Raw genomic sequence first — 213,345 nt, 5'->3', positions numbered from 1 at the left:
CCCGATAGCAGCCTCTGGTGCTTACTGATTTTGCCGCCGGCCGGAATTATCTCGCAGGATGTAAACCCTCCACTGGCCGCTCCTGATCAGAAACCAAAAGAAAAAAAGCCCGGCTCCTAATGCCGGGCTCTCGTCGAGTCCTACGGTAAAACCCTGCATTCACACCGCACGGCGTTCGATCAGACGATCCGAACCATTTTCCGCAACCTCGTTGCCTTTCAGACGATCCGAACCGTCGGCGGCAACCTCGTTACCTTTCAAACGATCCGCCCCATCAGCAGCAACAGCATCACTAAACAACGGATCAGTCTGCGTAGCCGCTGCCACAGCATCGCTAAACAGCGGATCAGTCTCAGTAGCCGCAAAGGCATTTAGTGCGAAGATCGAGAAAACAATACCTACGATGGTTTGGCGTTTCATGGTTGTGTGCTCCGGGTTGCAGTGGTTGGGTATGGAGCCGATCTTACGCCGCGCTTCCGATATGAGAACTTCATTGAGTTAATGGCTGTTATCGACGCAGTCAATGATGCCCCGCCCTCACCCGCAAGGCCGATATGCCACGAACAAAGCAGCATATGCAAAAATCGAAGTACAAACGGTTTTTATAGTGCGTTTTAATCTATTCAGAATTTTTTCTGTTTGGAGCATTCGCACTTGAAGACCACGGCATTTCTAACCCTGGGCCTGGCATTGGCCACCACTTGCTCCGCCGCATTCGCCGGTCCGATCCTTGATCGCGTCACGCAAAAAGGTGTGCTCACTGGCGTGTTGATGGAGAGTTATCCGCCCTTCTCTTTCCTCAATGCGCAAAACCAGTTGGACGGTTTCGATGTAGACGTCGCGAAAGCCGTGGCCGAAAAGCTGGGTGTGAAGTTGCGACTGGAGACGCCGTCGTGGGATGTGATTGCGGCCGGGCACTGGAATGGTCGTTACGACATCTGCGTGTGCTCGATGACGCCGAGCAAGGCGCGCGCCGAGGTATTTGATTTTCCGGTGCAGTATTACCAGTCGCCGGCGGTGATTGTGGTGAATGCCAAGGACACGGCCATCGCTGCGGGCAAAGATTTGTCGGGCAAGAAAGTCGGGGTGATCAGCGCATCGACTTACGAGGCTTATCTGAACAAGGATCTGGTGATCGAAGGCGCCGAGGACAAGCCGCTCAGCTATCCATTTGAGAGCGTGCAGATCGCGCCGTATGACAACGAAACCGTGGCGTTTCAGGACCTGGCGCTCGGCAGTGGCGTGCGTCTGGATGCGATGGTCACCAACCTGATCACCGCCCGCGAGCGCATCTCTCAAGACCCGCGTTTCAAGATTGCCGGCGAGCCGCTGTACGCCGAGCCGAACGTGGTGGCGGTCGAGAAAGGTGATCCGCAGTGGAACGCGAAAGTTACCGAAGTCATCGCGCAACTCAAGGCTGACGGCACGCTGAGCAAGATCTCACAGAAGTGGATCGGCTCCGATATCAGCCAATGACTGCCCTTAACCCTCACCCGGCGAAAACCCGGGTCGCCGTTGAACCCGCGCCGCTGCAACCACGTCAGTGGTTCGGTTTCCGCACGCGTTTGTATCTGACGTGGGCGGGACTGCTCGGTTTGTGCGTGATGTTTTTCCTGAGCTTCGATCTGAAGTTTTCGATCATTCTCGACAAGCTGCCAAACCTGGTCGGTGTGCATCTGGGGCCGAACGGTTTTTTGCAGGGCGCGGCGCTGACGATTTTTCTGTGCTTTTGCTCGATCTGGTTTTCCTTGCTGCTGGGTTTTGTCACGGCGCTGGCGCGACTGTCCAGCAGTGCGGTGGCGTTCGGCATTGCGAGTTTTTACGCCTCGTTTTTTCGCGGTACGCCGTTGCTGATTCAGATCCTGTTGATCTATCTGGGTCTGCCGCAGCTCGGTGTGGTGCCGGGGGCGATCAGCGCCGGGATCATCGCGTTGTCGCTGAATTATGGCGCCTATCTCAGTGAAATTTTCCGCGCGGGCATCCTCGGTGTTGCGCCGGGGCAGCGTGAAGCGGCGGCGGCACTCGGTTTGAAACCGGCAGCCACCTTCATCCATATCATCCTGCCGCAAGCGATGCGTACGATTCTGCCGCCGACCACCAGCCAGTTCATTTCGATGCTCAAGGATTCTTCGTTGATCTCGGTGATGGGCGTCTGGGAAGTGATGTTTCTCGCGCAGTCGTACGGTCGCTCGTCGTATCGCTACATCGAAATGCTCACCACTGCAGCCGTGATTTACTGGCTGCTGTCCATCGGTCTCGAACTGATCCAGCACCGCCTCGAACACCATTACGGCCGGGGTTTCAAGCATCAGCGCTAAGCCGCTCACGATATTTTCAGGAACGACAATGTCCGATCCAAAACCTCTGCTGTTTGCACTCTATGAACAGGCCAGCGTCGGCTGCGGCGGTGCGCCAAGCCTGTGGACTCACCCGGCTGACGAACGCCTGAGCATCAACTCGCTCGGCTACTGGTCGAACCTGGCGCGAATTGCCGATCAGGCGCATCTCGACATGCTGTTTTTCGGCGATGTGCTGGGCTTCTATGACGTGTTTGGCGGCAACGCCGATGCGGCGATGAAATGGGCGGTGGAAGCGCCGGCCAACGATCCGTTGATGATCATCCCGGCGCTCGCTGCGGTGACGGAAAACCTCGCATTCGGCGTGACCGTCACCACCAGTTACGAGCATCCGTTCACCCACGCGCGGCGCTTCAGTACCCTCGATCACCTGACTAATGGCCGGGTCGGCTGGAACGTTGTCACTTCGTACCTGTCCAGCGCCGCACGCAATTTCGGCCTCGAACAGATGATCAAACACGACGACCGCTACGAGCGCGCCGAAGAGTTCATGGACGTGGTCTACAAACTCTGGGAAGGCAGCTGGGCGGATGACGCGGTGGTCGCTGACAAGGCGCGCCAGCTCTATGCACGTGGCGATCGGGTGCGGCCGATCAATCATGAAGGCGCGCATTACCGGGTGGCCGGGCCACACCTGACTTCGCCGTCGCCACAGCGTACGCCGTTGTTGATTCAGGCCGGTTGGTCGGGACGTGGACGCGAGTTTGCGGCCAAGCATGCCGAGCTGATCTTTATCGCCAAGTCCAATCCGCAGGAGATTCGCCAGGGTCTGGAAGACATCTGGGTCAAGGCGCAGGCGCTCGGTCGGCAACGTGAAGACGTCAAATCGCTGACTGTGTTGCGCATCGTCACCGCCAAAACCGAGATCGAAGCCCAGCGCAAATACGATGAGCTGCAAAGCAATTATCACCTGCAAGCGCAACTGGTCAGTTACGCCGGCGACACCGGGATCGACATCAGCCGCTATGCCGACAATGAAGCGCTGTCGACCCACACCGAAGGCCTGACCTCCTACGTGATGCGCGCCGATGGCAGCGGCAAACCGCTGACCGCAGGCGACGTCAAACAGCGCTTCGCCAGCGTCACGCGCGGCAGCGACCTGATTCTGGTCGGCACACCCGAGCAAGTGGCGGATCGCATCGAAGAACACGCGCGGATCTCCGGCACCAGCGGTTACATGCTCAACCCGCTGATCAGCCCCGGCAGCCTCGAAGATTTTGTCGAGCTGATCATCCCTGAATTGCAGAAGCGTGGCTTGTATCGCACTGAGCCGCAACGCGGGACGTTCCGCTCGAGATTACGTGGCGATGGCGCGAATCATTTGCCGGATTCGGCTTATGGCGCGTCGTTCCGTTTCGACCGCACGCAGTGACTGCGCAGGCGATTAGCAAAAAATAGCCGAATGCGGTGAATTTTTTCGTGTCCAGTTGTATCTGATCAGGAACAAGCTGTGCCATCAAATAGATGGCAACGGCCAAGGCAAGCTGCCCAGCCCGCGCCACACGGGGCTCAGGGCGGTTTGCATCAAGACTGATAGGATCAGAGTGGACTCGCATGAAAGCAGCTAAAAACAGCGTCAACCCGATCGGGTTGCAAGACATCACCATTGTCGACGACGTGAAGATGCGCAAGGCGATCACCGCCGCCGCACTCGGCAACGCGATGGAATGGTTCGACTTCGGCGTCTACGGCTTCGTCGCCTACGTGCTCGGCAAGGTGTTCTTCCCCGGTGCCGATCCAAGCGTGCAGATGATTGCCGCGCTAGCGACCTTCTCCGTCCCGTTCCTGATTCGGCCGTTGGGCGGTTTATTTTTCGGCGCATTGGGCGACAAGTACGGACGACAGAAAGTCCTCGCCGCGACCATCGTGATCATGTCGCTCAGTACTTTCGCGATTGGCTTGATCCCCTCCTACGCGTCGATTGGCATCTGGGCGCCAATCCTGTTGTTGCTGGCGAAAGTCGCCCAAGGCTTTTCGGTCGGCGGTGAATACACCGGCGCTTCGATCTTCGTCGCTGAATACGCGCCGGATCGCAAACGCGGTTTCCTCGGCAGTTGGCTGGACTTCGGTTCGATTGCCGGCTTCGTGTTTGGCGCAGGTTTGGTGGTGCTGATTTCGACGATTCTCGGCGAACAGAAATTCGAAGAATGGGGCTGGCGCCTGCCGTTTTTCCTCGCTCTCCCACTGGGCATGATTGGCCTGTATTTGCGTAACGCGCTGGAAGAAACCCCGGCGTTCCAGCAGCACGTTGAACAACTCGAACAAGGCGACCGCGAAGGTTTGGCCCACGGCCCGAAAGTCTCGTTCAAAGAGGTTGTAACCAAGCACTGGCGCAGTCTCGTGACCTGCATCGGCGTGGTCGCGGCGACCAACGTCACCTATTACATGCTGCTCACCTACATGCCGAGCTACCTGACGCACAACCTGCACTACAGCGAAAATAGCGGCGTGCTGATCATCATCGCGATCATGGTCGGCATGCTGTTCGTGCAGCCGCTGATCGGCTTCATCAGCGACAAGATCGGGCGCAAACCCTTCATCGTGTGCGGCAGCATCGGCCTGTTCATCCTCGCGATTCCAGCGTTCACGCTGATCAACAGCGGCAAAATCGGCCTGATCTTCTCCGGCCTGCTGATGCTGGCGGTGTTACTGAACTTCTTCATCGGCGTGATGGCCTCGACCCTGCCGGCGATGTTCCCTACGCACATTCGCTACAGCGCCCTGGCCAGCGCCTTCAACGTCTCGGTACTGATCGCCGGCCTGACCCCTGCCCTCGTCGCCTGGCTGGTGGAGACCACGCAGAATCTGTACATGCCGGCGTATTACCTGATGGTCATTGCCGTGGTCGGCCTCGCGACCGGCCTGACCATGAAAGAAACCGCGAACAAACCGCTACGCGGCGCGGCACCTGCAGCGTCCGACCTTGAAGAAGCCAAGGAACTCTTGCAGGAGCATCACGACAATATCGAGCACAAGATTGAGGACATTGATGCGCAGATTGCTGAGCTGGAAGCCAAGCGTGAAAACCTCGTGCAGCAGCATCCGCGGATTGAATAAAAAACTCGCTTTCAGCGCTCTCGCGGCCTTCGCAGGGCGCTAAATAAGTGGTTTAGTGCCGGGTAAATCAAGGAGCGAAAGCGGCCAGTCATGAACGGCTGCTTTCGATCCCGAACCAAACCCCGCAAGGACCGCACATGAGTTTCTTCAAAAAGCTTTTCTCCTCATCGAAAAAACCCGTCGTTCAATCGGCTCCTCCGGTAACACAACCTGAGGTGCCGGATGATCTGCCTGACTGGTCCGAGATCGAAGCGGCGCACGATGCAGCTCGAGTGGCCGGCGCGGAATGCCTGGATCGGCACTGGCGGTCGGTCGGGGCTGTCGAGCAGGATGTCCTGTCCTACATGATCAGCCCGAGCTTTTCCGGTGGCCCTGACTGGCCGTCTACCCGCCAGGCCTACCGCGTGGTGCGCCGTAGCGATTCAATCATTCTTGCCACCGAAGGCTTGTCAGACCCGTTCGATGGTACGGACGATATGTCCAATGGGTTTGAGATGGAGTTATTCATCGAAACCGCCGATATCCCCGAACATGCCAAGGGCGCCGTAGGTGACGTCGATCCATTCAAGCGCAGCTGGGCTTTCGAACTGTTGGAAACCCTCGCCAAAACCGTGGCCAACGCGGGCGGTATCACCCACAGTCTCGATCAGCACGGAGTGCTCTCCGTCGACGTCCCTGGATTCAGTCAGTCGCACCATATAAACGGTCAGTTGCCCGCCCTCTTCGTCACCGATGACGATTGTGTCGGCGTGCTGCTGGGCGGCCCGCAACCCGATTTCCAGACCCGCCTGGATGACATGCCTTTGTCTCCGGTCAGGTTGGTGCCGGTGGTATTGATCACGGCGGCGGAGCTTGCCTACGTGCGCTCGGGTGGGCGCGCCGCACGCGAGGATCTGGTCAGCCGCTTGAACGCTGCGGGCATCGGGCATTTGAGCAGCCTGCAACGTGCCAGCGTTGTTTGATGCCGTGCGGAACTCAGTGACGGCGTGACAAGCACCGTTCTTTTTCGCACGTTGACCCATCCTCCTCCCTCCTCAGCTTTACTCACCGGCACCAACGGCTCAATGTTGCATTGAGCCGCCCAACGATCCACACCTCTAAAAACCACAAGGAGGGTCGTGCACCGATCATGAATATTCTCTACGACGAACAGCTCGACGGTGTGTTGCCGGACGTCGACAAAGCCGCGCTGCTGCTGGATCTGCGCAGCCAATGGCCGGATCTGCAAGTGCTGCACGCGCGCGAAGAACTCAAGCCGTACGAATGTGATGGGCTTTCGGCCTATCGCACCACGCCGTTGCTGGTGGTGTTGCCCCGGCATCTGGATGAGGTGCAGGGGATTCTGCGGATTTGCCATGAACGGCGGGTGCCGGTGGTGGCGCGTGGTGCGGGGACCGGATTGTCCGGCGGTGCGTTGCCGCTGGAGAAAGGCGTGTTGCTGGTGATGGCGCGCTTCAACAATATTCTGCAGATTGACCCGGCGGCGCGTACGGCGCGGGTTCAGCCGGGGGTGCGCAATCTGGCGATCTCGCAGGCTGCCGCGCCATTCGGGCTGTATTACGCGCCGGATCCGTCGTCGCAGATTGCCTGTTCGATTGGCGGTAATGTCGCGGAAAACGCTGGCGGCGTGCATTGCCTCAAATACGGTCTGACGGTGCACAACCTGCTCAAGGTCGACATTCTCACGGTCGAAGGCGAACACGTCACGCTCGGTTCAGAGGCGCTGGATTCTCCGGGATTTGATTTGCTGGCGCTGTTCACCGGTTCCGAAGGCATGCTCGGGGTGATCATCGAAGTGACCGTCAAACTGCTGCCCAAACCACAGACCGCCAAGGTGCTGTTGGCATCATTCGATTCGGTGGAAAAGGCCGGGCGCGCGGTGGGTGAGATCATCGCTGCGGGGATCATTCCCGGTGGTTTGGAGATGATGGATAACCTGGCGATCCGTGCCGCTGAAGACTTCATCCACGCCGGTTATCCGGTGGACGCCGAAGCGATTCTGCTGTGTGAACTGGATGGCGTCGAAGCCGATGTCCACGACGACTGCGACCGGGTGCGCCAGGTACTGGAGCAAGCCGGCGCGACCGAAGTACGTCAGGCGCGCGACGAGGCCGAACGCGTGCGATTCTGGGCCGGGCGCAAAAATGCCTTCCCTGCAGTCGGTCGTTTATCGCCGGATTATTACTGCATGGATGGCACGATTCCGCGGCGTGAATTGCCCGGCGTCTTGCACGCGATCAAACAGTTATCCGCCGAGTACGGCCTGCGCGTGGCCAACGTTTTCCACGCCGGCGACGGCAACATGCACCCGTTGATTCTGTTCGACGCCAACCAGCCCGGCGAACTGGATCGCGCTGAAGCATTGGGCGGAAAGATTCTTGAGTTATGCGTGAAAGTCGGCGGCAGCATCACCGGCGAACACGGGGTCGGTCGCGAGAAAATCAATCAGATGTGCGCGCAGTTCAACAGTGACGAATTGACCCTGTTTCATGCGGTGAAAGCGGCGTTCGATCCGAGCGGTCTGCTCAATCCGGGCAAGAACATTCCTACCCTGCATCGCTGCGCCGAGTTTGGCGCGATGCACGTGCATGGCGGGCAGTTGCCGTTCCCAGAGCTGGAGCGATTCTGATGGGTAATGCGCAGGATTTCGACGACAGCGCCGCCCTGCTCGAGCAGGTCAATCAGGCGCTGGAAAACGCTACGCCGTTGCGCATTCAGGGCGGCAACAGCAAGGCGTTTCTTGGGCGCATTGTTGCCGGGGAAATACTCGATACGCGCGGGCATCGCGGCATCGTCAGCTATGACCCGACTGAACTGGTTGTCAGCGTGCGCTGCGGCACACCGCTTAATGAATTGCTGGAAGTGCTCGACGCCGCGCAGCAAATGCTCCCATGCGAACCGCCCGCCTTCACCGACGGCGCCACGGTGGGCGGCATGATCGCCAGTGGCTTGTCGGGGCCGCGCCGCCCGTGGTCGGGTTCGGTGCGCGATTTTGTGTTGGGTACGCGGGTCATCACCGGGCATGGCAAACATCTGCGCTTCGGCGGTGAGGTGATGAAGAACGTCGCCGGTTACGATCTGTCGCGGTTGATGGCCGGCAGTTATGGCTCGCTTGGCGTGATCACCGAGGTCTCGCTCAAGGTGCTGCCGAAACTGCGAAAGTGCCTGAGCATCAGTCTTGAGATGAACAGCGAACGCGCTCTGCTGCGACTGGCCGAATGGGGGCAGCAGCCATTGCCGATCAGCGCGGCTTGTCACGATGGCGAGCGTTTGCATCTGCGTCTGGAGGGTGGCGAGGGTTCGGTGGCGGCGGCGCATGATCGATTGGGTGGCGAGTTGCTTGATGCCGCGTATTGGGCGGATTTGAATGAGCATCGACTGGCATTCTTCGATGAGATCCAGCCGCTGTGGCGCTTGTCAGTACCGAACAATACGCCGCTGTTGAATCTGCCCGGCGTGCAGTTGCTCGACTGGGCTGGTGCGCAGCGCTGGCTCAAGTCCGATGCTGATGCGGCGGTTGTTCGCAAACTAGTCGGCGAAGTCGGCGGACATGCAATCAGCTACAGCCATGGCCTGGTGGACAGTCCGTTCCAGCCGCTGCCGCCCGCCCTGCTGCACTATCATCAATCCCTCAAGCGACAACTCGACCCTCGCGGGATCTTCAATCCCGGCCGTCTGTACGCGGAGCTGTGAGCCATGCAAACCACCTTGAGCGCAGAATCCCGGCAACTGCCGCGCGCCGAAGAGGCCGAAAAAATCCTGCGCAGCTGTGTGCACTGCGGCTTTTGCAACGCGACCTGCCCGACCTATCAACTGCTCGGCGATGAACTCGATGGGCCACGCGGGCGCATCTATCTGATCAAGCAGGTGCTCGAAGGCAATCAGGTCACGCGCAAGACTCAAGAGCATCTGGATCGCTGTCTGTCGTGCCGCAACTGCGAAACCACCTGCCCGTCCGCGGTGGATTATCACAACCTGTTGGATATCGGCCGCGCGGTGGTCGATGCCGCCGTGCCGCGTCCACTTGGTCAGCGTTTAGTGCGTGCAGGGCTGCGCAGCGTGGTGTCGAATGCCGGGTTGTTCAAGGGGTTGATCAGCAGCGGCCAGGTGTTTCGTGCACTGCTGCCCGGCAGTTTGCAGGCCAAACTTCCGCGCAACGCAGCGGCGCCTGGATCACGTCCGGTAACCCGACATGCGCGACAAATGTTGATGCTGGAAGGTTGCGTGCAGCCGGGGTTGTCGCCGAATACCAATGCGGCAGCCGCGCGGGTACTGGATCGCTTGGGAATCAGCGTCACCGCAACCCTTGAAGCCGGTTGCTGCGGCGCGGTGGAGTATCACCTCGACGCGCAGGCTGCTGGCCTTGATCGCGCCCGGCACAATATCGATGCGTGGTGGCCGGCGATCGAACTTGGCGCCGAAGCGATTGTGCAAACCGCCAGCGGATGCGGTGCGTTCGTCAAGGATTACGCGCATCTGCTGTGTGCCGATCCGGCGTATGCCGAGAAGGCCAAACGGGTCAGCGCGCTGGCAAAGGATCTGGTCGAAGTGCTCAGGGATGAGCCATTGGAATCCCTCGGCGTTCACGGGGATCGGCGACTGGCATTCCATTGTCCCTGCACCTTGCAACACGCGCAGAAACTCGGCGGCGCAGTCGAGTCGGTGTTGCTGCGCCTGGGCTTCAGCCTGACCGCCGTACCGGACGCGCACCTGTGTTGCGGCTCGGCCGGCACTTATTCGCTGACCCAACCTGAACTGGCGCGACAGCTGCGCGACAACAAACTCAATGCACTGGAAAGTGGTCACCCGGAAATCATTGCCACAGCCAATATCGGCTGTCAGTCCCACCTTGACGGCGCGGGTCGCACGCCAGTGAGGCACTGGATCGAACTGGTCGACGACGCTGTTGGCCTCGCCCGAAGGCGGCGTGCCGATTATGTTTGACGGGCAGGTGATTGGCGCGGTCGTGGTGTCGGGGGTGAAGGCCGAGCAGGATGCGCAAGTGGCCCGAGCGGGCGTGCAGTGTCTGGATTGAGGGGTAAATGACAGGCGAAAAAAAACCGTCTTTGCGGGACGGTATTTTTTCGTAAGCCTCGGTTTGCGACCGAAGCTTACTGCCTCACAAGCCACACTGACGTGGACGCATGTTATTAGCCTTTGCTATTGCCCGCAACGGATTTCTTTCGTTCTTTTTTGCCGCAGTTCAAGGCATATACAGACCATTACGACAATAAACTTTTCAGCAAATACCTGACAGAAATAACGCTTTACAAAAAACGGAAACTCAAACGCTCTAGACAACAAAGATGAGTCTTCTAAGAGTGAGTTTCTAGGTTAGGATGCCTGCGCTCACTTGACAGTGGAGCGATGAGGTTTGACCGGCGACCCAACGGTTTCATGCCCTCCGACACGGTTTTGCACCCGTGCCGGAATGATGATTCGGAGGGATCTCGACCGGTCGCCTCACAAGCCACACTGACCTGTAGGCTGAAGGCACACGTATTCCGGTAAGTGCGCTGGAGGCGGCCCCCAACCTGGAGGCCAAAACGTATGAAGCTTTTGCTGCGTACGCTGAGCCTCGTATGGAGATCGTTTAAAGCGTTCCGCTTTTACGAATTCCTGCGAGACCACTTTGACGATCTGAAGTAACGGTCATCAATGCGGGGGAAGCCCGCTTCAGTTTCGGCTGAAGCGGGCTTTTTTTCGCATCAAAGACGCTGTCATTAATAGGAATAATCGACCTACAGCTGTAGGACGCATCGCAAGCCCGCGTAAGCACCATCCCAAGACCACCCACCCCAGACGACTAAACCGCCGGTACCAACCCCGGAATCTCCCCCGCTTGCACTCGATCAGTAAAAGAAATGTCAGCCGTTTCAGATAAGGGCGGGCAAAGCCAAATCGAGTTCACTATGCTTTCGGCTATTCGGATCAGCGCAATCCCGCAGAAGGTCTGAACAATCTGCCAACTGCAATGTTCCAGATGCCGTAGCAAACGGATCAAGGACGAGCGAAATGCAAACCTCCACTTACGCGGCGCCAATCCTCGCTCCTCAAAGCGCAGTGACCCGGCGCCTGGCATTTGCCGTAGGTCTGCTGTTTATTGTCGGCGTGTTCGCTGCCGCCAGCGCCCTGCTTGGCATCGCCAGCCACCTCGACACCCAGGACGTCAACGAAACCAGATTCTATTCAGCCCGCGCGCTGGAAAACCGTATCATCGCGTCGAAAAACTACATCACCAGTTACGCCTACTGGACCAGCGCCTACGAGCACCTTAGCGGTGAGATCGACATCAACTGGGCTTTCACCGAGCAAAATGTCGGCAAAACCCTGTTCACCAGCGACGGTTATGACGGCGTGTTCGTGCTCGATCGCGAGCGCACCAAGTACAGCGTGGTTCGCGGTCAAATGCTCGATTCGAATATCTCGAATTTCTTGCAAATGTCCGCCGCAAATCTGGTCGATCAAGTACAGAGCCAGCCGGATCTGACAAAACCGATTGCCACCTACTCGCTTTTTGAAGGCTGGCCCGCACTGATTACTGCTGCGGCGATTATCCCCAACGACGAGCGACCGCTGGGCGACCCGCAGACAACTTCGGTACTGGTGTTCGTCGACAAGCTCACGCCAACCAAACTGCGCAAGCTTGGCAGCGGCTACGGCCTGAACAACCTGACGCTGGCACCGGACGAAACCATCGATGCCGGACAGCCGCGTGTCGCACTCGACAGCACCGGCTACAGCCTGATTGCCGATCTCGAGCGACCCGGGCAACAGTTGTTGTGGTCGCTACTACCGCCGCTGGGCGGCACGTTACTGGTGTTGATGCTGCTGACGGCTTACTTTTTCCGCCATGCATTGCGCTCCTCGCGCTTCGTCGATAGCAGTTTCGCAACCATGCAGGCTGCCAATCGTGCGCTGGAGGCCAGCGAAGAACGCTTTCGTGCGGTCGCCGAAGCGGCTTCGGACTGGATCTGGGAAACCGACAATCACCAGTCCATCACGTATCTCTCCGCGCGTTTCAGCGAAGTGACCGGCTATGCAGAGGCGCATTGGCTGGGCCGCAACATCGGCGAATTATTGGTCTGCGACACCACACCGCTGGATCTGTGGTTCAACAAGTTGCCAGAGGAAACCAATGCCAGCGACCTGCGCTGCACCTACCGCGACCAGTCCGGGCAGCAGCGCCATTGCCGACTGTCCGCACGGCCGATCTTCGACAACGGATCGGTGACTGGCTATCGCGGCACCGCCAGCGACATTACCGACGAAGTCGCCGCACACGCGCAGATCCAGCACCTGTCGATGCACGATGCGCTGACCGGCCTGCCCAACCGCAACAAACTCGCGCGCTATCTGGATGAAGCGCTATTGCACAAGGAGCATTCCGCGCCTTTGTCTGTATTGGTGATTGACCTGGACAACTTCAAACCGATCAACGATTCGCTGGGTCACCCGGCCGGTGATGCGGTGTTGCAGGAAGTCGCCAGCCGTCTGCGCGAGTGCACCCGCGAGCTGGACCTGGTCGCCCGTTTGGGCGGCGATGAGTTCGTGGTGGTACTCAACGGCATGGACACTCATCAGGAAATCGACAAGTTCTGCACGCGGCTGATCGGCAGCCTGCATCAGCCGATCAACTACGAAAATCACCCGCTGCACATCGGTGCCAGCGTCGGCATCGCCCTCAGCCGACGCCAGGGTTATGTGCCCGGCGAGTTGATCCGTTGCGCCGACATTGCGCTGTACAAGGCCAAGTCCGACGGCAAGAACACCTGGTGCTATTTCGAAGCGCACATGAGCGATCAGATTCAGAGCCGCCGACAACTGGAGGACGACCTGCGCCTGGCTATCAAGAACCATGAGTTCGTTCTGCACTACCAACCGCGCTACAAGGTCGATGGCAAGCAGATCGTTTCGGTCGAAGCTCTGGTGCGCTGGATGCATCCGACCCAAGGCCTGCTCGGGCCGGACCTGTTCATTCCACTGGCCGAGCAAACCGATCTGATCGTGCCGCTCGGTCGCTGGGTGCTGCGTGAAGCCTGTCAAACCGCACTCGATTGGCCGAGTGACGTGTTTCTTTCGGTCAATCTCTCGCCGGCGCAGTTTGCGCTAAGCGATGTGGTCGAGGATGTGCGTGAAGTGTTGGTCGAAACGCGTTTTCCGGCCAGTCGGCTGGAGCTGGAAATCACCGAAAACGTCATGCTCAACGACACTGACGGCGCGCTGAGCACCATGACTGCGCTGAAGGAACTCGGCGTGCGCCTGAACATGGATGACTTCGGCACCGGCTACTCATCGCTGGGCTATCTGCGCGCTTACCCGTTCGACGGGATCAAGATCGACAAGCGTTTCATTGCCTCGATCAGCAGCGGCGACAATGATCGCGCAGTGGTGCAAGCGATCATCGGCCTGGGCAAGGCCATGGGCCTGACTGTGACGGCCGAAGGCGTGGAAACCGAGGAACAACTGGACATTCTCGGCAAGGATCAATGCAACGAAGTACAGGGCTATTTCATGAGCCGCCCGGTGGACAAACACGCCTTCGCGGCGCTGCTGGCGGCCTCGCGCAGCGACCAACCGCAGGCGGTGCAGTCCTAGCCCAGCGCCGTGTCGAGAAACATCATCACGCCAAAACCCAGCATCAGGCCTAGTGTGGCCGGCGTCTCGTGGCCGTTGCGGTGCGTCTCGGGAATCACCTCGTGCGACACCACAAAAATCATCGCACCGGCCGCCAGCCCCAGTGCAATCGGGTAGCCCAAGGCAAAACTGCTGGAGACGCCCAGCCCGACAATCGCGCCCAACGGCTCCATCAGCCCGGAACCGACCGCAATCAACGCCGCCCGCAGCGCCGAAATGCCAGTTACCCGCAAGGCCAACGCCACCGCAAGGCCCTCAGGAATATCCTGAATGGCGATCGCAGTGGTCAACGGCAAACCGACCTGCATGTCACCGTTGGCGAAGCTCACGCCAATCGCCATGCCTTCCGGCAAGTTATGCAAGGTGATCGCCAGCACGAACAGCCAGACCCGGTTGATGCGCTGCGCTTGCGGCCCGCGGCGTCCGCTTTCGACGTGCTCATGCGGGATGAAGCGATCGAGTCCGACCATCAACGCCACGCCCAGCGCCAACCCCGCCACCACCACACTGGCGGCCAGCAACGGGTTACCAAACAGTGCCTGCGCCGCTTCGATGCCCGGCAGAATCAGCGAGAACGAACTGGCGGCGAGCATCATGCCCGCGGCGAATCCGAGCATGATGTCCTGGGTGCGCGCAGCAATGTCGCGCAAGGCAATCGCCATCACCGCGCCGAGCGCAGTTGCAGCGAAGCCCGACATGCCGCCGAGAACGGCGTAGTGCAGATTGTCCTTGTTGGCGCCGACGAACGCGCCGTAACCGCTGAGCAACAGCAAAACGGCCACGCCGGCCAGCACCAGCCAGAAAAAAATCCCGCCCCACCCCGAGCGTGAAACCTGACGCAGCCATGAGCGCACGGGCGATCCCAGCGAAGGTGAAGGTTGCGGCATGAAAATCTCCTCTTTTCCCATTGACGATCACCGCACGCCGCGAGGGCGTGCGGCAATTTCATCAGTCGCGCGGTTCGCCCTGCACACCAGCACCCAGATCGGCACCGGTGATCGGGTTGCTTTCAGGATCGGACATTGTCCGGACCTTCATGTTCAGCAACAGGTCTTCATCTTCTGCGCTGAGCTGCACGCTGGCCGTACCGTCACCGCCGTCCACCGCCGGCGCCGGATCCTCGACAAAGTCCCAATCGTCGCCCTCATTCCATGGCCCGCGCATGCTGCCTTCGCCTTGGGACATGTTGTAGTAGACATTAGTGAACTCCGGCATCCCCGGCACCTTGCCCTGCGGAAAATTCGGCTGGATCGCATGCAGGGCTTTTTCGAACGACAACTGATGAGCGATTTCCCGCGTCATCAAAAATCCCAGTGCTTCTTTAACCCCAGGATCATCCGTCACGTTCATCAGACGCTCGTAGACGATTTTCGCCCGCGCCTCAGCGGCGATGTTCGAGCGGAAATCAGCAGTCGGCTCACCGATGGTGTCGACGTACGCCGCCGACCAGGGCACGCCCGCCGAGTTGGTCAGAGGCGCGCCCGCGCCATACAGCAGGCTGGTGATGTGCGAGTCATTACCGGCGCCGTTGATCGCGCGATACAACTCGCCCTCCTCTTCAACCCCCTCGGCCATGCGTCCCTTCGCGCCTTTGTTGAGCATGACGATGATCGAGCCGACGATCTCCAGGTGACTGAGCTCCTCGGTGGCGATGTCCATCAGCAAGTCCTTGCGGCCGGGATCATCTTCGGCCAACGCTTGAGTGAAGTAGCGGGACGCCGCGGCCAGCTCGCCCTGCGCTCCGCCAAATTGTTCGAGCAACAGGTTCGCCAGACCCGGATTCGGTTGCGCCACACGGACGGTGTATTGCAGACGTTTGTTATGTAGAAACATGACAATTCTCCTCAGGCAAAACGAGGGTCGCTGCTCATCCGATGAATGATCGAATGCGGCCCCACAGTCATGTGAAGGGCACGCCATCGGGTTAATTTCAAAATTCAGGCCTGCCTGCGACGGGCGGTGGACTTACCGTGAAATGCACGATTTCTCGTGTCCGTCGTCTGGTATCCGCCATTCAATTCAAACTTTCGCCGAGTTTCCTCTCTCCCATTGCCTCTACAAATTTCCCGCGTTTAAACCTTCATACCGGTCACGCATTTCGATGGAACCTGCTGTGATCGCGTGTTCTCTATCGCAGACCACCACGGAGGACTTGCACCATGATCGCCCCATCGACAGGTATGAAATCCGGTGAGCGTTACACCGTTGAAAGCATCGAACGCGCGCGGCACTTTCCAGGTTTTTTTCTCGACGGCAAGTATTACCTCAGCCCGGAACTGCTCACGGCTGTCGGGTGGCTGGAGGGCAACCGATTTCTCTATGACGAACTCGACCCCCGCGGCGAACCGGTGTTTCCCGGACGCGTGGCCGGGGTGATCGAAGATCTGACGCTGACGCTGGCGGATGGCGCCCGTCTGCCGCTGAATCAAATGCCCTACGAGGCCCAGGACAGCATGCTTGCCGACACGCTCTCGTCGCCGCTCGACTACGAGCAGCTCCCCCCTGCTCCGGCGATGCCGCGCCCCTCAGCGCGCATGCTGTTGACCGGCGCGGCACTGTTGCTCGGAACTTATCTGCTGGCAACGCGCTCGCGACGCCAGCGCTAAGTCAGCGCAACAGTCATGGTCCCTAGCCGTGATCTGCAATGCCCGCCACACGCGCTTCATGCAGGCTGCACGAAGGCGTTGTGCCTTGAGCGACGCAAGTCCTTGATCCTGTTGCAATGCGGTCAGCGATCAAAACTGGCACGGCAAATGCGACAGCTGTAGGGAATCCGCAGCACCGCGAGACAGCGGACTGTGTCTACCCGTGAACCGCAGAGGCAACCCACCATGAATGCCATCGACCTTCTCAAAGCCGACCACGTAAAAGTCAAAGACATCCTCAGCCAACTCAGCGAATCCACCGATCGCGCGCTGAAAAAACGCGTCGAATTGCTGGCCAAACTGGAAATGGAAATTTCCATTCACACCCGACTGGAAGAAGAGATTCTCTACCCGGCCTTCAAGGAAGCAGGCAGCAAGGAAGAGGACATCATGTATTACGAGGCCAAGGAAGAGCACCGCACTGTCGACTCACTGGTGCTGCCGGATCTGAAAATCACTGATCCAGGTACGCCGGAATTCGCCGGCCGGGTGAAAGTGGTCAAAGAGCTGCTGGAGCACCACATCGAAGAAGAGGAGACCGAAATGTTTCCCAAGGCGAAGAAGCTCCTGGGCAAGGCCAGACTCGATGAGCTGGGTGCGCAGATGGAAGCCATGAAAGCCAGTTACAAGAAAGAAATGGCGGCCGGCAACATGGCCGCTTGATCGACGGAAATGAACAAGGCCCGGCATTTGCCGGGCCTTGTTGTATCTGCGTAAATCATCCTATCCGCCGCTGGTGAAAACATTCCCCGCATCGCGCACCAACTGCCGCCATTCGGCGCTGTTGATCAGGCCTTGTTCTTCCATGTCGTCCGCCGCTTTAAGCAATTCGTCGTACTGTTCTTCCGGATCCATGCGCAGCTGCGATTGGGTTGCCAGTTTGCGCCATGCCGCCAGTGATTCTCGCTTGCGCTGATCGATCATAGGGTTCTCGCATTCAATGGTGATTCAGGCGGTTTCAAGAGACAGCAGATAATCGGCAAATCCTTGGCGGCAGCGACTCTCCTTGCGTGCACTGGTCACCACGCTGTTGCTCGCAGTCCAGACGATCCGCGCACCCGCCCGTTCCAGATCACGCACCAGATGCACGTCCTCATGCGCCTGCAAATGTTTAAAGCCGCCGGCCCGCTGGTAGGCAATCGAACACACGCCGAGGTTGGCACCATGGATGTGGCGATGGCCCTCGACCGGCTGATAGAAGTTCTCGTATCTGGCGCGTACCTGCCCTGCATGTGCGTCCCAACAATCGACGCTGACCGTTCCGCACACCGCATCGGCGCAAAAATCCAGTTGCCGCACCAGCCACTGCGGCGATACCAGAGTGTCGGCGTCGGTGAACGCCAGCCAGCGCGCGCCTGCGCCAATCAGCGACTCAGCACCGGTCCAGCGCGCCTCGCCCACGTTGCGTCCGCGTGTGGCCAAGGTTTTGATGCCCATTTGCTCCGCGATCAGCGCCGAACCATCTGAACAACTGTCGAGCACCACGAGAATTTCCACCGGCTCATCCAACAGCGGATGCGCCGCAGCTGTAAGCACCGACTCAAGGCAATGCCGGAGCAACGCTTCTTCGTTGTGTGCGGGAATGACGACGCCAATCATGTATATGCTCCTGCCTGCCCTGTCGATCAACTGATTTCGAGTGACCGTTAGGAGACAGACCGGCGCGGATTTGCCTCGGTTCGATTTTTTTCTGGACTGCATTGATATCGGCCAACGGACTGGCAGGTTATGAGCTAATAGCGCCTTTATTAAACGCTTGGTTACGCGTTGTACTAGCATAGGATCCAATTCCTGACGAATTTCGTCGGCCACGGAGCTCAAGGTCGGCGCGTCCGGGATGCAATCAGCCCATTGCAACTCATGGATGAAACACATGAATTCACATTTGTTCCCGCACATCGGCAAGGTCATTGCCAGCACCGGCAGCCGGCATTTCCCGCGCATGCTGCACGATCTGATCCTCACCCAACTGGCCGTGGACGCCACGCACATTCGCCAGATGCGCGTAGAACCGGTCGGACACGCGCTCCTTCGCAGTGAACTGGAAAGCGCCAAGGAAGCCGCCCTGCTGGCCGAAACGGTGTACTCGGAACTGAGCAGCGCACCGCCCTCATCAGATATGTCCGACCGTGAAAGCTTGCCAGTCACCGATGCCTCGCAGCTGCACCTGACCCGCCGCACGGACGATTACCGCTACGTGATTTCGGTGTATCGCAACGGCGCGTCCAAACGCTTCTCGGCGCACGAGCGCAGCCTCTTGCAGGACATCTCGCCAGTGCTGCTGCCGATGGTGGAAAAGCACATCAACGCCCTGCAACCTGCAATCTGTGCAGTGCCCGCCGAGCAATCTCAGGATGCGGCCGCGCAAGGTCTGCAAACCTTGCGTCTGCGTTTTTGCGAGCGCATGGATCAACTGGGCCTGAGCCTGTCGAACCGCGAACTGGAAGTCTGCGTCGGCCTGCTTGCCGGGCGCACCGCACCGGAACTGGCGGAGCAACTGCAACTCAAGGTCAACACCGTGGAGAGCTACCTGAAGCGTGCCGCGATCAAACTCGGCATCAGCGGTCGTCACTCGCTGATGCGCTGGATGTATTCGCCGCAGGACACATCCAGCGCCGCCTGACCAGTTTAATCGCGGGCCAACGCCTCGATCGGATCCAGCCGCGAGGCGTTGCGCGCCGGGACGAAGCCGAACACGATGCCGATCAGCGTCGAGCAGGCCACCGCTGTGAGCACCGAAGCCAGCGAGAACACCATTTCCCATTCCTTGATGAACACCGAAAACAAATGGCCGATGGCGTAGGACAGCGAAATCCCAATCGCACCGCCGAGCAGGCAGACCATCACCGCTTCCACCAGAAACTGCTGACGGATATCCGACTGGCGCGCGCCGACCGCCATGCGAATGCCGATCTCACGGGTGCGCTCGGTCACCGACACCAGCATGATGTTCATCACCCCGATACCGCCGACCACCAGCGAAATCACCGCGATCAGCGACAGCAACAAGGCCAGCGAGCGGCTGGTTTTCTGCACGGTCTGCATCACGCTGTCGAGGTTGTTGGTGTAGAAATCCTTGGTGCCGTGGCGTTGCAGCATCAGTTTGATCACATTGTCTTCGACCACTTTGCTCGGCTGGCCGTCCTTGATGCGCACGCTGATGCTGTCCAGATAGCGCTGGCCCAACAGGCGCCCGGCGGCGGTTTCGTAAGGCAGCCAGACGTTCAGCGATTTGCCCGAGGCGAAGAGGTTTTTGTTCTGCGCCGCCACGCCGATCACCGTGCACGGCAGATTGCCGATCAGGATCACCTGCCCCAACGGATCAACCCCTGCGCCGAACAAGCGCCCGGCGGTGTTATGGTCGATCACCGCGACTTGTGCCTGACGCCGCGCGTCGTTTTCGCTGAATGGAATGCCGGCCTGCAGCTTGATCCCGCGCACCTGGAAATACAGCTGGCTGACGCCGTTAACCTGCGCATCGACGTCGATGTTGCGATAGCGCAGCAACTGATTGCGCCCGACTACGGGTGTGGCGCTGTCGACGTAATACAGTTGATTCAGCGCCGTGACGTCCGCAGGCGTGAGGGTTTCGATAGACGCCGAGCGACTGTCGCCAAAACTCGCGCCGGGATAGATGTCGATGGTGTTGCTGCCAATCGCCTGAATGTCCTTGAGCACATAGCGCTTGGCGCCTTCGCCGATGGCCGAGATTGACACCACCGAGGTGATGCCGATGACAATGCCGAGCATGGTCAGCAAGGTGCGCATGCGGTGCGAAATCAGCGCGACCCAGGCCATATTGAAAGCTTCTTTAAACAGCCCGAGACTCGCCACCAGCCGTCGCGCCGCGCTGGCCTTGGCTGGCACTGACTCGGTCGGCAACTGCGCAGTGTCGCGCTCGTTGCGCCGGTCGCTGAGAATTTCACCGTCACTGACCTCGATGATGCGCTCGGCATTCGCTGCGACTTTCGGGTCGTGGGTCACCAGAATCACCGTGTGCCCGGCCGCGTGCAGCTCCAGCAGAATACGCATTACCTCTTTGCCGCTGGCGGTGTCGAGCGCGCCGGTCGGTTCGTCGGCGAGAATCACTTCGCCGCCGTTCATCAAGGCACGAGCGATACTCACCCGTTGTTGCTGGCCGCCAGAGAGCTGACTCGGCCGATGGGTCAGATGCCCCTCCAGCCCCAGCCGCGCCAGCAGTTCGCGGGCGCGAGCATGGCGTTGCAGTTGCGGAGTGCCGGCGTAGATCGCCGGCATCTCGACGTTGTGCATCGCGCTCAGATGCGGCAGCAAGTGATAGCGCTGGAAGATGAAACCAAAGTAATCGCGGCGCAGCTCAGCGAGGGCCTGATCGTCGAGATCGCGGGTTTCCTGACCGTTGATCTTGTAGCTGCCGGCGGTGGCGTAATCGAGGCAGCCGAGGATGTTCATCAGCGTCGATTTGCCAGAGCCGGAAGCGCCGATGATCGCCAGCATTTCCCCGGCATGGATCGTCAGGTTGATGTCTTTGAGCGCAAGAAATTCGCGGTCGCCAGCGGTAAAACTGCGGGTGATGCCGGTCAGTTGCAGCAGCGGTTCACTCATGCTCAGGACCCCGCCACAGTCGACACCGGATCACCGATCACCACCCGATCGCCCTCGGCCAGTCCGGCGTTGATCTGCACCTTGACGTTGTTGTTGATGCCGGTCTGCACATTACGCGACTGCGCCTGGCCTTTGCCATCGAGTACGCGCACCGGGAAACTGCCATCGGCATTGCGCGGGCCGAGCGCGGCCACCGGAATTGTCAGGGTGGATTTGGCGGTATCGAGCACCACCCGCACCTGCGCCGTCATCGAGATGCGCAAGCGGTGATCGGGGTTCGGCACCTCGAACAACGCATTGTAGAACACGGCGCTGTTCTGCTTCGGAGTGCCGGCCGGCGCGGTTTCGAGGAAGTTCTGCGGCGCCGGTTCGGTGCCGCGCAGCTTGCCGTAGTAGCGTTTGTCCTCGCCGAGAATGGTGAAGTACACCTCCTGCCCCGGCTCGATATGAATCACATCGGCTTCCGAGACTTGGGCCTTGACGGTCATGGTGTCCAGGTCCGCCAGTTTCAGCAGCACCGGCGCCAACTGACTGGCGATCACCGTTTGCCCTTCCTGGGTAACGATGCCGACCACGTCGCCGTCAATCGGCGCGATGATCCGCGTGTACGCGAGGTTGACCTTGGCCGTGTCGATCTGGATGTGCGCGCTTTTGATCTGCGCATCCAGCGACAGCAGATTGGCCTGCTGCACTTCGTAGTTGGATTGCGCGGTTTCGAAATCCTGACGCGAGATCGATGCGTCCTCCTGCAAATCCTGATAACGCTCGTAAATCGCCTTGGTCTGCTTCAACTGCGCCTGGGTTGCCCGGCGCTGCGCTTGCAGGTTTTCCTCATCGACCTGGGCCTGACGCAAGGTGTTTTGCAGCACCAGCGGATCGATCTCCGCCAGCCACTGGCCCTTCTTCACCTTGTCGCCGACCTTGACCTTGAGCGACTTCAATTGCCCGGAGACCTGCGCGCCGACATCCACTTGCTTGATGCCTTCGAGCAACCCGGTAGCCAGCACCGCGTTTTCAATGTCACTGCGTTCGACCGTGGCGGTCAGGTACTGCGGCGCTTCAGCCGGGGCCTGCACCGCATAAAACACCAGCCCGGCCACCGCCACCAACGCCAATCCCATAGCGACTCTGCGCAACTTCGACTTTTCCATAAATGCCCACAAAATCCGTTAAGGGTGAGCCCGGCCAGCGACCGGGCTGCAAAAAACAACCGCAATCAGGACAACACGCCACCGGCCTTGTGCGTCAGCCCGTCGTGCCACCACGCCGCGAGGCTGAACACATTCGGTGCCTTGAGAATCGTGAAGTGGTTGCCCGGCCCGTACCACACCGCCAGATCGCTGACCTGCCGTTGCCAGCCCTCGACCAGCGCCGCTTGCTCACGCTGATTGCCCTCGGCATCGAGTTTCGGGTCATCGACCAGCGCCAGCCGCATCGGCCCGCTGTACCTCAGAGTCGGCTGATACAGCGTGCGCAATGCCGTAGCGAAGGTGCGCACCGGACCATGCATCGCATCTGCGACCGCGCGGGGCGACAACACGCCAGCACGCACCATGCCTTCGTGCAGCAGGCGCATTTGCGTGCTGTCGTCGGCATCGGCGAAGGTCTGCGGATCGATTCCCAAGGATTTGCCGGAAGACAATTGCAGGGTTTCGATCAAGCGCTGCAACGCCGCTGTGGTGGTGTGCGGTTTGCCCGTCACTTCGTTGCCATCCGGCGCCTCAGTGTCGATCAGGGTCAACGATGCCACCGGGCGCCCGGCCGCTTGCAACTGCGCGGCCATGGCGTGCGCGACCCAGCCGCCGAACGAATGCCCGATCAAGTGCACGGCGCCTTCGGGGTAAACCTGCTCGATGGCGTGCAGATAAAACGCCGCAGCGGCCTCGACCCGGGTGTGCGGCACGCTGACGCCATCCAGACCACGCGGTTGCAAGCCGTGGATCGGCCACTCCGGCCCGAGTGCCTCGGTCAGCTGGATGAATCCGGTCACGCTGTCGCCCGCCCCCGGTATGCAGAGGATCGGCGCCTGCGCGGCTTGTCCGGTCTGGATCGTCAGCAGGGGTTGATAGGTCACGGGCGCCGGTACGCTCGCCGCTTCCAGTGCGCGGCTGAGGGTGTCCCCCAGCGTTTGGATATGCGGCGCTTGCATCATGCTTTTGTGGTCGCCCGGCACATCGATGCAGCGCAGCAGATCCGCCGAGATCTTCTCGCCCCAATAACGCGTGGGGCTGGTTTCCAGCTGTCCGGGCATCAGCGCCTCGGCGCGCAGCAGATGGATCGGCTGACTCGCCGGGCTGACCCGGTAATGCGCCAACGCCTGACCGTGCGCGGCTTCACGCTCGAAGTAGTGCCATGCATCGGCTGGCGCGAGTGCGGCCAATTCAGGATCTGGCAACTGCTGCTCGCAGCAGTGTGTGAACAACTCTGCGAAGTCCATGTGCTGCATTTCAGCTTCGAGCCGGGCGACCGCCGCTTGCTGATCCACCGCCAGCAATGCCGCACGCGCCTGGCAATGCTGCAGCAACAGACGCTCGTGCAGATGCGCGCCGCTCCATTGCGCCTTGTTTTGACTGGCCGGGCGCGGCGCGTAAGTGTCGAGCATGCCGACGAAAGCCACCGCTTGATCCAGGCCAAGCAGTTGCTGGGCAATCTCATACGCCAACAACCCGCCGAACGACCACCCTGCCAGACGATACGGCCCCTGCGGCTGCACCGAACGCATGATCCCGACCATGCGCGCGGCCATGCATTCCAGCGTGCGCAGTTGCGGTTGACCGAGCGGCACGCCGGGTAAACCATAAATCGGGAACTCGCCAGCGATGTGCATGCCCAGCGCCGGGAAATACACGTCCCTGCCGCTGAACTCATGCACCAGAAACAGCGGCGTACCTGTCGCTGCCGCGCGCACGATGACCAAGCCTTCCGGCTGCTCGGCAACTGCGTCGCCCCGGCTGAGCAATGTTGCGACAGACTCGATGCTGGGGTGCTGGAACAGCTCGGCCAGCGTCACTTGCAGACCCGCGCGCTGCATCAGATTGACCAGCCGAATCGCCAGCAACGAATGCCCGCCAAGTTCGAAGAAGTTGTCGTGCCGCCCGACCTGTTCGACGCTCAACACCTCGGCCCAGATCTGCGCCAATGCGCTTTCGACTGCGCCTTGCGGCGCCTCGTATTCGCGGCTGACGACCGAAGCGTGATCCGGCGCCGGCAAGGCTTTGCGATCAACCTTGCCGTTCGGCGACAGCGGCAGCGTGTCGAGCAACACAAACGCGCCCGGCGTCATGTAATCCGGCAAGCGCTCCAGCACATGCGCACGCAAGGCTTCAATGCCCGGCGCTGACTCGCCATCGCGTACGCTGAAATACGCCACCAGCCGCTCGTCACGCACCAGCACCACCGCTTCACGCACCGCCGGATGCTCGATCAGCCGCGCTTCGATTTCACCCAGCTCAAGGCGCAAGCCGCGCAGCTTGACCTGGAAGTCATTGCGCCCGAGAAATTCGAGATTGCCATCGGCGCGATAACGCACCAGATCACCGGTGCGATACAGCCGATCACCGGCCACGAACGGGCTGTCGATAAACCTTTCAGCCTGCATGTCCGGCAAGCCGAGATAACCGCGTGACACGCCAACCCCGCCAATGTGCAACTGGCCGCTGACGCCCAGCGGCACCGGTCGATCATGCGCATCGAGGACATACAGCCGGGTGTTGCAGATGGCGCTGCCAATCGGCAATTCGCTGTCCGGCACCGGCATGCTCGGCTCCAGGGTCCACGCGGTGCTGTCGACCGTGGCTTCGGTCGGGCCGTAGACATTATGCAAACGCACCCACGGCAGGCGTTGGCGCACGCTGCGGGCCAAGGCTGCGGTGAGTTCGCCGCCACCGCAGAACACGTCGCTGAGGCTGCTGCACTGACTGACGCCTTCCAGCTCGAGGAATTGTTGCAGCAGCGCCGGCACGAATTTGACCACGCTGATTTGCTGCTCGCGAATCACCTGCGCCAGATACGCCGGCTCGCGATGGCCGCCGGGACGCGCCAGCACCAGCCGTACACCCGCCGTCAGCGGCCAGAAGAATTCCCACACTGAACCGTCGAAACTGAACGGCGCTTTTTGCAACAGCGCCGCATCCGCCGTCGGCGGGCAGATCTGCGAACCCCAATGCACCAGATTGCACAGGCCACGGTGTTCGAGCATCACGCCCTTCGGCGTGCCGGTGGAGCCGGAGGTGTAGATCATGTAGGCCAGGTTCGAGGCACTGAGGCCTGATACGTGCGGGTTGGCGTCGGATTGATCGTGCCAGGAGCAGCGGTCGAAATCGATCAGCGGCAGAGGGTTGTCTGCAAACAGATCCCGCGTCGGCGCATGCACCAGCACCGCGACCGGCGCGCTGTCCTGCAGCATGTAATGCAGGCGCTCCAGCGGATAATCCGGGTCCAGCGGCACATACGCGCCGCCGGCCTTGAGAATCCCCAACAGGCCGATCACCAGATCCAGACCGCGTTCGACGCAGATCGCCACCCGCGAATCGGGTTGCACGCCTTGCTCGCGCAGGTGATGCGCGAGGCGGTTGGCCTGTGCGTTGAGTTCACGGTAGCTCAGGCGTTGCTCGCCGGCCTGCAAGGCAATCGCGTCCGATTTCAGCCGCACCTGTGCTTCGAACAGCATCTGAATCGGCTGATCAATCGCGCAATCGACTGCGGTGGCGTTGAAATCTTCAAGCAGCAGCCGCCGCTCATCCCGTCCCAACAAGTCCACCTGCTCAAGGATCGTTTGATCACTGGCGGCCATCGCCCGCAACAACTGCTGGAAGTAACCGACAAAGCGCTGAATCGTCGATTCATCGAACAACGCCGTGGCGTAGTTCAGCGCACCGCGAATGCCGTCCTGCGCCTCGCCCAGACTCAGCGACAGATCAAATTTCACCGAATGACTTTGCGCCGCCACGCCTTCCAGCGTCAGCTCGCCCAAGGCCAGATTCGGCCCGCCGCTGCTGTCCCAACTGAACAGGGTCTGGAACAGCGGACTGTGCGCCAGACTGCGCACCGGCCGGGTGATTTCCACCACTTGCTCGAACGGCAGATCCTGATGACTCTGCGCCTCCAGCGTGCGCGCCTTGACCTGCGCCAACAGCGCCTCGACGCTGAGTTCGCCCGAGGTGTCGATGCGCAACGCGAGGGTGTTGACGAACATGCCGATCAACCCTTCGATCTCAGCGCGGTTGCGGTTGGCCACTGGCGAACCGATCACCACTTTGGACTGCCCGGCCAGGCGACTGAGCAGCATCGCCCAGGCGCTGAGCAGGGTCATGTACAAGGTTGCGCCGTGACGCTGCGACAGTGCTTTGAGTGCGGCGCTCAGTGGCTGATCGAGGAAAATTTCGACGCCGCCACCGCTGTAGTCATGCTGCGCCGGGCGCGGCCGGTCGAGGGGCAAGGTCAACACGCTCGGCGCACCGGCCAGGGTCTGTTGCCAGTAATCGCTCTGACGCTGCAACACGTCGCCGGTCAGCCAGCGCCGTTGCCACACGGCGTAGTCGGTGTATTGCAGGGCCAGCGGCGGCAGCGGATCTTCCTCACCTCTGCTGAACGCCTGATACAACGCCATCAGTTCGCGGGTCAGCACGCCCATCGACCAGCCGTCGGCGATGATGTGATGCACGGTCAGCAGCAGCACATGGTGATCGTCGGCCAGGCGCACCAAACGTCCTCGGAACAAAGGACCGTCCTGCAAATTGAAGGGCGCGCAGGCTTCGGTTTCGATCAGCGCCTGCAAGGCTTGCTCAGCCTGCGGGTGCCCACGCAGATCCTCGATACGCAGTGGCCAAGCGCTGTCGAGCGGCGCGATCAGCACCTGCGCTTGATCGTTGAAAGAAGTGAAACGGCTGCGCAAGGTTTCATGGCGGGCGACGATGCGCGACAACGCCTGTTGCAGCGCCACCTCATCGAGCTGACCGCGCAAGCGCAGGCCAATCGGAATGTTGTAAGCGGTATTGCCGCCCTGCATTTGCGCGAGGAACCACAGCCGTTGCTGCGCGAACGACAGCGGCAGCACTTCATCGCGTGACGCTGGCAGGATGTCCGGCAGCGTGGAGCGTGCGGCCCCGCTCAACACCTCGGCCACGGCCGCCAGTTCGGCGTTGGCGAACAGATCATTCAGCGTCAGCTCCACCCCTAGCTGTTGCCGCACCTGCGAAACCATGCGCATCGCCAGCAACGAATGGCCGCCGAGTTCGAAGAAGTTGTCGTGACGGCCGACCCGTTCGACTTGCAGCACCTCGGCCCACAACCGCGCAAGGGTTTGTTCCAGCGCTGTGACCGGGGCCTCGTAGGCACGGCTGAGCACAGCGTCCTGCGCCGGCATCGGCAAGGCCTTGCGGTCAACTTTGCCGTTGTTGGTCAGTGGCAAAACGTCGAGGCGCACCCAGGCTGCCGGCACCATGTATTCCGGCAGTCGCGCTTGTAGCTGAGCGCGTAGATCGGCGCTTTGCACGGTTGCATCGCTCAGGGTGAAATAAGCCACCAGACGCAGCGGTTCCTGGCCGTCCTGACGCGCCAGCACCACGGCTTCCTTGACCCCATTGCAGCTCAGCAGACGATTTTCGATTTCCCCCAGTTCAATGCGGAAACCGCGAATCTTCACCTGATCATCATTGCGCCCGATGCACTCCAGTTGCCCCGCCGCATTCCAGCGAGCCAAGTCGCCAGTGCGGTACAACAGCGCGCCGGGCTTGTCGCTGAACGGATCTTTCAGGAATTTCTCCGCCGTCAGATCCGCCCGATTCAAATACCCCAGCGCCACGCCCTGCCCGCCGATGTACAACTCGCCGGTCACACCCAGTGGCACTGGTTGCTGCTGAGCGTCGAGCACATACACCTGCGTGTTGGAGATCGGCCCGCCAATCGGCACGTTGTCGGCGTGATCCGGCACTGCGTGCACTTCGAAAGTCGTGGCGTAAGTGGTGGTTTCAGTCGGCCCGTAGCAATGCACGATGCGCAGCTCCGGCGCCTCGGCCAGCAGCGTACGGAACGCCGCCGGATCGCCGCGCTCACCACCGCACAGCAGAATCCGCAGGCCCTTCAGCGCCTCGGGAATCAGCTGCACGTACTGGTTGAACAGCGCTGTGGTGACGAACAGGATCGTCGCCCCGCTTGAGGCCAGCTCGTTACCAAACGCCAGCGGATCGAGCAGAGTCGCATGATCGATCACCACCACTTGAGCGCCATTGAGCAACGCGCCCCAGACATCCATGGTGCTGGCGTCGAACGCCGGGTTGGAGGCAAACACCACGCGATCCTGCGGATTGAAATCGGCATATCCGTTGTTGATCACCAAGCGGCCAATCGCCCGGTGCGGCACCATCACGCCCTTCGGCGTGCCGGTGGAACCGGAGGTGTACATGATGTACGCCAGCGACTCGCTGGACTGCGGCAGATCCGGGTTGTAATCCGGCTGGCCGTCGAGCACCAATGTATCGACATCAATGCGCTTGACCGGGTAATCGACCGCCATATTGCTCAAGGTCAGCAACGCCGCCGCCCCGCAGTCGCGCACCATGAATGCCTGACGTTCGCTCGGCGCGTTGATATCCAGCGGCACATACGCCGCCGCGCACTTGCTGACGGCCAGTTGCGCGACCAGCAGTTCCAGCGAACGCGGCAGCAAAAGCGCCACATGCGCGCCCGGCTGTACGCCCTGCACGATCAACTGATGCGCCAGCCGATTGGCCTTGGCGTTCAACTCGAAATAGCTCAGGTCTTGCGCGCCGTGCACGGCCGCGATGGCCTGCGGATTGACCAGCACTTGCGATTCGAACAACAGGTGCACGGTCAACGCCTGCGGGTAGTCGCGCGCCGTGGCGTTGAAATCCACCAGCAGGCGTTGCCGCTCCTGTGCTTCGAGGATCGGTACCTGCTCCAGCAGCGTCAGATCATTGCTGACCATCGCCCGCAGCAGGCGCTGGAAGTAGCCGACATAGCGTTTGATCGTCGTTTCATCGAACAGCGCCGTGGCGTATTCCAGCCAGCCGCCGATTCTGTCGCGTGCCTCGCCCAGCGTCAGGGTCAGGTCGAACTTGGCGACGTGCGCCTGGCCGCCCAGCGCTTCCAGTGTCAGATCCGCGAGGCTCAGTTCGGTGCCGCTGGCGCTGTTCCAGCTCAGGGTGGTCTGGAACAACGGGCTGTGGGCCAGACTGCGCGCCGGTCTGGCGATGTCCACCACTTGCTCGAACGGCAGATCCTGATGCGCCTGCGCTTCCAGCGAACGCGCCTTGACCCGCGCCAGTAGCGCTGCAACGCTCAACTCGCCCGAGGTGTCGATGCGCAATGCCAGCGTGTTGACGAACATGCCGATCAGCCCTTCGATCTCGGCGCGGCTGCGGTTGGCTACGGGCGAACCGATCACCACATCGGATTGCCCCGACAAGCGACTCATCAACATCGCCCACGCGCTGAGCAGCGTCATGTACAGGGTCACGCCATGGCGCTGCGACAGCGCTTTGAGCCCGGCAGTCAGCTCGGTATCGAGCCAGATTTCAACCCCGGCGCCGCTGTAGTCCTGTTGCGCCGGGCGCGGACGGTCAGTCGGCAGCGTCAACAAGGTCGGCGCACCGGCCAGCGTTTGCTGCCAATACTCGCTCTGCTGTTGCAGCACTTCGCCGCTCAGCCAGCGCCGCTGCCACACGGCGTAGTCGGTGTACTGCAACGCCAGCGGCGGCAGCGGGTCTGGCTGGCCATTGCTGAATGCGGCGTACAACGCCATCAGTTCGCGGGTCAGCACGCCCATCGACCAGCCGTCGGCGACGATGTGATGCACGGTCAGCAGCAACACATGGTGATCATCGACCAGCCGCACCAGGCGACCGCGAATCAGCCAGTCATTGTGTAAATCGAACGGCGCCGAGGCCTCGTCCTCGATCAGCTTTTGCATGCGCTCGCGGGTTTTCGGGTCGCCACGCAGATCATCGATTTGCAGCAAGAAACCCGCGTCAATCGGCGCAATTTGCACCTGCGCTTCATCGTTGATAGTCGTGAAGCGACTGCGCAAGGTTTCGTGGCGGGCGACGATGCGCGCCAAGGCCTGTTGCAGCGCGGACTGGTCGAGACGCCCGCGCAGGCGCAGGCCCAGCGCAATGTTGTAGGCCGCGTTACCGCCCTCCATCTGCGCGAGAAACCACAGGCGTTGCTGTGCGAAAGACAGCGGCAGCGCTTCATCGCGCGCCGCCGGGAGAATGTCCGGCAAGGTCGAGCGTCCGGCGCGGGTCAGTACTTCGGCCACGGCCGCCAATTCGGGATTGGCGAACAATTCACTCAAAGGCAGCTCCACGCCCAACTGCTGCCGCACTTGCGAGACCATGCGCATGGCCAGCAGCGAGTGGCCGCCGAGTTCGAAGAAGTGGTCGTGACGCCCGACCTGTTCGACCTGCAACACCTCGGCCCAGATCTGCGCCAGCGTGGTTTCTACCTCGCCTTGCGGCGCGGCATATTCGCGGCTGAACAGCGCCGCGCGATCCGGCAGCGGCAGGGCCTTGCGGTCGACTTTGCCGTTGGCGGTCAGGGGGAAATTATCGAGTTTGACGAACGCCGCCGGCACCATGTACTCGGGCAATTGCGCCAATAATTGCCTGCGCAAGTCACTGGCTGTCAGCGACTCGACCTGTGGCTGTTCGGTGAAATACGCCACCAATCGCGGCTGGCCGGGTTGGTCCTCGCGAGCAACTAACAGCGCTTCCTTGATGCCGGGGAGCCGGCTGAGGCGGGTTTCGATTTCACCGAGTTCGATGCGAACGCCACGGATTTTCACCTGGTCGTCATTGCGACCCAAATACTCGATTGTGCCGTCACTACACCAGCGAGCGAGGTCGCCGGTGCGGTACATGCGCCCGCTGTTGAATGGATCATCGAGGAAACGTTCAGCAGTCAGCTCGGGACGATTCAGATACCCGCGCGCCACCCCGGCGCCACCGACATACAACTCCCCCGCTACGCCAATTGGCACCGGACGCTGTTGCGCATCGAGCAGGTACACCGTGGCATTAGTCACCGGTTGGCCAATGTGCAACGTCTGCCCGGCCTCGAGCTTGCCGGAGGTGGCAACCACTGTGGCCTCGGTCGGGCCGTAGTTGTTGATCACATCGAAGCGCTGTTTGCGGCTGAACTGGCGCAAACGATCACCGCCGATCAGCAGCGTGCGCAAGGTCGGATGGTCGAGATTCTGGCTGAAGGCGTATTCGGCCACCGGAGTCGGCAGGAAGCTCACATCCAGCGGTTGCGCGCGCCACCATTCGAGCAACGCGTCGATATCCTCGTTGCCACCGTGAATCGGCGCCAGGTGCAGGGTCGCGCCAGAGCACAACGCTGGCCAGATCTCCCAGGCCGTGGCGTCGAAGCCAAACCCGGCGAGGCTGGAAGTGTGGCGGCCGGCGCTCAGGTCGAACGCTGCACAATGCCAATCGATCAGGTTGGACAGCGTCTGGTGCTCGACCATCACGCCCTTGGGCAGGCCGGTCGAACCCGAGGTGTAGATCACGTAGGCCAGGTGTTCGGCGGTCAGACCGGGCACTGAAGGGTTGTGCGTTGCAACGTTGGGCCAGCTGCGGGTGTCGAGCTCAATCACCGGCACCTCCAGCGCCGGCAGTCGTTCAAGCAAATCGGTTTGCGTGAGCACCGCCACCGGTGCGCTGTCGCTCAACAGATAGTGCAGGCGCTCGGCGGGATGCGCCGGATCGACCGGCACATAACCGGCGCCAGCCTTGAGAATCGCCAGCAGCCCGACCAGCGTCTCCAGCCCGCGCCGGGCGACGATGGCTACTCGGTCGTCAGGCCGCACACCGAGACTGATCAGGTGATGGGCCAGTGCGTTGGCCTCGCGATTCAGTTCGGCATACGTCAGCTGTGCCCCAGCGAAAACTGCCGCAAGCGCCTCTGGCCGTGAAGCCACTTGAGCCTCGAAACGCTGGCCAATCGTCAGCCCGCGTGGATACTCAGCCGCCGTAGCATTGAAGCCGACCAGCACTTGCTCAAGTTCGGCGGCAGGCACAATCGACAACCGATCCAGCCCCGACTGCGGCGAATGTTCCAGCGCCTCCAGCAACTCGGCCAAGGCCTGATGCATATAAGCGCAAACCCGCCCGGCGTCGATCCCGGCACCGGCCAACGTCGTCAGGCTGAAACCTTCGCCGAGGTCATCAACGCTCAGGGTCAGGCGATAGTTGCTGTACTCCTCGGCCTGCAGCAATTGCATGCCGCGCCACGCCGTTTGCACCTCGTCGGATACCGCGCCCATCGGCGAGCTGTGGCGGTAATTGAGCAAACAGCTGAACAACGGCGTGCCCGGCGCCATCGCGCTGCAATGTTGCACCAGCGCCAGTTGCGCGTGTTCATGTTGCAGCAACTGGCTCAATCGTTGGTGGGTGTCCAGCGCCGCGCCTTTGGCACTGTGTGCGCCCAGATCGATGCGCAGCGGCAAGGTGTTGATGAATACGCCCATTGCGCGCTCCGCACCTTCGCCGCCCTGCAAACGCCCGAGCAACACGGTGCCGAACACCACGTCGTGGCGCCCGGAGAGTTGTCCCAGCACTTGCGCCCAAGCCAAGTGCATCAGGCTGGCGGCGCTGACGCCCAGTCGCCGGGACTGCGCGCGTATGCGCCGGCTCAGCGGATTTTCCAGCGCCAGATGCGCCTGTTGCGCCAAGCCCTCCTGCGCCGGGTTGTGCCCGTAAGGCAAAGTCGGTTCATCAACATCACCGAGCATCTCGCGGAAGAAGCTTTGGTGATCCTGTTCGCTCAGCCCCGAGCGCGTGCGCGCCACATAATTGCGGTACGGCACTGGCTCGGCCAGACGCTGCGCCTGACCCAGCAACACAGCCTGCATCTCGTGACGCAACACCTCCAGCGCCACGTGATCCATGACCAGATGATGGAACAGCAGCAACGCCACCACGCGCTGATTGGCCGGGTCCGGCGCATGCACCACCCGCATCAACGGTGCCTGGGTGACGGGCATGCGATATTGCGCGGCGTCGAAACGGCTGCGCAGTTGAGCCATGGCGTCCCCGCCCGCCGCGTCAATCGTTTGTGCCTCACATTCCAGCGCCGCGCGGCGCCAGACTACTTGCACCGGCTCTTCCAGTCCTTCCCAGAACAGTGACGAGCGCAGCACATCGTGGCGGTCGATCACTCCTTGCAACGCTTGAGTGAAGGCGTGCAAACGCTGCTCATCGGCAAACGCGAATTGCGCCTGCAGCACGTACGAATCACCTTGGATGGCCGACAAGTGATGGAACAGAATCCCCGCCTGCAACGGCGCCAACGGATAAATATCCTGCACGTTGGCCGCGCCGCCGGGGATGCTGGCGACGATGCGTTCGATGGCCGGCTGATCCAGCGCAACCAGTGGCAACAGCTCAGGCGTGATCTGCGTGCAGCCTTCAGGAATAAGATTGGCCGGGACTTGGATTTCCTGCTCGCCACCCACGGCCGCCGCCAGCGCAGCCAGGGTCGGCTGGCCGAACAGCACGCGAATATCCGCTGATAATCCGGCACGCCGCATGCGCGCCACCAGATTGACCGCCAGCAGGGAATGCCCGCCCAGTTCAAAGAAATGATCGTGACGCCCTACTCGCTCGACTTTCAGCAGCTCTTCCCAGAGGCCGGCGATGGCGATTTCCACCTCGCCAACCGGCGCCGCATATTCACGGGTGCTGAGCGCCGACTGATCGGGGGCGGGCAATGCCTTGCGCTCGATTTTGCCGTTCGGACTCAGCGGCAATGCATCCAGATGCACGAACAGCGCCGGCAGCATGTAATCCGGCAGATGCCTGAGCAGATCAGCGCGCAGCACTTCGGTATCCAGCGGTGTGCCGACGTAATAGGCCACCAGACGCTGATCGCCGGGCACGTCTTCACGGGCCATTACCACGCAATCCTGCACGCCTTCGATCTGGCTCAGGCGTGCTTGAATTTCCCCGAGTTCGATGCGCAAGCCACGGATTTTTACCTGATCGTCATTGCGCCCCAGGTATTGGATATTGCCGTCCGCCAGATAGCGGCCGAGGTCTCCGGTGCGGTACATCCGCGCATCAGCGCTGAACGGATCCTGGAGAAAGCGTTCGGCAGTCAGCTCCGGGCGATTCAGATAACCCCGTGCGACCTGCTCGCCGCCGATATACAACTCCCCGACCACGCCTTGCGGCACGGGTTGCTGCCACGCATCGAGAATGTACACGCGGGTGTTGCACAGCGGTTTGCCAATCGGCGGCGCGCTGTCCGCCAGCGGCGAATTCGGCTCCAGCGTCCACACGCTGCTGTCGACCGTCGCTTCAGTCGGGCCATACACGTTGTGCAGGCGCACCTGCGGCAGACGCTCACGCACGCTGCGCACCAGCGCCGCGCTCAGCTCGCCGCCACCGCAAACAATCTCGGTAAGGCTGTGGCACTGGCCAACATCTTCCAGCTCAAGAAACTGCTGCAACAGCGCCGGCACGAACTGAATGACAGTAATCCGTTGCTGGACGATGACCCGCGCCAACTCCGCCGGATCGCGGTGCGCATCCGGGCTGGCCAGCACCAGGCGCAAACCGGCCGTCAGCGGCCAGAACAGCTCCCACACCGAGGCATCGAAACTGAACGGGGTTTTCTGCAACAGCGCAGCATCGGCCACGGTTGGGCATAACTGCGCGCTCCAGTGCAGCAGATTGGCCACGCTGCGGTGCTCGACCATCACGCCTTTCGGGGTGCCGGTGGAACCCGAGGTGTAGATCACGTAAGCGAGGTTGGCAGCCGTCAGGCCGGGCACTTGCGGATTGCGCTCGGAATGGTTTCGCCAGGTGCAGCGGTCGAGATCGATCAGAGTTGTCGCGGTTGCGCCGAGCAAGGAACGCGTCGCGCCATGTACCAGCACAGCGACCGGTGCGCTGTCCTCCAGCATGTAGGCCAGACGTTCCGGCGGATACACCGGATCCAGCGGCACATAGGCGCCGCCGGCCTTGAGAATCGCCAACAGACCAACCACCAGATCCAGCGAACGCTCGACGCAAATCGCCACCCGCGAATCCGGCCCTACACCTTGTTCGATCAAGTGCTGCGCGAGGCGATTGGCCTGCTGGTTCAGCTCGGCATAAGTCAACATCTGCTCGCCCGCAACCAGCGCCACCGCGTCTGGCGTGCGGAATACCTGCGTCTCGAACAAGCCGTGAACGGTCTGCTCCAGATCAAACTCCATAGCGCTGGCATTGAAGTCGACCAGCAAGCGCTGGCGCTCTTCCTGCGCCACTATTTCCACTTGCTCGAGCAGCGCCTGATCATTGCCGACCATCGCCTGCACCAGGCGCTGGAAGTAACCGACGAACCGCACAACCGTCGCTTCATCGAACAGCGCCGTGGCGTACTCCAGCACACCGCGAATCTCGCCCTGCACCTCACCCAGCGTCAGCGACAGATCGAACTTGGCAAAGTGGCTCGGCTCGGCCACGCCTTCCAGGGTCAAATCCCCCAGGGTCAGGCTGGAACCGTTGCCGCTGTCCCAACTGAACATGGTCTGGAACAACGGACTGTGCGCCAGACTGCGCGGCGGCCTGGTGATTTCCACCACTTGTTCGAACGGCAGATCCTGATGCGCCTGCGCCTCCAGCGTGAGCGCCTTGACCCGCGCCAACAGCGCTTCAACACTGAGCTCGCCCGAGGTGTCGATGCGCAGCGCCAGGGTGTTGACGAACATGCCGATCAGGCCTTCGATTTCCGCGCGGCTGCGGTTGGCTACCGGCGAACCGATCACCACGTCGGACTGGCCGGACAGGCGACTGAGCAACACTGCCCAAGCGCTGATCAGCGCCATGTACAGGGTCACGCCGTGCCGTTGGCATAACGCTTTGAGTCCCGCGCACAGGCGTTCGTCCAATACCACTTCGACGGTGCTGCCAGCGAATTCCTGCTGCGCCGGACGCGGGCGATCGGTCGGCAGCAGCAACAATGCCGGCGCACCGGCCAGCGTTTGCTGCCAGTACTCGCTCTGCCGTTGCAGCACCTCGCCGCTCAGCCAGCGCCGCTGCCACACTGCGTAATCGGTGTATTGCAGGGCCAGCGGCGGCAGCGGATCCGCCTCGCCGTGGCTGAACGCCCGATACAACGCCATCAGTTCGCGCGTGAGCACGCCCATCGACCAGCCGTCGGCGATGATGTGGTGCACCGTCAGCAGCAACACATGATGATCATCGGCGAGGCGCACCAGTCGCCCGCGAATCAGCGGATCGTCCTGCAAATCGAACGGACCGGACGCTTCGCCTTCGATCAGCGCCTGCAACACCTCGTCAGCCTGCGGGTGCTCACGCAAATCCTCGACTCGCAGCAGCAAACCGCTGTCGACTGGCGCGATCAGCACCTGCGCTGCATCGTTGAACTGGACGAAACGGCTGCGCAGGGTTTCATGCCGGGCGACGATCCGCGCCAGCGCGCGTTGCAGCGCATCGTCATCGAGGCGACCGCGCAAACGCAGGGCGATGGGGATGTTGTAAGCGGTGTTGGCACCTTCCATCTGCGCCAGAAACCACAACCGCTGCTGGGCGAATGAGAGCGGCAGCGCGCCGTCACGCGGCACCGGCAGAATCTCCGGCTGGGTGCTGCGCCCGGCGCGGGTCAGCACCTCGGCCAACGCAGCCAGTTCGGCATTGGCGAACAGATCACTCAGCGCCAGCTCCACGCCCAGGCGTTGGCGCACTTGCGAGACCATGCGCATTGCCAGCAGCGAGTGCCCGCCCAGTTCGAAGAAGTGATCCTGCCGTCCGACCCGCTCGACTTGCAGCACGTCAGCCCAGATCTGTGCCAAAGCAATTTCCAGTTCCCCCTGCGGCGCCGCGTATTCGCGGGTGAACAGCGCGCTGTGTTCGGGTTTCGGCAACGCCTTGCGGTCGACTTTGCCGTTGGCGGTCAGCGGCAGAGCGTCAAGCCTGACGAACGCCACCGGCACCATGTACTCAGGTAATTGGGTCAGTAAATGCGCGCGCAACTCGCCCACTGCCAGCGGTTCAACCTGTGCCTGTTCGGTGAAATACGCCACCAGCCGCACCTGGCCCGGCTGATCTTCACGAGCGAGCAACACCGCTTCCTGAATCCCAGGGAGCTGGTTGAGGCGGGTTTCGATTTCGCCGAGTTCGATGCGCACACCACGGATTTTTACTTGATCGTCATTGCGCCCGATGTATTCGAGCGTGCCGTCGGCGCACCAGCGTGCGAGGTCGCCGGTACGGTACATGCGGCCGCTGTTGAATGGATCGTCGAGGAAGCGTTCGCTGGTCAGTTCGGGACGATTCAGGTAACCACGGGCCACCCCGGCGCCACCGACATACAATTCGCCGGCAACCCCAATCGGCACCGGGCGCTGCTGTTCATCGAGCAGGTACACCGTGGCGTTGCTCACTGGCTGGCCGATATGCAAGGTCTGCCCGGCTTCGATCTTGCCGGAAGTCGCGACCACCGTGGCCTCGGTCGGGCCATAGTTGTTGATCACGTCGAAATGTTGGTTGCGGGTGAATTGGCGCAGGCGATCACCGCCGATCAGCAGCGTGCGCAGAGTCGGATGTTCGAGGTTCTGATTGAAGGCGTATTCGGCGACCGGCGTTGGCAGGAAACTCACGTCCAGCGGCTGCGCCCGCCACCATTGCAGCAGCACATCGATGTCCTCTCCGCCGTCCTGAGTCGGCGCCAGGTGCAGCGTCGCGCCCGCGCACAATGCCGGCCAGACTTCCCAGGCCATGGCGTCGAAACCGAATCCGGCAAGGCTTGAAGTGTGGCGACCGGCGCGCAGATCGAACGCGTTGCAATGCCAGTCTACGAGGTTGGACAAGGTCTGATGTTCGACCATCACGCCCTTGGGCAGCCCGGTCGACCCCGAGGTGTAGATCACGTAGGCGAGGTGTTCGGCAGTCAACCCCGGCACTTGTGGATCAAGCGCCGAATTCAGCGGCCAGGTGCAGCGGTCAAGATCGATCAGCGGCACGTCGAGCGCGGGCAAGCGCTCGCGCAGGTCATTCTGGATCAATACCGCGACCGGTGCGCTGTCGCTCAATAAATAGTGCAAACGCTCGGCCGGGTGCGCCGGATCGACCGGCACATAACCGGCGCCCGCCTTGAGAATCGCCACCAGCCCGACCAGCGTATCCAGCCCCCGGCGGGCGACGATGGCCACGCGGTCGTCAGGCTGCACACCCAGATCGATCAGGTGATGGGCCAGAGCATTGGCGTGCAGATTGAGTTCGGCATAGGTCAGTTGTTCACCAAGGAACACCGCCGCCACGGCTTCTGGCCGCTCCAAAACTTGAGCCTCGAAGCGCTGCGCAATGGTCATCTCACGCGGGTAGTCGGCCGCGGTGGCGTTGAAGCCGACCAGCACTTGCTCACGCTCGGTCGCCGGCAGAATCGATAGCTGATTGATCGGCGTATCCGGCGCCTGCTCCAGCGCGAGCACCAGACTCTCCAGCGCGCAGTGCATGTAAGCGCACACCCGCTGCGGATCAATTTGCGTAGTGGCCAGCAGCGTCAGGCTGAAGGCCTCGCCCAAATCGTCGACGCTCAGGGTCAACGGATAATTAGTGCGTTCTTCCGAATGCAGCGTGCTGATGCCCGCCCACGCGGCCAAAGTTTCAGCGCTGGCGGACGCGGCAGTGTGGCTGTGGCGGTAATTGAGCAAGGAGCTGAACAGCGGCGTCGGCGACACCACGTTGCTGCAACGCTGAGCCAGTGCCAACGGCGCGTGTTCGTGGCGTATTACCGTAGTCAGCCGCGCGTGGGTCGCGTGGACGGCGGCGCGCACATTTTGCGCATCGATATCGACGCGCAACGGCAGGGTATTGATGAAAATCCCCAAGGCCCGGTCCGTCGCCTCGGCGCCTTGCATGCGGCCCATCAGCACCGTGCCGAATACCACCGAATGTTTGCCGGTTATGGTCGCCAGCACCTGCGCCCAGCCGAGGTGAAACAGGCTTGCCGCGCTCACCCCGAGCTGCCGTCCCTGTGTGCGCAGACGTTGCCCCAGCAGCGGATCAATCGGCACGCTGAGTTCGGCGATGCCCTGACCGTCGCCCTGCACATCCTGCAAACCGAACGGCAGCGTCGGCTCATGGATGTCGCCGAGCATCTCGCGGAAAAATGCCTCGTGCTCGGCTTCGCTGACGCCCAGTCGCGCCTGCGCCACGTAATTGCGAAACGGTACCGGGCGGCCCAGCGAGGCACTTTGCCCGAGCAGGCAGGCGCGCATCTCGTGGCGCACCACGTCGAGCGCCGAGTGATCCAGTGCCATATGGTGGAACAACAAGGTCGCGACCACACGCTGTCCGGCAGCATCGACGGCGTAAGCCAGGCGCATCAGCGGTGCGCGGCTGACATCCATGCGGAAATGCCGGGCGTCGAAACGCTCATGCAACTGCGCGAGAACATCTCCGTCGGCCTGCGGTACAACCTCCTCCAACGGCAAATCGGCCTGACGCCAGACCACTTGCAATGGCTGATCGAGGCCTTCCCAGACCACGCCCGTGCGCAGAATGTCATGACGATCGATCACGCTTTGCAGCGCCTGAGCAAACGCGTGCAAACGCTCCAGACTGGCGAACGCGAACTGCGACTGCATGATGTACGGATCGCCCTCACCGCCGCTGACATGGTGATAAAGAATGCCTTCCTGCAACGGCGCCAGCGGGTAGATGTCCTGCACATTGGCGGCGCCGCCGGGCACGTCGCTGACAAGTCGGTCGATGGTCGGCTGGTCGAGTTCGACCAGCGTCAGCATCGCCGGAGTGATTCGGCTGGTGCCGGGAACAATGCCGTTATCCGGCACCGTGACCTGGCCACTCTTGCTCGCCGAATATTCGCCAGCCTTGATCAGCTCGATCAACGCCGGTTTGTGCTCGCGCAGCAGCGCCACTAGCGCCGGATCGCTCAAGGCCTGCTTGTTGCCCTGCACGCGCAACTGATCGTCGGTGACTGCCAACTGAATGTCTTTGGCTTTGAGGGTTGCCAACAGTTCGAACACGCTCACAGGACGATCTCCATTCTTTCGGTAATTGCGGCGTAGCCAGCCAGGGTCGGTTGTTCGAACAACGCCCTGACGTCGGCTTCCATGCCTTCCTGACGCAAGCGGCCGATCAAACTGACCGCCAGCAATGAGTGCCCGCCCAATTCAAAGAAATGGTCGTGGCGCCCTACCCGCTCGACGTTGAGCAACTCGGCCCAGAGCCGTGCGAGGGTGATTTCCACCTCGCCAATCGGCGCTTCGTATTCGCGGGTGATGAGCGAGGTTTGATCCGGTGCCGGCAAAGCCTTGCGATCGAGTTTGCCGTTGGGGCTGAGCGGCCAGGCTTCGAGATGCACGAACAGCGCCGGCACCATGTAATCCGGCAAATGCGCAAGCAGATCCGTGCGCAAGTGATCGCTGGAAAGCTGTGTCCCGGTGTAATAGCCAACCAGACGCTTGTCCCCCGGCACGTCTTCGCGGGCCAACACCGCAGCCTCCTGCACACCGGCAATCGCGGTCAGGCGCGCCTGAATTTCTCCGAGCTCGATGCGCAGACCACGGATCTTCACCTGATCGTCATTGCGTCCCAGGTACTCGATGTTGCCGTCCGCCCGATAACGCGCGACATCGCCAGTGCGGTACATGCGTGCGTGCGGCTGCTCGCGGAACGGATCGTCGAGGAAGCGTTCGGCGCTGAGTTCAGGACGGTTGAGATAGCCGCGCGCAACCTGCACGCCGCCGATGTACAGCTCGCCGACCACACCCAGCGGCGCCGGTTGCTGCTGTGCGTCGAGGATGTACAGGCGCGTGTTGGCGATCGGTTTACCGATGGGCGTGTTGTCCGGGGTTTGCTGCAGTGGCCCGGTGCAATTCCACGCAGTCACGTCCACCGCTGCTTCGGTCGGGCCGTACAGATTGTGTAAGGCGCTGGCCGGCAATTGCTGCTTGAAGCGCCGCACCAGACTGCCCGGCAGCGCCTCGCCGCTGCACATCACCTGGCGCAGACTGGCGCAACGAGCGCTGTCACCATGGGCGAGGAACACGTCGAGCATCGACGGCACAAAGTGCAGCGTGCTGATGTTTTCTGCTTCGATCACTTCGCTGAGGTACAGCGGATCCTTGTGTCCGCCGGGCCGCGCCATCACCAGCCGCGCGCCGGTCATCAATGGCCAGAAGAACTCCCAGACCGACACGTCGAAACTGAACGGAGTTTTTTGCAGCACCGAATCTTCAGGCGTCAGGCCATAGGCGTCCTGCATCCACAGCAAGCGGTTGACCACTGCCGCGTGTTCGTTAATCACGCCTTTCGGTTGGCCGGTGGAACCGGAGGTGTAGATCACGTAGGCCGTGTGCTGCGCGGTCAGCATCGAGATTTGAGGGTTGGCGCTGGACTGCGATTGCCAGGTGTTTTGCTCAAGATCGATGACCGTCGCGGCCACTTCGCCCAACAGGTTTCGCGTAGAACCCTGCACCAGCACCACCAGCGGCGCGCTGTCTTCGAGCATGTAGGCCAGGCGTTCTGCCGGGTACGCCGGATCCAGCGGCACGTAACCGCCGCCAGCCTTGAGAATCGCCAGCAGGCCGACGACCATTTCCAGACTGCGCTCCACGCAAATCGCCACCCGCGAATCCGGCTGCACACCCAAGTCGCGCAAGTGCTGCGCCAATTGGTTGGCCTGCTGATTCAGCTCGGTATAGGTCAGACGCGAGTCGCCGCCTTGCACCGCGACAGCCTGCGGCGTGCGCAACACCTGCGCCTCGAACAGCCCGTGGATGCTCTGGTTGAGGTTGTAAGCAACCTCGGTGGCATTGAACTCGACCAGCAAGCGCTGTCGCTCGGCGTCCGGCAACACCGGCAAGCGCTTCAGCGCTTGGTGCGGCGCGTGTTCCAGCGCTTCGACCAACGCAATCAACGCGCGCTGCATGAACCCGCAGATGCGCTCAGCGCCGATCTGCGCCGGGATCATCGCCGTCAGGATGAAATCGCTGCCCAGGTCATCGACGTTGAGGCTTAGCGGATAGTTGGTGCGCTCTTCACCGCCCAGCGTTTCAATGCCTTGCCAGGCCAGACGCGCGGCTTGTTGCGCTTCTTCGCTGGCGCCATGCCGGTAATTGAGCATCGCGCTGAACAGCGGCGACGGCGCGGCAATCGCGCTGCAGCGCTGCGCCAATGCCAGCGAAGCGTGTTCATGCCCAAGCAATTCGGTGAGCCGCTGATGGGTCGCCTTGACCCCGGCGCCCACACTGATATCAGCCAGATCAACGCGCAGCGGCAAGGTATTGATGAACATGCCCAAGCCGCGATCCGCGCCGCTGCCGCCCTGCATCCGGCCCAGCAGCACGGTGCCAAACACCACCGAATCGCGCCCGGACGTCGCACCCAGCACTTGCGCGAACGCCAGATGAAACAGGCTGGCCACACTTACGCCGATTTGCCGCGCCTGACTGCGCAGACGCTGGGCCAACGCTGCCGGCAGCGGCTGACGCACTTCCTCAATATCGTGACCGTCACCGCGCACGTCTTGCAGACCGAACGGCAAGGTTGGTTCGTCGATGTCGCCGAGCATCGCGCGGAAGAACGCTTCGTGCTCCTGCTCGCTGATGCCCAGCCGCGTCTGCGCCACATAGTTGCGATACGGCACCGCCGCACTCGCTGGCGCAGCGTGCCCGAGCAGAATCGCCTGCATTTCCTGGCTCACAACCTCCAGCGCCGTGTGGTCCATGGCGATGTGATGGAACAGCAACATCGCCACCACCCGGTCGTGGGCCGGATCACGGGCATACACCAGACGCAGCAGCGGCGCCTGACTGATGTTCAACCGAAAGTGCCGCGCATCGAAACGCTGGTGCAATTGCTCGGCAACTGCACCCTGCGCCGGATTCAGCTGCACCTCTTGTATCGGCAGTTCGGCGTGACGCCAAACCACTTGTACGGGCGCCGCGAAGCCTTCCCAGACCACACCGGTACGCAAAATGTCGTGACGCGCCATGACTTGACTCAGTGCAGCGGCGAACGCTTGCACACGTTCGAGGCTGTCGAACGCCAGACGCGATTGCAGCAGATACGGATCACCCTGCGCGGCGCTCAAGTGGTGATACAGAATCCCTTCCTGCAACGGCGCCAGCGGATAAATATCCTGCACATTGGCCGCGCCACCCGGCACCGTCGCGACGATGCGCTCGATGCTCGCCTGATCCAGTTGCACCAGCGGCAACAGCTCTGGAGTGATGCGTGTGCAATCGGCGGCAATCAGGTTGGCCGGCACTTCGACTTCCCGTCCACTGCCGACCGCTGTGGCCAGCGCCGCCAGGGTTGGCAGGCTGAACAACGCACGCACATCGGCGCTGAGGCCGATCTGGCGCATGCGTTCGATCAGGCTCACCGCCAGCAATGAATGCCCGCCGAGTTCGAAGAAGTTGTCGTGCCGCCCGACCAGTTCGACCTTGAGCACGTCGGCCCAGATGTGCGCCAGCGCAATTTCCACGGCACCTTGCGGCGCAGCATATTCGCGACTCAGCCACGCGGAGTGATCCGGTTCCGGCAAGGCCTTGCGGTCGAGTTTGCCGTTTGCAGTCAGCGGCAAGGCGTGCAGTCGGACATAGGCTGCGGGGATCAACGCTTGCGGCAGACGCAGTTGCAGATGACTGCGCAGCGCCTCGATATCGACCGGCGAGCGCTCGGTGAACCACGCCAGCAATTGGCCGTCGCGCACCAGCGCCACGGCGTCCTGCACGGCGGGATGGCTGCTCAGCACAGCTTCAATTTCGCCGAGTTCGACGCGCACGCCACGCAGTTTGACCTGATCGTCGTTGCGTCCCAGGTATTCAATATTGCCGTCGGCCAGCCAGCGTGCGAGGTCGCCAGTGCGGTACATGCGCGCCTGCGGTTCATCGCTGAATGGGTCGTCGAGGAAACGCTCGGCAGTCAGCTCAGGCCGGTTCAGATAACCACGAGCAACCCCGGCGCCCGCCACGTACAACTCGCCGGCCACGCCGACTGGCACTGGCCGTTGTTGTTCGTCGAGCAAGTAAATCAGCGCGTTGCCAATCGGCCGGCCGATGTGCAGCGGCTGCCCGACTTCGACCGGGCCGGAAGTGGCAACCACCGTGGCTTCGGTGGGGCCATAGTTGTTGATCACCGCGAAAGTGTGCGCCTGTGCGAAATGCCGCAGTTTGTCGCCACCGATCAGCAGCGTGCGCAGCGTTGGGTGGCCGATATGACGGCTAAACGCATATTCGGCGACCGGGGTCGGCAGGAAACTCACCTGCAACGGTTGCGCGCGCCACCAGTCGAGCAGTTCATCGAGGTGTTCGTTGCCCACCGATTGCGGCGGCAGATGCAAGGTCGCGCCGACACACAACGCCGGCCAGACCTCCCAGGCCATCGCATCGAAACCGAAACCGGCAACGCTGGCGGTGTGGCTGCCGGCGTGCAGCTCGAAGGTATCGGCGTGCCATTGCACGAGGTTTTCCAGGGTCGCGTGCTCGACCATTACGCCTTTGGGCTGGCCGGTGGAGCCGGAGGTGTAGATCACGTAGGCGAGATTCACCGGGGTCAGGGTCGGCAACTGCGGATTGCTGTCTGACAAATGATGCCAAGCGTCGCTGTCCAGATCGATCACCGGCACCGAACCTAATAGATGACGCGTCGAAGCCTGCGCCAGCACCGCGACCGGATCGCTATCCTGCAACAGATAGGCGATGCGCTCCTGCGGATACGCCGGGTCGACCGGCACATACCCGGCGCCGGCCTTGAGAATCGCCAGCAATGCCACCAGCATTTGCGGGCTGCGCTTTACACACAGCGCGATGCGGTCATCGGCTTGCACACCGAGGCCGATCAGGTGATGCGCCAGGCGATTGGCCTGCTGATTGAGTTGGCGATAAGTCAGTTGCTGCGCGCCCTGCATTACCGCGACAGCCTCGGGAGCTTGCTCAGCCTGAGCCTCAACCAATGCATGAATCAGCGCCCCGCGCGGATACGCCACAGCGTGCTGATTAAAACCGCTGAGCAGGCGTTCCTGCTCGGCCGCTGGCAGGATCGGCAAGCGATTCAGCGGCAGTTGCGGCGACTGCTCCAGCGCCAGCACCAAATGCTCCAAAGCCTTGTGCATGTAGCTGCAAATGCGTTGCGCGCCGATCTCGGCCACGGCCAGCACGTTCAGCGCGAAGGCTTCGCCCAGATCATCCACGCTCAGGGTCAGCGGATAGTTGCTGCGTTCTTCACCACCGAGCAGGCGCACCCCGGCCCAGATGCCCTGACCGTCGCGCGGCTGATGCTCGGCCACGGTGTGGCGGTAGTTGAGCAACGCACTGAACAGCGGCGAACCATTGGCGACACCGCTGCAACGTTGTGCCAAGGCCAGTGAAGCGTGCTCGTGCCCGAGCAACGCAGTCAGTCGCGCGTGGGTGGCCTTGACCGCCGCGCGCACGCCCTCGCCGACATCGACCCGCAGCGGCAAGGTGTTGATGAACACCCCCAGCGCGCGGTCGGCGCCATCGCCGCCCTGCATGCGGCCCATCAGCACGGTGCCGAACACCACCTCGCGGCGGCTGGAAACCACGCCCAACACCTGCGCCCAGGCCAAGTGCATCAGGCTCGCGGCACTCACGCCGAGCTGTCGGGCCTGATCGCGCAGACGCCGGTTGAGTTGCGCGTCCACCGGTTGCAGCGCTTCCTCGATGGCGCGGCCATCGCCCTGCACGTCGTGCAGACCGAATGGCAGAGTCGGTTCATCGATGTCGCCGAGCATCTCGCGGAAGAATGCTTCGTGCTCTTGCTCGCCGGCACCGAGTCGCGCCTGCGCCACGTAGTTGCGGTACGGAATCGGCGCGGGCAGCGTGTGCGCCTGGTCGAACATAAATGCGCGCATTTCCTCGCCGACCACTTCCATCGCGGTGTGATCGAGGATCAGGTGATGGAACAGCACGATGGCTACCACCCGTCGTTGTGCCGGATCTTCGGCATAAACCATGCGCAGCAACGGCGCGCGACTCAGGTCGAAGCGGTAATGCCGGGCGTCGAAACGCGCGTGCAACTGGCCGAGAATGTCGCCGTCGGCCGGGTCCAGCGCAACCTGCTGCACCACAAGTTCGGCGTGGCGCCAGACCACTTGTTGCGGGCTCGGCAGCCCTTCCCAGACCACGCTGGTGCGCAGAATGTCGTGACGCGCGACGACGCGCTGCAAGTTGTCGGCGAAAGTGCGCAGCCGCTCAACGCTGTCGAAGGCCAGACGCGACTGCAGCAAGTACGGGTCGCCCTGCTCGGCGCTCAAGTGGTGATAGAGAATGCCTTCCTGCAACGGTGCCAGCGGATAAATGTCCTGCACATTGGCCGCGCCGCCAGGCACGCTGGCGACGATGCACTCGATGCCCGCCTGATCGAGTTCGGTCAGGCTGAGCATGTCCGGGGTGATGTGCGTGCAACCAAGCGCAATGCGATTGGCCGGGACTGCGATTTCGCGGCCGCTGCCGACTGCTGCGGCCAATGCCGCCAACGTCGGTTGGTTGAACAGCGCGCGCACATCAGTGCTCAGCCCCGCTTGCCGCATGCGTTCGATCAGGCTGACCGCCAGCAGCGAATGTCCACCGAGCTCAAAGAAATGATCATGCCGCCCGACCTGTTCGACTTTGAGCACACTGGCCCAGATCTGCGCCAGGGCAATTTCGACCGCGCCTTGCGGGGCTTCGAATTCACGCTTGAGCCAGGCGTGTTGATCCGGTTCCGGCAGCGCTTTGCGGTCGAGTTTGCCGTTAGCGGTCAGCGGCAACGCGTCCAGGCGCACATACGCGGCAGGAACGAGCGCTTGCGGCAAACGTGCCTGCAAGTGGCTGCGCAGCGCCTCGATATCGACCGGCGAACGTTCGGTGAACCACGCGAGTAATTGCCCATCACGCACCAGCGCCACGGCATCTTGAATCGCCGCATGACTGACCAGCGCGGCTTCGATTTCGCCAAGTTCGATGCGCACGCCGCGCAGTTTGACCTGATCGTCGTTGCGTCCGAGGTATTCGATGGTGCCGTCGGCGAGCCAGCGTGCGAGGTCGCCGGTGCGGTACATGCGCGCGTTTGGCTGGTGGCTGAACGGATCGCGCAGGAAGCGTTCGGCGGTCAGGTCCGGGCGATTGAAGTAGCCACGGGCAACACCTGCGCCACCAACGTACAACTCGCCTTCGACGCCAACCGGCACTGGGCGCTGCTGCTTGTCGAGCAGGTAGGCCTTGGCATTGGCGATAGGCCGGCCTATGTGCAAAACCTCGCCGGACTGGATGCGCCCGGACGTTGCGACCACGGTAGCCTCGGTCGGGCCGTAGTTGTTGATCACCTCAAAGGTCTGGTCATGCGGGAACTGCCGGAGTTTGTCGCCACCGATCAGCAGCGTGCGCAGGGCCGGATGGCCGAGGTTGCGGCTGAAGGCGTATTCGGCGACCGGGGTCGGCAGGAAACTCACTTGCAATGGCTGCGCGCGCCACCAGTCGAGCAGTTCATCGAGGTGTTCGTTGCTGATCGACTCAGGCGGCAGGTGCAGGGTCGCGCCGACACACAGCGCTGGCCAGACTTCCCACGCCATCGCATCAAAACCCAAGCCCGCAATGCTCGCGGTGTGGCTGCCGGCGTGCAGGTCGAACGCTTCGGCGTGCCAGTGCACGAGGTTTTCCAGAGTTGCGTGTTCGACCATCACGCCTTTCGGCTCGCCGGTGGAACCGGAGGTATAGATCACGTAAGCCAGATGCGCCGGGGTCAGGCTTGGCAGTTGTGGATTGGTGTCTGCCATGTGCTGCCAGTTGCCGCTGTCGAGATCAATCACCGGCACTGCGCCCGGCAGATCCATCGTTGAAGCTTGTGCCAACACGGCGACTGGTTTGCTGTCACGTAACAAATACGCGATTCGCTCGCGTGGATGCGCGGGGTCAACCGGCACATAACCGGCGCCAGCCTTGAGAATCGCCAGCATCCCCACCAGCATCTGCGGACCACGGCGCACGCACAGCGCGATGCGGTCGTCCGGTTTTACGCCAATGCCGAGCAGATGATGGGCCAAGCGGTTGGCCTGCTGGTTGAGCTGGCGATACGTAAGCTGCTGCGCGCCCTGCACCGCCGCCACCGCGTCCGGACGCGCCGCGACTTGCGCTTCGAACAGACGCTGCACGGTCTGCGCGTGCGGATACTCACGGCCCGTGATGTTGAAACCGACCAGCACTTTCTGCCGTTCGCTCGGGGACACAATCGATACGTCGTGCAGCGGCGTGGCAGGACTTTGCTCCAGCGCTGTCAAAAGATTCTGCAACGCGGTTTGCAGGTAATCGCACACCTGCGCGCCATTCACTTCAGGCACTGCCTGCACCGAGAGCCGAAACCCTTCGCCAAGGTCATCAACACTGACCACCAGCGGATAATTGCTGCGCTCGCGGGAGCTGAGAATGTGAATGCCGTCCCAGTCCAGCGTCGCCGGTTCAGCTGCGCTGTGGCGATAGTTGAGCAAAGTGCTGAACAGTGGCAACGAACCGGCCACGCCGCTGCAACGCTGGGCCAACGCGAGTGACGCCTGTTCGTGCGCGAGCAATTGCGCCAGTCGTTCATGGGTGGCGCGCACGCCCTGCTCCACGCCCAACGCGCCGCCGCTGACGCGCAGCGGCAAGGTGTTGATGAACATCCCCAACGAGCGCTCGGCCCCGGCGCCGCCCTGCATGCGTCCGAGCAGCACGGTGCCGAACACTACGTCGTCGCGCCCTGCAACCTGCGCCAGCACCTGACCCCAGGCCTGATGCACCAAGCTAGCGACGCTGATCCCCAGTCGGCGCGCCTGTTGGCGCAGGCGTTGGCCCAGCTCTGCATCCAGCGCAAGTTCACTGTCAATGATCGTGCTGCCGTCGCCATGCACATCCTGCACACCGAAGGCCACGGTCGGCTCGTCGATGTCGCCGAGCATGTCGCGGAAGAATGCTTCGTGGACCTCAGCGTTATCGCCGAGCCGTGCCTGCGCCACGTAATTGCGGTATTGCACTGGCGCCGGCAGCTCGCTGGTGTTTTCGCGCAGCGCATCGCTGAGCTCTGCCACCAGCACTTCCAGCGCGGTATGGTCGAGGACGATGTGGTGCAGCAGCAGAATGCCGACCCAGCGCTGTTGCAGCGGGTCTTCGGTGTAGGCGAAGCGCATCAGCGGCGCGCGATTGAGATTGAGGCGATAGTGACGCGGGTCGAAACGATGTTGCATTTGCTGCAACACGTCGCCGTCCTGCGGATCGGCATCGATCCGCTCCAGCGCCAGACGGGCCTCGCGCCAGACCACCTGCACCGGTTCCTCCAGACCTTCCCAGTGCACGCTGGTGCGCAGGATGTCGTGGCGCGTGATGACGCTGTTCAGCGCGCGAACCAAGGCTTTGATTTGCGTCAATCCGTCGAAAGCGAACTGCGCCTGCAACACGTAGGGATCGCCGTAGGCGGTCGCCAAGTGGTGATAGAGAATACCGGCCTGCAACGGCGCGAGCGCATAAATATCCTGCACATTGGCGATGCCGTCGGGAAGGCTCGCGACGACGCGGTCAATGCCGTCCTGATCCAGAGTGGCCAACGGCAACATGTCCGGGGTGATGCGCGTGCAGCCCGGTTCGATACGATTGGCCGGCACTGTCACCGTTTGCTCGCCACCCAAAGTGGCCGCCAGCGCCGCGACGCTCGGCTGGCCGAACAGCACGCGCACGTCGCAATGCATTTCCTGCTGACGCATGCGTTCGATCAGCTTGACCGCCAGCAGCGAATGGCCGCCGAGTTCGAAGAAGTTGTCGTGGCGGCCGACCTGTTCCAGTTGCAGCAAGGTCTGCCAGATCGCGGCGATGCGCTGTTCGACATCGCCCTGCGGCGCCTCGAAGCCACGGCGGGCATAGGCGTCACCATCCGGTTGCGGCAAGGCCTTGCGATCGAGTTTGCCGTTGGCGGTCAGCGGAAAGGCTTCGAGGCGCACGAAGGCACTTGGCAGCATGTAGTCGGCCAGCGACACCAGCAGTTGTTCGCGCAGTTGCGCCACGCTCGGATCGGCGCCCTCTTCAGCCAGCCAGTACGCGACCAGTCGCTGATCGCCGGGGCGGTCTTCGCGGGCGATCACCACCGCTTCACGCACGCCTGTGCAGGCCGACAGGCGCGCTTCGATCTCGCCCAGCTCGATGCGGAAACCGCGGATTTTCACCTGGTCGTCGTTGCGCCCCAAATAGTCGAGGCTGCCGTCCACGGCCCAGCGTGCGAGGTCGCCGGTCTTGTACAAACGTGCCTCGGCGCGAGCGGTGAATGGGTCTTTGATGAAGCGTTCAGCCGTGAGGCCTTCACGATTGAGATAACCCCGCGCCACCCCGGCGCCACCGACGTACAACTCCCCGACTACGCCGACCGGCAACGGCTCGCGCTGCTCATCCAGCACATACAGTTGCAAATCGGGAATGCGCACGCCAATCGGGCTGACGCCGACCAGTTGCGCATCCGCCGCCGCCAACGGGCGATAGGTCACGTGCACCGTGGTTTCAGTGATGCCGTACATGTTGACCAGCCGCGTGCCGGCATTACCAACCCGCGCGTACCAGGGTTTGAGCAGGCCCGGTTCCAGCGCTTCGCCGCCGAAGATCACTTCGCGCAGGGAATGCTGCAATGGGCTGCGGCCCTGGGCCGCGACCAACTGGCGGAAGGCACTCGGCGTCTGGTTGAGCACCGTGACGCCGGCCTGACAGAGCAACGCATAGCACTCGTCCGGCGAGCGGCTGACTTTCTGCGGCACGATCAGCAACTGCCCGCCGAAGCTCAGCGCCCCCCAGATTTCCCATACCGAGAAGTCGAAAGCAAAGGAATGGAACAGCGCCCAAACGTCCTGCCGATTGAAGTTGAACCAGTCATGGGTCGCCGAGAACAGCCGCGCGACGTTGCGGTGCTCGACCATCACGCCTTTGGGCAGACCGGTGGAGCCGGAGGTGTAGATCACGTAAGCGAGGTGCGCCGGGGTCAATTCTGGAACCTGCGGATTGCAGTCCAGTTCGGCTTGCAGCGTCGGGTCATCGAGATCGATTTTCGGCACAGTGAGATCGGCAACGCGATCCTGCGTGTCAACCTGCATCAGCAGCGCAACCGGCGCACTGTCCGTCAGCGTGAAAGCGATGCGCTCCAGGGGATACGCCGGGTCGATTGGCACGTAACCGGCGCCAGCCTTGAGCACGCCTAACAGGCCGATGAGCATGTGCGGGCCGCGTTCGACGCAGATCGCCACACGATCATCGGGGCGAATGCCCAGCGCCAACAAGCGCTGAGCAAGCTGATTGGCGCGGCGATTGAGTTCGCCGTAGCTCAGCGTTTGCTCTTGGAAAATCAGCGCCGTGGCATCCGGCTGCAATTGCGCGTGGGCTTCGAATTGCTGGTGGATCAGCGGCGCTTCGGCGAACTGCGCCTGTGGGGAATTGAGGCCGTGCAGCAAAAATTCGCGCTCGGCGCTCGGCAGAATATTCAGGCTGTGCAGCGGCGCTTGCGGCGAGTCTTGCAGCGCCTGCGCCAGGCTTTCCAGCGCGGTGTGCAGGTAGCGCGCAATGCGCTCGGCGCCGAGGGTTGCATCAACCAGTGCGGTGATGCGCAAGTCCTGGCCGAGGTCGTCGATGTTCACGGTCAGCGGGTAGTTGGTGCGCTCACGGGCGCCGAGCACCTGAATCCCCGGTACCAGGTCAACCACCTCGGCGACTTCTTCGAGCGTGCTATGACGGTAATTGAGCATGGCGCTGAACAACGGCGTCGGCACCGCGCTGCAACGCTGAGCCAGCGCGAGTGAGGCCTGTTCGTGGGCGAGCAATGCGCTCAGGCGACGGTGGGTCGCCAGCACGCCGTCACGCACACTTTCGGCGCCGACATCCACGCGCAACGGCAAGGTGTTGATGAACATCCCCAACGCCCGCTCCCCGCCCTCGCCCGCGTCCATCCGCCCGAGCAACACGGTGCCGAACACCACCGCCGTACGCCCGGACAACTGGCCGAGCACCCGCGCCAGTGCAAGGTGCATCAGGCTCGCTACGCTGACGCCGAGTTGCCGTGCCTGCCCGCGCAGTTGCCGGCTCAGATCGCTGTCGAGCATCAGCACGGCTTCTTCGATGTGCTGACCGTCGCCCTGCACATCCTGCAAACCGCCGGGCAACGTCGGCTCGTCGATGTCGCCGAGCATCTCGCGAAAGAACGCTTCGTGGGCCTGTTCCTCGCCGCGCATACGCGCCGCCGCCAGGTGATTGCGATACGGCACGGCGCCCGGAACGTCAGCCGTTTGCTCAAGCAGATACGCCTGAATTTCACTGCGCACCACGTCCAGCGCGATGTGATCCATGATCATGTGGTGGAACAGCATCAACGCGACGATACGACCGTCATTGGCGTCCTCGGCGTACGCCACGCGCAACAGCGGCGCTTGCTGCAAGTCGAGACGGAAGTGGCGCGGGTCGTGCCGTTGCAGCAATTGCGTGAGCACGTCAGCGCTGCCGTCCAGGCGGATTTCTTCGCAGACCAGCGGCGCCTGGCGCCAGACCACTTGCAGCGGCTGATCCAAGCGCTCCCAGACGAACGAGGTACGCAGAATATCGTGGCGCTCGATCACCCAGCGCAGTGCATCGGCGAACGCTTCCAGGTGGGCACGACTGGCGAAGCTGAAGCGGGCCTGCGACACGTAAGGGTCGCCATCAACCGCCGACAGATGGTGATAAAGCATGCCCTCCTGCAACGGCGCCAGCGGGTAGATGTCCTGCACATTGGCCGCGCCACCCGGCACGGTGTCGACGATACGGTCAAGGGTGTCCTGATCGAGATCCACCAGCGGCAGCATGTCCGGGGTGATGCGCAGCGCCGGGCTCGACCAGCCGCCGCCATGCCGCGCGACCAGTTCCAGCAGCTGCGCCTTATGCTCGGCGAGGCTGTCCCACAACGCATCATCCAGTGCGTCGTCGGCACCCAGAATGACCAGGTCTTCATCTTCCTGTTGAAGGCGGATCGCATGGGTGGAAATAACAGCCATCAGTTCGCTGAAATGCATGGAGATAACCTGCTGTAAATTCGAGAAAAAGGAGCGCGCAGCGGCGAGTCCCTGCCGATCGCGCGCAGCTTGGAAAAACTAAAACATCAGGACTTGCGGGGCTGACATGGGAAGCGGGGACAAGCCTTGGCAGCAATTGCCACAATCCCCCTGTAGGAGCTGCCGCAGGCTGCGATCTTTTGATCTTGTTTTTTAAGATCCAGATCAAAAGATCGCAGCCTTCGGCAGCTCCTACAGTGAGGCCGTACATCGCTCAGAGTCGGCGTTTGCGGTTGAGTGTCGGGATGGTGGTTTGCGGGATTTCGACCCGCTTCGCCTGCGCCGTGGTCTGCGCGGCCAGTGCCGCGAGCGTCGGCTGGCTGAACAGCGTGCGTGCATCGACGTGCAACCCGGCCTGACGCATGCGTGCCACCAGGCTCACCGCCAGCAATGAATGCCCGCCCAGTTCGAAGAAGTTGTCGTGACGACCGACCTGCTCGATGCCGAGCACCACGGCCCAGATCTGCGCCAGCGCGGTTTCGACCGCACCTTCAGGCGCCGCATAAGCCCGGCTGAGCAGCGCTTCCGGCCCCGGAGCCGGCAAGGCCTTGCGATCAACCTTGTCGTTAGGCGTCAACGGCAACGCGTCGAGTCTGACGAATGCGCCCGGCACCATGTATTCCGGCAAGCGCTCGATCACATGGGCGCGCAACGCTGCGATGTCCGGCGCCGGGAGTCCGTCGCGCACGGTGAAATACGCCACCAGGCGCTCGTCGCGCACCAACACCACTGCTTCGCGCACGGCCGGATGAGCGATCAACCGCGCTTCGATTTCGCCCGGCTCCAGACGCAAGCCGCGCAACTTGAGCTGGAAGTCGTTGCGTCCGAGGAACTCCAGATTGCCGTCAGGGCGATAGCGCACCAGATCGCCAGTGCGATACAGCCGATCTCCAGCCACGAACGGACTGTCGATAAAGCGTTCGGCCTGCATCTGTGGCAACCCGCGATAACCGCGCGCCACGCCGACCCCGCCGATGTGCAACTGGCCACTGACGCCCAGCGGAACTGGCTGATCATGCGCATCCAGCACGTACAGCCGGGTGTTGCTCAACGCCTTGCCAATCGGTATCAGCGTATCCGGCAGCGGATCGTGCGGTTCCAGCGTCCAGCCAGTGCTGTCGACGGTGGTTTCAGTCGGGCCGTAAACGTTGTGCAAGCGTACCCAAGGCAACCGCTGCCTTACTTGGCGCGCCAGCGCGGCAGTCAGTTCGCCGCCACCGTTCAGCACGTCGGTCAGACTGGTGCACTGGCTGACGTCCTCCTGTTCGATGAACTGCTGCAACAGCGCCGGGACAAACTTGACCACCGTGATTTGCTGCTCGCGAATCACCTGCGTGACATACGCCGAATCACGGTTGCCGTCAGGGCGCGCCAGCACCAGGCGCAGGCCGGAACACAGCGGCCAGAAAATCTCCCACACCGAGCTGTCGAAACTGAACGGCGCTTTCTGTAGCAGCGCACCATGTTCGGTGGGCGGGCTGAGCTGCGAGCCCCAGTGCAGCATATTGCAGGCGCTGCGGTGCTCGATCATCACGCCCTTCGGCGTCCCGGTGGAGCCGGAGGTGTAAATCATGTAGGCCAGATTCGCCGCGCTCAGGCCCGGCACATGCAGATTGCCCGGCGATTTTTGCTGCCATGCGCATTGATCGAAATCGATCAGCGGCAGGCCAGGCTCACCCAGCAGTTCGCGGGTGGTGGCCTGCACCAGCACCGCCACCGGCGCGCTGTCCTTGAGCATGTAATGCAGGCGCTCCAGCGGGTACTCCGGATCCAGCGGCACATACGCGCCACCCGCCTTGAGAATCGCCAGCAGACCGACCACCAGATCGAGACTGCGCTCGACACAGATCGCCACCCGCGAATCCGGCTGCACGCCGTGTTCGCGCAGGTGATGGGCGAGTCGGTTGGCCTGCTCGTTGAGTTCGCGGTAAGTCAGCGTCTGCTCATCCGCCTGCACCGCGATGGCATGCGGTTTGCGCTGCACTTGTTGTTCGAACAGGGTTTGCAGCGGCTGATCAAGCGGGCAATCGACGTCGGTGCTGTTGATCTCGATCAACAGTTGCTCAAGCTCCGCCGCCGGCAGGATCGACAAGCGATTCAAGGGTTGTTGCGGGGAGTGTTCCAACGCGTCGACCAGCGACTGCAACGCGGTTTGCACGTAAGCGCAAATCCGTTGTGCACCGATGCTGTTGAGCGTGCGGGTGGTCAATCGCATGCCGCTGCCCAGATCATCCACGCTCAGGGTCACCGGGTAATTGGTGCGCTCTTCGTTGGCCAGGGTTTCGATGCCTTCCCAGGCGTGGCGTGCGGATTGCTCGGCGTCGGTGTGCCGGTAATTGAGCAACGCACTGAACAACGGCGACGGCGAGGCCACGCCACTGCAACGCTGGGCCAGCGCCAGTGACGCATGTTCATGCCCGAGCAGCGCGGTCAGCCGCGCATGGGTCGCCTGCACTGCCGCGCGCACGCCTTGATCGACATCGACGCGTAACGGCAAGGTATTGATGAACACCCCGAGCGCACGATCCGCGCCCTCGCCGCCCTGCATCCGGCCCATCAGCACCGTGCCGAACACCACGTGTTGCTGCCCGGAGGTCGCTGCCAATACTTGCGCCCACGCCAGATGAATCAGGCTCGCCACACTGACACCCGACTGCCGCGCTTGCAGGCGCAAACGTCGATCAATCTCGGCGGGTAATGTTTGCACCGCTTCGTCGATGCCACGACCGTCACCCTGCACATCCTGCAAGCCGAACGGTAGCGTCGGCTCGTCAATATCGCCGAGCATCTCGCGGAAAAACGCCTCGTGTTCGGCCTCGCTCACACCCAGCCGAGTCTGCGCCACATAGTTGCGATACGGCACCGCCGCCGGCAGCGGAGCGGTATGGCCCATCAGGCTCAGGCGCATTTCTTCGCGCATCGCTTCGAGTGCGATGTGATCCATCGCCAAATGATGAAACAGCAAGATCGCGACAATGCGCCCCCGAGCCGGATCGCGTGCATAAAACAGTCGAATCAGCGGCGCCTGGCTGATATCGAGGCGATAGCTGCGCGCATCGAAACGCTGATGCAGTTGCTCCAGCACATCGCCCTCGGCCGGATCGAGCACGATCTCTTGCACCGGCAACTGCGCTTCGCGCCAAACCACTTGCAGCGGTGTACTCAACCCCTCCCAGACAACCGCAGTGCGCAAGATATCGTGGCGCGCCATGACCTCACACAGCGCCGCCGCATAGGCTTCCACCCGCGCGAGATTGTCGAAGGCCAGATGCGATTGCAGCAGATACGGATCGCCCTGCTCGGCGGTGATGTGGTGATAAAGAATGCCTTCCTGCAACGGCGCCAGCGGATAGATGTCCTGCACATTGGTCGCGCCACCCGGCACCGTGGTTAGAACAGTGTCGATGGTTGCCTGATCCAGTTGCACCAGCGTCAGCATGTCCGGGGTGATACGCGTGCAACCGAGCGGGATGCGATTGGCCGGCACTTCGACTTCGCGACCGCTACCCACCGCAGCGGCCAATGCCGCGAGTGTTGGCTGACCGAACAGCACGCGCACGTCGCTGCTCATACCATTCTGGCGCATGCTTTCGATCAGATTCACCGCGAGCAACGAATGCCCGCCCAGTTCGAAGAAATGGTCGTGGCGCCCTACTCGCTCGACTTGCAGCACTTCGCCCCAGAGTTGCGCCAGGAGAATTTCCACGTCGCCCTGCGGTGCTTCGTACACCCTGCGGATCAGCGCGTCTGGCCCCGGAACAGGCAAAGCCTGGCGATCGAGTTTGCCGTTGGCGGTCAGCGGCAGCGCCGGGATGCGCACGTAGGCTGACGGCAGCAATGCGCTGGGCAACCGGTTTTTCAGATGTTCGTGCAACAGGGTGATGTCCAGCGGTTGATGCTCGGTGAACCACGCCTGCAACTGCCCGTCGCGCACCAGCACCACGGCTTCGCGGACTGATTCATGACTGGCCAGCGCGGCTTCGATTTCACCGAGTTCGACGCGCACGCCACGGATTTTCACCTGATCGTCATTGCGCCCTAGGTATTCAAGATTGCCGTCAGGCCGCCAGCGCACCAGATCGCCGCTGCGATACATGCGCGCGTTCGGCTGGGTGCTGAACGGATCGTCGAGGAAGCGTTCGGCCGTCAACTCCGGTCGATTGAGATAACCACGGGCAACCCCGGCACCACCGACATACAGCTCACCGGCAACGCCAATCGGCAGCGCTTGCTGCTGCTCATCCAGCACGTAAAGCGTGGCATTGCTCACCGGCTTGCCGATGTGCAACGGCGTGCCGGGTTCGATCCGGCCTGAGCTGGCAACCACCGTGGCCTCGGTCGGGCCGTAGTTGTTGATCACCTCGAAGGTCTGCGCGCGATTGAACTGGCGCAAACGATCGCCGCCGATCAGCAGTGCGCGCAAGGTCGGGTGTTCGATATGCCGACTGAAGGCGTACTCGGCAATCGGCGTCGGCAGGAAACTCACGTCCAGCGGTTGCGCGCGCCACCATTCCAGCAGCGCATCAATGTCTTCGCTGCCGTCATTGGCCGGTGCCAGATGCAGGGTCGCCCCGGCACACAGCGCCGGCCAGACTTCCCAGGCCATGGCGTCGAAACCGAATCCGGCGAGGCTTGAGGTGTGGCTGTCAGCGTCAAGGTCGAAGGCTTCGCGGTGCCAATCCACCAGGTTCGACAGGGTGCGATGCTCGACCATCACGCCTTTCGGTTGGCCAGTGGAGCCGGAGGTGTAGATCACGTAGGCCAGATGTTCGCTGGTCAGATTCGCCACCTGCGGATTGACCGGGTTGACCGGCCACAGACGCCGATCAAGATCGATGATCGGCACTTGGTACTCCGGCAAGCGTTCGCGCAGATCGCTTTGGGTCAGCAGCGCAACCGGCGCGCTGTCGCCGAGCAGATAGCTCAAGCGCTCGGCCGGATGCGCGGGATCAATCGGCACATACGTCGCGCCAGCCTTGAGAATCGCCAACAACCCGACCAGCGTGTCCAGCCCTCGGCGGGCGACAATCGCGACTCGATCATCCGGCCGCACACCCAGCCCGATCAACAGGTGCGCGAGTGAGTTGGCCTCAGCATTCAGTTCGGCATAAGTCAGCTGTTGCCCCTGATAAACCGCCGCCACGGCATCCGGCTGTTCGGCTGCGCGTGCGGCAAAGCGTTGATGAATGGTCAGACCCTGCGGGTAGTCGGCGCGGGTGTCGTTCCACTGCTGCAACTGGGCAGATTCTGCCGGGGTGATCAGGCTGAACTCGTCAACCGTCAGATCAAGGTTTTCCAGGCCCTGCTGCAGTATCAGCAGCAGACATTCCGCCAGCGCCGCAACCTCGGCGGCGTCGAAATACGCCGAGCCATATAGCAGATGCAGCCACGCCTGATCGTCGAATCGATTGCTGCGCAGATGAATCGCCAGCGGCGTGGCTTCATGCCGATTGGAAACCTTGACCACGTGTCCCTGTGCTTCTGCATAGCGAAACTCGTGGTCATCCTGTTCGTAAGACACAGACACTTCGAACAACTGCGCACGCCCCTCAGCCAGCAGGCCCAACGCACGGTTCATCTCGCTCAGGGGGAAGCGCTGATGACGGAAATCCTGCTTCAGTTCGGCGCCGATGGCCTTGATCAGGTCGGCAAACGACAGCGCGCGACCGAAGTGCATCGACACCGCGCTGACCTGAGTGAAAAGCCCAAGTGTGGCTTTGAAGCGCGCACCGGAGCGATTCAGGATCGGCAGTCCGACAACCCACTCATCGCGTTGCGCGGTGCGGCTGAAATACACGTGCAGCGCGGCGAGCAACACATGAAATGCCGAGCCACCAAGTGTGCGTGCGACGTCTTTCATGCGCTCATGCAGCGCTGCCGGGAAGGCCACGACGTGGGCTGGCGTTGGCGGTGCGATCTGCTCCCGGTAGCGCGCGGTCAGCAGCGGTTCGGGCATGCTGCGGTACTTTTCCAGCCAGTACGTCTTTGCGTTCAAGTAACGCGGGGAGTCGTGATATTGGCCATCTTCGTCGATAAATCCGGCAAACGACGGAGCCGACAACAGCGGCTGCTGTCCTGCACTCAACGCGCTGTAAATCTCGCCGGCGGATTTGAACAGCAGCCCAAAACCCCAGCCATCAATAATCAAATGATGTGCCTGCGCGGTGAACCAGTAACACCGCTGGTCGAGGCGGATCAGCCCAAAGCGGAACAACGGCTGGCCATCCAGCGCAAAGGACTCTTGCATCTGTCCTTCTACCAGCGCCTGAGCGGCTGAGTGCGGATCCGGATGCGCAGAAAAATCTACCAAAGCCAGCGGCGCCGGCAGCGATGCGACGAAGGTTTGCAGCGGCAATCCATCCGCGCCGGCGCCCGGTAGCAAAACTGTGCGCAACGCATCGTTGGCCGCGACCAGGCACTCCACGGTCGCTTGCATCAACACCGGATCGATTACGCCATTTAGCTCTACATAGCCGCCGATGTTGTACAGCGGCGAATCGCCCTGACTCAGTTGATCCAGCCAGATATCGCGTTGCGCAGTGGTCAGCGGGAAGGTCTCGCAAGTGGCGGACAGAGCGTCCACTGCGTCGGCAGCAAAATGGTTCATAAGATCCGTCTCATGGCGTTATGCCTGATATTCAAGCATCGGCCCCGAAACCGGCATGACACCTGAAACCCGGACAGCCCTGAGCGGCCAGCGCGCCCTATGGCCCCGTGCAGAGCGCTGACACTTGGCGATACGTCTAAAAGTTCGGAAAGGAAAGGCTGAAAAAGCTGTAGGAAAATCGCCACACCCCGGACCCGCCGGTTACCGCGCCACTGTGCTCGTGCCGCAGATTATCGGGCGCAGCCGTGACCATTCGGTCATGACGAACGCGCCGTGGGGACTTTTTGCGTAGAAAGCGTCGCAGCAGTTTTTCGGAAATGGTGGCATTTTGTGTCCCTGTTTTCCCCTACAGACGTAGGACAAATGTATAGGCTTAAATCCCGCTGCAGATCGCTTTCAAGGAGAAACGGTTTTTGGCAGGGCGTGCACGGCAGACGATTCAGCGATGGCTCTCATTCAAGGATGACAAGGATATGAATCTGACCGGCAGTATTCGCAACACGGAAAACCCGCATTTTTACTGGCAACTGGGTGAGTTGATTGCCAGCACCGGTGGCGATCATTTCGCCAACAACATGTTGCAGTTGGTCGACACCCTGGTGCCGGTCAACCGCGTCGATCTCAGTGAGTGGACGCTGGATGAACGCCAGGCCAGCGTGGTCGAGGTCAAGCCCCTTGGCAGTGCCGGATTGCCTGATACCTTTCCTGCGCCTGATCCCTTGCAGCGCCCTGACGATCATCCGTTGCTGCAGAAGATGATCGAGATGAATGACTCGCTGTTGATCCAGTTGAAAGCCTCGTTGCGACAGCAATCCCCGCACCACAGCGTGCATCAGTGCAATCTGGTGTCGCGCACCTCGAATCGCCGCTGCGTCATCGCGTTTTACCGTCCGCACACCCATCGGGTCTTCTCGCTGCCGGAGCTGTCGTTTCTCAAGAGCCTGTCCGACACCCTGTTGCCACTGATCGAGCGCCACGCGCAACTCAGCCGTCAGACCAGTGCCAGGCAGCCACGCCTGCCAACTGCAGATCAGGAACAGACACCGTTGCAACACGTCTTCGATGAGCGCCTGGCCATGGCCGAAATCAGCTTGTCGGCGCGAGAGAAAGAGGTGTGTCTGGGCCTGCTGACCGGCGGCACCGTGCCGCAAATGGCGGAAAAGCTGCGGGTCAAAAACAGCTCCATCGAGACCTATCTGAAACGCGCGGCGGCCAAGCTCGGCGTCAGTGGTCGCCACGGTCTGGCGAAATGGATGGCCGGGGCCTGATGCGGTTTTGGTGGTGGTTTTCTTGTGTGCTTGGGGCTGTTTGATGTTCAGGTTGCCAATTTCCCTGCTGTCCGTGGCGTTGCTGCTGGGCGGCTGTTCGTTGATTCCCGATTACCAGCGCCCGGCGTCGCCGAGTGCTACGCAATATCCGCAAGGCCCGGCCTACCCTGCCGCATCGCAGGTTTCCAGCGCTGATCAGGATTGGCGCAGATTATTCAACGACCCGGCGTTGCAGCAGTTGATTGAAAGCGCGCTGGTGAATAACCGCGATCTGCGGGTGGCGGCGCTCAACGTCGAGGCGTTTCAGGCGCAGTACCGGATTCAGCGCGCCGATCTGTTCCCGGCTGTTTCGGCAAATGGCGATGGCTTGCGCCGCCGTCTCCCAGTGGCCAACAGCAAAGCCGTGCTCACCTCCACCTATGGGGTCAACCTGGGTGTCAGCGCTTACGAACTGGATTTTTTCGGCCGGGTGCGCAGCCTCAGCCAGCAAGCGCTGCTGACCTGGTTGTCGACCGAAGAAGCGCGGCGCAGTGCGCAATTGAGTCTGGTGGCCAACGTCGCCAACGCCTACCTGACCTGGCGCGCCGATCAGGAACTGCTCGCTCTGACCCGCGAGACGCTAACCGCCGATGAGCAAAGCCTGCGCCTGACCACGCGTAATCGCGAAGCGGGAAAGTCGTCGGCACTGGAGCAGATTCAAGCGCAGACCAGCGTCGACAGCACCCGCGCCAGCCTCGCGCGCTATCAGCGTCAGGTCGCGCAGGATTTGAATAGCCTGACGCTGTTGGTCGGTGCACCGGTGCCCGATACTCTGCCGGCCCGTCCGTTGTCGAGCGATCTGGTTGCGCAACTGCCGGCCGGGCTGCCGTCGGATCTGCTGCAACGCCGACCGGACATTCTTCAGGCCGAATACAAACTGCGCGCGGCCAACGCCAACATCGGCGCGGCGCGGGCGGCGTTTTTCCCGAGTGTCAGCCTGACCGCGAATGCCGGCACCTCCAGCAGTGATCTGTCCGGACTGTTCAAGGGCGGCTCGGGCGCGTGGCTGTTTCAGCCGCAGATCAACCTGCCGATCTTCAACGCCGGCAGCCTGCGCGCGAGTCTGGATTACTCGAAATTGCAGAAAGACATCGGCGTAGCGCAATACGAGAAATCGATCCAGACCGCGTTTCAGGAAGTGGCCGACGGACTGGCAGCGCGCCAGACTTATCAGCAGCAACTGCAAGCCCAGCGCGATCTGGTGCAGGCCACGCAGGATTACTACAACATGGCGCAACACCGCTATCAGAGCGGCGTCGACAGCAGTCTGGTGTTCCTCGATGCCCAGCGTTCGTTGTTCAGCTCGCAGCAAGGCTTGATCACTGACCGCCTGGCGCAACTGGTTGCCGAGGTAAACCTGTACACCGCGCTGGGCGGGGGCTGGAGCACGTTTGAACCGATCAACCAGTAAGCGCAGGTCACTTTTTCTTACACCTTTTGTCGCCGGATCCTACGTTGACGGACGATCGAAAACCGACCGACCGGTTCAGTTTGCTATCATGCGCCGCTTTTACGGTTAACCGCCCGCCTGTCCCAGCGACCTGCGGGCTACAAAAGGCGGTATGAAATGACGGCTTTGTTGACTCGCCGCAAGGTGCTTGCGGGAATGGGCGTGCTCGGTCTGGGCCTGCTCGCCGGCTGCGACACCCGTGGCCAACTGTCGTACAAATACGGCAAGGATCTGAGCGACAAGATCATGGGGCGCACCTTCAAGCTCAAAGACACCGAAGGCAACACCGTGTCGCTGTCGAGCTTTCGCGGCCTGATGCCGATGATCTTCTTCGGCTTCACCCAATGCCCGGCCATCTGCCCGACCACGCTGGCCCGCGCGGCAAAAATCAAGAAGCTGATGGGCAAGGACGGCGACATTCTGCAAGTGGTATTCATCTCCCTCGACCCGGAACGCGACACGCCAGAAATTCTCGACGCCTACGTCAAAGCCTTCGACCCAAGCTTCGTCGCGCTGTACGGCACCCTTGAAGAAACCAAAGCCACGGCCAAGGAATTCGATGTGTTCTTCGAAAAAGTCCCGGCCGGCGACACCTACACCATCTCCCACACCGCCACCAGTTACGTCTACGACACCCGTGGCGGACTGCGTGTGGGCCTGTCCCAATCGCTGACTGCACAAGAGTGCACCGAAGATTTGCTTACCGTCATGGAGGTCTGCTGATGAACCCTGCTTTCACCAATATCAAACGTGCCGTACTGGGCTTGTCCCTGCTCGGCCTGGCATTTAGCGCCGCTGCGCAAACCCGCGTCGACAACGCCTGGGTGCGTGCGACCGTGCCAAACCAGTCGGCCAGCGGCGCGTTCATGACCGTCACCGCCGACAGCGACAGCAAACTGCTCAGCGTGGCCTCGCCTGCGGCCAAAGACGTGCAGATCCACGAAATGAGCATGAAGAACGACGTCATGAGCATGGGCCCGGTGAAGTCGGTGGAGCTGCCAGCGGGCAAAACCGTCAACTTCGATCCGAACGGCTACCACGTGATGCTGATGGGCCTGACCGGTCAGTTGAAAGAAGGCGAGACAGTGCCGCTGACCCTGACGGTAGAGAACGCCAAAGGCGAGAAGGAAACGGTCAAGGTTGAGGCGCAGGTCAAGGCGCTGACCATGGAAGCGCACGATCACAGCAAGATGCATTGATCGCGCGTTCCAAGCAGTAACAACGGGGCGGCATGGTTTTGATCATGTCGCCCCGTTTTGCTTATAGCGCGGGAGTGCTCGACACAACGCTTTGCGTAAAAGTGATCCGATGGAAAGCACGCTTTACACCGCTGAAATATTCGACGAGTATGTAAAGGGTCTTTTACATAGGAAGTAAAAAATGAAACGCTATTATCAGGAAATGGCTGCATCGCTGGCGCTTTACTCAATCGTATTGATGGCCTCGCTTCTCGCCTTGCAGCACCTGACGCAGGCAAGCATCTATTTGCGTACAGCTATCACACTGACGCCGGTCATTCCTGCCGCGCTGATGTGTTGGAGCATTGTGCGCCAGATGCGCCGCATGGATGAAATGCATCTGCGCATCCAGTTTGAAGCTTTGGGGTTCGCCTTCGCCGCCTCCGCACTGTTGACCTTCAGCTACGGTTTTCTGGAAAACGTCGGCGCCCCGCACATCCCTTGGTTGTGGGTATGGCCGGTGATGGGTGTGATGTGGATGATCGGCCTGCAAATCGCCCGACGCCGCTACCAATGAAAAACCGTCTCAAGGAACTGCGCGCCGAACGCAAATGGTCGCAGGTCGATCTGGCCGAACGCCTCAACGTCTCGCGGCAGACCATCAATGCGATTGAAAACCAGCGCTACGACCCGAGCCTGCCGCTGGCGTTTCAGATCGCCCGTGCGTTCGAGATGCCGATCGAGGCTATCTTTGCGGATGGCGAGGGTTGCGCAGATTGATAAACGGAATCAGCGCTCGTGCCCCGATAAATAGCCTGAAACAATAAATCCCGCGCTTCGGGATCGGTCGCTGTGAGCGCTGACAGGAACGCCGTGCAAGGTCTCACGCGATGCGCAGTGGCCGCGCGGTGCTCCGCGGCCAGATCAATTTGGCGTTTAAAAACACGATCAGCGCTCCTACCCTTGTTATCATCGCGCCCACTTTTTATGACGACTTGATGACTGGAAGGTCTTTTTTGTGAGCGCTCTTTTTCACCGGTTGCGGCAGCTGGATGCACGCCTTGTCTCCCTGATCACTTTGGTGCTGATCGTGCCCGTGTGCCTGCGCGCGGCACTCGGCTGGTCGACGCCGTTCGGCTATCTGTCTGACCTTGCGATTGGCAGCCTGCTGGTTGTTCTGCTGCATCGCCGTCCGTGGTGGGTGGCACTGCCGGTATTGGTGTTCTGGGGGCTGCTGGTAGTGGCAACTGCGGAACTGGTCAGTGCGGTGGGACGCCTGCCCAACCCGACCGATCTGCATTATCTGATCGACCCGCAGTTCGTGGAAAACTCCACCGGTGGCGGTTTTGCCCATCCTGCACTGGCCGTGGCGTTGCTGTTGGCGCTGATCGCATGGCTGGTGACTCAGTGGACCAGTCGCGCCACACCGGCCCGAGCCCTGCCGCGCTCGCTGTGGGCAGGGCCGTTGCTGCTGTTCACCGCACACTGGGGCGCACAAAACATCTCCCCGAGCGATGCCGACCCGTGGCGTTTGTACAACCTCCCGCACCAACTGCTCGCCACTCAAGTGGCCGATGTGCAGATGCAGGCCGAGGAATGGCTGGACGGCGACGCCGTCGTAGCTACACCGCCGATGGCCGGTCTGACCGATGTCGACCTCAACGGCCAGAGCCTGCTGGCGGGGCGAGGTCAGGCGCGCAACGTTTTGATCATCGCCCTGGAAGGCATTCCCGGCGCCTACATTGGTGCCAACCGCGAAGCCATCGGCAGCCATTATCAGGAAGACCTGATGCCCAATCTCAGCCGCTGGGCCGAGCGTGGCATGAACACCCCGGATTACGTGCTGCACACCCACCAGACGATTCGCGGTCTGTACGCCATGCTTTGCGGCGACTACGACAAACTCGACAATGGCACGCCCAAAGGCGTGGAAATGCTCACCCAGCAACAACGCAATCAGGCTTGCCTGCCCGCGCAATTGCGCCAGCACGGTTTCGCCACTCACTACCTGCAAGGCGCGGGTCTGCGTTTCATGGCCAAGGACAAGATCATGCCGCACATCGGTTTCGATGCGACCCACGGTCTGGAATGGTTCACCAACGCCAATTATCTGGACTTCCCGTGGGGCAAGGATGACAAGGCGTTTTTCGAAGGCGCGTTGAAGTACGTCGGCCAGTTGAAGAAAACCAGGCAGCCGTGGATGCTCACCCTGCTGACCGTCGGCACCCATCAGCCCTACTCCGCGCCGGATGAGTATCTGCAACGCTACGACACGCCCAAGCAAGCCGCGGTCGGTTATCTGGACGATGCGCTGGAGCAGTTTCTGCAAGGGCTGGAGCGTCAGGGCGTGCTGAAAGACACGCTGGTGGTGATTACCTCGGATGAATCCCACGGCATCGACGGCGTGCGTCTCGCTTCCTCGTGGGGTTTCAACCTGACCCTCGCGCCTGAGCAGGCGCAGTTGCCGCGCTTGAATTCCGGCGTGTATGGCCACGTCGACCTCAGCGCGTCGATCCTTGATTACTTTGATTTCCCGGTGCCGTCCGCCCTCAGCGGTCGCTCGCTGTTTCGTGACTACGATACCGGGCGCGAAATCATGTCGTTCACCAACGGCAAACTGCGCTACCACGATGGCAACGGCATCCTCACCGAGTGCGACATGCCGCGCCGCTGCCGTTCTTACGCCAGCAGCGGATTTATCGCCGAGAGTGCCAAGTTCAAAGGTAACGCCAGCAGTCACAGCGCCCGGCAAATCGCCGCCCGTGCCAACGCCCTGGATCTGTCGCTGCTGCGCACCTCGCTCAACCATCGTTATCAGTTCGGCAGCGACAACGTCATCCCGCTGCAAGCGCAGATCAAGGATGACTGGGCCGATAACCTGATCGGCGCGCAATATCTGGAAATGCCCAAAGGCTCGCACACCCGCGTGCGCCTGACCGTGCGCTCGGTCGATCCGCAGCAGGCGGCGTATATTCAGCTCAAGGCCAAGGAATTCGAGCAGGACGTGCAACTCGGATTGCCAACAGAAATGGTCGCCACGGCCGATCAACCGCTGCAAATGGACTTCAGCTTCGACAACCCCCTGCCGCGCAAGGCGTTCTCTTTCCACTTGCTGGGTTATGGATTGGGCGCAGTCGAGGTGACCGATTTCAGCGTGATCACCGAGTTGCCGGGGCAGGAAGATATGCTCGATGACGTACCGGCGGATGATGCCGCGCAATCGAGTTGACTCCGATTGGGTAAAAGACTATGCCTATCAGGCACCAATAGTCGGCCTATTAGCTGACTTGCGCAGTCGGGTCTAGCCTTACAAGTCCGAAGTCGGCACGAGCCGGCCGCAAAGACCTGATAAGGACCCGAACATGGCAAACGAATCGAAATGCCCGTTCAATCACGCTGCCGGCGGTGGCACGACCAATCGTGATTGGTGGCCGAATCAACTGAATCTGAAAATCCTCAGTCAGCACGCGCCGCAGTCCGACCCGCTGGGCAAGGACTTCGACTACGCCAAGGCGTTTCAGAGTCTGGATTTCCAAGCGTTGAAACGCGATCTGACGGCGCTGATGACTGACTCTCAGGATTGGTGGCCCGCCGACTTCGGCCACTACGGCCCACTGTTCATTCGCATGGCCTGGCACAGCGCCGGGACCTACCGCACCGCTGACGGTCGCGGCGGTGCCGGTTCCGGTCAGCAACGCTTCGCCCCGCTCAATAGCTGGCCAGACAACGTCAGCCTCGACAAGGCCCGGCGCCTGCTGTGGCCGATCAAGCAAAAGTATGGGCGCAACATTTCCTGGGCTGACCTGATCGTCCTCACCGGTAACGTTGCGCTCGAATCCATGGGCTTCAAGACCTTCGGTTTTTCTGGCGGTCGTGCGGACGTCTGGGAGCCGGATGAAGACGTTTACTGGGGTTCGGAAAACAAATGGCTCGGTGGTGATACCCGCTACGGCAAAGAACAACAGCTTATGCAGGAACCCGGTGACGGCACGCTGGTCGCCGAACCGGATCTACACGGCAACGAAGAAAGCCGCACCAATCAAGGCGAACGCAATCTGGAAAACCCGCTCGCCGCAGTGCAGATGGGCCTGATCTACGTGAACCCTGAAGGTCCGGAGGGCAATCCCGATCCAGTCGCCTCGGCCAAGGACATTCGCGAAACCTTCGGCCGCATGGCGATGAACGACGAGGAAACCGTGGCGCTGATCGCTGGCGGTCACGCCTTCGGCAAAACCCATGGCGCCGGCCCTGCCGACAACGTCGGACCGGAACCGGAAGCTGCAGACCTCGAACAACAAGGTTTGGGCTGGAAAAACAGTTTCGGCACCGGCAAGGGTGCCGACACCATCACCAGTGGTCTGGAAGTCACCTGGACCACCACGCCGACCCAGTGGAGCAACAACTACCTGGAAAACCTGTTCGGCTTCGACTGGGAACTGACCAAAAGCCCGGCCGGTGCTCATCAGTGGACACCAAAGAACGGCGCCGGGGCCGGCACCATTCCACATGCCCACGACCCGAACAAACGCCTGAATCCGACCATGCTCACGTCCGATCTGGCGTTGCGTTTCGACCCGGCTTACGAGCAGATTTCCCGGCGCTTTCTGGCCAATCCCGATCAATTGGCGGACGCCTTCGCCCGCGCCTGGTACAAACTCATTCACCGTGACATGGGGCCGCTCGCACGTTACCTCGGCCCGGAACTGCCCGACGAAGAATTGCTGTGGCAGGACCCGATTCCAGAGGTCACTCATGCATTAGTGAGCGATGCCGAAGTCGCCGAGCTGAAAAGCAAAGTGCTTGCCTCTGGCTTGTCCGTTTCAGAGCTTGTTTCCACCGCGTGGGCAGCAGCCTCGACGTTCCGAGGTTCGGACAAACGCGGCGGGGCCAATGGTGGACGCCTGCGTCTGGCGCCGCAGAAGTTCTGGCAAGCCAATCAGCCGGAGCAACTGACCAAAGTGCTGGGCACGCTTGAAGGTATTCAGAGCGAGTTCAATGGTGGGTCATCCGGCAAGCAAATCTCGCTGGCGGATCTGATCGTGCTGGCGGGTAACGCCGGGGTCGAACAGGCCGCGAAGAATGCCGGGCATACTCTGACGGTGCCCTTCTCGCCCGGCCGCGCAGATGCGACTCAGGAGCAAACCGACGTCGAGTCTTTCGGGTTCCTCGAACCGCACACCGATGGCTTCCGCAACTTCGCCCGCAGCAAATATCGCGTCCCGGCCGAAGCGCTGCTGATCGACAAGGCGCAACTGCTGACCCTTTCGGCGCCGGAGTTGACCGTGTTGATTGGCGGTTTGCGGGTTTTGGACACCAATGTCGGCCAAACGAAACACGGTGTTTTCACCGACCGTCCCGGCACTTTGACCAATGACTTTTTCAAAAATCTGTTGGACATGGGGGTGGAGTGGAAACCCACCTCGCAAAGTGCGGACGAGTTTGAAGGGCGGGATCGCAAGAACGGCAATGTGAAGTGGACGGCGACCCGAGTGGACCTGGTGTTTGGGTCTAACGCGATATTGCGTGCGGTGGCTGAGGTGTATGCGAGTGAGGATGCGAAAGAGCAGTTCGTGCAGGACTTTGTGAAGGCCTGGGCGAAGGTGATGAACCTGGATCGGTTCGATCTGAAGTAAGGGTAAATGCAAAAACCTGTGGGAGCGGGCTTGCCCGCGATGGCGGCGGCAAATTCAACATTAATGTTGACTGATGCACCGCTATCGCTGGCAAGCCAGCTCCCACAGGGATTGTTGTGAAATCAGCTTAAGCGAGGCTTTTGCTTACTACCTCATATACGTCACTGGACAGCTGCCCCGACGCCAGAATCCGCTCCAACTCTCCTTTCATCAACCCCTGACGAGCAGCGTCATACTTGCGCCAGCGCGTCAGCGGCGCCAATTGCCGCGAAGCAATCTGCGGGTTGAATCCGTTCAACTCGATCACCAGATCGGCGAGGAAGCGATACCCCGAACCATCCGCCGCGTGGAAGTTGATCAGATTCTGCCCGGCAAAGGCGCCGACCAGCGCGCGTACCTTGTTCGGGTTCTTGATGGTGAACGCCGGATGTTGCATCAGCGCCTTCACCCGCTCCAGACCGCCCGGCAACGTGCTGCCGGCCTGCACGCTGAACCACTGATCCATGACCAGCGGATTGTCCTTGAACTGCTCGGCGAAACTCGCCAGTGCCGCAGCCTTCTGTTCCTCGAACGGCGAGTTGACCAACACCGCCAACGCCGTCAGGCGTTCGGTCATGTTGTCGGCGGTTTCGAACTGTTCCAGCGTCGCCGCCAGCACTTCCGGTTTGCCGCTGAGCATCAGGTACGACAGCGCAATGTTCTGCAACGCGCGGCGAGCGAAGTGCTCGGCCTCGGCCACGTACGGGGTTTTCTTCGACAGATCGCGATTGGCCTGATAACGCAGCCACAGCGCCTCGAACAAGCCTTCGGACAATTGCTTACGGGCAAATTCACGGGCGATATGGATCGCGTCGACGTCAGCCGTTTCGCTGATTTCAGTCAGATACGCCTCGCCTGGAAGCGAGAGCATTTCCGCGACCATTGCCTGGTCTAACGATTCGTCGGACAGCACGCTGCGCAGCGCCGAAACCAGGCGCGGATCAAGGGCCAGCGTCTCGCCCTTCTGCTGCTGGGCAATCAGCTCTTGCAGCACTTGCACCGACAGTTGCTGACCGGCATCCCAGCGGTTGAAACCGTCGCTGTCGTGCTGCATCAGGAACATCAACTGATCACGGTTGTACGGGAAGCTGAGTTTCACCGGTGCCGAGAAACCACGCAGCAACGACGGCAGCGGTTGTTCAGCGATGTCGACGAAAGTGAAAGTCTGTTCGGCTTCGGTCACCGAAATAACCCGCGAAGTACCCTGAGCGCTGGCTTCACCGGTCAGACGCAAGGCAATCGCCGCGCCTTTCGAGTCAAGCAGGCCCAATTCCACTGGGATTACGAACGGCAGTTTCTCAACCTTGTCCGGAGTTTCCGGGCAGCTCTGGCGGAAGGTCAGGCTATAGGTTTTCGCAGCCGCGTCGTAAGACTCGCTGACCGCCAGACGCGGCGTACCGGCCTGGCTGTACCAGCGCTTGAACTGGGTCAGGTCAACGCCATTGGCGTCTTCCATAGCCTTGATAAAGTCGTCGCAAGTTACCGCTTGGCCGTCGTGACGTTCGAAGTACAGATCGCTGCCCTTACGGAAGCCTTCGGCGCCGAGCAAGGTGTGGATCATGCCGACCACTTCCGAGCCTTTTTCGTACACGGTCAGGGTGTAGAAGTTGGAGATCTCGATGAAGCTGTCCGGGCGCACGGCGTGGGCCATCGGGCCGGCATCTTCGGCGAACTGGTGGGTACGCAGGTAGGCAACGTCCTGAATGCGCTTGACCGTGGCCGAGTTCATGTCGGCGGAGAAGCCCGCGTCACGGTAAACGGTGAAGCCTTCCTTGAGCGACAGCTGGAACCAGTCGCGGCAGGTCACGCGGTTGCCCGACCAGTTGTGGAAATATTCGTGGGCAACGATCGCTTCGACCCGCTGGTGCGCGGCATCGGTAGCGGTTTCGGCGCGCGCGAGTACGGCGCTGGAGTTGAAGATGTTGAGGCCCTTGTTCTCCATCGCGCCCATGTTGAAGTCATTCACGGCGACGATCATGAAGATGTCCAGATCGTATTCGCGACCGTAGACCTCTTCGTCCCAGCGCATCGACTTCTTCAGGCTGGTCATGGCGTGCTGGCACTTGTCGATGTTTTCCGGCTCGACGTAAATGCGCAGCGCCACGTTGCGCTCGGACATGGTGGTGAAACTGTCTTCAACGCACCACAAGTCACCGGCCACCAGCGCAAACAGGTACGCCGGTTTCATGAACGGATCTTCCCAGGTCGCCCAGTGCCGGCCGTCTTCGCCGGGACCTGAGGCAATCGGGTTGCCGTTGGACAACAGCACCGGGTAGCGGTGTTGCTCGGCGACCACGGTGGTGGTGAATTTGCTCATCACGTCCGGGCGGTCGAGGTAATAGGTGATCTTGCGGAAACCTTCGGCCTCGCACTGGGTGCAGAACATCGTGCCGGACTTGTACAGGCCTTCCAGCGCGGTGTTGGTTTCCGGGTGGATCTTGACGCTGGTATCGACCGTGAAGCTTTCGCTGGTCGGGTGCAGGGTCAGGTGGTCTTCGCTGAGCTGATAGTCGCTTTCGGACAGCGCTTTGTCGGCCACCGTGACCGACAGCAGTTCCAGCTGCTGGCCATCCAGTACCAGCGGCGGCAGGCCCGGGCCACGTGCCGGGTTGCGGCGCATCACCAGTTGCGCGTGGACCAGGCTGTGGTCCTCGAACAACTCGAAGGTCAGGTGCGTTTCGTCGATCAGGTACTCGGGCGCCTGATAGTCCTTCAGGTAAATCATCTTCGGTTGTTCGGTGCGCATGCTGGAATCCTTATTGATGCACGGCGAGCTGATAGGCCGTGTACTTGCGAATGTTGATCACGCCGGTGTCGAAGATCAGGTACTGGCCCTTGATCCCCAGCAGCGTGCCTTCGGCAATCGGGTTCTTGTCCAGGTTGAAGCTGACGATCTTGGCCGGGTACTGCTCGACCGGGTAGCGGATTTCCAGCGGTTCGACATCGGCAATCGTCTGAATCGCCTGCAAACCGAAACGTTCCTGCAAACCCTGCAAGCCTTCGGCACAGCTCTCGAACAACTGATCACGCACCTGCGCCAGATCCACCGCCACCGCATCGCCCTTGAGCAGTGCACGCCAGTTGGTCTTGTCGGCCACCTGGCTGCGGAACAGGTCTTCGACGAAGCCTGATTGCTGGCGCGTGGAGACGCGCATGATCGGCAATGCCTGACTGGCGCCCTGATCGATCCAGCGGGTGGGCAATTGCGTGGCACGGGTGATGCCAACCTTGATCCCCGACGAATTCGCCAGGTACACCACGTGGTCGGTCATGCAGAACTGCTCGCCCCACGCCGGATCACGGCAAGTGCCAGCATCAAAGTGGCAGCGCTCCGGGCTCATGATGCACAGGTCGCACTGGGCCAGTTTGGTCATGCACGGGTAGCAATAACCCTGGCTGAAACTGGTTTTGGTCTTGCGCCCGCAATGCGAGCAGTGGATCGCTCCGAGGAACTCCAGACGCAGCGATTTGCCGATCAACGGGTTGACCGGCACCTCGACGTCATCCAGACGAAACGCGTATTGCACGTTCGGCCCGTCGAGGCGCGCCGACATTTTGCTGATTGCACCGCGGCCAATCTCGATCAATGGATGGCGTCCGACTTGAACAGGATATTCGGCACTTCGATCGATTTCGACGAGCATTCCTGCGGACCCATGTAACCGGTGCGCTGGTCTTCAGGCAGGTTGTCGATTTCCCAGGCGATCATCGCCTGCAACGACAGTTCGCGCTGTTCGGCGGTGAGCTTGCCACCGTCCGCCCATTTGCCGATTTCCACCGCCAGTTTCAGGCTCTGGTAGATATCGGGGGTGATGTTTTTGATCAATTCGGCAAAAGACGACATGTTGAACACTCTCCAAAAAATGTCGCTAGTTTAACGGCGCTGATGCGCCAGCACAGTGCCGGGCATCAGGTCAGCGAGCGGAGCGACGGGCGTAACGCCTGCCGTCCTAGAACTCTCTTGAAAGTTTTACCTGGGTCAGTTCCTTCTCCATCGCGCGCTTGAAAATCTGCGGCGCGGTAAAGGTATAGAGGACGAAACCCAGCCAGAGCCAGTCGATCACCTCGGCAGCACCGGGATAACCCTGCGCCGTGACCGTGATCACCGTGACGCGATACACCACGAACATGGCCAGCAACAAGATGATCGCGCGCGTGGTGCTGCGCTCGGTCAGCCAACTGTTGAAGCGCCACCAGAAGCCCATGAACAGGTTGCTGCGCGCCTTGACCGCAGTCAGCAGGCTCAGGGCCGATACGTTGTTGGCGTTTTCCTGCAAGGCCCAGATCGCATGCTCGCGCGCGCCATTGACGTCGCCCTCACGCAGACGCAAACGACCGAGCACGATCACCGCTGCGGCATGCCCCGGATCGGCCTGCAACGCTTGACGGGCGAAGCCTTCGGCCTGCTCCCAGTGTCCGCAGGCCAAATGGTATTCGGCCATGGCCACCAGGTTGGCGGCGGCATCCGGCTCCAGCTCGAGCGCTTTTTCCAGCAACGGCTGACTCTGGCTCAAGCGACCGGTGAGCTGGAACAGATCGGCGAGGCTGCGGTAATAGCGCGGGTCGGTGGGTTCCATGTCGAGCAATTGCAGCAAATGCTGCTCGGCAATCTTGAACTGACGCGAGGCCATGGCGGTGTGCGCGGCGGCGTAATGCGCCAGCGGCAACGCAGGGTCCATCGCCAGTGCCAGCGACGCCTCATGCCGCGCCGCGTGCAGACGACGCATGTTCATCAGGCACAGCGCCAGCAGCGCGTGCGCCTCCGAGCACTCGGGATCATCCGCCAATAACTGGCGAAGGCTATCGATGGCGCCGTCGAAATGCCCGGAATCCAGACGCTGATAAGCGACTTGTAACAGATGCGAAGTGTTCATCAGCTCACCACCAGATACCAAAGGGTTGCAGGCACCAGTTTGACCACGAAGCCCTTGAGCACGAACGCGCCACCCAGCGCCACCAGCGGCGCGAAGCGATTCAATACGCCGCCGTAATACTGATACAGCTCGATGGTCGCGTTTTGCAGGGTGAACAGCACATAGCCAATGGTCAGTTTCCACACCACCAGCACCAGCAAGGCGTATTGAATCTGCGCCTGAGTGCTCAGATAGCCGTTGTTCAACAGACTGATCAGCGCCAGGCCGATCAGCAGGCTGCCAACCGCGCCGACGCCGACCCAGATCCATTCGCGCACGCGCGTCGGGCTGCCCACCGCAATCGAGTTCAGCACGAACCACGGCAAGCCCAGCCACGCCCCGCCCATCATCAGTGCCAGCAACGGCCAGAACGGCGACACGGCAAATCGCGCCAGGCCACCCGGGCGCGGTTCGTCTTCAATCCGGTAAAAATTCTGGCTGGCCATCAGCGTCCCTTGCCATGTTTGTCGAGAAAGGCCAGTACTTCGTCGTACTGATTGCCTTCGTTGGCATAGCGCGCGTAGTTGCGCGCCGTGGTCAGCCACTCCAGCGTAGTCGGGCGCACTTCTTTCAAAGCCTGCTTGAAATGCCGGTCACAGATCGGCTGCTCGGAGCCTTCATTGATCGATTCTTCGATGGCTTCGTCTGCGGCGGTTTCCACCAGCTCGCCGAGGTCGGCCCCGGAGAATCCCGAAGTATGTTTGGCGAGAAACGCGAAATCGATATCCGCCGCCAGCGGCCGGCCCTTGACCATCATTTGCAGCATGTTTTCCCGCGCAGGACGATCCGGTGGCGGCACGAACAGCACGCGGTCAAAGCGACCGGGACGACGGAACGCCGAATCCACCGACCACGGCACGTTGGTCGCGGCGAGGATCAGCACGCCATGGTTGTTTTTCGCAAAGCCGTCCATTTCCGACAGGAACGTGCTGACCAGTTTCGACGACGTCGACTCGCGGGTGTTGGAGCGTTTGCCGCCGAGCGCCTCGACTTCATCGAAGAACATCACCGCCGGCGCCTGCGCCCGCGCCTGTTCGAACAACGCATGCAACTTGCGCTCGGATTCGCCGATGTACATGTCCAGCACGTCGGAAATCGCGATGTTGAAGAACTTGGCGTTGCACTCGCCGGCCGTGGCCCGCGCCAGCAAAGTCTTGCCGCAACCCGGCGGGCCGTACAGCAGCACGCCGCCGCCGACACGCTTGCGAAAGCGTTCGAACAGACCGGGTTTCTGATACGGCAGGATGATCTTTTTGTGGATGGTCTTTTTCAGATCCTCCAGACCACCGATATCGCTGAAGGTGACCGTTTTATCTTCCGGCACCAGCAGACGGCGGACTTCGGTCTGGTCGGTGTCGTCGTTGGAGATCACCCGCAACTTCGGACGGCCCTCGCCGCCCGCAAAGTCCACCACCGACACGTTGAGCCGGCGCCACAGCACCATGTCCTCAAGTGACGGATTGGCGTCGATGGCCGCGCGGTATTCAACCTGAGCCTCCTTCAGCCGTTCTAGATCGGCCAGCGCCCGCGCGCGCAACAGGCGCAACGCCGGGTCATCGCCAACCGCGACGTCCAGCGCCTTCTGCGCCTGTCCGGCGGCCAGATACAGCTGGGACGCGACGGGTTTCAGCGCGTCGGCATCCGTTAATTGCCGCAGGTCTTCGGGGATCAGCTTGAGCCCGCGCGCATGGTCACCACGCTCGAGGCACGCCTTGAGCAGCAAGGTGATCAGCGCAACGTTTCCCGGCGAGGCCAGCAGAGCGGCCTCCAGTTGATCCAGCGTCGTGTCATCCATGGTGAATCCTTGTGACAGCCAGTTGCAGATTGAACAAATTGAACGTCCGGCCCGGGGTCATCGCAGCACCTCCGGCCGCTCGACATCGACCCAGACAAATTTCTGCGGATCGAGGCGGGTTTCCTGATCCAGACGATAGGCCACGAGTTTGCCGTAAAGCACTGCGCTGTAATCCAGACAGGCGAGGTTCGGGCGGATCGGCGCCGGTTTGCCGCTGCGCCAGTAATGGCCGACGAACAGCAAAGGCTGGTCTTCGCCGTAGCGCAGCAGGTTGTTTTTTTCACTTGAGGTCAGTGGCTTTTGTGCGACCGGTTCCGGCAAAGCGTCGGGCTGGAACACGATGTCGCCGTAGGTTTGCGGGTCGTCTTCCCAGAATTTGGTGCGGAAGAACGAACGCACCAGACCGTCGCCGCTGGTCATGGTCAGGCCATCCGGCAGGGGCATGTCGGTGCCGCGCAACAGCCGATCGAACACAGTGCAGGCAAAACTGCCGGGCACGGCCGAGGCCTGGAGGAAGTGTTCGTCGATGCAGCCATCCGGGAACAAGGCGCGCAATGGCTCGATCAGGCCGGCATCCCAGCAAGCGTGGACCACGCGGAAACGCCCGGCATCGACGAACAGCGGCAGCTCGTAGAACCACTGTTGAAAGTCATGCCAGTCGCCGGGATGGTCTTCGAATTGGGTCAGGGTTTCGTGCAGCAGGCGTGCATGCCGTGGCGTGTGTTCACGGACGAACTGCTTGCCGCTGCCCGGCAGTGCCGGCGTGCTCCAGCCGAGCGCGTTGAATTCATGGTTGCCCATGATGCACAGCGCCTGACCGGCCGCGACCATGTCGTGGACGATGTGCAGTGCTTCGCGAATGCGCGGGCCGCGGTCGATGATGTCGCCGACAAACACCGCCATGCGCGACGGGTGCCGCCAGACGCCAGCCTGTTTGTGATAACCGAGGCGGTCGAGCAAGTGCTCAAGGGTCAGAGCGCAACCGTGCACGTCACCGATCAGATCGTAACTACGCGCGGGATCGAGCATCACTCGCCTCCACCGCCCAAGCGGCTGCCCCAACCGAGCTTGGTGCGGCACACTTCGTAATAGTTGTGATCCAGCGGATGGATCAGGCGCAGCTTCTGCGCTTTCTTGCTGACGGTGATGGTGTCGCCCGGCGCGCAGGTGAAATGGTTCTGCCCGTCGCAGGAAACTTGCGGATAAATCTGCATATCTTTGGACACGACGATTTTCAGCTCACTGTTGCCGTCGACCACAATCGGCCGGCTCGACAACATATGGGGATACATCGGCACGATCACAATGGCATCGAGCTTGGGGTGCATGATCGGCCCGCCGGCGGACAGCGCATACGCGGTGGAACCGGTCGGCGTGGCGACGATCAGGCCGTCAGCCTTCTGGCTGCAAACGAACTGGCCATCGATGTACAGCTCGAATTCGATCATCCGCGTCGACTTGCCGGGATGCAGCACCACGTCATTGAGCGCGTCGCCCTGGCCGATGGCCTCGCCGTGCCGGCGCACTTCGGCTTGCAGCAGGAAGCGGTTTTCCACCAGATAATGGCCGTCGAGCACCTTGGCGACTTCGACTTCCAGCTCATCCGGGCGAATATCGGTCAGGAAGCCGAGGCTGCCCCGGTTGATCCCGAGCACTGGAATATTGTGTTTGGCCAGCGCCCGCGCGGCGCCAAGCAGGCTGCCGTCACCGCCAACCACAATGACCATGTCGCAGACTTCGCCGAGCATCTTGCGCGACGAGGTTTGCAGGCCATGCCCAGGCAGGACTTCGGCGATGGTGTCTTCGAGGATCACATGCAGGTGCCGATCGAGCAGAAAGCGTTTCAGTCGGCGGACGGTATCCAGCACCTGCGAACTGCCGAGGCGACCGATGATGCCGATATTACGAAATTGCTCCATGGGGCTCCTGCGGGGTGTCGGGTGCGAAAAGGCCGATTATGGGCGAAAGCCTGCGATAGACAAAATCCTTTCAGCCTCAAGGATGCGCCGGTGTTTGCGGCTATGCTCGCAAGATGATCCTATTTCCCGATTTGCTCCAGTTACCCCACCAGTTGCGCCACCCCGAGGTGCGTGATCTGGCGTGGGTAATCCTCGCCCCGCCGATGCTTGCCATTACGCCGTGGCCGCAGCGGCATCCGCTGGCCGGCAGCGAGTGGGTGGACGATCCCCAGCGTCTGGAGCAGTGGTTACGCGCGCTCGACCGCGACAGTTATGGCCTGCTGCATTGGTTGGCGCAGGCGCGTACGCGGCGGCTGGGCCTGTATTACGAGCGCTTGTGGCAGTTTGCCGTGCAGCATGCGCCGGGCATCGAATTGATCGCCGCAAATCTGCCGATCCGCCGCGAAGGCCACACCCTTGGCGAGCTGGACATGCTGCTGCGCGACCGCGACGGCGTGCATCATCTGGAACTGGCGATCAAGCTCTATCTCGGCCCGCAAAATGGCGACGGGCGTGATTCGGCGCAGTGGCTGGGGCCGGGTTGCCATGACCGGCTGGATCGCAAACTGGCGCACCTGAGTCAGCATCAGTTGCCGATTTCCGCGCGCCCGGAAAGCCGCGAAGTGCTGGCGCGGCTGGATATTGGCGAGTTCAGCGCGCAGCTGTGGCTTGGCGGTTATCTGCTGTATCCGTGGCCCGGTCAGGCTGAATCTCCGAACGGCGCGCATCCGCAGCATTTGCGTGGCAGTTGGTTGCATCAGAAGGACTGGCCGGCGTTCGTTGCGCAACGTCCGGCCGGACGCTGGCAACCCCTGCCCCGCCACGCCTGGCTGGCGCCGGCACATTACCCGGCGGACCAGACCTGGAGCCTTGAACATTTGCAGATGTGGCTGGATGAGCTGGAGCCATTGGCCCCGGCGCAGTTGATGGTGCGCCTGATCAAAAATGTTCAGGGGGAATGGGAAGAGGCCGAGCGCTTGTTTCTGGTCTCCGACCTTTGGCCGAATGTCCCGGGGCAATCCTAAAAGCTCGCAGCCTTCGGCAGCTCCTACTTTGGAATATGCTCCCCTGTAGGAGCTGCCGATGGCTGCGATCTTTTGATCTTGCTGCTACAAAGATAACCGCACAGCCAGAGCCGCCAAAGTCACCAGCAACACCGGCACCGTCAGCACAATCCCGACCTTGAAGTAATACCCCCAGCCAATCTGAATACCCTTGCGCGCCAGCACATGCAGCCAGAGCAACGTCGCCAGACTACCAATCGGCGTAATCTTCGGCCCCAGATCGCTGCCGATCACGTTGGCGTAAATCATCGCTTCCTTGACCACCCCACTGGCCTGACTGGCATCAATCGACAGTAAACCGATCAGCACCGTCGGCATATTGTTCATGATCGAAGACAAAAACGCCGTCAGCACCCCGGTGCCTAGCGCCGCGCCCCAAATGCCGTAACCAGCGAAGACATTCAGCCAACCCGCCAGATAATCCGTCAGCCCCGCATTACGCAGCCCGTAGACAACCAAATACATGCCCAGCGAGAAGATCACGATCTGCCACGGCGCATCCTTCAGCACCTTGCGCGTGGAAATCCTGTGCCCGCGCGCGGCAATCCCCAACAGCAAAGCCGCGCACACTGCAGAAATCGCGCTGATCGGAATGCCCAGCGGCTCCAGCGCAAAACAACCGATCAACAGAATCGCCAGCACCGCCCAACCGGCGTAGAACGTGGCCTTGTCGTGGATCGCGGTGTGTGGCTGTTCAAGTTGCTCAGGGTCGTAAGCCTTGGGAATGTCACGGCGGAAGAACCACAGCAACATGCCCAGCGTCGCCGCCACGCTGACGAAGTTGACCGGCACCATCACTGCCGCATAGCGGTTGAATCCGATGTCAAAGAAGTCGGCCGAAACGATGTTGACCAGGTTCGATACCACCAGCGGCAGGCTGGCGGTATCAGCAATGAAGCCTGCGCCCATGACGAACGCCAAGGTTGCCGCCGGCGAAAAACGCAACGCCAGCAGCATGGAGATCACGATCGGCGTGAGGATCAGCGCCGCGCCGTCATTGGCGAACAGCGCCGAAACCAGCGCGCCGAGCAGCACCATGAATGCAAACAGCTTGCGTCCACTGCCCTTCCCCCAACGCGCCACGTGTAGCGCAGCCCATGCGAAAAATCCGGCTTCGTCGAGCAACAAGCTGATGATGATCAGCGCGACGAAGGTGCCGGTGGCGTTCCAGATGATCTGCCAGACCAGCGGGATATCGCTCAGGTGGACCACGCCAAAAATCAGCGCCAGAATCGCGCCGAATAGCGCACTCCAGCCGACCCCGAGGCCTTTGGGTTGCCAGATGACGAGAGTGATGGTCAGCAGGAAAATCAGTGACGCAGCGAGCATGCAAGACAGCCTTGTTCAACAAAATATTTAGTAGAAGGAATACCTGTGGTGGAGGGACTGTCCCCTCACCACAGGCAATTTCTGGCAAATCATTTTTTGTGTTGTTCGACGAACTGTCCATACGCATCGATGAATTTCTGCAAAAACGGCTTCACCGATTCACTCAGCTTGCCCGCCTCGTCAAACGCCGACCCCGCGCCGCCCAGATAGGCTTCCGGCTGCTGCATGCAGTGCACATCGAGAAACACAAACGACTGGCGCAGATGCTGATTCGCGCCAAAACCACCGATCGCACCCGGCGAAACACTGATCACCGCGCCGGGCTTGCCGCTCCAGCAACTTTTGCCATAAGGCCGTGAACCAACGTCAATCGCATTCTTCAACGGCGCCGGCACGGAACGGTTGTATTCGGGTGTGACAAACAGCACCGCGTCGGATGAAGCCACTTTCTCCCGGAAAGTGCTGTAGGCTGCGGGCGGTGAATCGCCGTCAATGTCCTCGTTGTAGAGTGGCAGATCGCCGATTTCGACAATGCTCAGCTTGAGGTTGGCCGGGGCCAGCTCCGCCAGTGCCAGCGCGACTTTGCGGTTGATCGAGGCTTTGCGCAGACTGCCGACGACTACAGCGACGTTATAGACATTGCTCATGGGAAGACTCTCGACTGCGTGGGAGAAGGCTGTAGTTATAGATGATCCGGCGACGGTTCCACCAGACGACGAGGGTAAATTCCCGCGTCCTGAATATTTTTTTCCTGTAGGAAAACTTACAGCGCTAGATGACGGTCTACCAAGCCGCAAATCAAGTGTTTTATCTCCAGAGGTTTTAAGCAGATGGCAGCAGTACTCGTCGGTCAGTTCCATGCAAGAGATGCGGAAGGCCGCGTTTATTCCGTGCATGAGTTCCAGGAATCCACTCCGTCGGCGGACGGAATCACCGGCACGGAGCCCGTCACCACTTACAAACTGGCCATTGGCGATCGCATCGAGAAACTTGATGACGCTGAATTCAAGCTGGTTCAGTCGGGCATTATCCTGACCCGCGAACCTGAGCCGATTGCCGCCTCATAACTGGCCGTTATGAGCAGAAGTCTTAATCGCAGAGTTGGGGTAGGATTCAGCCACTGACCCCAACTGCTCGGACATGGACTTCACGCATGCGTTTACGTCATATCGAAGTGATTCAGGCGCTGTTGCAGACCGGTCACGTAGGCACTGCCGCCGAATGGCTGCAATTGCCGGTGACTGAAGTCGAAGAGCGACTGCGCGAAGCCGAAAGTCAGTTGGGTTTCATGCTGTTCGCCAGCGTGCGCGGGCGACTGACGGCGACTGCCGAAGCCCGCGCGTTGCAGGCAGAAATCGCGCATGTCTACGAAGCGCTGGAGCCGGTGCAACGCCTGGCCAGCAGCCTCAAGCAATACCTCGCCCCGCCCCTGCGCGTCATCGGCACCCCGCCGCTTACTCAGCAACTGTTGCCGCAAAGCCTGGCCGCCCTGCGTCGGCGCTTGCCGGACGCACCTTGCACTCTGCTCAGCCAACCGACCCGCGATATCGTGCGCAGTCTGTTGTTGCGCGAAAGCGATCTGGGCTTGAGCCTGCATGACCCCGAACATCCCGACATCGATTGCCAGCCGCTGGCCCAAGGCAAGCTGCAATTGCTCGCGCCCCACGGTTGGCTGCAACCGAAGCAGAAGTACATTTCATTGCAGGATCTGGCTGGTCAAGCGCTGGTCGGCCTTGAAGGCCAAGACCCGCTGAGCCCGGCGCTTGAGCACAAACTCCAGGCTTTGCACCCGGCGCCGGTGATCCAGACCCGCGTGCAGACCCATCAGATGATGGGCAGCATGGTCGAGGCCGGCGAAGGGCTGGCCATCGTCGACCCGTTCACCGCGCTTGGCGCGCGGGCCACAGGTCTCGACGTGTGCCCGCTGTCACCGGCGGTGCCGATCAGCCTGTATGCGCTGACCTTCAAGCACGCCGCGCCTTCGCCGGCGATTCAGGCTCTGCTCACCATTATTACGGAACAAGCCGCGGCGATGCTGGCGAGTTGATCGGGTTCTCCAGCGGGTTATCGAACAATCGGTACCAGAACAACGCCACTTCAGCAGTGTTCGGATCAATCCCGCGATAGCGCATGTGGTCAATCCCGCCGATCACATAACCGCTGCGCTCGTATAAACGACAGGCGCCGAGGTTGTTGTTCTGAGTTTCGAGCATGATCCCCGGCAGCTTCTTCTTGCGACTCCAGAACTGCGCCACATCGAGCAACGCCTTGGCCACGCCATGGCGGCGCGCCGGGGCATGCACCGCGAGTTCGTCAATGTGCGCAAAACCGTTCCAGTTGGTGCTGATCACCAGATGGCCGACCGGCTCGTCGTCGAGCCAGGCCATGAAGATCGCGCTGTCAGTAGCATCGCGATAGCTGCTGAACTCCTCGGGATCGATGCCATAGCACTTGCGATACGGCACGATCGGCGTCACCGGCCATTGCTCGACCGGCTTGCCGATCAATGCTTCACCGTAAGCGGCGACTTCAAAACTGAAATCGCTGCCCCAGATATAAGGCGCAAAACCTTCATCGGCAACGCGCACTGACAGGCCCGGGTATTTTGGATTCACGGCAGGTTGCATGCTCGGATAAGTCCTCATTCCTTGACGCAATCGACGGTGTATTGCCGCCCATTGCCCTCATCTTCATGTTGCAGCCCGTGCACATCGGCAACGAAACCGGGAAAACTTGCATCGAACGTGCGGGCAAATTTCAGGTAATCGATGATCGAGCGGGTCGCTTCGGTAAAGCGCTCACCGGGCATGATCAACGGAATACCCGGCGGATACGGTACCAGCATCACGGCGGCCACGCGGCCCTCCAGATCATCAATCGGCACTGCCTCGACTTCGCCGCGCACCAGATGATCGTAGGCATACGCCGGTTTCATGGCGATTTCCGGCAGCACGGTGTACATACGCTTGAGATGTTTGGCGGTGGCGTTGCTGCGGTAGCAGGCATGCAACTGATCGCACAGATCGCGCAAACCCATGCCGCGATAACGCTCGGGGTCTTTCTGGCCTATGCACGGCAAGCAAGTGGCAAGGCTGACGTTGGCGTCGTAGCTGCGCTTGAACTCGAGCAACTCGGTCAAGAGCGTGCTCCACTTGCCCTTGGTGATCCCCATGGAGAACAGCACCAGGAACGAATACAGCCCCGTCTTCTCCACCACCAGCCCGCGCTCCCAAAGAAACTTGCTAACCACAGCTGCGGGAATGCCCTTGTCGCTCAGCGCGCCGCCAGCATTCAGGCCGGGCATGACCAGCGTGACCTTGATCGGATCAAGCAGTACGTAATCGTCGCTGACGTCGCTGAAGCCGTGCCACTCGGCACCGGGTTGCAGCAGCCAGTCTGCGGTCTGTACCCGATCTATGCCCTCGACGCCCAGCGGCTGCCAGATCGAGAACCACCAATCGTCAGCAGCAATGTGCTGACGCAAATTGGCCAACGCGCGGCGAAAGCTCAAAGCTTCATCGAAAGTTTCCTGCAACAGCGAACGCCCGGCCGGGCCTTCCATCATCGCCGAGGCCACGTCCAGCGAGGCGATGATGCTGTATTGCGGCGAGGTGGAGATGTGCATCATGAACGCTTCGTTGAAACGATCGCGATCCAGTTGCCGCGCCCCGCCGTCCTGCACATGAATCATCGAAGCCTGACTGAACGCCGCCAGCAGCTTGTGTGTGGAATGCGTGGTGAACACCAGCGGGCTGTCCGCGCTGCGCGAAGTGGCCATGCCGTAACGCCCGGCAAAAAACTCATGAAACGCCGCGTAGGCGTACCAAGCCTCGTCGAAATGCAGCACTTCGACGCTGTTGCCCAGGCTCTGCTTGATCAGCTCGGCGTTGTAGCACAGGCCGTCATAGGTCGAGTTGGTGATCACCGCCAGTTTGACTCTCGGCTCGCGGCCCTTGGTCAGCGGGCTGGCGTTGATCTTGGCCTGAATCGATTCGCGGCTGAATTCGCTCAGCGGAATCGGGCCGATGATCCCCAGTTCGTTGCGCTCCGGGCACAGATACAGCGGGATTGCGCCGGTCATGATGATCGAGTGCAAAACCGACTTGTGGCAGTTGCGGTCGACCAGGACCAGATCATCTCGCGCCACCATCGAGTGCCAGACGATCTTGTTCGCGGTCGAGGTGCCATTGATCACGAAAAACGTGTGATCAGCGCCGAAATTGCGCGCTGCACGCTCTTCCGCCTCCGCCAAGGGCCCGGTGTGATCGAGCAGCGAGCCGAGTTCCGGCACCGACACCGACAAGTCCGAGCGCAAAGTGTTTTCACCGAAAAACTGGTGGAACGCCTGCCCTACCGGGCTCTTGTGGTACGCCACCCCACCGCCATGCCCCGGCGTGTGCCAGGAATAATTGGAATCGGCCGTATGCTGCACCAGCGCCTTGAAGAACGGCGGCAGCAAGCCATCCAGATACTTGCGTGCGGCCCGCGCCACTTGCCGGGCGAGAAACGGTACGGTGTCTTCGAACAGATAGAGAATGCCGCGCAACTGATTGAGCTCGGCCATCGCATCGGCCGGCGCGTTTTCCAGAGTGACTTGCTCGCCGAGGGCGAAGATCGGCAGATCCGGCGCACGCACCCGCGCCAGGCCGATCAACTCGGCCATGTTCTGCAGCAGGTGAGAGTTGGTGCTGGCGTCTTCGGCGGCGATCAATACGCACGCCAGGCCATGGTGGGTCGACGCGACCAGCCGCCCTTCGGTGTAGTCGGTGGCCGAGACGATGCTGAAGCCTTCCTGCTCCAACTCACGGGCGATGCCACGAATGCGCTCTCCGGCAACCGTGTCAGCCTTGATGTCACGGTGGACGATCAACACCGGAAACTTCAGATCTTTATACATGGGGCTCAGTGTCCTGAGGCGGCGGATGGTGGTCTGCCAATGTCCTCAGGGTAGAGGGTCGCAGCGAATGTCGCGAGTGTGGCCACTTGTCAGCATTATCCAACGCAAAAAAGATCGCAGCCTCGTTGCACTCGACAGCTCCTACAAAGGAATTGGCATTTCACTGTAGGAGCTGTCGAGTGCAACGAGGCTGCGATCTCTTGATCTTCAAGCTTGCGCTTCGGCTTCCAGCAATTGCGTCCACAACGCCGGCGCACCCGCAGACTTGGCAATGATTTCCAACCGCACCAGATGCGCAGCCAGCTCATCTTCAGTCGCGCGAATGATCCGCCCTGGCTGCCGATCTGCCGGCAGACGACGAATCTCGGTAGCCGAGTTATCGCTGCCCTCGCCCGTACCATTACCGTCGGAAGCATTACCCGCCAGCGACAGGCTGGTCTGGCCGCCGGTCATGGTCAGGTAGACGTCGGCGAGAATCTCCGAGTCGAGCAAGGCGCCGTGCAGTTCACGGCCGGAGTTGTCGACGCCATAGCGTTTGCACAACGCATCGAGGCTGTTGCGCTGACCGGGGTGACGTTCCCGGGCCATCATCAGGGTGTCGAGGATCGAGCAATGCCTGGTGATATCGGCGCGATCCTGCTGGCCGATCAACGCGAATTCGTTGTTGATGAAGCCAACGTCGAACGCCGCGTTATGGATGATCAGTTGCGCGCCGTTGATGAACTCGAAAAACTCATCCGCCACTTCGGCAAAACGCGGCTTGCCGACCAGAAACTCGTTGGTGATGCCGTGAACACCGATGGCGCCTTCATCACTTTCGCGATCCGGTTGCAGATATACGTGAAAGTGCCGCCCGGTCAGGCGTCGACCGATCAGCTCGACACAGCCGATCTCGACAATCCGGTGGCCGTCGGTCACCGGCATGCCGGTGGTTTCGGTATCGAGTACAACGGATCTGGTGGCCATCAGTGTTCAGCTCTCAACGGGGTCAATCATGCAAAAGCGGCGATGTTAACACGCTTGCAAGGGTGTTTCAGTCAGACCGTGTCGCCTGCAATCGCCAGCAGGCTGGCCCACAGTGAACCTGGGTACATCCGAAAGCGATTGGTCGGCTATAAGGCCGCCATCGCTGGCAAGTCGAATCGTCGCACCGCAGCTCCCACAGGGTATGAAGGTGCATCAGTGATGCTGAGTGTCACCTGCCGCTGTGTCGATGCTGACCACCACCGACATTCCCGGCCGCAACCGTTCAATCTCCTGCTGATTCGCATCAATCGTAATCCGCACCGGCACCCGCTGAGCAATCTTCACAAAGTTGCCGGTAGCATTATCCGCCTGCAACAGCGCGAACTCCGACCCAGTGCCCGGCGAAATATGCTGCACTCGCCCAGTGAATTTGCGGTGGTTCAAGCCATCGACACTGAAGCGCACCGGTTGCCCGACCCGCACATTGTCCATCTGGGTTTCTTTCATGTTGGCGATCACCCACTTCTGATCCGGCACCAACGCCATCAACTGCGCACCAGAATTGACGTAGGCACCAAGGCGCACGCCGATCTGCCCGAGCTGACCGTCACGCGGCGCGATGATCCGCGTATTCGACAAATCAATCCGCGCCAGTTGCACCGCCGCCTCGGCACTGGCCACCGCAGCTTCCAGAGAACCACGATTGACGATCACCGTTTGCAGATCCTGGCGGGCGATTTCCAGATTGGCCTTGGCCTGCGCCACCGACGCGGCAGTCTGCGCGCTGGCCGCGAGAGTCACGTCAAACTCGCGCTTCGACACCGAGCCATCGCTGACCAACTCCTTGTTACGCCGCAGATCCGCATCACTCTTGCGCGCCTGCGCCTCGCTGTCGGTCAACACCGCTTGACGCAACTTGATAGTCGCTTCGGCGCTATTGCGCTGCTGCACCACATTCGCCAGCGCGGCTTTCTGCACCGCCAGTTGTGCCAGCGATTGGTCGAGGCGCTGCTGATAGATGCGGTCATCCAGGCGCACCAGTAAATCCCCGGCCTTCACAAACTGGAAATCCTGCACCGGCACTTCATAAACATAGCCGGCGAGTTGCGGGCCGATGACCGTGACCTGCCCGCGCACCAAGGCGTTTTCGGTAGTCTCGACCGCGCTGCTGAACGGTGGCAATTGCCACGCGTAAAGCACGATCAGCACACCGACGATGGCAATCGCGGCAAAACCCAACGACGAGATGGTCCGCACCCGCAGCGAGCGCGGTTCAGTATTCGGCGAGGACGGCGGCGCTACGCCTTCGGGGGTGGCGGCAATCGCATTGGTGGTCGTGGTAGTCGGTTCGGTCATGAAGAAATGGCACCGCTGGAAGGTACGGAAGAAGGTGTCGCGGCGACGGCTTTGGTGGTGCTCATCAGCCACAGCGCACGAATGGAAATCCAGATCATGGTCAGCACTGCGATCACCGCGATCAACATGAAGACATCGTTATAGGCCAGCACGTTGGCTTCGCGTGTCGCGGCATTTGAAAGGCTGCGAATGCCCGCCAGATTGCGCAGGCTCGGGTCGGCCAGCAACGAGCCATAGGCCGAGCCGCCGCTCTGCACCCGCGCCGCCACCAATGGATCGGACAACGTGAGATGCTCAACGATGTGGCTGGAATGAAATTTCTCGCGCACGATCTGGAACGTCCCCAGCAGCGCCGCACCGAGCAAGCCACCGAGGTTATTGCAGATCCCGAACAGCACGGAAAAACTCACCAGATTGCGCGGATTGGTCAGCACATTGCGCGTCCCTAGGACCATGGTCGGACCGAGGAAAAACGTGCTGCCGAACGCCAACAGAAACTGGCTGAAATACAGGTTTTGCGGGCGCGTCAGGTTGTTCGAATAACTGTCCATCACCGAACCGGAGGCCATCAGCGCCAGCGAAATGATCAGCGGCAGGAGCAAGTGTTTCGGGTCGATGGTCAGCGCACTGGTCAGCAGCCCGGCGACGCTGCCGATCAGCATCACCACGTACAGACTGTGCAGCTGCTGACTGCTCATATTGAGGTATTGCATGAAGCCGACGGCGCCGGTGGATTGCTCCGAGGTGACCATCCGGATCAGCACCACCGCCAGCGCCAGCCGAATCATCGTGCCGCTGCCGAGCCAGCGGGTCATCAGCATCGGGTTGCTGCGATTATGTTCGATCGCAAGTCCGGCAAAAATCAGCGCGATGGAGCCGGCCAGCGCAACGCCAATCCAGCGTGCTTCCAGCCACCAGTCGATACGCCCCAGCGACAGCACCGCGCAGAGCAAAGCCACGCCGCTGGCGAGAATCGCGAAGGTCAGGAAGTCGAGTTTTTCAAAGGTCTTGAAGCGATCGCCCGGCGGCAGTTTCAGCAGAAACACGCAGCCCAGCGAGATCAGCGCCATGCCCAGCTCGAACAGGTACAAGCCACGCCATTCGGCAATCTGCAACAAGTCCTCAGAAAACAGCCGCGCCATAGGCAACGCCAACTGCGAAGCACCCAGCCCGAGCACCAGCGCCTTCATCCGCCACTTCGCCGGGAACGCTTGCACCATGTAATACAGGCCCAGCGAACTCAGCGCCGCCCCGACCATGCCGTGCGCCGCCCGCACCGCGATGGCCGAACTCAGGTCGTTGACGAACAAATGGCCGAAGGTCACCAGCGCATACAGCACCAGAAACACCTCGGTGAACGCGCGCAAGCCGAACTGCTGGCGAAACTTCACCAGCAACAGGTTCATCGAGACGTTGGTCATCACGTACGCCGCTGGCAGCCAGGCCATTTCGGCAGTGGTCGCCCCCAGCGCGCCTTGCAGGTAGATCAGATTAGCGACCACCAGCGAATTACCGAGGCCACCCGTCAATGCCACCAGCAATCCAACGAGCGCATAGGCGATGCGCTTGGGGTTGGAGTGCAACGGCGTCGAGGGGGAACCGGGCAAGCTGGGCCGCTCGTGGGGCTGCCAGTTGCGCGGGGTGTATTGATCCATTGCCAAGCCTTGTACGAGAGATGGCTGAAGTTTGCCGCAATTTCGCCGGCAACACACATCTGCATAGGCAACAACCGGTCCCACAGGGTTCTGCGTCGGGCTGAGATTTTTCCAACTCAAGTCATCGTATAACTTCCAGTTGACATTCGCGAAAAACCCCGCAAATATCCGCTTCGATGTTGTACGACGACGTATGACAAAAATAAAAATAACAATCGAAAAAGGGAGCGTCACAGTGAGCACACTCGTCTGTAATTCCGTCCGCCCTTCCCGTTCCAGCCTCGCCAATCGTTGCACCTTGAGCCTGATCGGTTGCAGCAGCCTCGCCCTCGCCTTGCCCCTGAACGCCGAAGCCGAAGGCTTTCTCGAAGACAGCAAAGCCACGCTGAACCTGCGCAACGCCTACTTCAACCGCAACTTCACCAACCCGAACAATGCGCAGGGCAAGGCTGAAGAGTGGACGCAAAACTTCATCCTCGACGCCAAATCCGGCTTCACCCAGGGCACCGTCGGCTTCGGCCTGGACCTGCTCGGCATGTACTCGCAGAAACTCGATGGCGGCAAGGGCACTGGCGGCACTCAGCTGTTGCCGATCCATGATGACGGGCGCCCGGCGGACAACTTCGGCCGGCTCGGTGTAGCCCTGAAAGCCAAGGTCTCGAAGACCGAACTGAAGGTCGGCGAATGGATGCCGGTGCTGCCGATCCTGCGCTCCGACGACGGCCGCTCCCTGCCGCAAACCTTTCGCGGCGGTCAGATCACCTCCACCGAAATCAATGGCCTGAGCCTCTACGGCGGGCAGTTTCGCGGCAACAGCCCGCGCAACGACGCGAGCATGGAAGACATGTCGATGAACGGCCGCGGTGCGTTCACTTCGGATCGCTTCAACTTCGGTGGCGGCGAATACAGCTTCAACGAAAAACGCACAATGGTTGGCGTGTGGTACGCCGAACTCAGCGATATCTATCAGCAGCAGTACTTCAACCTCAGCCACAGCCAGCCGCTCGGCGACTGGACGCTGGGCGCCAATCTCGGCTTCTTCACCGGCAAGGAAGACGGCAGCGCCCAGGCTGGCGATCTCGACAACAAAACCGCATTCGCCATGCTCTCGGCCAAATACGGCGGCAACACCTTCTACGTCGGCCTGCAGAAACTCAGCGGCGAAGATGCCTGGATGCGCGTCAACGGCACCAGCGGCGGCACCCTGGCCAACGACAGTTACAACGCCAGTTACGACAACGCCAAAGAGCGCTCGTGGCAAGTACGCCACGACTACAACTTCGTCGCGCTCGGCATCCCCGGCCTGACCATGATGAACCGCTACATCAGCGGCGATAACGTGCACACCGCCGCCACCAGCGACGGCAAGGAATGGGGCCGCGAATCAGAGCTGGCCTACACCGTGCAGAGCGGCGCGCTGAAAAATCTCAACGTCAAATGGCGCAACGCAAGCATCCGCCGCGACTTCAGCACCAATGAGTTTGATGAGAACCGGATCTTCATCAGCTATCCGATTTCGTTGTTGTAACTCATTGAAAGCGTGTTCGATCACAGACCTGTGGCGAGGGAGCTTGCTCCCGCTGGGTGGCGAAGCCGCCCCTGCTTTTTTGTAGAAAAGCCACGACTGCTACGCAGCCGAGCGGGACGGTGCGGCGATCCGACAAGCTCCCTCGCCACAGGGAAATATTCAGCCGAAGGCACGGGAATGGCCCTTCCGTCATTTACACCAAAAGTCGCGTTGACAAGATCCGGAAACCCTACCGATACTTCGACACAGTCATACGACAACCTACAACAAATCCAAAACAACAAGTTCAGGGATTGCCATGACGACCACCCCCACAGATCGAACGCCCTTTAACCGCCTGTTGCTGACCGGTGCCGCCGGCGGACTGGGCAGAGTCCTGCGCGAACGCCTGCGCCCTTACGCCAACGTATTGCGTCTGTCGGACATAGCTCCCCTCGCCCCCGCCATCGATGAGCGCGAAGAAATCGTCGTCTGCGATCTGGCCGACAAAAACGCCGTGCACCAATTGGTCGAAGGCGTGGACGCGATCCTGCACTTTGGCGGCGTCTCGGTGGAGCGGCCGTTCGAAGAGATCCTCGGCGCCAACATCTGCGGCGTGTTTCACATCTACGAAGCGGCGCGTCGCCATGGCGTGAAGCGCGTGATTTTCGCCAGCTCCAACCACGTCATCGGCTTTTATAAGCAGGACGAACAGCTCGACGCCAGCTCCGCGCGCCGGCCGGACGGCTACTACGGTTTGTCCAAGTCCTACGGCGAAGACATGGCCAGTTTCTACTTCGATCGCTACGGCATCGAGACCGTAAGCATCCGCATCGGCTCCTCATTCCCGGAGCCGCAAAACCGTCGAATGATGCACACCTGGCTCAGTTTCGACGACCTCACTCAGCTACTCGAAAAATCGTTGTACACCCCGAATGTCGGCCACACCGTGGTCTACGGCATGTCGGATAACAAGGACGTGTGGTGGGACAACCGCTTCGCCAGCCACCTCGGTTTCGAGGCTCGCGACAGCTCCGAAGTGTTTCGCGAAAAGGTCGAAGCGCAGCCGATGCCGGCCGTCGATGACCCGGCGCGAATCTATCAGGGCGGCGCTTTCGTCGCGGCCGGGCCGTTCGGCGACTGACGCGCTCACTGGTGACTTGATCCCCTCCAATAAAAACCAAGGGAATGAGTATGCAAGCTGAATTGATCGTCGACGCACGCAACGCCGTCGGTGAAAGCCCGGTCTGGGTGCCCGAGGAAAACGCTCTGTACTGGGTGGATATTCCCAACGGCGGTCTGCAACGCTGGAGCGCCGAGACTGGCCACGTCCACGCCTGGAAAGCCCCGGAAATGCTCGCCTGCATCGCCCGTCACAAACGTGGCGGCTGGGTCGCCGGGATGGAGAGCGGTTTCTTTCATCTACAGACGAATAACGATGGCAGCCTCGACAGCGAACTTCTCGCCCGCGTCGAACATGCGCGCGATGATATGCGCCTCAATGACGGACGCTGCGATCGTCAGGGCCGGTTCTGGGCCGGGAGCATGGTGCTGAACATGGGCCTGAATGCGCCCGAGGGTCGGCTGTATCGCTACGGCGCCGGACTCGATGTGATCGAAGCGCAACTCGATGGTTTTATCGTGCCCAATGGCCTCGGATTCAGCCCCGATGGCCGGACCATGTACCTGTCGGATTCACACCCCAATGTGCAACTGATCTGGGCGTTCGATTACGACACTGCGACCGGCACGCCTTCGAACCGCCGGGTGTTCGTCGACATGAATCATTTCCTCGGCCGCCCGGATGGCGCCGCCGTGGATGCCGAAGGTTGCTACTGGATCTGCGCCAATGACGCCGGCCTCGTGCACCGTTTCACCCCCGACGGCCACCTCGATTATTCGCTGCCGGTCCCGGTCAAGAAGCCGACCATGTGCGCCTTCGGCGGCAGCCGGATGGACACCCTGTTCGTCGCCTCGATCCGCCCCGGTGATGACCATGATCCGCAATCGCTGGCCGGCGGCGTGTTCGCCCTGAACCCAGGCGTAAAAGGCCTGCCGGAACCGACTTTCAACGATTCGCTGTAACCGCTTCTGCTGCATTGCTGTGCCTTGAACACAAAAATAACAAGACTGGAGACTCGCCCCATGGACTTCAAACGCACCTTGCTCGCCGCTGCACTTCCGTTCGCCTTCACCTTCGCCAGTGCTGCTCATGCGCTGGAAATGAAGTTCGCCGATATTCATCCCGCCGGATATCCAACCGTGGTCGCTGAACAACGCATGGGCGAAGCGTTGACCAAGGAGACCAATGGCGAACTGACCTTCAAATATTTCCCGGGCGGTGTTCTGGGGTCGGAAAAAGAAGTCATCGAGCAGGCTCAGGTCGGCGCAATTCAGATGACCCGGGTCAGCCTCGGCATCGTCGGTCCGGTGGTGCCGGATGTGAACGTGTTCAACATGCCATTCATTTTCCGCGACCAGGCGCACATGCGCGCAGTCATCGACGGTGAAGTCGGCGACGCGATTCTCGACAAGATCACCAATTCCGAATTCGGCCTGGTGGCACTGGCGTGGATGGACGGCGGCACACGCAACATCTATACGAAAAAACCAGTGCGCAAACTGGAAGACCTCAAGGGCATGAAAATCCGCGTGCAGGGCAACCCGATGTTCATCGACACCATCAACGCCATGGGAGGCAACGGCATCGCCATGGACACCGGCGAGATCTTCAGCGCCCTGCAAACCGGCGTGATCGATGGCGCGGAAAACAACCCGCCGACCCTGCTCGAACACAACCACTTTCAGAACGCCAAGTTCTACAGCCTGACCGGGCACCTGATCCTGCCCGAGCCGATCGTGATGTCGAAAATCACCTGGGAAAAACTCACCCCCGATCAGCAGACGCTGGTGAAGAAAGCCGCCAAGGCTGCGCAAGCTGAGGAACGCACGCTGTGGGATGCCAAGTCGGCCAGCAGCGAAGAAAAACTCAAGGCTGCCGGGGTCGAGTTCATCACCGTCGACAAGAAACCCTTCTACGAGGCCACCGCAGCGGTCCGCGAGAAATACGGCGCGCCTTATGCCGACCTGATCAAGCGCATCGAAGCCGTGCAGTAACCCGCCCTCCCCTCAAGCAAAGGCCCGGCACCGCTGGCGTTGACTGACGCCCGTGAGTGCCCGGTTACGGTGGACCCCAATGAAGAATTTGCTGTTGCGCTTCAACGACAAGCTGTACATGACCTGCATCTGGGTCGCCGGCCTGTCGGTGTTGGCCATTTCCCTGATGATCCCGTGGGGCGTGTTCGCCCGCTACGTGCTTGGCACCGGTTCGAGCTGGCCGGAGCCTACTGCAATCCTGCTGATGATGGTGTTTACCTTCATCGGCGCCGCCGCCAGTTACCGCGCCGGCGCGCACATGGCGGTGGCGATGCTCACCGACCGCATGCCGCCGAATCTGCGCAAAACCATGAGCATTGTTTCGCAACTGCTGATGGCGACCATCTGCCTGTTCATGACCATCTGGGGCGCCAAGCTGTGCATGTCGACCTGGAACCAATTCATGAGCGCCCTGCCCACCCTGCGCGTCGGCGTTACCTACATGCCGATCCCGATTGGCGGCGCACTGACGCTGGTGTTCGTGCTGGAAAAACTCTTGCTCGGTGACCAGAGCAATCGGCGGGTCGTGCGTTTCGACCTGGTTGAAGAAAGTGAAGGTGCCGCGTAAATGGACGCTCTGATTCTGCTGGGCAGTTTTATCGCATTGATCCTGATCGGCATGCCGGTCGCCTACGCCCTCGGTCTGTCGGCGCTGATCGGCGCGTGGTGGATCGATATTCCGTTTCAGGCGCTGATGATTCAGGTGGCGGGCGGGGTGAACAAGTTTTCGCTGCTGGCGATCCCGTTCTTCGTGCTGGCCGGGGCGATCATGGCCGAAGGCGGCATGTCGCGGCGGCTGGTGGCGTTCGCCGGGGTGCTGGTGGGATTTGTGCGTGGAGGGCTGTCGTTGGTCAACATCATGGCCTCGACATTTTTCGGTGCGATCTCCGGTTCATCGGTGGCGGACACCGCGTCGGTCGGCTCGGTGCTGATCCCGGAAATGGAGCGCAAGGGCTACCCGCGCGACTTCTCCACCGCCGTGACCGTCAGCGGTTCGGTGCAAGCATTGCTGACGCCGCCAAGCCACAACTCAGTGCTCTACTCGCTGGCGGCTGGCGGCACGGTTTCCATTGCTTCGCTGTTCATGGCCGGCGTGGTTCCGGGCCTGCTGATGAGCGCGTGCCTGATGGTGCTGTGCCTGATCTTCGCGCGTAAACGCAACTACCCCAAAGGCGAAGTCATCCCGATGCGTCAGGCGCTGAAAATCTGCGGCGAAGCGCTGTGGGGCCTGATGGCGATGGTGATCATTCTCGGCGGCATTCTTTCGGGGATCTTCACCGCCACCGAGTCGGCGGCCATCGCTGTGCTGTGGTCGTTCTTCGTGACGATGTTCATCTATCGCGACTACAAATGGAGTGAACTGCCGAAGCTGATGCATCGCACGGTGCGCACCATTTCCATCGTGATGATCCTGATCGGTTTCGCCGCGAGCTTCGGCTACATCATGACGCTGATGCAGATCCCGGCGAAGATCACCACGATGTTCCTGACCCTGTCGGACAACCGCTACGTGATCCTGATGTGCATCAACGTCATGCTGCTGTTGCTCGGCACAGTGATGGACATGGCGCCGCTGATCCTGATCCTTACGCCAATCCTGATGCCGGTGATCCTCGGCATCGGCGTCGACCCGGTGCAGTTCGGCATGATCATGCTGGTCAACCTCGGGATCGGATTGATAACGCCACCGGTGGGTGCGGTGTTGTTCGTCGGTTCGGCGGTGGGCAAGGTCAGTATTGAAAGCACCGTGAAGGCTTTGCTGCCGTTCTACGCGGTGCTGTTTCTGGTGCTGATGCTGGTGACGTACGTGCCGGCGCTGTCGCTGTGGTTGCCGCACCTGGTGCTCTAACCCCATCTCTGTGGCGAGGGAGCTTGCTCCCGCTCGGGCGCGCAGCGGCCGCTCTTTTAAAAAAGGGCCTGCTGCGCAGTCCAGCGGGAGCAAGCTCCCTCGCCACAGGGGTTGCTTCAAGCTCGAAATAGCATGTACCCCGCCACCACCAGACACACACTGGCAAACCCCACCTGCAACGCCCGCGCCGGCACCCGCGCGCACAGCTTTCTGCCGATGATCATCCCGACAATGCTCGCGACGATAAACGCCACCCCGAGTCGATCAATCCGCACCCCGGCATGGAACGCGCCGATCACCCCGATCGCCGAAATCAGACTAATCACCATCAACGACGTGGCGACAATCCCGCGCATCTGCACGTCGGTCAGTTGCTTGAACGCCGGCACGATCAGAAAGCCTCCGCCAACTCCGAGCAGGCCCGAGACCACGCCGGTCACCGCGCCTAACGCTGCTAAAGTCGCGGTGCATTTGGCGGTCCAGTCGAAGCGCCCGGTTTCTTCATCAAGCATGCAGTTCTTCTGGCCCCAACTGGCATGGCCATGGTCACTTGGCCCCGGGGCCTGACGTTCGCGCCGCAACATACGCCAGGCAACCATCACCATCAGCAGGCTGAACAGAATCATCAGGATTTTTTCCGGCAACTGATGGGCGAAGTAGATGCCCAGCGGTGAAAACACCGCGCCGAGTCCCGCTATCAACAGCGCCGCCCGATAGCGCACCAGACCATGACGCAAACCATCGATAGCGCCGACCGCCGCCGCACTGCCCACCGCAAACAACGCCACTGGCGCCGCTTGCGTCATGCTCCAGCCAAGTCCCAGCACCAGCGCCGGCACCGCCAGAATGCCGCCACCGGCCCCGGTCAACCCGAGGAGCAATCCCATCAACACGCCAAACAGACTTGCCAGCAACATAGGATTTTCTCAATCAACCCTGGACACACGCGTCAGCCACTCGCGACCCTTGAGCATGCCGTTCCAGTAGAACCACGGCAGCAACGTTGCCTTCAGCCACCACGCCGAACGGCGCGGCACAGTCGGGTCGAGAGGAAAGGTCGGCAGCAGTTTGCCGCCATAGCCGAACTCGGCGAGGATCACCTTGCCCTTCTCCACCGTCAGCGGGCAGGAACCGTAACCGTCGTATTTCAGCGGCAGCGGTCGTTGCTTGCGCAAGGCCAGCAGATTTTCAGCGACCACCACGATTTGCTTGCGCACCGCGGCGGCGGTTTTAGCGTTGCTGGTGCCGCAGATATCCCCTAGGGCGAAGACGTCCGGATAACGCGGATGTTGCAGGCTGTGCGGATCGACTTCGCACCAACCCGCAGCGTCGGCCAGCGGACTGTTTGCGATGAAATCCGGCGACACTTGCGGCGGCACGACGTGCAACAGATCAAAGGTTTTCGCCTGGCGCGTGACATTCCCATCAGCGTCCTTGACGTCAAACCATGCGGTTTGGGCCGGGCCGTCGACCTTGACCAGATTGGCGTTGAACGCCAGTCGTGCGTTGTACTTCTCGATGTACTTCATCAGCGGCGGCACAAACGTCGCCACGCCGAACAACGCAGCGCCGGCCAGGTTGAATTCCACATCGATGTTGTTCAGCGCAGCGCTTTTTCGCCAGTGATCGCAGGACAGGTACAACGCCTTCTGCGGCGCGCCGGCGCATTTGATCGGCATCGCGGGCTGAGTGAACAGCGCCTTGCCGGACTTGAGTTTTTGAACCTGTTCCCAGGTGTAGTCAGCGTGCTGAAAACTGTAATTGGAGGTCACGCCGTGCTGGCCGAGGCTTTCCTGCAAGCCTTCGATTTTCTCCCAGGCGAGACGCAGGCCGGGGCAGACGATCAGGTTTTGATAACTGACGCTGCGTTGGTCATCGAGGGTCAGCAGGCGCTGGTTCGGGTCGATGCCGGTGACAGACGCTTGCAGCCATTTGGCCTGACGTGGCATCACCGAGCCCATGGGGCGTACGGTGTCTTTCACCTTGTAAGCACCGCCACCGACCAGCGTCCACGCCGGCTGATAGTAATGCTCGGCACTTGGCTCGATCACAGTGATCTTCAGATGTGGTTCGCGCTTGAGCAGACTGGCGACGAAACCGATGCCGGCAGTGCCGCCGCCGATGACCACGATGTCCGCACTGATGGATGGGCCCCAGTGTTGATCGTTCATTGCTTGTTCCTTTTGCTGCACGCAAGGGATGCCGGGTCAGTTACGCCCAGCTTTTGAGCACGGCCCCGCAGTAGAGCCCGGAGAGGGTTTTCATCACCTGGATCACTTCGTGACTGGCCAGACCGTAAAATATGTACTTGCCTTCCCGACGGGTCGCGACCAGTCCTTCATCGCGCAATATGCCCAGTTGCTGGGACAGGGTCGGCTGGCGCACGCCGGTCATTTTCTCCAGTTCGCCGACATTGCGTTCGCCCTGAGTCAACTGACACAGGATCAGCAACCGATCCTCATTGGCCAGCGCTTTGAGCAGCGAGCAGGCCTTGGAGGCCGACGCACGCAGTTGGGCGACTTCACATTCGGTCAGACTGGATTGCATTTGCACGATGCCTTCAACGTCACTTAAGCTGCGGACATTATGTGTAAACATAAAGTGTTGCAACCCTGACTGACTTTTCGCCCTCCTTGCACAGGTTCATGTCCATGCCCGCGTTGATTGAAGCCTTCCTCGACCCCGCCTCCTCGACCTACAGCTACGTGGTCTACGAAGCTGATGGCGGGCAATGCGCAATCGTCGACCCGGTGCTCGATTACGACGGCGCGGCCGGCCGCACCTGCACTGCGCAGGCCGACCAAATCATCGCCTTCGTCCGCGAGCATCAGTTGCAGGTGCAATGGCTGCTGGAAACCCATGCCCACGCCGATCACCTGTCAGCAGCCCCTTATCTGCGCCGCGAGCTGGGCGGCAAGATCGCTATCGGCGAATCGATCAGCAAAGTGCAGAACGTATTCAAGGCGCTGTTTAATCTGGAGCCGGAATTTTGCGTCGATGGTTCGCAATTCGATCACCTGTTCGCGCCTGACGAGTCGTTTCTGATCGGCAACCTCAAGGCCACCGCGCTGCACGTCCCCGGCCACACGCCGGCGGACATGGCTTACTTGATCGACGGCGAACAGATTCTGGTGGGCGACACCCTGTTCATGCCCGATGTAGGCACCGCCCGCTGCGACTTCCCCGGTGGCAACGCGCATCAGTTGTTCAACTCGATCCGCAAACTGCTGGCGTTCCCGGCTGGCGTGAAGCTTTACGTTTGTCACGACTACCCGCCCGACAGTCGTCAGGCGCAATGTCAGACCACGGTCGGCGAGCAACGCAAAAGCAACATCCATGTGCATGACGGCATCGATGAAGCGACGTTCGTTGAAATGCGCACCCGACGCGATGCCGGGTTGGGCATGCCTACCCTGTTGCTGCCGGCGATTCAGGTGAATGTTCGGGCGGGGAATCTTCCGCCCGCTGAGGAAAATGGCGTGGTGTATCTGAAGATCCCCATCAATTCAGTGTAAGAAAAAAACATCGCCGTTATTGCGGCTGATGCTTTTCTTACACCTCGCGTCGAATGCCATGAACTGTTCGCAGTTTCAGCCAACAGGCAGACTTCATTGGGCAATCAACCACTGGAGATTTGGCAATATGGATATTCGCCGTAACCACCGTGATATGACGCTTGAGCAGAAACGCGCTTTCGTAAATGCCGTTCTGATCCTGAAAAACCACACCCCCAGCGTACTGCGTCCTGGCCAGCAGAATCGCTACGATGACTTTGTGCAGATTCACAAAAATTCCATGGGGCGAGGCAACCCGATCTTTCCCAACCCGCACCGCACTCCCCTGTTTTTCCCTTGGCATCGCATTCTGATTCGCCAGTTTGAACTGGAACTTCAAGCCGCGGCCGACAACCCGAGCATCACCCTGCCTTACTGGAACTGGAGCATGAGCGGGTCAGACGATCCGTTCACCGATGACTTCATGGGCAGAGATGGCGACCCCGCACAAAACCAGCGAGTGACCTTTGGCCAGTTTGCCTTCGAGCAGCGTTTATTTGGAATAAAGGTTTGGGATGGCGAACCGGGAGATGCGGGCCTGCGCCGGAATTTCGGCGCGGATGGCCCGCCACTGCCATCGGCACAAGATGTCGAGTCGGTCCGGGAATTGACACCCTACTGGTCCGTACCGAACGGCTGGGAGAACCTTACAGAATTGATGCACAACGTCGTGCATAGCTGGGTGGGCGGCAATATGGGTGAAGCCTCTTCACCAAACGACCCGGTTTTCTTCTTGCACCACTGCTATCTCGACTATTTGTGGGAGCGTTGGAAACGCAGACATCCGACGGAGCCAGTCATCAACTTTCCCGAAAACGCGCCGCATGGAATGCTTGGCTCAACGCTGATTTTCAACCCAGACAATGAGCCTGCGCCCTGGCTGCAGCCTTTTACGGTCGAGGAGACACTCAGCACTGCCAATCTGGATTACGGCTATGACGACCTCTGACCGAACCCGGACATTCAGCTCCCGAGAATCAGACCATTAGCCGGTAACGGCAATGCAGTCTTGTAGCGCACCTGCTTGAGCGCAAAGCTTGAACGGATGTTCGCCACACCGGGAACTTTGGTCAGAAAGTCCATCATGAAGCGTTCCAGTGACTGAATGGTCGGCACCAGCACCCGGATGAGGTAATCCGGGTCGCCGGCCATCAAGTAACACTCCATGACTTCCGGGCGATCGGAGATGGCTTCCTCAAAATGCTGCAAGGCTTCTTCCACCTGTTTTTCCAGGCTGACGTGGATGAACACGTTGACATGCAGCCCGAGCAGATCGGCATCCAGCAGGGTCACTTGCTCGCGGATCAGGCCGAGTTCTTCCATGGCTTTGACCCGATTGAAGCACGGCGTTGGCGACAGATTCACCGATCGGGCGAGGTCGGCGTTGGTGATGCGCGCGTTCTCCTGGAGGCTGTTGAGAATGCCGATATCGGTACGGTCCAGTTTGCGCATGAGACAAAACCACCTGTTTTTTATGTTTATGCAGAATTTCTATCTGCAAATCGTCTCCAGTGCAACGAAACAGAGAGAAATATTCTTCTTGCCCGCGCCTATGATTGTTGTAGGACAAGATTTCTCCTACAAGAGAATGACTGCCAGCTCACTACAAGAAATTCACAAGATCGAGCGTAGAAGCCATGACCCAAGCGTATGAACCGCTGCGTCTGCACGTTCCCGAACCATCGGGCCGTCCAGGCTGCAAAACCGACTTCTCCTACCTGCATCTGACCGATGCCGGCACGGTGCGCAAACCTCCAATCGACGTTGAACCGGCTGATACCGCCGACCTCGCTCGTGGTCTGATCCGCGTGCTCGACGACCAGGGCAACGCTCTCGGCCCATGGGCTGAAAATGTGCCGGTCGAGATCCTGCGCAAAGGCATGCGCGCCATGCTCAAGACGCGCATCTACGACAACCGCATGGTGGTCGCCCAGCGTCAGAAAAAAATGTCGTTCTATATGCAGAGCCTCGGCGAAGAAGCCATTGGCAGCGCTCAGGCGCTGGCGCTGAACGTCGACGACATGTGCTTTCCGACCTACCGCCAGCAAAGCATTCTGATGGCCCGCGACGTGCCGCTGGTCGACCTGATCTGCCAGTTACTGTCCAACGAGCGCGACCCGCTCAAGGGCCGTCAGTTGCCGATCATGTACTCGGTCAAGGACTACGGTTTCTTCACCATTTCCGGCAACCTCGCCACCCAATTCATTCAGGGCGTGGGCTGGGGCATGGCCTCGGCGATCAAGGGCGACACCAAAATCGCCTCAGCCTGGATCGGCGACGGCGCCACCGCCGAATCGGACTTCCACACCGCCCTGACTTTTGCCCACGTTTACCGCGCGCCGGTGATCCTCAACGTGGTCAACAACCAGTGGGCAATTTCGACCTTCCAGGCCATCGCCGGTGGTGAAGCCACCACTTTCGCCGGACGCGGCGTTGGTTGCGGTATCGCGTCCTTGCGCGTTGATGGCAACGATTTCGTCGCGGTCTACGCCGCCTCGGCCTGGGCTGCCGAACGCGCCCGCCGTAACCTCGGCCCGACCATGATCGAATGGGTCACCTACCGCGCCGGCCCGCACTCGACTTCCGACGATCCATCGAAATATCGTCCTGCCGATGATTGGAGCCACTTCCCGCTGGGCGACCCGATTGCCCGTCTCAAGCAGCACTTGATCAAGCAAGGCCACTGGTCGGAAGAAGAACACACTGCCGTCAGCGCCGAACTTGAAGCCGAAGTGATTGCCGCCCAAAAACAGGCCGAACAGTACGGCACCCTCGCCGGCGGCCAGATCCCGAGCGCGGCGACCATGTTCGAAGACGTCTACAAAGAGATGCCGGAGCATTTGAAGCGCCAGCGTCAGCAGTTGGGGGTCTGAGATGAACGATCACAACAACAATATTCAGCTGGAAACCGCCATGACCACGACCACCATGACCATGATCCAGGCCCTGCGCTCGGCCATGGACGTGATGCTTGAACGCGACGACAACGTCGTGGTATTCGGCCAGGACGTCGGCTACTTCGGCGGCGTGTTTCGCTGCACCGAAGGCCTGCAGACCAAATACGGCTCTTCGCGGGTGTTCGACGCACCGATCTCCGAAAGCGGCATCGTCGGCGTGGCGGTGGGCATGGGCGCTTATGGCTTGCGTCCGGTGGCGGAAATCCAGTTCGCCGACTACGTTTACCCGGCGTCCGACCAGATCATTTCCGAAGCAGCGCGTCTGCGTTATCGCTCGGCGGGTGAGTTCACCGCACCGATGACCCTGCGCATGCCTTGCGGTGGCGGCATCTACGGTGGCCAGACTCACAGCCAGAGCATCGAGGCGATGTTCACGCAGGTCTGCGGTCTGCGCACTGTCATGCCATCCAACCCATACGACGCCAAAGGGTTGCTGATCGCCTCCATCGAAAATGATGACCCGGTAATCTTCCTCGAGCCGAAACGCCTGTACAACGGCCCGTTCGACGGCCACCACGACCGCCCGGTAACCCCGTGGTCGAAGCACCCTGCCGCACAAGTTCCGGACGGTTACTACACTGTGCCGCTGGACGTCGCCGCGATCACGCGTCCGGGTAAAGATGTCACCGTGCTGACCTACGGCACCACCGTGTATGTGTCGCAAGTGGCTGCTGAAGAAAGCGGCGTCGATGCTGAAGTCATCGACCTGCGCAGCCTGTGGCCGCTGGACCTGGAAACCATCGTCAACTCGGTGAAGAAAACTGGCCGTTGCGTGGTGGTTCACGAAGCCACTCGCACCTGCGGTTTCGGCGCCGAACTGGTGTCGCTGGTGCAAGAGCATTGCTTCCATCACCTGGAAGCGCCAATCGAACGCGTCACCGGTTGGGACACCCCCTACCCGCACGCGCAAGAGTGGGCGTATTTCCCTGGGCCGTCCCGAGTGGGCGCGGCACTGAAACGGGTCATGGAGGTCTGAATGGGCACGCACGTAATCAAGATGCCGGACATTGGCGAAGGCATCGCAGAAGTTGAACTGTCACAGTGGCACGTCAAGGTCGGCGACCTGGTGGTTGAAGATCAGGTGTTGGCGGACGTGATGACCGACAAGGCGATGGTCGATATTCCGTCGCCGGTGCATGGCAAGGTCATTGCGCTTGGCGGTCAGCCAGGTGAGGTGATGGCGGTTGGCAGTATTCTGATCAGCATTGAAGTTGAAGGCGCGGGCAATTTTAAAGAGTCTGCCGCGCCGGCAACTGCGTCTCCCGCGCCACTGGCAGCCTCTACAGTTGAAGCCGTCGTTGAAAGCAAACCAGCCGCCGCGCCGCGTTCGGCTGCTGTATGCCAAGGCCCGATGGTTGCCCGCGAAGCAAATGAGCGTCCACTGGCCTCACCCGCCGTGCGTAAACACGCGCTGGATCTTGGCATTCAATTGCGCCTTGTGCGCGGCAGTGGCCCGGCCGGTCGCGTGCTGCACGACGACCTCGAAGCCTATTTGGCGCAAGGTCAGTCCAACGCCTCCGCGCCTGCATCTGCCGCTTACGCCCAGCGTAACGATGAAGAGCAGATTCAGGTGATCGGTATGCGCCGCAAGATTGCCCAGCGCATGCAGGACGCCACCCAACGCGCCGCTCACTTCAGTTACGTCGAAGAAATCGACGTCACCGCGATTGAGGAGCTGCGCGCGCACCTCAACGAGAAACACGGCGCCAGCCGTGGCAAGTTGACCTTGTTGCCATTCCTGGTGCGAGCGCTGGTGGTTGCCCTGCGTGACTTCCCGCAAATCAACGCGCGTTACGATGACGAGGCTCAGGTGATCACGCGCCTCGGCGCCGTGCATGTCGGCGTCGCCACGCAAAGCGATATCGGCCTGATGGTGCCAGTGGTGCGTCACGCCGAAGCGCGCAGCCTGTGGGACAGCGCAGCGGAAATCTCGCGTTTGGCCAACGCCGCGCGTAATGGCAAGGCCAGCCGCGACGAGCTGTCCGGCTCAAGCATCACCCTGACCAGCCTCGGCGCGTTGGGCGGGATTGTCAGCACGCCGGTGTTGAACCTGCCGGAGGTGGCCATCGTCGGCGTGAACAAAATCGTCGAACGGCCGATGGTCGTCAAAGGCCAAGTGGTAATTCGCAAGATGATGAACCTCTCCAGCTCCTTCGATCACCGCGTGGTCGATGGCATGGATGCAGCGCTCTTCATCCAGGCCATTCGCGGTCTGATCGAACAACCTGCCACTTTGTTTGTGGAGTAAGGCATGCAAACTTTGAACACCACGCTGCTGATCATCGGCGGTGGGCCTGGCGGTTATGTGACGGCGATTCGTGCCGGACAATTGGGCATTCCGACCATTCTGGTTGAAGGCCAGTCGCTGGGCGGCACCTGCCTGAACATCGGCTGCATTCCGTCCAAAGCGCTGATCCATGTGGCTGAACAGTTTCATCAGACGCAGCATCACAGCCAGCATTCGGCGCTGGGTATCAGCGTCTCGGCGCCAACCCTCGACATCAATAAAAGCGTCGAGTGGAAGGACGGCATCGTTGATCGCCTCACCACCGGCGTCGCCGCGTTGCTGAAAAAGCACAAGGTTCAAGTCATCAATGGCTGGGCCAAAGTGATCGATGGCAAAACCGTAGAAGTCGGCGACACCCGCATCCAGTGCGAACATCTGGTGCTGGCGACCGGTTCGAAAAGCGTCAATTTGCCGATGCTGCCAATTGGCGGGCCGATCATCTCCTCTACCGAAGCCCTGGCGCCGAAGTCGGTGCCAAAACACCTGATCGTGGTCGGCGGTGGTTACATCGGTCTGGAACTGGGCATCGCTTATCGCAAACTCGGCGCCGAAGTCAGCGTGGTCGAGGCGCAGGAGCGGATTCTGCCGGCCTACGATGCCGAACTGACGCAACCGGTGCACGAAGCGCTCAAGCAACTTGGCGTGAAGCTCTATCTCAAGCACAGCGTTGAAGGTTTCGACGGCAGCTTGCAGGTGCGCGATCCAAACGGCGACACGCTGAATCTGGAAGCGGATCAGGTGCTGGTGGCCGTGGGTCGCAAACCCAACACCCAAGGCTTCAACCTCGAAGCATTGAATCTGGATATGAACGGCTCGGCGATCAAGATCGACAGCCGCTGCCAGACCAGCATGCGCAACGTCTATGCCATCGGCGACTTGAGCGGCGAGCCAATGCTCGCTCACCGCGCCATGGCTCAGGGCGAGATGGTCGCCGAACTGATCAGCGGCAAAACCCGCGACTTCAACCCGACGGCTATTGCTGCGGTGTGCTTCACCGATCCGGAACTGGTGGTGGTCGGCAAAACGCCGGACGAAGCTGCGGCTGCCGGACTGGATTGCATCGTCTCGAGTTTCCCGTTTGCCGCCAATGGTCGAGCGATGACGCTGGAATCGAAAACCGGTTTCGTGCGGGTGGTCGCTCGTCGGGACAATCATGTGATTGTCGGCTGGCAAGCGGTCGGGGTTGGCGTGTCTGAATTGTCGACGGCGTTCGCGCAGAGCCTGGAAATGGGCGCGCGACTGGAAGACATCGGCGGCACCATTCACGCCCACCCGACTTTGGGTGAAGCGGTGCAGGAAGCGGCGTTGCGTGCGTTAGGGCACGCTTTACATCTGTAAACGCCAACCCCTGTGGCGAGGGAGCTTGCTCCCGCTGGGCTGCGCAGCAGCCCCAAATCGGCCAAAACCGAATATCCGGTGCACTGCGTTACCGGTTTTGCCAGTGCTTCGCACTGGAGCGGGAGCAAGCTCCCTCGCCACAAGCGCTCAAGAATGAAGTATTGTTGTGCCCATCCAAAAAACGTCAGAAGCCTTGAACCGTTCCGGCGGTTGTTCAATGATAGAGGGTGTCATGGGTAACGAGAGCATCAATTGGGACAAGCTGGGTTTTGACTACATCAAAACCGACAAACGTTTTCTGTCGTACTTTCGCAATGGCGAGTGGGACAAAGGCACCCTGACCGAAGACAACGTGCTGCACATCAGCGAAGGCTCGACTGCCCTTCACTATGGCCAGCAGTGCTTCGAAGGTATGAAGGCCTATCGTTGCAAGGACGGCTCGATCAACCTGTTCCGTCCGGACCAGAATGCCCTGCGCATGCAACGCAGCTGCGCGCGCCTGCTGATGCCGTTCGTTGAAACCGAGCAGTTCATCGAAGCCTGTAAAGCCGTGGTTCGCGCCAACGAGCGTTTCATTCCGCCTTACGGCACTGGCGGCGCGCTGTACCTGCGTCCGTTCGTGATCGGCGTGGGTGACAACATCGGCGTGCGCACTGCACCCGAGTTCATCTTCTCGATCTTCTGCATCCCGGTCGGCGCCTATTTCAAGGGCGGCCTGACCCCGCATAACTTCCAGATCTCCAGCTACGACCGCGCGGCCCCACAAGGCACCGGCGCAGCCAAGGTCGGTGGCAACTACGCCGCCAGCCTGATGCCAGGCTCGAAAGCGAAAAAAGCCAACTTCGCCGACGCCATCTACCTGGACCCGATGACTCACACCAAAATTGAAGAAGTAGGTTCGGCCAACTTCTTCGGGATCACCCACGATAACAAGTTCGTCACCCCGAACTCGCCGTCGGTACTGCCGGGTATCACCCGTCTGTCGCTGATCGAGCTGGCCAAGTCCCGTCTGGGCATGGAAGTGGTTGAAGGTGATGTGCTGATCGACAAGTTGTCGGACTTCAAAGAAGCCGGTGCTTGCGGTACCGCTGCGGTGATTACGCCGATTGGCGGGATCAGCTACAACGATCACCTGCATGTGTTCCATAGCGAGACCGAAGTGGGTCCGGTTACCCAGAAGCTCTATAAAGAGCTGACGGGTGTGCAGACTGGCGATATTGAAGCGCCGGCGGGCTGGATTGTTAAGGTTTGATCTGACACCAGATGTACAAAAGCCCCCACCGGAAAACCGGTGGGGGCTTTTTATTAGCTTCGCTCGCTGCCTTTCATGGCGATCCGCTTACCGGAACGTCCGGCAATCCCACTCGCCTGCCCATTCTGCTGCTTGCCCATCCGCGCCTGCGTAATCAACCCCGGAATCAATTCCCCCTCCGGCAGATTTTTCCAGAAGCGCACCGGCAAATGCCCCTGCATCACTTTCGGGTTCAACCGCGCCGGATTGAAAATATGGCTGTAGTACGTCAGCCAAAGCTCCCCATGTGGATCCTCAACATTCTGTGCCAATTGCTGCCACTCCACCGGACACTCGCGTTGATGCACCAGTTGCTCACCATCGTAATAAACCCCATCGCGCGGCGTAGCGATCAACCAGCGATGACGCCCCATGCGCGCAATGAAATGCTCGCTGGCCTTATGCAAAATGTCGTGGGCCGGTTCATGCCAGGCCACGTACTCCGGACCCGCACTGCCTGGCGGCCGCTCGATGAATCGCACGAACGCATGCAAATGATGGGCTTCGCGTTGCACCTGCTTGATCCGCCGCTGCAATTCGCTGCCGAGTTTGTCGCCGGCCATCATCGCCGTGCGGTCACCATGGCTGACGCGCCACAGCACCTCATACAACAGACTCCAGCGCTGATCGCCACGGTAACGAGCGGCACGCTCGAGGGTGTCGAGCAGTGCGCGCGGGATCCGCGCCTGAAACGGCCCCTGCCCTTCGGGCACGTGATGATCGTTGGCAAACAGATCGCTGACCCCTTCCGTGGCCCAGCCCACCAGACTCGGGTCGACTTCATGGCTGAGCAGCCAACGCGCCTGCTGGCGCCAAGTCTCGAACAGGTCGTCACAATCGAGATTGATCATCCCCACAACCCCATCTGTTGCGGCATCGGCCGGTCGCGCAGCTGCTGATAAAGCATCTGGCTGGTGACTTCGGCCTGCTGCGGGTGGTAATCGCTGGTGATGATGAACGGCTTCGCTTTGGACAGCACACAGCGCATGCGAGTCAGGTCTTCATAGCGAATGCGCCGCTGACGGCGTAGTTCCACCAGCCGCTCGGTGGTGCGCAGGCCGATGCCGGGGATGCGCGAGATCAACGAGGCTTCGGCGCGGTTCAAGTCCAGCGGAAACACTTCGCGATTCTGCAGCGCCCACGCCAGTTTCGGATCGATATCCAGCGCCAGATGCCCCGGCCCTTTGAACAATTCGCCAGCGCTGTAGCCATAGCTGCGCAACAAGAAATCGGCCTGATATAAACGGTGTTCGCGCATCAGCGGCGGCGCCGCGAGTGGCACGTTTTTCGGGCTGTTGGGGATCGGGCTGAACGCCGAATAATAGACCCGGCGCAACCGGAAGTTGCCGTACAAGGCCTGTGCGCTGTGCAGGATGGTGCTGTCATCGGTGTCATCGGCGCCGACGATCATCTGCGTGCTTTGTCCGGCCGGAGCGAATTTCGCCGAGCGCGGTTCGTTCAATACAGTCTGCACGCCGGTGTAGATGGTGCTCATCGCCTGCTTGATCGAACCGATGTCCTTCTCCGGCGCCAGGACTTGCAGGCTAGCATCGGTCGGCAACTCGATGTTGACGCTCAGGCGATCGGCATAGCGGCCGGCCTCCGCAATTAAAGCCGGGTCGGCTTCAGGAATGGTCTTGAGGTGGATGTAGCCGCGGAATTCATGTTCCTCGCGGAGCAATTTCGCCACGCGGTTGAGCTGCTCCATGGTGTAGTCGGCCGAGCGAATGATCCCGGAGCTGAGGAACAACCCGCTGACGCAATTGCGCTTGTAGAAATCCATGGTCAGCGCCACCACTTCCTCCGGCGTGAAGCGTGCGCGTGGCACGTCACTGGAGCGGCGGTTGACGCAGTATTGGCAGTCGTAAAGGCAGAAATTGGTCAGGAGGACTTTCAATAGCGAAACGCAGCGCCCATCCGGCGTATAGCTGTGGCAAATGCCCATGCCATCGGTTGAACCCAAGCCGCTTTTGCCTTCCGAGCTGCGCTTGGGCGCGCCACTGCTGGCGCAGGAGGCGTCGTACTTGGCGGCGTCGGCGAGGATGCTGAGCTTGTCGATGATTTGCATGGCACTGACTCTATACTGTTCGCATATACAGTATAGAGCCGAGTCAAATTCGACAAGATGCAAAACGACCCTTCGTCAGTTGGATCGCAAATCCCCCGTAGGAGCTGCCGAAGGCTGCGATCTTTTGATCTTGCCTTCATCCACTACCTCAAACCCAAACCGCAAAACCAACTCCTTGCGCCCCACCGCCGTTAAAGCCAACGCCCGACTGTCCAGATCCTGCACCACCCACTTACGCTTCATCGCGACTTGCAACAACGCTGCCCCAAGCGATCCGCCCAGATGCGGCCGACGCATGCTCCAATCAAGACACGGGCAAGCAAACCTGCGCCGCATCGTCGACAAGTCCGCAACCTCAATCCCCAGCCCCTCAAACAGCGCCTCACCGCTCTCGCTCAAGCGATACGCCCGCTCATCGGTCTCCACCAGCCATCCCGCCGCCAGCAAGCGGTCATGCAGCAACACCGCCAGCGTTCCAGCCATGTGGTCGTAGCAAGTGCGGGCAAATTGCAGCCGATCCGGCGTGTGCGGCTTGAAAGTCGGCGCAGGGTTGTGGCCGATCACCATCAGCGCCTCCAGCGCTTGGGCCACGCGCTTGTCAGCCAGGCTGTAATAACGATGGCGGCCCTGCACGTGCAAACGCACCAACTCCAGCTCTTTAAGTTTGGCCAAGTGCGCGCTGGCGGTCGAAGCGCTGACTTCGGCGATGGCCGCGAGCTCCGTACTGGTGCGCGCATGGCCGTCCATCAACGAGCAAAGGATTTTGGTGCGCGCCGGTTCGGCGATGGCGGCGGCCACCTGCGAGACGCCGATGTCGTGCTGTTGTGCCTGCATACTTCGCTCCAGAACGAATCAAGGCCCTGACGGACTGGAGATAGTAGCAACACTTTTCCCACAGACAAGGCTGCGAACCATGGACCCGATCATCGCTGCGACTCATGCCGATCCCTATTCTTATTACGCCGAGCTGCGCGTCGAGGGCGGTTTGACCTTTCATCATGGACTGAAGCTGTGGGTCGCCAGCAGTGCGCGCGCGGTTTGCGCGGTGTTGGCTCACGCCAATTGCCGTGTGCGTCCTACGCAAGAACCAGTGCCCAACGCCATTGCTGGCGGATGGGCGGGTCAGGTGTTCGGCCAATTGATGCGCATGAATGACGGTGAGCGCCAGCGTTGCCCGCGTTCGGCGATCGAGCCGCAATTGGCCTTGATTGATATGGCTGCGATCAAGGCACTGGTTGCCGCGCGGCTGATCACGCCCGACGCTGACGGCTTATATAAGGCAATGTTTCGCGGCCCGGTATGCGTGGTCGCGGCGCTGCTCGGTTTCAACCCGACGCAGGCTCGGCTGATCAGTGAACTGACAGCGGATTTCGCCGCGTGTCTGTCGCCGTTGAGCAATGATGTGCAGTTGGACGCGGCGCACCGCGCGGCGGAGCAATTGCGCGGGTATTTCGTTGAATTGTTGGCCGAGACGAATGCGTTCGTGGCCAGTATTCAGCGCGGTTTTTCCGCGGATGAGGACGCGCTGATCGCCAACCTGATCGGCCTGTGTTCGCAGACGTTCGAAGCCAGCGCCGGGTTGATCGGCAATGCCTTGCTCGCCCTGCATCGCGAACCGAGATTGCGCAGCGCAGCGCCGGATGAGCTGTTGGCCGAAGTGCAACGCTTCGATCCGTCGGTGCAGAACACCCGGCGTTTTGTCGCGGCAAGTTGCGAGATTGATGGCGTTCGGCTCGAAGCAGGTGATGTGATTCTGGTCCTGCTGGCCTCGGCCAATCGTGATCCGGCGATCAATGAGCAGCCCGACAAGTTTTTGCTGGATCGACCGAACCGTCGCAGCTTCAGTTTCGGCAACGGGCGGCATCAATGTCCCGGGCAGGTGCTGGCGATGGCCATCGCCAGCGCCACGGTGAGTCAGATCCTCGCGCAAGGCATTGATCTGGATCGACTGACCTGGCATTACCGCCCTTCGCTCAATGGCCGGATTCCGCTGTTCAGCATCTTGGGCGTCTGATAGTCCGCTATCGCGGGCAAGCCCGACTCCCACAGTATTTCGCGTCGTACATGAAATTCGCGAACACACATCGAACCCTGTGGGAGCGGGCTTGCCCGCGATGAGGCCCGGAAAAACGCAGCATCATTTCAGCATCATCCGGCAGGCTACATCGCCTTGCGCCTTTGCCTACAACTACGCCAGAATCCGCCGATTGTGCGGTTTGGGGGCTACCGGTAACTTGGTTCGCATCACTGAATGTTCAGTGATCGGGTTTAGTCGCTCGGGAACCACAAACCATGCATAAGCTCCAGCTAGTCAGATGTTTCCTATATCTGCACTCTATGGCGGCTGTGCGCAGGGCACCTTCGAGTGCACCGGGTTTGGTGGGTTACCCGGCGACTAACCTGTGCACAGCTGCCACCTCAGTGTTTAGTCGCAAGGTGGTGTCAGCTTCATTAAAGGGAAACCCTCAATGTTCAAACCGACACCAAATCCGCCAGAAACAGACGCCCCAACCGAAGCCGATCCAGCCTCGCCCTACTCCACCCTCGATTCAAGCAAACTCCACGACGCCGCCGAACGCGCACTCGACCACTACCTGAAACCCCAAGCCCCGAAACGCCGAAAACCCAGCACCATGTTCCTGATCGCCCCCGAAACCGATCAAGAAACCCTCCTCGCCCACGCCTGCGAATCCATGGCCTCGGCCAGCGTCATGCTCAGCGACTTCGCCGCCCTGCTCGACGCGCCCTACCGCAACACCGTGCTGGGCATCGCCCAAGTGGTCATGGGCGGCGAACTCGCCGTCAACCGCGCCCTCGACAACATCGATCCATCGACCTGAGGACATCACCGTGACAATAAAAACCGATGCACACGTCGTCGCCGCGCTGATCTCCATCGGCCTCAATGATCGAGACAGCCAATGGGCGCAGAAGGCCTGCCTGATCCTCGTCGACAGCGAAAGAGAATCCATCGTCGCCTCCGCCGTCACCGCCCTTGGCGACATGGCCCGGAATCAAGGCGAACTGGATCGGGAGCGCGTATTGCCAGCGCTGGATAGAGTTAAACGCAGGTTTCCGGGGCTGACAGGTACGGTGGCTGCGGTGTTGGATGATTTGGCGATGGTTGCCTGATTAACCAGCAGAGCAGATAAAAACACCCGATGCGTTCATTTATGAATGCAGCGGGTGATTTGTTTTCGCGGGAGTTTAAAAGTGAGCCTGATCTATCAAGACCCAACGATGACCCATGATCGAGCACTGAGGCTCTTGGCCAGTGGCGCGGATGCGGAAACTGCCGCCGCATTAATTTCAATTGGCTTAAACGAATCCGACAGAATCTGGGCGCAGAACACGTGCCTGAAACACTTCGAAGCCGAAAGCGAATTGGTTGTGGCAGCAGCCGTGACCGCGCTCGGGCACATAGCGCGCAGGCACGGCGAGGTAGATAAAGAATCGGTCATCCCTGCGCTCGATACCGTCAAAACAACTTTCTCAGCCTTGGCAGGAGTTGTTGAAGACACGCTCGATGATATTCACGCTTTTACCTGACCAAGTGAGCGTTCGAATAAGGAATGGTGATGAGCAACCTGACCTCTCATCACCACCTTCCTCAATCCTCCCGCGTCAGAACCTCCAACAACTCAATCTCAAACACCAAATCCGAATTCGGCGGAATTTTACCCATTGTCCGCTCGCCATAGCCCAAATGCGCCGGCACCCGCAGTTTGCGCTTGCCGCCGACCTGCATTCCCATAATCCCCTGATCCCAACCTTTGATAACCCGGCCAGTCCCGATCACGCACTGGAATGGCTTGCCGCGACTCCACGAGGAATCAAACTCGGTGCCGTCCTCCAGCCATCCGGTGTATTGGGTGGTAATCAGCGCACCTTTGACGGCGGCTTTGCCCTCGCCGATTTGCAGGTCGATGATTTGCAGTTCGTCTGTCATGGTTGTTTACTCGATTCGTTGGCCCGGTCGGGACGCGGGCGGACTTTTTCGCAGAAACCGCCGCCGATGGCAATCCACGGAACGGAAACTCTCGCCGCTGCTCACATGCTTATCGACATCGTTTTAAGCCAGGGAAGCTCTGATGACCGACTCCAGATTGCTGCGCAGCTTCATCCCGCCCTACATCCTCAACCGAATCATTGCACACGGATCGGAGCCGCAACGTGCAGCGGCGATGGTCACCCTTAATCATGTCCGCAGCCTGCTGCCCAATCCCGGCCCGACGTCGCGTTTCCCGGAGCGGGCAGTTCTGCAGGAACACGGCAAACCGGGCCTGGCCCAACGCAGCGTGCATGACGCACAAAACAAGATGCTGTTGCCGGGCGTGCAGGTGCGCGCCGAGGGGCAACCGGCTTCGGGCGATCCGGCGGTCGACGAAGCCTATGACGCGCTGGGCGCCAGCTATGATTTCTTCTGGAAGGTACTTGGCCGCGACTCGATCGACAATCAGGGTTTTGCCCTGATCGGCAGCGTGCATTACGGCCAAGGCTACGAAAACGCATTCTGGAACGGTGCACAAATGGTCTTCGGCGACGGTGATGGCGAAATCTTCCAGCGCTTCACCCGCTCGCTGGACGTGATCGCCCACGAACTGGCGCATGGCGTGACCGAAAGCGAGGCCGGTTTGATCTATGCCAACCAATCCGGCGCACTGAACGAATCGCTCTCGGATGTGTTCGGCGTGCTGACCAAACAATACGCACTCAGCCACACCGTCGAACAAGCCGACTGGCTGATCGGCGCCGACCTGCTCACACCGAAGATCAAAGGCAAAGGCCTGCGCTCGATGTCCCACCCCGGCACTGCGTACGACGATCCGTTACTCGGCAAAGACCCGCAACCGGATCACATGCGCAAATTTGTCATCACCACCGAAGACAACGGCGGCGTGCACATCAACTCCGGGATTCCCAACCGCGCGTTCTATCTCACGGCCAGGGCCATGGGCGGTTTCGCCTGGGAAAAGGCCGGGCGTATCTGGTACGACACACTCTGCGACAAGCGCTTGAGCCGCGACGCCACGTTCGAGGCGTTCGCCCAACTCACGGTCGCACAAGCCGCCAAGCGCTTCGGCGCCAGAGAAGTCGCGGCAGTCCGTCAGAGCTGGGCACAAGTCGGCATCGAATTATCCGAGGAGGCTGTATGAAAACCCTGCCCGAACTGGGCGACGATTCAGTGGTGCGCGTGTCGCGTCAGGGCGGCATGGCGGCGATTCACAGCCTGAGCCGACCTCGGGAAATCGAGTTCGCGCAGTGCGACATCACCCAGCGCACGCGCATCTGCTCGGTGCTGGAGGGTTGCTTGACGCTCGACAGCAGCGAATCCGGCCGTGGCGATCAGCGTTTTTATCAGATCGAAGTGCGCTATGGGACGGGCGAAATGACCCTGAAAGTCCCGGAAGATCAGGCGCCGGGGGAACTGGTGCACCTGTGGGACAAAGGACAGTTGCTGTAGGACGCGCCACGAGATCCGGTTAACGTTTAAACTGGCGCCATTCGAGAATTTACAAGCTGAGTAAAACGCATGAACCGTCGCAAGAAATTGAACCAGATCCTCAAAGCCAACGCCAAAAAGGCCAGCGCGAAACTCGCGCCAAAGAGCAAAGACAAGTACATCAGCAAAGCTGATCGGGCGAAGCTAGAGGCTGAAGGCGGTCAAGAAACAGTCGTTTCTTCCGAGAACTGATAACCAAAGGGGGACAGATTTATTTATAAAATAAATCTGTCCCCCTTTTTTCATTTCAGGACCAGACAACCTCTTACGCGATTTTCAACGCCTTCAGAATGATCAACGACGTCTCGGCAAACACTCGCGCCTGTTCGGTCAGTTCGGCGATGTTTTCTTCGGCCGTGCTCAGCGGCTGGTTGTCCTTGAGGATCACTGTGCCCTGGTTGCCGATAATGCCCCATGCCAACTGAGCCCATTCGCCTGGCAGCTTTTTGCCCTGTTTGATGGATATCAGGAACAGTTGCTGGAAGCGGCTGACCGGCACGCCGCCGCCCGTGACCGGGCTGGCCAATACCTGGATGTTGTTGTTGAACAGCGAGCGTCTGCACAGTTGCAAATTGAGGGTATTGCACTGGTCCTGCACCAGTTTCTCGGCCGCTTCACTCTGACACGGGGCCGCAGCGCCCATACCGATCAACACGTTGATGGCCTGTTCGAGGTCGTCATAAGCCATCGAAGGCAGCGCCCCCAACAACTGACGCAGGGTTTTCGGTGCGTAGGCTTTGGCCGCCAGCGCTTCCAGTACAGGGCCGTAGATCTCTTCCTGCAACGAAGCTTCGCCGGCAGGACCGGTGACCGAACCCGGCACGTTTGCAACTACTTGCAGCAGCACAAACCGGGTGTTGAGCATGCGCTCGCGATGCTCCGGGGCAGACAGTCGGGTGGCGCCGCGCACGTACAGATCTCGGCGAAAATTCTGATTGACGAAGTAATCCCGCGCCTGCTCGCGCATGATCGGGTGCTCGATGCCCTCGAGAAAATCCATACCTTCTGCGCTCAAGTTGAGCGGGGCTACCGAATCCAGCGGCACGGCAGTCGTGGCGTAGTCGAGTTTGGCCCCAGCCAGGGCATCCACCATGTCGGTGAAATAGATGCAGTCCCAGCTGCGGTTGAAGTACTCATGGGCGACGTACTGGCGATTCTGGCCCTTGATGTTCTCCAACTTGGCACCAAGGCTCGGCGCTGAGTGGGCGTACTTCGGATTGGCCGCCAGCAGCGCTTCGGAAAATTGCAGCGCTGCATCGATACGCTGATCCGGGCGCGCGCAGGCCTGACTGGCAAAGCGATCGTGCAGGCTGAACAGTTGGCGCAATGGAGCCGAAGGCGACCAGCCCGGGAAGCAGTTGTAACTGACGTACAGCAACCCTCCTGGCTTGAGGTGACGCCGGGCGAATTCGACAATCAGCTTCTGGTTGTCACGGCTGACCCAACTCCAGATGCCATGCAGACTGATGCTATCGAATTGCGGCAAATCATTGCGCGCCAGCAACTGCTCGAAACTGTCGTCATACAGCCGTGCATTACTGTTGCAGGCAGTTGCCAATGCACTTGCGTGGGCGGCCTGGCCGGGATGGAAGTCGGTGCCTACATAGGAGCCCGGATTGGCTGCGGCATGGATGTTGATCGAAACACCTTGGCCAAAACCCAGTTCGCAGTGATAGCCGTCCGTACTCTCCAGACTGGCAAAACCACGCAGCAACAAGCAATAACGCTGAAAAACCGGGTTGATTTCCCGGCTATACCCGTAGGTGTAGCCCTCATCGGTGAAATAACCTTCATTCCAGGCGTTGCTCATACGTGCATCCTTCATAGGGCGAGTGAAAGGTTGCTCTTATAAGGGGTTGGGATTACCAACCACAAGTGCCACAGGGCAGAGATTTACTATTCATGCATAAATCTCTGCCCTTTTAGCTTGTTACAAGCTGGTTGCGCCCAAGCGCCTTGGCGCTATACAACGCCTGATCTGCCGCTTCGATCAAACCTTGCACCGGGTCCAGACGCGAACCAGTGGCGGCGGCAATCCCTATGCTGACACTCACGCGACCCAATGGGCTGGTGTCGTGGCTAATGTTCTCCTGGCGCAAACGGTCGAGGATAAGTTGCGCCACAACCTGCGCGCCCTCACTGTCCGTATTGGGCATGATCACGCCTATCTCTTCACCGCCATAACGCGCTACCAGATCCGACGGTCGACGTACGCACTCCTCAATCGCTTGACTGACTTTCTGCAGGCAAGCATCCCCGGCAACATGCCCAAGGGAATCGTTGAACAGTTTGAAGTAGTCGATATCAATCATCAAAAGCGCCAAATACGTGCCTTCGCGCTGAGCACGTCGCGCCTCCAGGGCCAACGTCTCATCAAAGCAGCGCCGATTCGCCAAACCTGTCAGCGCATCCTTGAGTGCCAATAACTCCAATTGCCGATTAGATGAAAGCAACTGTTGTTGAGCGCCCCTCAGCTGCCCCTCTACTTCGGTGCGCCGACGGATATCCAGCATCAAAAACCAACCAATCAGGCCCGTAAGCCCCAGCAGTCCCGTGACCACTACTGCCGACAGCAAGGCCTCCATCCGCCATGCCGTGAGGGCTTCACGCTTGCCGAGCGCGACGGTCGTGATCAGCGGCAGTTTTTCACTCTTGCGAAAGGCGTAAAGTCGCTCGACGCCATCCAGACTGGACGTGAGCGACGCAGTACCAACGGATCGATCCACCAGATATTTCGCGTAAATCGGCGACTTGGAAAAGTTGCGCCCCATGTCCTGCTCGCGAAACGGATAGCGCACCAGCAAGGTACCGTCGGTGTAAGACAACCCGATGGCCCCGTCCTGCCCGACGTCAATTTTGCCGAACAGGCGCAGGAAGTTTTCCACCCCCAGAGTCACCGCCACCACCCCGGCAAACTCCCCGTGAACATCATTGAAACGGCGGCTGACGGTGATTACCCATTCCAGATTGGAACGGCTCTGGATGGGCGGACCGATGAAGGTCTCGCGGGATGGATCGTCGCGATGATGAATGAAATAGGCACGGTCACTGCTGTTCGCCCCGGCCGGAATCGGCCGATTGGAAGACATCAGCCAGCGTCCCTGATTGTCGTAGATGGTGATGCCACTGAGCTGGGGCATCAGCGGTTCCTGGCGATCAACCAAGGCCCTGAGTCGCTCGATCTGCATGGGGCCACTGCCTTCGGTTTCCAGGCGTTCGACGAGTCCGAGCAACAGCAGCGAGCTTTGGCGGACGATGCCTTCGGAGTAAGTGGAAAGCGCCTGGGTAAGGTTCAACCCATGGACATCGACTTCCTCCAGCGCTCGATCGCGGGAGGCCAGCACCTTCCAGACAGTCAGCGAGGCCAGGGAACAGCCGATGACCAGCAGCAAAAGCACAACGAGGCGGGTATCACGTTTCACGTCATTACCTTAGGGAAAGTCCGATTTTCCGTTTCAGCTATTGGATCCGGGCAATAACGGCGACCGTATGTCCTTCTATTGAATCAGGATATAAGTGGCCGTGCACTACTGCAGCAACAGATCAGGGCGACGTTTTTACCCGAACAGTGCTCGAATGCAATCAGCCATCCGTGGCCAATTGTTGCAACAGGCTTAACGCACCACCGGCTGAATCTCGACAATCGTGCCGTTCGTGATCATCACCATCACGTACTTGTCGTTGATCTGCACCCACTGCGATTGCTCGACCGGTGCCTTGAGGCCACGTTTTTTCCAGTCTTTCAGCGCTTTGTCTTCACGCTGATAAACGTCCGGCGCGCGGTCGTTGGCTTTCAGTTCACGTCCGCCAGCAGGCGAATGTTGAACGGTGTCGTTCGAGGTTTCGGCCGCTTGAACGATCGGGGTGATCCCGGCGATGCCTGCGACGAGGGCCAGGCTGGCAATCAGGGTTTTGCTGTTCATGGGTCAACCTCTTGAGTGTTAAGTACCAGAACTCCGACTGCGCAGCGCTGGAAACATTCCTTGTGAATGGCTGATTTTTCTGCGGAGAATTGCGACAGACGCCCCCTATCTCCAGGAGTATGTGGTGTGCCGGCGGATCAGCCTTTATCCTTGTCGCCCCCGCCGTACCGAGTGTCTGGAGTCCCGCTCATGCCCCATGAAGGCAATCTGTTGCAAGCCGCCGTCGTCTTTCTGTTCGCCGCCGTGCTCACCGTGCCGCTGGCCAAGCGTCTACAATTGGGCGCGGTGCTCGGTTATCTGTTTGCCGGGGTGATCATCGGCCCGTCGGTGCTGGGCCTGATCGGTAATCCGCAAAGCGTCAGCCATATCTCGGAACTGGGCGTGGTGTTGCTGTTGTTCATCATCGGTCTGGAGCTGTCGCCACGACGTTTGTGGGTGATGCGCAAAGCGGTGTTCGGTGTTGGTCTGGCGCAGGTGCTGCTGACTGGCTCGGTGATCGGTGTGTTGGCGCTGTTTGTCTTCGGCCAGTCGCTGAACAGTGCGATCGTGCTCGGCCTCGGTCTGGCGTTGTCGTCGACTGCGTTCGGCCTGCAAAGCCTTGCCGAGCGCAAGGAACTGACCAGCCCCCACGGCCGCTTGGCGTTTGCGATTCTGCTGTTCCAGGACATCGCCGCGATCCCGTTGATTGCGCTGGTGCCAATGTTGGCCGGCGGCGATCACACGACCAGCGCCGCCGAGGATCTGAATCACGGTTTGCGCGTACTTGGCAGCATCGCCGTGGTGGTGATCGGTGGACGATATCTGTTGCGTCCGGTGTTCCGCATTGTGGCGAAAACCGGCTTGCCGGAAGTCTCTACAGCGACCGCGCTGCTGGTGGTGATCGGCACGGCGTGGCTGATGGATCAGGTCGGCGTGTCGATGGCGCTCGGCGCGTTTCTCGCCGGTCTGCTGCTGGCGGATTCGGAATACCGGCATGAGCTGGAAGCGCAGATCGAACCGTTCAAAGGTCTGTTGCTCGGGCTGTTTTTCATCAGCGTGGGCATGGGTGCGAATTTGAGTCTGCTGCTCAGCGCACCGATCACCGTGCTGGGTCTGACGCTGCTGTTGATCGCGCTGAAATTGCCGCTGTTGTTCGTGGTCGGGCGATTGGCCGGTGGGTTGAACAAGGTAAGCGCGATCCGTCTCGGTATTGTGTTGGCGGCGGGCGGAGAGTTTGCGTTTGTGGTGTTCAAGATCGGCCGCGATCAGGGCCTGTTCGAACCACGCCTATATGACCTGCTGGTGCTGACCATCACCCTGTCGATGGCGGTCACGCCGTTGTTGCTGTTGATCTGCGCGCGGCTGGTCAGCCCGAAAGTGCAACCTGTGGAAGTGCCGGAACAATTCCGTCAGATCGACACCGATGCGCCACGCGTGGTGATCGCCGGCATGGGCCGGATGGGCCAGATCGTTGCGCGGATTCTGCGCGCGCAGAACATCAAGTTCGTGGCGCTGGATACCTCGGTGGAAACCATCGAACTGTCGCGCAGTTTTGGCGGCGTGCCGGTGTTCTATGGTGACCCGATGCGCCCGGAGATCCTCAATGCGGCCAAGGTCGGGGAAGCGGAATATTTCGTGATTGCCACGGATGATCCGGACACCAACATCAAAACCGCCGAGATCGTGCGCAAGCTGTATCCGCACATGAAAATCATCGCCCGAGCGCGTAACCGTCAGCATGTGCATCGCTTGGTCGATGTGGGGGCTGAAGCGGTGCGAGAGACTTACTATTCGAGTCTGGAAATGAGCCGGCGCACGCTGGTCGGACTTGGCCTGACTCAAGCGCAGGCTGATGCGCGGATCAAGCGCTTCAAGCATCACGACGAACAAGTGCTGGAAGCGCAACACGCGGTGTATGACGACGCGGCGAAAGTCCTGCAAACCGCCCAGGAAGCGCGGGCGGAATTGGCCAGATTGTTTGAATCCGATCACCTGGAAGAACAGTCCGGTAGATCCTGAGCCTTGCACAGATCCAAATGTGAGAGCCAGCCTGCTGGCGATAGCGCCAGTTCAGCCACCATCACCGGTGACTGAACGGACGCCATCGCTGGCAAGCCAGCTCCCACAGAGTTTCCAGTGCATCCGCAAAAACTCATCCATGCGGCAAAGCCGCCCCACTCAACGATGAGCGTTAGCTCGAGTAAAGCTCTTGATCTCGAGCGCCCGTCGGCAGGCTGAGTGGAGGGATTGATCAGGGGGTGGGAGCGCAGCGACCGTTTGGCGCAGCCAAACACATCGAGAGGAGGTGCAGCGCAGCAAACCGGAGGCGATGCCCCCGGATCAATCCCGGAGCGAAGGAACCCGAGCCCCAGCGAGGGCCGAACGTCAGGGTAAAGCCTTTTGGGTTACCTTTTCGGCGTCTGGAAAAGGTGACCCGCCGTAAGGGCGGAACCCCAGGAAGCCGTTACCGCAACAACGGATATGTACTCAGTCAAAAACAGGTTTGGGGGCTTCCCCCCAAACATAGAATCTCCCACAGGGTTCAGGCCATCTCCAGCTCCCGTTCTGCCGCGACCGGTGCCACTGCAAATCGATCCGCCAGAAACGGCGTGATATCCAGCGGCAACGGCTCATCGTTGACCATTTTGTCCAGCAACACCCCGGTAATCGCCGACGTCAGAATCCCCGTGCGGAAATGCCCGCAAGCATTCAAATAGCCTTCCACCCCCCGCATCGGCCCAAGAATCGGTAGCTCATCCGGCGAACCCGGACGCAGCCCCGCCCACGTACGCTTGAGGTTGATGTCAGCCAGTTCCGGCAGGCAACGCACCGCGCCCTGCACCAGCCCGGCGATTTCCGGCCAGGTGGTGGTGACGTCGAAGCCTTTGTCTTCGGTGGTGCTGCCAATCAGGATCTCGCCGTTGTCCTTTTGCGCCATGTAGCAATCGCTGGTGGTCAGGCAGCCATTGAGAATTTTCGGCAGGCGTTCGGTGAGCAGAATCTGACCCTTGACCGGTTTCACCGGGATGCGAATGCCGGTGGCCCACTCGCTCAAATCTGCAGCCCAGGCACCGGCAGCGTTGATCAGGGTTTTGCAGTGGAATACGCCGGCCTCGGCCGTTTGCACGCCGGTCACGCGCGTGCCGTGGTGCAACACGCCGGTGATGTTGGTGTTGACGTACATGTCGACGCCGTTCTGACGCGCGCCTTCGGTGTAGGCATCGGAGAGACGGAACGGGCTGACCTGATGGTCGCAGAGAAACTCCAGCGCCCCGCGCGCTTCGTGGCTGACGCTCGGTTCGGATTCGCGCAGTGCCGCCTGATCGAGCCAGCGCACCTGATCCGCCAGGTGCGGAATGCAGCCGACGATGTGTTCGGCGTAGGCGCGATCCTCGTCGTCATAAATCACGAACTTCAGCCCGGTCTTCTCGAATTTGAAATCCATCCCGTGGTTGTCTTTCAACTCGCGGTGCAGCGCCGGGTACAGCGCGTTGGACTGCAAAGCAAAATCGAAGAATGAGTCGGGCAGAATGTGCGGCGTACTCGAATCCACCGCCACTGCCGCACCTTGCGTTTCGCGCTTGCGATTGGCCGACATCATGCGGAAGAAAATCACCCCGCAGCCCAGCCCCACCGACTCGCCGATCGCCCACAAGCCACCGGCCGAAGCGCGGGTCGCATTGCCCGGACGCTTGGCGTCGATCAGCGCGACTTTGAGGTTTTTGCGTTTGGACAACTGATAGGCGATGGAAGCGCCGATCACACCGCCGCCAGCGATGACCACGTCATAGAACTTACTCATGGGAAACGGCCTCCGTGCCGAGGGACTGGAATGCGGAAAAGGGAATCGGATCAATCGGGAAACGCGGGCGCAGCCAGCCGACATCCTGGCGACCTGTAGCCTGACGCAAGCGGTCACTGCAATAGCCGACGCACATCCGCCCCTGACAGTCGCCCATGCTCACGCGGGTGCGCATTTTCAGGCTGGCGATGTCTTGCACGCCTTGCTCCAGCGCCAGATCAATGTCAGCGCGGGTGGCGTGTTCGCAGCGGCAGATCACCGTGTCGGCGGCCGGCAATGCGGTTTGGCCGACGCCGCGTTCGGTGTAGCGATCGACCGCCGCACGGAAGCGCACGATGGCTTTGAGCTTGCCCAGATAACGGTCACGACGAACTCGCGCCAAGTCTTCTTCGAGCACACCGCGTTGCAGCAGGATCGAGGTCGCGGCGATCTTGCCGGCGAGCATCGCTGCTTCGCCGCCGCGAATCCCGCCCATGTCACCGGCCAGATGCACGTGCGCTTCGTTGCTTTGCTGCCATTCATTGGCGTTGGCGCGCAGATAACCGTCATCGCTGAAGCCGTGATCCAGCCCCATCTGCTGACTGAGTTGAGTGCGCGGAATGAAGCCGTAGCCGACCGCCAGGGTCTGCGCTTCGAAGCGCTCGACGCGGCTCATGTCGGCCTCCCATGTCGCCGAATACGGCGCCACGCTGACGCTCTTGAGTTCGCCTTCACCGTGCGCTTCAACCACGCCCCAGCCGTAATTCATCGGGATGCCATGCAGTTTCAGGTAGGCGAGCATGCTCAAGCCATCGAGGAACAGTTGCGGTTTGTTCAACAGTGCCAGGCTCTCGCGGGCGATCTTGCCGAAGGCGCAGGCCTCATACACCCCGGCCACTTTGACCCCGGACGCGTGCAGCTGCGTCGCCACCAGCGGCAACAACGGCCCGGTGCCGGCGATCACCACCGGGCCTTGCGGTTTGACCACGCCGCTTTTGATCTGCAATTGCAGACCGCCCAGCATGATCACCCCCGGCAGGGTCCAGCCGGGAAACGGCACGCTGCGTTCGTGGCAACCGGCGGCCAGCAGCAACTGCGGATACTCGATCTCGTGCAGATGCTCATCGCCATCCAGCACCACCAGCGAACGCGTGCCCTCAGCGCCAACCACGCGGTGATTCAGGCGCACGTCGATCAGCCCGGCCTGTTCCTGAAATTCGCCATGCAGTTTGCTCAGCGCCTCGGAGTAGCGCGGCCCCAAGTAATCAAGCTGCACGCCATCGCGCAGCGGCCCGCGATAGACCACGCCGCCGAGGCGCGAGGCTTCTTCGAGCAGGGTCGAGCGCACGCCGTGGCGCGCCAGTTCAATGGCCGCCGCCATTCCCGCCGGACCACCGCCGACGATCACCGGTTGCAGGCTCATACGACCTCCTGCCCGTGGATGCGGTTGACCTGGGTTTCAATCAGCATGCCGTCGCGCACCACGGTCTGGCAGGCGCGCCGTTTGTGGCGGCCGTTGATTTTCACCAGACAGCATTGGCACACGCCCATGCCGCAATAGGCACCGCTGATCTGATCGTGATCATTGCGTGCAACCTGGCGCACGCCGAGGGCTTGAATGACGCTGAGGACGGTTTCGCCGATGGCGGCGTTGACCGGTTGGCCGTTGACGTGGACGGTCATGTCCGCCTGCGCCAAAGGCTGGATATCGAAGGTTCTTTCTTGGCAGTGCATTGCGTTGATCTTCCGTGAAATGTTCAGTGAGTTTGCGACAGCTCCTTGCTGCACTACACCTGACCGGCTCGTGGGGGTTATCTCTCTATCGGGCCGGCAGGGTTACTCCGTCAGCGGCACAAGGTGTGCGCGCAAGCAATGTAGTCGATCCAGCGGCAAGGGCCGGGTTATTTCACGGTAGGGGATATTGCGCGGTGAAATATTGATCCAGGCCAGTGAAACCGCTGGGGGCATTTCCGTCGGTCAGTTGGAGAACACGAACTGCCCTTTGATCTTTTTCGCACCGATGAAGCCGAGGTCCGGGAACAGCAGGGTTTTGACCCAGGCGGTGTAAAACACCAGCGCCAGAGTGATTGCGACGATAATCAGAGTCGACACCGGTTCCTCGGCGTAGCCTTTGAACATGCGCGGCATCTGACTGATCGTCAGCAACACGAACACGGTGTAGAACGCGGCGATATTTTTGTAGAAGCCCCAAGCGAACAGCAGCGGAATGCCCCCCACCATCAGCGTGACCGCCAGGGCGACTCCCAGACTGACTTCGTAAAACAGGAAAAACCCGGCAAACGCGCCAAGCAGTGCCTGAAGGCAGGTCAGCACCACCAGAATGGTGACCTTCAGCGAGTGCCGCTCTCTAAGCGCCGGATCCGGACGAGCGCCAATCCATGCGGCGAGTACCCGATCCTTGACCTTGCCACCCGACAACGCCTTGAACGTTTCGGTTTTGGAGCGTCCGGCATCGAGCATTTCGACCAGTTGCCGTTTGATTTCCTTCTTGTCCAACGTGCTCATCCTTAAAAACAGACAGAAGCGGCCAATCCCCTTCCGCCGCGAGATTGTCCCTGCTCGTCCTGCAGAAAGCAAAAAGCCGCTTTCATCCGAAGGTGAAAGCGGCCGAGGCAGATGCCTCAATCAATCAATTACGTGAACAGAGCGATCAGGATGATGATCGGGATCGGGATGCCAAGGAAAAACAGCAGTAGTGAACGCATGGAGGTACTCCTTGATCAAGAGATCTGATTAACGAACCGGAGGAATGGTGGTCGTGGTGTAGGTTTCGACTTCGACGTACTCGACTGCATCCCGGCGGCGACCGCCGAAAGTAGCGGCGAAACTGGCGAAGAACGCACCGGCCAGCAGCGCGACGAACATCCACAACGCAGTCAGGGCAGCGATTTTTGCAGCAGCATCAGCCACCTGTTGCGCTTTGACTTTGGCATCGGCAATGGCTTTCTGAGTGCGAGCGTAGACTTCATCAACCCGACGTTCGGCATCGGCCTGAGTCAGGTTGGTACGCTGAGCGACCAGTTGCGCAAGGTAAGTACGGTCTTCAGCGCTGAGCTGACCGTTGGCCAGGCTCTGAGTGAAGATACGAGCCACGGCACCGTGAGCAGCGTCATCACTTACAGCCGCCGGACGATCATCGCGGAACAGGCTGTCGATGAAGTAGCCGTACTGATTGCTGTCGGTATTGGCCGCAGCAGTACCAGCCGCTTGCGTTACGGCACTGGCCGCACCGCCGGCCACACTGGCACCGGCCTGCACGCCACCGCTGATGACGCTGCTGACCGAGCCGACCACCAGGATCGCGGTGACCAGAGTCGCTACGCACCAGGCCAGGAAGCCATGCGCGGTGTCGCGGAAATACACCTCGTCACCGTGCATGTTCGCCCACTTGACCCGCAGGCGACCGGCGATATAACCACCCAGACCGGAAGCGATGATTTGCGTCGCAGCCAGCCAGACGATTGTCGAAATACCCAGGCCCTTGGCGCTGACGCCCTCTCCGGCCCACGGTGAAACAGCCGAGAAGCCCAGACCGAAACCGAGCAGCACCAAGATCAACGACAATGCCGCAGCCGCAGCCGCGCCAGCGAAGATCGCGCCCCAGGACACACCTGAGACGTTGCTCGAATCTCCTTCAAAGGCAGGATAAAACCCATCAGAGGATCTATTCATTGTTGTTCTGCTCCAGGCATGAAAAATGGTGTTACAACTCGTCGAGAGAGGAATTGCAGCGACCGTGCCAGACACAGAATTTAAATAAATCTATATTTATCAATCAGTTATAAAGACTGAACTTCCTCAGACGTTGCAAATTGCAATAAATGATCGAAAACAGCGTGCTTTCTGCATTGGCAGCAATGAAGGTCATTTGCGTTTGTAGCTTTTATTGCCACTTGGAGTCAGGCAGTACACGCCGCCGCGCGGTCCGGTGCAGAATGATCCGGTCCCACAGGCACAACCGTCATCGCCTCGCAGGAGCTGTTGCGGCCGGGCCTGGCTGCTCTCGCCGAACATCGCAGCACAGCTCTTCTTCGAGCCGCTGATGGAGCCGTCATTGCACAGAAACAGGTCTCCGTCGCAACGATCGATACCACCCTTCTTCCCGGAACACGGCGTGTTGGCCGCCCAGCTTGACGTACTCAGCAACGCCAGCAGCAACCCTGTGATTGGCATCCAGCCACCGCGAATCAAACTGCCCACAGCACTACTCCTGATTGTAATTGTGGCCAGATGATATCAATGTTCCGATAAATTAATCGGTGCTCCCGGCGAATGGCAGCCACAACATGAAAGTTAATTTAAAGCGGGACGCTAAAATCTTGGCAAAATGCTGCCATTGCGTTTAACCAGATCAGCAGGCCCCTCATGACTCGCATCCTGACCATCGAAGACGACGCCGTGACCGCCCGGGAAATCGTTGCCGAACTGAGCAGCCACGGCCTCGACGTGGATTGGGTCGACAATGGCCGCGAAGGCCTCGACCGCGCCGTCAGCGGCAATTACGACTTGATCACCCTCGACCGCATGCTCCCCGAGCTGGACGGTCTGGCCATCGTCACCACCCTGCGCACCATGGGCGTGTCGACGCCGATTTTGATGATCAGTGCCCTCTCCGACGTCGATGAGCGCGTGCGCGGCCTGCGCGCCGGCGGCGACGATTACCTGACCAAACCGTTCGCCACCGACGAAATGGCCGCCCGCGTCGAAGTATTGCTACGGCGCCAGAGCAGCGGTGGCACCCAGCCGACGACGTTGCGCGTGGCCGACCTTGAGCTGGATCTGATCAGCCACGAAGCACGCCGCGCCGAGCAGGTACTCACGCTGTTGCCGACCGAGTACAAGCTGCTTGAATTCCTCATGCGTAACTGCGGCCAGATCCTCTCGCGCATGATGATTTTCGAGGAAGTCTGGGGCTATCACTTCGACCCCGGCACCAACCTGATCGACGTGCACATCGGCCGTCTGCGCAAGAAGATCGACCCGCCGGGCAATGTCCCGCTGATCCGCACCGTGCGAGGCTCGGGTTATGTCATTGCCGAACCCGTCTGACGGTTGGCGTTCCTCCAGCAGCCGACTGCTGGCGCTGTACAGTTCGTTGTTCGTGGCGTGGAGCGCGATCCTCATGGGGGTCATGTATTACGAGGTCTCCGGCTACCTCGACAACCTCGCCAAGCATTCACTGATGCAGCGCCAGCACCTGTTTTCGCACTTTCGCGGCGAGCAACTGGAAGACGCCTTGGCCGCAAGCATGACCTTCGACATTCGCGGAATCGACGCCTACGGCCTGTTCGATGCGCAACAACGCTACCTCGGTGGCGCGTTGCAGCAAATCCCCGATGGGTTGCCGCTGGACGGCAAGATCCACATGCTCGCCGACTGCGCCAACTCCGATGATCCGACCCTGCCCAACGACAGCTGTGATGCGGTTGCGACCCAGACTCGCGATGGTCGCTGGCTGGTACTGCTGCGCGACAACGGTTCGCTGTTCGCAGTGACGCGGATCATTCTGCATGCGTTGTTCTGGGGCGTGTCGCTGACGATTGTGCCGGGGATCGTTGGCTGGCATTTGCTGCGGCGCCGACCGCTGCGACGGATTCGGGCGATTCAGGCCAGCGCACAGTCGATTGTGGCCGGTGACTTGACCCACCGGTTGCCGCTCTCGAATCGCCGCGACGAACTGGACATGCTCGCCGCCATCGTCAACGCCATGCTCGATCGCATCGAACATTTGATGAATGAAGTCAAAGGCGTGTGCGACAACATCGCCCACGATTTGCGCACGCCGCTGACCCGATTGCGCGCGCAGTTGTATCGCATGCAACAGCAGGCGGGCGAAGGTTCGCAAGAAGGCGCGCAACTGGATCTGGTACTGGCCGAGGCCGATACGCTGATGGCGCGCTTTCGCGGGTTGCTGCGGATTTCCGAACTGGAGGATCGTCAGCGCCGTTCAGGTTTTGTCGAGCTGGATCCGGTGTTGTTGCTGGAGGAGTTGCACGACTTCTATCTGCCGCTGGCCGAAGAAGGCGAGTTGACTTTTCAACTGGCCATGCCCGAATCGTTGCCGCTGATTCATGGCGACCGGGCGCTGCTGTTTGAAGCCTTGGCCAATCTGCTGAGCAATTCGATCAAGTTCACCCCGGTTGGCGGCACGGTGATTTTGCGCGGCGTGAATGACGCCGGGCAGACGCGCATTGAAGTGCTGGATTCCGGGCCGGGCATCCCCGAGGCCGAGCGCGAGGCGGTGTTTCAACGGTTTTATCGCGCCGAGGGTGGGCAACCGCAGAGCGGCTTTGGTTTGGGACTGTCGATTGTCGCGGCGATTGTCAGCCTGCATGGCTTCAAACTTGAGGTGGGCAGCAGTGACCTGGGTGGAGCGCGGTTGGTGCTCGATTGCCGGCAGAGCTTGATCGCACAATCTTGAAAGCACCCAAAAAACCTGTGGGAGCGGGCTTGCCCGCGATGGCGGCAGTTCAGTCGAAACAGTGTTGACTGACACACCGCTATCGCGGGCAAGCCCGCTCCCACAGGTTATGCGTGAATCTCAGGATGGATAATTGGCGCGCAGCGCTTCAAGGCCACCCTGATAGATGCCGCTGAACAGAGCCACCACTTCCTCGTCGCTCACCCCCTTGGCGGTGAAACGTCCCGACCACGTCACCCGCGTGCCCTGCCCTTGGGCTTCAACGCGAATCGTCGCCAGATAATCAGTCGCCGGGAACGGTGCCTGTTCAATCGAATAGCTGTAGGTCCTGGCAGCGTTATCAAACGTCTGCAGACGCTCGATCACCACCGCGCCGTCGGCCGTTTGCAGGCTGCGCACGCGCCCGCCTTCGCTCAGTTCACTCTTGGGAATGAACGGCAGCCAGTCCGGTAGCGTGTTGAAGCCACCAATCAATTGCCAGACCTGATCGGCCGAGGCCGGGATGTCGATTGTTGCTGATGCAGTTGCCATAAAAATCTCTCTATAAAACAGGAATTCAGATTGTCATGCTGTCGACCACACCGCCATCGACCCGCAGAGCGGCGCCGGTGGTGGCCGATGACAACGGCGAAGCGATATAGGTGACCAGGTGCGCAACTTCTTCTACATTGGCCACGCGCTGAATGATCGAGGTCGGGCGGGCCCGACGTACAAACGCGTCAGCTTCTTCGCGCAAGCTGCGGCCGGATTCGGCGGCGGCGTCCTTGAGCATTTCCTCGACACCGTCGGTGAAGGTCGGCCCGGGCAGGATCGCATTGACGGTTACACCAGTGCCAGCCAGACGTTTGGCCAGACCATGCGACACCGCGAGGTTGGCGCTTTTGGTCACGCCATAGTTGATCATGTCGGCCGGCGTTGCCACACCCGATTCGGAAGACAGGAAGATCACCCGGCCCCAACCCTTTTCGACCATCGCCGGCACGTAATGCCGCGACAGGCGCACGCCGGAGATCACGTTGACTTCATAGAAGCGCGTCCACTCAGCGTCGGGCGCATCGAAGAAATCCACCGCATTGTAGATCCCGAGATTGTTTACCAGGATGTCGGCTTTCGGCTCAGCGGCGAACAGCTTTTCCGCGCCCTCGGCTGTACCCAGATCAGCAGTCAAACCACGCAACTGCGCATTCGGCACCTGCTGACGAATGCTTGCCAGCGCCTGTTCAACCTTGGCCGTGTCGCGACCGATCACCACCACCGTGGCGCCCGCCTCGGCCAGTGACTGGCTGATGCCCAAGCCAATGCCAGCGGTGCTGCCGCTGACAATCGCGAGTTTGCCGCTCAGATCGATCTTCATGCTTTCACCTCATCAATTGGGAGTGGCGCTCGTTCAGAAATCAATTTCCCTTCACGCAGCGCTTGCCAGAAACCAGCCGGAATAGTCGCCGACAACGCAGCCACATCTTCAGCAATGCGCCCCGGCTTGCTGGCGCCAGGAATCACCGCCGCCACTGCCGGGTTGGCCAGTGAAAACTGCAGCGCTGCAGCTTTCACATCCACGCCATGCGCGGCGGCGATGCGCTTGATGTGCTCGACCTTGGCGATGACTGCCGGGCTGGCCTTCTGGTATTCGAAGTGCGCGCCACCGGCCAGGATCCCTGAGCTATAAGGGCCACCGACGACGATTTCAACCTGCTGCGCCAACGCCGCATCCATCAGGCGCTGCAAGGCGCGGTCGTGATCGAGCAGCGTGTAGCGGCCGGCGAGCAGGAAGCCGTCGGGTTGCGCTTCGGTCAGATCGAGGGTCAGCTCGCACGGCTCGACCTTGTTCACGCCCAGGCCCCAGCCTTTGATCACGCCTTCTTCACGCAAGCGAGTAAGAACTTTGAACGCGCCGGTGCGCGCCTGATTGAAGTACTCCAGCCATTGATCGCCGTAGAAATCCTGCGCGATGTCGTGCACCCAGACGATGTCGAGGCGATCGGTTTTCAGGCGCTTGAGACTGTCTTCAATTGAGCGCAGGGTGGCGTCGGCGCTGTAGTCGTTGACGATTTTGTTCGGGCGGCCATGTTCGAATACGCCGCTCTTTTCGCCGAGATCACGGGCCGCAGCGTCTTCGACTTCATCGAGAATGACGCGGCCGACCTTGGTGCTAAGCACGAAGTCATCGCGCTTGTAGTGCGACAGCGCTTCGCCGAGGCGGATTTCCGAGAGGCCCGAGCCGTAGAACGGCGCGGTGTCGAAGTAGCGCACGCCAGCATCCCAAGCGGCGTGCACGGTGGCTTGCGCTTCCTCTTCAGGAATGGCCCGGAACATGTTGCCCAGTGGCGCGGTGCCAAAGCCAAGTTGGTTGGGGAGTTTGTCTTTCAAGCTCATGAAATTTTTCCTCAAGTGCAGTGGGTCGTGGTTGACCGTTGAGCAGATCGTAGATTGCGCGACCAAGACCGTCCAAGACATAATCCGCAGCACTTGAGTCCCTTTAGGTCTGACATGATCGATATCCGCCAATTGCGCTACTTCGTCGCCGTCGCCGAGGAGGAACACGTCGGTCGCGCCGCCGAGCGCCTGCATATTTCCCAATCGCCGCTGAGCCGACAGATCGCCCAGCTTGAAGAACGCCTTGGCCTTACGCTGTTCGAGCGCAGCCAGCAACGCATCCGCCTGACCCGGGATGGCCAGACTTTCCTCGCCGAAACTCGCGCGCTGCTGACCCACGCCAATCGCCTCGAATCCCTCGGCAAACGGCTGGGCCGTGGCGAGGAAGGTGGGTTGTGCATCGGCTATATCGAAAACGCCATGCACGCCGGGGTTCTGCCGAATGCCTTGCGCGTGCTGCGGGTCGATCGGCCCAGCGTGCATGTCGCGCTGTACAACCTGAGTTCCGCCGAGCAACTTGAAGGACTGCGTCAGCGTAGCCTCGATATCGCATTGGTGAGTGAACCGCCGACGGCTGACGACCCCGACCTGCTGGGATTTCAGGTGCTGGATGACCCAATGCTGCTGGCGCTGCCGGAACAGCATCCGCTGGCACAGCAGGCTTCGCTGCAACCAGCGGATCTGGCCGGTCAGGAATGGATCAGCGTGCAGCCGCGCCAGGACGCGGGCGACGAGTTTGTCAGCGCATGCATCCGGGCGGGATTCACGCCGGATGTGCGGATGCAGGCCACCGAGCCGTTTACTGCGCTCGGACTGGTGGCTTCGGGACTGGGGATTGCGATGATTCAAAAGGGCCTGAGCCACACCGCACCGCCCGGCGTGGTGCTGCGGGAAGTGCCTTGGCTGGTGTTCACCACGCCGTTATGGGCGGCCTGGCATCGGGTAAATTTGCGGCCGTTAGTAGAAACATTTCGCAGAGTGCTGACTGATACCCCGCCAAAACTGTAGGAGCTGCGGCACGCTGCGATCTTTTGACTTTGATCTTGAACTGAAAGATCAAAAGATCGCAGCGTGCCGCAGCTCCTACAGGGATTGATAGTGTCAGGCGGGTTTGATTTGGAGCTGGCCGTCGCGGGTGATATTGACAGTGATCGCGTTGTAACTGGCGATGTTGGCGTGTGGGGTTTCGATGGGATGGTGATGCGTAGCGGTGATGATCATCAGCGGCGAGCCGGCGGCTTCAGCCGCGAGGATTCCCACGGCGGCATCTTCGAAGATCAGGCAATCCTGCGGTTCCAGCCCCAGTCGTTTGGCTGCCAACCGGTAACCCGCCGGATCAGGCTTTCCGGCCGTCACGTCCTCAGCCGTAATCATCACCGCAGGCTCGGGAATCCCGGCGGCGGCCATTCGCCGCAATGCCAGATCACGTGGCGCGGACGTCACCATCGCCCAACGCTGCGCTGGCAACGATTGGAGAAATGCCGCAGCACCGGGGATCTCAACGATACCTCTCACATCTTCAATTTCTGCTTGTGTGATCCAGGCCGCTTGCGCCTCTGCATCCACACCCGGCAGGTTCAACCGACGAATCGTATCAATCGCCCGCACACCGTGAATGGTCGGCAAAAACGCTTCCACATCCACTCCATGACGCACGGCCCACGCTGACCAGATGCGCTCGGCGGCCGCAATGGAGTTGAGGACGGTACCGTCCATGTCGAACAGGAACGCGCCAAACGCGCGGTTGAAAACAGCATCGTGAGCGGACAATGGATTGCATCCTCGCAAGGGGCCGGAAAAATCTGCCCGGCAATGTAGCACTTGCGCTGGCCCTCAATGCAGTGGGTGCGACTCCTTGGAGTTGAACGCATCCTGCACGCAATCGAGCAATTGGCCGATCGCCCAAGGCTTTTTGATAAACGCCACCGGACGCTTGACCCCGGACGTCTCTGGCGTTTCATAACCGGACATGACCATCACCGGTTTGTCCGGCCAGCGCTCGCCCACCAGGTTCGCCAGATCCGCGCCGTTAAGCTTGCCGGGCATGGTGATATCGGTGAGCAACAGCGCAACTTCCGGCGCGTGGGTTTCCAGATAAATCGAGGCCGCGTCAGCACTTGAATATGGCTCGACGGTGAAACCCTCCTCCTGAAGAATTTCGCATAGAAACTCCAGAATCAACGGATCATCCTCGACCACCAGAATCAACCCGCCAGGAAGGTGCGCGCTCGGCGTCGGAATTGGACTCATGAACTGACTCTCCCTGAATTGCATGAACATTTTGTAGCGGCTTGTTCCGCTGCTTATCTGGTATGAGCGGCGGCCTTTGCAGAAATTCATTTTTGATACAGCTCTTTTTGATAACACCCGACCGTAAGCCCTTCGTGCGGCTGCATTTGTGGTTAAAATGCCCGCCCTTTTGCTTTGCCGATCCCGATTGATGACCCCTGAAGCTCTCGCCACCCTGCACGCCCATCTGCTCACCGCGCTGACCTCCCCGCCGGCTGAAACCCGGCGTCTGTTCCACGGCCGCGGGCGTTGCTGGGCGGGCCTGGAGCAGCTGACGGTCGACTGGCTGCAAGGCGTGGTGCTGGTGGCGTTGTTCAAGGAACCAGAGCCTGCGCAACTTGCTGACCTGAAAGCCTTGCTGATGAACATCACTGGATCGACGCAATGGCAGCAGTCCGGCGCCCACACTCTGCTGATCCAGCATCGCTATCTGCCGCAAAGCACCGCCGAATGGCTGCTGGGTGCGGAAATCGACGAACTGACCATCGTCGAGGGCGGGCTGCAATATCTCGTGGATCTGGGTCGCAAGCAGAACGCCGGACTGTTTCTCGACATGCGCTATGGCCGCGACTGGGTGCGTGAGCAGGCGGCGGGCCAACGCGTGCTGAACCTGTTCGCCTATACCTGCGGGTTTTCCGTAACGGCGATTGAAGGTGGCGCCAGCCATGTGGTCAACCTCGACATGTCGCGCGCCGCGCTCAGCCGCGGACGCGACAATCACCGCTTGAACGGGCATGACCTGAGCAAAGTGACATTCCTCGGCCACGACCTGTTCAAGTCCTGGGGCAAGGTAATCAATAGCGGCCCGTACGATCTGGTGATCATCGATCCGCCATCGTTCCAGAAAGGCAGTTTTCTGCTGACCAAGGATTACCGGCGTGTGCTGCGCCGTCTGCCGGAACTGCTCACCGAGCATGGCACGGTGCTGGCGTGCATGAACGATCCAGCGTTGGGCTCGGACTTCTTGATCGAAGGCGTGACGCAGGAGGCGCCGAGTTTGCGTTTTGAAAAACGTCTGGAGAACCCGCCGGAATTCCCGGATATCGACCCTGAAAGCGGCCTCAAAGCGCTGATCTTCAAACGCGCCGACTGATCAGATATCCCCACAGCGTCAGCGGAATAACCGGGTTCCGAGTTCGCGCGCCGTTTGCAGATGCTCTGCAGAATCGCGCGACTCGGATTCCAGCAACAACGTCGAACTGCCCACCGTCGCCCCGCAATAATCGAAGATACCGTGATCGATCTGCGCCTTCATTGCCGCGCCATAGCCGTGGCGTTGGTAAGTCCCGGCATCCGCCCCGCCGATGCCAACCAGATGCACCCGCAGGCGTCCGAGTTTCTTTTCCAGCTTGGCATCGCTGGCAAAATCAAACGCCCAGCCATTACTGAACACCCGATCGATCCAGCCCTTGAGCAGCGCCGGCATCGCCCACCAGTAAACCGGATAAACCAGCACCAGCGCATCGGCGCGGTCGACTCTTGCCTGCTCGGCCAGTACGTCCGACGGTGGCAGGGATTCTCGGTGATGCACCGCCAGATCCGCCGCTGTGAAGCGCGGATCAAAACCTTCACTGTGCAAATCAGCAATTTCGAAGGTGTGATGCGTAGCGCTAACGCCCTGGGCAATCTGCCCGGCCAACGCGTGGGTCAGCGAACGCGGATCGTGATGGGCGACGACAATCAATGCGTGCATGGGAAAATCTCCAGTTATATACTCTTGGTAAGTTACGAACAGCAAGTTACGTTTGGTATATAAGCAATGTCAACCACTGAAATTCCCGAAGCTGCTCAACCCCGTCGACGCATGTCCCGCGAGGATCGCCAGCGCCAGTTGCTCGACATGGCCTGGCAAGTGATCCGTGAACAAGGCACCGACGCCCTGACCCTCGGCTATCTGGCGGAAAAGGCCGGCGTGACCAAACCGGTGGTCTACGACCACTTCAGCACCCGCGCCGGATTGCTCGCCGCGCTGTATCAGGATTTCGACCAGCGCCAGACCACGCTGATGGACGCCGCGCTAGCCGATTGCGGCGCGACATTGACGGACACGGCGACGGTGATCGCCACGGCGTATGTCGATTGCGTGTTGACCCAGGGCAACGAGATTCCGGGCGTGATCGCCGCACTGGCGAGCACCCCGGAGCTGGAGAAGATCAAGCGTGAATACGAGGCGATTTTCCTCGAAAAATGCCGCAGCGTGCTCTCGCCATTCGCTGCTGGCGGCGCGATTGCTCAGGCCGGATTGCGCGCCATGCTCGGTGCCGCTGAAGCGTTGTCCAACGCAGCGGCCACCGGCGAAATCAGCGCCGCAGAAGCGCGCGATGAACTGTTTGCGAGCATCGTGGCGCTAGTCGAAAGAGCCAGTCGTAATCAGTGAACGGTCAGACGCTGGCGCACGAAATCTTCGGTGCGCCGCGTCACCTGATCCAGATGCCGATCACGCTGTTTCTCGGCATTGAGCATCGCCCGCTTGCCGTGTTTTTGCAGCAGATAGGTGTGAATCTGCTGCACTTCCAGCGAACGATAAATCGGCGTGGTGTCGATGAAACCGCTCAAGCCGTTAGTGCGATAAGAACGGGTGTTCATCAGCACTTGTGTGGCGCGCTGGCCGAGCACTTCAAAGCCCAACGCTTCGAAATACGGGACTTTGCCCACGGTGCAGGTCAGCTCGGCATGCGGATAGCGCCCGACCATTTCAGCCATCATCGAGCGCGCCACGCCTTGATGCCGATGGCCCTCGCGGACCGCCAGATAGGCCACGTTGCAGGCTTCCCAATCGCCCTGCACCGGCAGGTACAACAGGAAACCAACAACCTGTTCCGGGTCGTCATCGTCGGTGGCCACCAGCAATTCCACGTCCATGCCCTTCTCGCCGTTCAACGCCTCCAGATACAAATGCACCTCGTAGCCGACCGCGTACTGATAAACGTTGTACAGCAGGTTGCTCGGGCCGAGGCCGACCGCGCTGATGTCGGTCAGGTAATCGACGACCATCTGCAAGATCTGGCTGTTGACGCCTTCGGGGCATGGAGATTTGTAGTGGGTGATGCGGGGCATGGCGAACGGACTCCGGCGGAAAACCCGGCCATCATACCGCGCCTGTGCGTTCCAGACCGAGCGGCCTCACTGCTGCGGTGCGACAACCTTGAACTTGATCGCAATGTCCTTGGACACCACGCTGTCCGCCCACTCCCCCGTACCGAGGCCGAACTCGTCGCGCTTGAGCACCAGTTCGCCATCGAAGATGCCAATGGCGTTGCCCGGTTTCAGTTCCACCGGCACCTGCACTTCGCGGGTGACGCCTTTTAGTGTGAGTTGGCCGACGATCAGATATCGGTTGTCGCTGACCTGGCTGAATCGAGTTGATTCGAAGACTGCCACCGGGAATTTCGCCGTATCGAACCACGCCGGTTTCACCAGCTCTGTGTTGGCGTCGTCGCTGCCGGCATCGATGCTGGTCAGGTCGATGTGCAGGGTGGTGCGGGCGTTAGCGAGATTGGCGGTATCGAATTCGAGGGTCGCGTCGAACTTGCCAAAAGTGCCGTACATCCGCGAGCCCATCTGGTTGTAGGTGAAACTGATCTGGCTGGCGGTGGCATTGACGCGGGTGTACTCGCCCGCCTGCGCCGCTGGCATGACGATCAGGCAACATGCGGCGGCCAGCAACAATCGGATCGACATGGGATTTCTCCGGCGTGCAATTGGCGCCTCGGTTGACTTAAGCAAACATCCGCCGGTATCGCCAGTCCGAAATCAGGCCCGCGTGAAGGTCGTCAAACCAGGCGCTGGATCTTCTGATGCTGCCAAACCACTTTGTAATACAGCGTCTGCAACACCAGCATGCCCAGATACGCCACCGGAAACGCCATCCACACACCCTGCAATCCAAAGTGCCCATCCAGCCAGTATGCGGCCGGCAATTGCACGCCAACCACGCAGACAATCGCAATCGCCATCGGCACCAACACCGTGCCACTGGCGCGCATGATCCCGCCGATGATCGCCTGGAAGCCGAACACCAACAGACTCCAGAGCATGATGTGCAGCAGATGCTCAGCCATCACCCGCGTCGAATCCTCAGTGAGGAACAAGCCCAGCAGCCAGTGCGACAGCAGGTAACCGAGCACGATCAGACCACCCGTCAGGCATACGTTGATCCACAACCCGGTGCGCAGAATCGGCCCCATGCGCTCCAGCCGTCCGGCGCCAATCGCCTGAGCGGCGAGGATCGACGCGGTGATCGAAATCGACAGCGCCGGAAACTGCACGTAATTGACGATCTGCGTCACCGCGCCATACGCGGCGGTCGCTTGCGAACCGTGCTGGTTGACCAGCGCAAGAATCACCAGCTCCGACAGTGACAGCACGATCATCTGCACCCCGGTCGGCAGACCAATGCGCAATACCTTGCCGAGAATTGCCCCGTCCAGACGCAGTGATCTGAAAAATTCTCGATCCGGCGCCAGCGGATGGCTCGTACGAATCAAACGCCACGACAGCCACGCCATCGCCGCGAGGTTCCCCGCCAAACCGGCATATGCCGCACTCTGAATGCCCATCTGTGGCAAACCGAACCAGCCACGGATCAGCGCCGGCGTCAGCGCCAGTCCAACGCAGGTCGACACCACCAGCGCCAGCAGCGGCGTAAGCGTATCGCTGACCCCGCGCAGCAATTGCGTGAACAACACGAACACCAGCAACGACGGCAAGATCCACATCATCACGTGCGCGTAGGCCACCGCATCATCCAGCACATCCGCCGGCGTCCCCAGCCCCTGCAACGCCGAGCGCGCAAACACACTGCCCAAGACCGCCGCGACCAACCCGATCAACACCCCGAGCAATAGCGTTGCCCCCGCAATGGCCTTGACCATATGCGTCTCGCGCGCGCCCCACGCCTGCCCGATCAACACCCCGGCCCCGGCGCCGAGACCGATCACCAGCGCGATGAAGAAGAACACCACCGGAAACATCCCCGAAACCGCCGCCAACGCCTGCGTCCCGAGCATCTGACCAATGTAGATACTGTTGATCGTGCCGGACATCGATTGCAGAAAGTTCGACAGGACCATCGGGGCGAGGAACAGCAGGTAGGTTTTCCAGAGGGGGTGGTTGGCGGGGGTTGGGGTTTGCATTGAAGATCCGTCTCGGGGTGGGAGATGCCAAGGATATTACGCTAGATAGCCGGTAGCTTGTCCGAGGCGAATGACGAGGTCGAGGACGCGTCTGGACGCAAACCGCCTGAGGTCGGTTGCGTCATTGAGACCTTCTGATTTACTCGGTAAAAAATTGCTAACGGATTTGTGAGTCTGGCTCAGGTGGGCAGATAGCGGATAACGCTCTCCTCCAGCAATTTAATCAGCGCAGGCTCCATATAGTCGTACTCATCTGGAATATGCAGACAAACGATATGTTTGTTGGCCAGGTCGGAGCGAAATCGAGCAGAAAGTTTTTGGCGATGCATTGGTTCCATGACACAGATCAGGTCCGCCCACTGCAGCAGTTCGGAACTGACCGGAACGTCCGCATCAAGATTGACGCCTGCCGAAGCTGTTTCCACGCCAGCCCAATCCGCGAACCGTCGTTCGGCGGTAGGACTGCGCAGGCGGTTTTGGCTACAAATGAACAGAACCTTCAACATCGGCTAACTCCGTACCGTTTTTGTATCGCATCAGTGAACAGATCACTGATCTGATCTCATCCTTGAAAGCCCAATCATGTCTGCCAGAGGTCGAGGTGTCCAATCGGGATTCTGGCTGTCATTGCCGGCGTCGATAGTCATCATCACGCCAATGAAGTTCTCATAAAAAATTCCGGGCGTAAGATCGGCTCCATACCAACCAACAACACCCCGGAGCACACGATCATGAAACGCCAAATCATCCTCAGCATCGCTTTCTCGGTTTTTGCACTGAACGCTTTTGCCGCTACTCACTCAAGCACCACGGTCGCCGAAGGCGGCTCGGATCGGTTGATTGAAAGTCGTGTGGCTGAAGGTGGTTCGGATCGTCTGATCGAACGCCGTGTGGCTGAAGGTGGCTCGGATCGTTTGATCGAACGCCGTGTGGCTGAAGGTGGTTCGGATCGTCTGATCGAACGCCGTGTTGCTGAAGGCGGTTCGGATCGTCTGATCGAACGCCGTGTGGCTGAAGGTGGTTCGGATCGTCTGATCGAACGCCGCGTTGCTGAAGGTGGTTCGGATCGTCTGATCGAACGCCGCGTTGCCTGATTGAATACTTCGTTCCAGCGCAGCACCCAATAAAAAGCCCGGCCTGATCAGCCGGGCTTTTTTGCGTCTGGACCGTCGCTTACTGCACGGTTTTCAGCTTGACCACGTCACCGGAAATCTTGGTGGTGTAGCCGGTCAGGACCCAGGCCCAGAACCAGTTTTCCTGGACTTGGGTGTTGATCATGGCGTCGCCGCCCTTGGCTTTGATCGCAGCGTTCTGCGCGCGGACGAAGCGGCTGTTCTGCTGGATCGGGATCACGCCGAACAGCAGCAGGCCGGTAGCGGTGGCTTCGCTGTGGCCCAGCACGGTGTACTGGCTGCTGTCGTATTGTTTGGTGTTCATCGGGGTGCCGGTGCAACCTGCCAGAACCACACCGAACAGTGCGGTGGCGGCTACTTTGCTGAGGTATTTCACTGCAAAAAACTCCATGAGGAAACGCCCGGGATCCATCTCTCGGGCGGCGCACACTTTACCGGACGCGTCCGGGCGTTGGTATCGGCTTGATACGTTTGTTGAAATTGCGTTACTGGCCCTGCACCGCCGATTGCGCATACCATGCGGCCACGCCAATCAGACAGAATCGTCCTGCCCATGATCAAAGCCAGCCTGCGTAGCCACCTGACACTCTGGTTTGCCGGTCTCTCCCTGCTGACGCTGTTGAGCGTGGGTTTCTACGTCGGCCACATCGCCACCGAACAGATGAAGCAGGCCAGCGGCAATGCGCTGTTGAGCACCGCGCGCTCGGCCGCCGTGTTGCTGGGTGAGCAGTTGCGCGAGCGGCAATTGGAGGTTTACTTGCTCAGCCGCGCACCGCATCTGGAGCGCGGCAATCTGGACAATCCGGCGATTCTCACTTCAATGGAGTTGCGCACTCGGGCGCGTGCCGAATATGCGTGGATGGGCGTGGTCGATGCCGAGGGCAAGGTGCATCAGGCGGTGAACGGTTTGCTGGTTGGCCAGTCAGTGCAGCAGCGACCATGGTTTCAGGCCGGGATGCGCAGCGAATACACCGGCGACCCGCATGAAGCAGTTCTCCTGGCCAAACTACTGCCGGGCTTACCCAATGGCGAGCCGCTGCGTTTCATCGATTTCGCCGCGCCGATCCACAACGCCGAAGGTCAGGTCATCGGTGTGCTGGGTGCCCACGCGCACTGGAGCTGGGTCACGCGGATCGTCGATTCGGCGGTTTCGCACAAGGGCGCGGCAGCGGACATCGAAGCGTTGATCATCGATCACGACGGCAAAGTCCTATACCCCGAAGCACTGGTCGGTGAGCAACTGCCCGCAAGCGATCCGAAGTCGCAGGGCTGGACCGTCGGCAATGGTTTTCTGACCAGCATGGTGACGGTACCCACGCCGTCGAGTACCGCGTTGTCGTGGTCGATTGCCGTGCGTCAGCCACTGGAGGCCGCGCTGCAACCGGCGCGATTGCTGCTCTATAAATTATTGCTGCTGGGGGTCGTGGCTGCGGTGGTGTTCGGCTTGGTCGCCTATTACCTGGCGCTTTATCTAAGCCGCCCGATCGAGCAATTGGCGCGGTCGGCCAAACAGGTGCAGAACAACCAGCCGGGGGCGCATTTCCAGTTGCACCATCCAGTGCGGGAGATTGCTCAGCTCGGTCAGTCCATCGATGCCATGACTCAATCGCTGCTCGGCAAGGAGCGCGAACTGCAAGAAGCCAACGCTTCGCTGGAAGCGACTGTCGCGCAACGTACCGCCGCCCTCACCCAGGCCAACGCCGAGTTGTTGCAGCTGGCGACCCACGATGCCCTGACCGGCGTATTCAACCGCCGGCGCTTCGACGAAAAGCTTACCGAATACAGCCTGCTGTTTCGCCGCACCGGCCGACCGTTCGCACTGCTGTTGATCGATGCCGACCACTTCAAGCGGATCAACGACAGCCACGGGCACGCGGTGGGTGATGAAGTGCTGCAGCAATTGGCGCAATTGATTCAGTCGACTACCCGCACCACCGATTTCGTCGCCCGATACGGTGGCGAAGAGTTCGCTGTTCTGCTGCCGGAAATCGCCAAACCAGACAGCCCCGACACCGTCGCCGAAAAGATTCGTGCAGCGGTCGCCGGGGCGCTTTTTCCTGTGGTCGGACATCTGACGGTGAGCATTGGCGTGGGCCTGGCCGACCCTGCCGACAACAACCAGACCGCGCTGATCAAACGCGCGGACCAGCAGCTGTATCAAGCGAAAGCCGCGGGTCGCAATCAGGTCGCTTGATCAGGTATTGGTTTTCAGTTTGGTCCACAGCCGCGTGCTCAACCGGGCAATCGATGCCGGCAACTCTTCCACGGTGAACAACCTCTCCATCACGCTCTTCGGCGGATAAATCGCCGGATCTTCTTTCACCGCCGGGGTCACGAATTCATCGGCCGCCGCGTTGGGGTTGGCGTAGTGAATGCTGTTGCTGATGTTGGAGATCACCTTGGGTTCCAGCAGGTAGTTCATGTAGGTGTAGCCGTTCTTTTCATGCGGTGCGCTTTTGGGCATGACCACCATGTCAAACCACAAGGTCGTGCCTTCGTCAGGAATCGAATAGGCGATGTCGATTCCGTTCTTGGCTTCCTTGGCACTCGCCGCTGCCTGAACCACATCACCGTTGAAGCCGATCACCGCGCAGATGTTGCCGTTGGCCAGATCGCTGATGTACTTCGACGCATGGAAGTACTGCACGTACGGGCGGATTTTCAGCAGCGCCTGTTCAGCTTTTTTGTAATCGGCCGGTTCATGGCTGTGCGCTGGCAGGCCCAGATAGTTGAGGGTGATCGGCAACACCTGGGTCGGGTTGTCGATGATCGCCACACCGCACTGGCTCAATTTCTTGATGTTGTCTTCGTCGAAAAACAGCTTCCACGACTTGGTAATGTCGGTGTTGCCGAATATCGCCTTGATCTTCTCGACGTTGTAACCGATGCCCGCCGTGCCCCACATGTACGGATAGCCGTACTGGTTGCCGGGGTCGTTGACCTCAAGTTTTTTCAGCAATACCGGGTCGAGGTTTTTCCAGTTCGACAGTTGCGACTTGTCGAGTTTCTGGATCGCTCCGGCCTTGATCAGCCGCGACAAGAAGTGGTTGGACGGGCTGACCACGTCGTAACCGGTGTTGCCGGTCATCAACTTCGATTCGAGCACTTCATTGCTGTCGTGGATGTCGTAAGTGGCCTTGATCCCGGTAGCCTTGGTGAAACTGACCAGGGTGTCATCGGCGATGTAGCCGTTCCAGTTGGAGATGTTGACGGTTTCTTCCGCGAACGCGGCCGTCGAACCTGTAGCAAGCAAGACCGCCAGCGAGAGTGTGTGGATGCGCATGTTCTGTCACCTGGGTTGAGTTTTTTGTTGTTGTCCGGACTGCTGAAATTCAGATTTCGCTTCTGGCCCTGACGGCCTCCACGCGCATACGCAGCATGGCACCGATATCGAAAAACGGGCGCGGCGGCAGCCAGCCGGGTTCGGCGCGTTGCATCACCTGTTGCAGCAATGGCGAGTCGACGCCCGACGCCAGTTCCGCCAGCAACCGCCCCCACAAAGTGCCGCGCGCCACGCCCGAACCGTTGCACCCGGCGACGGCAAACACGCCCTCTTCCACCCGGTCGAAATACGCCTGACCACTGCGCGTCGCACTCAAGTGACCGGTCCAGGTGTACTGAATGTCTTGTGCACCGAGAAACGGAAAACGCCGTTGCAGACCACGCACATGGTGTTGCTGGCGTAATGCGAGGTCGCTGTTGGACAGGTCGCGCGTGCGGTATTCGGCGGTGTTGCGGATCATCACCCGGCGATCCGGCGTCAGCCGTACGGTGGCGCCAAGCGGCCGGGTCGAGAGCACGCCCCAGGGCTCTGGAGCGCCGATGGCTTGAAATTCTTGATCGCTGAGCGGGCGGGTAAGACTGGCGCTGAGTTCCATGGGAAATGTGGCGCTGTCGGCGATGCCGACCCGCGGAATGAAAGCGTTGAGGCAGACCAATACGCGTTGAGCCTCGATGCTGCCTTCGGTGCTATTGGCGCGCAGACGTCCTTGGCTCAGGCGTTCCAGACCCGTGATATCGGTGTCTTCGAACACGGTGACATTGGCTGGAAGCGCGTCAAGCAAACCTTGCACGTACTTGGCCGGTTGCAACAATGCATTGCCATTTCCGCACCAGATCGCCGCTTGATAGTGAGCAGTCCCGAGTTTGCCACTCAGTTGCTCACCCTCAAGAAATTCTGCGCTGGCGCCAAGTGCCCGCAGCGTGGCCAGTTTGGTGCCGACCTGATTGAGTTTGGCCGGATCATTCACCGCGAAGAAGTAACCGCTGTCACGGAAATCGCAGTCGATGGCATGCCGGGCGATACGCTGGCGCACTTCTTCGCTCGCCGCACGGGAAATGCCGGTGTCGATTTCAAATCCGGCGTACCCGGCCACGTCGATCAGCTCGCTTTCGGCCGGATGTTCGTGGGCCACGACGAAACCCGAGTTGCGCGCGGAAGCGCCCTGCGCCGCGCGCTGCCGATCGACCACCACGATGCGCGCCTGAGGGTGCATTTCAGCCAGGTTATGCGCGGCACTGAGCCCAGTGATGCCGGCGCCAATCACCAGCCAGTCAGCCTTCTGCGCGCCACTCAGGCGACCGCGTGCCGGAGACTTTTCGGTCTGAGCGATCCAGCCACATACGTTTTCCATGCAACACCTCATTCGACTGTCGTTCGGCGGCTTGCCTTCTGTCCCTCGCCATGCGTGAATCGCATGCGCAGGTGGTGAACATCGCCGCCAGAGCTAGAATCTATTAGGTCTTTGCAGCGCCAACCAACGTTATAAAATTATCGAGCCATTCCGAAAGCGCATGGATAAAATTCGTCACGTCCCGTCCCTGCAAGCCATGCAAGCGCTGGTGGAAGTCGCCGACTCCGGCAGCTTCACCCAGGCCGCGCAGAAGCTGTGTCTGACCCAAAGCGCCGTCAGCCGGCAGATTCAGCAACTGGAAAGTCATTTCAATGTCGCGCTGTTCCTGCGTACCAGCCGCAGCCTGCGCCTGACCCCGGAAGGCGAACAGGTACTGGCCAGCGCGCGCAACATCCTCGCTGAACTGAAAACCCTGGAAGAGCGCCTCGCCCCGCAGAAGCGCCCGTTCCGCATTCGCATGCATGTGTCGTTGGCGGTACGTTGGCTGTTGCCAAAACTCAGCGACTTTTATCTGCGTCATCCCGAGGTATCGCTGGCAATTGAAACCGTCGCCACTGAAGTCGTTGAGCCGGCCAGCGACAGCGATGCGTACATCCTTTATTTGCCGACGCCGTCCAACGCTGCCGATTGCCTGACGTTGTTTCAGGAAACGCTGGTGCCGGTGTGCGCGCCAACCCTGGCCGGGGCGCCGCGCTCGGTGGAAGATCTGCTGCGTTTCCCATTGCTGCACCGCTCGGCGGATCGGCAAGCGTGGATTGAATGGCTGGCAGCCAACGACGGCAAAGCGCTGGAGGATTACCGGCACATCCCGTTCAACCTCGATGAGTTGGCACTGGATGCAGCGGCACGCGGATTGGGCGTGGCCGTGACGGACATGACGCTCGCGGCGGAATCCCTTGAACGCGGCGTGTTGGTGGTGCCGTTTGGCCAGCCGCTGAAAACCGGGGGGATTTATTCGCTGTGTTTGCAGCCTGCGGCTTCGTCGCATCCGGCATGTGGGGTAGTGCTGGAATGGTTTGCCGGCAAGGCGGAAAACGACTGTAAATAAGCCAGCAAATTATCAATCTTCTCCTGATCACTCAGCCCCCAGAAAATCATCCGCGTGCCCGGCACCACGCCTTTCGGATCTTGCAGATACGCCGTCAAGGTCGCGGTATCCCAAGTCACGCCGGAGTTTTTCATCGCGTCGGAATAGACATAGTTCGCCGATGTCCCGGCAGCTCGGCCGAAGATGTCATTGAGCACCGGGCCGAATCCCGGGCGGGCGGATTCGCCGACCTGATGGCAGCCGCCGCACAGGCGCGGAAAGATTTTGCTGCCGGCCTCCGCGTCGCCAACCGCTAGGGCTGGGGTGCTGAGCAGGCAGGCGTTGAAGAAAATCAAGAAGGCAAAGCTTTTCATCAGGGTTCCGGATCAGTAAATCGGCGGTGCAAGGGTAACAACTTTGTCAGGGCGACCTACAGATACGCACCGACAATCTGCCGGACTTTGCTCAACGCCTCGCGCAACACATCCATATCCACCGACCCCAACGCAAGGCGAATTGCATGTGGGACATGGGCCGATACGGTGAATGGCTCCGCGCTGGTCACCGAAACCTGCGCCTGCATCAACTCGACCACGACCTGATCCGCCCGCACATCTTCCGGCAACGGCAGCCAGACGAAATACGAGGACGGATGGCCAATGGTCGGCAAGCCTTTGAGGATTTCGGCGGCCAGCGCCTGCCGTGCCCGAGCATCGCTGCGTTTCTGCGCTTCCAGCGCGATGACAGTGCCATCGTCGAGCCAGCCGCAGGCGATAGCGGTCATCACGCCCGGCGTATTCCAAGTGGTTGCGCGGATAATCCGCTCCAGCGCTGGCACCATCGGCACTGGCGCGGCGATAAAACCTACACGTAAACCGGTGGCAATATTTTTCGACAGACCCGATACGTAAACCGTCCGCTCCGGCGCGAGGTCGGCCAACGGCGGCGGTGGGTTATCGACCAGAAACGCGTAGGCCGCGTCTTCGATTATGGTCAGATCATGCCGACGGGCAACGGACACCAGCTCTTCACGCTGCGCCCGCGACATCACCCAACCCAGCGGATTGTGCAGGGTCGGCATGCTGTAAACCGCACGCACCGGTCGGCTACGGCAGAGTTTTTCCAGGGCGGCCAAATCCGGGCCATCAGCGCTGACAGGAATCGCCACCAGCTCCAGATGCAGCGCTTCGGCCAGCACCTTGAACCCCGAATAGGTCAGGGCGTCAGCGGCGATCACGTCACCGGGTTTGAGCAACGCCATCAGCGTTACCGCCAAACCCTGCTGGGCGCCGTTGACGATCAACACCTGCTCGGCCTCGACACTCAATCCGCGCGTTTGCAAATGCCGGGCGACCGAGGCTCGTTCGTGCTGGCGTCCGGCATGAGGCTGATAGCGCAGCAGTGCTTCGAGGTCGCCGGACAACGCCAACTGACGCAACGCAGTGCGCAGCAGATCAGCCTGCCCCGGCAATGACGGGTAGTTGAAATTCAGGTCGATCATCCCGACCGCCACGTCTTTCTGATCAATGCCCTGCCCCGTCGACAACGATGTCTCGCGCACAAACGTGCCACGCCCGGTTTCGCCGCTGACCAGGCCCATGGCCTCCAGCTCGGCGTAAACCCGCGAAGCAGTCACCAGCGCCAGACCTTCGCTGGCTGCCAGTTGCCGATGGGTTGGCAGGCGCGTGCCTGGTGCCAGTTGCCCGGAACGAATGTCCGCGGCGTAAGTGTCGACCAGGGTCTTGTAACGGGAGCGCGGCATGTCGAGGTGTATCCATGACAATTCTTTGATTGTCCTGATTCTCAGCCATAGGATCGAACCTGCGCAACCCCACAACCGAGCACGACTTCGAATGGAACGAACATCGAACCTGACCAACCCGGCCCTGGAAAAAACCAGCGGCTGGATCAATGGCTTTATCGGCGTGCTGATTTTCAGTGGATCGCTGCCGGCAACCCGACTTGCGGTGCTGGAGTTCGATCCGGTGTTTCTCACTGTTCTGCGCGCGACCATCGCCGGCGTCTTGGCGCTGTGCTTGTTGTGGGCGTTCCGTGAACGGCGCCCGGCGCGCAATCAGTGGCTGTCGTTATTGATCGTGGCGCTGGGCGTGGTGCTCGGTTTTCCGTTGCTCACGGCACTGGCGCTGCAATACGTGACGTCAGCACATTCGATTGTGTTTGTAGGATTGCTGCCGCTGTCCACCGCGATTTTCGCCGTGCTGCGCGGCGGTGAACGGCCGCGACCGGTGTTCTGGATCTTTTCGGTATTGGGCAGCGCGCTGGTGGTCGGTTTCGCTGTTTCCCAGGGACTGAGCGCCTCGCCCACCGGTGATTTGCTGATGCTGGCTGCGATTATCGCGTGCGGCCTCGGTTACGCCGAAGGCGCAAAACTTTCGCGCGCTCTCGGTGGCTGGCAGGTGATTTGCTGGGCGCTGGTGTTGGCGTTGCCAGTGATGGCCGTGCTCAGTCTGTGGCTCGCACCCGCTTCGTTCAGCGGTATCAGCGTTTCGGCGTGGGTGTGCCTTGGCTACGTCTCGCTGTTCAGCATGTTGATCGGGTTTGTGTTCTGGTATCGCGGGCTGGCGCAGGGCGGGATTGCGGCGGTCGGGCAATTGCAGTTACTGCAGCCGTTTTTCGGTCTGGCGCTGGCGGCGACGTTGCTACATGAGCAGGTCAGCCTCGGCATGCTGGGGGTCACTTTGGGGGTGATTCTGTGCGTGGCCGGGGCGAAGAAGTTCGCCAGGTAGCCCTCAACTGGCGCTGGCCTTCCATTCACGCGGACTCAACCCGGTCTTGCGCCGAAATGCCCGGGCCAGCGCCGAAGGACTTTCGTAGCCGACCTCTTCGGCAATCAGCGCAATCGGCCGGCCTTCGCGCAGACGTTTCTGCGCGAGGCTGACGCGCCAGCTCAACAGATAATCCAGCGGCGTCTGCCCCACCACCCGGCGAAATTGCTCGGCAAAACCGGCGCGCGACAAGTTCGCGACGGCCGCCAGTTCGGCAACACTCCAGGCTTTGGCCGGTTGCTCATGCATCAAGCTCAGGGCACGGGAAAGTCGTGGATCGGCCAGCCCCGCCATCATTCCAGGACGTTGATCGCGACTGCTGATGATGTGCCGCAACAACAGAATCACCAGCAGTTCGAACAGCCGATCCATCACCGCTTCGCGCCCGCAATGTCCGTCGAACGCTTCCTTGAACAGCCATTCCAGCGTGCTGCCGAGTTCAGGAATGTCAGCGAGTTTCAGCACCAGGTAATCCGGCAGCGCCGCCGCCAACGCGTTGCCGGCACCGCCGTCGAAGGTCAGCGATGCACAGACCAGTTGCGTACCCATCGCTTCGTCGGCGAACAGCCGATGGGCAAACGGTCGCGGAAAGAAAATCAGTGTCGGTTGATTCAGGGTGATTTGCGGCTCATTGCCCGGCTTCAGCAACAACTCGCCAGCCTGCAACAAGTGCACATGCCCGCATGTTTGCTCGCCGCCGTAAGCGCTGATACCGCAGAAAGTCCCGCTATGGAAGGTGCCGGCATTGACGCCGAAATGACTGAGCAAGGTCGACAGGCGATCCATGGATGATTCCCCGGCAGGTTTGGACGATCTGTCGCATATCATCGACGATATGCCGCCAAAGCACCAGCCGCGGTGCATAACATGGCTCCATCCCCGGCGCACTTCGCGTCGGATTTTCGGAGAATCATCATGAGCCGCATCAGCCCAGTCAGCCTCGAAACCACTACCGACGCCACCCGCACCGTGCTTGAAGGCGTGCAAAAGAAAATCGGCTTTCTGCCGAACCTGTTCGCCACCCTGGCCACCGCGCCGGTAGCACTGGATGCCTACGTGCAGATCTCCGCCACGCTAGGCAAAACCTCGCTGAGCGCCAAGGAAAAAGAAGCGGTGTATCTCGCCACCTCGCAGGTCAACGGCTGCGACTACTGCCTCGCGGCGCACACTTTTTTTGGCGGTAAGGCCGGGCTGTCCGGGGAGGAAATTGTCGAAGCACGACACGGTCGGCTGAATGCCTTCGCCGCCCTCGCCCAACAATTGACTGAAACCCGTGGACACTTGAGCGCCGAGCAGATTTCGGCCGCACGCGCAGCGGGTATCGACGACAAGAAGATCATCGAAGTAATCGCCATCGTCGCCGCGCAGACGCTGACCAATTACCTCAACAACGTCGCCCTGACCGACATCGACTTCCCCGCCATCGATGCCTGATCAGTGACTGGGGTTGATCTCACTCGTGATCAACCCCGGCACGTTTGAGCAGTTTCTTGCAGCGTTCCGACAGATGAAACACCTGTAAATGCTTGCCAGCCTTCTCGTAGCGTTCACGCAGGGTTTTCAGCGCAGCAATCGCCGAATAATCGACAAAACTCAAATGCCGGCAATCCAGCGTCACCCGATCAGGATCGCTGGCCGGATCAAACTGGTTGAGAAACGGTGTGGTCGAGGCGAAAAACAGCGTGCCGTGCAGGCGATAGAGCTTGCTGCCGTCGGCTTGCAGATGTTCATCCGCATATAACTCGCGCGCCTGCTGCCAGGCAAAGTTCAGCGCTGCGATGATGATCCCGCACAACACCGCTGTCGCAAGATCGGTGAACACCGTGATGGTGGTGACGGCGATGATCACCAGCACGTCGTTGAGCGGCACTTTGTTGAGCACGCGCAACGAGGCCCAGGCGAAGGTCTGCTGCGACACCACGAACATCACGCCGACCAGCGCCGCCAGCGGAATGCGCTCGATCAGCGGCGACAGAAACAGGATGAACAGCAGAATCAGCACGCCCGCAACCACGCCGGACAAGCGCCCGCGCCCGCCGGAACTGAGGTTGATCACGGTCTGGCCGATCATCGCGCAACCACCCATGCCACCGAACATACCCGAGACCATATTCGCCGCGCCGAGCGCCACGCATTCGCGATCCGGATAGCCACGGGTTTCGGTGATTTCGTCGGTCAGATTCAGCGTCAGCAGGGTTTCCAGCAGGCCGACCATGGCCATCAAAATCGCGTAGGGCGCGATGATGCGCAAGGTTTCGAAATTCCACGGGATGTCCGGCAGCGCGAACGTCGGCAGACCACCGGCAATGTGCGCCATGTCACCCAAGGTGCGCGTCGGCAGGCCAAACAGGTAGACCAACAGACCGACGCCGAGGATCGCCACCAATGCCGGCGGCACGGCGCGGGTCAGGCGCGGCAGGATGTAGACGATGGCCATGGTCAGCAGCACCAGCCCGGTCATCAGGTACAACGGCGTGCCGCTGAGCCACTGCTCGCCGCTTTTGAAATGCTCCAGTTGCGCCAGCGCAATAATGATCGCCAGACCGTTGACGAAACCCAGCATTACCGGGTGCGGCACCATGCGCACCAGTTTGCCCAGGCGCAACAACCCGAACGCCATCATGATCAAACCGCCGAGCAACACCGTCGCCAGCAGATACTGCACGCCCTGCTGCACCACCAGCGCAACGATCACCACCGCCATCGAACCGGCCGCGCCCGACACCATGCCCGGCCGACCGCCAAACAACGCGGTCAGCGTACAAATGATGAACGCGCCATACAGGCCCATCAGCGGATTGAGGTGCGCCACCAGCGCAAATGCAATGCATTCGGGCAACAGGGCAAACGAGGTAGTGAGTCCGGCCAGGACATCGGCGCGCAGACGAATCGGTTTCATGGCTTACCTGACAGAGCGACCGACGAGCGCGGTCGCTGAAATTCGCGGAGAAAAGAGGGTTGCGGATGTTACGCAAATGCGTGGGTGCGGGCCAGTGATCGCCGACTGAGATACGTTGCGCTTTAGTTTGCGACTTGAAGGGTCAGGGCATGAAGTCGAGCGGCAGGGTTCCGTCATAGGTATCTTTGTGCCATGCCTGCATGACATCGGGCAGACGTCCCTTCCATTGCGAAACGTTGGTGTAGTAACGGACACGGGGGTTACCCTGCACATCGTAGGTCATCAACATCACCCAAAGCCGAGCGTCGGGAGTGCTCATCAAAATTGACGTAGCCCCGAGACCACGCACCCACATTCTGACGATCCGACTTCCCGGGACATCTGCGCTCGGGTCGCCCTCCATCATCGAGCCGGAAAGATCCACCAGTCTCTGATAGTCATTCTTGAGCAAAGCGTGCAATGCGGCGTTTTCCTGAGAGGAGCGGGCCAAACCGAGTGAGAGCAAATCGTAATCGAGCTGTAACGGTTGGTCAGAGGCCACATAGGTGCCGGAGTAATAAACCCCCATTCCCGCGCTGCACTCGCCGTCGGAACCATCCTGCGTCACGTTGAGTATTCCGTTGACCGCAGTGAAACTCACTGCACATTGCCCTTCGACGTAATTGGCCTGGCTGCCCTTCAATAACGCGACGCCATCCAGATCGCCAGAATTACCACCCTCCGCCACCGAAATATCGAACGAGATATGCGTGGTGTCGAGCTGCTTGGTGTTCAGCGTTGCGCCCGATGAGGGAGTGCCGGGGATGCGTTGCCAGGTGGCGTTCCAATTGAACGGCTTGGTGGCGTATTCAAGTTCGGTGAGACGCATCAGGTAATCGCGCCGTAAGCAGGCAGGCTCCTGGCCGCAAGCACTGCGATTCTTCAGCCATTGCCGCTGACTGGCCTTCAACGCTGTCGGATCTGCGACTTTCGCCAGCGTCGATTTCCAGACCGCACCGAGCTTCTCGTCCAGGTCCGAAAGGTACGGATCCGCACAAATCGCTTTTTCAACAGGACTGGCAGCACTGGCGCAATCAAAACTGCTGGCGTGGGTAACGGAGACAAAAGCGAGGGACGTCACGCACAGCGCGTGACGCAATGTAAAAGTGAGCATCGGCAGATTCCATTCTTCGGGCGGCGGCAGTATGCCTTCAGCCACCCCCGACGTCATTCAGGGAGCAATTGCGCAGATTTTCAGAAGGTGATTTGTGCCGCTGGTTTCACATCGATCCGCGCAACAGATCCGGTCAAGTGCGCCAGATCCTTGTTGTGCTCGGCAATGATGTCTTCGGCACTCATGTTGCCGTTGTCGATGGTGGAATGCGCATCTGACGCCAGTTCCACGTCATAACCCAGTTGATGGGCCTGGCGCACCGTGGCATTCACGCAGTAATCGGTTTGCAGACCGCAGATCACCAGACGATCAAAGTCTTCACGGGGAATCAGTTTCGAAAGGTTGGTCTGGTAGAACGAATCATTGGCGGTTTTATCCACGCGCAGATCGCCGGGCGCGGTGTTCAAACCATCAGCGAGTTGCCAGCCTTCGGCGCCGTGAGCCAAGGGGCTGTCCTTCTCATTATGCTGAATCACAACAACCGGAATGCCCGCTGTGCGTGCCCGAGCGCTGAGGCCGTTGATGGTGTCGATCACCCGTTTGATGTCGTGGCACTCGTATTCGCCGGAGCACAGGGCGCGCTGGACATCGATGATCAGCAATGCGGTGGTCATGGTGAGCCTTCCTTGATCGAACCTTGAGTCAGGGGCGGTGTGCCCGCCCCCTTTTTACGCTGCTCAGTAACCCAATGACAACCCGGTATTGCGCCGTGGATCGTTGGCGCCGTAGAAACGGTTTTTGCCTACCGGTTTACCGTCCAGCGATGGCGCGCCAACGAGGATCGCCGCGATGTGGTTGGCGTCCTGCGGTCCGGCAAACTTGTGGCCCCAGCTCTCGAGAAGCTTCCTGGTGTCGGGACTGGCGGCGAAGTCTTCGAGATTGGTTTCTTCCGGCATCCACTGCTGATGGAAGCGCGGCGCATCGACCGCTTCCTGCAAGCCCATGCCGTAGTCGATGACGTTGAGCATGGTCAGCAGCGTGGCGGTGATTATGCGGCTGCCACCCGGCGTGCCGACTACCATGACCACTTTACCGTCCTTGGTGACGATGGTCGGGCTCATCGACGACAGCGGTGCCTTGCCCGGAGCGATGGCGTTGGCCTCGCCCTGCACCAGACCGTACATGTTCGGCACGCCGACCTTGGAGGTGAAGTCGTCCATTTCATCGTTGAGGATCACCCCGGTCTTGCTCGCCATCACGCCCGCGCCGAACCAGTCGTTGAGGGTGTAAGTCACCGATACCGCGTTGCCCCACTTGTCGACAATCGAATAGTGGGTGGTGTTGCTGCCCTCATGCGGTGCCACACCGGGTTTCAGCTCGGCCGACACGCCGGCCTTCTGCGGGGCGATGGCGTTGCGCAGCTTGGTCGCGTAGTTCTTGTCCAGCAGATGCTCGATCGGATTTTTCACAAAATCCGGGTCACCGAGGTAGCTGTTGCGATCTACATACGCGTGGCGCATGGCTTCGATCTGATAGTGCATGCCCTGGGCCGAATGAAAGCCCAGATCCTTCATCGGATAGCCTTCGAGGATGTTCATGATCTGGCAGATGACTACGCCGCCGGAGCTCGGAGGTGGCGCTGAAACCACGTGATAGCCGCGATAATCGCATTCCACCGGTGCCAGTTCGCGGGTCTTGTATTTATCGAGGTCGGCCTGAGTGATGATGCCTTTGTTGGCCTGACTGGAGGTGACGATGGCGTCGGCCACCCAGCCTTTATAGAACCCGTCGGCGCCCTTCTCGGAAATTTCCCGCAGGGTTTTGCCCAGATCCTTTTGCACCAGTTTCTGCCCGACCTGCATTGGCTCGCCGTTGCTGAGGAAAATCGCACCGGAGTCTTTGATGTCCTTCTTGAACACATCGGTGGCGTATTCCAGCATCTCGACATCGCCCTGCTCCAGCGCGAAGCCGTCTTCAGCCAATTTGATCGCCGGGGCAATCACTTCCTTGCGCGGTTTGGTGCCGTATTTGCTCAGCGCCATTTCCATGCCCGAGACGGTGCCTGGTATGCCGACCGCCAGATGACCGCGAGTGCTCAGCTCGGGAATGACGTTGCCTTCCTTGTCCAGGTACATATTGGCGGTGGCGGCCAACGGGGCTTTTTCGCGGAAGTCGAGGAAGGTCTTGCGCCCGTCAGCCAGCTGAATGGTCATGAAACCGCCGCCACCGAGGTTGCCCGCGGCGGGGTAAACCACCGCCAGCGCGTAACCCACGGCGACTGCCGCATCGACGGCATTGCCGCCGCTCTTCAAAACATCGACGCCAACGTGGCTGGCCAGATGCTGGGCCGTGACCACCATGCCGTTTTCGGCGGCAACCGGTGCCACCGAGGCGGCGTGAGCCATGAGGCAACTGAGGGCCAACGAGGTCGCAATCAGCGATTTGGCAAAAGGTTCGTACTTCATGAGTCGATCTCTTCTTTTTATTAGGTAGGAAAACGCTTCAAGAGCAACAGCCAGTATGGTCGCGATTACGATTTGCGCCTCCCCGGTCAGGCAGTATGCTGAGCGTCGTTCCCGCCTCGCCCCGGAGTTTTCCCCATGGCCCACACGTTCATCACCCTGCCCTCGCCGGTCGGCGAATTGAAGCTGGTCGCGAATGGTTCACGACTGGTGGCCATCCTCTGGGAAAACGACAAACCGAACCGGGTGCGGCTGGGGCCTATGACTGAATCACCGGACGATCCGGTTCTGATGAAAACTGCGCAGCAATTGAAAGAATATTTCACCGGCACACGCGATGCCTTCGAACTGGACCTGGATTTCACCGGCACCGAATTCCAGAGAAAAGTCTGGGCCGCGCTGCTGACCATTCCTTTCGGTGAAACCCGCACTTACAGCCAGATTGCAATCCAGATCGGCCACCCCAGCGCCGTGCGTGCAGTCGGTGCGGCGAACGGGCGCAATCCGATCTCGATCATTGCGCCGTGTCACCGGGTGATCGGCGCGTCGGGGAAACTGACCGGTTTTGCCGGAGGTCTCGAAGCGAAGGAGCGTTTGCTCACGCTGGAGGGCGGCCAGTGGACTGCTGTCGGCAAGACTGGCGACTTGTTTTAAGCAACAAACAGATTATTCATCGCCGCGTACTGTAAGAGCATGATGGTCTTCGCATCGCAGATCTCACCTCGTTGAAACGCCCGCAGCGCATCGTCGAAATGCCACTCCAATACTTCCAGTTCTTCGGTTTCTTCTTCCAGTCCGCCACCCTCGCTGACTTTCGACGCCGCATCGTATTCGGCGATGAAGAAGTGCAGCTTCTCGGTCACCGAGCCGGGACTCATATAAGCCTCGAACACTTTCTTTACGTCATGCACGCGGTAGCCGGTTTCCTCCTCGGCTTCCTCGCGAATCCGTTGCTCCGGCGCTACACCTTCAAGCAACCCCGCCGCCACTTCGATTAGCAAGCCATCGTGACCGTTGACGAACACGGGCAGACGAAACTGGCGAGTCAACACCACCGTGCGCTTCTCGCGGTTGAACAGCAGAATCGCGGCACCGTTGCCCCGGTCATAAACCTCGCGGCTCTGGCGCTGCCATTCACCGTTGTTGCGCAGGTAGTCGAAGGTGATTTTTTTCAGCAGATACCAGTCTTCGGACAACACCTGAGTTTCGACAATGTTGACTCGCTCGGCTGTATTGGGCATGACGCTTGATCCTTCTTTGTCATTGGAGGGGCGACCATGTTAGGCGAAAAAATTCCGCGCATTAACGAAAAAAAGCCCGGCAGCGCTACCGGGCTCTTTATTGGTTTACGACTGACGGGCGATGTTTGCCGTTGCAGCGTCAGGCTCATGGGTGGCTGACGCCGCTCCGTGAATCAGTGGCCCATACCGCCGACTGAATTCCCAGTTGTACGGCACCCGATCCTTGCTCACGCCGTTGTCCCAGTTCACCGACCAGGTCATCAAGCCCTTGATCGCCAGCCCTTTGACTGCCAGACGCTTCATCGCATTACCGACCGCGTTTTTGTCGATCACATAACCGGTCGCAGCGGCGTCGACGTTGGTGGGCAGGCCGATGACGAACTTGTCCGCCGGGATTTTGGTGAAGCCGCGTGTGCCGGTTACCAGGCTTTCGGTCAGGTAGTACAGGAAGTCTTCCTTCAGCGCATCGTTGTTCTGCGCGATCCACGCGCCGCTGCCATTGTTGGCTTCCGGCACCCAGACGCCGTCGCCGCCCTGGTTATAGAACTGCGGGGCGATGAAGTCGTAGTAGCCTTCCAGCGACCGCAAGTAGTCGACGTATTTGCCGTTGCTGGTCAGGTACGGAAACTCCGGCGCCATGCTGATGATGAAGTGCTTGCCCTGGCCGGCGTAGTGATCCTTGACCAGTTTCAGCGCGGCCGGCAGGACAGTCTTGTTGGCAGCGAAATCAATCGCGCTCTGTTCAAGGTCGATGTCCAGACCATCAAAGCCGTAGGTTTCCACCAGACGGATGATTTCGTTGGCCAGCGGTTGTTCCTGACCGCTGCGCAACTCGATGTGCGCGTCGGCGCCGCCGAGGGAGATCAGCACCGCCCGCCCCTGACTGTTGAGCACACCGACCTGACGGCGGAACTCGGTATCGGAGAGGCTGTACGGTTTGAAGGTCGGGATCCCGCTGCCCTTCATGAAGGCCACCGCGACTACGTTGTAGTCCTTGGGCACATCTTCGAGCGCGATGTTGGCGAACTGACCGCGTTGGTAACCGTCGCTCGGCCCCGCCGGCCAGTTATGCCAGAAGCCCATGAGGATCTTCTTGCCGGCGATGCTCGGCATCAGCGAAGCGGCGTCGCTCGCCTTGTTTTGCAATAAGGTGAAATCGATATTCGACATGTTCTAATCCTTCAGAACGTGTGGGTTGGTGTTGCGGACTTATTTGAAGTCCACATCGAACACTTGATAGAAAGCGTTGCCAGTGTTGGCAACGATCCACATCAGGACGATGACGTGGTGACCCTTCTTGTTGGCCGGAAGTTTCACCTCGTGATTGACCTTGGCCTTCAATTCCGCCGAATGACTGTAGTACGGAACCTGAGTATAGAAATCCTCGGCGAACGGCTGCGCGTCCAGTTGCGCACGGCTGATGCGCTGCTGCGGATCCCAGCCATCCTTGGTGATCAGCCAACGGTAGCCACGGGTGGTGTGCGGTGCGGTGTACTCCCAATTGACCTTCAGAGTCTGGCCAGGCGTGACGTTGAGCAGCGGCCACGTAAACGGACGACCGAGTTTCTTGCTCATTTCCGCTTCGGTAAAGTTGACGCAATCCCGGGCGTCATCCTTGCCGCCGCTGAGAATGTGACCGTCGGTCGGTGGCACGACGCTTGGGGTATCCGACCCGTAAGGCGCCGGGAACGGACCGGCCACCAGCGCCGGGAAGTTTTTGCCCCCTTCCATCTCGTTGACTTGCCAGCCGCCGAGTAATCCTTGCTCGATGGCCACCGCGCCACGACTGGCCGGGGAGATAACGCGACCGTGTCGCAGTTGGTTTTCAGCTTGTGGTTGATTCATGTTTTTCACTCCGTTGATTTAAGAACTCTCCTTTCCGAGGAGAGGCCTTCAACCTAACGGAGATGGATTTTTTGTCCATTGGCGGATTTGTCGCGGTCGCAGGCACTGGTTCACGAAAACGCTGAAAACACTGGATGTAAACACAGTGCTTTATGCGTAATCCTACTCGACATATGGAGAAAGGATTACACGCCGAGACCACATAAACCTGCATCCAGCGATCAAGCCAATTGAGCTTTGAACTCCTTTTGGTATTGCCCCGCGAGTTGCTCTTTCTGTTTTTCGTCGAGCAGTTTGCCGGCCATCTGGAAGAACTTCTGCTCCTCTTCCTTCAGATGGTGATGGACCTTGTCCGACAGCTTCTTCGCAGTCGCGAGCCAGGCCGGACTGGACATTTCAGTCTCGTCCAGTTCTTCCATCATCTCGTCCATTTCATGGTGTTCGGCGATGGCATGGCGGCTGAGGTCGACGCCTTGGTCCATCTCCATCAACGGGATATAGAAGAAGCGCTCCTCGGCGGTTTCATGGGCCTGCAACTCGGCTTTGAGCTGTTTGTAGGCCTCGACGCGTTCCGGGCTGTCGCCGCTGGTTTCGATCAATGCCTTGGCGTAGGTGCGCTGACGGTCGTGGCTTTCGCGCAGGGCTTCGAAAATGTTCATGGAGTCTCCTCGGCTATGCGTTCTGAATTGACGCTGTAAGGCCTAGACCGCAACGCGCAAGCGACGGTTCCATGAGCGTTGCGGGGGATAGAACAATCGCTCAGAGACAGCTAGGCTGCGGGTCTCTGCCATAAGGAAGTAGCACATGACGTTGCGGATCGAGCTGTCGCAAACCAACACGGAAGAAGAACGCCTGGCGATTCTTGCGCCGTTACATGCTTACAACGTTGCCAAGGCTGGAATTGCCAAATCCAAGCCGCTGACCTTGCTGGTGCGTGATGAGCAGGACGTCATACTCGGCGGTCTCTATGGACGATTTGTGTGCCAGTGGCTGTTCATCGATTTGCTGGCGGTGCCGGAGCAAGGCCGCGGGCAAGGTATTGGCTCGAAACTGATGCACATGGCCGAAGACCTGGCGCGGGAAAACGGGTGCATCGGGATCTGGCTGGACACCTTTGATTTTCAGGCGCCGGAATTCTACAAGAAGCTCGGCTTCAGCCAGTTCGGTGAGCTGGTCGATTATCCGCCGGGGCACAAGCGCCACTTCTTTCAGAAGCGCCTGAATAGCTGAACCGGCGGATCACGGCTGTGTTAGAGGCAGGTCGCCAACGCCGCCAACCGGCGCTTGGCGACAAAATCATCTTTCTGCGCGTAGTAGTTCAACAGGGTGCCAGAGGCATCACTGCTGACATCGACGAACGACTCCGCCGAGCGCGTATAAACCGTCGAGCCGCCCTTCTTGCCCGGTTGCAGATACGCGCCCGCATCCACGCCGAACACCGCTTCGTCCTGCCAGGAGAACTGGATGCACTGGGCCACGACTTTCTCGGGTTTGTCCGAATTCAACACCTTGTACGGGGTTTGGGTGCGGGCATCTTCCATCACCGAACCTGCGCAACCGGCCAGCATGCTCGCTGCCAGCGCCACCATCAGAATTCGCATTGCATTCGCTCATTCAGAAAAAAGCGGACTGTATCACCGCAGCGCCGCGAAACGTTCTGCTTTACTGCATTTAGCGCGCGACACATTGCGCCTGCTCCTGCACCCTATGGTCATCAAGCCCTACAAGGAAAGCCCATGGCGCCTACCGACCAGCGACACGAACACGCCTTGAAACTGTTTCTCGATGCGCGGCCCGAACTGCGCGAGACCCTCGATCATCTGAATCCGTTGTTGGCCCAGGCCAAGGGTGAAACCCAGGCGCAGTACCGCGAAGAACGCCTGCACGAAGCGTTTGAGGCCGAGGCTGAAAGCCTGAACCTGTTCGCCTGGGAACTGACGTTGAAACTGACCGCTGACACGCCTGAGGAATATCAGGCACAACGGCTTGAGGTGCATCGCGAAGTCGCGGAGATGGCCGGTATGGACTGGCTGGAGTATTGCGATTTGTACGGCATAGAGCCGTAACGCATCGCACGGACAACATCGACTTCGCCGCCCTGCCGAGAAAGCTTTATCATGGCCGCAGTTTTGCTGATCGAGTCCGTCATGAAGTTCGCCATTGCGTTGTTCTCCGCCGCCCACGCGCCCTCCTCGCGTCGCGCCCTGCTGTTCGCTCAGGCGGCGCTGGCCGGGGGGCATGAAATTGTCCGGCTGTTTTTCTATCAGGACGGCGTGTTCAACGCCTCGGATGCGCTGGTCACCCCGCAAGATGAACTGGACTTGGCCAAGCAATGGCGCGCCTTCATCACCGAGCAAAATCTGGACGGTGTGGTGTGTATTGCCGCTGCCCTGCGCCGTGGTGTGCTGAATGACGAAGAAGCCAAGCGCTATCAGCGTGATGCGGTCGCCGTCAGCGCGCCTTGGGAATTGTCCGGCCTCGGTCAGCTGCACGATGCGGTGCAAGACGCTGACCGACTGATCTGTTTCGGAGGCGCGTGAGATGGCTAAATCCCTGTTGATCATCAGCCGCCAGTCGCCGTGGTCCGGCCCGAGTGCGCGCGAGGCGCTGGACATCGTGCTGGCCGGTGGCGCGTTCGATCTGCCGATCGGCCTGCTGTTTCTCGATGACGGAGTGTTGCAACTCGGCGCCGGGCAGAACGCCAAAGCCCTGCAACAGAAAGACCTGAGCGCCAACCTGCAAGCGCTGCCGATGTTTGGCGTTGAGGAACTGTTCTATTGCGCTGAAAGCGCCAACGCTCGCGGCATGGGCCAACTGTCGCTGGAAGAAGCACAACCGCTTGGTGCCGCTCACATCACCGCCCTTATTGACCGTTACGACCAGGTGATCACCCTCTGATGTCGACTTTGCATGTGTTGTCTCATTCCCCGTTCGGCGACGACCGACTGACCAGTTGCCTGCGTTTGATCGGCAGCTCTGATGCCTTGCTGTTGTCCGGTGACGCGGTCTACGCGCTGCAACCGGACACCGCGCCGCTGGCTGCTTTGCAAAGCCGTCAGGAAAATTTGTACGTGCTGGCGGAAGATGCCGAAGCCCGCGCGGTATTGGTCCCCGATTGGGCCGAAGTGATCGATTACCCGGGCTTCGTCGAATTGTCGATCCGCTATGACAAGGTCAACAGCTGGCTATGAGTGTTTTGAACGTCGGCGCCCGCGCCATCGAAGTGGACAAGGACGGCTTTCTGCTCGACCTCAGCGACTGGTCGGCAGACGTTGCCAGCGCCCTCGCCTCCGCCGAAGACATCGAGTTGACTGCCGAACACTGGGAGGTCCTCGAACTGCTGCGCAGCTTCTATGCCGAATTCCAGCTGTCGCCTGCCACGCGGCCACTGATCAAGTACACCGCGCTGAAACTCGGCGTGGACAAAGGCAACAGCCTGCACCTGAACCGATTGTTCAAAGGCACTCCCGCCAAACTCGCCGCGAAACTGGCGGGCCTGCCCAAACCGACGAATTGCTTATGACCGACTTTCCAGCGCTGACCCTCGAAACGCCCGCCGAGCATCCATTTGCGCAATTCGTGCGGATTCTCGGCAAAGGCAAACGCGGCGCCCGCGACCTGACCCGCACCGAAGCCCGGGAAGCCATGGGCATGGTGCTCGACGATAAAGTCGAAGACACCCAGCTCGGCGCCTTCCTGATGTTGCTGCGGCACAAGGAAGAAAGCGCCGAAGAAATGGCCGGTTTCACCGAGGCCTTGCGCGAGCGCTTGCAGGCGCCGGCGTTGAATGTCGATCTGGACTGGCCAACCTATGCCGGTAAAAAGCGTCACCTGCCGTGGTATCTGCTGGCGGCCAAGTGCCTGGCGCAGAACGGCGTGCGCATTTTCATGCACGGCGGCGGCGCACACACTGCCGGGCGTATGTACTCGGAGCAACTGCTTGGCGATCTGAACATCCCGTTGTGCCGCGACTGGAAGCAGGTCGGCAGCGCGCTGGACAACGGCGGATTGGCATTCATGCCGCTGGTGGACTGGGCGCCGCAGTTGCAGAACATGATCGACCTGCGCAACACCCTCGGCCTGCGTTCGCCGATTCATTCGCTGGCGCGGATTCTCAATCCGCTGGGCGCGCGTTGCGGCTTGCAAAGCATTTTCCACCCTGGCTATCAAGCAGTGCATCGCGATGCCAGCGGTTTGCTCGGCGACACGGCGATTGTGGTCAAGGGCGATGGCGGCGAAATCGAGATCAACCCGGACGCCGACAGCCATTTGTACGGCACCACTGGCGGTCAGAGCTGGGACGAGGAATGGCCGCAGTTGTCGGCACAGCGCCACGTCAAACCAGCATCGCTGGACGTCGAGCATTTGAAAGCGGTTTGGCGCGGTGATGTGGTCGACAGCTACCCGCAAATGGCCCTGATTTCGACCATGGCACTGGCGCTGCGCGGTTTGGGTCAGAGCCGCGAACAGGCCTTCGCGACCGCCGAGCAATACTGGGCCGCGCGCAACGAATCGATTTAACCGATCATTCACGCCCGATCTTTGCGCTTTTTGTTCGAACTCATCGGAATAGACTCGACTCCAACGAATTATTGATTCTGGAGTCTTGATCATGGGTTTACTCGTCGATGGCCGCTGGCAGGACAAGTGGTACGAAAGCAGCAAGGACGGCGCGTTCCAGCGCGAACAGGCGCAACGGCGCAACTGGGTCAGCACTGACGGCCAGCCTGGCCCGAGCGGAGAAGGCGGTTTTGCTGCCGAGGCCGGGCGCTATCACCTCTATGTTTCGCTCGCTTGCCCGTGGGCGCATCGCACGCTGATCCTGCGCAAACTCAAAGGGCTGGAAAGTCTGATCGACGTATCGGTGGTCAGTTGGCTGATGCTGGAGAACGGCTGGACCTTCGACCAAAACCTCGGCTCGACCGGCGACAAACTCGATGATTTCGACTTCATGCACCAGCGCTATACGGCCGACACTGCCAACTACACTGGTCGCGTCACTGTGCCGGTGCTATGGGACAAAAAACTCAGACGCATCGTCAGCAATGAATCGGCGGAGATCATCCGCATGTTCAACAGCGCATTTGATCATCTGACTGGCAATGACCTCGACTTCTACCCGGCGCCATTACGCAGCGAGATCGATGTGCTGAACGAGCGGATTTATCCAGCGGTGAACAACGGTGTATATCGCGCCGGGTTCGCCACTTCGCAGCAAGCGTATGAAGAAGCTTTCGATGAGGTGTTTGCCGAGCTGGATCATCTGGAGCAGGTGCTGGGCGCGAATCGCTACTTGAGCGGCGAATTCCTGACTGAGGCGGATGTGCGCTTGTTTACCACGCTGATCCGCTTTGACGCGGTGTATCACGGGCACTTCAAGTGCAATCTGCGGCGGATTGCCGATTATCCGAACCTGTCGAACTGGTTGCGCGAGATGTATCAGGTGCCGGGAGTGGCCGAGACGGTGGATTTTCAGCACATCAAGCATCACTACTACGGTAGCCACAAGACCATTAACCCGACCGGGGTTGTGCCGAAGGGGCCGGAGCAGGATTTCACCGTGGGGCATGACCGCGAGCGGCTGAGAGGCAAAGGCGTTTGGCGCCGGGGTTGATTGCTTCGGTGTATTTGAGGGCCTCATCGCTGGCAAGCCAGCTCCCACAGTGATTAGTGTGATGCTGGAGATTACAGCTCCACTACGATTCCACAGGCCTTGGGTGATGCTGGAGATTGCAGCTTCAACACAAAACCTGTGGGAGCTGGCTTGCCAGCGATGGGCGCGACTCGGTCTGTCAGACCTGCGCCTGTGCGCCTTCAAACCATGCGAGTTTCTCGCGCAATTGCACCACTTCGCCGACGATCACCAGTGTCGGCGCATGTACTTCATGCTCCGCCACCAATCGCGGTAAATCGGCCAATGTCCCGGTAAATACCCGCTGATTGACCGTCGTGCCCTGCTGGATCAACGCCGCTGGCGTATCCGCCGCACGACCATGCTTGATCAACTGCTCGCATATCACCGGCAACCCCACCAGCCCCATGTAGAACACCAGCGTCTGCGCCGGGGAGACAAGGTCCGCCCATGGCAGATCTGTGGAACCGTCCTTCAAGTGACCGGTAACAAAACGCACCGACTGCGCGTAATCACGATGAGTCAGCGGAATACCCGCATACGCCGCACAACCACTGGCCGCAGTAATGCCCGGCACTACCTGAAACGGAATGCCATGCGCCGCCAGTTCTTCGATCTCTTCGCCGCCACGGCCGAAGATGAACGGATCACCGCCCTTCAAGCGCACCACGCGTTTGCCGGCCTTGGCCAGATCGACCAGTTGCTGGTTGATCTGATCCTGCGGCACGGCGTGCTCGGCGCGGCGTTTGCCGACATAAACCCGTTCGGCGTCGCGACGACACAGTTCGAGAATCGCTGGCGCCACCAAGCGGTCGTACAGCACCACGTCGGCTTGCTGCATCAGACGCAAGGCGCGGAAAGTCAGCAGATCCGGATCTCCCGGGCCGGCTCCCACCAGATACACCTCACCGGTAGTGATGCTCGGTTCCCCGTCGATTTTCGCCTGCAACAGACGCTCGGCCTCGGAGCCCTGCCCGGCCAGTTGCCGGTCGGCAATCGGGCCTTGAAACACGTCTTCCCAGAAACCGCGACGCTGCTGCACGTCCGGAAACAGGCCTTTGACCTGATTACGGAAACGCGCGGCCAGACCGGCCAATTGGCCGTAGGTCGAAGGAATCCAGGTTTCGATCTTGGCGCGAATCAGCCGCGCCAGCACCGGCGCATCGCCGCCGCTGGACACCGCGATGATCAGCGGCGAGCGATCAACGATCGCCGGGAAAATCACGCTGCACAGCGCAGGCGCATCGACCACGTTGACCGGCACGCAACGCCGATGGGCATCGGTGGAGACTTGCGCATTCAGGGTTTCGTCGTCGGTGGCAGCAATGATCAGCCCGCAACCGTCGAGATCCGTTTCGACATAACCGCGCAACAGGCACTCGCCACCGCTGGCAGCGACCAGTTCAGCCAATTGCGTTTCGATTTCAGGTGCGACCACCCGCAGCAGCGCACCGGCGTCGGCCAGCAGGCGGGATTTGCGCAAGGCAATTTCCCCCCCACCGACGACCAACACACGACTGCCGCGCAGGTTGTGAAACAGCGGCAGATATTTCATTTAGCCGATGACCTCGAGGCCACCCATGTACGGCTTGAGAACCTCCGGAACGCGGATCGAACCGTCAGCCTGCTGATAGTTTTCCAGCACGGCAACCAGCGTACGACCGACTGCCAGACCGGAACCGTTGAGGGTGTGCACCAGCTCTGGCTTGCCGGTTTCCGGGTTGCGGAAACGCGCCTGCATACGACGCGCCTGGAAATCGCCGCAGTTCGAGCACGAGGAGATTTCGCGGTATTTGTCCTGGCTCGGAATCCACACTTCCAGATCGTAGGTTTTGACCGCGCTGAAACCCATGTCGCCGGTGCACAGCGCCAGAGTGCGGTAAGGCAATTCGAGCAGTTGCAGGACTTTTTCAGCGTTGGCGGTCAGGCCTTCCAGCGCTTCCATCGACTGCGATGGCTCAACAATCTGCACCATCTCAACCTTGTCGAACTGGTGCTGACGGATCATGCCGCGGGTGTCGCGACCCGACGCACCGGCTTCACTACGGAAGCAAGGCGTGTGGGCGACGAACTTGATCGGTAGCAGTTTCGAATCGACGATTTCGCCGGCCACGATATTGGTCAGCGACACTTCCGCAGTCGGAATCAAGTACAGATCGGCTTCGCCTTCGCGAGTGATCTTGAACAGGTCTTCTTCGAACTTCGGCAGTTGACCAGTGCCTTGCAGCGCCGGCGCCTGAACCAGATAAGGCGTGTAGGCCTCTTCGTAGCCGTGCTCGTTGACGTGCAGGTTGATCATGAACTGCGCCAGGGCGCGGTGCAGACGGGCGATCGGGCCACGCAGCAGGGCGAAACGTGCGCCGGACAGTTTGGCGGCGGTTTCAAAGTCGAGCCAGCCGAACTTCTCGCCCAGCGCAACGTGGTCTTTCACTTCGAAATCGAATGCAGTCGGCGTGCCCCAACGGCGCACTTCGACGTTGCCGTCTTCGTCAGCACCCACTGGCACCGATTCGTGCGGCAGGTTGGGAATGCCGAGCAGGATCGAGTCCAGCTCGGTCTGGATCGCGTCCAGCTCGACTTTGCCGGCACTCAATTCGCCCGCCATGCGCTCGACGTCCGCCATCAACGGCGCGATGTCTTCGCCGCGCTGCTTGGCCTGACCGATGGATTTGGAACGCGCATTACGCTCAGCCTGCAGTGCTTCGGTGCGGGTCTGGACGGTCTTGCGCTGTTCTTCCAGCGCTTCGATGCGCGCGGTATCCAGGGCATAACCACGGGAAGCCAGGCGGTCCGCTACGTCCTGAAGGTTGCTACGTAACAGTTTGGAATCGAGCATGTCGGTTTCTCGTTATCAAAGTTTGGTCAGGGACAGGCCGGCCCACGTGGCGAGCAGCCCGCCGAATACGCTGATCGCCGCATAGCCCAGGGCCAGCGGCACTTGCCCGCTTTCCAGCAAGCGCACCGTATCCAGTGAAAAGGATGAAAAAGTCGTCAGCCCCCCGAGGAAGCCGACCATCAACCCGGCGCGTACCTCGATCGGCACCTCCGGGCGTAGCAAAAACAGGCCGTACAACACGCCGATCAGCAGGCAGCCCACGATATTAACGGCCAGCGTCGCGGTATAGAAGTGCCGCGGCCAATTGGCGTTGATCCAATTACCGGTGGCGAAGCGCAACAAGGTGCCGGCAACCCCGCCGGCCGAGACCGCAACGATCAATGGAAGCACTATTTTCTCCGCTGTCTTGGGCTTAAACGGTCGAGTTGCGCGAGGTGATTGAGCTTCTCGCCGATCTTCAATTCGAGGCCACGGGGCACAGGTTGATAGAACGGGATCGGCTCGAGCTCGTCCGGGAAATAATCTTCGCCGGCAGCGTAGGCGTCAGGCTCATCATGGGCGTAACGGTATTCATCGCCGTAACCCAGCTGTTTCATCAGTTTGGTCGGCGCGTTGCGCAGGTGCAGCGGGACTTCCAGCGAGCCGTGTTCGGCGGCGGCGCGCAGTGCGGTTTTGAAGCCCATGTACACCGCGTTGCTTTTCGGCGCGCAGGCCAGATAGGTGATGGCCTGGGCCACGGCCAATTCGCCTTCCGGACTGCCTAGACGTTCCTGCACTTCCCATGCTGCGAGGCACAGGCTCAGGGCGCGCGGGTCGGCGTTGCCGATATCTTCACTGGCCATGCGCACCACGCGCCGGGCCAGGTACAACGGATCGCAACCGCCGTCGATCATCCGCGCGAACCAGTACAGCGCACCATCCGGGTTCGAGCCGCGGACCGACTTGTGCAGCGCGGAAATCTGGTCGTAGAAGGCTTCGCCACCCTTGTCGAAACGCCGACGCGTATCGCCGAGCAGGCTTTGCAGCAGCTCGGTACCGATTTCGCTGTCGTCTTCGGCCAGATCCGAGGCGTTCTCCAAGAGGTTGAGCAGACGCCGGCCATCGCCATCGGCGGCGGACAGCAGCATCTGGAAACCTTCGTCATTCAGCGTCAGATTGCGCTTGCCCAGGCCGCGCTCTTCGGTGAGCGCGCGCTGCACCAGTTTGCGCAACGCGGCTTCGTCGAGGCTTTTGAGTACATAGACTCGCGCCCGCGAAAGGAGCGCGTTGTTCAGTTCAAACGAGGGATTTTCGGTGGTAGCGCCGATGAAGATCAGCGTGCCGTCTTCAACATATGGCAGGAATGCATCCTGCTGGGATTTGTTGAAGCGGTGCACTTCATCGACGAACAAAATAGTGCGCTTGCCGTATTGCCCGGCTTGCTGCTTGGCGATTTCCACCGCCTGACGGATCTCCTTGACCCCGGCGAGCACCGCCGAGACCGTTTCGAAGTGCGCATCCGAGACTTCCGCGAGCAGCCGCGCCAGCGTGGTTTTACCCACGCCCGGCGGGCCCCAGAAGATCATCGAGTGCAGGGCACCCTGCTCCAGCGCCTCACGCAGAGGCTTGCCGCGAGCGAGCAGGTGTTCCTGACCGACGTACTCATCCAGATTGGTCGCACGCAAACGGGCGGCCAGCGGCTGGGCAATCGGTGCACTGCGAAACAGATCCATCACGTACCGTTGAAACCTCTGTGCTTATTCCTGGATCACATCGGCACCCTTGGGGATGTCGAACTTGAACTTCGATGCCGGGATCGCTGCGTTGGCCTTGACCCCTGTGAACAGGATATTGGTGCGCTGGCCGACGCTGTCGATCAGTTGCATGTCATTGACCAGACCGTTGCGGAACGACAGACGCAGGCTGTCGAACAGGGTGTCTTTGGTTTTCGGCTTCAGGGTGAAGTCGATCACGCCACCGGCCTCTTTGGCGCTGATGTCGAAACTCTTGCTGATCTTCGACACATCATCGGACAGCAACAAAGCTGGAGTCTGCGTCAGGCGCGGATCAAGCTTTTTGATCGTGACCTGTTCCAGATCCGGGTCCCACAAGGTGACCTTCTTGCCATCCGAGACCATGGTCTGCTCGTTCGGCGCTTCGGTGTGCCAGTAGAACAGGCCCGGACGCTGCAGGGACATTTCGCCGGTGGTTTCCTGCAACTGGGTGCCGCCGCCATCCAGCGTGAGCTGCGAAAAACGCGCGGTCAGGGTGTTGGATTGCTCCAGCAACTGGGTCAGGCGCGCCACGTCCTTGTCATCGGCGTGGGCTGTAAAAGTGGTCAGCGCCAGTACTGGCAGCAACATGCGGATAAGACGCATGGGAGTCCTCTTGAATACGCGTGGGAAAGTGGACGGCGCCTCATGCACCGTCCATTGCATGTGAATCAGTCGCGCACCGGGCCGGGGGCCAGTACTTCACGCGAACCGTTGGTGTTCATCGACGTCACGACCCCGGCCATTTCCATGGCTTCGATCATGCGCGCGGCGCGGTTGTAACCGATCTTCAGCTTGCGCTGTACCGCAGAAATCGAGGCGCGGCGGCTTTCCAGCACGAACTGCACGGCTTCGTCGTACAGCGCGTCGGCTTCAGGATCATCACCGTCGCCACCACTGCTGCCTTCGAAACCGCTGCCAGCCTCTTCGACACCGTTGAGGATATCGTCGTTGTATTCCGGCGCGCCGCGCAGCTTCCAGGCTTCCACCACACGGTGCACTTCTTCGTCGGAAACGAACGCGCCATGCACCCGGATCGGCAGGCTGGTGCCCGGTGGCATGTAGAGCATGTCACCGTGGCCGAGCAATTGCTCGGCGCCGCCCTGGTCAATGATGGTGCGGGAGTCGATCTTGCTCGATACCTGGAACGCCATACGGGTCGGAATGTTGGCCTTGATCAGACCGGTGATCACGTCCACCGATGGGCGCTGGGTCGCGAGAATCAAGTGAATACCGGCGGCACGTGCTTTTTGCGCAATACGCGCGATCAGCTCTTCAACTTTCTTGCCGACGATCATCATCATGTCGGCGAATTCGTCGACCACCACAACGATGGTTGGCAGCTTCTGCAGCAGCGGCGCTTCGTCGTGGATGCTTTCGCGCTTGTACAGCGGATCGCTCAGCGGCTCGCCGGCGTCCTGGGCTTCCTTGACCTTGGCATTGAAGCCGGACAGGTTACGCACGCCCATTTTTGCCATGAGTTTGTAGCGTCGTTCCATTTCGGCAACGCTCCAGCGCAGGGCGTTGGCGGCGTCCTTCATGTCGGTCACGACCGGGCACAGCAAGTGCGGAATGCCTTCGTAGATCGACAGTTCCAACATTTTCGGGTCGATCATGATCAGCTTGGCGTCTTCCGGGCCGGACTTGAACAGGATCGACAGGATCATCGCGTTCACGCCCACCGACTTACCGGAACCGGTGGTACCGGCCACCAGCAAGTGCGGCATTTTCGCCAGGTCGGTGATCACCGGTTTACCGCCGATGTCGTGCCCCAGCGCCAGGGTAACCGGCGACTTGAAGTTGTCGTACTCGGGGGTCGACAGCACTTCGGAGAAACGTACGATCTGCCTGTCTTCGTTGGGAATCTCGATACCGACGGTCGTCTTGCCGGGAATCACTTCAACTACGCGCACGCTGGTCACGGCCAGCGAACGCGCCAAGTCTTTCGCCAGGTTGGAAATGCGGCTGACTTTCACGCCAGCGGCTGGCTGGATTTCGTAACGGGTGATCACCGGGCCGGGGTGGATCGAATCCACAGTGACTTCGACGCCGAATTCCTTGAGCTTGATCTCCAGCAAGTGGCCGACCGCAGCGAGGGATTCAGGCGAGTAATTGAGTTGTTTCTTTTCCGCAGGATCGAGGATCGAGATCGGCGGCAAGGTGCCTTCCACAGCGCTATCGACGAACAATGGCGCCTGTTTCTCTTTCTGCACGCGCTTGCTTGGCTCAGGCGCTTTGACCGGGGCCGGTGCGATGACCGGCGGCACCTGCTTCTCGCGCTCGGACATATGCTTGCTCAGGGCCTGCTCACGCTCGATCAGGCGTTCCTTGACCTTGGCCTGCTCGCGCTTGTCGGTGACGGTCGGTGCGACCACATCATGCACGCGATCATCGACTTCACGCAGTTGCGCGACCAGTTGCTTGCGTTCGGTGCGTGCTGCCCACCAGCGATTGAGCGCGCCCTGGAACAGTTCGAACAGATCGAGAGTGATCTTGCCGGTGACGTCCATCACCTTGAACCACGACAGGTCGGTAAACACCGTCAGGCCGAACAGGAACAGCGCGATGAACATCAGCGTGCTGCCCTGAATATTCAGTGCATTGCGCGCCAGATCGCCAAGGCTTTCGCCCAGCGCACCACCCGCGCCTGCTGGCAGACCGGTAGCAGCGTGGAAGTGAATGTGCGCCAGCGCAGCGCCGGACAGCACCAGAAACACCAGACCGATCAGGCGCCAGGAGAATAGCCAGCCGCTCCATTGCCACGGCTCGTGGCGCTGACGGAAGATCTGATAAGCCTTGACCGCCAGCAGCAGCGGGAAGATATAGGCGAAGTAACCCAGCACCATGAACAGGATGTCGGCGCTGTAGGAACCGGCCGGACCGCCGAAGTTCTGTACGTCGTCGATCTTGCTGTTGTGGCTCCAGCCCGGATCGTCCTTGCCGTAGGTCAGCAAAGCCATCATCAGGAACAGGCACAGGGCACCGATGGCGATCAACGCACCTTCCTTGAGCCGGTAGTGCAATTGCTGGCGCCAGAGCGGGACGACTGTTTTGGGTGCTGCGGTGGATTTCTTCAAAACGCTTCTTTTCCTGCGCCGTGGCGCGTCCATCTATTGAATGACAATAAAAACTGCCCGATCCAGGCAGATAAAAAAAGTGAGCAGGCGCAACTGGGACTACTTTTAACACTGCACGCCGGGATTAATAAACCGGGGCGCGTAGCGAAGATTCTAAAACAGCCCGGCATTGTACGGGTTTGCGCGTCCGATGCCATGTTTCACAGCATAGTCAAACGGGCAAAAGCTGCGGCTCAATTTGAGCATGCATTATGTTTTGTTACAAAGGCTTATGAGGGCTATTTGATGAACATCGCGATGAACGCGGCGAAGCACACATTGCGGGCGATCATGAAGTCCGCTTACGACCGCACATATCGCATCAAGTTGCAGCAGTGCATGCGTTGTGCAGGATCGGCAGGACATGGCCGCCATTTAACGGCACACTTGAGCGCGGGCCTGAGCGCCTACTACCCTCCCCTTCTGTAAGCCCGGACGCCATGCTGACTTGGTTGCAACGTAATTCCCTGAATTTTCCGCCACTGGAAAAGGCCATGCGCGATCCCAACGGATTACTGGCCGCCGGTGGCGATCTTTCTGCCGATCGCCTGATCCAGGCCTATCGGCACGGCTGCTTTCCGTGGTTCTCGGAGGGCCAGCCGATCCTGTGGTGGTCGCCCGATCCGCGCACCGTGCTGTTTCCCGACGAACTGCACGTCTCGCGCAGCCTCGGCAAACTGCTGCGCCAACAACGCTATCAAGTGACCTTCGATCAGGATTTCGATGCAGTGATCCGCGCCTGCGCCGCGCCGCGCGACTACGCCGATGGCACCTGGATCACCCAAGCCATGCAGGATGCTTACGTCGAACTGCATCAGCGCGGCTTCGCACACTCGGTGGAAGTCTGGAATCAAGGCGAACTGGTCGGCGGCCTGTACGGCCTGGCGATGGGCCAACTGTTTTTCGGCGAGTCGATGTTCAGCCGCGCCGACAACGCCTCGAAATTCGGCTTTGCCACTCTGGTGCAGCATCTGAAAGACTCGGGCTTCGTGCTGATCGACTGCCAGATGCCGACCGATCATCTGCACAGCCTCGGCGCCCGCGCGATCTCGCGCTCGACATTCGCCGACTATCTGGGCCGTCATCTCGATCAACCCAATCGTGCCACCTGGGTTTGCTGAGCGACTTTTGCGCGCGTGGCTTACACTTGATTAACCAGCTTATCCCGAGGTTTGATTCATGACCGAGTTGGCGCGGTTGAAGTTCTATGCCACTCAGCCCCACTCTTGCAGTTATCTGCCCGAGGAGCAGGCGACAACCCTGTTTCTCGACCCTAGCCAGCCCATGGATGTGCACGTCTACGCAGACCTGTCGGAAATGGGCTTTCGTCGCAGCGGCGACCATCTGTACCGCCCACATTGCCAGAACTGCAATGCGTGTGTACCTGCGCGTATTCCGGTCGCGCAGTTCAGCCCGAACCGACAGCAGAAGCGCATCTTCAAGCGCAACGTCGACCTTCAGATTCGCCCGGTGAAACCAGGCTTCAGCGAAGAATATTTCGATCTCTACCAGCGCTACATCGAACAGCGCCATGCCGACGGCGATATGTACCCGCCCAGTCGCGATCAATTCTCGACTTTTCTGGTGCGCGACCTGCCCTTCTCGCGCTTCTACGAATTTCGTCTCGACGGACGGTTGCTGGCAGTCGCCGTGACCGATCTGCTGCCGAACGGCCTGTCGGCGGTATACACCTTCTATGAGCCAGCAGAAGAGCGCCGCAGCCTCGGTCGCTATGCAATCCTGTGGCAAATCGCCGAGGCCCAGCGCCTGGGGCTTGAAGCGGTGTACCTCGGATACTGGATCAAGAACTGCAAAAAGATGAGCTACAAGACCCAATATCGACCCATAGAACTACTGATTAATCAGCGCTGGGTTGTCCTCAACTAAACGCGAGCCGTAAACCCCTTGGCGTAAACACCATTTTTCGGGCACAATGCACGCCGCTTTTGCCTGGCGCAGTTGCACCGGGCCATTCATTGGATACCGAGGGCTTTACTGCATGTCGAAAGAAGACAGCTTCGAAATGGAAGGCACTGTCGTCGACACCCTGCCCAACACCATGTTTCGTGTGGAGTTGGAAAATGGGCACGTCGTAACCGCGCATATTTCCGGCAAGATGCGCAAGAACTACATTCGTATTCTTACCGGTGACAAAGTGCGCGTCGAGCTGACGCCCTATGACTTGAGCAAAGGGCGTATTACTTACCGCGCTCGTTAATCAAGTCAATACAGAACGCCCGGTTTATGCCGGGCGTTTTTGTGTGTGCTTGTTTTTTGGGATTGGGGGCATATCCGTTTTCTGGGTAGCGGCGGCTGGCGGTTTCGCTCTTACAGCGACTCACTTTTCCAGACGCCGAAAAGTAAGCAAAAGGCTTTGCGCCCCGGCGTACGGCACCTCGCTTAGGCTCAGTGTTCCCTCGCTACGGCGCCCATCAGGGGCATCGCCTCCGGTTTGCTGCGCTGCACCTCCTCTCGATGAATGCGGCTGCGCCGCACGGCGCTGCGCGCCTACCCCTGATGGACGCCTACGCTCGGCCTGCCGATGGGGCTGGAGATCAAAAGCCACATCAAAGCCACATCAAAAGCCGGATCAAGAGCCCCTCACCCTTACCCTCTCCCAGAGGGAGAGGGAACTGACCGAGTGGTTTGGCAGAGGTGCGCCGACGTGCGATACCGCGTTGAACTCAGGTTTTGAAAAGCACACCAATCGGCTCCCTCTACTGGGGGAGAGGGCTGGGGTGAGGGGTAAATCCACCGCAAAACCAAAGCCGAACACCCGCCCCTCACCACTCACCACGATGAGCGTTAGCTCGAGCAAGGCTTTTGATCGCAAGCGCCCGTCGGCAGGCTGAGTGGAGGGATTGATCAGGGGTGGGAGCGCAGCGACCGTTCGACGAAGTCGAACACATCGAGAGGAGGTGCAGCGCAGCAAACCGGAGGCGATGCCCCCGGATCGATCCCGGAGCGAAGGAACCCGAGCCCCAGCGAGGGCCGAACGTCAGGGTAAAGACCTTTGGTTACTTTGGGGCGTTTGCCAAAGTGACCCGCCGTAAGGGCGGAACCCTAACTCGCCATCACCAAAAAAACGGATAAACACCCAAAACCAAAAAACCCGCAAAACAAAAAAGGCGCCCGAAGGCGCCTTTCGCTTAACAACAATGTCAGGCCATTTCCGCCGTAGTTTCGAAGTCAAACGTCAGCTCATCATCCTTGATGTCGATGTGTACCACACCGCCATGCTCGGCCAGCTCGCCAAACAGAATCTCCTCCGCCAACGGACGCTTGATCTTGTCCTGAATCAGACGCGCCATCGGACGTGCACCCATCGCCGCATCGTAACCACCCGCCGCAATCCAGCTACGCGCCGCGTCAGTCACCTCCAGCAACACACGCTTGTCTTCCAACTGCGCCTGAAGTTCGGTGAGGAACTTGTCCACCACACTTTTGATGACCTCATGACTGAGGCGACCAAACTGGATAATGGTATCCAGACGGTTGCGGAATTCCGGCGTGAAACTCTTCTTGATCACTTCCATCGCATCGGACGAATGATCCTGATGGGTGAAACCGATCGAAGCACGCGCCGCAGTTTCGGCACCAGCGTTGGTGGTCATGATCACGATCACATTGCGGAAATCCGCCTTGCGTCCGTTGTTGTCGGTCAGCGTACCGTGGTCCATCACCTGCAACAGCAAGTTGAAGACTTCCGGATGCGCCTTCTCGATTTCGTCGAGCAGCAGCACGCAATGCGGTTGCTTGGTAATCGCTTCGGTCAACAGACCGCCCTGATCAAAACCGACATACCCTGGAGGCGCACCGATCAGACGCGATACGGTGTGACGCTCCATGTACTCGGACATGTCGAAACGCACCAACTCGATCCCGAGCGCCTTGGCCAACTGCCGCGCCGCTTCGGTTTTACCGACACCGGTTGGCCCCGCGAACAGGAACGAACCGACTGGCTTGTCAGGCGACTTCAGACCGGCGCGCGACAGCTTGATCGCGGTCGACAGCGAATCGATCGCCGCGTCCTGACCAAACACCGTCAGCTTCAGGTCCCGCTCAAGGTTACGCAGCAGCTCCCGGTCGGACGTGTTGACGTGCTTCGGCGGAATCCGCGCGATCTTGGCCACGATGTCTTCAACGTGCGGGACTTCGATGCGCTTGGCGCGCTTCTCGACCGGTTGCAGACGCTGGTAGGCGCCGGCCTCGTCGATTACATCGATGGCTTTGTCCGGCATGTGCCGGTCATTGATGTAGCGCGAAGCCAGTTCGGCAGCGGCACGCAAGGCTTCATCGCTGTACTCGATGTTGTGGTGCGTTTCGAAACGCCCCTTCAGACCGCGCAGGATACCGATGGTGTCTTCCACCGAAGGCTCCGACACATCAACCTTCTGGAAGCGCCGAGCCAAGGCACGATCCTTCTCGAAGATCCCGCGGAACTCCTGGAAGGTGGTCGAGCCGATGCAGCGGATATCACCGGACGACAGCAGTGGCTTGAGCAGGTTCGAGGCATCCATGACGCCACCGGACGCGGCACCCGCACCAATAATGGTGTGGATTTCGTCGATGAACAGGATCGCCTGAGGGCGCTTTTTCAGCTCATTGAGCAGCGCCTTGAAGCGCTTCTCGAAATCGCCACGGTACTTTGTGCCGGCCAACAACGCGCCAAGATCCAGCGAATACACCACGCTGTTCGCCAGCAGGTCGGGCACCTGGTTGTCGACAATACGCTTGGCCAGGCCTTCGGCAATCGCGGTTTTACCCACGCCTGCTTCGCCTACCAGCAGCGGATTGTTTTTACGGCGGCGCGCGAGAATCTGCGCGACACGCTCGACTTCCATTTCACGGCCGACCAACGGGTCGATTCGCCCCTGACGTGCGAGTTCGTTGAGATTGCTGGCATAAGCATCCAGAGGATTGCCTGAAGAAGAAGACTCACCGCCCTCGTCGTCCTGCATATCTTGTTCACCTTCAGAGTGATCGCCGTGCCCTGGCACCTTGGAGATGCCGTGAGCGATGTAGTTGACGACATCAATGCGCGCAACGCTCTGCTGTTTCAGCAGGAACACTGCCTGACTCTCTTGCTCACTGAAGATTGCAACCAGCACATTGGCGCCGGTTACTTCGCGTTTGCCCGAGCTCTGTACATGAAAGACAGCACGCTGCAGTACACGCTGAAAGCCCAGGGTTGGCTGGGTTTCGCGATCTTCGTCGTGGACGGGGATCAATGGCGTGGTGGAGTCGATGAACTCCTGCAGATCATGCTTGAGTTTGTCGAGGTTTGCGCCGCAGGCACGCAAAACGGTGGCGGCAGCCTCATTATCCAATAGCGCCAGCAGCAGGTGTTCGACGGTCATGAATTCATGACGTTTCGAACGAGCCTCCTTGAAGGCAAGATTGAGGGTGACTTCGAGCTCGCGGTTTAACATAGCTTCACCTCATACCCAAGTGGTCGGCGATTAACCGTCCTTCTCGATTTCACAGAGTAGCGGATGCTGGCTTTCCCTGGCGTACTGGTTGACCTGCATGGCCTTTGTCTCGGCGATGTCACGGGTAAACACTCCACATACTGCCCGCCCTTCTGTGTGGACGGCCAGCATGACCTTGGTCGCCAGCTCGCGATTCAGGTTAAAAAACACCTCGAGCACTTCGACGACGAAATCCATCGGTGTGTAGTCATCATTAAACAAAACCACCTTGTACATCGGTGGCGCCTGCAACGCAGGCTTTGCTTCCTGAACAGCAACGCCCGCCGAATCGTCGTCGTGTTCCTCCGGATGATCCTTTTGGAAGGTCGGGCGATCCTGATTGAATGTTAGTCGAATCTGGCTGATTGCATGCATGGAAAGAAAGGTTCGTCAGTTGTGCAAATACAGTGGTGGGGGCGCTTTGGCACGTTTTCAACTCCGACTGCCCGGTCACCTTGACTATCGGGAAAACGGTGTTACAACCAATAGAACCCACAGTGGGTAAAAAAGATCCGCGGAGTCAATCTTTATATTATGAAGATGACTGCGGACTCATTGGATGATACTCCAGCGATGGAGACTGTTGCAGAGGGATTTGAGCATGTTTGTCGGCACGGTGAAGTGGTTCAACAACGCCAAGGGGTTCGGTTTCATCAATACCGACGCCCCCCAAGGGAAAGACGAGGACGGCAATAGAATCGATTTCTTCGCCCATTACTCCGCCATTGAGATGGACGGATACAAAACCCTCAAGGCTGGGCAACTGGTTAAATTCGACATTGTGCAAGGCCCGAAAGGCCTGCATGCGGTCAAGATTACTTGCGCTGCGGTCGCAACAGATGCCGCCTCGGCCGCCGCCGCGCATCAAACGGTAACCAGCTAAAGCGACAAAAACCACCTGCCAGAAAAAACCGCCCGATTCGATCACTCGAGCCGGGCGGTTTTGTTGTAGCTGATTATTACAGGGGCGTTTACATGTGCGAGATCAGCGCATCGCCAAAGCCGGAGGAAGAAACCAGCTTGGCGCCGTCCATCAGACGCTCGAAGTCATAGGTCACGGTCTTGGCGGAGATCGCGCCATTGGTGCCCTTGATGATCAGATCGGCGGCTTCGGTCCAGCCCATATGACGCAACATCATCTCGGCGGACAGAATCAGCGAGCCCGGATTGACCTGGTCCTTGCCGGCGTATTTCGGCGCAGTACCGTGGGTCGCTTCGAACATGGCAATGGTGTCGGACAGGTTGGCACCCGGTGCGATACCGATACCACCCACTTCTGCCGCCAGTGCGTCGGACAGGTAGTCACCGTTGAGGTTAAGGGTCGCGATCACATCGTATTCAGCCGGGCGCAGCAGGATTTGCTGGAGCATGGCATCGGCGATTGCATCTTTGACCACAACATTCTTGCCGGTTTTCGGGTTCTTGAACTGCATCCACGGGCCACCGTCGAGCAGGGTCGCGCCGAACTCTTCGGCCGCCACTTCGTAGGCCCATTCCTTGAAGGCACCTTCGGTGAACTTCATGATGTTGCCTTTGTGCACGATGGTCAGCGAATCGCGGTCATTGTCGACCACGTATTGCAGTGCTTTGCGCGCCAGACGCTTGGTGCCTTGCAGCGAAACCGGCTTGACGCCGATGCCGCAGTTTTCGTCGAAACGGATCTTGGTGACGCCCATTTCTTCTTTAAGGAATTTGATGACCTTGGTCGCTTCCGGCGAGCCGGCCTTCCATTCGATACCTGCGTAAATGTCTTCGGAGTTTTCGCGGAAGATGGTCATGTCGACATCGCCTGGCTTTTTCACCGGGCTAGGCACGCCTTCGAACCAGCGCACCGGACGCAGGCAGACATACAGATCGAGCTGCTGACGCAGCGCCACGTTCAGCGAACGAATGCCGCCACCGACCGGGGTGGTCAGCGGGCCTTTGATGGAAACCACGTAATCCTTGACTGCATCAAGCGTTTCCTGAGGCAGCCAGGTGTCCTGATCGTAAACCTGAGTCGCTTTCTCGCCAGCGTAGACTTCCATCCAGGAGATCTTGCGCTTGCCGCCGTAAGCTTTTTGAACGGCAGCATCGACAACCTTGATCATGACCGGGCTGATATCAACCCCAATGCCATCACCCTCGATGAAGGGGATGATCGGGTTCTCAGGAACATTGAGAGAATGGTCTGCGTTGACGGTGATTTTGTCGCCGACGGCTGGAACCTGAATCTTCTTGTAACCCATGCTGAACTCCATTGTTTGGATTGAACATCTGGCTTGGTCCGAGCGTAACCCAGTTAAATCAACACGCAAACCCCATGTTCCGGGCGCAGGCACAAAGCGTTTCGTACAAGCCTGAAAGCAAAGGGAAAAGCGCCAATCTCAAGCATTCGCAACGACTCTACGCCCCACCCTGCCCTGCGACCTTTAGACCAATGGACGAGAATCGTTGCATATGAACCATCGGCAGATTGCCAGCTACCTATGTATAATGCCGCCCGCTGACCACAGGGTCACGGCGGCTGGCCTCTCTAGAACGAGACTTTCCGACCTATAGGCAGGTTGTTATCGCAGCCTGACTGCTTGACGCTCTACTGATGCACCCAACATCACCGCGAAGAATCTCGACATTCGGTTCATGGCTGACTTTGAACGAACGCGCTTACCCGGCGCCCCTCGAGTTTCTGCGCATGCTTTAGCAAAGAAGAGAGAGTTAATCCGAATATGCCCACCCGCTCGAAGATCATCTATACCTTCACCGACGAAGCCCCGGCCCTCGCCACCTATTCCCTGCTGCCGATCATCGAGGCTTACACCGCCTCGGCCGATATCGCCGTGGAAACTCGCGATATCTCTCTTGCAGCGCGCATTCTGGCCAGCTTCCCCGAGCAACTGGGTGACAAAGCCGTAGCCGACCACCTCGCCGAACTGGGCGACCTGGCCGTTACGCCTGAAGCGAACATCATCAAGCTGCCGAACATCAGCGCTTCGGTTCCGCAACTGCAAGCCGCGATCAAGGAACTGCAAGCTCAGGGTTACAACCTGCCGGACTACCCGGAAACCGTAACCAGCGACGCCGACAAAGAAGCCAAGGCGCGCTACGACAAGATCAAGGGCAGCGCCGTGAACCCGGTTCTGCGCGAAGGCAACTCGGACCGTCGCGCTCCGCTGTCGGTCAAGAACTACGCGCGCAAGCACCCGCACAAAATGGGCGCCTGGGCCAAAGACTCCAAGTCCCACGTCGCTCACATGAGCACCGGCGATTTCTACGGCAGCGAAAAAGCTGCCCTGATCGACGCCGCTGACGCCGTGAAGATCGAGCTGATCGCCAAGGACGGTAGCGCTACCGTTCTGAAAGAAAAAACCAGCGTTCAGGCCGGCGAGATCCTCGACTGCGCCGTGATGAGCAAAAACGCCCTGCGTGCGTTCATTGCTGCTGAAATCGAAAGCGCCAAGCAACAAGGCGTGCTGCTGTCGGTGCACTTGAAAGCGACCATGATGAAGGTCTCCGACCCGATCATGTTCGGCCAGATCGTTGCCGAGTTCTATAAAGATGCCCTGACCAAGCACGCTGACGTGCTGGCTCAGATCGGCTTCAACCTGAACAACGGCATCGGCGACCTGTACGCCCGCATCAAGGCTTTGCCGACCGAACAACAAGCGCAGATCGAAGCTGACATGGCTGCGGTCTACGCTGCGCGTCCGTCGCTGGCGATGGTCAACTCCGACAAAGGCATCACCAACCTGCACGTGCCGAGCGACGTTATCGTCGACGCCTCGATGCCGGCCATGATCCGTGACTCCGGCAAGATGTGGGGCACCGACGGCCAGCTGCACGACACCAAGGCTGTGATCCCGGATCGTTGCTACGCAACCATCTACCAGGCCGTGATCGAAGATTGCAAAGCCAATGGCGCTTTCGATCCGACCACCATGGGCAGCGTGCCGAACGTTGGCCTGATGGCTAAAAAAGCCGAAGAATACGGTTCCCACGACAAGACCTTCCAGATCAAGGCCGACGGCGTGGTTCGCGTGACCGACAGCAAAGGCACCCTGCTGATGGAGCAGGCTGTTGAAGCCGGCGACATCTTCCGCATGTGCCAGACCAAAGACGCGCCGATCCAGGATTGGGTCAAACTGGCAGTCAACCGTGCCCGCGCAAGCAGCACCCCGGCGATCTTCTGGCTCGACCCGATGCGCGCTCACGATGGCGTGGTGATCGAGAAAGTTCAGGCGTATCTGAAGGATCACGACACTGCCGGTCTGGACATCCAGATCATGGCGCCGGTCGACGCAATGAAGTTCACCCTGCAGCGCACCCGCGCCGGCAAGGACACCATCTCGGTGACCGGCAACGTTCTGCGCGACTACCTGACCGACCTGTTCCCGATCATGGAGCTGGGCACCAGCGCCAAGATGCTGTCGATCGTGCCGCTGATGAACGGCGGTGGTCTGTTCGAAACCGGTGCTGGCGGTTCGGCTCCGAAGCACGTGCAGCAACTGGTTGAAGAGAACTTCCTGCGCTGGGATTCGCTGGGCGAGTTCCTCGCTCTGGCAGCCTCGCTCGAGCATTTGGGTGTGAACTACAACAACCCGAAAGCGCTGGTTCTGTCCAAGACTCTGGATCAGGCCACTGGTCAGTTCCTCGACAACAACAAGTCGCCATCGCGCAAAGTCGGCAACATCGACAACCGCGGCAGCCACTTCTACCTGGCGATGTACTGGGCACAAGCCCTGGCCGCCCAGACGGAAGACGCTGCACTGCAAGCGCAGTTCGCGACTCTGGCCAAGACCCTGACCGAGAACGAAGCGACCATCGTCGCCGAGCTCAACGCCGTTCAAGGCAAGCCAGTCGACATCGGCGGTTACTACCACGCCAATGCCGAGCTGATCAGCAAGGCCATGCGCCCAAGCGCAACACTGAACGCGGCGATTGCTGCGCTGGTGTAAGGTTGTAGCGCGGCAAACAAGCCCCGGCCCAGTGCCGGGGTTTGTGTTTCCGGGCTTTATGATCACCACAAAACCCTGTGGGAGCTGGCTTGCCAGCGATAGCGGATTATCATTCAACGATGATGGTGACTGACCCACTGCAATCGCTGGCAAGCCAGCTCCCACAGGGATCGGATTTCAATATTCAACAGCTGAGGACACCTATGGACTGGAAACCCCACATCACCGTCGCCACCATCGTCGAGGACAAGGGCCGCTTTCTGATGGTCGAAGAGCTCAAGGCCGGGCGCAACGTGCTCAATCAGCCCGCCGGCCATCTCGACCCCGACGAAACCCTGATCGAAGCCGCGATCCGTGAAACCCTTGAAGAAACCGGCTGGGACGTCGAACCCACAGGCGTGATCGGCATTTATCTGTACACCGCCCCGAGCAACGGCGTGACTTACCAGCGCATTTGCTTCGCCGCCAAAGCCCTGAAACACCACCCGGATTATCAACTCGACGACGGCATCCTCGGCGCCAAGTGGTTGACCCGCGACGAATTGATCGCGCAGCGCGAGCACTGGCGCAGCGAGCTGATCATCCGTTGCATCGACGATTACCTGGCCGGCAATCACTTCAGTCTCGAACTGATCCGCCCTTCCCTTTAGCCTTGCGGGCGTGAGCCTGCTAGAATCGCGTCCTTTTTCAAGACACTCATTGAATCCCTATGCGTGATCCAGCCCCTTCTGACACATCCAAGAAGCGCGTCATTGTCGGCATGTCCGGCGGCGTGGACTCTTCCGTTTCCGCTCTCCTGCTGATCGAGCAGGGTTACGCGGTGGAAGGCCTGTTCATGAAGAACTGGGAAGAAGACGACGGAACGGAATACTGCACCGCCATGGATGACTTGGCGGATGCGCAGGCCGTGTGCGACAAGATCGGCATCAAGCTGCACACCGCCAACTTTGCCGCCGAGTACTGGGACAACGTGTTCGAGCACTTCCTCGCCGAGTACAAGGCCGGACGCACGCCGAACCCGGACATCCTGTGTAACCGCGAGATCAAGTTCAAGGCGTTCCTCGACTACGCCATGATGCTCGGTGCCGACCTGATCGCCACCGGCCACTACGTGCGCCGCCGTGACATCGATGGCCGCACCGAACTGCTCAAAGGCCTTGATGCAAACAAGGACCAGAGCTACTTCCTGCATGCCGTTGGCGGCGAACAGATAGCCAAGACTCTGTTCCCGGTTGGCGAGCTGGAAAAGCCTGAAGTGCGCGCGATTGCCGAGAAATACGAGCTGGCCACCGCCAAGAAGAAAGATTCCACCGGGATCTGCTTCATCGGCGAACGTCGTTTCAGTGACTTCCTCAAGCAATACCTACCAGCACAACCGGGCGAGATCAAGACCACCGAAGGCGAAGTCATCGGCCGTCACCACGGCTTGATGTACCACACCATCGGCCAGCGTCAGGGCTTGGGCATCGGCGGCTTGAAAGACGCCGGCGACGAGCCGTGGTACGTACTGCGCAAGGATCTGGACACCAACGAGCTGATCGTCGGCCAGGGCAACAACCACCCGTGGCTGTTCTCCGGCGCCCTGCTCGCCTCGGAAATCTATTGGGTCAACCCGATTGATCTGAGCCAGCCGCGTCGCCTGACCGCCAAAGTGCGTTATCGCCAAAGCGATCAGGCTTGCGCCCTTGAGCAAACCGCGACCGGCTATCGCGCCGTGTTCGACGAACCGCAACGCGCAGTCACGCCAGGTCAGTCGGTGGTGTTTTATGACGGTGAAATCTGCCTCGGTGGCGGCGTGATCGAAGTCGCCGAGCCGTGGAGCGGCCAGGCATGAGCCCGACTCAGGAACAACTGACGGCGCTCGGCGGTGTGTTTCTCGCGGCCGTGTTGGTCGACCGCATCGCCAAGAGCGGCCAGACCAGCGAAGCCGGCCTGACCTGCATGCTCGGCAGCCTGCTGGTACGCGACCCGAAAGACACGCTGGACGTGTACGGCGGCGACGACCTCAATCTGCGTGAAGGCTATCGCGCATTGATCGGCGCCCTCGAACGCGATCCAAGCACCTTGCAGCGCGAGCCGCTGCGCTACGCCTTGGCGATGCTCGGTCTTGAGCGGCAACTGGCCAAGCGCGAAGACATGCTCGATGCGATTGGCAAGCGCCTGCCGCAAATCCAGTCGCAGGTCGAACACTTCGGCCCGGCGCATGAAAACGTGATTGCTGCGTGTGGCGCGCTGTATCAGGACACCCTGAGCACCCTGCGCCAACGCATCCAGGTGCACGGCGACATGCGCAATCTGCAACAGCCGAGCAACGCGTCGAAAATCCGTGCCCTGCTGCTCGCCGGGATTCGTTCGGCGCGCCTGTGGCGTCAGCTCGGCGGCCATCGCTGGCAGTTGGTGATCAGCCGGCGCAAGCTGCTCAAAGAGCTGTATCCACTGATGCGCAGCGAGTAAATCGCCGGCAACAAACGCTTTGTAGTCTGTAACGCGTAATACGCCGGTCAGTTGGCAACGGACCGGCGGAATTTTTCATGTATGATACGCGCCCCATTTCGTTGCCCGACTGTCCGAGAACACCCCATGCAGCTTTCTTCGCTCACTGCGGTTTCCCCTGTTGACGGCCGCTACGCCGGCAAAACCCAGGCCCTGCGCCCAATTTTCAGCGAGTACGGCCTGATCCGTGCCCGCGTTCTGGTTGAAGTGCGCTGGCTCCAGCGCCTGGCCGCTCACGCCGGTATCCCGGAAGTGCCAGCCTTCTCCGCCGAGGCCAACGCCGTTCTGAATGAACTGGCGGAAAACTTCGCGCTGGAGCACGCCGAGCGCGTCAAAGAGATCGAGCGCACCACCAACCACGACGTAAAAGCCATCGAGTACCTGCTCAAAGAGCAAGCCGCCAAGCTGCCTGAGCTGGCCGCCGTCAGCGAATTCATCCACTTTGCCTGCACCAGCGAGGACATCAACAACCTGTCCCACGCTCTGATGCTGCGTGAAGGCCGTGATGATGTAATGCTGCCGCTGATGCGCCAGACCGCCGAAGCCATCCGCGAACTGGCGATCCGTTTCGCCGACGTGCCGATGCTCTCGCGCACCCACGGTCAACCGGCTTCGCCGACCACTCTGGGTAAAGAACTGGCGAACGTGGTTTACCGTCTCGAGCGTCAAATCGCTCAGGTCGCTGCCGTTCCGCTGCTGGGCAAGATCAACGGCGCTGTCGGCAACTACAACGCGCACCTGTCGGCCTACCCGCAGATCGACTGGGAAGCCAACGCCCGCGCCTTCATCGAAGACGAGCTGGGCCTGGGTTTCAACCCGTACACCACGCAGATCGAGCCGCACGACTACATCGCCGAGCTGTTCGACGCCATTGCGCGCTTCAACACTATTCTGATCGACTTCGACCGTGACATCTGGGGCTACATCTCCCTGGGTTATTTCAAACAGCGCACCATCGCTGGCGAAATCGGTTCGTCGACCATGCCGCACAAGGTCAACCCGATCGACTTCGAAAACTCCGAAGGCAACCTGGGCATCGCCAACGCACTGTTCCAGCACCTGGCGAGCAAACTGCCGATCTCCCGCTGGCAGCGCGACCTGACCGACTCCACCGTCCTGCGCAACCTCGGTGTCGGCTTCGCCCACAGCGTAATCGCGTACGAAGCCAGCCTCAAAGGCATCAGCAAGCTTGAGCTGAACGAGCAGAAGATCGCCGCTGATCTGGACGCTTGCTGGGAAGTCCTGGCTGAGCCGATTCAGACTGTGATGCGTCGCTACAACATTGAAAACCCGTACGAGAAGCTGAAAGAACTGACCCGCGGCAAGGGCATCAGCCCTGAAGCGTTGCAGACTTTCATCGACGGTCTGGACATGCCAGCCGACGCGAAAGCCGAGCTGAAACTACTGACCCCGGCCAACTACATCGGCAACGCTGTGGCACAAGCCAAACGCATCTGATCGACTGCTGGACCCGTTTGAGACGCCCGGCAGCGCCGGGCGTTTTTATTCCCGTCTGAAAAATACATTTTTTCAATAGGTTACACATGAATCCTGATATTCCTCTTCAACTTCTGGGCGGCCTTACTGCGCGTGAATTCATGCGCGATTACTGGCAGAAAAAACCATTGCTGGTGCGTCAGGCGATTCCAGATTTCGAAAGCCCGATCGATGCCGATGAACTGGCCGGCTTGGCACTGGAAGAAGAAGTTGAATCGCGCCTGGTGATCGAAAACGGCGAGCGCCCATGGGAATTGCGTCGCGGCCCGTTCGCTGAAGACGAATTCAGCAAACTGCCGGAAAAGGACTGGACCCTGCTGGTACAAGCGGTCGATCAGTTCGTCCCGGAAGTCAGCGAACTGCTGGAGAACTTCCGTTTCCTGCCGAGCTGGCGCGTCGACGACGTGATGATCAGCTTCGCCGCTCCGGGTGGCAGCGTGGGTCCGCACTTCGACAACTACGACGTGTTCCTGCTGCAAGGCCAGGGCAAGCGCAACTGGAAGATTGGCCAGATGTGCGACTCCGAGAGCCCGCTGCTCAAGCACGCGGACCTGCGCATCCTTGCCGAATTCGAACAGACCGAAGAGTGGGTGCTGGAACCCGGCGACATGCTCTACCTGCCGCCGCGTCTGGCGCACTGCGGCGTGGCCGTGGATGACTGCATGACCTACTCGGTCGGTTTCCGCGCCCCGAGCGCCGCTGAAGTGCTGACCCACTTCACCGACTTCCTCAGCCAGTTCCTGACTGACGAAGAGCGCTACACCGACGCTGATGCACAACCGGTCAGCGATCCGCACCAGATCCAGCACGATGCACTCGGCCGCCTCAAAGCGCTGCTCGCCGAGCACATGAGCGACGAGCGTCTGCTGCTGACCTGGTTCGGCCAATACATGACTGAGCCGCGCTATCCGGAGCTGGTTGCCGGCCCGGAAGAAGTCGAAGAAGAAGACTTCCTCAGCGCCCTGCAGGACGGCGCCATTCTGATCCGCAACCCGAGCGCGCGTCTGGCGTGGTCGGAAGTCGATGACGATCTGCTGTTGTTCGCCAGCGGCCAGAGCCGTTACCTGCCGGGCAAACTGCGCGAACTGCTCAAGCTGATCTGCTCCGCTGACGCGCTGCACACCGATAACCTCGGTGAGTGGCTGAACGACGAAGACGGTCGTGGCCTGCTGTGCGAGCTGGTGAAGCAAGGGAGCCTGGGGTTCGCCGACGATGAATAAAATTCGCGTACGTGTTGCAGATTGGCAAAAGGACATCGCCGAGATCCGCCGCATTCGCGAAACGGTGTTCATTGCCGAGCAATCGGTTCCGCCTGAGCTGGAGTGGGACGCCGACGATGCAACGGCCGTGCACTTCCTGGCTTTCGAAGGCGACTTTCCAATCGGCACCGCCCGCCTGCTGCCTGACGGGCACATTGGCCGGGTTTCGGTGCTGAAAGATTGGCGCGGGATGAAGGTCGGTGATGCGCTGATGCAAGCGGTGATTGCCGAAGCTGAAGCGCGCGGACTGAAGCAGCAGATGCTCAGCGCCCAGGTGCAGGCCACGGCGTTCTATGAGCGCTTGGGGTTCAGTCTGGTCAGCGAAGAATTCCTTGAAGCCGGGATTCCGCATGTCGACATGGTTCGCCATTCGGCTTGATCAGCAGAGATCCTGTGAGCTCTGGAGATCCCCTCACCACAAAAAGCAGTAAATGGACATCAGTAAACGCCCCGCCATCTTCGGATGCCGGGGCGTTTTGCTGTCTGGCATTCAACTTGCCCCACCCCGGGCCGACAAACTGGCAATATCAAGCCTTTCGAACGCGGAGATAACGGACATGTCCCTACGCACCCTGCTCACCACCCTGCTGCTTGGCTGCAGTTTTTCGGTGCTGGCAGCCACAGAAATCGTACCCCTCAAATACCACACCAGCGCCGACATGCTACCGGTGGCGCAGGAATTCATCGGCACGGACGGCAAGGTCAGCGCCTATGGCAATCAACTGATTGTAAATGCTGAACCGGGCAAGATCGAAGAACTCAAGAGCCTGCTCTCGCAGCTCGACACCGCACCCAAGCGCCTGCTGATCACTGTCGATACCAATGAAAACAACGGTCGCGGCGATGAAGGCTATTCGGTGAATGGCTCGCAAACACGGATCATCAGCCGCAGCACCACCAGCCGAGACGGCGGCATTCAGCAAGTGCAGGCCAGCGAAGGCGCACCGGCGCTGATCCAGGTCGGCCAGAGCGTGCCGCTCACCAGCAGCCAGACCGACTCCTACGGCGATCAGCGCAGCCAGACCGAGTATCGCAACGTCACGCAGGGCTTCTACGTGACTGCCAGCGTCACTGGCGACATCGTTCATCTGTCGATCAGTACCAACCGTGACCGCATGAGCCAGGAACGTCCCGATGTAGTGAACGTGCAGAGTACCGACACAACTGTCACCGGGAGACTGGGCGAGTGGATCACTCTCGCCGGCGTCAACAGCCAGACCCAGGCCGACAAACAGGGCCTGACCCGCAGCTACTCTACTCAAGGCCGGGATGACATGACGTTGCGGGTGAAAGTCGACAGCCTGGACTAAAGCACCGAAAACTGACTGATTAGTCGTATTAGACGAAAGATGTAGTGCTTGTAAAAAAGCACTACAAAACGTTTGACGGGCCAAAAAAGCGAAGGCATGATGGCCTCGCTCCCGCTAATCAGAGGCCCTGGCAAGGGCCTTCGAAGCGACGTTCGCACCAACCCCGCGAACCGCTTCGTGTCTGTACCGCCCACAAGGTGTGTTTGACGAGGTTGCCGACTGGAACGAAGTTGTCCCGAGGGACGGAAGCGTAATTAGGTAACCCGGCATCACACTGTAGTTCGTATAGAGGCCCACGACGCCCGAATGCGCCCGCCAGTACGCCTTTACCTGCTCACTTCCCCTCGAGCCCATCGTTCATCCCGTCGCCTGCCCCGCCGAACCCGACCTGACCGCCTAAGCTTCTGGTCAGCGAGCGCAAGGAATTTTCCACCGCAGAACAACTTTTCATAAAAGACGCGACGAGGTTTATCTCCATGGCACTGACACGCGAACAGCAAATTGCAGCCCTTGAAAAAGACTGGGCTGAAAACCCGCGCTGGAAAGGCGTGACCCGCGCTTACTCCGCTGCTGACGTCGTCCGCCTGCGTGGCTCGGTTCAACCAGAGCACACCTTTGCAAAACTCGGCGCCGAGAAGCTGTGGAACCTGGTCACCCAGGGTGCCAAGCCGTCCTTCCGTCCCGACAAAGATTTCGTCAACTGCATGGGCGCCCTGACCGGCGGCCAGGCAGTACAACAGGTGAAAGCCGGTATCCAGGCAATCTACCTGTCCGGCTGGCAGGTTGCTGCGGACAACAACTCCGCAGAATCGATGTACCCGGATCAGTCGCTGTACCCGGTGGACTCGGTTCCAACCGTGGTCAAGCGCATCAACAACTCGTTCCGTCGTGCCGACCAGATCCAGTGGAAAGCCGGCAAAGGCCCGGGCGACGAAGGTTACATCGACTACTTCGCACCGATCGTGGCTGACGCTGAAGCCGGTTTCGGCGGCGTACTCAACGCTTACGAACTGATGAAAAGCATGATCGAAGCAGGCGCCGCCGGCGTTCACTTCGAAGACCAACTGGCTTCCGTGAAGAAATGCGGCCACATGGGCGGCAAGGTTCTGGTACCAACCCAGGAAGCCGTACAGAAGCTGACTGCTGCGCGTCTGGCTGCTGACGTTGCCGGTACACCGACCATCATTCTGGCCCGTACCGACGCGAACGCCGCTGACCTGCTGACTTCCGACTGCGATCCGTACGACCAGCCGTTCGTGACTGGCGAGCGTACTCAGGAAGGTTTCTACAAGGTTCGCGCCGGTCTCGACCAAGCGATCGCCCGTGGCCTGGCTTACGCGCCGTACGCCGATCTGATCTGGTGCGAAACCGCCAAGCCGGATCTGGACGAAGCCCGTCGCTTTGCCGAAGCGATCAAAAAGGAATACCCGGACCAACTGCTGTCGTACAACTGCTCGCCTTCCTTCAACTGGAAGAAAAACCTGGACGACGCGACCATCGCCAAGTTCCAGCGCGAATTGTCTGCCATGGGTTACAAGCACCAGTTCATCACCCTGGCCGGCATTCACAACATGTGGCACAGCATGTTCAACCTGGCGCACGACTACGCCCGCAACGACATGACTGCCTACGTGAAGCTGCAAGAGCAGGAATTCGCTGACGCTTCCAAGGGTTACACCTTCGTGGCGCACCAGCAGGAAGTGGGCACCGGCTACTTCGACGACATGACCACCGTGATTCAGGGTGGCTCGTCCTCGGTAACCGCGCTGACCGGTTCGACCGAAGAAGAACAGTTCCACTGATCGACTTCGCCCGAGTAGACAGCCGTTGCGGATCGAGTAAAAGCTAACCGCAGCGCTGAACATCTGACGCCCCGACTGGTTCGGGGCGTTTTTTTGTCCGCGCATCAGCACGCTCAAAACATTGATTCAGGTCGGTACGCGTGCAGGAAAAATCGGATAAAACGGGCGCCGCCGCTACTTGTAGTAACGCGCTTATAAGACAACTTCCCAACTACTCACCCGTTAAATAGTTACAAAACCACTCCAAACAATATTGATTATCATTTAGCGACAACTATGACCGTTACATTTCCCACAAAACATAATTCGTTCCTGGCCGCCTAATGCCCGCAGGGCATGGGCTGTGAGGCGATAAAGGTGCGCTATGTCCTTATTCCAATAAATAATTTCGCTATAGGAATTTTACTTGCCGGGTGTTTAGCCATAAAATCACCGCGATTGATTGCTGCGACATATCGTCACTGCTTTATTTCTTTATCAAGCTCAGAGACCTTTGCTCTCTGTTAAGGATTACCAGCATGCCCGAAGCGACAGGACTCATGGCCCACAACTGGGGCTTTGCCATTTTCCTCTTGGGTGTCGTCGGCCTGTGTGCCTTCATGCTTGGTGTCTCCAGCCTCCTTGGGTCAAAAGCCTGGGGCCGCAGCAAAAACGAACCGTTCGAGTCCGGCATGCTACCTACAGGTGGCGCCCGCTTGCGGCTCTCAGCCAAATTCTATCTGGTCGCGATGCTCTTCGTGATCTTCGATATCGAAGCCCTCTTTCTCTTTGCATGGTCTGTGTCCGTCCGCGAAAGCGGCTGGACCGGATTCGTCGAAGCTCTCGTTTTCATAGCAATTCTGTTGGCAGGTCTTGTCTACCTGTTCCGAGTGGGCGCCCTTGACTGGGCTCCGGAAGCTCGTCGCAAGCGGCAGGCGAAGCTGAAACAATGAGGCTTTGGCAATGCAATACAATCTCACCAGGATCGACCCCGATGCTCCTAACGAGCAGTATCCGATTGGCGAACGGGAAACCGTTTCCGATCCGTTAGAAGATCAAGTTCACAAAAACATTTTCATGGGCAAGCTGGAAGACGTGCTGAACGGCGCGGTCAACTGGGGACGTAAGAACTCCCTGTGGCCGTACAACTTCGGCTTGTCGTGCTGCTACGTGGAAATGACCACCGCCTTCACGGCGCCCCACGACATCGCGCGCTTTGGCGCCGAGGTTATCCGGGCATCGCCGCGTCAGGCCGACTTCATGGTTATCGCCGGAACGTGCTTCATCAAGATGGCGCCGATCATTCAGCGCCTGTACGAGCAGATGCTCGAGCCCAAGTGGGTGATCTCGATGGGTTCGTGCGCCAACTCCGGCGGCATGTACGACATCTACTCCGTGGTCCAAGGGGTGGACAAGTTCCTGCCCGTTGACGTCTACGTACCTGGCTGCCCGCCCCGTCCGGAAGCATTTCTGCAAGGCTTGATGCTGTTGCAGGAATCGATTGGACAGGAGCGTCGCCCACTTTCCTGGGTCGTTGGTGATCAAGGCGTTTATCGCGCCGAGATGCCTTCGCAAAAGGAACAGCGCCGCGAACAGCGAATCGCAGTCACCAACCTGCGCAGCCCTGACGAAGTCTGATCCAGATCTGTTTCAAAGAAACGAGAAGCTGGCTTCATTCTTTACGTTGACCGAAAGCGAAAAAATAACCATGACTACAGGCAGCGCTCTGTACATCCCGCCTTATAAGGCAGACGACCAGGATGTGGTCGTCGAACTGAACAATCGTTTTGGCCCTGAGGCGTTCACCGCCCAGCCGACCCGCACCGGCATGCCGGTGTTGTGGGTGGCGCGTGCCAGACTCGTCGAAGTCCTGACCTTCCTGCGCAACCTGCCCAAGCCGTACGTCATGCTTTATGACCTGCACGGTGTGGACGAGCGTCTGCGCACCAAGCGTCAAGGCTTGCCGAGCGACGCTGAGTTCACCGTGTTCTATCACCTCATGTCGCTGGAACGTAATAGTGACGTGATGATCAAGGTCGCCTTGTCCGAGAGCGACCTCAGCTTGCCGACCGTTACCAGCATCTGGCCGAACGCCAACTGGTACGAGCGTGAAGTCTGGGACATGTTCGGTATCGACTTCAAAGGTCACCCGCACCTGTCGCGCATCATGATGCCGCCGACCTGGGAAGGTCACCCGCTGCGCAAGGACTTCCCGGCGCGCGCCACTGAATTCGATCCGTACAGCCTGACCCTCGCCAAGCAACAGCTTGAGGAAGAAGCCGCGCGTTTCCGTCCTGAAGACTGGGGCATGAAGCGTTCCGGCCCGAACGAGGACTACATGTTCCTCAACCTCGGCCCGAACCACCCTTCGGCCCACGGTGCGTTTCGCATCATCCTGCAACTCGATGGCGAAGAAATCGTCGACTGCGTTCCGGACATCGGTTACCACCACCGTGGCGCCGAGAAGATGGCCGAGCGTCAGTCCTGGCACAGTTTCATCCCGTACACCGACCGTATCGATTACCTCGGCGGCGTGATGAACAACCTGCCGTACGTGCTTTCGGTCGAGAAGCTGGCCGGCATCAAAGTACCTGAGAAGGTCGACGTCATCCGCATCATGATGGCCGAGTTCTTCCGCATCACCAGCCACCTGCTGTTCCTCGGTACGTACATCCAGGACGTCGGCGCCATGACCCCGGTGTTCTTCACCTTCACCGACCGCCAGAAGGCGTACACGGTGATCGAAGCCATCACCGGTTTCCGTCTGCACCCGGCCTGGTACCGCATCGGTGGCGTCGCCCACGACCTGCCGCGCGGCTGGGAAAAACTGGTCAAGGACTTCGTTGAATGGCTGCCAAAACGCCTCGACGAATACACCAAGGCTGCCCTGCAGAACAGCATCCTCAAGGGTCGTACCATCGGCGTTGCCCAGTACAACACCAAAGAGGCCCTGGAATGGGGCGTCACCGGTGCCGGCCTGCGTTCGACCGGTTGCGACTTCGATCTGCGTAAAGCGCGTCCGTACTCGGGCTACGAGAACTTCGAATTCGAAGTGCCGCTGGCCGCCAATGGCGATGCCTACGACCGCTGCATGGTGCGCGTAGAAGAAATGCGCCAGAGCATCAAAATCATCGACCAGTGCATGCGCAACATGCCGGAAGGCCCGTACAAGGCGGATCACCCGCTGACCACGCCGCCGCCGAAAGAGCGCACGCTGCAGCACATCGAAACCCTGATCACGCACTTCCTGCAAGTTTCGTGGGGTCCGGTCATGCCGGCCAACGAATCCTTCCAGATGATCGAAGCGACCAAGGGCATCAACAGTTATTACCTGACGAGCGACGGCGGCACCATGAGCTACCGTACCCGGATCCGCACTCCAAGCTTCCCGCATCTGCAACAGATCCCTTCGGTGATCAAAGGCAGCATGGTCGCGGACATGATTGCGTACCTGGGTAGTATCGATTTCGTTATGGCCGACGTGGACCGCTAAGCATGAACAGCACGCTTATCCAGACAGACCGTTTCACCCTCAGTGAAACCGAGCGCTCGGCCATCGAGCACGAGCTGCATCACTACGAAGACCCGCGCGCGGCGTCGATCGAAGCCCTGAAGATCGTTCAGAAGGAACGCGGCTGGGTGCCGGATGGCGCCTTGTACGCGATCGGCGAGATCCTCGGCATCCCGGCGAGCGACGTTGAAGGCGTAGCGACGTTCTATAGCCAGATCTTCCGTCAGCCAGTCGGCCGGCACATCATTCGCGTCTGCGACAGCATGGTCTGCTACATCGGCGGCCACGAGTCGGTCGTCAGCGAAATCCAGAACAATCTCGGGATCGGCTTGGGCCAGACCACCACTGACGGTCGTTTCACCCTGCTGCCCGTCTGCTGCCTCGGCAACTGCGACAAGGCCCCGGCGCTGATGATCGATGACGACACCTTTGGCGATGTCCAGCCTGCCGGCGTCGCCAAACTGCTCGAGGGCTACGTATGACCCTGACATCTTTCGGCCCGGCCAACCGCATCCAGCGTTCGGCCGAGACTCACCCGCTGACCTGGCGCCTGCGTGACGACGGCGAAGCCGTGTGGCTCGACGAGTACCAGGCCAAGAACGGTTACGCCGCTGCGCGCAAAGCCTTCGCCGACATGGATCAGGACGCCATCGTCCAGACCGTGAAAGACGCAGGTTTGAAAGGTCGCGGCGGTGCAGGCTTTCCCACTGGTGTTAAGTGGGGCCTGATGCCCAAAGACGAATCCATCAACATCCGCTACCTGCTGTGCAACGCGGACGAGATGGAGCCGAACACCTGGAAAGACCGCATGCTGATGGAGCAACTGCCCCATCTGTTGATCGAAGGCATGCTGATCAGTGCCCGCGCACTGAAAACCTACCGTGGCTACATCTTCCTGCGTGGCGAATACACCACCGCCGCTAAGCACTTGAACCGTGCCGTGGAAGAAGCCAAGGCAGCCGGCCTGTTGGGCAAGAACATTCTGGGCAGCGGCTTCGATTTCGAGCTGTTCGTGCACACCGGCGCCGGGCGTTACATCTGCGGTGAAGAAACCGCACTGATCAACTCCCTCGAAGGTCGCCGTGCCAACCCGCGCTCCAAGCCGCCCTTCCCTGCCGCCGTTGGCGTGTGGGGCAAGCCGACTTGCGTGAACAACGTCGAAACCCTGTGCAACGTGCCGGCGATCATCGCCGACGGCGTGGACTGGTACAAATCGTTGGCCCGCGACGGCAGCGAAGACATGGGCACCAAGCTCATGGGCTTCTCCGGCAAGGTCAAGAATCCGGGCCTGTGGGAATTGCCATTCGGCGTCACCGGTCGTGAGCTGTTCGAAGACTACGCCGGCGGCATGCGCGACGGCTTCAAGCTCAAGGCCTGGCAACCTGGCGGCGCTGGTACCGGTTTCCTGTTGCCGGAACACCTCGACGCACAAATGTATGCCGGCGGCATCGCCAAAGTAGGCACCCGGATGGGTACCGGCCTGGCGATGGCGGTGGATGACAGCGTCAACATGGTGTCGCTGCTGCGCAACATGGAAGAGTTCTTCGCCCGTGAGTCGTGCGGTTTCTGCACCCCTTGCCGCGACGGTCTGCCATGGAGCGTCAAGCTGCTGCGCGCGATCGAGAACGGCGAGGGTCGCGAAGGTGACATCGAGACTCTGCTGGGTCTGGTCGGTTTCCTCGGCCCGGGCAAGACCTTCTGTGCTCACGCACCGGGTGCCGTGGAGCCTTTGGGCAGCGCCATCAAATACTTCCGTCCAGAGTTCGAAGCCGGCATCGCGCCTGACAGCGCCGCCGTCCCGCCTCTGGCAAAGCCGATCGTAGTCGGCGCGTAAACGCTTAAAAAGACGCAGGGTCCGTGCCCTGCGTCTTGCGTCCGATGACGCCTTTCGGGGCTGGTTGGATTCGGACCGATAACAAGATTCCATTAGCCACGCCCGCTGACACCGGGCCAACGAAGACCTTTGAACCATGGCCACTATCCACGTAGACGGCAAAGCGCTCGAAGTCGACGGGGCAGACAACCTGTTACAGGCATGTCTGTCGCTGGGCCTCGACATTCCATATTTCTGCTGGCACCCCGCGCTTGGTAGCGTCGGGGCTTGCCGCCAGTGCGCGGTCAAGCAGTACACCGACGAGAACGACACCCGTGGTCGCATCGTCATGTCCTGCATGACCCCGGCCACCGACAACACCTGGATCTCCATCGAAGATGACGAGTCCAAGGCGTTCCGCGCCAGTGTTGTCGAATGGCTGATGACCAACCACCCGCACGACTGCCCGGTCTGCGAAGAAGGCGGTCATTGCCACTTGCAAGACATGACCGTGATGACCGGCCACAACGAGCGCCGTTATCGCTTCACCAAACGTACTCACCAGAACCAGCAACTGGGCCCGTTCATTTCCCACGAAATGAACCGCTGCATCGCTTGCTATCGCTGCGTGCGTTTCTACAAGGACTATGCCGGCGGCACCGACCTCGGCGTATTCGGCGCCCACGACAACGTGTACTTCGGTCGCGTTGAAGACGGCACCCTCGAGAGCGAGTTCTCCGGCAACCTCACCGAGGTCTGCCCGACCGGTGTGTTTACCGACAAAACTCACTCCGAGCGCTACAACCGCAAGTGGGACATGCAGTTCGCACCGAGCATCTGCCATGGCTGCTCGAGCGGGTGCAACATCTCCCCGGGCGAGCGTTACGGCGAGCTGCGTCGCATCGAAAACCGTTTCAACGGTTCGGTGAACCAGTACTTCCTGTGTGACCGTGGCCGTTTCGGTTATGGCTACGTCAACCGCACCGACCGTCCACGTCAGCCGCTGCTGGCCGACGGCACCAAGCTCAGCCTGGATGCCGCGCTGGATAAAGCCGCTGACCTGCTGCGCGGGCGCAACATCGTTGGTATCGGTTCGCCGCGTGCCAGCCTTGAAAGCAACTACGCGTTGCGCGAACTGGTCGGCGCCGAGCACTTCTACTCGGGTATCGAAGCGTCCGAACTGGAACGCATCCGTCTGGTCCTGCAAGTGCTGAATGACAGCCCGCTGCCAGTACCGAACATGCGCGACATCGAAGACCACGACGCGATCTTCGTCCTCGGTGAAGACCTGACCCAGACCGCCGCCCGTATGGCGCTGGCCCTGCGTCAGTCGGTCAAGGGCAAGGCTGAAGACATGGCCGACGCAATGCGCGTGCAGCCGTGGCTCGACGCCGCCGTGAAGAACATCGGTCAGCACGAGCTGCACCCGCTGTTCATCGCCAGCCTGGCTGAAACCAAGCTCGACGACATCGCCGAAGAGTGCGTACACGCCGCTCCCGACGATCTGGCGCGCATCGGTTTCGCCGTGGCTCACGCTCTGGACGTCAGCGCTCCGGCCGTTGAAGGTCTGGACGCCGAAGCTCTGGAACTGGCCAAGCGCATCGCCGACGCCCTGCTCGCGGCCAAGCGTCCGTTGATCATCGCCGGCACTTCGCTGGGTTCCAAAGCGCTGATCGAAGCCGCCGCGAACATCGCCAAAGCCTTGAAGCTGCGCGAGAAGAACGGTTCGATCAGCCTGATCGTGCCGGAAGCCAATAGCCTCGGTCTGGCCATGCTCGGTGGCGAATCGGTGGATGCCGCGCTGCAAGCCGTGATCGACGGCAAGGCTGACGCCATTGTTGTGCTGGAAAACGACCTGTACACCCGCACCGACAGCGCCAAGGTCGATGCTGCGCTGAACGCCGCGCAAGTCGTGATCGTTGCTGACCATCAGAAGACCGCCACCAGCGACCGCGCGCATCTGGTTCTGCCAGCCGCAAGCTTCGCTGAAGGCGACGGTACGCTGGTCAGCCAGGAAGGTCGCGCCCAGCGCTTCTTCCAGGTTTTCGATCCGCAATACATGGACGCGAGCATTCTGGTGCACGAAGGCTGGCGCTGGCTGCACGCCCTGCGCGCCACCCTGCTGAACCAGCCAATCGACTGGACGCAGCTCGACCACGTCACCGCTGCCGTTGCTTCGAGCACCGCGCAACTGGCACGTATCGTCGATGCCGCGCCATCCGCTTCGTTCCGCATCAAGGGTCTGAAGCTGGCGCGTGAGCCGCTGCGTTATTCCGGTCGCACCGCAATGCGCGCCGACATCAGCGTTCACGAACCGCGTACCCCGCAAGACAAAGACACCGCGTTTGCCTTCTCCATGGAAGGTTACTCGGGTTCCGCCGAACCGCGTCAGCAAGTGCCATTCGCCTGGTCGCCGGGCTGGAACTCGCCGCAAGCCTGGAACAAGTTCCAGGACGAAGTCGGCGGTCATATCCGTGCTGGCGACCCGGGCACCCGCCTGATCGAAAGCACTGGTGATTCGCTGAACTGGTTCGCCAGTGTTCCGCGCGCGTTCAATCCGGCTCCGGGTACCTGGCAGGTTGTGCCGTTCTTCCACTTGTTCGGCAGCGAAGAAAACTCTTCCAAAGCCGCTCCGGTTCAAGAACGCATTCCAGCCGCTTACGTCGCGCTGGCCAAGTCGGAAGCCGATCGCCTGGGCGTCAACGAAGGTGCCCTGTTGAGCTTGAACGTTGCTGGCCAGACTCTGCGTCTGCCACTGCGCATCAACGAAGAACTGGGTGCTGGCATGGTGGCCTTGCCAGCGGGTATCGCCGGCATCCCGCCAGCGATTTTCGGTAAATCCGTTGACGGTCTGCAGGAGGCAGCGCAATGACCTGGTTCACCCCCGAAGTGATCGATGTGATCCTGACGGTCGTCAAAGCCATCGTCATCCTGCTGGCCGTGGTGGTCGCAGGGGCCTTGCTCAGCTTTGTCGAACGTCGCCTGCTGGGCTGGTGGCAGGACCGTTACGGTCCGAACCGCGTTGGCCCGTTCGGCATGTTCCAGATCGCTGCCGACATGCTCAAGATGTTCTTCAAGGAAGACTGGACGCCGCCGTTTGCCGACAAGGTGATCTTCACCCTGGCACCGGTTGTGGCCATGTCCGCCCTGCTGATCGCCTTCGCGATCATCCCGATCACCCCGACCTGGGGCGTGGCGGATCTGAACATCGGCCTGCTGTTCTTCTTCGCCATGGCCGGTCTGTCGGTCTACGCGGTGCTGTTCGCCGGCTGGTCGAGTAACAACAAGTTCGCCCTGTTGGGTGCCTTGCGTGCCTCGGCGCAGACCGTGTCCTACGAAGTGTTCATGGGCCTCGCGCTGATGGGCATCGTGGTGCAGGTCGGCTCGTTCAACATGCGCGACATCGTCGAGTACCAGGCGCAGAACCTGTGGTTCATCATTCCGCAGTTCTTCGGCTTCTGTACCTTCTTCATCGCTGGCGTCGCCGTGACTCACCGTCACCCGTTCGACCAGCCGGAAGCGGAACAGGAACTGGCCGACGGTTACCACATCGAATACGCCGGCATGAAATGGGGCATGTTCTTCGTTGGCGAATACATCGGCATCATCTTGATCTCGGCGCTGCTGGTCACCCTGTTCTTCGGTGGCTGGCACGGTCCGTTCGGCATCCTGCCGCAACTGTCGTTCCTGTGGTTCGCCCTGAAGACCGCGTTCTTCATCATGCTGTTCATCCTGCTGCGCGCTTCTATCCCGCGTCCGCGTTATGACCAGGTGATGGACTTCAGCTGGAAATTCTGCCTGCCACTGACCCTGATCAATTTGCTGGTGACCGCTGCGGTTGTGTTGTGGAACACGCCTGCGGTTGCGGTTCAGTGAGGATTTGACCCATGTTCAAATATATTGGCGACATCGTTAAGGGTACCGGTACCCAGTTGCGCAGCCTGGTCATGGTCTTCGGCCATGGCTTTCGCAAGCGCGACACCCTGCAATACCCGGAAGAAGCGGTCTACCTGCCACCACGCTACCGTGGTCGCATCGTCCTGACCCGCGATCCCGATGGCGAAGAACGCTGCGTAGCCTGCAACCTGTGCGCCGTGGCTTGCCCGGTGGGTTGCATCTCGCTGCAGAAAGCGGAAACGGATGACGGTCGCTGGTACCCGGAATTCTTCCGCATCAACTTCTCGCGCTGCATTTTCTGCGGTCTCTGCGAGGAAGCCTGCCCGACCACCGCAATCCAGTTGACTCCGGATTTCGAGATGGCCGAGTTCAAACGTCAGGATCTGGTGTACGAGAAAGAAGATCTGCTGATCTCCGGTCCCGGCAAAAATCCTGATTACAACTTCTATCGTGTTGCAGGGATGGCCGTTGCCGGTAAGCCGAAAGGCGCCGCACAAAACGAAGCCGAGCCGATCAACGTGAAGAGCTTGCTGCCTTAAGGAAGAACGATGGAATTCGCTTTCTATTTCGCATCGGGTATCGCTGTTGTGTCCACCCTGCGTGTGGTCACCAACACCAACCCTGTGCACGCCCTGCTCTACCTGATCATTTCGCTGATCGCCGTGGCCATGACGTTCTTCGCCCTCGGCGCACCGTTTGCCGGTGTTCTGGAAGTGATCGCCTACGCTGGCGCCATCATGGTGCTGTTCGTGTTTGTGGTGATGATGCTCAACCTCGGCCCGGCCGCGGTCCAGCAGGAACGCGTATGGCTCAAGCCCGGCATCTGGGCTGGCCCGGTGATTCTCGGCGCGCTGCTGCTGGCCGAACTGCTGTATGTGCTGTTCGCTCACCAGAGCGGTCAGTCTATCGGCCACACCACCGTCGATGCAAAAGCCGTGGGCGTCAGCCTGTTCGGCCCGTATCTGCTGGTGGTCGAACTCGCCTCGATGCTGCTGCTTGCTGCAGCCGTCACGGCGTTCCATTTGGGCCGCAACGAGGCGACGGAGTAACTTATGCCTGCTATCCCTCTTGAGCATGGTCTGGCGGTTGCCGGCATCCTGTTCTGCCTAGGCCTCGTCGGCCTGATGGTTCGCCGCAACATTTTGTTCGTGTTGATGAGTCTGGAAGTGATGATGAACGCCTCTGCACTGGCCTTCATCGTTGCGGGCGCCCGTTGGGGCCAGCCGGATGGACAGATCATGTTCATCCTGGTGATCAGCCTTGCAGCCGCCGAGGCCAGTATTGGTCTGGCGATCCTGCTGCAACTGTATCGCCGCTTCCACACGCTCGATATTGACGCTGCCAGTGAGATGCGCGGATGAACCTAATCTTCCTGACTTTCGTATTCCCTCTGATCGGATTCCTGCTGCTGTCGTTCTCCCGTGGACGCTGGTCGGAAAACCTCTCGGCGCTGATCGGCGTGGGTTCCATTGGCTTGTCGGCGATTGTCACCGCCTACGTCATCTGGCAATTCAACGTCGCACCTCCGGAAGGCGGTCACTACACCCTGGTGCTGTGGCAGTGGATGGCGGTCGAAGGCTTCAAGCCTGACTTCGCTCTCTACATCGACGGCCTGTCGATCACCATGCTCGGCGTGGTGGTTGGCGTAGGTTTCCTGATCCACCTGTTCGCCTCCTGGTACATGCGCGGTGAAGCCGGTTACTCGCGCTTCTTCTCGTACACCAACCTGTTTATCGCCAGCATGCTGTTCCTGGTGCTGGGCGATAACCTGTTGTTCCTGTACTTCGGTTGGGAAGGCGTGGGCCTGTGCTCGTACCTGTTGATCGGTTTCTACTACAGTAACCGCAACAACGGTAACGCCGCACTCAAGGCCTTCATCGTGACCCGGATCGGTGATGTGTTCATGGCCATCGGCCTGTTCATCCTGTTCCAGCAAGTGGGCACGTTGAACATCCAGGAACTGCTGGTGCTGGCACCGCAGAAATTCCAGGTCGGCGATTTCTGGATCACCCTGGCGACCCTGATGCTGCTGGGCGGCGCTGTCGGTAAATCGGCGCAACTGCCGCTGCAAACCTGGCTGGCGGACGCGATGGCCGGCCCTACCCCGGTTTCGGCACTGATCCACGCTGCAACCATGGTCACCGCGGGTGTCTACCTGATCGCGCGTACCCACGGCCTGTTCACCCTGGCGCCGGACATCCTGCATCTCGTCGGTATCGTTGGCGGTGTAACCCTGGTGCTGGCAGGTTTTGCCGCACTGGTGCAGACCGACATCAAACGTATCCTCGCCTACTCGACCATGAGCCAGATCGGCTACATGTTCCTGGCGCTGGGCGTTGGCGCATGGGATGGCGCGATTTTCCACCTGATGACCCACGCCTTCTTCAAGGCGCTGCTGTTCCTTGCATCCGGTGCGGTGATCGTTGCCTGCCACCACGAGCAGAACATCTTCAAGATGGGCGGCCTGTGGAAGAAACTGCCATTGGCTTACGCCAGCTTCATCGTCGGCGGCGCGGCACTGGCTGCCCTGCCACTGGTGACTGCAGGTTTCTACTCCAAGGACGAAATCCTCTGGGAAGCGTTCGCCAGCGGCAACCATGGTCTGCTCTACGCAGGTCTGGTCGGCGCATTCATGACCTCGCTGTACACCTTCCGCCTGATCTTCATCACCTTCCACGGTGAAGCCAAGACCGAAGCACACGCCGGTCATGGTATCGCTCACTGGCTGCCACTGTCGGTGCTGATCGTGCTGTCGACCTTCGTCGGCGCGATGATCGTGCCACCGCTGCACGGCGTACTGCCGGAAAGCGTTGGTCATGCCGGCGGCGAAGCCAAGCACAGTCTGGAAATCGCCTCGGGCGCCATCGCCCTGGCCGGTATCCTGCTGGCGGCCCTGCTGTTCCTCGGCAAGCGTCGCTTCGTGACGGCGATTGCCAACAGCGGCATCGGGCGTTTCCTTTCGGCCTGGTGGTTCGCTGCCTGGGGCTTCGACTGGATCTACGACAAACTGTTCGTCAAGCCATACCTGGCGATCAGCCATGTACTGCGCAAAGACCCGCTCGACCAGACCATCGGTCTGATCCCGCGTATGGCCAAGGGTGGTCACACTGCCCTGAGCCGCACCGAGACCGGTCAACTGCGTTGGTACGCTGCTTCGATGGCTGCTGGTGCCGTGCTGGTAATCGGCGCCATCGTGCTGGTAGCGGTCTGATATGAACCTTGCGAATTTGCGAAAGGAAACGAGCCCGTCATGATTCTGCCTTGGCTAATCCTGATCCCCTTCATCGGCGGCCTGCTGTGCTGGATGGGTGAGCGCTTCGGCGCCACCCTCCCCCGCTGGATTGCGCTGATCACCATGTCCCTGTTGCTCGCGATCGGCCTCTGGCTGTGGGCTACCGGCAACTATTCATTCGCCCCGGCGCCTGGCGCCGATCCGACCTGGGCGCTTGAGTTCAAGCACATCTGGATCCAGCGTTTCGGCATCAGCGTGCACCTGGCCCTCGACGGCCTGTCGCTGCTGATGATCCTGCTGACCGGTCTGCTGGGTATCCTCTCGGTACTCTGCTCGTGGAAAGAGATTCAACGTCACGTTGGTTTCTTCCACCTGAACCTGATGTGGATCCTGGGCGGCGTGGTCGGCGTGTTCCTCGCCCTCGACCTGTTCATGTTCTTCTTCTTCTGGGAAATGATGCTGGTCCCGATGTACTTCCTCATCGCGCTCTGGGGTCACAGTTCTTCGGACGGCAAGAAAACCCGGATCTACGCGGCGACCAAGTTCTTCATCTTCACTCAGGCTTCCGGCCTGATCATGTTGGTGGCGATCCTCGGTCTGGTACTGGTCAACTTCAACAACACTGGCGTGATTACTTTCAACTACGCCGATCTGTTGAAAACCAAGATGTCGATGACCACCGAGTACATCCTGATGCTCGGCTTCTTCATCGCCTTCGCGGTCAAGCTGCCTGTCGTACCGTTCCACTCGTGGTTGCCTGATGCTCACGCCCAGGCGCCGACTGCGGGTTCCGTCGACCTCGCCGGTATCTTGCTGAAAACCGCGGCCTACGGTCTGCTGCGTTTCGCCCTGCCGCTGTTCCCGAACGCTTCGGCCGAGTTTGCGCCGATCGCCATGGCCCTTGGTCTGGTCGGGATCTTCTACGGTGCGTTCCTGGCTTTCGCACAGACTGACATCAAGCGTCTGATCGCCTTCTCCTCCGTTTCCCACATGGGTTTCGTGTTGATCGGCATCTACTCCGGCAGCCAACTGGCCCTGCAAGGTGCAGTGATCCAGATGTTGGCGCACGGTGTTTCGGCGGCGGCGCTGTTTATTCTCAGCGGCCAACTGTACGAACGTCTGCATACCCGTGACATGCGTGAGATGGGCGGTCTGTGGTCGCGTATCGCTTACCTGCCGGCGATCAGCCTGTTCTTTGCAGCCGCATCCTTGGGCTTGCCAGGCACCGGTAACTTCGTCGGCGAGTTCCTGATCCTGATCGGTTCTTTCGCCAGCTGGCCCTGGATCACTGCGATTGCCACCTCCGGTCTGGTGTTCGGTTCGGTCTACTCGCTGATCATGATCCACCGTGCCTACTTCGGCCCGTCCAAATCGGACGCGGTCCTGCACGGAATGGACGCTCGCGAACTGATCATGGTGCTGGGTCTTGCGGTGCTGCTGATTTACCTCGGCGTGTACCCGCAACCGTTCCTCGACACCTCTGCCGCCACGATGCATGGCGTGCAGCAGTGGCTCGGCACCGCCTTCACTCAACTCGCTTCGGCCCGGTAAGAGCGCTATGGAATTCACGATTCAACACTTTATTGCGCTTGCGCCACTGTTGATCACCAGCCTCACCATTATCGTGGTGATGCTGGCGATCGCCTGGCGCCGCAACCACTCGCAGACCTTTCTGATTTCGGTGGCGGGTCTGAACCTGGCCTTGCTGTCGATCCTGCCTGCTCTGAAAGTCGCGCCTCTGGCCGTGACCCCATTGCTGCAGATCGACGCCTTTGCCTGCCTGTACATGGCGCTGATCCTGGTCGCCACCCTCGCTTGCGTAACCCTCGCCCACGCCTACCTCGGCGATGGCGGTTCGGGTTACCCGGGCAACCGGGAAGAACTGTACTTGCTGATCCTGATGGCCGCCGCCGGTGGTCTGGTGCTGGTCAGCGCGCAGCACCTGGCCGGTTTGTTCATCGGCCTGGAGCTGCTGTCGGTGCCGGTCTACGGCCTGGTGGCTTATGCCTTCTTCAACAAGCGTTCGCTGGAAGCCGGCATCAAGTACATGGTGCTGTCGGCCGCCGGTTCCGCTTTCCTGCTGTTCGGTATGGCCCTGCTGTATGCAGACGCCGGTTCGCTGAGCTTCACCGGTATCGGTCAGGCGCTGGCCGCCACTGGCCTGCCTAGCCCGCTGGCACAACTGGGCCTGGGCATGATGCTGATCGGTCTGGCGTTCAAGCTGTCGCTGGTACCGTTTCACCTGTGGACGCCGGACGTGTACGAAGGTGCTCCGGCACCGGTTGCCGCGTTCCTTGCGACCGCTTCCAAGGTTGCCGTGTTCGCGGTGATGGTGCGTCTGTTCCAGATCTCCCCTGCTGCCAGCAGTGGCGTACTGAGCGACGTGCTGAGCGTGATCGCCGTCGCCTCGATCCTGTTCGGTAACCTGTTGGCCCTGACCCAGAGCAACCTCAAGCGTCTGCTCGGTTACTCGTCCATCGCGCACTTCGGCTACCTGCTGATTGCACTGGTGGCGAGCAAGGGTCTGGCGGTGGAAGCCATCGGCGTGTACCTGGTCACCTACGTGATCACCAGCCTCGGCGCCTTCGGCGTGATCACCCTGATGTCCTCGCCATACAAAGGTCGTGACGCGGATGCCCTGTACGAATACCGCGGCCTGTTCTGGCGCCGTCCGTACCTGACCGCCGTACTCACCGTGATGATGCTGTCGCTGGCCGGTATCCCGCTGACCGCAGGCTTCATCGGCAAGTTCTACATCATCGCTACCGGTGTCGAATCGCACCAATGGTGGCTGGTCGGATTCTTGGTACTGGGCAGCGCCATCGGCGTGTTCTACTACCTGCGCGTGATGGTCACCCTGTACCTGATCGAACCGAACCTGCGCCGTCACGATGCCCAACTGCACTGGGAACAGAAAGCAGGCGGCGTAATGCTGCTGGCCATCGCCTTGGTCGCGTTCTTCCTCGGCGTTTACCCACAACCGCTGCTGACACTGGTGCAGCAGGCCGGTCTGGCGGGCTGATCGCTCAGTCGCAATTGGCTACAAACAGAAACGGCACCTTCGGGTGCCGTTTTTGCGTTTGTGGGATTTGTTACCGCCGCTCTGACCTCCCGCCGTATTTCCCGAACACTCCCGCCTAATTGTCAGTTTCGTCCTACACCCGATATTAGGCTCATTGAACTATCTTGCATGAGGGGGGATACAGCACTCGAAACGAGCGTGCTGTTTTGATCTGAACGTGCGGAATCTCGCAGGAATAATTAACAACACTTGCCGACCAAAAAACCTGGGGGAAATCAACTTGAGCACTAACAACCTAAACATCACATATGAAAAAATGTACATATACGAAGAAGAGATAAAAAACAGCATCTCAATAAAAACCCAAATAATGTTCACAGCAATATTCGCTTTAGCTTCGGCAACTATTTATCTCGCCCGCTTCTTGGATTTCACCGCCAACCCTACAATCGCTTACACAATTTCGCTACTTGTGACTCTAACCTTAATTATTTCGGCGGTATCTACATACTTCAACTACAAAGCCTTTAGTGGATCTGAGTTTAACAGAATGCCATACGCAGAAAAAATAAAGGAATATCATGATCAACAAACAAAATATAACAGCGATTTAATAAAATATAACTTCCAAGTAGCGCAGCATGAAAAAATACCGTTAATAAATCCTGTCAAAGAGACGGAGAACTTCATATCAAACACCTACATTAGCTGTTCAACACACAATGCGTTGGTTAACGAGGAGCGATCCCGGTGGGTTTTCAAGGCTATTTCGACTTTTTTAATGGCTTGCATTCCTCTAGGTGTAGGCAGCCTGCTTTTCGTTATTTTTGATATGGACACTTCTTCGCCAAGAAAAAACTTCGCAATAAAAGACACCTATGTGGGCGATCAAATAGCTGCTTTAAAAAACCAACTGACAAAAGACTCCAATGGCGAATCGGTAGCAGATCTGAAAAAAACCACTATACTCCCAGAGAATATACTGCTGGAAGAAGCGGGTGATAAATTGAGTGAGCCAGAGAAACCAATTTCCAGCGAGCAGAAACCGCTGCCCCAAGCTCCTGTAAAACCCGCCGCACCACCGTCCAGAAGGACTTACGACGATGCTGACGGCGGTCCCAATAGGAATCAGAAATGAATACTACAAATCGTCAGTCAAAATCAGAAGGCGTTATTAAACCGACGCCCCCGAAAAAGCCTTCCGCGCCGGCTGTACGTCGTGTGGTTAACGAAAAAGTTATTAACCGAAAAGAAATCGCGCTAGAGAACAGATAATCACAAAGCAAAAACGCATTCTTCCTCGAGAAATGTATCAACGACATAAAACGGCACCTTTCGGGTGCCGTTTTTTTTATCGAGGGACATAACGATCAAAAAATCGTCCGAACGCCCTCACCTTCTTAGGAATATTCCTGCAAAGCGCTAAGCATTGGCTGGCATTTTTCGAGAGGCATTTGCCGTTAAATTCCAAACCCAACCATCAGGTGGATACAGCGAACCATGAAGCGAGACATTTTTTCAGAGTTAATGGACGGCCTCGAAGCGTTAGCAGAAGAACGCCAAAAAACGGTAACTGCGGACACAAACCGCGAACGCAGGATCGGCGCCATGAAGGGTGACCTCGCGGTTCCCGTCGGTTTTGATGCCCCATTACCCGAGAATCTATCGAACTCCTTCGAGGGTAAAAACTGAGTCTTCACCGAATCGCGATTGTCACTCCACCCACATAACCAAATTGTAATTCCCCCATCACCCTCGCGTTATCCGCAGCTTGCAACGATGTCACCCGGCGACCATGCCGGCGGGCCATGCCTGCCGAACAATAAAACCCACGCCGAAGCACGTTCCCGTTCTGCCGAACCCAAGGAGTGATGGATGCTTAACAACACAAAAATATCGATGGCCGCGCTGGCCGTGGTGGTCGGGTCAGGGCCGTCCATGGTGCTGGCCGAGGATAAGGCCGAAGGCTTTGTCGAAGGCAGCAGCCTGACGCTGCTCAACCGCAATTACTACTTCAACCGCGATCACCGCAGCGGTCAATCCAGCCCCACCGGCAACGGTTATTCCGAAGCCTGGTCCCACGGCGTCATCGGCAAGTTCGAATCCGGTTTTACCCAAGGCACCGTCGGCGTCGGGGTCGATGCGTTTGCGATGATCGGCCTCAAGCTTGATACCGGTGACGGGCGCAACGGTGGGCGCAGTTCGTTCGATGTACTGCCGGTCAACAGCAAAGGCCAGGCGCGTGACGAATACACCAAGGTCGGCGGTGCCGCCAAGGTGCGTGCCTTCGATACCGTGGTGAAGGTCGGCGATGTGTTCCCGGCCAACCCGGTGGTCGCGGCGGGTGACTCACGCTTGTTGCCGGAAAGTTTTCGCGGTGTAACGGCGACCAACACCAGCATCGAAGGCCTGTCGATTCAGGGCGGTCGCTTGCATGTAATGAGTCAGCCGGTGTCCAGCGACATGCGCGAGAACTTCGCAACCTTCTACGCGGGCCCGGTCAATTCGCCGTGGATCGCCTATGGTGGCGGCGACTATGTCCTGAACAAGCACCTCAGCTTCAGCCTGTATTCCAGCCGACTCAAAGACGCCTGGAATCAGTACTACGCCGGCACCGCCTGGACCTATCCGTTGGCGGACGACCTGTCGCTGTTCGGTGGCCTCAACTATTACAAGGCAGTCGATGAAGGCAAGCAACTGCTCGGCGAATTCGACAACAACATTTGGAGTGGTCGCGTCGGCGTGAAACTCGGCGCGCACTCCGTGGCCTTGTCGCATCAGCGCAACAACGGCAACGACGACTTCGATTATCTGCGCCAGTCCGACTCGATCTTCCTCGACAACTCCATCCAGTACAGCGACTTCAACTCGCCCAAGGAACGTTCATGGATGGTGCGCTACGACCTCGACATGAGCACTTACGGCGTGCCCGGTCTGTCGTTCATGACCCGCTACGCGCGTGGCACCGACGCTGACTATTCCAACGCCAACTCGGTGTACATGCGCCGCGATGCCGAGGGTAATCCGCTGACCGATCAGAAGCGCTGGGAGCGTGATATCGAAGTCAAATATGTGGTGCAGAGTGGTTCGCTGAAAGACATGTCGCTGCGGCTGCGTCAGGCGAATACCCGCGCCACGGCGTTCGAGTCGGATCTGGATGAAGTGCGGGTGATTGTCGAGTATCCGTTGGCGATTCTTTGATTGAACGGTAGATGCAAATTCACCTTTAGAAGCTCCTTGCTCCTTTGGTAAGAGGTGAATCTTTTGGCGTCCTTCGGGGCGCTTTTTTTTGCTCGGCTTTTAGCACACTGTGCAAAGTTGTAGGCGCTGCTGAGGGCTTGGTCCGTAATCGGATGGCCTGAGCATGGTGGACTTGAAGAGAAAGATCAAAAGATCGCAGCCTTCGGCAGCTCCTACATTTGGGGGACGCAGTATTAGCCACCACGCTTACGACAATCCCCCGCCACGCTGTACCTGACGGTATTCAGTCGCCCCTTGGAATCCTCGTAAGTCATCGCCGTCGGCACCACAGCGCACGCAGCTTTCGGCCGCACAACGCTGACCACTTTCACCACATCCAGCTGCATCCCGTACTCATACTCCTTCACCACCGGCGCCGGCTTGCCCTGGCTGGCGGCGTACTGCTGCATGGCTTTGGCGTTGGCGCTGAAGGCGCGTTCAAACGTGCGGTCACCGCCGCCCTCAGCGAACGCATTCAGCGATACCGTCATCACGCCCGCAACCATCATCAACTTAAACACGTTCATATCCATCTCCTGCAAATCCGGCTCATAAAAAAGCCCGGCATCGATGCGCGATGACGGGCTGGTTCAGATGCGACACGCTTACAAGTCTTGAGTCTTCTCGTCCTTTTTCTCGTTGACGACGACCGGATCACGCGCCTGCTCTCTGGCGACAAACAGCTCCACCGAGCGGTCATTGGCGGTCATCATTTTCTCGAAGGTGCGGTCGCCGCCGCCCTCAGCCAAAACCACGGAAGACATCAGCAGCGCTGCTGCAAAAGTACTGATTTGTGTGAGTTTCATGTTTGATTCCTCGCTAAGTAACTGACGGGATCAAGGTAACAATCCGAACCTATCGTGACGGTGGCGGGGAAATTACATATCCGTTATCTCCTCATCCCGCCGATGCGCGAGTTGATACAGCGCCGGCAATATCAGCAGCGTGAGGATGGTCGAGGACAGGATTCCGCCGATCACTACGGTCGCCAACGGACGCTGCACCTCCGCACCCGTACCGGTCGCCAGCGCCATCGGGATAAAACCCAGGGACGCCACCAGCGCGGTCATCAACACCGGGCGCAAACGCGTCAGCGCGCCTTCGTTGATCGCGTCAGACAGCGAACGCCCCTCCTCGCGCAGATTGCGAATGAAGGCAATCATCACCAACCCGTTGAGCACCGCCACCCCGGACAGCGCGATAAACCCTACACCCGCCGAAATCGACAACGGAATATCGCGCAGCCACAGCGCCATGACGCCACCGGTCAATGCAAACGGGATTCCGGTAAACACCAGCAAGCCGTCCTTGAGGTTGTTGAACATCATGAACAGCAGCCCGAACACCAGCAGCAACGCCACCGGCACCACGATCTGCAAGCGCTTGGCCGCCGATTGCAATTGCTCGAACTGCCCGCCCCAGTTGATCCAGTAACCGGCCGGGATCTGCACATCGCGCTCAATCGTGGTGCCGGCCTCGCTGACGAACGAGCCGATGTCACGCCCACGCACGTTGGCGCTGACGATCACCAGGCGCTTGCCGTTTTCGCGGCTGACCTGATTCGGCCCCAACACCAGGTCGAGGCTGGCGACTTCATTCAACGCGATAAACCCGATCTGATTGGCCGCACCATTAATAGCCGGCACTGGAATCAATAACGCCGACAGTCCGTCAATATCCTTGCGCATCGCATCGGACAAACGCACCACCATGTCGAAGCGGCGGTCGCCTTCATACAGCGTACCGGCCTGACGCCCACCGACTGCGACGGCAATCGTGTCCTGCACATCGCCAACGTTGAGCCCGTAACGCGCAGCCTTGTCGCGATCAATGTTGATGGTCAGCACTGGCAGTCCGGTGGTCTGCTCGACCTTGACCTCGGCGGCGCCAGTCACCTTCTGCATGGCCGTAGCGATCTTGGCAGCCGTGGCATTCAGCACAGCCATGTCGTCACCAAACACCTTGACCGCCACGTCACTGCGCACCCCAGAGATCAGTTCGTTGAAGCGCAACTGGATTGGCTGCGACAGTTCATAGTTGCTGCCCGGCAACGTCGCCGCCGCTGCCTGCAACTCGGCCATCAGCGTCTCGCGCGACTTGTCCGGGTCCGGCCACTGGTCTTTTGGCTTGAGCATCACGTAGCTGTCGGAGATGTTCGGCGGCATCGGATCGGAAGCGATTTCGGCGGTACCGGTGCGAGCGAACACACGCTCGACCTCCGGCACTTTGCCAAGGATCACGGTTTCCAGACGCTGCTGCATGTCTACCGATTGCGTCAGACTGGTGCCCGGTACGCGCAAGGCTTGCAGGGCGAAATCGCCTTCGCTGAGACTCGGTACGAACTCGCTGCCCATGCGGCTGGCGACTGCACCACTGAGCACCACCACAACCAATGCCGCAGCCACCGCAAAACGCTTGTGGCCCATGACCCAGCTCAACGCCGGTGCGTACAGCTGGCGCGCGCCGCGCATCACCACACCTTCTTTTTCCTGGACCTTGCCAGTGACGAACAACGCAATCGCCGCCGGTACAAAGGTCACCGACAACAGCATCGCGCCGAGCAAGGCGATAACCACGGTGAAGGCCATCGGGTGAAACATTTTCCCTTCGACGCCACTGAGGGCAAAGATCGGCAGGTACACCACCATGATGATCAACTGGCCGAAAATCAGCGGTCGCCGCGCCTCTTTGGCCGCTGCGAACACTTCATGAAAGCGCTCGGAGCGAGTCAGCAAACGCCCGTATTTCTGCTGCGCATGAGCCAGCCTGCGCAAGGTGTTTTCGACGATCACCACCGCGCCATCGACGATGATGCCGAAGTCCAGCGCGCCGAGGCTCATCAGGTTGGCACTGACCTTGTTGGTGAACATGCCGGTGAAGGTGAACAGCATCGACAGCGGAATCACCATCGCCGTAATCAGCGCCGCGCGGATGTTGCCGAGGAACAGGAACAGGATCGCGATCACCAGAATCGCGCCTTCGATCAGGTTCTTTTTCACCGTGGCGATGGCTTTGTCCACCAGGTGCGTGCGGTCGTAAACCGGCACCGCGACCACGCCTTGGGGCAACGAGCGGTTGATCTGCTCAAGCTTGGCGGCGACGGCGCGCGACACCGTACGGCTATTCTCGCCAATCAGCATGAACACCGTGCCAAGCACCACTTCCCGGCCGTTCTCGGTGGCGGCGCCGCTGCGCAGCTCGCGGCCGATGTCGACGGTGGCGACATTACGTATCCGGATCGGCGTGCCATCGACATTGGCCATGACGATATTGGCGATGTCCTCGGTGCTGGCGACCTGGCCCGGCGCGCGAATCAGCAATTGCTCGCCGCTGCGCTCGATGTAACCGGCGCCGACGTTGGCGTTGTTGCGTTCCAGCGCAGTCACCAGATCGGTGAGGGTCAGTTTGTAAGCGGCAAGTTTTTTCGGATCGGGCGCGATCTGATATTCCTTGGCAAACCCGCCGATGGTGTTGATCTCGGCCACACCAGCGACGTTGCGCAACTGCGGCTTGATGATCCAGTCCTGAATCACCCGCAGATCGGTCGGCGTGTACGGCGTGCCGTCATCCTTGCGCGCGCCCTCCTGCGCTTCCACCGTCCACAGGAAAATCTCGCCGAGGCCGGTGGAAATCGGCCCCATCACCGCGTCTACGCCTTCGGGCAGTTGCTCCTTGGCGGCCTGCAAACGTTCGTTGACCAACTGCCGGGCGAAGAACAGATCAGTGCCGTCCTTGAAAATCACCGTGACCTGCGACAGCCCCGAACGCGACAGCGAGCGGGTCTGTTCCAGCGCCGGCAAACCGGCCATCGCGGTTTCAATCGGGAAGGTGATGCGCTGCTCGGTTTCCAGTGGCGAGAACCCGGCAGCGCCGGTGTTGATCTGCACCTGGACGTTGGTGATATCCGGCACAGCGTCGATCGGCAGCTTTTGATAGCTGGCGATGCCGAGGCCGGCCATGAGCAAAACGGCGAGCAGCACGATGATGCGCTGCTCGATGGCAAACTGGATCAGGCGTTCGAACATGAGAATCTTCTCGTCGAGGGGCGGATCAATGGGAATGCTCGGCCGAGGCCTTGCCCAGTTCCGATTTGAGAACGAAGCTGCCGGCGCTGGCGATTTGCACGCCGGCATCCAGCCCCTGAGTGATTTCCACCTGACCGCCCGCACGATTGCCGAGCGTCACCACTTGCGTCTTGAAGCCGTCGGCGGTGCGCACGAACACCGTGGGTTTGTCCTCGACGGTCTGGATCGCCGCTTCGGGCACCGCGACCTTGACCTGACGGCTGTCGGTGGCGACCAGCGCAGTCACAAACAAGCCCGGACGCCACGCGCCTTGCGGGTTGGCGAGGGTCACGCGGACTGTCGCAGTGCGCGTCTGCTCGCCCAGCAGACTGCCGACGTAGGCCACCGTGCCTTGAACTTCGGCGTTGAGTTCTGCCGCGCTGATCGTCACCGGTTTGCCCACCTGGACCCGATTCAAATCCTTGGGTGAA

General features: G+C 60.1%; 170 protein-coding genes and 4 pseudogenes (1 of these 174 only partly in view). 94 read left to right on the top strand and 80 right to left on the bottom strand.

The features are described 5' to 3' along the window. Positions 1-159: 159 nt before the first annotated feature. Complete coding sequence (locus ACOI8A_RS20175) at positions 160-420, bottom strand: hypothetical protein (RefSeq protein ID WP_420651421.1); 261 nt, start codon at positions 418-420, stop codon at positions 160-162. Positions 421-654: 234 nt separating this feature from the next. Between ACOI8A_RS20175 and ACOI8A_RS20170 the strand changes: the two genes are divergently transcribed. The 10 genes and pseudogenes from ACOI8A_RS20170 (at position 655) to ACOI8A_RS20125 (ending at position 14,012) form a co-directional block, all read left to right on the top strand. Beyond that, positions 655-1,476 (top strand): ABC transporter substrate-binding protein, encoded by an 822-nt coding sequence (locus ACOI8A_RS20170; protein WP_420651420.1) that lies wholly within the window; start codon positions 655-657, stop codon positions 1,474-1,476. After that, complete coding sequence (locus ACOI8A_RS20165; protein ID WP_420651419.1) at positions 1,473-2,318, top strand: amino acid ABC transporter permease; 846 nt, start codon at positions 1,473-1,475, stop codon at positions 2,316-2,318. Before ACOI8A_RS20170 ends, ACOI8A_RS20165 begins: the two co-directional genes overlap by 4 nt. Before the next feature lie 28 nt (positions 2,319-2,346). Continuing rightward, positions 2,347-3,729 carry an LLM class flavin-dependent oxidoreductase gene (locus ACOI8A_RS20160; RefSeq protein ID WP_420651418.1) on the top strand — a complete coding sequence of 461 codons (1,383 nt, stop codon included), beginning with the start codon at positions 2,347-2,349 and terminating at the stop codon, positions 3,727-3,729. Between the two features lie 182 nt (positions 3,730-3,911). Then, entirely contained in the window at positions 3,912-5,414 is a 1,503-nt protein-coding gene (proP, locus tag ACOI8A_RS20155) for a glycine betaine/L-proline transporter ProP (protein ID WP_420651417.1), read from the top strand. A 137-nt stretch (positions 5,415-5,551) separates the two neighbouring features. Continuing rightward, a complete protein-coding gene (locus tag ACOI8A_RS20150) occupies positions 5,552-6,376 on the top strand; it encodes a suppressor of fused domain protein (RefSeq protein WP_420651416.1) in 825 nt (274 codons plus the stop codon). A 167-nt stretch (positions 6,377-6,543) separates the two neighbouring features. Continuing rightward, complete coding sequence (glcD, locus tag ACOI8A_RS20145) at positions 6,544-8,043, top strand: glycolate oxidase subunit GlcD (RefSeq protein ID WP_420648836.1); 1,500 nt, start codon at positions 6,544-6,546, stop codon at positions 8,041-8,043. Beyond that, positions 8,043-9,107 carry a glycolate oxidase subunit GlcE gene (glcE, locus tag ACOI8A_RS20140; protein ID WP_420648837.1) on the top strand — a complete coding sequence of 355 codons (1,065 nt, stop codon included), beginning with the start codon at positions 8,043-8,045 and terminating at the stop codon, positions 9,105-9,107. Before glcD ends, glcE begins: the two co-directional genes overlap by 1 nt. A 3-nt stretch (positions 9,108-9,110) precedes the next feature. Beyond that, positions 9,111-10,358 carry a glycolate oxidase subunit GlcF gene (gene glcF, locus ACOI8A_RS20135; protein ID WP_420648838.1) on the top strand — a complete coding sequence of 416 codons (1,248 nt, stop codon included), beginning with the start codon at positions 9,111-9,113 and terminating at the stop codon, positions 10,356-10,358. Continuing rightward, positions 10,309-10,449 (top strand): annotated as a pseudogene (locus tag ACOI8A_RS20130) (heme-binding protein); the annotation flags it as partial. The gene glcF and the pseudogene ACOI8A_RS20130, both read left to right, overlap by 50 nt. A gap of 980 nt (positions 10,450-11,429) precedes the next feature. Then, positions 11,430-14,012, top strand: coding sequence for a bifunctional diguanylate cyclase/phosphodiesterase (locus ACOI8A_RS20125; protein WP_420648839.1), 2,583 nt, complete (start codon positions 11,430-11,432; stop codon positions 14,010-14,012). On the opposite strand, the gene ACOI8A_RS20120 is transcribed toward ACOI8A_RS20125, so the two are convergent. Then, positions 14,009-14,938 (bottom strand): ZIP family metal transporter, encoded by a 930-nt coding sequence (locus ACOI8A_RS20120; RefSeq protein WP_420648840.1) that lies wholly within the window; start codon positions 14,936-14,938, stop codon positions 14,009-14,011. The two genes, ACOI8A_RS20125 and ACOI8A_RS20120, sit on opposite strands and share 4 nt — an antisense overlap. Positions 14,939-14,999: 61 nt before the next feature. Then, positions 15,000-15,884, bottom strand: coding sequence for a manganese catalase family protein (locus tag ACOI8A_RS20115; protein ID WP_420648841.1), 885 nt, complete (start codon positions 15,882-15,884; stop codon positions 15,000-15,002). A gap of 326 nt (positions 15,885-16,210) precedes the next feature. Between ACOI8A_RS20115 and ACOI8A_RS20110 the strand changes: the two genes are divergently transcribed. Continuing rightward, entirely contained in the window at positions 16,211-16,657 is a 447-nt protein-coding gene (locus tag ACOI8A_RS20110) for a short chain dehydrogenase (protein WP_420648842.1), read from the top strand. A 225-nt stretch (positions 16,658-16,882) separates the two neighbouring features. Continuing rightward, positions 16,883-17,359, top strand: a complete 477-nt coding sequence (locus tag ACOI8A_RS20105; protein WP_420648843.1) for a hemerythrin domain-containing protein — start codon at positions 16,883-16,885, stop codon at positions 17,357-17,359. A gap of 60 nt (positions 17,360-17,419) precedes the next feature. Here the strand turns inward: ACOI8A_RS20105 and ACOI8A_RS20100 are convergent, their stop codons facing one another. Both ACOI8A_RS20100 and ACOI8A_RS20095 read right to left on the bottom strand, forming a co-directional pair. Further along, the gene (locus tag ACOI8A_RS20100) at positions 17,420-17,620 is read right to left on the bottom strand and encodes a hypothetical protein (protein WP_420648844.1); all 201 of its coding nucleotides are present in this window, start codon (positions 17,618-17,620) and stop codon (positions 17,420-17,422) included. 24 nt (positions 17,621-17,644) lie between these two features. Next, positions 17,645-18,295 carry a glycosyltransferase gene (locus ACOI8A_RS20095; RefSeq protein WP_420648845.1) on the bottom strand — a complete coding sequence of 217 codons (651 nt, stop codon included), beginning with the start codon at positions 18,293-18,295 and terminating at the stop codon, positions 17,645-17,647. A gap of 274 nt (positions 18,296-18,569) precedes the next feature. Between ACOI8A_RS20095 and ACOI8A_RS20090 the strand changes: the two genes are divergently transcribed. Beyond that, the gene (locus ACOI8A_RS20090) at positions 18,570-19,319 is read left to right on the top strand and encodes a helix-turn-helix transcriptional regulator (protein ID WP_420648846.1); all 750 of its coding nucleotides are present in this window, start codon (positions 18,570-18,572) and stop codon (positions 19,317-19,319) included. Between the two features lie 5 nt (positions 19,320-19,324). Here the strand turns inward: ACOI8A_RS20090 and ACOI8A_RS20085 are convergent, their stop codons facing one another. The 5 genes from ACOI8A_RS20085 to ACOI8A_RS20065 all read right to left on the bottom strand — a co-directional run bounded on the left by ACOI8A_RS20085 (position 19,325) and on the right by ACOI8A_RS20065 (position 59,963). Further along, positions 19,325-21,280: a MacB family efflux pump subunit gene (locus ACOI8A_RS20085; RefSeq protein WP_420648847.1), complete on the bottom strand. Its 1,956-nt coding sequence runs from the start codon at positions 21,278-21,280 to the stop codon at positions 19,325-19,327. A gap of 2 nt (positions 21,281-21,282) precedes the next feature. Further along, a complete protein-coding gene (gene macA / locus ACOI8A_RS20080; protein WP_420648848.1) occupies positions 21,283-22,431 on the bottom strand; it encodes a macrolide transporter subunit MacA in 1,149 nt (382 codons plus the stop codon). Positions 22,432-22,496: 65 nt separating this feature from the next. Beyond that, the gene (locus ACOI8A_RS20075; RefSeq protein WP_420651415.1) at positions 22,497-40,304 is read right to left on the bottom strand and encodes a non-ribosomal peptide synthase/polyketide synthase; all 17,808 of its coding nucleotides are present in this window, start codon (positions 40,302-40,304) and stop codon (positions 22,497-22,499) included. Then, positions 40,301-53,317, bottom strand: a complete 13,017-nt coding sequence (locus tag ACOI8A_RS20070) for an amino acid adenylation domain-containing protein (protein WP_420648850.1) — start codon at positions 53,315-53,317, stop codon at positions 40,301-40,303. Before ACOI8A_RS20070 ends, ACOI8A_RS20075 begins: the two co-directional genes overlap by 4 nt. A 253-nt stretch (positions 53,318-53,570) precedes the next feature. After that, positions 53,571-59,963 (bottom strand): amino acid adenylation domain-containing protein, encoded by a 6,393-nt coding sequence (locus ACOI8A_RS20065; RefSeq protein WP_420651414.1) that lies wholly within the window; start codon positions 59,961-59,963, stop codon positions 53,571-53,573. Positions 59,964-60,436: 473 nt separating this feature from the next. On the opposite strand from ACOI8A_RS20065, the gene ACOI8A_RS20060 reads away from it, so the two are divergent. From ACOI8A_RS20060 to katG, 8 genes are all read left to right on the top strand, one after another. Beyond that, the gene (locus ACOI8A_RS20060; protein WP_420648852.1) at positions 60,437-61,231 is read left to right on the top strand and encodes a helix-turn-helix transcriptional regulator; all 795 of its coding nucleotides are present in this window, start codon (positions 60,437-60,439) and stop codon (positions 61,229-61,231) included. Positions 61,232-61,274: 43 nt separating this feature from the next. Continuing rightward, positions 61,275-62,681, top strand: coding sequence for an efflux transporter outer membrane subunit (locus tag ACOI8A_RS20055; protein WP_420648853.1), 1,407 nt, complete (start codon positions 61,275-61,277; stop codon positions 62,679-62,681). Positions 62,682-62,837: 156 nt separating this feature from the next. Continuing rightward, positions 62,838-63,443 (top strand): SCO family protein, encoded by a 606-nt coding sequence (locus tag ACOI8A_RS20050; protein WP_420648854.1) that lies wholly within the window; start codon positions 62,838-62,840, stop codon positions 63,441-63,443. Next, on the top strand, positions 63,443-63,919 hold the full coding sequence (locus ACOI8A_RS20045) for a copper chaperone PCu(A)C (RefSeq protein ID WP_420648855.1): 477 nt from the start codon (positions 63,443-63,445) through the stop codon (positions 63,917-63,919). Before ACOI8A_RS20050 ends, ACOI8A_RS20045 begins: the two co-directional genes overlap by 1 nt. A 181-nt stretch (positions 63,920-64,100) precedes the next feature. Then, the gene (locus ACOI8A_RS20040; protein ID WP_420648856.1) at positions 64,101-64,475 is read left to right on the top strand and encodes a hypothetical protein; all 375 of its coding nucleotides are present in this window, start codon (positions 64,101-64,103) and stop codon (positions 64,473-64,475) included. Beyond that, entirely contained in the window at positions 64,472-64,678 is a 207-nt protein-coding gene (locus ACOI8A_RS20035) for a helix-turn-helix transcriptional regulator (RefSeq protein ID WP_420648857.1), read from the top strand. The genes ACOI8A_RS20040 and ACOI8A_RS20035 overlap by 4 nt, the downstream gene beginning before the upstream one ends. Positions 64,679-64,916: 238 nt before the next feature. Then, positions 64,917-67,127 (top strand): LTA synthase family protein, encoded by a 2,211-nt coding sequence (locus tag ACOI8A_RS20030; protein ID WP_420648858.1) that lies wholly within the window; start codon positions 64,917-64,919, stop codon positions 67,125-67,127. A 133-nt stretch (positions 67,128-67,260) separates the two neighbouring features. After that, entirely contained in the window at positions 67,261-69,531 is a 2,271-nt protein-coding gene (gene katG, locus ACOI8A_RS20025) for a catalase/peroxidase HPI (RefSeq protein ID WP_420648859.1), read from the top strand. Between the two features lie 127 nt (positions 69,532-69,658). Here the strand turns inward: katG and pepN are convergent, their stop codons facing one another. From pepN to ACOI8A_RS19985, 8 genes are all read right to left on the bottom strand, one after another. Next, on the bottom strand, positions 69,659-72,316 hold the full coding sequence (gene pepN / locus ACOI8A_RS20020; RefSeq protein WP_420648860.1) for an aminopeptidase N: 2,658 nt from the start codon (positions 72,314-72,316) through the stop codon (positions 69,659-69,661). A 10-nt stretch (positions 72,317-72,326) separates the two neighbouring features. Continuing rightward, positions 72,327-73,157, bottom strand: a complete 831-nt coding sequence (locus tag ACOI8A_RS20015) for a DUF2797 domain-containing protein (RefSeq protein ID WP_420648861.1) — start codon at positions 73,155-73,157, stop codon at positions 72,327-72,329. After that, a complete protein-coding gene (locus ACOI8A_RS20010) occupies positions 73,154-73,414 on the bottom strand; it encodes a YeaC family protein (protein ID WP_420648862.1) in 261 nt (86 codons plus the stop codon). The genes ACOI8A_RS20015 and ACOI8A_RS20010 overlap by 4 nt, the downstream gene beginning before the upstream one ends. 106 nt (positions 73,415-73,520) lie before the next feature. Then, positions 73,521-74,444, bottom strand: coding sequence for a tetratricopeptide repeat protein (locus ACOI8A_RS20005; protein WP_420648863.1), 924 nt, complete (start codon positions 74,442-74,444; stop codon positions 73,521-73,523). Next, positions 74,444-74,929, bottom strand: coding sequence for a hypothetical protein (locus ACOI8A_RS20000; RefSeq protein WP_420648864.1), 486 nt, complete (start codon positions 74,927-74,929; stop codon positions 74,444-74,446). Before ACOI8A_RS20000 ends, ACOI8A_RS20005 begins: the two co-directional genes overlap by 1 nt. Then, positions 74,929-76,278, bottom strand: a complete 1,350-nt coding sequence (locus ACOI8A_RS19995; protein ID WP_420648865.1) for an ATP-binding protein — start codon at positions 76,276-76,278, stop codon at positions 74,929-74,931. Before ACOI8A_RS19995 ends, ACOI8A_RS20000 begins: the two co-directional genes overlap by 1 nt. 57 nt (positions 76,279-76,335) lie before the next feature. Continuing rightward, on the bottom strand, positions 76,336-77,307 hold the full coding sequence (locus tag ACOI8A_RS19990) for a metallophosphoesterase (protein ID WP_420648866.1): 972 nt from the start codon (positions 77,305-77,307) through the stop codon (positions 76,336-76,338). Beyond that, entirely contained in the window at positions 77,307-78,197 is an 891-nt protein-coding gene (locus ACOI8A_RS19985) for an NAD(+) kinase (protein WP_085733063.1), read from the bottom strand. The genes ACOI8A_RS19990 and ACOI8A_RS19985 overlap by 1 nt, the downstream gene beginning before the upstream one ends. A gap of 113 nt (positions 78,198-78,310) precedes the next feature. Here ACOI8A_RS19985 and ACOI8A_RS19980 point away from each other — a divergent pair, with 113 nt between their 5' ends. Beyond that, positions 78,311-79,261: a DUF1853 family protein gene (locus ACOI8A_RS19980; protein ID WP_420648867.1), complete on the top strand. Its 951-nt coding sequence runs from the start codon at positions 78,311-78,313 to the stop codon at positions 79,259-79,261. Between the two features lie 84 nt (positions 79,262-79,345). Here ACOI8A_RS19980 and ACOI8A_RS19975 read toward each other — a convergent pair whose 3' ends face one another. Together ACOI8A_RS19975 and ACOI8A_RS19970 are read right to left on the bottom strand one after the other, a co-directional pair. Further along, complete coding sequence (locus ACOI8A_RS19975) at positions 79,346-80,629, bottom strand: arsenic transporter (RefSeq protein ID WP_420648868.1); 1,284 nt, start codon at positions 80,627-80,629, stop codon at positions 79,346-79,348. 89 nt (positions 80,630-80,718) lie between these two features. Then, positions 80,719-81,276: an NADPH-dependent FMN reductase gene (locus ACOI8A_RS19970; RefSeq protein WP_420648869.1), complete on the bottom strand. Its 558-nt coding sequence runs from the start codon at positions 81,274-81,276 to the stop codon at positions 80,719-80,721. A gap of 183 nt (positions 81,277-81,459) precedes the next feature. Here ACOI8A_RS19970 and ACOI8A_RS19965 point away from each other — a divergent pair, with 183 nt between their 5' ends. Both ACOI8A_RS19965 and ACOI8A_RS19960 read left to right on the top strand, forming a co-directional pair. Beyond that, on the top strand, positions 81,460-81,696 hold the full coding sequence (locus tag ACOI8A_RS19965) for a hypothetical protein (RefSeq protein WP_420648870.1): 237 nt from the start codon (positions 81,460-81,462) through the stop codon (positions 81,694-81,696). A gap of 86 nt (positions 81,697-81,782) precedes the next feature. Then, positions 81,783-82,676, top strand: a complete 894-nt coding sequence (locus tag ACOI8A_RS19960; RefSeq protein ID WP_420648871.1) for a LysR family transcriptional regulator — start codon at positions 81,783-81,785, stop codon at positions 82,674-82,676. On the opposite strand, the gene ACOI8A_RS19955 is transcribed toward ACOI8A_RS19960, so the two are convergent. The 5 genes from ACOI8A_RS19955 to ACOI8A_RS19935 form a co-directional block, all read right to left on the bottom strand. Then, positions 82,642-83,256 (bottom strand): GNAT family N-acetyltransferase, encoded by a 615-nt coding sequence (locus ACOI8A_RS19955; RefSeq protein WP_420648872.1) that lies wholly within the window; start codon positions 83,254-83,256, stop codon positions 82,642-82,644. The two genes, ACOI8A_RS19960 and ACOI8A_RS19955, sit on opposite strands and share 35 nt — an antisense overlap. 14 nt (positions 83,257-83,270) lie before the next feature. Further along, positions 83,271-85,526, bottom strand: coding sequence for an Orn/Lys/Arg decarboxylase N-terminal domain-containing protein (locus ACOI8A_RS19950; RefSeq protein ID WP_420648873.1), 2,256 nt, complete (start codon positions 85,524-85,526; stop codon positions 83,271-83,273). Between the two features lie 207 nt (positions 85,527-85,733). Next, positions 85,734-86,492 carry a DNA polymerase III subunit epsilon gene (gene dnaQ, locus ACOI8A_RS19945; RefSeq protein WP_420648874.1) on the bottom strand — a complete coding sequence of 253 codons (759 nt, stop codon included), beginning with the start codon at positions 86,490-86,492 and terminating at the stop codon, positions 85,734-85,736. 213 nt (positions 86,493-86,705) lie between these two features. Beyond that, a complete protein-coding gene (locus ACOI8A_RS19940) occupies positions 86,706-87,848 on the bottom strand; it encodes an HlyD family secretion protein (protein ID WP_420657804.1) in 1,143 nt (380 codons plus the stop codon). Beyond that, positions 87,845-89,503, bottom strand: coding sequence for an MFS transporter (locus ACOI8A_RS19935; protein ID WP_420648876.1), 1,659 nt, complete (start codon positions 89,501-89,503; stop codon positions 87,845-87,847). Before ACOI8A_RS19935 ends, ACOI8A_RS19940 begins: the two co-directional genes overlap by 4 nt. 235 nt (positions 89,504-89,738) lie before the next feature. Here ACOI8A_RS19935 and ACOI8A_RS19930 point away from each other — a divergent pair, with 235 nt between their 5' ends. The 6 genes from ACOI8A_RS19930 (at position 89,739) to ACOI8A_RS19905 (ending at position 96,015) form a co-directional block, all read left to right on the top strand. Beyond that, positions 89,739-91,031 (top strand): OprD family porin, encoded by a 1,293-nt coding sequence (locus ACOI8A_RS19930; RefSeq protein WP_420648877.1) that lies wholly within the window; start codon positions 89,739-89,741, stop codon positions 91,029-91,031. A 298-nt stretch (positions 91,032-91,329) separates the two neighbouring features. After that, the gene (locus ACOI8A_RS19925) at positions 91,330-92,154 is read left to right on the top strand and encodes an NAD-dependent epimerase/dehydratase family protein (protein ID WP_420648878.1); all 825 of its coding nucleotides are present in this window, start codon (positions 91,330-91,332) and stop codon (positions 92,152-92,154) included. Positions 92,155-92,204: 50 nt separating this feature from the next. After that, positions 92,205-93,095, top strand: coding sequence for an SMP-30/gluconolactonase/LRE family protein (locus ACOI8A_RS19920; protein WP_420648879.1), 891 nt, complete (start codon positions 92,205-92,207; stop codon positions 93,093-93,095). 60 nt (positions 93,096-93,155) lie between these two features. After that, positions 93,156-94,127 (top strand): TRAP transporter substrate-binding protein, encoded by a 972-nt coding sequence (locus tag ACOI8A_RS19915; RefSeq protein ID WP_420648880.1) that lies wholly within the window; start codon positions 93,156-93,158, stop codon positions 94,125-94,127. Positions 94,128-94,206: 79 nt separating this feature from the next. Further along, the gene (locus ACOI8A_RS19910) at positions 94,207-94,734 is read left to right on the top strand and encodes a TRAP transporter small permease (protein ID WP_420648881.1); all 528 of its coding nucleotides are present in this window, start codon (positions 94,207-94,209) and stop codon (positions 94,732-94,734) included. After that, entirely contained in the window at positions 94,735-96,015 is a 1,281-nt protein-coding gene (locus ACOI8A_RS19905; protein ID WP_420648882.1) for a TRAP transporter large permease, read from the top strand. Between the two features lie 116 nt (positions 96,016-96,131). Here ACOI8A_RS19905 and ACOI8A_RS19900 read toward each other — a convergent pair whose 3' ends face one another. Genes ACOI8A_RS19900 through ACOI8A_RS19890 form a run of 3 tightly spaced genes read right to left on the bottom strand, consistent with a single transcriptional unit; the run spans position 96,132 to position 98,562 of the window. Beyond that, on the bottom strand, positions 96,132-96,932 hold the full coding sequence (locus tag ACOI8A_RS19900; RefSeq protein WP_420648883.1) for a sulfite exporter TauE/SafE family protein: 801 nt from the start codon (positions 96,930-96,932) through the stop codon (positions 96,132-96,134). A 9-nt stretch (positions 96,933-96,941) separates the two neighbouring features. Next, positions 96,942-98,186 (bottom strand): FAD-dependent oxidoreductase, encoded by a 1,245-nt coding sequence (locus tag ACOI8A_RS19895; RefSeq protein WP_420648884.1) that lies wholly within the window; start codon positions 98,184-98,186, stop codon positions 96,942-96,944. A 40-nt stretch (positions 98,187-98,226) separates the two neighbouring features. Beyond that, on the bottom strand, positions 98,227-98,562 hold the full coding sequence (locus tag ACOI8A_RS19890; RefSeq protein WP_420648885.1) for an ArsR/SmtB family transcription factor: 336 nt from the start codon (positions 98,560-98,562) through the stop codon (positions 98,227-98,229). 104 nt (positions 98,563-98,666) lie between these two features. Between ACOI8A_RS19890 and ACOI8A_RS19885 the strand changes: the two genes are divergently transcribed. Both ACOI8A_RS19885 and ACOI8A_RS19880 read left to right on the top strand, forming a co-directional pair. Beyond that, the gene (locus tag ACOI8A_RS19885) at positions 98,667-99,530 is read left to right on the top strand and encodes an MBL fold metallo-hydrolase (protein WP_420648886.1); all 864 of its coding nucleotides are present in this window, start codon (positions 98,667-98,669) and stop codon (positions 99,528-99,530) included. A gap of 127 nt (positions 99,531-99,657) precedes the next feature. After that, positions 99,658-100,518 (top strand): tyrosinase family protein, encoded by an 861-nt coding sequence (locus tag ACOI8A_RS19880; protein WP_420648887.1) that lies wholly within the window; start codon positions 99,658-99,660, stop codon positions 100,516-100,518. A 14-nt stretch (positions 100,519-100,532) separates the two neighbouring features. On the opposite strand, the gene bkdR is transcribed toward ACOI8A_RS19880, so the two are convergent. Then, the gene (bkdR, locus tag ACOI8A_RS19875) at positions 100,533-101,021 is read right to left on the bottom strand and encodes a Bkd operon transcriptional regulator BkdR (RefSeq protein ID WP_420648888.1); all 489 of its coding nucleotides are present in this window, start codon (positions 101,019-101,021) and stop codon (positions 100,533-100,535) included. Between the two features lie 185 nt (positions 101,022-101,206). Between bkdR and ACOI8A_RS19870 the strand changes: the two genes are divergently transcribed. From ACOI8A_RS19870 to ACOI8A_RS19850, 5 genes are all read left to right on the top strand, one after another. Beyond that, a complete protein-coding gene (locus tag ACOI8A_RS19870) occupies positions 101,207-102,442 on the top strand; it encodes a 3-methyl-2-oxobutanoate dehydrogenase (2-methylpropanoyl-transferring) subunit alpha (RefSeq protein ID WP_420648889.1) in 1,236 nt (411 codons plus the stop codon). A 1-nt stretch (position 102,443) separates the two neighbouring features. Then, a complete protein-coding gene (locus ACOI8A_RS19865; protein ID WP_402804330.1) occupies positions 102,444-103,502 on the top strand; it encodes an alpha-ketoacid dehydrogenase subunit beta in 1,059 nt (352 codons plus the stop codon). Further along, on the top strand, positions 103,503-104,774 hold the full coding sequence (locus tag ACOI8A_RS19860) for a dihydrolipoamide acetyltransferase family protein (RefSeq protein WP_420648890.1): 1,272 nt from the start codon (positions 103,503-103,505) through the stop codon (positions 104,772-104,774). Positions 104,775-104,777: 3 nt separating this feature from the next. After that, entirely contained in the window at positions 104,778-106,151 is a 1,374-nt protein-coding gene (gene lpdA / locus ACOI8A_RS19855) for a dihydrolipoyl dehydrogenase (RefSeq protein ID WP_420648891.1), read from the top strand. Between the two features lie 232 nt (positions 106,152-106,383). Next, positions 106,384-107,403, top strand: a complete 1,020-nt coding sequence (locus tag ACOI8A_RS19850; RefSeq protein ID WP_420648892.1) for a branched-chain amino acid aminotransferase — start codon at positions 106,384-106,386, stop codon at positions 107,401-107,403. Positions 107,404-107,456: 53 nt separating this feature from the next. Here the strand turns inward: ACOI8A_RS19850 and ACOI8A_RS19845 are convergent, their stop codons facing one another. The 3 genes from ACOI8A_RS19845 to ACOI8A_RS19835 form a co-directional block, all read right to left on the bottom strand. Continuing rightward, positions 107,457-108,293 carry a TIGR03915 family putative DNA repair protein gene (locus ACOI8A_RS19845; RefSeq protein WP_420648893.1) on the bottom strand — a complete coding sequence of 279 codons (837 nt, stop codon included), beginning with the start codon at positions 108,291-108,293 and terminating at the stop codon, positions 107,457-107,459. Next, a complete protein-coding gene (locus tag ACOI8A_RS19840; RefSeq protein ID WP_420648894.1) occupies positions 108,290-109,510 on the bottom strand; it encodes a putative DNA modification/repair radical SAM protein in 1,221 nt (406 codons plus the stop codon). The genes ACOI8A_RS19845 and ACOI8A_RS19840 overlap by 4 nt, the downstream gene beginning before the upstream one ends. Positions 109,511-109,585: 75 nt before the next feature. Continuing rightward, positions 109,586-110,344: an ArsR/SmtB family transcription factor gene (locus ACOI8A_RS19835; protein ID WP_420648895.1), complete on the bottom strand. Its 759-nt coding sequence runs from the start codon at positions 110,342-110,344 to the stop codon at positions 109,586-109,588. Positions 110,345-110,423: 79 nt separating this feature from the next. Between ACOI8A_RS19835 and ACOI8A_RS19830 the strand changes: the two genes are divergently transcribed. From ACOI8A_RS19830 to ACOI8A_RS19815, 4 genes are all read left to right on the top strand, one after another. Beyond that, a complete protein-coding gene (locus ACOI8A_RS19830) occupies positions 110,424-111,524 on the top strand; it encodes a cytochrome P450 (RefSeq protein ID WP_420648896.1) in 1,101 nt (366 codons plus the stop codon). Positions 111,525-111,978: 454 nt separating this feature from the next. After that, a complete protein-coding gene (locus ACOI8A_RS19825; protein ID WP_420648897.1) occupies positions 111,979-112,350 on the top strand; it encodes a DUF6124 family protein in 372 nt (123 codons plus the stop codon). A gap of 10 nt (positions 112,351-112,360) precedes the next feature. Beyond that, a complete protein-coding gene (locus ACOI8A_RS19820) occupies positions 112,361-112,642 on the top strand; it encodes a hypothetical protein (protein WP_420648898.1) in 282 nt (93 codons plus the stop codon). Between the two features lie 81 nt (positions 112,643-112,723). Beyond that, the gene (locus tag ACOI8A_RS19815; protein WP_420648899.1) at positions 112,724-113,059 is read left to right on the top strand and encodes a hypothetical protein; all 336 of its coding nucleotides are present in this window, start codon (positions 112,724-112,726) and stop codon (positions 113,057-113,059) included. A 61-nt stretch (positions 113,060-113,120) separates the two neighbouring features. Here the strand turns inward: ACOI8A_RS19815 and ACOI8A_RS19810 are convergent, their stop codons facing one another. Beyond that, entirely contained in the window at positions 113,121-113,459 is a 339-nt protein-coding gene (locus ACOI8A_RS19810; protein ID WP_420648900.1) for an FKBP-type peptidyl-prolyl cis-trans isomerase, read from the bottom strand. 142 nt (positions 113,460-113,601) lie between these two features. Here ACOI8A_RS19810 and ACOI8A_RS19805 point away from each other — a divergent pair, with 142 nt between their 5' ends. The 3 genes from ACOI8A_RS19805 to ACOI8A_RS19795 all read left to right on the top strand — a co-directional run bounded on the left by ACOI8A_RS19805 (position 113,602) and on the right by ACOI8A_RS19795 (position 115,205). Beyond that, entirely contained in the window at positions 113,602-114,666 is a 1,065-nt protein-coding gene (locus ACOI8A_RS19805) for a M4 family metallopeptidase (RefSeq protein WP_420648901.1), read from the top strand. Continuing rightward, positions 114,663-114,974, top strand: coding sequence for a protealysin inhibitor emfourin (locus ACOI8A_RS19800; RefSeq protein ID WP_420648902.1), 312 nt, complete (start codon positions 114,663-114,665; stop codon positions 114,972-114,974). Before ACOI8A_RS19805 ends, ACOI8A_RS19800 begins: the two co-directional genes overlap by 4 nt. Before the next feature lie 69 nt (positions 114,975-115,043). Further along, positions 115,044-115,205 carry a DUF2986 domain-containing protein gene (locus tag ACOI8A_RS19795; protein ID WP_420648903.1) on the top strand — a complete coding sequence of 54 codons (162 nt, stop codon included), beginning with the start codon at positions 115,044-115,046 and terminating at the stop codon, positions 115,203-115,205. 73 nt (positions 115,206-115,278) lie between these two features. Here the strand turns inward: ACOI8A_RS19795 and ACOI8A_RS19790 are convergent, their stop codons facing one another. The 3 genes from ACOI8A_RS19790 to ACOI8A_RS19780 all read right to left on the bottom strand — a co-directional run bounded on the left by ACOI8A_RS19790 (position 115,279) and on the right by ACOI8A_RS19780 (position 118,936). Further along, on the bottom strand, positions 115,279-116,823 hold the full coding sequence (locus tag ACOI8A_RS19790; protein WP_420651412.1) for a class I SAM-dependent methyltransferase: 1,545 nt from the start codon (positions 116,821-116,823) through the stop codon (positions 115,279-115,281). 112 nt (positions 116,824-116,935) lie between these two features. Next, a complete protein-coding gene (locus ACOI8A_RS19785; RefSeq protein WP_420651411.1) occupies positions 116,936-118,435 on the bottom strand; it encodes a diguanylate cyclase in 1,500 nt (499 codons plus the stop codon). A 192-nt stretch (positions 118,436-118,627) separates the two neighbouring features. Continuing rightward, a complete protein-coding gene (locus ACOI8A_RS19780; RefSeq protein ID WP_420648906.1) occupies positions 118,628-118,936 on the bottom strand; it encodes an RcnB family protein in 309 nt (102 codons plus the stop codon). Between the two features lie 189 nt (positions 118,937-119,125). Here ACOI8A_RS19780 and ACOI8A_RS19775 point away from each other — a divergent pair, with 189 nt between their 5' ends. After that, positions 119,126-120,934: a monovalent cation:proton antiporter-2 (CPA2) family protein gene (locus ACOI8A_RS19775; RefSeq protein WP_420648907.1), complete on the top strand. Its 1,809-nt coding sequence runs from the start codon at positions 119,126-119,128 to the stop codon at positions 120,932-120,934. Between the two features lie 523 nt (positions 120,935-121,457). Here ACOI8A_RS19775 and hcnC read toward each other — a convergent pair. From hcnC to ACOI8A_RS19745, 6 genes are all read right to left on the bottom strand, one after another. Next, complete coding sequence (hcnC, locus tag ACOI8A_RS19770; RefSeq protein WP_420648908.1) at positions 121,458-122,717, bottom strand: cyanide-forming glycine dehydrogenase subunit HcnC; 1,260 nt, start codon at positions 122,715-122,717, stop codon at positions 121,458-121,460. Next, positions 122,710-124,119 carry a cyanide-forming glycine dehydrogenase subunit HcnB gene (hcnB, locus tag ACOI8A_RS19765; RefSeq protein WP_420648909.1) on the bottom strand — a complete coding sequence of 470 codons (1,410 nt, stop codon included), beginning with the start codon at positions 124,117-124,119 and terminating at the stop codon, positions 122,710-122,712. The genes hcnC and hcnB overlap by 8 nt, the downstream gene beginning before the upstream one ends. Further along, positions 124,116-124,430, bottom strand: coding sequence for a (2Fe-2S)-binding protein (locus ACOI8A_RS19760; RefSeq protein WP_420648910.1), 315 nt, complete (start codon positions 124,428-124,430; stop codon positions 124,116-124,118). Before ACOI8A_RS19760 ends, hcnB begins: the two co-directional genes overlap by 4 nt. Positions 124,431-124,673: 243 nt before the next feature. Then, positions 124,674-125,222, bottom strand: a complete 549-nt coding sequence (locus ACOI8A_RS19755) for a hypothetical protein (RefSeq protein ID WP_420657803.1) — start codon at positions 125,220-125,222, stop codon at positions 124,674-124,676. A 228-nt stretch (positions 125,223-125,450) separates the two neighbouring features. Continuing rightward, the gene (locus ACOI8A_RS19750) at positions 125,451-126,389 is read right to left on the bottom strand and encodes a hypothetical protein (protein WP_420648912.1); all 939 of its coding nucleotides are present in this window, start codon (positions 126,387-126,389) and stop codon (positions 125,451-125,453) included. 192 nt (positions 126,390-126,581) lie between these two features. After that, positions 126,582-126,890 carry a hypothetical protein gene (locus ACOI8A_RS19745; RefSeq protein WP_420649021.1) on the bottom strand — a complete coding sequence of 103 codons (309 nt, stop codon included), beginning with the start codon at positions 126,888-126,890 and terminating at the stop codon, positions 126,582-126,584. A 192-nt stretch (positions 126,891-127,082) separates the two neighbouring features. Here ACOI8A_RS19745 and ACOI8A_RS19740 point away from each other — a divergent pair, with 192 nt between their 5' ends. Together ACOI8A_RS19740 and ACOI8A_RS19735 are read left to right on the top strand one after the other, a co-directional pair. Next, positions 127,083-127,766: a response regulator transcription factor gene (locus ACOI8A_RS19740; protein WP_420648913.1), complete on the top strand. Its 684-nt coding sequence runs from the start codon at positions 127,083-127,085 to the stop codon at positions 127,764-127,766. Continuing rightward, positions 127,744-129,138, top strand: a complete 1,395-nt coding sequence (locus ACOI8A_RS19735; protein WP_420648914.1) for a sensor histidine kinase — start codon at positions 127,744-127,746, stop codon at positions 129,136-129,138. Before ACOI8A_RS19740 ends, ACOI8A_RS19735 begins: the two co-directional genes overlap by 23 nt. A gap of 120 nt (positions 129,139-129,258) precedes the next feature. On the opposite strand, the gene ACOI8A_RS19730 is transcribed toward ACOI8A_RS19735, so the two are convergent. The 3 genes from ACOI8A_RS19730 to ACOI8A_RS19720 are packed head-to-tail and all read right to left on the bottom strand — an operon-like array spanning position 129,259 to position 131,511. Next, complete coding sequence (locus ACOI8A_RS19730; protein WP_420648915.1) at positions 129,259-129,669, bottom strand: SRPBCC family protein; 411 nt, start codon at positions 129,667-129,669, stop codon at positions 129,259-129,261. Between the two features lie 25 nt (positions 129,670-129,694). Beyond that, a complete protein-coding gene (locus tag ACOI8A_RS19725) occupies positions 129,695-130,492 on the bottom strand; it encodes an SDR family NAD(P)-dependent oxidoreductase (RefSeq protein ID WP_420648916.1) in 798 nt (265 codons plus the stop codon). After that, a complete protein-coding gene (locus tag ACOI8A_RS19720; RefSeq protein WP_420648917.1) occupies positions 130,489-131,511 on the bottom strand; it encodes an aldo/keto reductase in 1,023 nt (340 codons plus the stop codon). Before ACOI8A_RS19720 ends, ACOI8A_RS19725 begins: the two co-directional genes overlap by 4 nt. A gap of 114 nt (positions 131,512-131,625) precedes the next feature. On the opposite strand from ACOI8A_RS19720, the gene ACOI8A_RS19715 reads away from it, so the two are divergent. Further along, positions 131,626-132,519: a LysR substrate-binding domain-containing protein gene (locus tag ACOI8A_RS19715; protein WP_420648918.1), complete on the top strand. Its 894-nt coding sequence runs from the start codon at positions 131,626-131,628 to the stop codon at positions 132,517-132,519. Between the two features lie 93 nt (positions 132,520-132,612). On the opposite strand, the gene ACOI8A_RS19710 is transcribed toward ACOI8A_RS19715, so the two are convergent. After that, the gene (locus tag ACOI8A_RS19710) at positions 132,613-133,281 is read right to left on the bottom strand and encodes an HAD family hydrolase (protein WP_420648919.1); all 669 of its coding nucleotides are present in this window, start codon (positions 133,279-133,281) and stop codon (positions 132,613-132,615) included. Positions 133,282-133,344: 63 nt separating this feature from the next. Further along, positions 133,345-133,761, bottom strand: coding sequence for a response regulator (locus ACOI8A_RS19705; RefSeq protein WP_420648920.1), 417 nt, complete (start codon positions 133,759-133,761; stop codon positions 133,345-133,347). Between the two features lie 190 nt (positions 133,762-133,951). Between ACOI8A_RS19705 and ACOI8A_RS19700 the strand changes: the two genes are divergently transcribed. Then, on the top strand, positions 133,952-134,893 hold the full coding sequence (locus ACOI8A_RS19700) for a class I SAM-dependent methyltransferase (RefSeq protein WP_420648921.1): 942 nt from the start codon (positions 133,952-133,954) through the stop codon (positions 134,891-134,893). Between the two features lie 18 nt (positions 134,894-134,911). Here the strand turns inward: ACOI8A_RS19700 and ACOI8A_RS19695 are convergent, their stop codons facing one another. Next, positions 134,912-135,493, bottom strand: a complete 582-nt coding sequence (locus tag ACOI8A_RS19695; protein ID WP_420648922.1) for an NAD(P)H-dependent oxidoreductase — start codon at positions 135,491-135,493, stop codon at positions 134,912-134,914. A 66-nt stretch (positions 135,494-135,559) separates the two neighbouring features. On the opposite strand from ACOI8A_RS19695, the gene ACOI8A_RS19690 reads away from it, so the two are divergent. Further along, a complete protein-coding gene (locus tag ACOI8A_RS19690) occupies positions 135,560-136,177 on the top strand; it encodes a TetR/AcrR family transcriptional regulator (RefSeq protein ID WP_420648923.1) in 618 nt (205 codons plus the stop codon). Here ACOI8A_RS19690 and ACOI8A_RS19685 read toward each other — a convergent pair. The 4 genes from ACOI8A_RS19685 to ACOI8A_RS19670 form a co-directional block, all read right to left on the bottom strand. Next, positions 136,171-136,857 (bottom strand): GNAT family N-acetyltransferase, encoded by a 687-nt coding sequence (locus ACOI8A_RS19685; RefSeq protein ID WP_420648924.1) that lies wholly within the window; start codon positions 136,855-136,857, stop codon positions 136,171-136,173. The genes ACOI8A_RS19690 and ACOI8A_RS19685 overlap by 7 nt on opposite strands. Before the next feature lie 66 nt (positions 136,858-136,923). Then, entirely contained in the window at positions 136,924-137,481 is a 558-nt protein-coding gene (locus ACOI8A_RS19680; protein ID WP_420648925.1) for a YceI family protein, read from the bottom strand. Positions 137,482-137,573: 92 nt separating this feature from the next. Further along, positions 137,574-138,935 carry an MATE family efflux transporter gene (locus tag ACOI8A_RS19675; protein ID WP_420648926.1) on the bottom strand — a complete coding sequence of 454 codons (1,362 nt, stop codon included), beginning with the start codon at positions 138,933-138,935 and terminating at the stop codon, positions 137,574-137,576. A 179-nt stretch (positions 138,936-139,114) separates the two neighbouring features. Continuing rightward, on the bottom strand, positions 139,115-139,441 hold the full coding sequence (locus tag ACOI8A_RS19670; RefSeq protein WP_420648927.1) for a low molecular weight protein tyrosine phosphatase family protein: 327 nt from the start codon (positions 139,439-139,441) through the stop codon (positions 139,115-139,117). A gap of 225 nt (positions 139,442-139,666) precedes the next feature. Here ACOI8A_RS19670 and ACOI8A_RS19665 point away from each other — a divergent pair. After that, positions 139,667-140,026 (top strand): annotated as a pseudogene (locus ACOI8A_RS19665) (phage infection protein); the annotation flags it as partial. Positions 140,027-140,108: 82 nt separating this feature from the next. On the opposite strand, the gene ACOI8A_RS19660 reads toward ACOI8A_RS19665, so the two are convergent. After that, positions 140,109-140,444 carry a hypothetical protein gene (locus ACOI8A_RS19660; RefSeq protein WP_420648928.1) on the bottom strand — a complete coding sequence of 112 codons (336 nt, stop codon included), beginning with the start codon at positions 140,442-140,444 and terminating at the stop codon, positions 140,109-140,111. A gap of 177 nt (positions 140,445-140,621) precedes the next feature. Between ACOI8A_RS19660 and ACOI8A_RS19655 the strand changes: the two genes are divergently transcribed. Next, a complete protein-coding gene (locus tag ACOI8A_RS19655) occupies positions 140,622-142,262 on the top strand; it encodes a sensor domain-containing diguanylate cyclase (RefSeq protein WP_420648929.1) in 1,641 nt (546 codons plus the stop codon). Here the strand turns inward: ACOI8A_RS19655 and ACOI8A_RS19650 are convergent, their stop codons facing one another. Together ACOI8A_RS19650 and ACOI8A_RS19645 are read right to left on the bottom strand one after the other, a co-directional pair. Next, the gene (locus ACOI8A_RS19650) at positions 142,263-143,351 is read right to left on the bottom strand and encodes a polyamine ABC transporter substrate-binding protein (protein WP_420648930.1); all 1,089 of its coding nucleotides are present in this window, start codon (positions 143,349-143,351) and stop codon (positions 142,263-142,265) included. 49 nt (positions 143,352-143,400) lie between these two features. Then, positions 143,401-144,702, bottom strand: coding sequence for an NAD(P)/FAD-dependent oxidoreductase (locus ACOI8A_RS19645; protein WP_420648931.1), 1,302 nt, complete (start codon positions 144,700-144,702; stop codon positions 143,401-143,403). A gap of 160 nt (positions 144,703-144,862) precedes the next feature. On the opposite strand from ACOI8A_RS19645, the gene ACOI8A_RS19640 reads away from it, so the two are divergent. Next, positions 144,863-145,750 carry a LysR substrate-binding domain-containing protein gene (locus ACOI8A_RS19640; RefSeq protein ID WP_420648932.1) on the top strand — a complete coding sequence of 296 codons (888 nt, stop codon included), beginning with the start codon at positions 144,863-144,865 and terminating at the stop codon, positions 145,748-145,750. On the opposite strand, the pseudogene ACOI8A_RS19635 reads toward ACOI8A_RS19640, so the two are convergent. After that, a pseudogene (locus ACOI8A_RS19635) lies at positions 145,732-146,103 on the bottom strand (c-type cytochrome); the annotation flags it as partial. The gene ACOI8A_RS19640 and the pseudogene ACOI8A_RS19635 overlap by 19 nt on opposite strands. A gap of 56 nt (positions 146,104-146,159) precedes the next feature. Continuing rightward, the gene (locus ACOI8A_RS19630; RefSeq protein ID WP_420648933.1) at positions 146,160-147,491 is read right to left on the bottom strand and encodes a PLP-dependent aminotransferase family protein; all 1,332 of its coding nucleotides are present in this window, start codon (positions 147,489-147,491) and stop codon (positions 146,160-146,162) included. A gap of 91 nt (positions 147,492-147,582) precedes the next feature. Between ACOI8A_RS19630 and ACOI8A_RS19625 the strand changes: the two genes are divergently transcribed. Continuing rightward, positions 147,583-148,476 carry a DMT family transporter gene (locus ACOI8A_RS19625; RefSeq protein ID WP_420648934.1) on the top strand — a complete coding sequence of 298 codons (894 nt, stop codon included), beginning with the start codon at positions 147,583-147,585 and terminating at the stop codon, positions 148,474-148,476. A gap of 3 nt (positions 148,477-148,479) precedes the next feature. Here the strand turns inward: ACOI8A_RS19625 and ACOI8A_RS19620 are convergent, their stop codons facing one another. After that, a complete protein-coding gene (locus ACOI8A_RS19620; protein WP_420648935.1) occupies positions 148,480-149,301 on the bottom strand; it encodes a cupin domain-containing protein in 822 nt (273 codons plus the stop codon). 129 nt (positions 149,302-149,430) lie between these two features. On the opposite strand from ACOI8A_RS19620, the gene ACOI8A_RS19615 reads away from it, so the two are divergent. Beyond that, complete coding sequence (locus ACOI8A_RS19615) at positions 149,431-149,949, top strand: carboxymuconolactone decarboxylase family protein (RefSeq protein WP_420648936.1); 519 nt, start codon at positions 149,431-149,433, stop codon at positions 149,947-149,949. A 19-nt stretch (positions 149,950-149,968) separates the two neighbouring features. On the opposite strand, the gene ACOI8A_RS19610 is transcribed toward ACOI8A_RS19615, so the two are convergent. From ACOI8A_RS19610 to ggt, 4 genes are all read right to left on the bottom strand, one after another. After that, positions 149,969-151,414: a SulP family inorganic anion transporter gene (locus ACOI8A_RS19610; RefSeq protein WP_420648937.1), complete on the bottom strand. Its 1,446-nt coding sequence runs from the start codon at positions 151,412-151,414 to the stop codon at positions 149,969-149,971. Between the two features lie 142 nt (positions 151,415-151,556). Further along, a complete protein-coding gene (locus ACOI8A_RS19605) occupies positions 151,557-152,612 on the bottom strand; it encodes a lysozyme inhibitor LprI family protein (RefSeq protein ID WP_420651410.1) in 1,056 nt (351 codons plus the stop codon). A 35-nt stretch (positions 152,613-152,647) separates the two neighbouring features. Beyond that, positions 152,648-153,181, bottom strand: coding sequence for a cysteine hydrolase family protein (locus ACOI8A_RS19600; protein WP_420648939.1), 534 nt, complete (start codon positions 153,179-153,181; stop codon positions 152,648-152,650). Between the two features lie 63 nt (positions 153,182-153,244). After that, the gene (gene ggt / locus ACOI8A_RS19595) at positions 153,245-154,972 is read right to left on the bottom strand and encodes a gamma-glutamyltransferase (RefSeq protein WP_420648940.1); all 1,728 of its coding nucleotides are present in this window, start codon (positions 154,970-154,972) and stop codon (positions 153,245-153,247) included. A 135-nt stretch (positions 154,973-155,107) separates the two neighbouring features. On the opposite strand from ggt, the gene ACOI8A_RS19590 reads away from it, so the two are divergent. Beyond that, a complete protein-coding gene (locus ACOI8A_RS19590; RefSeq protein WP_420648941.1) occupies positions 155,108-155,623 on the top strand; it encodes a methylated-DNA--[protein]-cysteine S-methyltransferase in 516 nt (171 codons plus the stop codon). Here ACOI8A_RS19590 and ACOI8A_RS19585 read toward each other — a convergent pair. From ACOI8A_RS19585 to ACOI8A_RS19570, 4 genes and pseudogenes are all read right to left on the bottom strand, one after another. Beyond that, a complete protein-coding gene (locus tag ACOI8A_RS19585) occupies positions 155,620-156,210 on the bottom strand; it encodes an NUDIX domain-containing protein (protein WP_420648942.1) in 591 nt (196 codons plus the stop codon). The two genes, ACOI8A_RS19590 and ACOI8A_RS19585, sit on opposite strands and share 4 nt — an antisense overlap. Before the next feature lie 135 nt (positions 156,211-156,345). Further along, positions 156,346-157,380 (bottom strand): annotated as a pseudogene (locus ACOI8A_RS19580) (chitinase); the annotation flags it as partial. A 39-nt stretch (positions 157,381-157,419) separates the two neighbouring features. Further along, on the bottom strand, positions 157,420-158,055 hold the full coding sequence (locus ACOI8A_RS19575) for a lytic polysaccharide monooxygenase auxiliary activity family 9 protein (protein ID WP_420648943.1): 636 nt from the start codon (positions 158,053-158,055) through the stop codon (positions 157,420-157,422). Between the two features lie 221 nt (positions 158,056-158,276). Next, on the bottom strand, positions 158,277-158,714 hold the full coding sequence (locus ACOI8A_RS19570; protein ID WP_420648944.1) for a hemerythrin domain-containing protein: 438 nt from the start codon (positions 158,712-158,714) through the stop codon (positions 158,277-158,279). A 145-nt stretch (positions 158,715-158,859) separates the two neighbouring features. On the opposite strand from ACOI8A_RS19570, the gene ACOI8A_RS19565 reads away from it, so the two are divergent. Further along, on the top strand, positions 158,860-159,285 hold the full coding sequence (locus tag ACOI8A_RS19565; RefSeq protein WP_420648945.1) for a GNAT family N-acetyltransferase: 426 nt from the start codon (positions 158,860-158,862) through the stop codon (positions 159,283-159,285). Between the two features lie 20 nt (positions 159,286-159,305). Here ACOI8A_RS19565 and ACOI8A_RS19560 read toward each other — a convergent pair whose 3' ends face one another. Continuing rightward, the gene (locus ACOI8A_RS19560; protein WP_420648946.1) at positions 159,306-159,656 is read right to left on the bottom strand and encodes a hypothetical protein; all 351 of its coding nucleotides are present in this window, start codon (positions 159,654-159,656) and stop codon (positions 159,306-159,308) included. Between the two features lie 135 nt (positions 159,657-159,791). Here ACOI8A_RS19560 and ACOI8A_RS19555 point away from each other — a divergent pair, with 135 nt between their 5' ends. From ACOI8A_RS19555 to ACOI8A_RS19525, 7 genes are all read left to right on the top strand, one after another. Further along, complete coding sequence (locus tag ACOI8A_RS19555; RefSeq protein WP_420648947.1) at positions 159,792-160,121, top strand: DUF6388 family protein; 330 nt, start codon at positions 159,792-159,794, stop codon at positions 160,119-160,121. Positions 160,122-160,202: 81 nt separating this feature from the next. Continuing rightward, a complete protein-coding gene (tusD, locus tag ACOI8A_RS19550; protein WP_420648948.1) occupies positions 160,203-160,595 on the top strand; it encodes a sulfurtransferase complex subunit TusD in 393 nt (130 codons plus the stop codon). A gap of 1 nt (position 160,596) precedes the next feature. After that, on the top strand, positions 160,597-160,953 hold the full coding sequence (gene tusC / locus ACOI8A_RS19545) for a sulfurtransferase complex subunit TusC (protein ID WP_420648949.1): 357 nt from the start codon (positions 160,597-160,599) through the stop codon (positions 160,951-160,953). Beyond that, positions 160,953-161,246, top strand: coding sequence for a sulfurtransferase complex subunit TusB (gene tusB / locus ACOI8A_RS19540; protein WP_420648950.1), 294 nt, complete (start codon positions 160,953-160,955; stop codon positions 161,244-161,246). The genes tusC and tusB overlap by 1 nt, the downstream gene beginning before the upstream one ends. Then, a complete protein-coding gene (locus ACOI8A_RS19535) occupies positions 161,243-161,578 on the top strand; it encodes a TusE/DsrC/DsvC family sulfur relay protein (protein WP_420648951.1) in 336 nt (111 codons plus the stop codon). Before tusB ends, ACOI8A_RS19535 begins: the two co-directional genes overlap by 4 nt. Then, positions 161,575-162,576 (top strand): glycosyl transferase family protein, encoded by a 1,002-nt coding sequence (locus tag ACOI8A_RS19530; RefSeq protein ID WP_420648952.1) that lies wholly within the window; start codon positions 161,575-161,577, stop codon positions 162,574-162,576. The genes ACOI8A_RS19535 and ACOI8A_RS19530 overlap by 4 nt, the downstream gene beginning before the upstream one ends. A gap of 91 nt (positions 162,577-162,667) precedes the next feature. Next, a complete protein-coding gene (locus ACOI8A_RS19525; protein ID WP_420648953.1) occupies positions 162,668-163,669 on the top strand; it encodes a glutathione S-transferase family protein in 1,002 nt (333 codons plus the stop codon). 178 nt (positions 163,670-163,847) lie between these two features. On the opposite strand, the gene cysG is transcribed toward ACOI8A_RS19525, so the two are convergent. The 6 genes from cysG to ACOI8A_RS19495 form a co-directional block, all read right to left on the bottom strand. Further along, a complete protein-coding gene (cysG, locus tag ACOI8A_RS19520; protein WP_420648954.1) occupies positions 163,848-165,242 on the bottom strand; it encodes a siroheme synthase CysG in 1,395 nt (464 codons plus the stop codon). Continuing rightward, positions 165,243-166,523 (bottom strand): serine--tRNA ligase, encoded by a 1,281-nt coding sequence (serS, locus tag ACOI8A_RS19515; protein WP_420648955.1) that lies wholly within the window; start codon positions 166,521-166,523, stop codon positions 165,243-165,245. A 15-nt stretch (positions 166,524-166,538) separates the two neighbouring features. Further along, positions 166,539-166,913, bottom strand: coding sequence for a fluoride efflux transporter CrcB (gene crcB, locus ACOI8A_RS19510; protein WP_420648956.1), 375 nt, complete (start codon positions 166,911-166,913; stop codon positions 166,539-166,541). After that, on the bottom strand, positions 166,913-168,235 hold the full coding sequence (locus ACOI8A_RS19505) for a replication-associated recombination protein A (protein WP_420648957.1): 1,323 nt from the start codon (positions 168,233-168,235) through the stop codon (positions 166,913-166,915). The genes crcB and ACOI8A_RS19505 overlap by 1 nt, the downstream gene beginning before the upstream one ends. 24 nt (positions 168,236-168,259) lie before the next feature. Then, positions 168,260-168,880, bottom strand: a complete 621-nt coding sequence (gene lolA / locus ACOI8A_RS19500) for an outer membrane lipoprotein chaperone LolA (protein WP_420648958.1) — start codon at positions 168,878-168,880, stop codon at positions 168,260-168,262. A gap of 65 nt (positions 168,881-168,945) precedes the next feature. Beyond that, positions 168,946-171,384, bottom strand: coding sequence for a DNA translocase FtsK (locus tag ACOI8A_RS19495; RefSeq protein ID WP_420648959.1), 2,439 nt, complete (start codon positions 171,382-171,384; stop codon positions 168,946-168,948). 3 nt (positions 171,385-171,387) lie between these two features. On the opposite strand from ACOI8A_RS19495, the gene ACOI8A_RS19490 reads away from it, so the two are divergent. The 4 genes from ACOI8A_RS19490 (at position 171,388) to infA (ending at position 173,608) form a co-directional block, all read left to right on the top strand. Beyond that, positions 171,388-171,819: a hypothetical protein gene (locus tag ACOI8A_RS19490; protein ID WP_420657801.1), complete on the top strand. Its 432-nt coding sequence runs from the start codon at positions 171,388-171,390 to the stop codon at positions 171,817-171,819. An 11-nt stretch (positions 171,820-171,830) separates the two neighbouring features. Further along, positions 171,831-172,511, top strand: a complete 681-nt coding sequence (aat, locus tag ACOI8A_RS19485) for a leucyl/phenylalanyl-tRNA--protein transferase (RefSeq protein WP_420648960.1) — start codon at positions 171,831-171,833, stop codon at positions 172,509-172,511. A 58-nt stretch (positions 172,512-172,569) separates the two neighbouring features. Then, positions 172,570-173,277 (top strand): arginyltransferase, encoded by a 708-nt coding sequence (locus ACOI8A_RS19480; protein ID WP_420648961.1) that lies wholly within the window; start codon positions 172,570-172,572, stop codon positions 173,275-173,277. A gap of 112 nt (positions 173,278-173,389) precedes the next feature. Further along, positions 173,390-173,608, top strand: a complete 219-nt coding sequence (gene infA / locus ACOI8A_RS19475; protein WP_002553999.1) for a translation initiation factor IF-1 — start codon at positions 173,390-173,392, stop codon at positions 173,606-173,608. A gap of 943 nt (positions 173,609-174,551) precedes the next feature. Here infA and clpA read toward each other — a convergent pair. Continuing rightward, positions 174,552-176,822: an ATP-dependent Clp protease ATP-binding subunit ClpA gene (gene clpA / locus ACOI8A_RS19470; protein WP_420648962.1), complete on the bottom strand. Its 2,271-nt coding sequence runs from the start codon at positions 176,820-176,822 to the stop codon at positions 174,552-174,554. Positions 176,823-176,852: 30 nt separating this feature from the next. Continuing rightward, positions 176,853-177,236 (bottom strand): ATP-dependent Clp protease adapter ClpS, encoded by a 384-nt coding sequence (gene clpS, locus ACOI8A_RS19465; protein WP_236483710.1) that lies wholly within the window; start codon positions 177,234-177,236, stop codon positions 176,853-176,855. 226 nt (positions 177,237-177,462) lie between these two features. Between clpS and ACOI8A_RS19460 the strand changes: the two genes are divergently transcribed. Further along, positions 177,463-177,744: a cold shock domain-containing protein gene (locus ACOI8A_RS19460; protein WP_420648963.1), complete on the top strand. Its 282-nt coding sequence runs from the start codon at positions 177,463-177,465 to the stop codon at positions 177,742-177,744. A gap of 88 nt (positions 177,745-177,832) precedes the next feature. Here the strand turns inward: ACOI8A_RS19460 and icd are convergent, their stop codons facing one another. After that, complete coding sequence (gene icd, locus ACOI8A_RS19455; protein ID WP_420648964.1) at positions 177,833-179,089, bottom strand: NADP-dependent isocitrate dehydrogenase; 1,257 nt, start codon at positions 179,087-179,089, stop codon at positions 177,833-177,835. 480 nt (positions 179,090-179,569) lie between these two features. On the opposite strand from icd, the gene ACOI8A_RS19450 reads away from it, so the two are divergent. The 25 genes from ACOI8A_RS19450 (at position 179,570) to ACOI8A_RS19330 (ending at position 208,811) form a co-directional block, all read left to right on the top strand. After that, positions 179,570-181,795: an NADP-dependent isocitrate dehydrogenase gene (locus tag ACOI8A_RS19450; RefSeq protein ID WP_420648965.1), complete on the top strand. Its 2,226-nt coding sequence runs from the start codon at positions 179,570-179,572 to the stop codon at positions 181,793-181,795. A gap of 203 nt (positions 181,796-181,998) precedes the next feature. Continuing rightward, the gene (locus ACOI8A_RS19445) at positions 181,999-182,445 is read left to right on the top strand and encodes an NUDIX hydrolase (RefSeq protein ID WP_420648966.1); all 447 of its coding nucleotides are present in this window, start codon (positions 181,999-182,001) and stop codon (positions 182,443-182,445) included. Between the two features lie 59 nt (positions 182,446-182,504). Next, entirely contained in the window at positions 182,505-183,629 is a 1,125-nt protein-coding gene (gene mnmA / locus ACOI8A_RS19440) for a tRNA 2-thiouridine(34) synthase MnmA (RefSeq protein ID WP_420648967.1), read from the top strand. Beyond that, complete coding sequence (gene hflD / locus ACOI8A_RS19435) at positions 183,626-184,249, top strand: high frequency lysogenization protein HflD (RefSeq protein ID WP_420648968.1); 624 nt, start codon at positions 183,626-183,628, stop codon at positions 184,247-184,249. The genes mnmA and hflD overlap by 4 nt, the downstream gene beginning before the upstream one ends. 126 nt (positions 184,250-184,375) lie before the next feature. Beyond that, entirely contained in the window at positions 184,376-185,746 is a 1,371-nt protein-coding gene (gene purB, locus ACOI8A_RS19430) for an adenylosuccinate lyase (protein ID WP_420648969.1), read from the top strand. 86 nt (positions 185,747-185,832) lie between these two features. Then, entirely contained in the window at positions 185,833-187,005 is a 1,173-nt protein-coding gene (locus ACOI8A_RS19425) for a JmjC domain-containing protein (protein WP_420648970.1), read from the top strand. Further along, positions 186,998-187,423 carry a GNAT family N-acetyltransferase gene (locus ACOI8A_RS19420; protein ID WP_025108996.1) on the top strand — a complete coding sequence of 142 codons (426 nt, stop codon included), beginning with the start codon at positions 186,998-187,000 and terminating at the stop codon, positions 187,421-187,423. Before ACOI8A_RS19425 ends, ACOI8A_RS19420 begins: the two co-directional genes overlap by 8 nt. A 178-nt stretch (positions 187,424-187,601) precedes the next feature. Further along, positions 187,602-188,354, top strand: a complete 753-nt coding sequence (locus tag ACOI8A_RS19415) for a secretin N-terminal domain-containing protein (protein ID WP_420648971.1) — start codon at positions 187,602-187,604, stop codon at positions 188,352-188,354. Between the two features lie 476 nt (positions 188,355-188,830). Further along, positions 188,831-190,156: an isocitrate lyase gene (gene aceA / locus ACOI8A_RS19410; RefSeq protein ID WP_033057066.1), complete on the top strand. Its 1,326-nt coding sequence runs from the start codon at positions 188,831-188,833 to the stop codon at positions 190,154-190,156. Positions 190,157-190,674: 518 nt separating this feature from the next. Further along, positions 190,675-191,088, top strand: a complete 414-nt coding sequence (locus tag ACOI8A_RS19405) for an NADH-quinone oxidoreductase subunit A (RefSeq protein ID WP_003223812.1) — start codon at positions 190,675-190,677, stop codon at positions 191,086-191,088. Between the two features lie 10 nt (positions 191,089-191,098). Continuing rightward, positions 191,099-191,773: a NuoB/complex I 20 kDa subunit family protein gene (locus ACOI8A_RS19400; protein WP_420648972.1), complete on the top strand. Its 675-nt coding sequence runs from the start codon at positions 191,099-191,101 to the stop codon at positions 191,771-191,773. A 70-nt stretch (positions 191,774-191,843) separates the two neighbouring features. After that, positions 191,844-193,628: an NADH-quinone oxidoreductase subunit C/D gene (gene nuoC / locus ACOI8A_RS19395; protein WP_420648973.1), complete on the top strand. Its 1,785-nt coding sequence runs from the start codon at positions 191,844-191,846 to the stop codon at positions 193,626-193,628. 2 nt (positions 193,629-193,630) lie between these two features. Then, positions 193,631-194,128: an NADH-quinone oxidoreductase subunit NuoE gene (gene nuoE, locus ACOI8A_RS19390; RefSeq protein ID WP_007920186.1), complete on the top strand. Its 498-nt coding sequence runs from the start codon at positions 193,631-193,633 to the stop codon at positions 194,126-194,128. Next, complete coding sequence (gene nuoF, locus ACOI8A_RS19385) at positions 194,125-195,480, top strand: NADH-quinone oxidoreductase subunit NuoF (RefSeq protein ID WP_420648974.1); 1,356 nt, start codon at positions 194,125-194,127, stop codon at positions 195,478-195,480. Before nuoE ends, nuoF begins: the two co-directional genes overlap by 4 nt. 136 nt (positions 195,481-195,616) lie before the next feature. Next, the gene (gene nuoG, locus ACOI8A_RS19380; RefSeq protein WP_420648975.1) at positions 195,617-198,331 is read left to right on the top strand and encodes an NADH-quinone oxidoreductase subunit NuoG; all 2,715 of its coding nucleotides are present in this window, start codon (positions 195,617-195,619) and stop codon (positions 198,329-198,331) included. Then, entirely contained in the window at positions 198,328-199,335 is a 1,008-nt protein-coding gene (nuoH, locus tag ACOI8A_RS19375) for an NADH-quinone oxidoreductase subunit NuoH (protein WP_064390680.1), read from the top strand. The genes nuoG and nuoH overlap by 4 nt, the downstream gene beginning before the upstream one ends. Positions 199,336-199,346: 11 nt before the next feature. Continuing rightward, positions 199,347-199,895 (top strand): NADH-quinone oxidoreductase subunit NuoI, encoded by a 549-nt coding sequence (gene nuoI / locus ACOI8A_RS19370; protein WP_032627864.1) that lies wholly within the window; start codon positions 199,347-199,349, stop codon positions 199,893-199,895. Between the two features lie 9 nt (positions 199,896-199,904). Then, positions 199,905-200,405 carry an NADH-quinone oxidoreductase subunit J gene (gene nuoJ / locus ACOI8A_RS19365; RefSeq protein ID WP_420648976.1) on the top strand — a complete coding sequence of 167 codons (501 nt, stop codon included), beginning with the start codon at positions 199,905-199,907 and terminating at the stop codon, positions 200,403-200,405. A gap of 3 nt (positions 200,406-200,408) precedes the next feature. Then, a complete protein-coding gene (gene nuoK, locus ACOI8A_RS19360; RefSeq protein WP_003223790.1) occupies positions 200,409-200,717 on the top strand; it encodes an NADH-quinone oxidoreductase subunit NuoK in 309 nt (102 codons plus the stop codon). Then, entirely contained in the window at positions 200,714-202,567 is a 1,854-nt protein-coding gene (gene nuoL / locus ACOI8A_RS19355) for an NADH-quinone oxidoreductase subunit L (RefSeq protein ID WP_420648977.1), read from the top strand. Before nuoK ends, nuoL begins: the two co-directional genes overlap by 4 nt. Positions 202,568-202,606: 39 nt before the next feature. Beyond that, positions 202,607-204,139, top strand: coding sequence for an NADH-quinone oxidoreductase subunit M (nuoM, locus tag ACOI8A_RS19350; RefSeq protein ID WP_420648978.1), 1,533 nt, complete (start codon positions 202,607-202,609; stop codon positions 204,137-204,139). 7 nt (positions 204,140-204,146) lie between these two features. Continuing rightward, positions 204,147-205,610: an NADH-quinone oxidoreductase subunit NuoN gene (nuoN, locus tag ACOI8A_RS19345; protein ID WP_420648979.1), complete on the top strand. Its 1,464-nt coding sequence runs from the start codon at positions 204,147-204,149 to the stop codon at positions 205,608-205,610. A gap of 280 nt (positions 205,611-205,890) precedes the next feature. Further along, complete coding sequence (locus ACOI8A_RS19340; protein ID WP_420648980.1) at positions 205,891-206,748, top strand: hypothetical protein; 858 nt, start codon at positions 205,891-205,893, stop codon at positions 206,746-206,748. A 362-nt stretch (positions 206,749-207,110) separates the two neighbouring features. Next, positions 207,111-207,302 carry a hypothetical protein gene (locus tag ACOI8A_RS19335; RefSeq protein ID WP_420648981.1) on the top strand — a complete coding sequence of 64 codons (192 nt, stop codon included), beginning with the start codon at positions 207,111-207,113 and terminating at the stop codon, positions 207,300-207,302. A 183-nt stretch (positions 207,303-207,485) separates the two neighbouring features. After that, positions 207,486-208,811 (top strand): OprD family porin, encoded by a 1,326-nt coding sequence (locus ACOI8A_RS19330; protein WP_420657800.1) that lies wholly within the window; start codon positions 207,486-207,488, stop codon positions 208,809-208,811. Positions 208,812-209,044: 233 nt separating this feature from the next. On the opposite strand, the gene ACOI8A_RS19325 is transcribed toward ACOI8A_RS19330, so the two are convergent. The 4 genes from ACOI8A_RS19325 to ACOI8A_RS19310 all read right to left on the bottom strand — a co-directional run. Beyond that, complete coding sequence (locus tag ACOI8A_RS19325) at positions 209,045-209,377, bottom strand: DUF2790 domain-containing protein (RefSeq protein ID WP_420648983.1); 333 nt, start codon at positions 209,375-209,377, stop codon at positions 209,045-209,047. Positions 209,378-209,455: 78 nt separating this feature from the next. Next, the gene (locus ACOI8A_RS19320) at positions 209,456-209,656 is read right to left on the bottom strand and encodes a co-regulatory protein PtrA N-terminal domain-containing protein (protein WP_420648984.1); all 201 of its coding nucleotides are present in this window, start codon (positions 209,654-209,656) and stop codon (positions 209,456-209,458) included. 72 nt (positions 209,657-209,728) lie between these two features. Further along, positions 209,729-212,875, bottom strand: a complete 3,147-nt coding sequence (locus ACOI8A_RS19315) for a CusA/CzcA family heavy metal efflux RND transporter (protein WP_420648985.1) — start codon at positions 212,873-212,875, stop codon at positions 209,729-209,731. 25 nt (positions 212,876-212,900) lie between these two features. Continuing rightward, a protein-coding gene (locus tag ACOI8A_RS19310) for an efflux RND transporter periplasmic adaptor subunit (protein ID WP_420648986.1) crosses the window boundary here: on the bottom strand, positions 212,901-213,345 show its end. Its footprint extends 770 nt past the window's final position; 445 of the gene's 1,215 nt are visible here — the last part of the coding sequence; its start codon lies beyond the right edge, outside the window — the gene reads right to left on this strand; the stop codon is at positions 212,901-212,903.

Origin of the sequence: Pseudomonas sp. P4795 (assembly GCF_048822895.1) — a bacterium.
Lineage (GTDB): Bacteria > Pseudomonadota > Gammaproteobacteria > Pseudomonadales > Pseudomonadaceae > Aquipseudomonas.
Note: the sequence above shows the minus strand (reverse complement) of the source record. Positions and strands in the feature narration are given on the sequence as shown.

Coding starts and splice junctions, on each gene's coding strand:
- ACOI8A_RS20175 (WP_420651421.1), bottom strand. CDS start 420: ATGAAACGCCAAACCATCGTAGGTATTGTTTTCTCGATCTTCGCACTA.
- ACOI8A_RS20165 (WP_420651419.1), top strand. CDS start 1,473: ATGACTGCCCTTAACCCTCACCCGGCGAAAACCCGGGTCGCCGTTGAA.
- ACOI8A_RS20160 (WP_420651418.1), top strand. CDS start 2,347: ATGTCCGATCCAAAACCTCTGCTGTTTGCACTCTATGAACAGGCCAGC.
- proP (WP_420651417.1), top strand. CDS start 3,912: ATGAAAGCAGCTAAAAACAGCGTCAACCCGATCGGGTTGCAAGACATC.
- ACOI8A_RS20150 (WP_420651416.1), top strand. CDS start 5,552: ATGAGTTTCTTCAAAAAGCTTTTCTCCTCATCGAAAAAACCCGTCGTT.
- glcD (WP_420648836.1), top strand. CDS start 6,544: ATGAATATTCTCTACGACGAACAGCTCGACGGTGTGTTGCCGGACGTC.
- glcE (WP_420648837.1), top strand. CDS start 8,043: ATGGGTAATGCGCAGGATTTCGACGACAGCGCCGCCCTGCTCGAGCAG.
- glcF (WP_420648838.1), top strand. CDS start 9,111: ATGCAAACCACCTTGAGCGCAGAATCCCGGCAACTGCCGCGCGCCGAA.
- ACOI8A_RS20125 (WP_420648839.1), top strand. CDS start 11,430: ATGCAAACCTCCACTTACGCGGCGCCAATCCTCGCTCCTCAAAGCGCA.
- ACOI8A_RS20120 (WP_420648840.1), bottom strand. CDS start 14,938: ATGCCGCAACCTTCACCTTCGCTGGGATCGCCCGTGCGCTCATGGCTG.
- ACOI8A_RS20115 (WP_420648841.1), bottom strand. CDS start 15,884: ATGTTTCTACATAACAAACGTCTGCAATACACCGTCCGTGTGGCGCAA.
- ACOI8A_RS20110 (WP_420648842.1), top strand. CDS start 16,211: ATGATCGCCCCATCGACAGGTATGAAATCCGGTGAGCGTTACACCGTT.
- ACOI8A_RS20105 (WP_420648843.1), top strand. CDS start 16,883: ATGAATGCCATCGACCTTCTCAAAGCCGACCACGTAAAAGTCAAAGAC.
- ACOI8A_RS20100 (WP_420648844.1), bottom strand. CDS start 17,620: ATGATCGATCAGCGCAAGCGAGAATCACTGGCGGCATGGCGCAAACTG.
- ACOI8A_RS20095 (WP_420648845.1), bottom strand. CDS start 18,295: ATGATTGGCGTCGTCATTCCCGCACACAACGAAGAAGCGTTGCTCCGG.
- ACOI8A_RS20090 (WP_420648846.1), top strand. CDS start 18,570: ATGAATTCACATTTGTTCCCGCACATCGGCAAGGTCATTGCCAGCACC.
- ACOI8A_RS20085 (WP_420648847.1), bottom strand. CDS start 21,280: ATGAGTGAACCGCTGCTGCAACTGACCGGCATCACCCGCAGTTTTACC.
- macA (WP_420648848.1), bottom strand. CDS start 22,431: ATGGAAAAGTCGAAGTTGCGCAGAGTCGCTATGGGATTGGCGTTGGTG.
- ACOI8A_RS20070 (WP_420648850.1), bottom strand. CDS start 53,317: ATGCATTTCAGCGAACTGATGGCTGTTATTTCCACCCATGCGATCCGC.
- ACOI8A_RS20065 (WP_420651414.1), bottom strand. CDS start 59,963: ATGAACCATTTTGCTGCCGACGCAGTGGACGCTCTGTCCGCCACTTGC.
- ACOI8A_RS20060 (WP_420648852.1), top strand. CDS start 60,437: ATGAATCTGACCGGCAGTATTCGCAACACGGAAAACCCGCATTTTTAC.
- ACOI8A_RS20055 (WP_420648853.1), top strand. CDS start 61,275: ATGTTCAGGTTGCCAATTTCCCTGCTGTCCGTGGCGTTGCTGCTGGGC.
- ACOI8A_RS20050 (WP_420648854.1), top strand. CDS start 62,838: ATGACGGCTTTGTTGACTCGCCGCAAGGTGCTTGCGGGAATGGGCGTG.
- ACOI8A_RS20045 (WP_420648855.1), top strand. CDS start 63,443: ATGAACCCTGCTTTCACCAATATCAAACGTGCCGTACTGGGCTTGTCC.
- ACOI8A_RS20040 (WP_420648856.1), top strand. CDS start 64,101: ATGAAACGCTATTATCAGGAAATGGCTGCATCGCTGGCGCTTTACTCA.
- ACOI8A_RS20035 (WP_420648857.1), top strand. CDS start 64,472: ATGAAAAACCGTCTCAAGGAACTGCGCGCCGAACGCAAATGGTCGCAG.
- katG (WP_420648859.1), top strand. CDS start 67,261: ATGGCAAACGAATCGAAATGCCCGTTCAATCACGCTGCCGGCGGTGGC.
- pepN (WP_420648860.1), bottom strand. CDS start 72,316: ATGCGCACCGAACAACCGAAGATGATTTACCTGAAGGACTATCAGGCG.
- ACOI8A_RS20010 (WP_420648862.1), bottom strand. CDS start 73,414: ATGTCGTCTTTTGCCGAATTGATCAAAAACATCACCCCCGATATCTAC.
- ACOI8A_RS20005 (WP_420648863.1), bottom strand. CDS start 74,444: ATGAACACTTCGCATCTGTTACAAGTCGCTTATCAGCGTCTGGATTCC.
- ACOI8A_RS20000 (WP_420648864.1), bottom strand. CDS start 74,929: ATGGCCAGCCAGAATTTTTACCGGATTGAAGACGAACCGCGCCCGGGT.
- ACOI8A_RS19995 (WP_420648865.1), bottom strand. CDS start 76,278: ATGGATGACACGACGCTGGATCAACTGGAGGCCGCTCTGCTGGCCTCG.
- ACOI8A_RS19990 (WP_420648866.1), bottom strand. CDS start 77,307: ATGCTCGATCCCGCGCGTAGTTACGATCTGATCGGTGACGTGCACGGT.
- ACOI8A_RS19985 (WP_085733063.1), bottom strand. CDS start 78,197: ATGGAGCAATTTCGTAATATCGGCATCATCGGTCGCCTCGGCAGTTCG.
- ACOI8A_RS19980 (WP_420648867.1), top strand. CDS start 78,311: ATGATCCTATTTCCCGATTTGCTCCAGTTACCCCACCAGTTGCGCCAC.
- ACOI8A_RS19975 (WP_420648868.1), bottom strand. CDS start 80,629: ATGCTCGCTGCGTCACTGATTTTCCTGCTGACCATCACTCTCGTCATC.
- ACOI8A_RS19970 (WP_420648869.1), bottom strand. CDS start 81,276: ATGAGCAATGTCTATAACGTCGCTGTAGTCGTCGGCAGTCTGCGCAAA.
- ACOI8A_RS19965 (WP_420648870.1), top strand. CDS start 81,460: ATGGCAGCAGTACTCGTCGGTCAGTTCCATGCAAGAGATGCGGAAGGC.
- ACOI8A_RS19960 (WP_420648871.1), top strand. CDS start 81,783: ATGCGTTTACGTCATATCGAAGTGATTCAGGCGCTGTTGCAGACCGGT.
- ACOI8A_RS19955 (WP_420648872.1), bottom strand. CDS start 83,256: ATGCAACCTGCCGTGAATCCAAAATACCCGGGCCTGTCAGTGCGCGTT.
- ACOI8A_RS19950 (WP_420648873.1), bottom strand. CDS start 85,526: ATGTATAAAGATCTGAAGTTTCCGGTGTTGATCGTCCACCGTGACATC.
- dnaQ (WP_420648874.1), bottom strand. CDS start 86,492: ATGGCCACCAGATCCGTTGTACTCGATACCGAAACCACCGGCATGCCG.
- ACOI8A_RS19940 (WP_420657804.1), bottom strand. CDS start 87,848: ATGACCGAACCGACTACCACGACCACCAATGCGATTGCCGCCACCCCC.
- ACOI8A_RS19935 (WP_420648876.1), bottom strand. CDS start 89,503: ATGGATCAATACACCCCGCGCAACTGGCAGCCCCACGAGCGGCCCAGC.
- ACOI8A_RS19925 (WP_420648878.1), top strand. CDS start 91,330: ATGACGACCACCCCCACAGATCGAACGCCCTTTAACCGCCTGTTGCTG.
- ACOI8A_RS19920 (WP_420648879.1), top strand. CDS start 92,205: ATGCAAGCTGAATTGATCGTCGACGCACGCAACGCCGTCGGTGAAAGC.
- ACOI8A_RS19915 (WP_420648880.1), top strand. CDS start 93,156: ATGGACTTCAAACGCACCTTGCTCGCCGCTGCACTTCCGTTCGCCTTC.
- ACOI8A_RS19910 (WP_420648881.1), top strand. CDS start 94,207: ATGAAGAATTTGCTGTTGCGCTTCAACGACAAGCTGTACATGACCTGC.
- ACOI8A_RS19905 (WP_420648882.1), top strand. CDS start 94,735: ATGGACGCTCTGATTCTGCTGGGCAGTTTTATCGCATTGATCCTGATC.
- ACOI8A_RS19900 (WP_420648883.1), bottom strand. CDS start 96,932: ATGTTGCTGGCAAGTCTGTTTGGCGTGTTGATGGGATTGCTCCTCGGG.
- ACOI8A_RS19895 (WP_420648884.1), bottom strand. CDS start 98,186: ATGAACGATCAACACTGGGGCCCATCCATCAGTGCGGACATCGTGGTC.
- ACOI8A_RS19890 (WP_420648885.1), bottom strand. CDS start 98,562: ATGCAATCCAGTCTGACCGAATGTGAAGTCGCCCAACTGCGTGCGTCG.
- ACOI8A_RS19885 (WP_420648886.1), top strand. CDS start 98,667: ATGCCCGCGTTGATTGAAGCCTTCCTCGACCCCGCCTCCTCGACCTAC.
- ACOI8A_RS19880 (WP_420648887.1), top strand. CDS start 99,658: ATGGATATTCGCCGTAACCACCGTGATATGACGCTTGAGCAGAAACGC.
- bkdR (WP_420648888.1), bottom strand. CDS start 101,021: ATGCGCAAACTGGACCGTACCGATATCGGCATTCTCAACAGCCTCCAG.
- ACOI8A_RS19870 (WP_420648889.1), top strand. CDS start 101,207: ATGACCCAAGCGTATGAACCGCTGCGTCTGCACGTTCCCGAACCATCG.
- ACOI8A_RS19865 (WP_402804330.1), top strand. CDS start 102,444: ATGAACGATCACAACAACAATATTCAGCTGGAAACCGCCATGACCACG.
- ACOI8A_RS19860 (WP_420648890.1), top strand. CDS start 103,503: ATGGGCACGCACGTAATCAAGATGCCGGACATTGGCGAAGGCATCGCA.
- lpdA (WP_420648891.1), top strand. CDS start 104,778: ATGCAAACTTTGAACACCACGCTGCTGATCATCGGCGGTGGGCCTGGC.
- ACOI8A_RS19850 (WP_420648892.1), top strand. CDS start 106,384: ATGGGTAACGAGAGCATCAATTGGGACAAGCTGGGTTTTGACTACATC.
- ACOI8A_RS19845 (WP_420648893.1), bottom strand. CDS start 108,293: ATGATCAATCTCGATTGTGACGACCTGTTCGAGACTTGGCGCCAGCAG.
- ACOI8A_RS19840 (WP_420648894.1), bottom strand. CDS start 109,510: ATGCAAATCATCGACAAGCTCAGCATCCTCGCCGACGCCGCCAAGTAC.
- ACOI8A_RS19835 (WP_420648895.1), bottom strand. CDS start 110,344: ATGCAGGCACAACAGCACGACATCGGCGTCTCGCAGGTGGCCGCCGCC.
- ACOI8A_RS19830 (WP_420648896.1), top strand. CDS start 110,424: ATGGACCCGATCATCGCTGCGACTCATGCCGATCCCTATTCTTATTAC.
- ACOI8A_RS19825 (WP_420648897.1), top strand. CDS start 111,979: ATGTTCAAACCGACACCAAATCCGCCAGAAACAGACGCCCCAACCGAA.
- ACOI8A_RS19810 (WP_420648900.1), bottom strand. CDS start 113,459: ATGACAGACGAACTGCAAATCATCGACCTGCAAATCGGCGAGGGCAAA.
- ACOI8A_RS19805 (WP_420648901.1), top strand. CDS start 113,602: ATGACCGACTCCAGATTGCTGCGCAGCTTCATCCCGCCCTACATCCTC.
- ACOI8A_RS19800 (WP_420648902.1), top strand. CDS start 114,663: ATGAAAACCCTGCCCGAACTGGGCGACGATTCAGTGGTGCGCGTGTCG.
- ACOI8A_RS19795 (WP_420648903.1), top strand. CDS start 115,044: ATGAACCGTCGCAAGAAATTGAACCAGATCCTCAAAGCCAACGCCAAA.
- ACOI8A_RS19790 (WP_420651412.1), bottom strand. CDS start 116,823: ATGAGCAACGCCTGGAATGAAGGTTATTTCACCGATGAGGGCTACACC.
- ACOI8A_RS19780 (WP_420648906.1), bottom strand. CDS start 118,936: ATGAACAGCAAAACCCTGATTGCCAGCCTGGCCCTCGTCGCAGGCATC.
- ACOI8A_RS19775 (WP_420648907.1), top strand. CDS start 119,126: ATGCCCCATGAAGGCAATCTGTTGCAAGCCGCCGTCGTCTTTCTGTTC.
- hcnC (WP_420648908.1), bottom strand. CDS start 122,717: ATGAGTAAGTTCTATGACGTGGTCATCGCTGGCGGCGGTGTGATCGGC.
- hcnB (WP_420648909.1), bottom strand. CDS start 124,119: ATGAGCCTGCAACCGGTGATCGTCGGCGGTGGTCCGGCGGGAATGGCG.
- ACOI8A_RS19760 (WP_420648910.1), bottom strand. CDS start 124,430: ATGCACTGCCAAGAAAGAACCTTCGATATCCAGCCTTTGGCGCAGGCG.
- ACOI8A_RS19755 (WP_420657803.1), bottom strand. CDS start 125,222: ATGAGCACGTTGGACAAGAAGGAAATCAAACGGCAACTGGTCGAAATG.
- ACOI8A_RS19750 (WP_420648912.1), bottom strand. CDS start 126,389: ATGAATAGATCCTCTGATGGGTTTTATCCTGCCTTTGAAGGAGATTCG.
- ACOI8A_RS19745 (WP_420649021.1), bottom strand. CDS start 126,890: ATGCCAATCACAGGGTTGCTGCTGGCGTTGCTGAGTACGTCAAGCTGG.
- ACOI8A_RS19740 (WP_420648913.1), top strand. CDS start 127,083: ATGACTCGCATCCTGACCATCGAAGACGACGCCGTGACCGCCCGGGAA.
- ACOI8A_RS19735 (WP_420648914.1), top strand. CDS start 127,744: ATGTCATTGCCGAACCCGTCTGACGGTTGGCGTTCCTCCAGCAGCCGA.
- ACOI8A_RS19730 (WP_420648915.1), bottom strand. CDS start 129,669: ATGGCAACTGCATCAGCAACAATCGACATCCCGGCCTCGGCCGATCAG.
- ACOI8A_RS19725 (WP_420648916.1), bottom strand. CDS start 130,492: ATGAAGATCGATCTGAGCGGCAAACTCGCGATTGTCAGCGGCAGCACC.
- ACOI8A_RS19720 (WP_420648917.1), bottom strand. CDS start 131,511: ATGAGCTTGAAAGACAAACTCCCCAACCAACTTGGCTTTGGCACCGCG.
- ACOI8A_RS19715 (WP_420648918.1), top strand. CDS start 131,626: ATGATCGATATCCGCCAATTGCGCTACTTCGTCGCCGTCGCCGAGGAG.
- ACOI8A_RS19705 (WP_420648920.1), bottom strand. CDS start 133,761: ATGAGTCCAATTCCGACGCCGAGCGCGCACCTTCCTGGCGGGTTGATT.
- ACOI8A_RS19700 (WP_420648921.1), top strand. CDS start 133,952: ATGACCCCTGAAGCTCTCGCCACCCTGCACGCCCATCTGCTCACCGCG.
- ACOI8A_RS19695 (WP_420648922.1), bottom strand. CDS start 135,493: ATGCACGCATTGATTGTCGTCGCCCATCACGATCCGCGTTCGCTGACC.
- ACOI8A_RS19690 (WP_420648923.1), top strand. CDS start 135,560: ATGTCAACCACTGAAATTCCCGAAGCTGCTCAACCCCGTCGACGCATG.
- ACOI8A_RS19685 (WP_420648924.1), bottom strand. CDS start 136,857: ATGCCCCGCATCACCCACTACAAATCTCCATGCCCCGAAGGCGTCAAC.
- ACOI8A_RS19680 (WP_420648925.1), bottom strand. CDS start 137,481: ATGTCGATCCGATTGTTGCTGGCCGCCGCATGTTGCCTGATCGTCATG.
- ACOI8A_RS19675 (WP_420648926.1), bottom strand. CDS start 138,935: ATGCAAACCCCAACCCCCGCCAACCACCCCCTCTGGAAAACCTACCTG.
- ACOI8A_RS19670 (WP_420648927.1), bottom strand. CDS start 139,441: ATGTTGAAGGTTCTGTTCATTTGTAGCCAAAACCGCCTGCGCAGTCCT.
- ACOI8A_RS19655 (WP_420648929.1), top strand. CDS start 140,622: ATGATCAAAGCCAGCCTGCGTAGCCACCTGACACTCTGGTTTGCCGGT.
- ACOI8A_RS19650 (WP_420648930.1), bottom strand. CDS start 143,351: ATGCGCATCCACACACTCTCGCTGGCGGTCTTGCTTGCTACAGGTTCG.
- ACOI8A_RS19645 (WP_420648931.1), bottom strand. CDS start 144,702: ATGGAAAACGTATGTGGCTGGATCGCTCAGACCGAAAAGTCTCCGGCA.
- ACOI8A_RS19640 (WP_420648932.1), top strand. CDS start 144,863: ATGGATAAAATTCGTCACGTCCCGTCCCTGCAAGCCATGCAAGCGCTG.
- ACOI8A_RS19630 (WP_420648933.1), bottom strand. CDS start 147,491: ATGCCGCGCTCCCGTTACAAGACCCTGGTCGACACTTACGCCGCGGAC.
- ACOI8A_RS19625 (WP_420648934.1), top strand. CDS start 147,583: ATGGAACGAACATCGAACCTGACCAACCCGGCCCTGGAAAAAACCAGC.
- ACOI8A_RS19620 (WP_420648935.1), bottom strand. CDS start 149,301: ATGGATCGCCTGTCGACCTTGCTCAGTCATTTCGGCGTCAATGCCGGC.
- ACOI8A_RS19615 (WP_420648936.1), top strand. CDS start 149,431: ATGAGCCGCATCAGCCCAGTCAGCCTCGAAACCACTACCGACGCCACC.
- ACOI8A_RS19610 (WP_420648937.1), bottom strand. CDS start 151,414: ATGAAACCGATTCGTCTGCGCGCCGATGTCCTGGCCGGACTCACTACC.
- ACOI8A_RS19600 (WP_420648939.1), bottom strand. CDS start 153,181: ATGACCACCGCATTGCTGATCATCGATGTCCAGCGCGCCCTGTGCTCC.
- ggt (WP_420648940.1), bottom strand. CDS start 154,972: ATGAAGTACGAACCTTTTGCCAAATCGCTGATTGCGACCTCGTTGGCC.
- ACOI8A_RS19590 (WP_420648941.1), top strand. CDS start 155,108: ATGGCCCACACGTTCATCACCCTGCCCTCGCCGGTCGGCGAATTGAAG.
- ACOI8A_RS19585 (WP_420648942.1), bottom strand. CDS start 156,210: ATGCCCAATACAGCCGAGCGAGTCAACATTGTCGAAACTCAGGTGTTG.
- ACOI8A_RS19575 (WP_420648943.1), bottom strand. CDS start 158,055: ATGAATCAACCACAAGCTGAAAACCAACTGCGACACGGTCGCGTTATC.
- ACOI8A_RS19570 (WP_420648944.1), bottom strand. CDS start 158,714: ATGAACATTTTCGAAGCCCTGCGCGAAAGCCACGACCGTCAGCGCACC.
- ACOI8A_RS19565 (WP_420648945.1), top strand. CDS start 158,860: ATGACGTTGCGGATCGAGCTGTCGCAAACCAACACGGAAGAAGAACGC.
- ACOI8A_RS19560 (WP_420648946.1), bottom strand. CDS start 159,656: ATGCGAATTCTGATGGTGGCGCTGGCAGCGAGCATGCTGGCCGGTTGC.
- ACOI8A_RS19555 (WP_420648947.1), top strand. CDS start 159,792: ATGGCGCCTACCGACCAGCGACACGAACACGCCTTGAAACTGTTTCTC.
- tusD (WP_420648948.1), top strand. CDS start 160,203: ATGAAGTTCGCCATTGCGTTGTTCTCCGCCGCCCACGCGCCCTCCTCG.
- tusC (WP_420648949.1), top strand. CDS start 160,597: ATGGCTAAATCCCTGTTGATCATCAGCCGCCAGTCGCCGTGGTCCGGC.
- tusB (WP_420648950.1), top strand. CDS start 160,953: ATGTCGACTTTGCATGTGTTGTCTCATTCCCCGTTCGGCGACGACCGA.
- ACOI8A_RS19535 (WP_420648951.1), top strand. CDS start 161,243: ATGAGTGTTTTGAACGTCGGCGCCCGCGCCATCGAAGTGGACAAGGAC.
- ACOI8A_RS19530 (WP_420648952.1), top strand. CDS start 161,575: ATGACCGACTTTCCAGCGCTGACCCTCGAAACGCCCGCCGAGCATCCA.
- ACOI8A_RS19525 (WP_420648953.1), top strand. CDS start 162,668: ATGGGTTTACTCGTCGATGGCCGCTGGCAGGACAAGTGGTACGAAAGC.
- cysG (WP_420648954.1), bottom strand. CDS start 165,242: ATGAAATATCTGCCGCTGTTTCACAACCTGCGCGGCAGTCGTGTGTTG.
- serS (WP_420648955.1), bottom strand. CDS start 166,523: ATGCTCGATTCCAAACTGTTACGTAGCAACCTTCAGGACGTAGCGGAC.
- ACOI8A_RS19505 (WP_420648957.1), bottom strand. CDS start 168,235: ATGGATCTGTTTCGCAGTGCACCGATTGCCCAGCCGCTGGCCGCCCGT.
- lolA (WP_420648958.1), bottom strand. CDS start 168,880: ATGCGTCTTATCCGCATGTTGCTGCCAGTACTGGCGCTGACCACTTTT.
- ACOI8A_RS19495 (WP_420648959.1), bottom strand. CDS start 171,384: ATGGACGCGCCACGGCGCAGGAAAAGAAGCGTTTTGAAGAAATCCACC.
- aat (WP_420648960.1), top strand. CDS start 171,831: ATGCTGACTTGGTTGCAACGTAATTCCCTGAATTTTCCGCCACTGGAA.
- ACOI8A_RS19480 (WP_420648961.1), top strand. CDS start 172,570: ATGACCGAGTTGGCGCGGTTGAAGTTCTATGCCACTCAGCCCCACTCT.
- infA (WP_002553999.1), top strand. CDS start 173,390: ATGTCGAAAGAAGACAGCTTCGAAATGGAAGGCACTGTCGTCGACACC.
- clpA (WP_420648962.1), bottom strand. CDS start 176,822: ATGTTAAACCGCGAGCTCGAAGTCACCCTCAATCTTGCCTTCAAGGAG.
- clpS (WP_236483710.1), bottom strand. CDS start 177,236: ATGCATGCAATCAGCCAGATTCGACTAACATTCAATCAGGATCGCCCG.
- ACOI8A_RS19460 (WP_420648963.1), top strand. CDS start 177,463: ATGTTTGTCGGCACGGTGAAGTGGTTCAACAACGCCAAGGGGTTCGGT.
- icd (WP_420648964.1), bottom strand. CDS start 179,089: ATGGGTTACAAGAAGATTCAGGTTCCAGCCGTCGGCGACAAAATCACC.
- ACOI8A_RS19450 (WP_420648965.1), top strand. CDS start 179,570: ATGCCCACCCGCTCGAAGATCATCTATACCTTCACCGACGAAGCCCCG.
- ACOI8A_RS19445 (WP_420648966.1), top strand. CDS start 181,999: ATGGACTGGAAACCCCACATCACCGTCGCCACCATCGTCGAGGACAAG.
- mnmA (WP_420648967.1), top strand. CDS start 182,505: ATGCGTGATCCAGCCCCTTCTGACACATCCAAGAAGCGCGTCATTGTC.
- hflD (WP_420648968.1), top strand. CDS start 183,626: ATGAGCCCGACTCAGGAACAACTGACGGCGCTCGGCGGTGTGTTTCTC.
- purB (WP_420648969.1), top strand. CDS start 184,376: ATGCAGCTTTCTTCGCTCACTGCGGTTTCCCCTGTTGACGGCCGCTAC.
- ACOI8A_RS19425 (WP_420648970.1), top strand. CDS start 185,833: ATGAATCCTGATATTCCTCTTCAACTTCTGGGCGGCCTTACTGCGCGT.
- ACOI8A_RS19420 (WP_025108996.1), top strand. CDS start 186,998: ATGAATAAAATTCGCGTACGTGTTGCAGATTGGCAAAAGGACATCGCC.
- ACOI8A_RS19415 (WP_420648971.1), top strand. CDS start 187,602: ATGTCCCTACGCACCCTGCTCACCACCCTGCTGCTTGGCTGCAGTTTT.
- aceA (WP_033057066.1), top strand. CDS start 188,831: ATGGCACTGACACGCGAACAGCAAATTGCAGCCCTTGAAAAAGACTGG.
- ACOI8A_RS19405 (WP_003223812.1), top strand. CDS start 190,675: ATGCCCGAAGCGACAGGACTCATGGCCCACAACTGGGGCTTTGCCATT.
- ACOI8A_RS19400 (WP_420648972.1), top strand. CDS start 191,099: ATGCAATACAATCTCACCAGGATCGACCCCGATGCTCCTAACGAGCAG.
- nuoC (WP_420648973.1), top strand. CDS start 191,844: ATGACTACAGGCAGCGCTCTGTACATCCCGCCTTATAAGGCAGACGAC.
- nuoE (WP_007920186.1), top strand. CDS start 193,631: ATGAACAGCACGCTTATCCAGACAGACCGTTTCACCCTCAGTGAAACC.
- nuoF (WP_420648974.1), top strand. CDS start 194,125: ATGACCCTGACATCTTTCGGCCCGGCCAACCGCATCCAGCGTTCGGCC.
- nuoG (WP_420648975.1), top strand. CDS start 195,617: ATGGCCACTATCCACGTAGACGGCAAAGCGCTCGAAGTCGACGGGGCA.
- nuoH (WP_064390680.1), top strand. CDS start 198,328: ATGACCTGGTTCACCCCCGAAGTGATCGATGTGATCCTGACGGTCGTC.
- nuoI (WP_032627864.1), top strand. CDS start 199,347: ATGTTCAAATATATTGGCGACATCGTTAAGGGTACCGGTACCCAGTTG.
- nuoJ (WP_420648976.1), top strand. CDS start 199,905: ATGGAATTCGCTTTCTATTTCGCATCGGGTATCGCTGTTGTGTCCACC.
- nuoK (WP_003223790.1), top strand. CDS start 200,409: ATGCCTGCTATCCCTCTTGAGCATGGTCTGGCGGTTGCCGGCATCCTG.
- nuoL (WP_420648977.1), top strand. CDS start 200,714: ATGAACCTAATCTTCCTGACTTTCGTATTCCCTCTGATCGGATTCCTG.
- nuoM (WP_420648978.1), top strand. CDS start 202,607: ATGATTCTGCCTTGGCTAATCCTGATCCCCTTCATCGGCGGCCTGCTG.
- nuoN (WP_420648979.1), top strand. CDS start 204,147: ATGGAATTCACGATTCAACACTTTATTGCGCTTGCGCCACTGTTGATC.
- ACOI8A_RS19335 (WP_420648981.1), top strand. CDS start 207,111: ATGAAGCGAGACATTTTTTCAGAGTTAATGGACGGCCTCGAAGCGTTA.
- ACOI8A_RS19330 (WP_420657800.1), top strand. CDS start 207,486: ATGCTTAACAACACAAAAATATCGATGGCCGCGCTGGCCGTGGTGGTC.
- ACOI8A_RS19325 (WP_420648983.1), bottom strand. CDS start 209,377: ATGAACGTGTTTAAGTTGATGATGGTTGCGGGCGTGATGACGGTATCG.
- ACOI8A_RS19320 (WP_420648984.1), bottom strand. CDS start 209,656: ATGAAACTCACACAAATCAGTACTTTTGCAGCAGCGCTGCTGATGTCT.
- ACOI8A_RS19315 (WP_420648985.1), bottom strand. CDS start 212,875: ATGTTCGAACGCCTGATCCAGTTTGCCATCGAGCAGCGCATCATCGTG.